At 67.9% G+C, this 218276-nt stretch carries 239 protein-coding genes, 3 tRNA genes and 1 pseudogene (2 of these 243 cut by a window edge); 153 read left to right on the forward strand and 90 right to left on the reverse strand.

Annotated elements, in window-relative coordinates; translation table 11 throughout:
* Both accB and aroQ read right to left on the reverse strand, forming a co-directional pair.
* Window positions 1-320, reverse strand: the 5' portion of a protein-coding gene (gene accB, locus Q333_RS0107490; RefSeq protein ID WP_029416132.1) for an acetyl-CoA carboxylase biotin carboxyl carrier protein. 193 nt of this gene lie to the left of the window's left edge; 320 of the gene's 513 nt are visible here — the first part of the coding sequence; it begins with the start codon at window positions 318-320; its stop codon lies beyond the left edge, outside the window.
* A 26-nt stretch (window positions 321-346) separates the two neighbouring features.
* Complete coding sequence (aroQ, locus tag Q333_RS0107495; protein ID WP_029416133.1) at window positions 347-808, reverse strand: type II 3-dehydroquinate dehydratase; 462 nt, start codon at window positions 806-808, stop codon at window positions 347-349.
* A 107-nt stretch (window positions 809-915) separates the two neighbouring features.
* Between aroQ and thiS the strand changes: the two genes are divergently transcribed.
* From thiS to Q333_RS0107510, 3 genes are read left to right on the forward strand one after another with little or no spacing between them, the layout of a single operon-like run.
* Window positions 916-1113, forward strand: a complete 198-nt coding sequence (thiS, locus tag Q333_RS0107500) for a sulfur carrier protein ThiS (RefSeq protein WP_029416134.1) — start codon at window positions 916-918, stop codon at window positions 1111-1113.
* Window positions 1114-1154: 41 nt separating this feature from the next.
* Entirely contained in the window at window positions 1155-1961 is an 807-nt protein-coding gene (locus tag Q333_RS0107505) for a thiazole synthase (protein ID WP_029416135.1), read from the forward strand.
* A gap of 59 nt (window positions 1962-2020) precedes the next feature.
* Entirely contained in the window at window positions 2021-3724 is a 1704-nt protein-coding gene (locus Q333_RS0107510; RefSeq protein WP_029416136.1) for a tetratricopeptide repeat protein, read from the forward strand.
* A gap of 21 nt (window positions 3725-3745) precedes the next feature.
* On the opposite strand, the gene Q333_RS0107515 is transcribed toward Q333_RS0107510, so the two are convergent.
* From Q333_RS0107515 to Q333_RS0107525, 3 genes are all read right to left on the reverse strand, one after another.
* Window positions 3746-3943: a hypothetical protein gene (locus Q333_RS0107515; protein WP_029416137.1), complete on the reverse strand. Its 198-nt coding sequence runs from the start codon at window positions 3941-3943 to the stop codon at window positions 3746-3748.
* Window positions 3944-4078: 135 nt separating this feature from the next.
* Window positions 4079-4717 (reverse strand): uracil-DNA glycosylase, encoded by a 639-nt coding sequence (locus tag Q333_RS0107520; protein ID WP_029416138.1) that lies wholly within the window; start codon window positions 4715-4717, stop codon window positions 4079-4081.
* Window positions 4714-5256 carry a LabA-like NYN domain-containing protein gene (locus Q333_RS0107525; RefSeq protein ID WP_029416139.1) on the reverse strand — a complete coding sequence of 181 codons (543 nt, stop codon included), beginning with the start codon at window positions 5254-5256 and terminating at the stop codon, window positions 4714-4716. Before Q333_RS0107525 ends, Q333_RS0107520 begins: the two co-directional genes overlap by 4 nt.
* On the opposite strand from Q333_RS0107525, the gene folK reads away from it, so the two are divergent.
* From folK to Q333_RS0107565, 7 genes are all read left to right on the forward strand, one after another.
* The gene (gene folK, locus Q333_RS0107530; RefSeq protein ID WP_029416140.1) at window positions 5255-5815 is read left to right on the forward strand and encodes a 2-amino-4-hydroxy-6-hydroxymethyldihydropteridine diphosphokinase; all 561 of its coding nucleotides are present in this window, start codon (window positions 5255-5257) and stop codon (window positions 5813-5815) included. The genes Q333_RS0107525 and folK overlap by 2 nt on opposite strands.
* Window positions 5816-6285: 470 nt before the next feature.
* Window positions 6286-6645 (forward strand): DNA-directed RNA polymerase subunit omega, encoded by a 360-nt coding sequence (gene rpoZ, locus Q333_RS0107535; protein ID WP_029416541.1) that lies wholly within the window; start codon window positions 6286-6288, stop codon window positions 6643-6645.
* 113 nt (window positions 6646-6758) lie between these two features.
* On the forward strand, window positions 6759-8936 hold the full coding sequence (locus Q333_RS0107540) for a RelA/SpoT family protein (RefSeq protein WP_281173713.1): 2178 nt from the start codon (window positions 6759-6761) through the stop codon (window positions 8934-8936).
* Window positions 8937-9140: 204 nt separating this feature from the next.
* The gene (locus tag Q333_RS0107550; protein ID WP_051651190.1) at window positions 9141-10073 is read left to right on the forward strand and encodes a hypothetical protein; all 933 of its coding nucleotides are present in this window, start codon (window positions 9141-9143) and stop codon (window positions 10071-10073) included.
* A gap of 964 nt (window positions 10074-11037) precedes the next feature.
* Window positions 11038-11484 carry a hypothetical protein gene (locus tag Q333_RS16935; RefSeq protein ID WP_051651191.1) on the forward strand — a complete coding sequence of 149 codons (447 nt, stop codon included), beginning with the start codon at window positions 11038-11040 and terminating at the stop codon, window positions 11482-11484.
* A gap of 97 nt (window positions 11485-11581) precedes the next feature.
* Window positions 11582-12223 (forward strand): ATP-dependent Clp protease proteolytic subunit, encoded by a 642-nt coding sequence (locus Q333_RS0107560; protein ID WP_029416144.1) that lies wholly within the window; start codon window positions 11582-11584, stop codon window positions 12221-12223.
* Window positions 12224-12236: 13 nt separating this feature from the next.
* On the forward strand, window positions 12237-12560 hold the full coding sequence (locus tag Q333_RS0107565; RefSeq protein WP_029416145.1) for a hypothetical protein: 324 nt from the start codon (window positions 12237-12239) through the stop codon (window positions 12558-12560).
* Between the two features lie 6 nt (window positions 12561-12566).
* Here the strand turns inward: Q333_RS0107565 and Q333_RS0107570 are convergent, their stop codons facing one another.
* A complete protein-coding gene (locus Q333_RS0107570; RefSeq protein ID WP_029416146.1) occupies window positions 12567-13214 on the reverse strand; it encodes an HAD-IB family hydrolase in 648 nt (215 codons plus the stop codon).
* Window positions 13215-13413: 199 nt separating this feature from the next.
* Between Q333_RS0107570 and clpX the strand changes: the two genes are divergently transcribed.
* The 5 genes from clpX (at window position 13414) to msrB (ending at window position 17630) form a co-directional block, all read left to right on the forward strand.
* The gene (gene clpX / locus Q333_RS0107575; RefSeq protein ID WP_029416147.1) at window positions 13414-14679 is read left to right on the forward strand and encodes an ATP-dependent Clp protease ATP-binding subunit ClpX; all 1266 of its coding nucleotides are present in this window, start codon (window positions 13414-13416) and stop codon (window positions 14677-14679) included.
* 263 nt (window positions 14680-14942) lie between these two features.
* A complete protein-coding gene (gene rplM, locus Q333_RS0107580) occupies window positions 14943-15416 on the forward strand; it encodes a 50S ribosomal protein L13 (RefSeq protein WP_157072416.1) in 474 nt (157 codons plus the stop codon).
* Window positions 15417-15419: 3 nt separating this feature from the next.
* Window positions 15420-15914 carry a 30S ribosomal protein S9 gene (gene rpsI, locus Q333_RS0107585; RefSeq protein ID WP_051651192.1) on the forward strand — a complete coding sequence of 165 codons (495 nt, stop codon included), beginning with the start codon at window positions 15420-15422 and terminating at the stop codon, window positions 15912-15914.
* Window positions 15915-16152: 238 nt separating this feature from the next.
* On the forward strand, window positions 16153-17082 hold the full coding sequence (gene argC / locus Q333_RS0107590) for an N-acetyl-gamma-glutamyl-phosphate reductase (protein WP_029416150.1): 930 nt from the start codon (window positions 16153-16155) through the stop codon (window positions 17080-17082).
* A gap of 41 nt (window positions 17083-17123) precedes the next feature.
* Window positions 17124-17630 carry a peptide-methionine (R)-S-oxide reductase MsrB gene (gene msrB / locus Q333_RS0107595; RefSeq protein WP_029416151.1) on the forward strand — a complete coding sequence of 169 codons (507 nt, stop codon included), beginning with the start codon at window positions 17124-17126 and terminating at the stop codon, window positions 17628-17630.
* On the opposite strand, the gene Q333_RS0107600 is transcribed toward msrB, so the two are convergent.
* Complete coding sequence (locus tag Q333_RS0107600) at window positions 17627-18013, reverse strand: hypothetical protein (protein WP_029416152.1); 387 nt, start codon at window positions 18011-18013, stop codon at window positions 17627-17629. The genes msrB and Q333_RS0107600 overlap by 4 nt on opposite strands.
* Window positions 18010-20046, reverse strand: a complete 2037-nt coding sequence (phaC, locus tag Q333_RS0107605; RefSeq protein WP_029416153.1) for a class I poly(R)-hydroxyalkanoic acid synthase — start codon at window positions 20044-20046, stop codon at window positions 18010-18012. Before phaC ends, Q333_RS0107600 begins: the two co-directional genes overlap by 4 nt.
* A gap of 85 nt (window positions 20047-20131) precedes the next feature.
* Here phaC and Q333_RS0107610 point away from each other — a divergent pair, with 85 nt between their 5' ends.
* The 8 genes from Q333_RS0107610 (at window position 20132) to Q333_RS0107645 (ending at window position 27620) form a co-directional block, all read left to right on the forward strand.
* Entirely contained in the window at window positions 20132-20593 is a 462-nt protein-coding gene (locus Q333_RS0107610; protein WP_029416154.1) for a hypothetical protein, read from the forward strand.
* A 60-nt stretch (window positions 20594-20653) separates the two neighbouring features.
* Window positions 20654-21610: a class II fructose-bisphosphatase gene (gene glpX, locus Q333_RS0107615; protein WP_029416155.1), complete on the forward strand. Its 957-nt coding sequence runs from the start codon at window positions 20654-20656 to the stop codon at window positions 21608-21610.
* Window positions 21610-23424: a single-stranded-DNA-specific exonuclease RecJ gene (gene recJ, locus Q333_RS0107620; protein ID WP_029416156.1), complete on the forward strand. Its 1815-nt coding sequence runs from the start codon at window positions 21610-21612 to the stop codon at window positions 23422-23424. The genes glpX and recJ overlap by 1 nt, the downstream gene beginning before the upstream one ends.
* A gap of 60 nt (window positions 23425-23484) precedes the next feature.
* Window positions 23485-23559: transfer RNA gene (locus tag Q333_RS0107625), tRNA-Glu, on the forward strand.
* Window positions 23560-23682: 123 nt separating this feature from the next.
* Window positions 23683-25272, forward strand: coding sequence for a histidine kinase famiy protein (locus Q333_RS0107630; RefSeq protein ID WP_029416157.1), 1590 nt, complete (start codon window positions 23683-23685; stop codon window positions 25270-25272).
* Between the two features lie 71 nt (window positions 25273-25343).
* A complete protein-coding gene (locus Q333_RS0107635) occupies window positions 25344-25925 on the forward strand; it encodes a cold-shock protein (RefSeq protein WP_029416158.1) in 582 nt (193 codons plus the stop codon).
* Window positions 25926-25948: 23 nt separating this feature from the next.
* Window positions 25949-26419, forward strand: coding sequence for a DUF192 domain-containing protein (locus Q333_RS0107640; protein ID WP_029416159.1), 471 nt, complete (start codon window positions 25949-25951; stop codon window positions 26417-26419).
* A 205-nt stretch (window positions 26420-26624) separates the two neighbouring features.
* Entirely contained in the window at window positions 26625-27620 is a 996-nt protein-coding gene (locus tag Q333_RS0107645) for a TerC family protein (protein WP_035293993.1), read from the forward strand.
* 19 nt (window positions 27621-27639) lie between these two features.
* On the opposite strand, the gene Q333_RS0107650 is transcribed toward Q333_RS0107645, so the two are convergent.
* Entirely contained in the window at window positions 27640-28452 is an 813-nt protein-coding gene (locus tag Q333_RS0107650) for a transporter (protein WP_029416161.1), read from the reverse strand.
* 71 nt (window positions 28453-28523) lie between these two features.
* Entirely contained in the window at window positions 28524-29174 is a 651-nt protein-coding gene (locus Q333_RS0107655; RefSeq protein ID WP_029416162.1) for an alpha/beta hydrolase, read from the reverse strand.
* Between the two features lie 160 nt (window positions 29175-29334).
* Here Q333_RS0107655 and Q333_RS0107660 point away from each other — a divergent pair, with 160 nt between their 5' ends.
* The 12 genes from Q333_RS0107660 to Q333_RS0107715 all read left to right on the forward strand — a co-directional run bounded on the left by Q333_RS0107660 (window position 29335) and on the right by Q333_RS0107715 (window position 39068).
* On the forward strand, window positions 29335-29817 hold the full coding sequence (locus Q333_RS0107660; protein WP_029416163.1) for an Rrf2 family transcriptional regulator: 483 nt from the start codon (window positions 29335-29337) through the stop codon (window positions 29815-29817).
* Window positions 29814-30953, forward strand: coding sequence for a cysteine desulfurase family protein (locus Q333_RS0107665; protein WP_029416164.1), 1140 nt, complete (start codon window positions 29814-29816; stop codon window positions 30951-30953). The genes Q333_RS0107660 and Q333_RS0107665 overlap by 4 nt, the downstream gene beginning before the upstream one ends.
* A gap of 3 nt (window positions 30954-30956) precedes the next feature.
* Window positions 30957-32423: a Fe-S cluster assembly protein SufB gene (gene sufB, locus Q333_RS0107670; RefSeq protein WP_029416165.1), complete on the forward strand. Its 1467-nt coding sequence runs from the start codon at window positions 30957-30959 to the stop codon at window positions 32421-32423.
* 12 nt (window positions 32424-32435) lie between these two features.
* Window positions 32436-33185 carry a Fe-S cluster assembly ATPase SufC gene (gene sufC, locus Q333_RS0107675; RefSeq protein WP_029416166.1) on the forward strand — a complete coding sequence of 250 codons (750 nt, stop codon included), beginning with the start codon at window positions 32436-32438 and terminating at the stop codon, window positions 33183-33185.
* Window positions 33182-34198 carry a Fe-S cluster assembly protein SufD gene (sufD, locus tag Q333_RS0107680; RefSeq protein ID WP_029416167.1) on the forward strand — a complete coding sequence of 339 codons (1017 nt, stop codon included), beginning with the start codon at window positions 33182-33184 and terminating at the stop codon, window positions 34196-34198. Before sufC ends, sufD begins: the two co-directional genes overlap by 4 nt.
* The gene (locus Q333_RS0107685; protein ID WP_029416168.1) at window positions 34177-35415 is read left to right on the forward strand and encodes an aminotransferase class V-fold PLP-dependent enzyme; all 1239 of its coding nucleotides are present in this window, start codon (window positions 34177-34179) and stop codon (window positions 35413-35415) included. Before sufD ends, Q333_RS0107685 begins: the two co-directional genes overlap by 22 nt.
* A gap of 5 nt (window positions 35416-35420) precedes the next feature.
* Window positions 35421-35807, forward strand: a complete 387-nt coding sequence (locus Q333_RS0107690) for an SUF system Fe-S cluster assembly protein (protein WP_035294063.1) — start codon at window positions 35421-35423, stop codon at window positions 35805-35807.
* Window positions 35807-36205: a HesB/IscA family protein gene (locus Q333_RS0107695; protein WP_029416170.1), complete on the forward strand. Its 399-nt coding sequence runs from the start codon at window positions 35807-35809 to the stop codon at window positions 36203-36205. Before Q333_RS0107690 ends, Q333_RS0107695 begins: the two co-directional genes overlap by 1 nt.
* A 1-nt stretch (window position 36206) precedes the next feature.
* Window positions 36207-37205: a methionine ABC transporter ATP-binding protein gene (locus tag Q333_RS0107700; protein ID WP_029416171.1), complete on the forward strand. Its 999-nt coding sequence runs from the start codon at window positions 36207-36209 to the stop codon at window positions 37203-37205.
* 62 nt (window positions 37206-37267) lie between these two features.
* Window positions 37268-37867, forward strand: a complete 600-nt coding sequence (locus Q333_RS0107705) for a methionine ABC transporter permease (protein ID WP_245591522.1) — start codon at window positions 37268-37270, stop codon at window positions 37865-37867.
* Between the two features lie 26 nt (window positions 37868-37893).
* Window positions 37894-38697, forward strand: a complete 804-nt coding sequence (locus Q333_RS0107710) for a MetQ/NlpA family ABC transporter substrate-binding protein (protein ID WP_029416173.1) — start codon at window positions 37894-37896, stop codon at window positions 38695-38697.
* 2 nt (window positions 38698-38699) lie between these two features.
* Entirely contained in the window at window positions 38700-39068 is a 369-nt protein-coding gene (locus Q333_RS0107715) for a TfoX/Sxy family protein (protein ID WP_029416174.1), read from the forward strand.
* On the opposite strand, the gene Q333_RS0107720 is transcribed toward Q333_RS0107715, so the two are convergent.
* The 3 genes from Q333_RS0107720 to Q333_RS0107730 all read right to left on the reverse strand — a co-directional run bounded on the left by Q333_RS0107720 (window position 39058) and on the right by Q333_RS0107730 (window position 42546).
* The gene (locus Q333_RS0107720) at window positions 39058-39846 is read right to left on the reverse strand and encodes a lysophospholipid acyltransferase family protein (protein ID WP_029416175.1); all 789 of its coding nucleotides are present in this window, start codon (window positions 39844-39846) and stop codon (window positions 39058-39060) included. The genes Q333_RS0107715 and Q333_RS0107720 overlap by 11 nt on opposite strands.
* A gap of 34 nt (window positions 39847-39880) precedes the next feature.
* A complete protein-coding gene (locus tag Q333_RS0107725) occupies window positions 39881-40936 on the reverse strand; it encodes a GGDEF domain-containing protein (protein WP_029416176.1) in 1056 nt (351 codons plus the stop codon).
* 113 nt (window positions 40937-41049) lie between these two features.
* Window positions 41050-42546 (reverse strand): DEAD/DEAH box helicase, encoded by a 1497-nt coding sequence (locus Q333_RS0107730; RefSeq protein ID WP_029416177.1) that lies wholly within the window; start codon window positions 42544-42546, stop codon window positions 41050-41052.
* A 262-nt stretch (window positions 42547-42808) separates the two neighbouring features.
* Between Q333_RS0107730 and Q333_RS0107735 the strand changes: the two genes are divergently transcribed.
* Window positions 42809-43183: a hypothetical protein gene (locus Q333_RS0107735; protein WP_245591509.1), complete on the forward strand. Its 375-nt coding sequence runs from the start codon at window positions 42809-42811 to the stop codon at window positions 43181-43183.
* Between the two features lie 7 nt (window positions 43184-43190).
* Here the strand turns inward: Q333_RS0107735 and parE are convergent, their stop codons facing one another.
* From parE to Q333_RS0107755, 4 genes are all read right to left on the reverse strand, one after another.
* Complete coding sequence (gene parE / locus Q333_RS0107740; RefSeq protein WP_029416179.1) at window positions 43191-45260, reverse strand: DNA topoisomerase IV subunit B; 2070 nt, start codon at window positions 45258-45260, stop codon at window positions 43191-43193.
* Complete coding sequence (locus Q333_RS0107745; protein WP_029416180.1) at window positions 45226-46560, reverse strand: O-antigen ligase family protein; 1335 nt, start codon at window positions 46558-46560, stop codon at window positions 45226-45228. Before Q333_RS0107745 ends, parE begins: the two co-directional genes overlap by 35 nt.
* Before the next feature lie 51 nt (window positions 46561-46611).
* Entirely contained in the window at window positions 46612-47220 is a 609-nt protein-coding gene (locus Q333_RS0107750) for a hypothetical protein (protein ID WP_029416181.1), read from the reverse strand.
* A gap of 102 nt (window positions 47221-47322) precedes the next feature.
* A complete protein-coding gene (locus Q333_RS0107755; RefSeq protein ID WP_051651193.1) occupies window positions 47323-49644 on the reverse strand; it encodes an ATP-dependent helicase in 2322 nt (773 codons plus the stop codon).
* Window positions 49645-49805: 161 nt separating this feature from the next.
* Here Q333_RS0107755 and Q333_RS0107760 point away from each other — a divergent pair, with 161 nt between their 5' ends.
* Together Q333_RS0107760 and Q333_RS16415 are read left to right on the forward strand one after the other, a co-directional pair.
* A complete protein-coding gene (locus tag Q333_RS0107760) occupies window positions 49806-49997 on the forward strand; it encodes a hypothetical protein (RefSeq protein ID WP_029416183.1) in 192 nt (63 codons plus the stop codon).
* A 3-nt stretch (window positions 49998-50000) separates the two neighbouring features.
* Window positions 50001-50312, forward strand: coding sequence for a hypothetical protein (locus Q333_RS16415; RefSeq protein ID WP_035293996.1), 312 nt, complete (start codon window positions 50001-50003; stop codon window positions 50310-50312).
* Window positions 50313-50385: 73 nt separating this feature from the next.
* Here the strand turns inward: Q333_RS16415 and Q333_RS0107770 are convergent, their stop codons facing one another.
* Window positions 50386-51051, reverse strand: coding sequence for a DUF1013 domain-containing protein (locus tag Q333_RS0107770; RefSeq protein WP_029416184.1), 666 nt, complete (start codon window positions 51049-51051; stop codon window positions 50386-50388).
* Window positions 51052-51194: 143 nt separating this feature from the next.
* On the opposite strand from Q333_RS0107770, the gene Q333_RS0107775 reads away from it, so the two are divergent.
* From Q333_RS0107775 to Q333_RS16945, 3 genes are all read left to right on the forward strand, one after another.
* On the forward strand, window positions 51195-51824 hold the full coding sequence (locus Q333_RS0107775) for a beta/gamma crystallin-related protein (RefSeq protein ID WP_051651194.1): 630 nt from the start codon (window positions 51195-51197) through the stop codon (window positions 51822-51824).
* Window positions 51825-51904: 80 nt separating this feature from the next.
* The gene (locus Q333_RS16940) at window positions 51905-52585 is read left to right on the forward strand and encodes a hypothetical protein (RefSeq protein ID WP_157072399.1); all 681 of its coding nucleotides are present in this window, start codon (window positions 51905-51907) and stop codon (window positions 52583-52585) included.
* A gap of 125 nt (window positions 52586-52710) precedes the next feature.
* Window positions 52711-53361, forward strand: a complete 651-nt coding sequence (locus Q333_RS16945) for a beta/gamma crystallin-related protein (RefSeq protein ID WP_051651196.1) — start codon at window positions 52711-52713, stop codon at window positions 53359-53361.
* A gap of 3 nt (window positions 53362-53364) precedes the next feature.
* On the opposite strand, the gene Q333_RS0107790 is transcribed toward Q333_RS16945, so the two are convergent.
* Window positions 53365-54336: an NAD(P)H-quinone oxidoreductase gene (locus tag Q333_RS0107790; RefSeq protein WP_029416188.1), complete on the reverse strand. Its 972-nt coding sequence runs from the start codon at window positions 54334-54336 to the stop codon at window positions 53365-53367.
* A gap of 80 nt (window positions 54337-54416) precedes the next feature.
* Between Q333_RS0107790 and Q333_RS0107795 the strand changes: the two genes are divergently transcribed.
* Window positions 54417-54623, forward strand: a complete 207-nt coding sequence (locus tag Q333_RS0107795; RefSeq protein ID WP_029416189.1) for a DUF1192 family protein — start codon at window positions 54417-54419, stop codon at window positions 54621-54623.
* 115 nt (window positions 54624-54738) lie between these two features.
* Window positions 54739-55248, forward strand: a complete 510-nt coding sequence (gene rcdA, locus Q333_RS0107800) for a protease adaptor protein RcdA (protein ID WP_029416190.1) — start codon at window positions 54739-54741, stop codon at window positions 55246-55248.
* 3 nt (window positions 55249-55251) lie between these two features.
* Here the strand turns inward: rcdA and Q333_RS0107805 are convergent, their stop codons facing one another.
* Complete coding sequence (locus Q333_RS0107805) at window positions 55252-56820, reverse strand: L,D-transpeptidase family protein (RefSeq protein WP_029416191.1); 1569 nt, start codon at window positions 56818-56820, stop codon at window positions 55252-55254.
* 152 nt (window positions 56821-56972) lie between these two features.
* Window positions 56973-57197, reverse strand: a complete 225-nt coding sequence (gene rpmE, locus Q333_RS0107810) for a 50S ribosomal protein L31 (RefSeq protein ID WP_029416192.1) — start codon at window positions 57195-57197, stop codon at window positions 56973-56975.
* Window positions 57198-57333: 136 nt separating this feature from the next.
* On the opposite strand from rpmE, the gene Q333_RS0107815 reads away from it, so the two are divergent.
* Window positions 57334-59184, forward strand: a complete 1851-nt coding sequence (locus Q333_RS0107815; RefSeq protein WP_029416193.1) for an ABC transporter transmembrane domain-containing protein — start codon at window positions 57334-57336, stop codon at window positions 59182-59184.
* A 143-nt stretch (window positions 59185-59327) separates the two neighbouring features.
* On the opposite strand, the pseudogene Q333_RS16425 reads toward Q333_RS0107815, so the two are convergent.
* The 6 genes and pseudogenes from Q333_RS16425 to Q333_RS0107845 all read right to left on the reverse strand — a co-directional run bounded on the left by Q333_RS16425 (window position 59328) and on the right by Q333_RS0107845 (window position 63331).
* Window positions 59328-60360, reverse strand: a pseudogene (locus Q333_RS16425) (glycerophosphodiester phosphodiesterase).
* A 49-nt stretch (window positions 60361-60409) separates the two neighbouring features.
* Window positions 60410-61216 (reverse strand): inositol monophosphatase family protein, encoded by an 807-nt coding sequence (locus Q333_RS0107825; protein ID WP_029416194.1) that lies wholly within the window; start codon window positions 61214-61216, stop codon window positions 60410-60412.
* Between the two features lie 92 nt (window positions 61217-61308).
* Window positions 61309-61878 (reverse strand): elongation factor P, encoded by a 570-nt coding sequence (efp, locus tag Q333_RS0107830; RefSeq protein WP_029416195.1) that lies wholly within the window; start codon window positions 61876-61878, stop codon window positions 61309-61311.
* A gap of 105 nt (window positions 61879-61983) precedes the next feature.
* Window positions 61984-62541, reverse strand: coding sequence for a tryptophan-rich sensory protein (locus Q333_RS0107835; protein ID WP_029416196.1), 558 nt, complete (start codon window positions 62539-62541; stop codon window positions 61984-61986).
* 53 nt (window positions 62542-62594) lie between these two features.
* Window positions 62595-62837, reverse strand: coding sequence for a helix-turn-helix domain-containing protein (locus tag Q333_RS0107840; RefSeq protein WP_029416197.1), 243 nt, complete (start codon window positions 62835-62837; stop codon window positions 62595-62597).
* Window positions 62837-63331, reverse strand: coding sequence for a DUF2975 domain-containing protein (locus tag Q333_RS0107845; RefSeq protein WP_029416198.1), 495 nt, complete (start codon window positions 63329-63331; stop codon window positions 62837-62839). Before Q333_RS0107845 ends, Q333_RS0107840 begins: the two co-directional genes overlap by 1 nt.
* Before the next feature lie 87 nt (window positions 63332-63418).
* Between Q333_RS0107845 and Q333_RS0107850 the strand changes: the two genes are divergently transcribed.
* Together Q333_RS0107850 and Q333_RS0107855 are read left to right on the forward strand one after the other, a co-directional pair.
* The gene (locus Q333_RS0107850) at window positions 63419-64354 is read left to right on the forward strand and encodes an ABC transporter ATP-binding protein (protein ID WP_029416199.1); all 936 of its coding nucleotides are present in this window, start codon (window positions 63419-63421) and stop codon (window positions 64352-64354) included.
* Entirely contained in the window at window positions 64354-65076 is a 723-nt protein-coding gene (locus Q333_RS0107855; RefSeq protein ID WP_029416200.1) for an ABC transporter permease, read from the forward strand. The genes Q333_RS0107850 and Q333_RS0107855 overlap by 1 nt, the downstream gene beginning before the upstream one ends.
* A 2-nt stretch (window positions 65077-65078) precedes the next feature.
* On the opposite strand, the gene bfr is transcribed toward Q333_RS0107855, so the two are convergent.
* Window positions 65079-65579 carry a bacterioferritin gene (gene bfr, locus Q333_RS0107860; protein ID WP_029416201.1) on the reverse strand — a complete coding sequence of 167 codons (501 nt, stop codon included), beginning with the start codon at window positions 65577-65579 and terminating at the stop codon, window positions 65079-65081.
* Window positions 65580-65712: 133 nt separating this feature from the next.
* Window positions 65713-65898 (reverse strand): (2Fe-2S)-binding protein, encoded by a 186-nt coding sequence (locus tag Q333_RS0107865; protein ID WP_029416202.1) that lies wholly within the window; start codon window positions 65896-65898, stop codon window positions 65713-65715.
* 116 nt (window positions 65899-66014) lie between these two features.
* Here Q333_RS0107865 and thiE point away from each other — a divergent pair, with 116 nt between their 5' ends.
* The 4 genes from thiE (at window position 66015) to cydB (ending at window position 71021) form a co-directional block, all read left to right on the forward strand.
* On the forward strand, window positions 66015-66653 hold the full coding sequence (gene thiE / locus Q333_RS0107870) for a thiamine phosphate synthase (RefSeq protein ID WP_029416203.1): 639 nt from the start codon (window positions 66015-66017) through the stop codon (window positions 66651-66653).
* A gap of 68 nt (window positions 66654-66721) precedes the next feature.
* The gene (locus tag Q333_RS0107875) at window positions 66722-68407 is read left to right on the forward strand and encodes a sensor histidine kinase (RefSeq protein WP_029416204.1); all 1686 of its coding nucleotides are present in this window, start codon (window positions 66722-66724) and stop codon (window positions 68405-68407) included.
* Between the two features lie 116 nt (window positions 68408-68523).
* Entirely contained in the window at window positions 68524-69987 is a 1464-nt protein-coding gene (locus Q333_RS0107880; RefSeq protein ID WP_029416205.1) for a cytochrome ubiquinol oxidase subunit I, read from the forward strand.
* Entirely contained in the window at window positions 69984-71021 is a 1038-nt protein-coding gene (cydB, locus tag Q333_RS0107885; RefSeq protein WP_029416206.1) for a cytochrome d ubiquinol oxidase subunit II, read from the forward strand. The genes Q333_RS0107880 and cydB overlap by 4 nt, the downstream gene beginning before the upstream one ends.
* 210 nt (window positions 71022-71231) lie before the next feature.
* On the opposite strand, the gene Q333_RS0107890 is transcribed toward cydB, so the two are convergent.
* Entirely contained in the window at window positions 71232-71747 is a 516-nt protein-coding gene (locus tag Q333_RS0107890) for a hypothetical protein (RefSeq protein ID WP_211249700.1), read from the reverse strand.
* Window positions 71748-71772: 25 nt separating this feature from the next.
* Here Q333_RS0107890 and Q333_RS0107895 point away from each other — a divergent pair, with 25 nt between their 5' ends.
* The gene (locus Q333_RS0107895; RefSeq protein WP_029416208.1) at window positions 71773-72132 is read left to right on the forward strand and encodes a hypothetical protein; all 360 of its coding nucleotides are present in this window, start codon (window positions 71773-71775) and stop codon (window positions 72130-72132) included.
* On the opposite strand, the gene Q333_RS0107900 is transcribed toward Q333_RS0107895, so the two are convergent.
* The 3 genes from Q333_RS0107900 to Q333_RS0107915 form a co-directional block, all read right to left on the reverse strand.
* Window positions 72129-72533 (reverse strand): YkgJ family cysteine cluster protein, encoded by a 405-nt coding sequence (locus Q333_RS0107900; protein ID WP_029416209.1) that lies wholly within the window; start codon window positions 72531-72533, stop codon window positions 72129-72131. The genes Q333_RS0107895 and Q333_RS0107900 overlap by 4 nt on opposite strands.
* Before the next feature lie 166 nt (window positions 72534-72699).
* Window positions 72700-73674: an alpha/beta hydrolase gene (locus Q333_RS0107910; RefSeq protein ID WP_029416210.1), complete on the reverse strand. Its 975-nt coding sequence runs from the start codon at window positions 73672-73674 to the stop codon at window positions 72700-72702.
* Window positions 73671-74852 (reverse strand): thiolase family protein, encoded by a 1182-nt coding sequence (locus Q333_RS0107915; RefSeq protein ID WP_029416211.1) that lies wholly within the window; start codon window positions 74850-74852, stop codon window positions 73671-73673. Before Q333_RS0107915 ends, Q333_RS0107910 begins: the two co-directional genes overlap by 4 nt.
* 179 nt (window positions 74853-75031) lie before the next feature.
* Between Q333_RS0107915 and Q333_RS0107920 the strand changes: the two genes are divergently transcribed.
* Window positions 75032-75508: an SH3 domain-containing protein gene (locus Q333_RS0107920; RefSeq protein ID WP_029416212.1), complete on the forward strand. Its 477-nt coding sequence runs from the start codon at window positions 75032-75034 to the stop codon at window positions 75506-75508.
* Window positions 75509-75591: 83 nt separating this feature from the next.
* On the opposite strand, the gene Q333_RS0107925 is transcribed toward Q333_RS0107920, so the two are convergent.
* The 9 genes from Q333_RS0107925 to Q333_RS0107970 form a co-directional block, all read right to left on the reverse strand.
* Window positions 75592-76227 (reverse strand): S24 family peptidase, encoded by a 636-nt coding sequence (locus Q333_RS0107925; protein WP_029416213.1) that lies wholly within the window; start codon window positions 76225-76227, stop codon window positions 75592-75594.
* A gap of 233 nt (window positions 76228-76460) precedes the next feature.
* On the reverse strand, window positions 76461-77075 hold the full coding sequence (locus Q333_RS0107930) for a hypothetical protein (RefSeq protein WP_157072401.1): 615 nt from the start codon (window positions 77073-77075) through the stop codon (window positions 76461-76463).
* A 211-nt stretch (window positions 77076-77286) separates the two neighbouring features.
* Window positions 77287-77604, reverse strand: coding sequence for a hypothetical protein (locus Q333_RS0107940; RefSeq protein ID WP_029416215.1), 318 nt, complete (start codon window positions 77602-77604; stop codon window positions 77287-77289).
* Between the two features lie 246 nt (window positions 77605-77850).
* Entirely contained in the window at window positions 77851-78810 is a 960-nt protein-coding gene (locus Q333_RS0107945) for an IS1595 family transposase (RefSeq protein ID WP_029416216.1), read from the reverse strand.
* 57 nt (window positions 78811-78867) lie between these two features.
* Window positions 78868-79299, reverse strand: coding sequence for a hypothetical protein (locus Q333_RS0107950; protein WP_029416217.1), 432 nt, complete (start codon window positions 79297-79299; stop codon window positions 78868-78870).
* 89 nt (window positions 79300-79388) lie between these two features.
* Entirely contained in the window at window positions 79389-79745 is a 357-nt protein-coding gene (locus Q333_RS0107955; protein ID WP_029416218.1) for a hypothetical protein, read from the reverse strand.
* 49 nt (window positions 79746-79794) lie between these two features.
* Window positions 79795-80166: a hypothetical protein gene (locus Q333_RS16950; protein ID WP_051651197.1), complete on the reverse strand. Its 372-nt coding sequence runs from the start codon at window positions 80164-80166 to the stop codon at window positions 79795-79797.
* A 66-nt stretch (window positions 80167-80232) separates the two neighbouring features.
* Entirely contained in the window at window positions 80233-80625 is a 393-nt protein-coding gene (locus tag Q333_RS0107965) for a PaaI family thioesterase (RefSeq protein ID WP_029416220.1), read from the reverse strand.
* On the reverse strand, window positions 80622-81092 hold the full coding sequence (locus Q333_RS0107970) for a PaaI family thioesterase (protein ID WP_029416221.1): 471 nt from the start codon (window positions 81090-81092) through the stop codon (window positions 80622-80624). Before Q333_RS0107970 ends, Q333_RS0107965 begins: the two co-directional genes overlap by 4 nt.
* 59 nt (window positions 81093-81151) lie before the next feature.
* On the opposite strand from Q333_RS0107970, the gene Q333_RS0107975 reads away from it, so the two are divergent.
* A complete protein-coding gene (locus Q333_RS0107975; RefSeq protein ID WP_029416222.1) occupies window positions 81152-82177 on the forward strand; it encodes a ligase-associated DNA damage response exonuclease in 1026 nt (341 codons plus the stop codon).
* 3 nt (window positions 82178-82180) lie between these two features.
* Here the strand turns inward: Q333_RS0107975 and Q333_RS0107980 are convergent, their stop codons facing one another.
* The 3 genes from Q333_RS0107980 to Q333_RS0107990 are packed head-to-tail and all read right to left on the reverse strand — an operon-like array spanning window position 82181 to window position 86234.
* Window positions 82181-82732: a chlorite dismutase family protein gene (locus Q333_RS0107980; RefSeq protein ID WP_029416223.1), complete on the reverse strand. Its 552-nt coding sequence runs from the start codon at window positions 82730-82732 to the stop codon at window positions 82181-82183.
* Between the two features lie 50 nt (window positions 82733-82782).
* Window positions 82783-84309 (reverse strand): anthranilate synthase component I, encoded by a 1527-nt coding sequence (trpE, locus tag Q333_RS0107985; protein ID WP_029416224.1) that lies wholly within the window; start codon window positions 84307-84309, stop codon window positions 82783-82785.
* Complete coding sequence (locus Q333_RS0107990; RefSeq protein ID WP_029416225.1) at window positions 84306-86234, reverse strand: peptidylprolyl isomerase; 1929 nt, start codon at window positions 86232-86234, stop codon at window positions 84306-84308. Before Q333_RS0107990 ends, trpE begins: the two co-directional genes overlap by 4 nt.
* A 129-nt stretch (window positions 86235-86363) precedes the next feature.
* Between Q333_RS0107990 and tpiA the strand changes: the two genes are divergently transcribed.
* From tpiA to Q333_RS0108005, 3 genes are all read left to right on the forward strand, one after another.
* Window positions 86364-87107 (forward strand): triose-phosphate isomerase, encoded by a 744-nt coding sequence (gene tpiA, locus Q333_RS0107995; RefSeq protein ID WP_029416226.1) that lies wholly within the window; start codon window positions 86364-86366, stop codon window positions 87105-87107.
* Between the two features lie 80 nt (window positions 87108-87187).
* On the forward strand, window positions 87188-87613 hold the full coding sequence (gene secG, locus Q333_RS0108000) for a preprotein translocase subunit SecG (protein ID WP_035294004.1): 426 nt from the start codon (window positions 87188-87190) through the stop codon (window positions 87611-87613).
* Window positions 87614-87759: 146 nt separating this feature from the next.
* Window positions 87760-89409 carry a CTP synthase gene (locus Q333_RS0108005; protein ID WP_029416228.1) on the forward strand — a complete coding sequence of 550 codons (1650 nt, stop codon included), beginning with the start codon at window positions 87760-87762 and terminating at the stop codon, window positions 89407-89409.
* Here Q333_RS0108005 and Q333_RS16435 read toward each other — a convergent pair.
* Window positions 89406-89663: a hypothetical protein gene (locus Q333_RS16435; protein WP_035294006.1), complete on the reverse strand. Its 258-nt coding sequence runs from the start codon at window positions 89661-89663 to the stop codon at window positions 89406-89408. The two genes, Q333_RS0108005 and Q333_RS16435, sit on opposite strands and share 4 nt — an antisense overlap.
* A 111-nt stretch (window positions 89664-89774) precedes the next feature.
* On the opposite strand from Q333_RS16435, the gene Q333_RS0108015 reads away from it, so the two are divergent.
* Window positions 89775-90278 (forward strand): flavin reductase family protein, encoded by a 504-nt coding sequence (locus Q333_RS0108015; RefSeq protein ID WP_029416229.1) that lies wholly within the window; start codon window positions 89775-89777, stop codon window positions 90276-90278.
* Window positions 90279-90282: 4 nt separating this feature from the next.
* Complete coding sequence (locus tag Q333_RS0108020) at window positions 90283-91140, forward strand: NAD(P)-dependent oxidoreductase (protein ID WP_029416230.1); 858 nt, start codon at window positions 90283-90285, stop codon at window positions 91138-91140.
* Window positions 91141-91153: 13 nt separating this feature from the next.
* Here the strand turns inward: Q333_RS0108020 and Q333_RS0108025 are convergent, their stop codons facing one another.
* Entirely contained in the window at window positions 91154-94339 is a 3186-nt protein-coding gene (locus tag Q333_RS0108025) for an autotransporter outer membrane beta-barrel domain-containing protein (RefSeq protein ID WP_029416231.1), read from the reverse strand.
* Window positions 94340-94538: 199 nt separating this feature from the next.
* On the opposite strand from Q333_RS0108025, the gene Q333_RS0108030 reads away from it, so the two are divergent.
* The 3 genes from Q333_RS0108030 (at window position 94539) to Q333_RS0108040 (ending at window position 96987) form a co-directional block, all read left to right on the forward strand.
* Complete coding sequence (locus tag Q333_RS0108030; RefSeq protein WP_029416232.1) at window positions 94539-95435, forward strand: SPFH domain-containing protein; 897 nt, start codon at window positions 94539-94541, stop codon at window positions 95433-95435.
* 3 nt (window positions 95436-95438) lie between these two features.
* Complete coding sequence (locus tag Q333_RS16440) at window positions 95439-95624, forward strand: hypothetical protein (protein WP_035294008.1); 186 nt, start codon at window positions 95439-95441, stop codon at window positions 95622-95624.
* A 112-nt stretch (window positions 95625-95736) separates the two neighbouring features.
* Window positions 95737-96987 carry a glycosyltransferase gene (locus Q333_RS0108040; protein ID WP_029416233.1) on the forward strand — a complete coding sequence of 417 codons (1251 nt, stop codon included), beginning with the start codon at window positions 95737-95739 and terminating at the stop codon, window positions 96985-96987.
* On the opposite strand, the gene Q333_RS0108045 is transcribed toward Q333_RS0108040, so the two are convergent.
* The 3 genes from Q333_RS0108045 to Q333_RS0108055 all read right to left on the reverse strand — a co-directional run bounded on the left by Q333_RS0108045 (window position 96935) and on the right by Q333_RS0108055 (window position 100053).
* Window positions 96935-98110: a Coenzyme F420 hydrogenase/dehydrogenase, beta subunit C-terminal domain gene (locus Q333_RS0108045; protein ID WP_245591510.1), complete on the reverse strand. Its 1176-nt coding sequence runs from the start codon at window positions 98108-98110 to the stop codon at window positions 96935-96937. The genes Q333_RS0108040 and Q333_RS0108045 overlap by 53 nt on opposite strands.
* Window positions 98111-98303: 193 nt before the next feature.
* Window positions 98304-98380: transfer RNA gene (locus Q333_RS0108050), tRNA-Asp, on the reverse strand.
* A 92-nt stretch (window positions 98381-98472) separates the two neighbouring features.
* Window positions 98473-100053: an AbgT family transporter gene (locus tag Q333_RS0108055; RefSeq protein ID WP_051651198.1), complete on the reverse strand. Its 1581-nt coding sequence runs from the start codon at window positions 100051-100053 to the stop codon at window positions 98473-98475.
* A gap of 198 nt (window positions 100054-100251) precedes the next feature.
* Here Q333_RS0108055 and Q333_RS0108060 point away from each other — a divergent pair, with 198 nt between their 5' ends.
* From Q333_RS0108060 to Q333_RS16445, 27 genes are all read left to right on the forward strand, one after another.
* On the forward strand, window positions 100252-100629 hold the full coding sequence (locus Q333_RS0108060; RefSeq protein ID WP_029416236.1) for an NADH-quinone oxidoreductase subunit A: 378 nt from the start codon (window positions 100252-100254) through the stop codon (window positions 100627-100629).
* Window positions 100599-101216, forward strand: coding sequence for a NuoB/complex I 20 kDa subunit family protein (locus tag Q333_RS0108065; protein WP_162175582.1), 618 nt, complete (start codon window positions 100599-100601; stop codon window positions 101214-101216). Before Q333_RS0108060 ends, Q333_RS0108065 begins: the two co-directional genes overlap by 31 nt.
* Window positions 101213-101866 carry an NADH-quinone oxidoreductase subunit C gene (locus Q333_RS0108070; protein WP_029416238.1) on the forward strand — a complete coding sequence of 218 codons (654 nt, stop codon included), beginning with the start codon at window positions 101213-101215 and terminating at the stop codon, window positions 101864-101866. The genes Q333_RS0108065 and Q333_RS0108070 overlap by 4 nt, the downstream gene beginning before the upstream one ends.
* A gap of 98 nt (window positions 101867-101964) precedes the next feature.
* Window positions 101965-103143: an NADH-quinone oxidoreductase subunit D gene (locus Q333_RS0108075; RefSeq protein ID WP_157072417.1), complete on the forward strand. Its 1179-nt coding sequence runs from the start codon at window positions 101965-101967 to the stop codon at window positions 103141-103143.
* Window positions 103140-103484, forward strand: coding sequence for a hypothetical protein (locus Q333_RS0108080; RefSeq protein ID WP_029416240.1), 345 nt, complete (start codon window positions 103140-103142; stop codon window positions 103482-103484). Before Q333_RS0108075 ends, Q333_RS0108080 begins: the two co-directional genes overlap by 4 nt.
* A complete protein-coding gene (nuoE, locus tag Q333_RS0108085) occupies window positions 103481-104143 on the forward strand; it encodes an NADH-quinone oxidoreductase subunit NuoE (protein ID WP_029416241.1) in 663 nt (220 codons plus the stop codon). The genes Q333_RS0108080 and nuoE overlap by 4 nt, the downstream gene beginning before the upstream one ends.
* A complete protein-coding gene (locus Q333_RS0108090) occupies window positions 104140-104418 on the forward strand; it encodes a hypothetical protein (protein ID WP_029416242.1) in 279 nt (92 codons plus the stop codon). Before nuoE ends, Q333_RS0108090 begins: the two co-directional genes overlap by 4 nt.
* On the forward strand, window positions 104415-104639 hold the full coding sequence (locus Q333_RS0108095; RefSeq protein WP_029416243.1) for a hypothetical protein: 225 nt from the start codon (window positions 104415-104417) through the stop codon (window positions 104637-104639). Before Q333_RS0108090 ends, Q333_RS0108095 begins: the two co-directional genes overlap by 4 nt.
* A gap of 360 nt (window positions 104640-104999) precedes the next feature.
* Complete coding sequence (gene nuoF, locus Q333_RS0108100) at window positions 105000-106313, forward strand: NADH-quinone oxidoreductase subunit NuoF (RefSeq protein WP_029416244.1); 1314 nt, start codon at window positions 105000-105002, stop codon at window positions 106311-106313.
* Window positions 106314-106316: 3 nt separating this feature from the next.
* The gene (locus Q333_RS0108105; protein WP_029416245.1) at window positions 106317-106682 is read left to right on the forward strand and encodes a hypothetical protein; all 366 of its coding nucleotides are present in this window, start codon (window positions 106317-106319) and stop codon (window positions 106680-106682) included.
* Between the two features lie 103 nt (window positions 106683-106785).
* The gene (locus Q333_RS0108110) at window positions 106786-107172 is read left to right on the forward strand and encodes a hypothetical protein (protein ID WP_029416246.1); all 387 of its coding nucleotides are present in this window, start codon (window positions 106786-106788) and stop codon (window positions 107170-107172) included.
* Window positions 107172-109217, forward strand: a complete 2046-nt coding sequence (nuoG, locus tag Q333_RS0108115; protein ID WP_029416247.1) for an NADH-quinone oxidoreductase subunit NuoG — start codon at window positions 107172-107174, stop codon at window positions 109215-109217. The genes Q333_RS0108110 and nuoG overlap by 1 nt, the downstream gene beginning before the upstream one ends.
* Before the next feature lie 4 nt (window positions 109218-109221).
* Window positions 109222-110289: an NADH-quinone oxidoreductase subunit NuoH gene (nuoH, locus tag Q333_RS0108120; protein WP_029416248.1), complete on the forward strand. Its 1068-nt coding sequence runs from the start codon at window positions 109222-109224 to the stop codon at window positions 110287-110289.
* Window positions 110290-110297: 8 nt separating this feature from the next.
* Window positions 110298-110507: a hypothetical protein gene (locus tag Q333_RS0108125; RefSeq protein WP_029416249.1), complete on the forward strand. Its 210-nt coding sequence runs from the start codon at window positions 110298-110300 to the stop codon at window positions 110505-110507.
* The gene (gene nuoI, locus Q333_RS0108130) at window positions 110504-110995 is read left to right on the forward strand and encodes an NADH-quinone oxidoreductase subunit NuoI (RefSeq protein WP_029416250.1); all 492 of its coding nucleotides are present in this window, start codon (window positions 110504-110506) and stop codon (window positions 110993-110995) included. Before Q333_RS0108125 ends, nuoI begins: the two co-directional genes overlap by 4 nt.
* A gap of 116 nt (window positions 110996-111111) precedes the next feature.
* Window positions 111112-111738, forward strand: coding sequence for an NADH-quinone oxidoreductase subunit J (locus Q333_RS0108135; RefSeq protein ID WP_029416251.1), 627 nt, complete (start codon window positions 111112-111114; stop codon window positions 111736-111738).
* Window positions 111738-112046, forward strand: a complete 309-nt coding sequence (nuoK, locus tag Q333_RS0108140; protein ID WP_029416252.1) for an NADH-quinone oxidoreductase subunit NuoK — start codon at window positions 111738-111740, stop codon at window positions 112044-112046. Before Q333_RS0108135 ends, nuoK begins: the two co-directional genes overlap by 1 nt.
* A 2-nt stretch (window positions 112047-112048) precedes the next feature.
* Entirely contained in the window at window positions 112049-114139 is a 2091-nt protein-coding gene (gene nuoL / locus Q333_RS0108145) for an NADH-quinone oxidoreductase subunit L (RefSeq protein WP_029416253.1), read from the forward strand.
* Between the two features lie 3 nt (window positions 114140-114142).
* Window positions 114143-115627, forward strand: a complete 1485-nt coding sequence (locus Q333_RS0108150) for an NADH-quinone oxidoreductase subunit M (protein ID WP_029416254.1) — start codon at window positions 114143-114145, stop codon at window positions 115625-115627.
* A gap of 7 nt (window positions 115628-115634) precedes the next feature.
* Entirely contained in the window at window positions 115635-117083 is a 1449-nt protein-coding gene (nuoN, locus tag Q333_RS0108155; protein WP_029416255.1) for an NADH-quinone oxidoreductase subunit NuoN, read from the forward strand.
* A 4-nt stretch (window positions 117084-117087) separates the two neighbouring features.
* Window positions 117088-117834, forward strand: a complete 747-nt coding sequence (locus Q333_RS0108160; protein WP_029416256.1) for a biotin--[acetyl-CoA-carboxylase] ligase — start codon at window positions 117088-117090, stop codon at window positions 117832-117834.
* The gene (locus Q333_RS0108165; RefSeq protein ID WP_035294011.1) at window positions 117831-118613 is read left to right on the forward strand and encodes a type III pantothenate kinase; all 783 of its coding nucleotides are present in this window, start codon (window positions 117831-117833) and stop codon (window positions 118611-118613) included. The genes Q333_RS0108160 and Q333_RS0108165 overlap by 4 nt, the downstream gene beginning before the upstream one ends.
* Window positions 118610-120286, forward strand: a complete 1677-nt coding sequence (locus Q333_RS0108170; protein WP_029416258.1) for a ribonuclease J — start codon at window positions 118610-118612, stop codon at window positions 120284-120286. Before Q333_RS0108165 ends, Q333_RS0108170 begins: the two co-directional genes overlap by 4 nt.
* A 1-nt stretch (window position 120287) precedes the next feature.
* On the forward strand, window positions 120288-121244 hold the full coding sequence (locus Q333_RS0108175; protein ID WP_029416259.1) for a hypothetical protein: 957 nt from the start codon (window positions 120288-120290) through the stop codon (window positions 121242-121244).
* A gap of 8 nt (window positions 121245-121252) precedes the next feature.
* Window positions 121253-121675 (forward strand): methylmalonyl-CoA epimerase, encoded by a 423-nt coding sequence (gene mce, locus Q333_RS0108180; protein WP_029416260.1) that lies wholly within the window; start codon window positions 121253-121255, stop codon window positions 121673-121675.
* A gap of 1 nt (window position 121676) precedes the next feature.
* Window positions 121677-121940 (forward strand): DUF1467 family protein, encoded by a 264-nt coding sequence (locus tag Q333_RS0108185; protein ID WP_029416261.1) that lies wholly within the window; start codon window positions 121677-121679, stop codon window positions 121938-121940.
* Between the two features lie 82 nt (window positions 121941-122022).
* Window positions 122023-122454 carry a hypothetical protein gene (locus Q333_RS16445; protein ID WP_035294013.1) on the forward strand — a complete coding sequence of 144 codons (432 nt, stop codon included), beginning with the start codon at window positions 122023-122025 and terminating at the stop codon, window positions 122452-122454.
* Between the two features lie 6 nt (window positions 122455-122460).
* On the opposite strand, the gene Q333_RS0108200 is transcribed toward Q333_RS16445, so the two are convergent.
* A complete protein-coding gene (locus Q333_RS0108200) occupies window positions 122461-122979 on the reverse strand; it encodes a DUF2306 domain-containing protein (RefSeq protein WP_029416263.1) in 519 nt (172 codons plus the stop codon).
* Between the two features lie 16 nt (window positions 122980-122995).
* A complete protein-coding gene (locus Q333_RS0108205) occupies window positions 122996-123418 on the reverse strand; it encodes a DUF2141 domain-containing protein (protein WP_029416264.1) in 423 nt (140 codons plus the stop codon).
* A 129-nt stretch (window positions 123419-123547) separates the two neighbouring features.
* On the opposite strand from Q333_RS0108205, the gene proS reads away from it, so the two are divergent.
* The 11 genes from proS to Q333_RS0108260 all read left to right on the forward strand — a co-directional run bounded on the left by proS (window position 123548) and on the right by Q333_RS0108260 (window position 133086).
* On the forward strand, window positions 123548-124861 hold the full coding sequence (gene proS, locus Q333_RS0108210) for a proline--tRNA ligase (protein ID WP_029416265.1): 1314 nt from the start codon (window positions 123548-123550) through the stop codon (window positions 124859-124861).
* Complete coding sequence (locus Q333_RS0108215; RefSeq protein ID WP_029416266.1) at window positions 124858-126159, forward strand: lipoprotein-releasing ABC transporter permease subunit; 1302 nt, start codon at window positions 124858-124860, stop codon at window positions 126157-126159. The genes proS and Q333_RS0108215 overlap by 4 nt, the downstream gene beginning before the upstream one ends.
* Window positions 126152-126853 (forward strand): ABC transporter ATP-binding protein, encoded by a 702-nt coding sequence (locus Q333_RS0108220; protein ID WP_029416267.1) that lies wholly within the window; start codon window positions 126152-126154, stop codon window positions 126851-126853. Before Q333_RS0108215 ends, Q333_RS0108220 begins: the two co-directional genes overlap by 8 nt.
* An 18-nt stretch (window positions 126854-126871) precedes the next feature.
* Window positions 126872-127162 (forward strand): hypothetical protein, encoded by a 291-nt coding sequence (locus tag Q333_RS0108225; RefSeq protein ID WP_029416268.1) that lies wholly within the window; start codon window positions 126872-126874, stop codon window positions 127160-127162.
* A 39-nt stretch (window positions 127163-127201) separates the two neighbouring features.
* Window positions 127202-127786, forward strand: coding sequence for an orotate phosphoribosyltransferase (gene pyrE / locus Q333_RS0108230; RefSeq protein WP_029416269.1), 585 nt, complete (start codon window positions 127202-127204; stop codon window positions 127784-127786).
* Window positions 127783-128553: a pyridoxine 5'-phosphate synthase gene (locus Q333_RS0108235; protein ID WP_029416270.1), complete on the forward strand. Its 771-nt coding sequence runs from the start codon at window positions 127783-127785 to the stop codon at window positions 128551-128553. Before pyrE ends, Q333_RS0108235 begins: the two co-directional genes overlap by 4 nt.
* Window positions 128550-128951 (forward strand): holo-ACP synthase, encoded by a 402-nt coding sequence (gene acpS, locus Q333_RS0108240; RefSeq protein ID WP_029416271.1) that lies wholly within the window; start codon window positions 128550-128552, stop codon window positions 128949-128951. Before Q333_RS0108235 ends, acpS begins: the two co-directional genes overlap by 4 nt.
* Window positions 128952-129403: 452 nt before the next feature.
* On the forward strand, window positions 129404-130192 hold the full coding sequence (gene lepB, locus Q333_RS0108245) for a signal peptidase I (protein WP_035294076.1): 789 nt from the start codon (window positions 129404-129406) through the stop codon (window positions 130190-130192).
* Entirely contained in the window at window positions 130192-130905 is a 714-nt protein-coding gene (rnc, locus tag Q333_RS0108250) for a ribonuclease III (protein WP_029416273.1), read from the forward strand. Before lepB ends, rnc begins: the two co-directional genes overlap by 1 nt.
* On the forward strand, window positions 130902-131849 hold the full coding sequence (gene era / locus Q333_RS0108255) for a GTPase Era (RefSeq protein ID WP_029416274.1): 948 nt from the start codon (window positions 130902-130904) through the stop codon (window positions 131847-131849). The genes rnc and era overlap by 4 nt, the downstream gene beginning before the upstream one ends.
* Window position 131850: 1 nt before the next feature.
* Window positions 131851-133086, forward strand: coding sequence for a serine hydrolase domain-containing protein (locus tag Q333_RS0108260; RefSeq protein WP_029416275.1), 1236 nt, complete (start codon window positions 131851-131853; stop codon window positions 133084-133086).
* Here Q333_RS0108260 and Q333_RS0108265 read toward each other — a convergent pair.
* The 7 genes from Q333_RS0108265 to Q333_RS0108295 are packed head-to-tail and all read right to left on the reverse strand — an operon-like array spanning window position 133083 to window position 136563.
* Entirely contained in the window at window positions 133083-133742 is a 660-nt protein-coding gene (locus Q333_RS0108265; RefSeq protein WP_029416276.1) for a dihydrofolate reductase family protein, read from the reverse strand. The two genes, Q333_RS0108260 and Q333_RS0108265, sit on opposite strands and share 4 nt — an antisense overlap.
* Window positions 133743-133794: 52 nt before the next feature.
* Window positions 133795-134148: a DUF1801 domain-containing protein gene (locus Q333_RS16450; RefSeq protein WP_211249701.1), complete on the reverse strand. Its 354-nt coding sequence runs from the start codon at window positions 134146-134148 to the stop codon at window positions 133795-133797.
* On the reverse strand, window positions 134145-134786 hold the full coding sequence (locus tag Q333_RS0108275; RefSeq protein ID WP_029416277.1) for a glutathione S-transferase family protein: 642 nt from the start codon (window positions 134784-134786) through the stop codon (window positions 134145-134147). The genes Q333_RS16450 and Q333_RS0108275 overlap by 4 nt, the downstream gene beginning before the upstream one ends.
* The gene (locus Q333_RS0108280; protein ID WP_029416278.1) at window positions 134783-135223 is read right to left on the reverse strand and encodes a VOC family protein; all 441 of its coding nucleotides are present in this window, start codon (window positions 135221-135223) and stop codon (window positions 134783-134785) included. The genes Q333_RS0108275 and Q333_RS0108280 overlap by 4 nt, the downstream gene beginning before the upstream one ends.
* Before the next feature lie 24 nt (window positions 135224-135247).
* Entirely contained in the window at window positions 135248-135736 is a 489-nt protein-coding gene (locus tag Q333_RS0108285; RefSeq protein ID WP_051651199.1) for an SRPBCC family protein, read from the reverse strand.
* 1 nt (window position 135737) lies between these two features.
* Window positions 135738-136232: an SRPBCC family protein gene (locus tag Q333_RS0108290; protein ID WP_051651200.1), complete on the reverse strand. Its 495-nt coding sequence runs from the start codon at window positions 136230-136232 to the stop codon at window positions 135738-135740.
* Entirely contained in the window at window positions 136216-136563 is a 348-nt protein-coding gene (locus Q333_RS0108295; RefSeq protein ID WP_029416281.1) for an ArsR/SmtB family transcription factor, read from the reverse strand. The genes Q333_RS0108290 and Q333_RS0108295 overlap by 17 nt, the downstream gene beginning before the upstream one ends.
* A gap of 132 nt (window positions 136564-136695) precedes the next feature.
* On the opposite strand from Q333_RS0108295, the gene Q333_RS0108300 reads away from it, so the two are divergent.
* From Q333_RS0108300 to parC, 6 genes are all read left to right on the forward strand, one after another.
* Entirely contained in the window at window positions 136696-137307 is a 612-nt protein-coding gene (locus Q333_RS0108300) for a flavodoxin family protein (protein ID WP_029416282.1), read from the forward strand.
* Between the two features lie 33 nt (window positions 137308-137340).
* Window positions 137341-137790: a nuclear transport factor 2 family protein gene (locus Q333_RS0108305; protein WP_029416283.1), complete on the forward strand. Its 450-nt coding sequence runs from the start codon at window positions 137341-137343 to the stop codon at window positions 137788-137790.
* Window positions 137790-138521 carry a DNA repair protein RecO gene (recO, locus tag Q333_RS0108310; protein ID WP_029416284.1) on the forward strand — a complete coding sequence of 244 codons (732 nt, stop codon included), beginning with the start codon at window positions 137790-137792 and terminating at the stop codon, window positions 138519-138521. Before Q333_RS0108305 ends, recO begins: the two co-directional genes overlap by 1 nt.
* A gap of 76 nt (window positions 138522-138597) precedes the next feature.
* Window positions 138598-140160, forward strand: a complete 1563-nt coding sequence (locus Q333_RS0108315) for an ATP-binding protein (RefSeq protein WP_245591511.1) — start codon at window positions 138598-138600, stop codon at window positions 140158-140160.
* Window positions 140161-140201: 41 nt separating this feature from the next.
* Window positions 140202-140768: a hypothetical protein gene (locus tag Q333_RS0108320; protein WP_029416286.1), complete on the forward strand. Its 567-nt coding sequence runs from the start codon at window positions 140202-140204 to the stop codon at window positions 140766-140768.
* Between the two features lie 61 nt (window positions 140769-140829).
* Window positions 140830-143034 (forward strand): DNA topoisomerase IV subunit A, encoded by a 2205-nt coding sequence (parC, locus tag Q333_RS0108325; protein ID WP_029416287.1) that lies wholly within the window; start codon window positions 140830-140832, stop codon window positions 143032-143034.
* Window positions 143035-143113: 79 nt separating this feature from the next.
* Here the strand turns inward: parC and rpsU are convergent, their stop codons facing one another.
* Entirely contained in the window at window positions 143114-143353 is a 240-nt protein-coding gene (rpsU, locus tag Q333_RS0108330; protein ID WP_157072420.1) for a 30S ribosomal protein S21, read from the reverse strand.
* A gap of 200 nt (window positions 143354-143553) precedes the next feature.
* Between rpsU and Q333_RS0108335 the strand changes: the two genes are divergently transcribed.
* Together Q333_RS0108335 and Q333_RS16455 are read left to right on the forward strand one after the other, a co-directional pair.
* A complete protein-coding gene (locus Q333_RS0108335; protein WP_029416289.1) occupies window positions 143554-144213 on the forward strand; it encodes a COQ9 family protein in 660 nt (219 codons plus the stop codon).
* A 4-nt stretch (window positions 144214-144217) separates the two neighbouring features.
* A complete protein-coding gene (locus Q333_RS16455) occupies window positions 144218-144823 on the forward strand; it encodes an SOS response-associated peptidase family protein (RefSeq protein ID WP_051651201.1) in 606 nt (201 codons plus the stop codon).
* Here the strand turns inward: Q333_RS16455 and Q333_RS0108345 are convergent.
* Together Q333_RS0108345 and purE are read right to left on the reverse strand one after the other, a co-directional pair.
* A complete protein-coding gene (locus tag Q333_RS0108345) occupies window positions 144810-145895 on the reverse strand; it encodes a 5-(carboxyamino)imidazole ribonucleotide synthase (protein WP_029416291.1) in 1086 nt (361 codons plus the stop codon). The two genes, Q333_RS16455 and Q333_RS0108345, sit on opposite strands and share 14 nt — an antisense overlap.
* Entirely contained in the window at window positions 145896-146387 is a 492-nt protein-coding gene (purE, locus tag Q333_RS0108350) for a 5-(carboxyamino)imidazole ribonucleotide mutase (protein ID WP_029416292.1), read from the reverse strand. It lies immediately after the preceding gene.
* 119 nt (window positions 146388-146506) lie between these two features.
* Here purE and Q333_RS0108355 point away from each other — a divergent pair, with 119 nt between their 5' ends.
* Window positions 146507-147082 carry a GGDEF domain-containing protein gene (locus Q333_RS0108355; RefSeq protein ID WP_029416293.1) on the forward strand — a complete coding sequence of 192 codons (576 nt, stop codon included), beginning with the start codon at window positions 146507-146509 and terminating at the stop codon, window positions 147080-147082.
* Here the strand turns inward: Q333_RS0108355 and Q333_RS0108360 are convergent.
* Window positions 147079-148302: an SAM-dependent methyltransferase gene (locus tag Q333_RS0108360; RefSeq protein WP_029416294.1), complete on the reverse strand. Its 1224-nt coding sequence runs from the start codon at window positions 148300-148302 to the stop codon at window positions 147079-147081. The two genes, Q333_RS0108355 and Q333_RS0108360, sit on opposite strands and share 4 nt — an antisense overlap.
* A 32-nt stretch (window positions 148303-148334) precedes the next feature.
* Entirely contained in the window at window positions 148335-149798 is a 1464-nt protein-coding gene (locus Q333_RS0108365) for a cryptochrome/photolyase family protein (RefSeq protein WP_029416295.1), read from the reverse strand.
* A gap of 103 nt (window positions 149799-149901) precedes the next feature.
* On the opposite strand from Q333_RS0108365, the gene kdsA reads away from it, so the two are divergent.
* The 4 genes from kdsA (at window position 149902) to Q333_RS0108385 (ending at window position 154543) form a co-directional block, all read left to right on the forward strand.
* On the forward strand, window positions 149902-150783 hold the full coding sequence (gene kdsA / locus Q333_RS0108370; RefSeq protein WP_029416296.1) for a 3-deoxy-8-phosphooctulonate synthase: 882 nt from the start codon (window positions 149902-149904) through the stop codon (window positions 150781-150783).
* A 193-nt stretch (window positions 150784-150976) separates the two neighbouring features.
* The gene (gene rfaE2 / locus Q333_RS0108375; RefSeq protein WP_029416297.1) at window positions 150977-152434 is read left to right on the forward strand and encodes a D-glycero-beta-D-manno-heptose 1-phosphate adenylyltransferase; all 1458 of its coding nucleotides are present in this window, start codon (window positions 150977-150979) and stop codon (window positions 152432-152434) included.
* Window positions 152431-153429 carry an ADP-glyceromanno-heptose 6-epimerase gene (gene rfaD / locus Q333_RS0108380; protein ID WP_029416298.1) on the forward strand — a complete coding sequence of 333 codons (999 nt, stop codon included), beginning with the start codon at window positions 152431-152433 and terminating at the stop codon, window positions 153427-153429. Before rfaE2 ends, rfaD begins: the two co-directional genes overlap by 4 nt.
* Window positions 153430-153439: 10 nt before the next feature.
* Window positions 153440-154543 (forward strand): DUF3089 domain-containing protein, encoded by a 1104-nt coding sequence (locus tag Q333_RS0108385; RefSeq protein ID WP_029416299.1) that lies wholly within the window; start codon window positions 153440-153442, stop codon window positions 154541-154543.
* Here Q333_RS0108385 and recG read toward each other — a convergent pair.
* Window positions 154540-156630 (reverse strand): ATP-dependent DNA helicase RecG, encoded by a 2091-nt coding sequence (gene recG / locus Q333_RS0108390; RefSeq protein ID WP_029416300.1) that lies wholly within the window; start codon window positions 156628-156630, stop codon window positions 154540-154542. The genes Q333_RS0108385 and recG overlap by 4 nt on opposite strands.
* 98 nt (window positions 156631-156728) lie before the next feature.
* Between recG and Q333_RS0108395 the strand changes: the two genes are divergently transcribed.
* Complete coding sequence (locus Q333_RS0108395; RefSeq protein ID WP_029416301.1) at window positions 156729-157052, forward strand: FAD assembly factor SdhE; 324 nt, start codon at window positions 156729-156731, stop codon at window positions 157050-157052.
* On the forward strand, window positions 157052-160504 hold the full coding sequence (gene mfd, locus Q333_RS0108400) for a transcription-repair coupling factor (protein ID WP_029416302.1): 3453 nt from the start codon (window positions 157052-157054) through the stop codon (window positions 160502-160504). Before Q333_RS0108395 ends, mfd begins: the two co-directional genes overlap by 1 nt.
* On the opposite strand, the gene Q333_RS0108405 is transcribed toward mfd, so the two are convergent.
* The gene (locus tag Q333_RS0108405; protein WP_157072422.1) at window positions 160501-161811 is read right to left on the reverse strand and encodes a diguanylate cyclase domain-containing protein; all 1311 of its coding nucleotides are present in this window, start codon (window positions 161809-161811) and stop codon (window positions 160501-160503) included. The two genes, mfd and Q333_RS0108405, sit on opposite strands and share 4 nt — an antisense overlap.
* Before the next feature lie 192 nt (window positions 161812-162003).
* Here Q333_RS0108405 and Q333_RS0108410 point away from each other — a divergent pair, with 192 nt between their 5' ends.
* Window positions 162004-162936: a YihY/virulence factor BrkB family protein gene (locus Q333_RS0108410; RefSeq protein WP_029416304.1), complete on the forward strand. Its 933-nt coding sequence runs from the start codon at window positions 162004-162006 to the stop codon at window positions 162934-162936.
* Here Q333_RS0108410 and Q333_RS0108415 read toward each other — a convergent pair.
* A complete protein-coding gene (locus tag Q333_RS0108415; RefSeq protein ID WP_029416305.1) occupies window positions 162902-163144 on the reverse strand; it encodes a sulfurtransferase TusA family protein in 243 nt (80 codons plus the stop codon). The two genes, Q333_RS0108410 and Q333_RS0108415, sit on opposite strands and share 35 nt — an antisense overlap.
* A complete protein-coding gene (locus Q333_RS0108420) occupies window positions 163141-163635 on the reverse strand; it encodes a CinA family protein (protein WP_029416306.1) in 495 nt (164 codons plus the stop codon). The genes Q333_RS0108415 and Q333_RS0108420 overlap by 4 nt, the downstream gene beginning before the upstream one ends.
* Before the next feature lie 83 nt (window positions 163636-163718).
* Between Q333_RS0108420 and Q333_RS0108425 the strand changes: the two genes are divergently transcribed.
* Entirely contained in the window at window positions 163719-166013 is a 2295-nt protein-coding gene (locus tag Q333_RS0108425; protein ID WP_029416307.1) for a fused MFS/spermidine synthase, read from the forward strand.
* Between the two features lie 3 nt (window positions 166014-166016).
* On the opposite strand, the gene Q333_RS0108430 is transcribed toward Q333_RS0108425, so the two are convergent.
* Window positions 166017-167150, reverse strand: a complete 1134-nt coding sequence (locus Q333_RS0108430) for a bifunctional 2-C-methyl-D-erythritol 4-phosphate cytidylyltransferase/2-C-methyl-D-erythritol 2,4-cyclodiphosphate synthase (RefSeq protein ID WP_029416308.1) — start codon at window positions 167148-167150, stop codon at window positions 166017-166019.
* A 66-nt stretch (window positions 167151-167216) separates the two neighbouring features.
* Here Q333_RS0108430 and dusB point away from each other — a divergent pair, with 66 nt between their 5' ends.
* The 8 genes from dusB to Q333_RS0108470 all read left to right on the forward strand — a co-directional run bounded on the left by dusB (window position 167217) and on the right by Q333_RS0108470 (window position 176618).
* On the forward strand, window positions 167217-168278 hold the full coding sequence (gene dusB / locus Q333_RS0108435; protein WP_029416309.1) for a tRNA dihydrouridine synthase DusB: 1062 nt from the start codon (window positions 167217-167219) through the stop codon (window positions 168276-168278).
* Window positions 168278-170527 carry a sensor histidine kinase NtrY-like gene (locus tag Q333_RS0108440; RefSeq protein WP_029416310.1) on the forward strand — a complete coding sequence of 750 codons (2250 nt, stop codon included), beginning with the start codon at window positions 168278-168280 and terminating at the stop codon, window positions 170525-170527. The genes dusB and Q333_RS0108440 overlap by 1 nt, the downstream gene beginning before the upstream one ends.
* 9 nt (window positions 170528-170536) lie before the next feature.
* Window positions 170537-171943 (forward strand): nitrogen assimilation response regulator NtrX, encoded by a 1407-nt coding sequence (gene ntrX, locus Q333_RS0108445; RefSeq protein WP_029416311.1) that lies wholly within the window; start codon window positions 170537-170539, stop codon window positions 171941-171943.
* Entirely contained in the window at window positions 171943-172806 is an 864-nt protein-coding gene (locus Q333_RS0108450; RefSeq protein WP_029416312.1) for a D-amino-acid transaminase, read from the forward strand. The genes ntrX and Q333_RS0108450 overlap by 1 nt, the downstream gene beginning before the upstream one ends.
* Window positions 172807-173201: 395 nt before the next feature.
* Complete coding sequence (gene hfq / locus Q333_RS0108455) at window positions 173202-173447, forward strand: RNA chaperone Hfq (protein WP_029416313.1); 246 nt, start codon at window positions 173202-173204, stop codon at window positions 173445-173447.
* Window positions 173448-173496: 49 nt separating this feature from the next.
* Window positions 173497-174789, forward strand: coding sequence for a GTPase HflX (gene hflX / locus Q333_RS0108460; protein WP_029416314.1), 1293 nt, complete (start codon window positions 173497-173499; stop codon window positions 174787-174789).
* Window positions 174790-174934: 145 nt separating this feature from the next.
* Complete coding sequence (locus tag Q333_RS17600) at window positions 174935-175918, forward strand: hypothetical protein (protein ID WP_157072404.1); 984 nt, start codon at window positions 174935-174937, stop codon at window positions 175916-175918.
* A gap of 139 nt (window positions 175919-176057) precedes the next feature.
* On the forward strand, window positions 176058-176618 hold the full coding sequence (locus Q333_RS0108470) for a hypothetical protein (RefSeq protein WP_029416316.1): 561 nt from the start codon (window positions 176058-176060) through the stop codon (window positions 176616-176618).
* On the opposite strand, the gene mazG is transcribed toward Q333_RS0108470, so the two are convergent.
* Both mazG and Q333_RS0108480 read right to left on the reverse strand, forming a co-directional pair.
* Window positions 176615-177400: a nucleoside triphosphate pyrophosphohydrolase gene (gene mazG, locus Q333_RS0108475; RefSeq protein WP_029416317.1), complete on the reverse strand. Its 786-nt coding sequence runs from the start codon at window positions 177398-177400 to the stop codon at window positions 176615-176617. The two genes, Q333_RS0108470 and mazG, sit on opposite strands and share 4 nt — an antisense overlap.
* Window positions 177397-178755, reverse strand: a complete 1359-nt coding sequence (locus tag Q333_RS0108480; RefSeq protein ID WP_029416318.1) for an MFS transporter — start codon at window positions 178753-178755, stop codon at window positions 177397-177399. Before Q333_RS0108480 ends, mazG begins: the two co-directional genes overlap by 4 nt.
* Window positions 178756-178788: 33 nt before the next feature.
* On the opposite strand from Q333_RS0108480, the gene Q333_RS0108485 reads away from it, so the two are divergent.
* From Q333_RS0108485 to ygiD, 4 genes are all read left to right on the forward strand, one after another.
* Entirely contained in the window at window positions 178789-179730 is a 942-nt protein-coding gene (locus tag Q333_RS0108485) for a M15 family metallopeptidase (RefSeq protein ID WP_245591512.1), read from the forward strand.
* Window positions 179727-180191, forward strand: coding sequence for a hypothetical protein (locus tag Q333_RS0108490; protein WP_035294019.1), 465 nt, complete (start codon window positions 179727-179729; stop codon window positions 180189-180191). Before Q333_RS0108485 ends, Q333_RS0108490 begins: the two co-directional genes overlap by 4 nt.
* A gap of 77 nt (window positions 180192-180268) precedes the next feature.
* Window positions 180269-180871: an NAD(P)H:quinone oxidoreductase gene (gene wrbA / locus Q333_RS0108495; RefSeq protein ID WP_029416321.1), complete on the forward strand. Its 603-nt coding sequence runs from the start codon at window positions 180269-180271 to the stop codon at window positions 180869-180871.
* A 5-nt stretch (window positions 180872-180876) separates the two neighbouring features.
* Entirely contained in the window at window positions 180877-181632 is a 756-nt protein-coding gene (gene ygiD / locus Q333_RS0108500; protein ID WP_029416322.1) for a 4,5-DOPA-extradiol-dioxygenase, read from the forward strand.
* 4 nt (window positions 181633-181636) lie between these two features.
* Here ygiD and Q333_RS0108505 read toward each other — a convergent pair whose 3' ends face one another.
* Together Q333_RS0108505 and Q333_RS0108510 are read right to left on the reverse strand one after the other, a co-directional pair.
* Window positions 181637-182032: a DoxX family protein gene (locus Q333_RS0108505; protein WP_029416323.1), complete on the reverse strand. Its 396-nt coding sequence runs from the start codon at window positions 182030-182032 to the stop codon at window positions 181637-181639.
* Between the two features lie 75 nt (window positions 182033-182107).
* Window positions 182108-183664 carry an AMP-binding protein gene (locus Q333_RS0108510; protein ID WP_051651203.1) on the reverse strand — a complete coding sequence of 519 codons (1557 nt, stop codon included), beginning with the start codon at window positions 183662-183664 and terminating at the stop codon, window positions 182108-182110.
* 153 nt (window positions 183665-183817) lie between these two features.
* Here Q333_RS0108510 and Q333_RS17605 point away from each other — a divergent pair, with 153 nt between their 5' ends.
* The 6 genes from Q333_RS17605 (at window position 183818) to Q333_RS0108540 (ending at window position 188247) form a co-directional block, all read left to right on the forward strand.
* A complete protein-coding gene (locus tag Q333_RS17605) occupies window positions 183818-184171 on the forward strand; it encodes a hypothetical protein (protein WP_157072405.1) in 354 nt (117 codons plus the stop codon).
* 170 nt (window positions 184172-184341) lie between these two features.
* The gene (gene lipA / locus Q333_RS0108515; protein ID WP_029416325.1) at window positions 184342-185304 is read left to right on the forward strand and encodes a lipoyl synthase; all 963 of its coding nucleotides are present in this window, start codon (window positions 184342-184344) and stop codon (window positions 185302-185304) included.
* Between the two features lie 331 nt (window positions 185305-185635).
* Window positions 185636-186091: a type II toxin-antitoxin system RatA family toxin gene (locus tag Q333_RS0108525; RefSeq protein WP_029416327.1), complete on the forward strand. Its 456-nt coding sequence runs from the start codon at window positions 185636-185638 to the stop codon at window positions 186089-186091.
* Window positions 186088-187200, forward strand: coding sequence for an NAD(P)/FAD-dependent oxidoreductase (locus Q333_RS0108530; RefSeq protein WP_029416328.1), 1113 nt, complete (start codon window positions 186088-186090; stop codon window positions 187198-187200). The genes Q333_RS0108525 and Q333_RS0108530 overlap by 4 nt, the downstream gene beginning before the upstream one ends.
* Complete coding sequence (locus Q333_RS0108535; protein ID WP_029416329.1) at window positions 187193-187723, forward strand: GNAT family N-acetyltransferase; 531 nt, start codon at window positions 187193-187195, stop codon at window positions 187721-187723. Before Q333_RS0108530 ends, Q333_RS0108535 begins: the two co-directional genes overlap by 8 nt.
* Window positions 187720-188247 carry a GNAT family N-acetyltransferase gene (locus Q333_RS0108540; RefSeq protein WP_029416330.1) on the forward strand — a complete coding sequence of 176 codons (528 nt, stop codon included), beginning with the start codon at window positions 187720-187722 and terminating at the stop codon, window positions 188245-188247. Before Q333_RS0108535 ends, Q333_RS0108540 begins: the two co-directional genes overlap by 4 nt.
* On the opposite strand, the gene Q333_RS0108545 is transcribed toward Q333_RS0108540, so the two are convergent.
* The 3 genes from Q333_RS0108545 to Q333_RS0108555 form a co-directional block, all read right to left on the reverse strand.
* Complete coding sequence (locus Q333_RS0108545) at window positions 188231-188959, reverse strand: cytochrome c biogenesis CcdA family protein (protein WP_029416331.1); 729 nt, start codon at window positions 188957-188959, stop codon at window positions 188231-188233. The genes Q333_RS0108540 and Q333_RS0108545 overlap by 17 nt on opposite strands.
* 6 nt (window positions 188960-188965) lie before the next feature.
* Window positions 188966-189358 (reverse strand): thioredoxin family protein, encoded by a 393-nt coding sequence (locus tag Q333_RS0108550; protein WP_029416332.1) that lies wholly within the window; start codon window positions 189356-189358, stop codon window positions 188966-188968.
* A 72-nt stretch (window positions 189359-189430) separates the two neighbouring features.
* Window positions 189431-189769: a hypothetical protein gene (locus tag Q333_RS0108555; RefSeq protein WP_029416333.1), complete on the reverse strand. Its 339-nt coding sequence runs from the start codon at window positions 189767-189769 to the stop codon at window positions 189431-189433.
* Window positions 189770-189938: 169 nt separating this feature from the next.
* Between Q333_RS0108555 and rpmF the strand changes: the two genes are divergently transcribed.
* The 11 genes from rpmF (at window position 189939) to lpdA (ending at window position 199752) form a co-directional block, all read left to right on the forward strand.
* On the forward strand, window positions 189939-190121 hold the full coding sequence (gene rpmF, locus Q333_RS0108560) for a 50S ribosomal protein L32 (RefSeq protein ID WP_029416334.1): 183 nt from the start codon (window positions 189939-189941) through the stop codon (window positions 190119-190121).
* A 99-nt stretch (window positions 190122-190220) separates the two neighbouring features.
* The gene (locus Q333_RS0108565) at window positions 190221-190838 is read left to right on the forward strand and encodes a hypothetical protein (RefSeq protein WP_029416335.1); all 618 of its coding nucleotides are present in this window, start codon (window positions 190221-190223) and stop codon (window positions 190836-190838) included.
* A gap of 81 nt (window positions 190839-190919) precedes the next feature.
* Window positions 190920-192197: a phosphopyruvate hydratase gene (eno, locus tag Q333_RS0108570; protein ID WP_029416336.1), complete on the forward strand. Its 1278-nt coding sequence runs from the start codon at window positions 190920-190922 to the stop codon at window positions 192195-192197.
* A 78-nt stretch (window positions 192198-192275) separates the two neighbouring features.
* Window positions 192276-192605: an FtsB family cell division protein gene (locus tag Q333_RS0108575; RefSeq protein WP_029416337.1), complete on the forward strand. Its 330-nt coding sequence runs from the start codon at window positions 192276-192278 to the stop codon at window positions 192603-192605.
* A gap of 124 nt (window positions 192606-192729) precedes the next feature.
* Window positions 192730-193764: a pyruvate dehydrogenase (acetyl-transferring) E1 component subunit alpha gene (gene pdhA / locus Q333_RS0108580; RefSeq protein ID WP_029416338.1), complete on the forward strand. Its 1035-nt coding sequence runs from the start codon at window positions 192730-192732 to the stop codon at window positions 193762-193764.
* Entirely contained in the window at window positions 193761-195155 is a 1395-nt protein-coding gene (locus Q333_RS0108585) for a pyruvate dehydrogenase complex E1 component subunit beta (protein WP_029416339.1), read from the forward strand. Before pdhA ends, Q333_RS0108585 begins: the two co-directional genes overlap by 4 nt.
* Complete coding sequence (locus tag Q333_RS0108590; RefSeq protein ID WP_029416340.1) at window positions 195152-195466, forward strand: DUF5076 domain-containing protein; 315 nt, start codon at window positions 195152-195154, stop codon at window positions 195464-195466. The genes Q333_RS0108585 and Q333_RS0108590 overlap by 4 nt, the downstream gene beginning before the upstream one ends.
* Window positions 195463-196773: a pyruvate dehydrogenase complex dihydrolipoamide acetyltransferase gene (locus Q333_RS0108595; RefSeq protein WP_029416341.1), complete on the forward strand. Its 1311-nt coding sequence runs from the start codon at window positions 195463-195465 to the stop codon at window positions 196771-196773. The genes Q333_RS0108590 and Q333_RS0108595 overlap by 4 nt, the downstream gene beginning before the upstream one ends.
* A 4-nt stretch (window positions 196774-196777) precedes the next feature.
* On the forward strand, window positions 196778-197257 hold the full coding sequence (locus Q333_RS0108600) for a glutathione peroxidase (protein ID WP_029416342.1): 480 nt from the start codon (window positions 196778-196780) through the stop codon (window positions 197255-197257).
* Between the two features lie 30 nt (window positions 197258-197287).
* Complete coding sequence (locus Q333_RS0108605; protein WP_084175860.1) at window positions 197288-198247, forward strand: DUF3667 domain-containing protein; 960 nt, start codon at window positions 197288-197290, stop codon at window positions 198245-198247.
* Between the two features lie 98 nt (window positions 198248-198345).
* The gene (lpdA, locus tag Q333_RS0108610; protein WP_029416344.1) at window positions 198346-199752 is read left to right on the forward strand and encodes a dihydrolipoyl dehydrogenase; all 1407 of its coding nucleotides are present in this window, start codon (window positions 198346-198348) and stop codon (window positions 199750-199752) included.
* 6 nt (window positions 199753-199758) lie between these two features.
* Here lpdA and Q333_RS0108615 read toward each other — a convergent pair whose 3' ends face one another.
* The 7 genes from Q333_RS0108615 to Q333_RS0108645 are packed head-to-tail and all read right to left on the reverse strand — an operon-like array spanning window position 199759 to window position 204385.
* Complete coding sequence (locus Q333_RS0108615; RefSeq protein WP_029416345.1) at window positions 199759-199941, reverse strand: DUF3606 domain-containing protein; 183 nt, start codon at window positions 199939-199941, stop codon at window positions 199759-199761.
* Window positions 199942-200000: 59 nt separating this feature from the next.
* On the reverse strand, window positions 200001-200429 hold the full coding sequence (locus Q333_RS0108620) for a GNAT family N-acetyltransferase (protein ID WP_029416346.1): 429 nt from the start codon (window positions 200427-200429) through the stop codon (window positions 200001-200003).
* Complete coding sequence (locus Q333_RS0108625; RefSeq protein WP_029416347.1) at window positions 200426-201238, reverse strand: MBL fold metallo-hydrolase; 813 nt, start codon at window positions 201236-201238, stop codon at window positions 200426-200428. Before Q333_RS0108625 ends, Q333_RS0108620 begins: the two co-directional genes overlap by 4 nt.
* Window positions 201235-202023 carry a TatD family hydrolase gene (locus Q333_RS0108630; RefSeq protein ID WP_029416348.1) on the reverse strand — a complete coding sequence of 263 codons (789 nt, stop codon included), beginning with the start codon at window positions 202021-202023 and terminating at the stop codon, window positions 201235-201237. Before Q333_RS0108630 ends, Q333_RS0108625 begins: the two co-directional genes overlap by 4 nt.
* On the reverse strand, window positions 202023-203000 hold the full coding sequence (locus tag Q333_RS0108635) for a DNA polymerase III subunit delta' (RefSeq protein WP_029416349.1): 978 nt from the start codon (window positions 202998-203000) through the stop codon (window positions 202023-202025). Before Q333_RS0108635 ends, Q333_RS0108630 begins: the two co-directional genes overlap by 1 nt.
* Complete coding sequence (gene tmk, locus Q333_RS0108640; RefSeq protein ID WP_029416350.1) at window positions 202997-203620, reverse strand: dTMP kinase; 624 nt, start codon at window positions 203618-203620, stop codon at window positions 202997-202999. Before tmk ends, Q333_RS0108635 begins: the two co-directional genes overlap by 4 nt.
* A 60-nt stretch (window positions 203621-203680) precedes the next feature.
* Window positions 203681-204385: a septal ring lytic transglycosylase RlpA family protein gene (locus Q333_RS0108645; protein WP_342667384.1), complete on the reverse strand. Its 705-nt coding sequence runs from the start codon at window positions 204383-204385 to the stop codon at window positions 203681-203683.
* A gap of 183 nt (window positions 204386-204568) precedes the next feature.
* On the opposite strand from Q333_RS0108645, the gene Q333_RS0108650 reads away from it, so the two are divergent.
* A tRNA-Ser gene (locus Q333_RS0108650) sits at window positions 204569-204658 on the forward strand.
* Between the two features lie 65 nt (window positions 204659-204723).
* On the opposite strand, the gene Q333_RS0108655 is transcribed toward Q333_RS0108650, so the two are convergent.
* From Q333_RS0108655 to Q333_RS0108680, 6 genes are read right to left on the reverse strand one after another with little or no spacing between them, the layout of a single operon-like run.
* Window positions 204724-205665, reverse strand: coding sequence for a Gfo/Idh/MocA family oxidoreductase (locus Q333_RS0108655; protein WP_029416352.1), 942 nt, complete (start codon window positions 205663-205665; stop codon window positions 204724-204726).
* Window positions 205662-206540, reverse strand: a complete 879-nt coding sequence (locus Q333_RS0108660; RefSeq protein WP_029416353.1) for a class III extradiol dioxygenase subunit beta — start codon at window positions 206538-206540, stop codon at window positions 205662-205664. Before Q333_RS0108660 ends, Q333_RS0108655 begins: the two co-directional genes overlap by 4 nt.
* Entirely contained in the window at window positions 206540-206950 is a 411-nt protein-coding gene (gene ligA, locus Q333_RS0108665; protein ID WP_029416354.1) for a protocatechuate 4,5-dioxygenase subunit alpha, read from the reverse strand. Before ligA ends, Q333_RS0108660 begins: the two co-directional genes overlap by 1 nt.
* The gene (locus tag Q333_RS0108670) at window positions 206947-207972 is read right to left on the reverse strand and encodes an amidohydrolase family protein (RefSeq protein WP_029416355.1); all 1026 of its coding nucleotides are present in this window, start codon (window positions 207970-207972) and stop codon (window positions 206947-206949) included. Before Q333_RS0108670 ends, ligA begins: the two co-directional genes overlap by 4 nt.
* Entirely contained in the window at window positions 207969-208847 is an 879-nt protein-coding gene (locus Q333_RS0108675; protein ID WP_029416356.1) for an NAD(P)-dependent oxidoreductase, read from the reverse strand. The genes Q333_RS0108670 and Q333_RS0108675 overlap by 4 nt, the downstream gene beginning before the upstream one ends.
* A gap of 55 nt (window positions 208848-208902) precedes the next feature.
* On the reverse strand, window positions 208903-210108 hold the full coding sequence (locus Q333_RS0108680) for a LysR family transcriptional regulator (protein WP_029416357.1): 1206 nt from the start codon (window positions 210106-210108) through the stop codon (window positions 208903-208905).
* Between the two features lie 93 nt (window positions 210109-210201).
* Here Q333_RS0108680 and Q333_RS0108685 point away from each other — a divergent pair, with 93 nt between their 5' ends.
* The 7 genes from Q333_RS0108685 to Q333_RS0108715 all read left to right on the forward strand — a co-directional run bounded on the left by Q333_RS0108685 (window position 210202) and on the right by Q333_RS0108715 (window position 217818).
* Entirely contained in the window at window positions 210202-210876 is a 675-nt protein-coding gene (locus Q333_RS0108685) for a 4-carboxy-4-hydroxy-2-oxoadipate aldolase/oxaloacetate decarboxylase (RefSeq protein WP_029416358.1), read from the forward strand.
* Window positions 210869-211924, forward strand: a complete 1056-nt coding sequence (locus Q333_RS0108690; protein ID WP_029416359.1) for a 4-oxalomesaconate tautomerase — start codon at window positions 210869-210871, stop codon at window positions 211922-211924. Before Q333_RS0108685 ends, Q333_RS0108690 begins: the two co-directional genes overlap by 8 nt.
* The gene (locus Q333_RS0108695) at window positions 211921-212808 is read left to right on the forward strand and encodes an amidohydrolase family protein (protein ID WP_029416360.1); all 888 of its coding nucleotides are present in this window, start codon (window positions 211921-211923) and stop codon (window positions 212806-212808) included. The genes Q333_RS0108690 and Q333_RS0108695 overlap by 4 nt, the downstream gene beginning before the upstream one ends.
* Complete coding sequence (locus Q333_RS0108700) at window positions 212799-213932, forward strand: cobalamin-independent methionine synthase II family protein (protein ID WP_211249703.1); 1134 nt, start codon at window positions 212799-212801, stop codon at window positions 213930-213932. The genes Q333_RS0108695 and Q333_RS0108700 overlap by 10 nt, the downstream gene beginning before the upstream one ends.
* A 165-nt stretch (window positions 213933-214097) precedes the next feature.
* Window positions 214098-216521, forward strand: a complete 2424-nt coding sequence (locus Q333_RS0108705; protein WP_029416362.1) for a TonB-dependent receptor — start codon at window positions 214098-214100, stop codon at window positions 216519-216521.
* Between the two features lie 54 nt (window positions 216522-216575).
* A complete protein-coding gene (locus Q333_RS0108710) occupies window positions 216576-216980 on the forward strand; it encodes a nuclear transport factor 2 family protein (protein ID WP_029416363.1) in 405 nt (134 codons plus the stop codon).
* Window positions 216981-217041: 61 nt separating this feature from the next.
* Entirely contained in the window at window positions 217042-217818 is a 777-nt protein-coding gene (locus tag Q333_RS0108715) for an IclR family transcriptional regulator (RefSeq protein ID WP_029416364.1), read from the forward strand.
* Window positions 217819-217836: 18 nt separating this feature from the next.
* Here the strand turns inward: Q333_RS0108715 and desA are convergent, their stop codons facing one another.
* Window positions 217837-218276, reverse strand: the final stretch of a protein-coding gene (gene desA / locus Q333_RS0108720) for a syringate O-demethylase (RefSeq protein ID WP_029416365.1). It continues 958 nt past the right edge of the window; 440 of the gene's 1398 nt are visible here — the last part of the coding sequence; the start codon falls outside the window, past its right edge — the gene reads right to left on this strand; it ends in the stop codon at window positions 217837-217839.

Raw genomic sequence — 218276 nt, forward strand, 5'->3', positions numbered from 1 at the left:
TGGAGGTAGACGGTGCCGACCATGGGCGACTTCACCTCTTCGCCGGCATTGGCGACGATGGTCGCCGGGTCCGACGGCATGGCGGCCGGAGCAGCGGCGGGAGCGGCGGGCGGCGCAGACGCAGCATGGGCGGCGGGCGCGGCCGCATAGTGCATGATCGGGGCGGCGGTGATTTCGCGCGCGACGCGGATGCGCAGTTCGCCCCGCTCGACCTCGATCTCGGTCAGGGAGGTGTCGTTCAGGATGTCAGCCAACTGGCGCACCAGGGCCGCGTCGATGACCTCGGACGGTTCGTTGTCGAGCTTCTTGTCGGTCGCCATGGAGAGCGTCGCCTTGTGATCGGGGTTCAACGAGAGGGCTGGGACGCGCGTTCCCGCGCCAGCCGGAGGGCGGCCTTGACCGCCAGTTCATAGGATTGGGCGCCGAAGCCGGCGATGACGCCGGTCGCCGCGAGCGAAACATAGCTGTGCCGCCGGAATTCCTCGCGCGCGGCCGGGTTGGACAGGTGGCACTCGACCACCGGAATGGTCAGGGCCTTCAGCGCGTCCAGCAGGGCGATGGAGGTGTGGCCATAGCCCGCCGGGTTGATGACCAGGGCCGAGGCTTCGGTGCGGGCCTCCTGCACCCAGTCGATCAGCTCGCCCTCGCGATTCGACTGGCGGAAAACGACGGTCGCGCCATCGGCCGCCCGCTCGCAGAGCGCCTGCACGTCGGCCAGGGTCTCGCGCCCATAGATGTGCGGCTCGCGCACCCCCAGGAGGTTGAGGTTGGGCCCGTTCAGGACGTAGAGGACGGGGGTTTCGGGCATTCGCTCCGGACGGGCGGTTGGCGCGGTGAAGCGGCGCCTTTTAGCGGAACCGGGCGCGGCGTCAAAGCGGACGCATCCCCGGCGTGAAGAAAGATTGACGTAGCGGCATGCGTATCCAGGTCAACGGTGAGGATCGGCAGGTCACGGCGACCACGGTTCAGGGACTGGTTGAGGAACTGGGCTTCGACATCCGCAAGGTCGCAGTGGAGCGCAATCTGGCGATCGTGCCGAAGTCCCTGCATGCCGAGACGACGCTGGCGGAAGGTGACCGGATCGAGCTGGTCCAGTTCGTCGGCGGGGGCTGATCGGGTTTCATCGCCCGCACCGAGAGCCTAGATAGCTTCGCATGAACGCGCCCTTCGCTCCGCCCGCCATGACCGCCACTGCCGACACATGGACCGTCGCCGGGCGGACCTTCTCGTCCCGCCTGATCGTGGGGACAGGGAAGTACAAGGACTATGCCCAGAACGCGGCAGCCGCCGAGGCGGCAGGGGCGGAGATCGTCACGGTAGCCGTGCGGCGCGTGAACCTGACGGACCCGAACCAGCCCATGTTGGTGGACTATGTGAAGCCGGATCGCTTCACCTTCCTGCCCAATACGGCCGGGTGCTTCACCGGCGAGGACGCGGTGCGGACGCTTCGGCTGGCGCGCGAGGCCGGGGGGTGGGATCTGGTCAAGCTGGAGGTGCTGTCGAATACGGCGCACCTGTATCCCGACATGATCGAAACGCTGAGGGCGCTGGATCTGCTGATCAGGGACGGCTTCCAAGTCATGGTCTACTGCACCGACGACGTCGTCATGTGCCGCAGGCTGGAAGAGGCGGGGGCGGCGGCGATCATGCCGGCGGCGGCGCCGATCGGGTCAGGGCTTGGGCTGCAGAACCGGGTCAACATCCGGCTGATCGTCGAGCAGGCGACGGTTCCGGTGCTGGTCGACGCGGGCGTGGGCACGCCGTCGGACGCGACGCTGGCGATGGAGCTGGGCTGCGACGCCGTGCTGATGAACACCGCCATCGCGGAGGCCAAGGACCCGATCCTGATGGCCTCGGCCATGAAGCACGCGGTGATCGCGGGACGCGAGGGCTATCTGGCCGGGCGCATGGCGAAGCGGATGTACGCCGATCCGTCGTCGCCGCTGGCGGGCCTGATCTGAGGCGTCGCTTGGCGAACTCCGCCGTTTGCCGCAGGGTGGCGACGGGTGGGAGACGAGACATGCGATCCAGGTTCCTGGCGTTCACGGCGGCCCTGTGTCTGGCCGCTCCGGCGGCGGTGGCGGATGCCACCCAGGCTGCGGCCGATGCGGCGGCCAGCGCCGGCCTGATCCAGAACCCGCGCGGGTGCGGGACGGTGGGGTCGGTGCTGGATGCGGCCGATCCGGTGAACATGGTCATGGTCGACGGGTTCGGTGTAGCCAGTTTCGCCGTCGACACCGCCAACCCCGAGGCCCAGGCGTGGTTCGATCACGGCGTTCGCCTGCGTTGGGCATTCGAGCACAAGGAATCGGTTCGGGCGTTCCGCAAGGCCCGGGCGCTGGATCCCGAATGCGGCATGTGCGCTTGGGGCGAGGCCTGGGCGCTGGGGCCGAACCTGAACGGCGGCGGGACGGACGACGAATCGATGCGCGAGGGACGCCGGCTGGCCCAGATGGCGCGGCGCACGGCCCGCGACGCGACGCCGGTCCAGCGCCAGATGATCGACGCCATGATCCAGCGATACTCGGGCTTCAAGTCCAGCCGCGCCGTGCGTTTCGCTCGCGCAATGGACCGCATCGCCCGAGCCAACCCGGACAAGCCTCTGATCACGGCGGTCACCGCCGACGCCTGGATGCTGAAGGCCGAGGACTGGTGGGACGACGAGGGCCGGGCGCTGGATCCCGGCATCACCCGCGCGATGGAGATCCTGGAGGCTTCGCTGGAGAAGGCCCCGAACGATCCGGGGACCATCCACCTCTATATCCACCTGACCGAATGGTCGGACGATCCGCACAAGGCCATTCCGTATGGCGAGCGGCTGGCGATGCTGGCTCCATCCGCCAGCCATCTGGTGCACATGCCGTCGCACACCTTCTTTCGCGTGGGGCGGTATCGGGACGCGATGATGTCGAACGTCAACGCCGTCGCGCTGGACCAGCGGTACAATGAGCTGGCGGCGCCGCCCGGCGGCATTCCGGGCATGCCGCTGCATTCGCACAACATCCACTTCGGCATGGGTGGGGCTCTGATGGCGGGTGGAGGGGACGAGGGCCTGCTGCTGGCCCGGCGGTTCCTGACGACCTATGCCGACATTCCGGCCGCCAACGCCTGGCGGCAGATGCAGGCGCACAACGCCTATGCGATCTTCGGCCGCTTCGGATCGGCGGAAGAGGTCGCCGCCTTGCCGGAACCGCCGGAGGACCGGCCGCTGCTGCGGGCCAGCTGGCGCTATGCCCGGGGCGAGGCGGCGGCGAGGGCCGGCGACGCGCGAGCCGTCAGGGCTGAGGCCGAGGCCATCCGCGCCATCCGGGACACGGCGACGTTCGACGCTGCACGGGGGCGGGACATCAAGGACTTCGTCGAGGTGTTCCAGCGCGTGCTGGAAGGCCGTGCCGCGATGGTCGAGGGCAATCCGGCGGCGGCCGTGGTCGCCTATGGCCGGGCGGCCGAGATCCAGGGTTCGGGCGAGGAGGGCGGCGATCCGCCGGTGATCTGGTATCCGACGCGGCGCAGCCTGGCCGCCGCGATGCTGGCCAACGGTGACGCGGCCGGGGCGAAGGCCAAGATCGAGGAGCTGCTGACCGACTGGCCGAGCGATCCCTACAGCCTGTGGGTGCTGGCCGAGGCGGAGGCGGCGCTGGGGAACGCCGAGGCGGCCGAGGCGGCGCGCGTCCGGAGCCGGGTGGAGTGGGTCGGGGGCGCGATGACGCTGTCGGCGGCCTGAGCCGTTTCGTCGCGCCGGACGCTAGAGCCGGGCGAGCGGTTGGGCGTCGATGACGTTGGGCAGGCTGGGGGCCGCGCCGGTCGCGCCGTAGAGGCCTAGTGACGGTCGGAACAGGCCTTCCAGCGCCATGATGCCGAGCGTCAGGACGCCCGCGGCGAGCAGCACAAGCAGAGCGACGCGGCGCTCGTGCGCGGAAAAGAGATTGGGATTCTTACGCATGGCAGCCCCTCCCGGCTGAACCCATCAAACGCAAGCGTGGCGGGGACGTTCCGCTTGGGTTCCCTTAGCACGAACGGGGTGTGATTCGTGTGTCCGGCGAACAACAGTCGCGTGACGGGCGGGGTTAGCGCGCGTTCACCGTGTGCCGGCGATCAGGGCTCTCGCGCGCTGGAAGATCGCCTCGAACATCGCGGGCGTCAGGCGGCCGGTGTTCGTGTTCAGCCGGGAGCAGTGGTAGCTGTTGAGCAGGACGTAGGGACCGACCGGGGCCTCCACGCCGTGGCCGGCGGGGGCGGCGGAAGCCGGCAGGCCGAGCGCCTTCAGCACGTTCTTTCGCGAGATGTCGCCGAGGGTGACGATGACTTTCAGGCGGGGCAGGGCTGCCAGCCGGTCGATCAGGAAGGGCCGGCAGGTGGCTTCCTCGATCGGCAGGGGCTTGTTGAGCGGCGGGGCGCAGCGGACGGCGTTGGTGATCATGCAGTCGATCAACGTCAGGCCGTCGTCGGGGCGGGCTTCGTAGCGGCCGGTGGCGAAGCCGGTCTTGAGCAGGGTCTCGTAGAGGATTACGCCCGCGCCGTCGCCGGTGAAGGGACGACCCGTGCGGTTGGCCCCGGTGCGGCCGGGCGCGAGGCCGACGACAAGCACGCGGGCTTCGGGATCGCCGAAGGAGGGGGCGGGACCGTTCCACCACTCGGGATGCTGGGCCGCGTTCTCGGCGCGGTAGGCGACGAGGCGAGGGCAGAGCGGGCAGTCGCGGGGCGGTTCGGGGGTCACGCGCGCTCTCCGCGCGGGCGACCGTAGTCCATGAGCAGGTCGGCCAGCTCCACGAAGGCGTCGGCCTGGCGGCGCAGCTCGTCTGCGATCTGGGGCGGCTGGGATTTCATGGTTGAGACGACGGTGACGCGCACACCCTTGGCCTGGACCGCCTGGACCACCCGGCGGAAGTCGCCGTCGCCGGAGAACAGGATGGCGTGGTCGATGCGGGGCGCGAGCTCCAGCATGTCGACCGCGATCTCGATGTCCATATTGCCCTTCATCCGGCTGTGGCCCTGGGCGTCGGTGAAGCGCTTGACCGGCTTGGTCACGACCGAGAAGCCGTTGTAGCCCAGCCAGTCGACCAGGGGCCGGACGGCGGAGAACTCTTCGCCCTCGATCACCGCCGTGTAATAATGGGCGCGAACCAGGACGGCCTTCTCCCGGAACCCCTCGAGCATCCGCTTGAAGTCGAGGTCGGCGTTCAGGGCCTTGGTCGCCGAATGAAGATTGGCCCCGTCGATGAACAGGGCGAGGCGATCGGTCGGGTAAAGCGTCATGAGTATTCCGTCGGCTGAAATGGGCGCCCCGGTCTCCGTCGAAATGGACGAGGACCTCGATCTGGACGCCGCCGTCTTCGTCGCGCTGGGCTGCAATGACAAGGGGGTGTGGGCCGACTGCGTCGAGGCGCTGGAGGCGGGGCTGGCGCGGTTCCGGGCGGAAGGCGTCGACGTGACGGCCCGGTCGTCGTGGTGGCGGTCGAAGGCCTGGCCCGATCCGAACGATCCGCCGTTCCTGAACGGGGTGGCGCGGGTGCGGACGGCGCTGGACGCGCACGGGCTGATGGCGGCGCTGGGGCGGATCGAGGAGGCGATGGGGCGCCGGCGGGGACCGAGGAACGCGCCGCGGACGCTGGATCTGGATCTGATCGCCTATGGGCGGGCGACGGGAGACTGCGAGGGGCTGATCCTGCCGCACCCCCGGGCGGCGGAGCGGTTGTTTGTCATGGGGCCGTTGGCGGAGATCGCGCCGGGATGGCTGCATCCGGTGCTCGGCGAGACCGCGGAGGCGCTGGTTAGAAGGTGTTCGGTTGGTCTAGATGCTAGGGCTTCCGCATAGTGCTGCGGCTCGGGACAGCTTCGCATGCAGTTTCTCAGTCTGGTTTTTCTTGTTGGCGCGCTTGGCCAAGCCTCTTCCGGAGAGGCGACCCGGCCAATCATGCGTTGGGCTGAGCTTCCTCAAATCGATGCCCATTTCCAGATCCGACGTCTTGCTCCGCATACAAGCGTCCAGATTCGCTTGCAGTGCGAAGTCTTGCCGGACGGGCGGCTTGCAAGCTGCCAGGTAACTGAGGCTGACGAACACCCGTTGGCGGAAGAAATCGGGCGAGCGGCCGTCAGAGCGGGCGAGAGGGGGCGCTTGACTGTCGATGCCGGTGGCGTCTTCCAACCTACCGTCAGGTTCACGCTCACAGCCCGTCGCTTGGACTAGCCCGCCCCAAAACCGCCCATTCGCCGCGCCACAGTGGCGTTGCACAAACGCCTCCCTATCTGTATGCAGCGCGGTTCTCCCCGCCTCGAAGGACTCCCATGGCTCGCGTCACCGTCGAAGACTGCATCGAGAAGGTCCCGAACCGGTTCGGCCTGGTTCTGCTGGCCGGCAACCGCGCCCGCGCCATCGCCAACGGCGCTGTGCTGACGCTCGATCGCGACAACGACAAGAACCCCGTCGTGGCTCTGCGCGAGATCGCCGAAGAGACGATCAAGCCGGACGACCTGACCGAAACGGTCGTGGTGGCCCTGCAGCGCGTCGACGAGCGCACGGAAGCCGAAGACGAAGCCGAGATCGTGGGTCTGCTGGCCGAGCCCCAGCATATGAACATGGCCGAGGCCGAGCTGATCCGCGCGCTGCAGAGCGACCGCGACGGCGGACAGGAGGAGCGGTACTGACGGCAGAACCCGCCAACGGTATCACCATCCTCCCGGCGCGGGCCGGAAAGTCCCCGCCGCAAACGACCATTGCCAACGACATCGCGCCGACCGCGCCCGCGCCCTCCACGCCGGTGTCCGAGAAACGCGCCCCGGTCCTGCGCCAGTTCGAGCTGATCGAGGCGGTCAAGGCCTATGACCCCACCGCCGACGAGGCCCTGCTCAACCGGGCCTATGTCTATGCGATGAAGATGCATGGCTCGCAGCTGCGGGCCTCTGGCGATCCCTATTTCGCCCATCCGATCCAGGTCGCGGGCATCCTGACCGACTATCGGCTGGACACCGCCACCATCGTCACCGCCCTGCTGCACGACGTGGTCGAGGACACTTCGGCCACCCGCGACGACATCGCCCGCATGTTCGGGGAAGAGGTCGCCGTCCTGGTGGAGGGGGTGACCAAGCTGAGCCGGCTGGAGCTCCAGGCCGAGCACACGCGCCAGGCCGAGAACCTGAGAAAGTTCATCCTGGCCATCAGCCGGGACGTGCGGGTCCTGCTGGTCAAGCTGGCCGACCGGCTGCACAACATGCGCACGCTGCAGTACGTCAAGCCGGAGAAGCGCGAGCGCATCAGTCGAGAGACGCTGGAGGTTTATGCGCCGCTGGGCCGCTCCATCGGCATTCACAGGATCGCGTCGGAGCTGGAGGAGCTGGCCTTCGAGCATCTGAACCCCACGGCGCGCACCGCGATCGAGCGGCGGCTGGAGGCGCTCAAGCTCGAACACGGCAAGGCGACCGACAAGGTGGCCGCCGAGATCCAGCAGGTCCTGTCGGAAGCCGGCATCCGGGCCCGCGTCTATGGCCGGCAGAAGACGCCCTATTCGATCTGGAGGAAGCTGCAGCGCAAGTCGGTGGGGTTCTCGTCCCTGTCAGACATCTATGGATTCCGCGTGCTACTGGAGGCCGAGGACGACTGCTATCGCGCCTTGGGGGTTATCCACCGCGCCTGGCCGATGGTGCCCGAGCGGTTCAAGGACTTCATCTCCACGCCCAAGTCCAACAACTACCGCAGTCTGCATACGACGGTGGTGGGGCCGGGCGGCCTGCGCATCGAGATGCAGATCCGCACCGAGGCCATGGACCGGGTCGCCGAGGACGGGGTGGCGGCGCACTGGGCCTACAAGAACAAGTCGTACGGCTTCGATCAGGAGGCGATGGAGCGGGAAGGGGGCCGCGATCCCCTGCAGAACCTGCGTCACCTGGTGCAGGTCATCGAGCACGGCGAGGGTGGCGAGGACTGGGTCGAGCACGCCAAGCTCGAGATGTATCTGGACCAGGTCTTCGTCTTCACGCCCAAGGGGGCGCTGATCACCCTGCCGCAGGGGGGGATGCCGCTGGACTTCGCCTATGCCGTCCACACCGAGGTCGGCGATACGGCCGTGGGCGTGAAGATCAACGGCGAGCTGAAGCCGATGCGCACGCGGCTGCAGAACGGCGACGTCGTCGAGATCATCCGCGGCAAGAAGCGCGAGGCGCCGGCGGACTGGCGTTCGCTGACGGTGACGGGCCGGGCGCGCTCGGCGATCCGGCGTCACATCCGCCATGTGGAGAGGGACGAGTTCCTGAAGCTGGGGCGCACCACGCTGGAGGCGACCCTGACGCGGGCGGGTAAGGCCCTGTCGGACGTGACGCTGAAGCCCGCGCTGGAGACCCTGGCCCTGGGTTCGGAGGACGACCTGTTCGACGCCATCGGGCGGGGGCGCCTGCCAGTCAACAAGGTGGCCGAGACCCTGTTCCCGGCGCTGAAAGGCACACTGGTCAGTGGGGATGAGCGCAAGAAGATCGCCGACGACAAGGCCCGGCTGTTCGTGCGGGGCGGGGGGCTGACGCCGGGCGTCTCGATCCACTTCGGCGAGTGCTGCACCCCGGTGCCGGGCGATCGCATCGTCGGCATCCTGGAGCCCGAGAAGGGGCTGACGGTGCACGTCATCGACTGTCAGCGCCTGGCCGACTTCGCCGACGACGACAGCGTCTGGAACGACCTGCAATGGACGCCGGAGGCGGAGAAGGGGAGCGTCGGCATGGCCCGGTTCCGCGCCACCATCAAGAACGCGCCGGGCGTTCTGGGTCAGGTCGCCACGGTGATCGGCGAGGCTGGCGGCAACATCCTGAACCTGAAGATGGCCCACCGGCAGCAGGACTTCTTCGACGTCGACCTGGACGTGGAGGTGTCGGACGCCAAGCACGCGACGACGATCATGGCGGCGCTGCGGGCCAATCCCAGCGTGGATACGGTGGAGCGGTCGCGGGGGTAATTCTGTTGGGTTTCCACGACGGGACTGTTGACGAGAACAAATCCGCAACATAGAACATTCCCGGAACACGAAATCTGGGGATGAGGCGATGTCGAGGGTGGTTCGAGAGACGCTGTCGCTGGCGTCGTGCGGCGGCTTCGTCTGGATGGTATGGACGATCGCTCTGCTGGCGCGATGAGGCGCTGATTCAGGCGGGAGGCGGCAATGTCGGGTGTGGTGACGGCCCTGGCTCTGGCTCTGATGCAGGCGGCCGGGCCGGCCCAGGCGCAGGACGTCGGGGCGCAGGAACCCGTCGCGCAGCTGCCGGAAGTGGTGGTAGAGGGGCGGTCTGTGGAAGAGCAGGCGGACGTCTTCATCGATGAGGTCGCCGCGCCGCCCCGGGGGGCGACGGTGGCGAGGTGGAACGAGCGGGTCTGCGTCGGCGCGGTCGGGCTGCCCGAGACCACCGCCCGCTACCTGATCGACCGCGTTTCGGCCGTGGCCATGTCTGTGGAGCTGGAGCCCGGGGAGCCGGGCTGCGACCCGACGGTGATCATCGTCGCCACCCTGGACGGCGGGGCCGTGGCTCAGGGGCTGGTGGAACGGCGACGCAATGTCCTGGCCCCGGGCAATGCGATCCAGTCCCGGAGCCGGCGTGAGCTCGCCGAGTTCGCCACCGTGGATCGCCCTGTCCGGTGGTGGCACATCAGCACGGCGGTCGATCCAGATTCCGGTCGCAGCGTCGTGAGACGGCCTGCGGACGACACGACCAATGCATCGATCGAGCAGCTGATCCAGAGCGCCATCCGGGGCTCGAACTCACTGATCACCGCCAGCACCCGCCAGCATCTGCGTCGCGCGGTCATCATCATCGACTTCGACGAGATCGGCGACGACATCGACTTCGACCAGCTCGCCGACTACGTCGCCTTCGTGGCCCTGGCGCAGGTGGACCCGGAGGCGGACACTTCGGGCTTCTCCACCATCCTCAACCTGTTCGACGACCCGACGACGCCAGGCCTGACGGCATGGGACAGCGCCTACTTGTGGGGCCTCTACAACTCCGACGACACAGCGCGCGGCAATTCCGGCCGAGAAGCCGCGTTGCGCCGCGAGATGCTGCGCGCCCGGGAACGGACGGCCGAGCCGCCGGAGTGATGGCGGGCATGACGGATCGGTGACAACCCAAGGTCACACCGTCGTGATTGGCGAAGCTTGCGCAAGCGTAGCACCATCCCGCCTGAGGCATCCCGCCTGAGGCATCCCGCCTGAGGCATCCCGCCTGAGGCATCCCGCCTGAGGCATCCCGCCTGAGGCCGCAACCTGCCTCAAGGAAGGGAATGGACCATGCTCAAGAAATTCCTTCTCGGCTTCGCCATTGCAGGCGGGCTAATCGTCTCGGCACCGACGGCGTCGGCGGAACCTGATCCGCGGTGCCTGGCACACTATGGTTGTTTCTGGAATGGCGAAGAATGGGTGTGCAGTACGCCAGATATCTATCTGCTCTGCGATCTAGGCTAACGCATGCATCGACGGGTGGCATCCAAAGATGCCACCCAATGCTCATTCAGAGGATTGGTTATTGGTCAGATTGCTAGCTAACTCATTCTGTTTAGTCGGGCTCGCGGTGCTCCTCTCAAGCTCATATACTGTGCCAGCTTACGGAGCCGTGATCACAAGATCGGCAGGATCAACCCAAGACCTGGCGCAGCAGTTGCCCGATGTCGTCGTAGAAGGAATCCAGATTGAAGAGCGAGCTGGAGCGTTCATAAGTCAGATTGCTGCCCCATCGAGAGGGGAGTCTCTGGCTCGCTGGCGAGATTCAATCTGTGTTGGGACCGCTGGGTTTGACGAAGCGGGTGCAACATTCGTCGGCGAGCGCGTGGCTTCTATTGCTTCGGAGATAGGGTTGCAGTCTGAAGGAGAAGGATGCAGCGCCGACATCCTAGTTCTCGCGACGAGCGACGGGACGCGTACGGCTCAAGCAACAGTGGACCTGGAGAGAACCCGTTTTCTTCCAGGTGGCTCGGGCTACTCCCGCACACGGCGAGAGTTTCGACAGTTCATCGAAACGGACCGGGCGGTCCGTTGGTGGCACACGACCCTTCCCATAGACAACCGCATGGACCGCCGCGTTCGTCGCTTGCCGACGGACAACGCCTATGATGACTCGCTGGAAGCCATCAACCGCCTCGATAACGTCCCCCAGACCACCGTCCCCGCCACCCTGATTGCAGCCACCACTCGCCAGGACATGTGGGCCGCGACCATCATCGTCGACTTCACGCGCGTGGGCGAGGTCAATTACGACCAACTCGCCGACTACATCGCCTTCGTCGCTCTGGCCCAGGTCGATCCGGAGGCCGACACGTCCGGCTTTCCGACGGTGCTGAACGTGTTCGACGATCCGGCGTCGGCGCCCGGCCTGACCGACTGGGACCGCGCCTATCTGCGCGGACTTTATGAGTCCGATGAACGAACGGCGGGCGCCATTGGCCGCGAGGCCGAAATCCGCCGCGAGATGCTGCGCGCCCGCGCGGACGGTCAGGCCGAACCTCCCGTCGACTGACCGCCCGGCCTTGCGCCGGTCCGTCCCGGACGCGATATCAGGGGGTGAACGGACGCGGCCACGACGAGTCGCGCCGAACGGCATTCAGCGAGACCCTATGCGCGATCCCCTCGACCTCATCTCGAACAATCTCGTCCCCATGGTGGTGGAGCAGTCCAGCCGGGGGGAGCGGGCCTTCGATATCTTCTCGCGGCTGCTGCGTGAGCGGATCATCTTCCTGACCGGCCCGTTCGAGGACGGCATGGCCAGCCTGATCTGCGCCCAGCTGCTGTTCCTGGAATCGGAGAACCCCAAGAAGGAAATCTCCATGTACATCAACAGCCCCGGCGGCCAGGTGTCGTCGGCGCTCGCGATCTACGACACCATGCAGTACATCAAGTCGCCGGTCTCGACGGTCGTGATGGGCATGGCGGCCTCGGCCGGCTCCCTGATCCTGACGGCGGGCGAGGCGGGCCAGCGCATCGCACTTCCGAACGCGCGGGTGATGGTGCACCAGCCGTCCGGCGGCTTCCGCGGCCAGGCCTCGGACATCGAGCGCCACGCCGAGGACATCCGCTATACCAAGCGCCGCCTGAACGAGATCTACGTCAAGCACACCGGCCGGACCTATGAAGAGGTCGAATCCACCCTGGACCGCGACCACTTCATGAGCGCGGAAGAGGCCAAGGCCTGGGGCATCGTCGACCACGTCTACGACCGCCGCGAGCAGGCCGACGAAGACGGCGTGAAGACGGTCTGAGCCCGACCCGGCGGTGGCGCAGTCCACGCGAGATCAGTCCGGAACCCTCGAGGTCGGGGGCGAGACCTATGTGTGGGAATTGCGCCGCCAGCCCCGGCCGGTCGCCGGCGGCGGCTGGGAGGGCGTGGCCGTCAGCCTGCGTCACCAGCACTTCAAGCGCGAGGCCATCGTGCAGTTCCCGCCCCCGCTGCGTCCCAACGGGCGGCCGGACGTGGAGAAGCAGAAGGTCGACCTGGACGTGGTCCGCAATGCGGTGACGGCCGCCATCGAAGCGGGCTGGGACCCCGCCTCGCGCGGCAAGGCCGTGGTCTTCGACGTCGACGCCGAGGGGCGCTGATCCGGGCTAAGGGCGGCCCTTGAAGACGCGAAACCCCGCGTGATCAGCGATCTGCAGCATCTCAGTGTCGCCGGAGGTGTCGCCGTATGCCGCCGCCAGCCTCAGGTCAGCGCCATAGGCCGCGTAGAGGCGCCGAACCTTCTCTCCGCCCCGACAGTTGGGGCTCTCGAAGTGGCCGGTGAGTCGATCCTCGGCGTCGAACGTCAGTTCAGTCCCCAACAACCCGGCGGCGCCCAGTCTGCGCGCGAACGGCGCGACCGTCAGGGCGGGAGAGGCGGTCACGATCACCCGATGCGCGCCCTTTGCGCCCCAGTCCGCCCAGGTCTCCAGCGCATCCGGCCGCATCAATTTGCGCCACGCTCGGGCGGCATAGGCCTCGGCGTCGGCCTCCAGTTCGGCGCGGCTGACCCCTTGCAGGAACTCCTTAACCGCGGCCGCCTTGATCGCCCCACGGTCGCGGTCCTTGGCGTAGGCCGCTGTCGCGGGCGCCAGGCGCACGAGGCCGAGCGCCCAGCGCCTGCGCCCGGCCCGCTTCCTCAAGAATGTGGTGAAGCTGTCGCGGACCGTCAGGGTGCCGTCGAAATCGAAGGCGACCACGGGCTGACCCGGAGCGGGGGGCTGGCGAAAGCCGCCTGCGGCGCCCATCTCGCTCATGCGCCGCGATCTCCGCCCAGTCCGCCCAAGGTCGCCGCCGATCCATCCCCGACCAGACCCGACGCTGTCCCCAATACGGGGTTGTGGCGGCGCTCCGGATGGGGGATTGTCATTTTTTGAATATCTTCGCGTCCATAGTGGTGGAATCAACGCGAAGGAAGCGCGTTCCCTCCCCGGAACGTGAGAGTGAGAAGGGTCCATGACCAAAGCCGCTGGCACTGACGCCAAGTCAACGCTCTACTGCAGCTTCTGCGGAAAGAGCCAGCACGAGGTGCGCAAGCTCATTGCCGGTCCGACCGTGTTCATCTGCGATGAATGCGTCGAACTGTGCATGGATATCATCCGTGAAGAGCACAAGATCGGCTTCGTCAAGTCCAAGGACGGCGTCCCGACGCCCAAGGAAATCCGCGAGGTCCTGGACGACTACGTCATCGGCCAGGCGCACGCCAAGAAGGTGCTCTCAGTCGCGGTGCACAACCACTACAAGCGCCTGAACCACGCGACGAAGAACAACGACGTCGAGCTGGCCAAGTCCAACATCATGCTGATCGGGCCGACCGGCTCGGGCAAGACGCTGCTGGCCCAGACGCTGGCGCGGATCATCGACGTGCCCTTCACCATGGCTGACGCCACGACGCTGACCGAAGCGGGCTATGTCGGCGAGGACGTCGAGAACATCATCCTGAAGCTGCTCCAGGCGTCCGACTACAACGTCGAGCGGGCCCAGCGCGGCATCGTCTACATCGACGAGATCGACAAGATCAGCCGCAAGTCCGACAACCCGTCGATCACCCGCGACGTCTCGGGCGAGGGCGTGCAGCAGGCCCTGCTGAAGATCATGGAAGGCACCGTCGCCTCGGTGCCGCCGCAGGGTGGTCGCAAGCACCCGCAGCAGGAGTTCCTGCAGGTCGACACCGCCAATATCCTGTTCATCGTCGGCGGCGCCTTCGCCGGGCTGGAAAAGGTGATCTCGGCGCGCGGGCAGGGGGCCTCGATTGGCTTTGGAGCCAAGGTCAAGGAAGTCGACGAGCGCCGCACCGGCGACATCCTGAAGGGCGTCGAGCCCGACGACCTGATGCGCTTTGGCCTGATCCCCGAGTTCATCGGCCGCCTGCCGGTTCTGGCGACGCTGGAGGACCTGGACGAGACCGCCCTCGTCAAGATCCTGACCGAGCCCAAGAACGCCCTGATCAAGCAGTACAAGCGCCTGTTCGAGATGGAGAACGTCGGCCTGACCTTCACCGACGACGCCCTGTCGGCGGTGGCCAAGAAGGCGATCACGCGCAAGACCGGCGCGCGTGGCCTGCGCTCCATCCTGGAGGGCATTCTGCTCGAGACCATGTTCGAGCTGCCGACCTTCGACGGCGTCGAGGAAGTGGTCGTCAACGCCGAGGTGATTGAGGGCAAGGCCCAGCCCCTGCTGATCTACGCCGAAAAGAAGAAGGCCGCCGACGGCGCGGCCTGAGGCACGCTGCAACGCATGGACGAAGGCCTCCGGAGCGATCCGGGGGCCTTTTTCGTCTGCAGAGGGGCTGGAACGCGGGCCCAGTGATGCGGTATTTTGATACCGTAATGAGGAAAGTGTTTTGAATCAATTGATTACGCTATTTCTGCCGGAGAAGGCTGCATTGACGTGGCGTGCATCGCCCTCTAAGAGCGCGCCTTCGCTCGTTCCGGCCCGCCGGGGCGATCCCGTTTTCGTCTTCGTCCCAGGACACCTCAACCATGCTGAAGAGCACCACGGCTTCGCTGAAGCCGGCCGAGGTCGAGAAGAAGTGGATCCACATCGACGCCGAAGGCGCGGTGGTGGGCCGTCTCGCGACTTTCATCGCCATGCGCCTGCGCGGCAAGCACCTGCCGACCTACACCCCCCACGTGGATAGCGGCGACTATGTCGTCGTGACCAACGTCGACAAGGTTGTGTTCACCGGCAAGAAGAACACCGACAAGGTCTACTACCGCCACACCGGCCACCCGGGCGGCGTCAAGGAAACGACCCCGGCCAAGGTGCTGGGCGGCCGCTTCCCCGAGCGCGTGCTGGAAAAGGCCGTCGAGCGCATGCTGCCCAAGGAAAGCCCGCTGGCCCGCAAGCAGATGACGCACCTGCGCCTGTTCGCCGGACCGTCGCACAGCCACGAAGCCCAGCAGCCCGAGACGATCGACTTCGCCGGTCGCTCCAAGAAGAACACCCGGAGCCTGTAAGCCATGACCGACGTCACGCAAGAAACGGCCACCGGCTTCGACGCCCTGAAGGGCCTGGGCACCGCCGGTGCCGCTGAATCCGCTCCTGAATACGTCCAGAAGCTGGACGCCCAGGGCCGCGCCTATTCGACCGGCAAGCGCAAGAACGCCATCGCCCGCGTCTGGGTGAAGCCGGGCACCGGCAAGATCACCGTCAACGGCAAGGAGCTGAACGCCTATTTCGCGCGTCCGGTGCTGCAGATGATGGTGGCCCAGCCGCTGGAAGTCACCGACCGCACGACCCAGTTCGACGTGGTCTGCACGGTTGAGGGCTCGGGCCTCTCGGGCCAGGCCGGCGCCATCCGTCACGGCCTGTCGCACGCCCTGACACACTACGAGCCGGGCCTGCGTCCGGTGCTGAAGCCGCACGGCTTCCTGACCCGCGACGCCCGCGTGGTCGAGCGCAAGAAGTACGGCCGCGCCAAGGCCCGCCGCAGCTTCCAGTTCTCGAAGCGCTAAGTCGCGAACCCGCGACGGGGATTACAAGGGCGCTTCGGGGAGACCCGGAGCGCCCTTTTCTTTCTCCCTCTCCCAGCGGGAGAGGGCTTGAGCTTCCAAGAGCGAAGCGAAAGGGTGAGGGGTTAGGGTGCGAACCGGTGAGGGCAGAACCCCTCACCCTTTTGCACGAAGTCCGATCGCCCGTTGGGCTCTCGGGCGCTCAAGCCCTCTCCCTCAGGGAGAGGGATCGGAGTTTGGAATGGCGACAGTCTTCATCGACGGCGAGGCCGGGACCACGGGATTGGAGATCCGCGAGCGGCTGGAGCGGCGCGCCGATCTGGAACTGATCCTGCTGGGCGAGCGGCGGCGTGATCCCAAGGCGCGGGCCGAGGCGCTGAATGCGGCGGATGCCGTGATCCTGTGCCTGCCCGACGATGCGGCCAAGGAAGCCGTGGCCATGATCGAGAACCCGGACGTGCGGGTCATCGACGCCTCGACGGCCTATCGCACGGCGACCGGCTGGACCTATGGCTTTGCCGAGATGGACGCGGTCCAGCGGGGCGAGATCATCGGCTCGCACCGGGTCTCGAACCCCGGCTGCTATCCGACCGGCTTCATCGGCCTGATGCGACCATTGGTGAAGGCGGGGCTGGTGCCGGTGGACTGGCCGGTCACCGTCAACGCCGTCAGCGGCTATTCCGGCGGCGGCAAGGCGATGATCGCCGAGTTCGAAACTGGCGGCGCGCCGTCCTATCGCGCCTATGGGCTGACGCTGAAGCACAAGCATGTGCCGGAGATGACCAAGCACAGCGGCCTGCATGTGCCCGTGCTGTTTTCGCCGGCGGTGGCGGCCTACCGGCAGGGGATGCTGGTCGAGGTGCCGCTGCATCTGGCGGCCCTGCCCGAGACGCCGTCGATCGACCGGCTGCACGGCTGCCTGGTCGAGGCCTACGATGGCTGCCGCTTCGTCGAGGTGGCGGGACTGGACGAGACCGAGGCGATGACGGGTCTGGACCCCGAGGGGCTGAACGGCACCAACCGGATGCGGCTGCATGTGTTCGGCGACCGGGGCGGATCTCAGGCGCGGCTGGTCGCGCTGCTGGACAATCTCGGCAAGGGGGCGTCGGGGGCCGCGGTGCAGAATATGAACCTGATGCTAGGTCTGGACGAGGCGACCGGGCTGATCTGACGCCTTGAAACCTGGGCAGCGATGCCGACGTAGTTGGGGCCATGACCCAGCCCCTGAAATTCTCCCGCCGTGCCGTCCTGCTGTGCGGATCGGCCGCCGCGCTCGCGGCCTGCTCCTCGCCGGGTGAGGCGGATGCCTCGACGGCGCAGTACGCCAACTCGCCTTTCCGTCGCATCACCGACGCCCAGTGGCGCGAGCGCCTGCCTGGGCTGAGCTATCAGGTGCTGCGCCACGAGGCGACGGAGCGGCCCTATACCAGTCCGCTGAACGACGAGCGGCGGCGCGGGACCTATGTCTGTCGGGGGTGCGAGCTGCCGCTGTTTCGGTCGGAGACGAAGTTCGACTCAGGCACCGGTTGGCCGAGCTTCCATGACGTCATCGACGGGGCGATCGGGACCAAGACCGACTTCGCCATCGGCATTCCGCGCACGGAGTATCACTGCGCCCGCTGCCTGGGGCACCACGGGCATGTATTCAACGACGGGCCGCGGCCGACGGGGCTGCGCTACTGCAACAACGGCGTGTCCCTGATTTTCCGGCCTGCTTAGGTCCCGGCGCGCGGGGCCTTCATGGCCGAGCGGACGGTGTAGCCAAACAGCACCGAGGCGATGACGACCAGCAAGCCGTAGTCCCAGCCCCGGAAGAAGAAGGGGATGACTGCCAGCACCGTCACCACGCCAGGGAAGATGGCCGCCCAGATAGCGGAAGTGGGGGCCCGCATGTCGATCATGGGCGGGCGGTCGGGGTCCATCCGCATCAGCTTCGACAGAGGCCGGTGCAGAACCACGAACATCGCCGTGTAGAGCCCCGCCAGGAAGGGGTAGCGCCACAGGGGAGCAGGCTCGCCGTAGACGGCGGCGGTCAGCGTCAGAAGCAGCAGCGGCAGGCCGGTGGCGACGGCGAGGAGGAGGTTCGGCTCGATACGGCTCAAGACTTCACTTTCACATAGGACCCCGGCGCGGGCTCTAGCGGCGAAAGCGGGCCTTTGTGGGGATCGCGGGCTGCGACCCATTCGCCCGAGCGGGCGTGGAGCCACTCGGCCCAGTGCGGCCACCAGCTGCCGGGGTGTTCCTGGGCCTCCGCCTGCCATTCGGCGAGGGTCGCCGGCAGCTTCGGATTGACCCAGTGCTGGTACTTCTTGGCCGAGGGCGGATTGACCACGCCCGCGATGTGGCCCGAGCCCGCGAGCGTCAGCGTGACGTCGGCGTTCCGGAACGCCTTGGCCGAGCGATAGACGGAGTTCATCGGGGCGATGTGGTCTTCCCGGCTGGCCTGGAAATAGAGGGGGATGGTGACCTTCGACAAGTCGACGCGCTCGCCGCCGATCTCGAACTCGCCCTTGGTCAGCTTGTTGGCCCCGTACATGCTGCGCAGGTAGTTCATGTGCAGCGCCTTGGGCATGCGGGTCTGGTCGGCGTTCCAGAACAGCAGGTCGAAGGCGGCGGGCTCCTTGCCCATCAGGTAGTTGGAGACGAAGAACGACCAGATCAGGTCGTTGGCGCGCAGGGCGTTGAAGGTGTCGGCCATGGCGGCGCCGGGCAGGACGCCGCCGGCCATGTCCATCTGCTTCTCGATCTCGCCCAGCCAGTGCTCGTCGGTGAAGAGCAGCAGGTCGCCGGCCTCCTCGAAGTCGTGCTGGGCGGCGAAGAAGGTGGTGGCGTTGACTCTGCTGTCGCCACGGGCCGCCATGTGTGCGAGCGCGGCCCCCATCAGTGTGCCGCCGATGCAGTAGCCGACGGTGTTCAGCCGGTCCTGACCGGTCTGCTCCATCGCCTTTTGCGTAGCGCGGTAGATGCCCTTCTCCAGGTAGTCGTCGAAGTCGTAGGCCGCCATCGAGGCGTCCGGATTGACCCAGGAGCAGACGAAAACGGTGAAGCCCTGGCTCGAAAGCCAGCGGATCATGGAGTTCTCGGGCTGGAGGTCCAGGATGTAGAACTTGTTGATCCAGGGCGGGAAGATCAGCAGCGGGATGGCGCGCTGCTTCTCCGTGGCAGCGTCGAACTGGATCAGCTCGAACAGCTCGTCGCGCCAGACGACCTGGCCGGGGGCCGTGGCGACGTTCTCGCCGACGACGAAGCGGCCGTAGTCGGCCTGGCTGATCTTGAGCTTGCCCATGCCGCGTTCGAGGTCGACGGCGAAGTTCTGCATACCCTTGACGAGGGACTCGCCGTTGGTCTCGGCCATGGCCTTCAGCGCGGCGGGGTTGGAGGCCAGGAAGTTCGACGGCGAGAAGGCGTCGGTCAGGAGCTTGGTGAAGAACTCTGCGCGACGCTTGGTGCGGGGGTCGACGTCCTCGACGGAGGACACCAGGCCGTTCATCCAGTCGGCGGTGACCAGATAGGACTGGCGCATGACGTCGAACATGGGGTTCTCGCCCCAGGCGGGGTCCTTGAAACGCTTGTCCTTGGACGGCTGGGGCGGTTCCTCGCCGGAGACGCGGCGGGCGGTCGTGGCCCACAGGTCCATGTAGCGGTTGAACAGGTCGGCCTGGGCGGCGAACAGCTTGTCGGGGCGGGCGGCCAGGCTGGTCATGACGGAGTTCATCGCCGGGCCGACGTTGAAGGGATCGGGCGACAGGGCAGCCGGGCGATCTGCGTTAGCCAGCGCGGCCTCGGCGATGGCGGCCTGGGCGGTCATGGCGGCTTTCGCCAGGTTGACCGAGAGGGTCTCGATCATCTGGCGCTGCTCCTCGCCCGGAAAGGCGAAAGGGTTGGCGGACGCCGGTTCGGGCTGGGCTTCGGCCTGGGGGCCAGGAACGGGGTCAGGGGATGCAGTCTCAGTCTTGGCAGCTTCGGGAGCGACCGGCTGCGGCGCCGCGATCAGCGGCTCGGCAGCGGATTCGGCGGTCAGCGCGGCCTTCTTCGCGCGCGGGGCACGCGGCTTGGCTGAGGTGGTGCGGCCGGGCTTGCGCGGCTGAGAGGCCACGGCCAGGGGTTTGGGCGGGGTCTTGGGGGCCTTGGCCATGAAATCTCCGGGCGCTTCCTGCGGGGCGTCGGACGCATCGTTCGCCCTTTTGCCTGTCACGATCATGGCCTAAGACCGGCGCGAGATGAACGCGCAACGAGCGAAATTCCTGATCGGGCTGGCGCTGGTCGGCGGGGCGGCCTCGGGCTGCGCCGGGGCCTTCGAGGCGGAGACCGACGTGGGTTCGCCGATCGTCCCGCAAATTCAGGCGCTGGTTAACGCCAATCGCGAGTATCCGCGCTGGGCGGATTTCCCGAGGGCGGCCATGGACTCGCCCGGCGCGGTCGAGGTTGCGGCGCGCGTCCAGGGTCTGACCGGCGCGGGATCCTCGCTGCAGGCCGAGGCCGAGCGGATTGAATGGACTCTGGGCGATCCGGCGACTCTGGCCAGCGAGATCGGCGCACGGGTCGATTTGCAGCAGATATCGCCGGTGACCGCCGAAACTCAGGCCGAGGTCGAGGCTTTCGCCGAGCAGGTCCGTCGCCGTGCCGAGGCCCCGCCACCCATAGATCGGACGCCCGCCCCTTCTAGCAGCGGCCCGCGCTGACCCATACCCTATCGCCCGGTCGACAGAATCCGGGGATCATCCGCCCTCAGGAGCAAGCCCATGGCCGACACGGCCCCCTTCGCCTCGACGCTGGCTGCCGACGCAGCCATGGTCACCGAACTGGCCGCCATCGCCAGCTGGGCCCAGATCGGGCGCGGCGACGAGAAGCACGCCGACCAGCTGGCCGTCGACGCCATGCGTAACGCGCTGAACAGTCTGGATATCGACGGCAAGATCGTGATCGGCGAGGGCGAGCGCGACGAGGCGCCCATGCTCTACATCGGCGAGAAGGTCGGCACCGGCAAAGGCCCGGCCATCGACATCGCGCTGGATCCGCTTGAAGGCACGACGCTGACGGCCAAGGCCATGGCCAATGCGCTCACGGTGCTGGCCATGTCCGCGGGAGGCGGACTGCTGCACGCGCCCGACACCTACATGGACAAGATCGCCATCGGCCCGGGCTATGCTCCCGGCACGGTCGATCTGGACATGAGCCCGCAGGAGAATGTGCGCTCGCTCGCGGCGGCCAAGGGCGTGAAGCCGGAAGACATCACCGTCTGCTGCATGGACCGGCCTCGGCATGAGGCCCTGATCGCGGCGCTGCGCGAGGTGGGCGCGCGGGTGATGCTGATCACCGACGGAGACGTAGCGGGCGTGATCCACACGGCGGAGCCGGAGACGGGCATCGACCTGTATCTGGGCTCAGGCGGGGCGCCGGAGGGCGTGCTGGCGGCTTCGGCGCTGAAGTGCGTCGGCGGGCATTTCCAGGGCCGGCTGCTGTTCCGCAATGACGATGAGCGGGCGCGGGCCCAGCGCACCGGCGTGACCGATTTCGATCGAAAGTACGACCTTCACGACCTGGTGTCCAAGGACGCCGTCTTCGCCGCGACCGGCGTGACCAAGGGGGCGATGCTGGACGGTGTGGTGATGCGCAATGGCTTCGTCACGACGCACACCCTGGTGATGGACTCCTCGACGAGGACGGTGCGGCGCATCCGGACTACGCGACCGGTCTGATGGCGGATGGCGCGGCGACAGGTTTGACGCCTGGCTATCTCGACGTCGCGCGTTCGCTGTCTGGCCGGGCCTGGAGACAGAGACCGGCCGAGACCGCCACGATCCGCGCCCATATGCAGGCGCTAGGACTGTCTGAACCGTTGGCGCGGGCGCTGGCCGCGCGAGGCGTCCCGGCGGAGGAGGGGGCGGACTTCCTGTCGCCCACCCTCAAGCGCCTGTTTCCCGATCCCTCGTCCTTCATGGACATGGACAAGGCGGCGGAAGCCATCGTCTCGGCGGTGCAGGCGGGCGAGCGGGTGCATGTCTTCGCCGACTACGACGTTGACGGGGCCTCCAGCGCGGCGCTGCTGGTGCGCTGGTTCCGGGCGATGGGCACCGAGCTGCCGATCTATGTGCCCGACCGCCTGACCGAGGGCTACGGGCCGAGCCCGGCGGCCTTCGACCGGCTGAAGGCGCTGGGCGCGGATTTGGTCGTCACCGTGGACTGCGGGGCGGCGGCCAACGAAGCCATCGCCCATGCCTGCGCCATCGGGCTGAAGGTCGTGGTGATTGACCATCACATGATGCGCGAGGAGCCGCCGCAGTGTCTGGCGGTCGTCAATCCGAACCGGCCGGGCTGCGGCTCGGGGCAGGGGAACCTGGCGGCGGCGGGGGTGGTGTTCGTGCTGCTGGCGGCGCTGAACCGCGAAGCGCGGCGGCGGGCCGTGTTCGAGGGTCGGGCTGAGCCGGAGATCCGGCAATGGCTCGATCTGGCGGCGCTGGGGGCCATTTGCGATGTGACGCGGCTGTCGGGTTTCAACCGGGCGCTGGCGGGGCTGGGGCTCGGCGTCATGTCCGGCTGGAGCAATCCGGGTCTGAAGGCCCTGCTGGCCGTGGCCGGCAGCGAGCCGGGCCCGGCCAAGGTCAACCACGCGGGCTTCATTCTGGGGCCGCGCATCAACGCGGGCGGACGGATCGGCCGAGCGGACCTGGGGACGCGGCTGCTGTCGACCGACGATCCGGAGGAGGCGCGGGCTCTGGCCGAGGAGCTGGATGCGCTGAACGTGGCGCGGCGCGAGGTCGAGCGCGAGGTGACGGAGACCGCCGTGCGCCGCGTCGAGGCGGCGGGGCATCACGCGGATGGTTCGGCTGTCGTCGTGGTGGCGGGCGAGGACTGGCATCCGGGCGTGGTCGGCATTGTGGCCGGGCGGCTGAGGGAGCGGTGGAGGAAGCCCGTCATCGTCATCGGCGTGGATGCGGCGGCAGGCGTCGGCAAGGGTTCCGGGCGGTCGCAGCCGGGCATGAACTTGGGCCGGGCGGTGCAGGCGGCGTGGAACGCGGGCCTGCTGCTGGCGGGGGGCGGGCATGCCATGGCGGCGGGCCTGACGGTGAGGCCGGACGGGATCGACGCCTTGCGGGACTACCTCAACGCAGCGCTGGCCGGTGAGCAGGTCGAGGCGGAGGCGCAGGACTGGGTTGAGGTCGACGCCCTGATCGATCCCTCGGCGGCGACGCGGGTCCTGTTCGAGGATTTCGAGCGGCTTGCGCCCTTCGGGCCAGGGAATCCGGAGCCTCTGTTCGCACTCGGCGGCGTGCAAGCCCGCGAGCCGGTGCAGATGAACGGCGGACATGTGCGCTGCCGGCTGGTCGGGGCTGACGGCGCCTCGGTCCGGGCCATCGCCTGGCGTTGCGCGGACCTGCCGCTGGGCCGGGCCTTGCTGGCCGGGCAGGGCGGCCTGAGCGTAGTCGGGCGGCTGAAGGCGGACGACTGGAACGGGCGGCGCGGGGTCCAGTTCGAGATCGAGGACGCCGCCGACCCGCGCATGTCCATTTAGCGACAGCGGGTGCTTGCGCCCCTCGGAATCGCCCGCTATATCGCCGGCTCCCCGCGCAGCGGTCCCTTCGTCTATCGGTTAGGACGTCAGGTTTTCAACCTGAAAAGAGGGGTTCGATTCCCCTAGGGACTGCCACGCGGGGCCTCCCCTAAATCCTTGTGTACGCTGGCGACTTTTGCGTCGTGAGCCAAAACGGCCTAGCTGCGTTTCGTAGTGAAGGGGTCGTTACCGCAGGCCTCGTATCGAGGAGCCTGCCGCTTGACGTCCGACACGCCTGAAGTCCCGCCCGCGCGTAGCGTGGTCCCGACCGTAACGCACGAGGGGTTCGCCGGAACAGACGACATCTTCTTCGCCGCTGTCGAGATGACGCGGATGCCGATGATCGTCACCGATCCCAACCAGCCCGACAATCCGATCGTCTTCGCCAACAACGCCTTCGTCGACCTGACGGGCTATGCGGTCGAGGAACTGGTGGGTCGCAACTGTCGCTTTCTTCAGGGCGCCGGCAGCGATCCGGAGACCGTCAGCGTAGTGCGCCAGGCGATCGCAGCCCGGACGGACGTTTCCGTCGAGATCCTGAACTATCGCAAGGACGGGTCTGCGTTCTGGAACGCCCTGTTCATCAGTCCAGTGTTCGGACCCGACAACAAGCTGTTGTATTTCTTCGCCTCGCAGCTGGACGTATCGCGCCGGCGCGACGCCGAGGACGCGCTGCGTCAGGCGCAGAAGATGGAGGCGGTGGGCCAGCTGACCGGGGGCATCGCGCACGACTTCAACAATCTGCTGACCGTCATCATGGGCAACGTCGAATCCGCCATCGAGCGGATCGACGACGAGGCGGTGAAGCGTCGGCTGGAGCGGGCCATGGAAGGCGCCAAGCGGGCCGAGACCCTGACCGGGCAGCTGCTGGCATTCGCCCGCAAGCAGCGGCTGGACGGGCGACCGACCAATTTGAACCTGCTGGTGGAGGGTTTGCGTGACATGGTCGGGCGCACCCTGGGCAGCCAGATCACCATCCGCCCTCGGCTGGAACCGAACCTGAGGCTGGCCCAGGTGGATACCGTTCAGGCCGAGGTCGCCCTGCTGAACGTCCTGGTCAACGCGCGCGACGCCATGCCGGAAGGCGGCGAGGTCGGGATCAGCACCCAGACGGTCACGGTGGTGGAGCGTGGGGATCTGGGGGACGCCGAGCCGGGCGACTACGTCGTGGTCTCGGTCCGGGACATGGGAATGGGCATGCCGGCCAATGTGCTGGCGCGGGTCACCGAACCCTTCTTCACCACCAAGGATGTTGGCAAGGGCACGGGCATGGGCCTGGCCATGGTCTACGGCTTCATGCGCCAGAGCCGGGGCCATCTTGTGATCGAGTCCGAAGTCGGGGAGGGCACCACGGTCAAGTTGATCTTCCCCGCGATCAGCGGCGAGGCCAGCGAAGCCTTGCACCGCCCCTTGCGCGATGTTCAGGGCGGCTCGGAGACGATCCTGATGGTCGAGGACAATCCCGAGGTCATGGAGATGGGGCGCGGCATCCTGGAGGACCTCGGCTACAGCTTGCTGACCGCGACGACGGGAGGGCAGGCGCTGGAGGTGCTGGAAACGGCGCCCCACGTGGACCTGCTGTTCACAGACATCGTCATGCCCGGCGGGATGAACGGCGTGACCCTGGCCAACCAGGTGCGCCGGCTGAGGCCCCGGATCCAGGTGTTGCTGACCACCGGATGGGCGGACCGGGCGTTGGATCATGAGGATGATCGCAGCGGTTTCGAATTGATCGGCAAGCCATACCGCAGAGGCGACCTGGCGCGGAAGGTGCGGACCCTGCTGGACGGCCCCACCGGGGTAAGCTGAGCCGTTTCTGAAACAGACGTTTTTCGCTTTTCACGGGTTCACAGAACCGTGTTAAACATGAACCGTCCGCAATGCTCGCGGGCGGGGGGCTGAACGTGTCGGAATACGAGGGGCTGGATGCGCCGGACACCGTCCGGATCGTCGGGCGGGTAAAGTGGTTTGATCCGGGCAAGGGGTACGGCTTCATCGTTCCCGATGATCCGGACCAGACGGACCACAAGGACGTCTTGTTGCACATCTCAAGCCTGCGGGACGGGGGCTGGGAACAGGCGGGCGAGGGAGCCCAGATCGCGTGCGCCTGTGCCCGGCGGCCCAAGGGCTGGCAGGTGACGCAGGTCCATGACCTTGGAGAGCCCGAACCAGACACCGTCGCACCGCGCCGAGGCTATGAAGCCCTGAAGTCGGATCGCCGCAGCCTGTCGGCGACCCCGGAAGCGTCGGGCGATCTGGAGACGGCCACCGTCAAGTGGTTCAACCGCACCAAAGGCTACGGATTCGTGGTGCGTTCGGCCGATCCGGGCGATATCTTCGTGCACATCGAGACGCTGCGGCGCTGTGGCCTGGACGATCTGGTTCCGGGCGAGACGGTGTCGGTGCGGTTCGCCAGCGGGCCCAAGGGCCTGGTGGTGGCGGAAATCAGACCGGGCGGCTGAGACGTCGCCCCGAAAGGGTGACGATGATTTCAAAGCGGAATCTACTGGCAGCGGCGCTGGCGCTGGCCGTCGCCGCCTGCGCCCAGAGCAGCGGCCCCGTCGATGCGGCAGGCAATCCGCTGGAGCCCCTGACCATCGTCACGGCGTCCGGTGAGCACGAGTTCCTCGTTGAGATCGCCGACGACGACGCCGAGCGCGAGCGCGGGCTGATGTTCCGTCCGCCTCTGGAAGACGACCGGGGCATGCTGTTCCAGTTTCCGGATGTCGCCGAGCGCGGCTTCTGGATGAAGGACACGCCCAGTTCGCTGGATATCCTCTATGTCGCGCCGGACGGCCGGATCATTTCCATCGCCCGGCACACGACGCCCTATTCCCAGACGATCATCCCTTCGAACGGTGGCGCCAACGGTGTGCTGGAGCTTCGCGCCGGGCGATCCGAAGAGATTGGTGCGCAGCCGGGCGATCGGGTGCGCCATCCCTTTTTCGGCCAGTAGCTGCGACACTCTGTCCCGGAGCCGCCGGGCGGCTTGATCACAGACCGACGGTCGCCTAGCTGGACCTCCAGCGGACCGGGCCCCTCTGACGTCTGATGGCAGACGTGATGTCGGACCGCATCGAGCGAGCTCGGTGCGCGACGACCCTTCCCGGTCGATCCCCAAATGCGTGCGCCGTGGTCGCTCCCTAACGAAGGGGAGTCCTATGGACCTGATGACATTCTTCCTGGCCGACTGGCTGGGCAAGCCGGCCTGGATGTGGCTGGCTTTCATGGGCGTGGTCGTGGCGCTGCTGGTGCTGGACCTGGGCGTACTGCACAGGGACCAACATGAGATCGGCGTGCGCGAGAGCCTGCTGCTGTCCAGCATGTACATCGCCATCGCCCTGATCTTCGGCGGCTGGGTGTGGTGGGAGCTGGGCAGCCAGTCCGGCATAGAATACCTGACCGGCTTCGCGATCGAGAAGTCGCTGGCGATGGACAACGTCTTCGTGATCGCCATGATCTTCGGCTACTTCGCCATTCCGCGCGCGCTCCAGCACCGGGTGCTGTTCTGGGGCATCCTGGGCGTGATCGTGCTGAGGGCCCTGATGATCGGGGCGGGCGCGGCGCTGGTCAGTCAGTACGGCTGGGTGCTGTATATCTTTGCGGCCTTCCTGATCTTCACCGGGATCAAGATGTTCTTCGCCGGCGACGGCCACGCCGACGTGGGGGCCAATCCTCTGGTGAAGTGGATGCGCGGGCACCTGCGCATCACCGACCAGCTGCATGGCCAGAAGTTCTTCGTGAAGGAGCCCCATCCCAAGACCGGCAGAATGGTGCTGTGGGCCACGCCGATGTTCCTGGCGCTGGTGATGATCGAGATCGCGGACGTGATCTTCGCGGTGGACTCCGTGCCGGCGATCTTCGCCATCACGACCGATCCCTTCATCGTCTACACCTCGAACATCTTCGCCATCCTGGGCCTGCGGGCGCTCTATTTCGCCCTGGCCGCCATCATCCATCGCTTCGCCTATCTGAAGCAGGCTCTGGCGGTGCTGCTGGTGTTCATCGGCGGCAAGATCTTCGTCGCCGACCTGATGGGCTGGGAGAAGTTCCCCGCCGAGTGGTCGCTGGCGATCACCGCCCTGATCCTGACTGGCGGCGTGGTGTACTCGCTGTGGAAGACCAAGGGGCAGCGGCCGGCCGAGGCGGCGCACTAAGTCCGGAGGGGCCTGGCCGTCAGAAGCGGCGCGCCAGGCCCACGCCGAACTCGACATCGGGGCTGTCGTCGTTCAGGCCGAAGTTCAGCCCGAAATCCAGTTGGGCGTCCGGTAGGGACGGGGGGCTCCAGACGGCGATCAGGTCGAAGGTGGACTGGGTCGTGGAGCCGAGCGGGTCGTCGTCGTGGCTGATCCACACTTCGGCCCCCAGCGTCCAGTCGCCGAAGCCCCGGTCTGTCCCGATCACGAGGCTGTAGGCAGCATGAGAGCCTTCGCCGTCGGCGTCGCGGATGGCTTCGATGAAGGGAGAAACACCCAGGCTCCATTCCGAGCCCGTATCGAACGCCAGCGGCAGGGCGATGCCGCCTTCAATGCCGCTGGCGCGCACCTCATCCCCACCCGTCGGGACGGTGCCGAACACGGTCAGAGCCAGGCCGAAGGGTTCGCCATCCGGATTGATCAGGCTGTGGCGCATGGCGAGGAAAAGGTCGCTGACGCCCTCTGCGGTCTCGGTCAGACCGGTGGCGCGGTCCGTCGCCTCCTCACGCGTCGCGATCGACACACCTGCTTGCACTTCTGTGCGCGGGCCCACGCCGTAGCGGACGATGACGGAGCCGGCTGACCAGCCCTCGATCCGGGTCGTGTCGTCCTCCTGCTCGAAGCCATCGAACAGGCCGACCTCGATCTGCACCACACCCGAGTCGATGACGCAGGTTGAATCGCCCTTGCCGGGTCGATCCGGGCAGAAGGGTCGCAGTTCGCTATCCTGGGCGAAGGCGACGCCACCGACGGATGCGGTGAGCAGGCCGAGCGTTCCGACAAGAAGCCGCATTGAAACTCCCCCCAAGGTCCTTCGGCTGGTCTACGCTGACCGGCCTCGTCAGGATACGCCCCGCATCGACCTCAGGCGGGCTCGGCCTCGAGGCGCTTGTCCAGATAGGCCCCGACGCGGGTCTCGACCGCCGAGAGGTGGTCCTGCCAGAAGTGGCTGGCGCCCTCTTCCAGCTCATAGTCGATGACGATGCCCTTTTGGGTGCGCAGCTTGTTGACCACGCGCTCGACCTCGATCGGCGGGACGATGGTGTCGGCCGTGCCGTGCAGGAACAGGCCCGACGCCGGGCAGGGGGCCAGGAAGCTGAAGTCGTACATGTTCGACGGCGGCGACACCGAGATGAAGCCGTCTGTCTCGGGCCGGCGCATCAACAGCTGCATGCCGATGTAGGCCCCGAACTGGTAGCCGGCGACCCAGGTCTGGGTGGCGGCGGGGTTGTTGGACTGAAGCCAGTCGAGCGCGGTGGCGGCGTCCGCCAGCTCGCCGATGCCGCTATCGAACTCGCCCTGGGATTTGCCGACGCCGCGGCTGTTGTAGCGCAGGGTGGCGAAGCCGCGCTTGACGAACAGCTGGTACAGGGTGACCGCGACGGGATTGTTCATGTGCCCGCCCGCCTTGGGGTGGGGGTGCAGGATCAGGGCGATCGGGGCGTTCGGGCGCTTGCCCGGAGAATAGCGACCTTCGATGCGGCCGGAGGCGCCGGGCAGGATGACTTCAGGCATAGGGGCTCTGGAATCCGTTCAACTGTCGTTTCGCGGCCGCGCAATACTTGACCGCCACAGTCGGACTTTCTAAGTCCGATGGGGCGCGCAGGCCGCCTCGAGAAGCGGCGGGTCATAGCACAGGACCCCGAAAAGGCGCGCGATTTTTGCGAAGGCGACGATGCGACTGTCGACCAAGGGACGATACGCCGTCATGGCGATGGCCGACCTGGCCCGGCACGGCCGCGCCGAGGGCGGAAAGGCGAGGGCGGTCTCGCTCGCCGAGATCGCCACGCGGCAAGAGATTTCATTGAGTTATCTGGAACAGCTGTTCGCTCGCCTGAGGAAAAGCGGGCTGGTCCAGAGCGTTCGCGGGCCCGGCGGCGGCTATCGTCTGGCCAAGACGGCGGGCGAGACGGTGGTGTCAGAGATCGTGCTGGCGGTGGATGAGCCGATCCGGGCGACGCGCTGCGCGGCCCATTCCTCGCCCCGCGGCTGCATGATGGCCGGCGAACGGTGCATCACCCATAACCTTTGGGAAGACCTGGGCGACGAGATTCATCGCTACCTATCCAGCGTGTCGCTGGAGGATGTGATCCTGAACCGGACGCGGCGCGCGCCGGTGGCGGGCGAAGCCCAGACCGCAGTCGGGGTGGCGGCATGAGCCCCGTCTATCTGGATTATAACGCGTCGGCCCTGGTGCGGCCCGAGGTGCAGGCGGCGATGGCCGAGGCCCTGGCCGACAATGGCAATCCGTCCGCGGTGCACGCGGCCGGGCGGCGCGCGCGGGCGCGCGTCGAGACGGCGCGGGCCAAGGTGGCCGAGATGGTCGGGGCGGATGCGCAGTCCGTGGTCTTCTCCTCCGGGGGAACGGAGTCCAACGCCCAGGCCATCGCCAGCGCGATCGCGGCCGGATGCGAGAGGCTGATCGTCTGCGCGTCGGAACACCCCTGCGTCGCCGAGGCGGCGATGGCGTCGGGCAAGCCGGTCAAGGTGCTGCCGGTCGATGGGCGGGGCGTGGTCGATCTGGGCAAGCTGTCAGAGCTGCTGCGCGCGCCCGGCACGGCGGTGGTGGCGATCCACCATGCGAACAACGAGAGCGGCGTGATCCAGCCGATCCGCGAGGCCGCCACCCTGGTGCGCGAGGCGGGTGGCTGGCTGCACGTCGACGCCATCCAGTCGGCGGGCAAGATTCCCGTGTCGATGGCGGCGCTGAAGGCGAATACCCTGACGCTGTCGGCGCACAAGCTGGGCGGACCGCAGGGCGTGGGCGCGCTGGTTCTGGGCGAAGGCCGGTCGGCGGTGCAGATCGTTCGCGGCGCCGGGCAGGAGCGGGGCCTGAGGGCCGGGACCGAGAACGTGCCGGGCATCCACGGCTTCGGCGTCGCGGCCGACTGCGCGGTGCGCGACCTGCCGACGGCCGAGGCGCACGCCGCCTGGCGCGACGCGGCAGAGGCTGCGGTCGAGGCGGCCGGTGCCGTCATCATCGGCAAGGGCGCGCCGCGTCTGCCCAACACCCTGTTCCTGTCGGTGGCGGACTGGGAGAGCCCGCAGGCCCTGATCGTGCTGGATCTGGAAGGCGTCATGGTCTCGGCCGGCAGCGCCTGCTCGTCGGGCAAGACCAAGCCAAGCCGGACCATCGTGGCCATGGGGCGCATGGACCTGGCGACCGGGGGTGTCCGGGTCTCGGGCGGCTGGGGCACGACGAAAGACGATTGGTCGCGCTTCTCCGAAGCTTGGGCGCGCGCATATGGGAGACTGCGCGAGCGTCAGTCGGCCCGCATGAAGGAAACCGCCTAAGTCATGGCTGCTGTTCAGGAAACCATCGACGCCGTCGCCGCGCTGGAGAAGTACGAGCACGGCTTCACCTCGGACATCGAGACCGAATATGCCCCGCGCGGGCTGAACGCCGACATCGTCCGCTTCATCTCCGAGAAGAAGGGTGAGCCGGAGTGGATGCTGGAGTGGCGCCTCGCCGCCTATGAGCGCTGGCTGGCGATGGAGGAGCCGACCTGGGCCTCGGTCAAATACGAGCCGGTCGATTATCAGTCGCTGTTCTACTACGCCGCGCCCAAGAAGAAGGATGGGCCGAAGTCTCTGGACGAGGTCGATCCGGAAATCCTGGAGATCTACAAGAAGCTGGGCATCCCGCTGAAGGAGCAGGAGGTGCTGGCGGGCGTGGAGGGTGCGGCGCGCTATGCCGTCGACGCCGTGTTCGACTCGGTCAGCGTGGTCACAACCTTCAAGGCCGAGCTGGCCAAGGTCGGCGTGATTTTCATGCCGATTTCCGAGGCCTTGCGGGAATATCCTGACCTGGTGCGGCAGTATCTGGGATCGGTGGTGCCGGTCTCGGACAACTATTTCGCGGCGCTGAACAGCGCGGTCTTTTCGGACGGTTCGTTCGTCTACATCCCGCCGGGCGTGAAGTGCCCGATGGAGCTGTCGACCTATTTCCGCATCAATGCGAGCCAGACGGGCCAGTTCGAGCGGACCCTGATCATCGCCGACAAGGGCAGCTACGTCTCCTATCTGGAAGGCTGCACGGCGCCGATGCGGGACGAGAACCAGCTGCACGCTGCCGTGGTCGAACTGGTCGCCCTGGACGACGCTGAGATCAAATATTCGACGGTTCAGAACTGGTACCCCGGCGACGCCGAGGGCAAGGGCGGCATCTACAACTTCGTCACCAAGCGCGCCGACTGCCGGGGCGATCGGTCGAAGGTTTCGTGGACCCAGGTGGAGACCGGGTCGGCGGTGACGTGGAAATATCCGTCCTGCATCCTGAAGGGCGAGGAGAGCTCGGGCGAGTTCTATTCTATCGCCATCACCAACGGACATCAGCAGGCCGACACCGGCACCAAGATGATCCACCTGGGCAAGAACTCGAAGAGCCGGATCATCGCCAAGGCGGTGTCGGCGGGCAAGTCTGATTCGACCTATCGCGGCCTGGTTTCGGTGCACCCGAAGGCGACGGGTGTTCGCAACTTCACCCAGTGCGACAGCCTGCTGATCGGCGGCGACTGCGGGTCGCACACCGTGCCCTACATCGAGGCCCGCAACGGCTCCGCCCAGCTGGAGCACGAGGCGACGACGACGCGCCTGTCCGACGACCAGCTGTTCTATGCGCAGCAGCGCGGCCTGTCGCAGGAGGAGGCGGTGGCTCTTCTGGTCAACGGCTTCGTCCGCGACGTGATGCAGAAACTGCCGATGGAATTCGCCGTCGAGGCGCAGAAGCTGGTGGCGATCAGCCTTGAAGGCTCGGTCGGATAACAAGAAGAAACAATGCTCAAGATCAACAACCTCCACGTCTCCGTCGGTGACAAGCCGATCCTCAAGGGGCTGACGCTCGACGTTCCGGCGGGCGAGGTGCACGCCATCATGGGGCCGAACGGGGCGGGCAAGTCGACGCTGGGCTATGCCCTGTCGGGGCGGCCTGGCTATGAGGCGACCGAGGGTGCGGTGGACTGGCGGGGCGAGAGCCTGCTGGACCTGGAGCCTGCCGAGCGGGCGGCCAAGGGCGTGTTCCTGTCGTTCCAGTATCCGATCGAGATCCCCGGCGTCCCGGCCCTGACCTTCGTGCGCACGGCGCTGAACGCGCAGAAGCGGGCGCGGGGCGAGGAGGAGGTGTCGGCGCCGGCGTTTCTGAAACAGGTCAAGGCGGCGTCGGCGGCGTTGAAGATGGACTTCGACATGCTGAAGAGGCCGCTGAACGTCGGCTTCTCCGGCGGCGAGAAGAAGCGGATGGAGATCCTGCAGATGGCCCTGCTGGAGCCCAGCTTGCTCATCCTCGACGAGACCGATTCCGGCCTCGACATCGACGCCCTGCGGATCGTGTCGGAGGGGGTGAATGCGCTGCGGTCGCCGGATCGGGCGATGCTGGTGATCACCCACTATCAGCGACTGCTGGACTACATCAAACCCGACCGGGTGCATGTGCTGGCGGCCGGGCGGATCGTGGCGTCCGGTGGGCCGGAGCTGGCGCATCAGCTGGAGGCGGAAGGGTACGACAAATACCTGCCGCAGGCGGCGTGAGCACGGCCGTCGACCTGCGCGACCCCTCGACCTTCCCGTCGCGGCGGGTCGAGGCTTGGAAATACACCGACCTGGCCCGCGTGTTGCGCGAGACGCCGCCGCCGTCGCCGACGGTCGAGACCGCGCCGGGCGGGCCGTTTGCGGCGCTGGGCGGAGAGGAGATCGCCTTCGCCAACGGCCGGGCGGTCGGAGCCGATGCTTTCGTCGCCTCGGGCGAACAGACGCTGCGGCTACGGTTCGTGTCGGATGCCACGGGAACGGGGCACAGCGCCTCAGTCCGGATTGCGGTCAAGCCGGGCGCGAAACTGACGCTGCTGGAAAGCCATGAAGGTGCTGGCGCAGGATATGTCGCCAGCTATCGCATCGATCTCGACATCCCGGCCGGGGCAGAGGTCACCCGGGTCGTCCTGATCGACGAGCCGGCGGATGCCATTTCGGTGTCCGTGGCGCATGTGAAGACGGTGCCGGGCGCGGTCTATCGCCAAACAACGATCACGAGCGGCGCGAGGCTGCAGCGGCAGGAGACCCATCTGGCTCACGGCGGCGAAGGCACCGAAGTCACGCTGGACGGCCTGTATGCCTTGTCCGGCGAGCGTCACACGGATCTGACGAGCGTGGTTCGCCACGGCGGCCTGAACGGCGTCACCTCACAGCTGACCAAGGGCGTGGTGCGCGACACGGCGCGCGGCGTGTTCCAGGGCAAGATCGTGGTCGAGCGCGGGGCCGACGGCACCGATGCGCGGATGGGCCACCACGCGCTCATTCTCGGCGAGCGGGCCGAGGTGGATGCCAAGCCGGAGCTGGAGATCTATGCCGACGACGTTCAGTGCGCGCACGGCAACACGGTCGGCAATCTGGACGAAAGCGCCCTGTTCTACATGCAGCAGCGTGGCATCCCGGCGGACGAGGCGCGGGCGCTGCTGACGCAGGCCTTCCTGATCGAGGTCGTCGACCGTATCGCGCATGACGGCGAGAGAGAGGTGGTGAGGGAATGGCTGACGGCGCGCCTGTAACCCGCTTCGATCCCTATGCCGCCCGGGCGCAGTTTCCGATCCTGTCGCGGACGGTGAACGGCAAGCCGCTGGTCTATCTGGACTCGGCCGCCTCGGCGCAGAAGCCGCGAGCGGTGATCGACGCCCTGACGGCGGCGATGGAGGGCAGTTACGCCAACGTCCATCGCGGCCTGCACACCCTGGCCAATGAGACGACCGAGGCGTTCGAGCAGGCGCGCGAGACCGTCGCGCGGTTCCTGAACGCCGAGAGCCCCGACCAGATCGTCTGGACCAAGGGCGGGACCGAGGCCTTCAACCTGGTCGCGGCGGGTCTGAGCCAGAGCCTGAAGCCGGGCGACGAGATCATCACCACCCAGATGGAGCACCACGCCAACATCGTGCCGTGGGCCATGCTGAGGGACCGGTTCGGCGTCGTGCTGAAGTGGGCCCCGGTGTTGGACGATGGGGCGCTCGACATGGCGGCGCTGGCCGATCTGATCGGGCCGAAAACCAGGCTGGTCGCCGTGACCCAGATGTCGAATGTGCTGGGCACGGTGAACGATGTGAAGGCGGTCGCCGATCTGGCCCATGCGGCGGGCGCTCTGGTGCTGGTCGACGGGTGCCAGGGGGCGGTGCATTGCGCACCCGATGTCCAGGCGCTGAACTGCGACTTCTACGTCTTCACCGGCCACAAGCTGTATGGCCCGACCGGCATCGGCGGGATGTATGGCAAGCGCGCCGCGCTGGAGGCCCTGCCGCCGTATCAGGGCGGCGGCGAGATGATCGCGACGGTCACGCAGGACGCCGTGACCTATGCCGACATTCCGCACCGGTTTGAGGCGGGGACGCCGCCGATCCTGGAGGCGATCGGCCTGGGGGCCGCGCTGGAATGGTTCATGAGTTTCGATCGCCAGGCGATCGCGGCCCACGAGATGGCGGTCTATGACCACGCTGTGGCGCGACTGTCGGGCCTTAACTGGCTGCGGATCGTTGGTACGGCACCGGGCAAGGGGGCGATCCTGACCTTCACGGTCGAGGGAGCCCATGCCCATGACGTGGCCCAGGTCATGGACCGTTACGGTGTGGCGGTGAGGGCCGGACTGCACTGCGCCGAGCCTCTGTCGCGCCGTTTCGGACTGACTTCGAGCGCGCGGGCCAGCTTCGCCCTATATAACACAGTGGAAGATGCGGACGCCTTTGCGGACGCCCTCATCAAGGCCCGGGAATTCTTCGTGTGAGCGACGTGGACGAAACGATCACCAAGAGCGAGACCTTCGCCGAGACCTGGGCGGAGCCGCAGAAGGCCGCGCTGGATCAGGCCGAGATCGACCGGCTGACCGACGACCTGATCGCGGCGCTGAAGACGGTCTACGATCCGGAGATCCCGGTCGACGTCTATGAGCTGGGTCTGATCTACAAGGTCGATCTGTCCGACGACCGCGACGTGCTTATCGACATGACCCTGACGGCCCCGGGTTGCCCGGTGGCGGGCGAGATGCCCGGCTGGATCGAGGACGCGGTCAAGAAGGTCGAGGGCGTGCGCTCGGCCCGGGCCAATCTGGTGTTCGAGCCGCCGTGGGATCCGTCGAAGATGAGCGACGAGGCGAAGCTCGCCTTGAACATGTTCTGATGACCGATCTCCAGACAGCATCCCGGCCCCGACGCCCGCGCCCCAAGGTCGTCACCCTGAGCGAGGCCGCCGCCGCGCGCGTGCGCGAGATCATGGAGACGGCGGACAAGCCCTATGTCGCCCTGCGCGTCGGGGTGAAGAATGGCGGCTGCGCGGGCCAGGAGTACACTTTCGCCTATGCCGAGACGATCGAGCCGATGGACGAAGTGGTCGAGGACCAGGGCGTGACCATCCTGATCGAGCCCAAGGCCATCCTGTTCCTGATCGGGTCGGAGATCGACTTCGAGACGACGAAGCTGGCGTCCAAGTTCGTGTTCCGCAATCCGAACCAGACGGACGCGTGTGGCTGCGGCGAGAGCGTGACGATCATCCCCGCGGCGGCGCTGGACGCCGACTGACATGATCCGGCTGGAAGGGGTGACCAAGCGCTATCGCAGCGCGGCGGGAGAGCGCGTGGCGCTGGACGCCGTCGACCTGACGGTCGGGCAGGGGCAGGTATTCGGCGTGGTCGGGCGGTCGGGCGCAGGCAAGTCGACGCTGATCCGGACGATCAACCGGCTGGAGACGCCGAACGCGGGCCGCGTGTTCGTGGGCGATCAGGAGATCACGGCGCTGAAGCCCGCCGAACTGCGCGCCGCGCGGCGGCGGATCGGCATGATCTTCCAGCACTTCAACCTTCTGAACGCCAAGACGATCGAAGAAAACGTCGCCTTTCCGCTGCGGCTGGAGGGCCGGCCGGACGCCGAGGTCCGGGCGCGGACGGCTGAGTTGCTGGCCCGGCTGGGGCTGGCGGAACACGCGAAGAAGCACCCGGCCCAGCTGTCGGGCGGGCAGAAGCAGAGGGTGGGCATCGCCCGCGCGCTGGCCTGCGGTCCCGAGGTCCTGTTGTGCGACGAGGCGACCAGCGCGCTCGATCCCGAGACCACGGATGAAATCCTGAGCCTGCTGGACGAGCTGAACCGCGAGCTCGGCCTCACCATCGTGCTGATCACCCACCAGATGGAGGTGGTGCGCCGCGTCTGCGACCGGGTGGCGGTGCTGAAGGACGGGCGGGTGGTGGAGGAGGGGGCGACGGCGGACGTCTTCCTGCACCCGAAATCGCCGGTGACGAAAGCCATGCTGGCGGAAGGCGAGGGGGGCGAGACATTCGATGCCTCCCTGGCTCCGGCCGGCGGACGGCTGGCGCGGCTGACATTCCGGGGTCCGGCGACCTACGAGCCCGAGCTGAGCCGCGTCGCGCGGTCGGTGGGTGTCGACTATTCCATCCTGTCGGGTCGCATCAGCCGCATCCGGGGCGAACCCTATGGCCAGATGGTGGTGGCCTTCACCGGCGGCGACGCCGAGGCCGCCGTGGCGCGGCTGTCGGAGCGCGGCGTGGTGGTGGAGGCGGTGTCGTGACCGAGTTCTTTGCCAACGTGGACTGGCCCGAGATCGTGCGCGCGACGCGCGACACCCTGCTGATGCTCGGCGGGTCGATGGCCCTGACCGTGCTGTTCGGCATTCCGCTGGGGGTGCTGCTGTATCTGTCGGGCAAGGGGCGGCTGGCGGCCAATCCGGTGCTGAACGGGCTGCTGTCGCTGATCGTCAACATCCTGAGGTCGGTGCCCTTCATCATCCTGCTGATCGTCATGCTGCCGGTGACGGTGATCCTGGTCGGCACTTCGCTGGGCGTCGCCGGGGCCATTCCGCCGCTGGTGGTGGGGGCCGCGCCCTTCTACGCCCGCCTGGTCGAGACGGCGTTGCGCGAGGTCGACAAGGGCGTGGTTGAGGCGACCCAGGCAATGGGCGGCTCGACCTTCCAGATCGTGACCCGCGCCCTGTTGCCCGAGGCCATGCCCGGGATCATCGCGGGCGCAACGGTCACGGCGATCGCTCTGGTCAGCTACACCGCCATGGCGGGTGTGGTCGGAGCGGGCGGTTTGGGCGACCTGGCCGTGCGTTTCGGCTATCAGCGGTTCCAGACCGACGTCATGGTCGTGACCGTCGTTTTGCTCTTGGTGCTCGTACAAATTCTGCAGATGTTCGGTGACGCCTTGGTCGCCCGCGTTTCCCACCGCTGATTTCCTCCGACGAAAGGCATCTCCCCATGCTTCGCCGCTCGCTTCTGATCGCCGCCGCTACTTTGGCGCTCGCCGCCTGCGGCCAGGGGGCCGACAAGGCCGACGATGGCACCGGGCCGCTGGTGGTGGGCGCGACCGCGGTGCCGCACGCCGAGATCCTCGAGTTCCTGGCACCGTCGCTGGCCGAGGCCGGGACGCCGATCGAGGTGCGGGTGTTCAACGACTACGTCCAGCCCAACACACAGCTGGTCGAGGGCGGACTGGACGCCAACTACTTTCAGACCAAGCCCTATCTGGACGAGTTCAACGCCGCGCGCGGCGCGACCCTGGTCACCGTCGCCGGCATCCATGTGGAGCCGCTGGGAGCCTATTCGCGGCGGTTCCAGACGCTGGCGGCCCTGCCGGACGGGGCCGATGTCGCCATCCCCAACGATGCGTCCTCGGTCGGGCGGTCGCTGATCCTGCTGCAGACAGCCGGGCTGATCCGCCTGGCCGACCCGACCAACCCGTCCCAGAGTCTGCGCGACATCACCGAGAACCCCAAGAATCTGCGCTTCCGCGAGCTGGAATCCGCGACCTTGCCGCGTGTGCTGGATCAGGTCGACATGGCGGTGATCAACACCAACTACGCCTTGGACGCGGGCCTGAACCCGCGCGAGGACGCCCTGACGATCGAGGGCGGCGACAGCCCCTACGTCAACTATCTGGTCACGCGTGCAGAGGACCAGAACGACCCGCGCGTCCAGGCCCTGGCCACTGCGCTGCGCAGTCAGGCGGTCAAGGACTTCATCGCCGAAAAGTACGACGGCGCGGTCATCCCGGCGGCCTGACGGTGGCCTACGATCCAGGCTTCGGCGAGTGGGTGCGCGAGCATTTCGCCGCCTTGGAGCCGCTTGAGATCAAGCGGATGTTCGGCGGGGCGGCGGTCTATTCCCAGGGCTTGATCTTCGCCCTGCTGGACGACGGCGTCGTCTGGCTGAAGGCCGACGAGGTCAATCAGCCGTTGCTGGAACAGGCGGGCGCCCGGCAGTTCACCTTTGCGGGAAAAGATGGGGAGCCGATGGCGATGGCCTACTGGTCTCTGCCGGAAAGCGCCCTGGACGATGCTGACGAAGCCGTCGATTGGGCTCGGCGGTCCATCGACGTCGCCCTCAGGAAGGCTGCGGCGAAGAAACCTCGGAAGGCCAAGCTCAAGCCATAGCGGCTTCGCGCTTCGCCGCCTTGGCCGCCTCGTCAGGCGCCAGCACCCGGACGTTCGGCGTGACAGGGCCGCCCCGCGCCTCGGCGATCAGCTCGGCGGTCTTGCCCTCCACGACCTCTTCCAGTCGCGCCAGGAACTCGTCCTTGCCGAGACCGGTTGGGATGGGGTCGAGAAACTCCAGCGTCGCCGTTCCGGGGTGCTTGCGGTACTCCTCCTGCGGCCAGAACAGGCCGAGGTTGGTGGCGAGCGGCACGACCGGCATGTCGAAGTCCCGGTACATGTGCCAGACGCCGGAGCGGTAGCGGAACTTCTCCCCGACCTTGGCGAGGTTGCCCTCGGGATAGATCAGGATGCGGCGGCCCTCGCGATGCGCCGTCGCGCCACTCTGCTTGAGCGAGTCCCGGGCTTCGCGGCCGCCGCAGTTGTTGACGACGATGGCCCCGAGTTTCCTCAGGACCGTGCCCAGCAGGGGGAACTTTTCCAGATGATCGCCGGTGACGAAGGCCAGATCGTCGAACTGGTCGTAGGTGGCGAAGCCGTCGCCCCAGCTCTGGTGCTTCGACGCGATGATGAAGGCGCCGGTGGGCACCCGCTCCTTGCCGCGCACCTTGATGCGGATGCCCGCCAGGATGCGCATGGCCTGGACCATACGGCGTACATAGGCGCGGATGACGGCGGCGGTCGCGTCGCGGCCGGGGATCAGGGCGGCGAAGGCGGCGGTCAGGCCATAGCCGATGGACAGGGCCCAGTAGGCGACGGCGAAGGCGAAACTGCGCATTGGACCAGACTAACAAACGGGAAGCGGGCGAAACCTAGGCGGCTTCCTGATACCGTTCGCCATTCGTCACTTGGTTACGTCCGTTGCGCTTGGAAGCGTAAAGGGCGGCGTCGGCGCGGTCCAGAAGCTCGGAGCCGGTTTCGCCTGTCCGGCGCTGCGCAAGGCCCGCCGAAATGGTGACGGCGCCCAGTTCGTCGTTGGTCGAGCGACGGCGAAGAGCGCGCGCGCCGATCTCCGTGCGGATGGCGTTCAGGGCGGCCTCGACCACCGAGGCGCTCTCGCCTGGGAAGATCACGGCGAACTCTTCTCCGCCGAAGCGGGCGGCGATACGCGGGGACTTGGAGGCCCGACCGATCACGCTGGCGACATAGCGCAGGACCTGGTCGCCGGTCTGGTGGCCCCAGGTGTCGTTGAACCGCTTGAAGTGGTCGATGTCGAGAACGGCCAGGGTCAGGGGCTGGCGCTTCTTGTCGGCCTCGTCGCAGGCGCGCAGCAGCTCTTCGTCGAAGGCCTTGCGGTTGGCGAGGTTGGTGAGCGCATCGGTCATGGCGTCGCGCCGGACCTGCTCAAGATGCTCGCGAAGACGCGCGACCTCCTTCGTCGACGTCTCCAGCCGCTTCTCCAGGGTGGCGTTCTCGGCCTGGACCTTGGTCGTCGCCTTGGTCAGCTTGGACACCACGCCGAGCAGGGCGGTCGGCTCCGAGGTCGCTTCAAGCTGGGTCGAGGCGCCGGCGAGGGTCTCGCCATAGGCGGTTTGAGACTGCTGGGCGCGGGCGATGACTTCGGAGACGGTCGAGAGTTCGCGGTTCAACACGGCTCCGGCGTCCCGGATTTCTTCCGACAGTCGGCCGCGCGGCAGATACTCGGCCGCCAGCATTTCGGACGTGCCTTCGGTGAAGGCGGTGCCGTCGGCCAGCAGCCGTTGCATCTCCTTGCCCAGCGGACCGTCCGGCTCGCCGAGGTAGTGCAGCCAGAGTTCGAAGTTGAGCGGGGTGGGCCAGACGCCGGCCGCTTCCATCTCCGCGACCGCGCGTTTGGCCAAGGCGAAGGCCTCGGGCGTGCGAAGCGTGGTCTGGACCTGGGCTGTCATTCTGCTCCCCCGGCGCCGGCCGACATATCGCCGCCGCTGTCGGAGAACAGCTCTAGTCGAGGTTCCGTAACACCGGGTTAAAGGCGCGCGCGAGTACAACCTATGGTGGTGTTCTAGACCTTCAGCGCCACCGAGCGGCGAAGGAAGGCGGGCACGTCCGCACCGAAGCCGAGTCCCTCGCGCGCCGGGGGGGCGTCGCGGTCGGTTCGTCCGCCGGCACGGCGGTCCGCCTGGCGCAAACGCGGCTCGTTGGCGGGGCGGGGCTCGGCAAGGACGGCAGCCGGGATTGCGACAACGGCCTGTTCAGCCGGAGCCGTAGCGGCGGTCACGGCTTCGGCGCGGCCCGGGCGACGGCTGCGCGAGCGACGCGGGGCAGCCTCCATCTGGGCGGTCGGATCGCCTTGCACGGCCGTCAGGGCCTTTTCGGCGGCCGGCTTGGCCGCCGGACCGCCGCGGCGGGCCCCGCCGAGGTCAGACCAGTCGATGTCGAGCGTCAGTTCCTGAGGCTCCATCTTGATGAGCTTCATGACCTTATCCAGCGACTTGTCGTCGGCGGGGGTGACGATCATGAAGGCTTGGCCCAGCTTGCCGGCTCGGCCCGTGCGGCCGATCCTGTGGACATAGTCGTCGGCGTGATGCGACACGTCGTAGTTGAAGACGTGGCTGACGTCGGGAATGTCCAGTCCGCGCGCGGCGACGTCGGACGCCACCAGCAGCTTGAGCTCGCCCGAGCGGAAGGCGGCCAGCGTCTTCATCCGCAGGGACTGGTCCAGGTCGCCGTGGATCGGCGCGGCGTCGAAGCCGTGGGTCTTCAGCGACTTCGCGACGACGTCCACTTCGGACTTGCGGTTGCAGAAGACGATGCCGTTCTTGACGTCCTCGCGGCCGACGAGGGCCCGCAGCGCCGCGCGCTTGGCCTTGGGGTCCGACGAAGGGATGCGGACCAGATACTGGGTGATGGTCTCGGCCGTCATGGCCGGGCGCGAGGCCTCGATCCGGGTCGGATCCTTGAGGAACTGGGTCGTCAGCCGGGTGATCTCCGGCGGCATGGTGGCCGAGAAGAACAGGGTCTGGCGCTTGGGCGGCGTCAGTTTGAAGATGCGCTCGATATCGGGGATGAAGCCCATGTCCAGCATGCGGTCGGCCTCGTCGACGACCATCATTTCCACGCCGGTCAGCAACATCTTGCCACGCTCGAACAGGTCCAGAAGACGGCCCGGCGTGGCGATGAGAACGTCGACACCTTTGTTCAGCGCCGCGACCTGGTCGCCCATGGAGACGCCGCCGATCAGCAGGACCCAGCTGAGCTTGGTGCCCTTCGCATACTTCTTGAACTGCTCGGCGACCTGATCGGCGAGCTCGCGGGTCGGGGCCAGAACCAGCGCGCGCGGCATGCGGGCGCGGGCGCGTCCGGTCGACAGGCGCTCGATCAGCGGCAGGGTGAAGGCGGCCGTCTTGCCGGTGCCGGTCTGGGCGATGCCCAGCACGTCGCGGCCGGCGAGCGCGACCGGAATGGCCTGGGCCTGGATCGGGGTGGCGGTGGTGTAGCCCGTGTCGATCACGGCCTGCAGGGTGGTGGGCGACAGGCCCAGCTGGGAAAATTCGGTCATGCGTCCTTGCGACGAAAGCCGAGGGCGCGATTAGCGCCTCGGCGGGAGAGGAAAGCCGACCCTCGATGATCGGCGGGGATATGCGCGGAACCGCCCGTGCCGCTGGGCGTGCGGGCGGCGCGAATCGCCAGTCCTGCTCCGTACAAGACCGCTATATGGAAATCCCCACACCAGAGTCAAGTATTCTCGCCGGGCTGCCGACTTGCATCGGAGTTACCAATCGTTAAGGAATAACGCCGGGAGAGGCTGCAAGGGTGGGGGCATGAAGGGCTCGCGTCGTTCGTTCGCGCTGATCGTCGCCATGGCGATCTCTGTCGGAACCGTACCGCAGGCGGCGAGAGCCGACATCGAGCAGGCCTTCGGCAATACGCTCGTATCTCACTATCCCGACGGGGGCTGGGTCCGGCACTGGTTCAATCCGGATGGCAGCTATTCCGCGCGGTTCTCGAGCGGGCGCACGATCACCGGTCGCTGGCGCATCGAGGGCGACCGGGTCTGCCTGAACAACATCACCCCCTCGATCATGATGATCTCGCGCTTCTGCTCGCCGATGATCTCCGCGAGCGTCGGAGAGCGGTGGGAATCGCGCGATCCCCTGGGTCGGCGCGTGACGAACGTGCTTCAACGAGGGCGCTAGCGCCGGCTCAAACGTCCAGGTCCGCCACCGCGAACCGGGCGTTGTCCTGGATGAAGCGGAAGCGGGCGTCGGCTTTCTTGCCCATCAGGCGTTCGACCAGGTCCTCGATGTCCTCCTCGGAGGAGGGCAGGGTGACCTTGGCCAGGGTGCGCTTCTTCGGGTCCATGGTGGTCTCCTTGAGCTGGGAGGCCATCATCTCGCCGAGACCCTTGAACCTGCCGACCTCGACCTTCTTGCCCTTGAACACCGTGGCCATCAGCTCCTCGCGGTGGGCCTCGTCTCGGGCGTATTCGCTGAGCGGCCCGGCCTGGAGCCGATAGAGCGGCGGCAGCGCCATGAACAGCCGGCCCTGGCGTATCACCTCCGGCATGGAGCGATAGAAGAAGGTGATCAGCAGCGCCGCGATATGGGCCCCGTCCACGTCGGCGTCGGTCATGATGACGATCCGCTCATAGCGCAGCGCGTCGATGTCGAAGCGCGGGCCTGGCGTGATGCCCAGCGCTAAGGTCAGGTCGTTGAGCTCGATGTTCTGGCGCAGCTTGTCAGCGGTGGCCGAGGCGACGTTCAGGATCTTGCCGCGCAGGGGCAGGATGGCCTGGGTCGCGCGGTCGCGGGCCTGCTTGGCCGAGCCGCCGGCCGAGTCGCCTTCGACGATGAACAGCTCGGTGCCCTCTGCGGACTGGCGCGTGCAGTCCGCCAGCTTGCCGGGCAGGCGCAGCTTCTTGGTCGCGGCGGCGCGCTGGACCTCCTTGTCCTTGCGGCGACGCAGCCGGTCCTCGGCGCGTTCGATGATGAAGCCGAGCAGGACATTGGCCTGTTTCGGGTTCTCGGTCAGCCAGTGATCGAGCGGGTCGCGGATCAGGGTCTCGACGATCTTCTGGCCGTCGGGCGAGGACAGGCGGTCCTTGGTCTGGCCCTGGAACTCGGGATTGCGGATGAAGACGCTGATCAGGGCGCCGGCGTTGGCGATGACGTCCTCGGCCGTGATCTGGGCGGCGCGTTTCTCGTTGGTCAGCTCGCCATAGGCTTTGAGCCCCTTGACCAGGGCTGCCCGGAAGCCGGCCTCGTGGGTGCCGCCGTCCGGCGTGGAAACGGTGTTGCAGTAGGACTGGACGAAGCTGTCGGCGTCGCCAAAGCCGATGGGCGACCAGGTCACGGCCCATTCAACGGCCCCGGCCTCGCCCTTGCGCTCCACGCGGCCGGAGAAGGTCGGGGTGACGGTCTCCATCTCGCCGATGCGTTCGGCCAGGGCGTCGGCCAGGCCGTTGGGGAAATGGAAGGTCGCCTCGGTCGGGGTGTGGTCGGTGATGCGCTCGGCCGAGCAGGTCCAGCGGATTTCGACGCCCCGGAAAAGATAGGCCTTGGACCGGGCCATGCGGAACAGGCGGGCGGGCTTGAAGGCCGCGCCGACGCCGAAGATCTCGGCGTCCGGGTGGAAGCGGATCAGGGTGCCGCGCTTCTTCGACGGGCCGACCTGCTGGATGGGCCCCAAAGGATGTCCCCGGCTGAAGGACTGCTTCCACTCGAACCCGTCGCGCCAGACGGTGACGTCCAGCTCGTCCGACAGGGCGTTGACGACCGAGACGCCCACGCCGTGCAGGCCGCCGGAGGTCTCATAGGCCTTGCCCGAGAACTTGCCGCCCGAGTGCAGCACGGTCATCACCACCTCGAGCGCCGACTTGCCGGGATGTTTGGGGTGGGGGTCGACGGGAATGCCCCGCCCGTCGTCGCGGACGGACAGCACGCCGTCGGCGTCGAGGTCGACGGTGATCAGCTTGGCGTGCTTGGCCACCGCCTCGTCCATGGCGTTGTCCAGGACTTCGGCGAACAGGTGATGCAGAGCCCGCTCGTCGGTGCCGCCGATGTACATGCCGGGCCGCTTGCGGACGGGCTCCAGCCCTTCCAGCACCTCGATGGAGGAGGCGGAGTAGCCGCCGGCGGGCGTGGCCGCGGCGTGAGCCGGGGCGGGGGCCGTCGCCTGGGGCTTCAGGGCCGGTTCGGGCGCAGGGGCGGGGGCCGCAGACTTGTGCGGCTCGGGCATGTCATCGAACAGGGACGGGGCGGAGGCGGAGGGCATAGCCTGAGTGTGCGGCGATTCGGGGAGCCGTCTGGTAGGCCCCTGACACCCGCCGGGCAAGGGGCGCGCGCACCGGCTCGGGCTCGGCGGCAAGGGCGCGGGCGAGGATGGCCAGCAGCAGGGTCCAGGGCAGGTTGGCGTGGCTGAGCAGCACGCTCTCGGACAGGCTGAGCAGCAGGAAGACGGCGAGGTAGCCGACGCCCCAGTAGCCTTCGCGCGCGCCCGCGCCGGGGATGCGGACGAGGGTGGCGAGGAATGCCAGCAGGACCACGCCGCCGGTCAGCACGGCGCCCGGCCAGCCCAACTGGATCAGCAGGTCGATCCAGCCGTTGTGCGCGGACGGTACGGGCCACTGGGTCTCCAGCCGGATGAACTCGGCGGGCACGGAATCGATGCCCCAGTAGGCGGAGTAGCCAAACCCAGTCCACGGCCGCTCGGCCACATCGCGCATGAGGGCGGCCCAGATGTCGGTCCGGCCGGTCAGCGACGGGTCCTTGCCCAGCGCGACCAGAACCGTCTCCGGGTCGGTGATGAAGACGTAGCCTCCGACCGCACTCAACACGACGCCGAACCACAGGGCCACAATGGAGAAGGCCGCGCCGCCCCTCCGCATGGCCCACAGCCCGCCGATGGCTCCGGTCCCCAGGATCAGGCAGAGCAGGGAGGTCTTGGACTGGGTCGCCAGGGTCAGCAGGGTCGCCACGACCAGGGTGATGGCGGGCAGCAGGCGGCGCGGATCGCCGGACGCCAGGCAGGCGGCGGCGGCCACCGCTCCGGCGGACATGACGAGGCCCATCTGGTTCTTCTCGTACCAGAGACCGCGCCACAGTCCGGCGTTCTCGGCCTGGTGGATGCCGATGGTCGGATTGACCGCGATCATCACCAGACTGCCCAGCCCCATGCCGAGCACGCACAGCATCAATAGACGTGGCAGATGCGGCCCCCGGAAGACGATGCCCAGGTAGATGGCGAAGGCCGATGAGATGGCCATGGCGACGACCCGCCTCTGGGTCACCTCCGGATCGATCGACCACCATTTGGAGGCGAAGGCGTGCAGCACCAGAACGCCGAGCATGATCCACACCGGCCAGGCCCGGATCAGGGCGGGCAGTCGATAGAGGATCAGTCCGGCGATGACGGCATAGACCGGAAGCCACACCAACCGCAGGATCGGCGTCTCCTCCTGCGTTGGCGCGAACAACGGCCCGATCAGCGCCTGGGTCAGCATGAAGACAACGAACCCCGCCAGCACCTGCTCCCAGGTGGGAGGTCCGGAATCGACGACCGAAGAGGCGGGCATGGCGGGGCGCACGTCCCACCATGCCTGCCAAATCCTTAACGAACGGCGACCCTAGTAACCGAGCGCCGCGACGGACTCGTTGACGCGAGCGAGGACCGCGTCGTTACCGGCGTAGGCTTGCCGGGTCGCGTTGGTTTCAGCCTGGAGGTACTGACAGCCCGCCTCACTCCAAAGGCCCTCAAGCCGAGTGTTTTGCTCCGCGTCGTCGCCCGCTTCGCCAGCAAAGCCCGCGCACTGCTCGGCCTTGGAGATGAAACGCGCAAGGCCCTCTTCTCCCATCTCCGGGGTAGCGGCTGCCGGAGGCGAGTTGGGGACAGCAGCGCCTTCGACGGGTGTCATCGCCCCGTCAATCGCCGCGATAGCCGCGCTGTCGTCGGCATGGGTCTGGCGCAGGGTCCCGGCGTCCGCCCCGAGGGTTTCACATGCATTCTCGGTCCACGCGGCCATGACCTCTTCGCGCGTGGCGTCCGCGTGCGGGCCACTGGCGCGAGCCTCGTCGGACCAGGACCGACATTCTCCGGCCCGCGCCACGAAGGCGGTGACATCGTCCGGTAGAGCGGCGTCGCCCTCGGCGTTGGAAGGCTCCGTGGAGCCGCCGCAAGCGGCGAGCGATCCGGCCATCAGGCCGACCGCGAGAATACGATACAGGTGACGTGACATGTTGCCTCCCCGGCGATCCGCTGCCCCCTGCAACGGATGGAACCCTAAGCTAGGCCATAAAGCCGAGGCGGCTCCAGTCGGAAATCGACGGTTTTCGGAAGCTCAGACGCGTTCGACGAAGGTATCGATCACCCGCTTCTCGCCCGCCTTCTCGAACTCGACCGTAAGCTTGTTGCCCTCGACCACGCGCACCGCGCCGTAGCCGAACTTCTGGTGAAACACCCGGTCGCCCTTGGACCAGCCGCTGCCTGCGCTCGGGTCGGCGGTGGCGATCAGGCGGCCGTCGCCTTCGATCAGGGTCTGGCGGGCGGGGCGGGCAGCGGGGGCTTTCGACGCCACGAACGACTGGGCGCGCTGCCAGCCGGGCGAAGTGTAGCCCGCGCCGAAGGACGGGGCCTCGTCCCAGCGGGACTTGGCCTCCTTCATGCCGGCGGAGGCCCCGTAGTAGCCGGTGTCTGACTCCGCCTCGACGTGGTCGATGGGCAGTTCGTCGACGAAGCGGCTGGGCAGCTGGCTGGTCCAGCGACCGTAGACGAGGCGGTTGGCGGCAAACGAGATGCGCGCGTCCTGTTTCGCCCGCGTGACGCCGACGTAGGCGAGGCGGCGTTCCTCCTCCAGGCCCTTTTCGCCCTTCTCGTCGATGCTGCGCTGGGACGGGAAGACGCCTTCCTCCCAGCCCGGCAGGAAGACGAGCGGGAACTCCAGCCCCTTGGCGCCGTGCAGCGTCATGATCTGAACGGCGTCGGAAGACGGCCCGCGATCCAGGTCCATGACGAGCGAGACATGCTCCAGATAGGCCCCCAGCGTCTCGAAGGACTGCATGGCCTGGGTCAGTTCCTTCAGGTTGTCGAGCCGCGCCGGGCCGGTCGCGCGGTCGGCCTTCTGCATGTCGACGTAGCCGCTCTCCTCCAGCACCGTCTCGGTCAGGAGCCAGTGGCGCGTGTCGGACGCCAGGGCGCGCCAGCGGTCGAGATCACGCACAAAGGTGGACAGCGACGTGCGGGTGCGGGCCTGAAGCTCGTCCGATGTGATCAGATCGCGCACGGCCGCCATGGCGGAGACTCCGCGATGCCTGGCGATCTGCAGAATCTTCTGCACCGAGGTGTCGCCGATCCCGCGCTTGGGCACGTTGACGATGCGCTCGAAGGCCAGATCGTCGTCCTCGGACTGGATCAGGCGCAGATAGGCGTGGGCGTCGCGGATCTCGGCGCGTTCGAAGAAGCGCGGCCCGCCGATGACGACATAGGGGATGGCGAGCAGCACGAACCGCTCTTCGAAGGCCCGCATCTGAAACGAGGCGCGGACCAGGACGGCCATGTCCTTGTAGGCCATGCCGGCGCGGCGCGCGGTCTCGATCTCGTCGGCGATCAGGCGGCTTTCGGCCTCGCCGTCCCAGACGCCGCGCACGCGGACCTTGTCGCCGGTCTGATCCTCGGTCCACAGCGTCTTGCCGAGCCGGTCGCGGTTGGCGGCGATCAAGCCGGAAGCCGCGCCCAGGATATGCCGTGTCGAGCGATAGTTGCGCTCCAGCCGGATGACTTTCGCGCCCGGAAAGTCGCGCTCGAACCGCAGGATGTTGTCCACCTCGGCGCCCCGCCAGCCATAGATCGACTGATCGTCGTCGCCGACGCAGCAGACGTTGCCGGTCGAGGAGGTCAGCAGCCTCAGCCACAGATACTGGGCGACGTTGGTGTCTTGATACTCGTCGACGAGGATGTAGCGGAACCTCCGACGATATTCCTCCGCCAGATCGGCGTGTTGCGACAGGATCGTCAGGTTGTGCAGCAAGAGATCGCCGAAGTCGCAGGCGTTCAGGGTGACCAGCCGCGCCTGGTAGGCGGCATATAGGCTCTGGCCCTTGCCGTTGGCGAAGTCCTCGCCGGGTGGGAGCTTCTCGGGCGTCCAGCCGCGGTTCTTCCAGTGGTCGATCAGCCCGGCCAGAGAGCGCGGCGTCCAGCGCTTGGTGTCGATGTTGGCGGCTTCCAGCAGCTGCTTCAGCAGCCGCTCCTGGTCGTCGGTGTCCAGGATGGTGAAGCTGGATTTCAGCCCGACCAGCTCGGCGTGGCGACGCAGAATCTGGGCGGCGACGGAGTGGAAGGTGCCGAGCCAGCGCAGGCCCTCGGCCGAGGGGCCGATCAGGTGGGTGATCCGCTCGCGCATCTCGCGCGCGGCCTTGTTGGTGAAGGTGACCACCAGCAGCTCCCACGGACGCGCCCGGCCGGTCGCCAGGATGTGCGCCAGCCGTGTGGTCAGGACGCGGGTCTTGCCGGTACCCGCGCCGGCCAGGACCAGAACCGGCCCCTCGGTCGCTTCCACGGCCGCGCGCTGCTCCGGATTGAGACCCGCCAGATAGTCCGGCGTCTCATGCGCCACGCCGCCGGGACCGCGCGAACGGGCCAGGTCGGAGATGCGCGGGGCGGGCATTGGGACGTCGGTCAAGCGGGCGGACTCTCGGGCGGCGGAATCGAGAACATAAGGGGCACGGCGACCAAAGTCAGGCGCCGAACAGCGACGCCTGTCGGAACCGCGAAGCGTGACCGGTGTTCTTGCCGCACAGGGAGCAATCCTGAGAGGGAGATACAGACATGGCCGAGAACACCAACTCCGGCGGCGGGAACACGGGCCTGGCCTTCATCGTCGGCGGCGTGGTCGTCGTGCTGGCGATCATCGCCTACTTCGTCTTCGCGCGCGGCGGCATGACGCCCGAGACCAAGGAGGTCAACGTCGACGTCGACCTGCCCGAAGTGGCGGCTCCGGCCGTATCGGGCGGGAACTGATCCATGACCGATCCGAACCTGCCCCCGACCGAGCGCGTGGTCGTCGAGCCGCGCCACACCACCGTCAACGTCCAGCCTGAGCGCCGTAGTGGCGGCGGAGGCGTGGTGGCCTTCCTGGTGATCGGCCTGCTGGTCGTCGTGGCGATCATCGCCTTCGCCCTGCTGAACGGGAACCAAAATCCGATCGAGAAGGCGGCGGACACCAACGTCGCCGTCGACGTCGAGCTTCCGGACGTGAACCTGCCCGAGCCGAAGATGCCGGAGCTTCCTCAGGTGGAGCCGCCCAGCGTGCCGGGACCCGCCCCGGCGGAATGATCCGACCGACCTGAATGACAAAGCCCGCCCGGCGCGAACCGGGCGGGCTTTTTCTTGGCCGTTGGCGAAGGCCTTAGCTCCGGTCGCCGAAGACGGACGCGGCCGTCGGCTCTGCGGTGCGGCGCTCGCGCTCCTCCGGCACGAATTCGGGCTCGGCGGGCTCTTCGACGATGGCTTCCAGGGCCGGGCCGCCCTTCTTGGCGTCGTCGCGGTTCTTCTTCTCGGCGGCCTTGGAGACCAGATCGTCCAGCGCCAGCTGGCCGACGAGGCCCAGCGTCACCGGATCGACCGGCTTGATGTTGGCGCTGTTCCAGTGGGTGCGGTTGCGCACGCTCTCGATCGTGGCCTTGGTGGTGCCCAGGAGCTTGGCGATCTGGGCGTCGGTGACCTCGGGGTGGTTCTTGACGAACCACATGATGGCGTCCGGGCGGTCCTGGCGGCGCGAGACCGGCGTGTACTTCGGCGCGGGCTTGGACGACTTCAACAGCTCGGCGTGACGGCTGACGATCGCCTTCATGCGGTAGTTCTCGTCGGCCTGAGCCTTGTCCAGTTCCTCGCGGGCCAGTTGGCCTCCGGTGATGGGATCGACGCCGCGGATGTCGCGCGCCACGTCGCCATCGGCGATGCCGCGCACCTCCAGCGGGTGCAGGCCGCAGAAGTCGGCGATCTGCTCGAACGTCAGAGAGGTGTTGTCCACCAGCCAGACGGCGGTCGCCTTGGGCATCAGGATGTCGGTCATGGGCTTGGGTCCCGGATGAGAGGCCCGGTCGAGCCCGGGCGCTGGATACGACGGCGCCCGACCTTTCGGCCGGGCGCTGATGATCCGGATATAGGCCCATTCGCCTGAAAAGAAAACTTCGTCGTTACCGGCGATACACAACCTTGGCGGCGGAACGGAAGCTGGGCATCATGGTGGCGGGCAGTTTCTCGAAGGGGTGGGTCATGCGTTGGGGTCTGGCGGACGTCGCGGCGGCTGTTCTGGTCGGAACCGCTGGCATGGGGGGACAGGCGGCGGCCCAGTCCGGATTTTCAAGCCCGTTCGACACGCCTCCGGGCAGCTGGAGCCGGTCGTGCATGGGCGGCATGGTCATGAGCGGCGAGCTGATCGCCAACTGCCAGGACAGCCGGGGCTTCTATCGGCAGGCCCGGATCAACGTGGCGTCATGCCGGGGCGCCGAGATCATCAATGATAACGGCAATCTGGTCTGCTACCCGCGCGAGGAGCGCAGGGGCGGCTGGGGGCGGCCGGGCTGGGGGGGCGGGCGTCATCGCATCACCGTCTACGAGCACACCAACTACCAAGGCATCGCGCGAACCTTCGAACAGGCGGTCCCGAACCTTGTTCCCCTGCGCTTCAACGACGTCATCAGCTCGATGCAGATGACCGGGGCTTGGGAGTTCTGCACCGACGTCGATTTTCGGGGTCGTTGCGAGATCTTTGACCGCGACGTGTCCAGCGTGGTTCCGCTGGGTCTGAATGACCTGATCTCCTCGTTCCGGCCGGTCCGATGAGCGCGGACAGGGGATCGCCTACAGGGTCGGTTCGCTTCGGGGGAGCGGGGCGCGTCTGGCGGGCTCTGGCCGCACTTGTGGTGACAGCCTGCGCAACCGGCCTCTTGTGGACGCAAGCGCGTGCTCAGGTCACCGATACGCCCGCCGGCACCTACGCCCAGACCTGTTCCTCGGCGTCGGTTCGCGAGGGGCGGCTTTACGCGACCTGCCGCACGATGAGCGGCCAGAGGCGCTTCACGTCTATTGAACTGGCTCCGTGCGTCGGAAGCGACATCGGCAATGACGATGGCTTGCTGGTCTGCCACGGGCTGCGAGGTCGGATCGAGCAGCCACCGCCGTATGTGCCCCCGCCGGTGCTCGACACAGAGGGCCGGGCGATCTTTGGGAACTACACCCTCCGTTCGCCGATCTATCCCGACCCCTACAGAATCCAAGTCTATCCGGGCGGCTATGTCGCCGCGTCGGATCAGGCGGAGGGGTGTGTCGGATACATGAACCGGGAGCCGGACGTCGAGGTCACCTACACCGCCGGACGTGCGCCCCTGATCTTCAGCGTGGCGAGCGACGACGATACAACCCTCGTCATCAACGGACCTGATGGGCGTTGGTACTGCGACGACGACGGTGGCCAGTACGGGTTGAACCCGTCATTGCGCTTCGTGCGACCCCAGTCGGGTGTCTATGATGTCTGGGTGGGAACCTACGAACAGGGGCGGCGTCCCACGGCCACGCTTCACGTCAGCGAGACGGGCTCGCAGTAGGCCGATGGTTTGGGAACCTGCGCGTGCAAAAACCTGCTGCGCCCATACAGCTCCGGTTCATGTGAGCCGGTGAACATTGTCATCCAGGCTGCGTTTGGCAGTTCAGAGCGTTCAGGAGGAATACTATGAAGACTTTGGCATTCATCGCCGCCAGCGCGACCCTGGCTGTTATCGGCGCGGCATCGGTGCCGCAATCGGCGGAGGCCCAGTCGCGGGGCGCGCCGCGCGGCAGCTATGCCCAGACCTGCAACGGTGCCTATGTGAACCAGGGTCGGCTCTATGCCGACTGTCGGGACACGCGCGGCAACTACCGGTCCAGTTCTATCGATCTGAACGCCTGTTCGTCGAGCGACATTGGCAACGATAACGGCCTGCTGGTCTGCCACAACGTGCGCGGCAGCTGGGAGAACAACGGCGGCGGCAACGGCGGCGGCTGGAACGGCGGAAACAACGGTGGCGGCTGGGGTGGCGGCAACAATGGTGGCGGCTGGGGCGGTGGAAACGGTGGCGGCCGCAACTCCATCACCGTCTACCAAGATGCCAATTTCCGCGGCTACTCCGAGACATTCCGCGGCGAGATCTACGACCTTGGCCGCTCGGGCTTCAACGACCGCATCAGCTCCATGCAGATGAACGGCAGCTGGGAAGCCTGCACTGATGCCAACTTCCGGGGTCAGTGCCAGGTGTTCTCCGGCAGCGTCCGCAATCTGGACAACTGGGCGATGAACGACCGCATCTCGTCGCTGCGCCCCGCGCGTGGCGGCGGTCGCTGGTAGGTTTCAGACCGTCAGAACGATCTTGCCGACGTGCTCGCCCGCTTCCAGCCGGAGGTGGGCGAGGGCGGCCTGATCCAGCGGGAAGGTCGCGTTGATTGGCGGGCGGACCGGTCCTGACGCCACCCACGGCCAAACGGTGCGCTCGACGGCTTCGGCCAGGCGCGCCTTTTCATCCGCCGACCGGCGTCTCAGGGTCGATCCGGTCAGCACGGCCTGCTTCATCATCAGCTTCAACAGATCGACCTCGGCAAGCGGTCCCGTCTGCGCACCAATGACGACCCAGCGTCCGCCGGGCTTCAGCGCGGCCTGATTGATCCCGGAATAGGCCGCGCCAACCATATCCAGAATGACGTCGGCACCGCCCGCCTGAGCAATCGCGCTCGACAGGTCGGTCGCCGAGGCGTCGAGGCTGATATCCGCGCCAATGGACAGGGCTGACTGGGCCTTGGCAGCGGACCGGGACGTGGCAATCACCCTGGCGCCGTGAGCCTTTGCCATCTGTATGGCGGTCACGCCGATGCCGGAGGTCGCGCCGTGGATGAGCAGTGTTTCGCCGGGGACGAGCCGACCGGCCTCGAACACATTGGCGAACACGGTGAAGACCGCTTCCGGCAGGGCGGCCGCGCCCACAAAGTCCATCGCCTCCGGGATCGGTAGCGCATGTCGAGCGTCAACGACGGCCAGTTCCGCATAGCCGCCGCCACCCAGGAGTGCGCAGACTCGGTCGCCGACGCGCCAGCGAACGACGCCTTCGCCGATCTGATTCACTTCTCCGGCCACTTCCAGGCCAAGGATGTCAGAGGCGCCCGGCGGGGGTGGATAGAGCCCCTGCCGTTGCAGCAGGTCCGGGCGGTTGACGCCGGCGGCGCGGACGCGGATGCGGATTTCTCCCGGACCGGCGATGGGATCGGGACGCGCGCCCATTCTGAGCGACTCGGCCGGACCCCGGCCGCCATCGATTTCGATTACGCGCATGGGTCACTCCAAAGTCTTGCAATCGTCCGTGTCCGGGCGCGTAACTAGGCCAGCGAAGGTTCCGGGCCAAGGAGGCGAGGATGACGTTCGAGGATCTGGAGCCCCGTCCGCAGCGGGGCGCGAACCTGAAGGCCCTCGCGCGCGAGGACCTGGAGCTCTACGCAGCAGAGGAACTGAACGAGCGGATCGACGCGCTCCAGGCCGAGATCGAACGGTCGAAATCCGCCATCGCCGCTAAGGCCGCCAAGAAGTCCGCTGCTGACGCTCTGTTTAACTTCAGGCGGTGACGGTTTCGCGTGTTCCGATTCCGTGGCATGGCCGTTGCAGGCGGTCGGGGCGCGGCGCCAATCCGGCCCGATCAGGCAGCGGGTCTTCCGTGTCGACATGTTGCGGTTTGAGTTGATGGCGAGCGACGACCTCGAAGCCCCCAAAGGGCCCCGCCCGGGCGAAATCCTGGACTTCGCGCGCTCCGAGCTGTTCGACCGAACCTTCCAGGAGGGCATGGAGCTGGTCGAGGAGACCGCCGCCTATCTGGACGGCGATGGACGGCGCGAATCCAAACTGTTGTCGCGTTCGGCGGCGCTCGCCTATGCAGGCGAGAGCATGAAGCTGACCACTCGGCTGATGCAGGTGGCCTCCTGGCTGCTGGTCCAGAGGGCGGTGCGCGAAGGCGACATGGCCCCCGAGGTTGCGGCCGACTCGCGCTACCGTCTGGCCGAGCGCAAAACGGCGTCGGAACCCTCGCACGCTGAGATTCCGATCGCCCTGGTCGAGTATCTGGTCCGGGCCGAGAAGCTGTACGACCGCGTGCTCTACCTGGACCGGCGCATGTATCTGGACGCCTCGGCCGAGGCCGAGGTCAATCCGGTCTTGAGCCAGATGGGTCTGCTGGAAGCCGCCTTCCGGGCTTGAACCCTACGGCCCGACGTCGTTGGCGTCTACGCGGCCGTCGGCAACGACTTCGGGAAGAGTCACGGCGATGCCCAGAGCCTCGGCAAGCGCCCGGTCCCGACGATAGACGTCTTCGCGGAAAGCCACGCGGCCCTGGCCGTCGACGAAGGCCGTCCAGTAGAGCAGGCGCACGCTGATCTCACGACCTGTCTGGATCCGCGTGGTCCGACGTGAGGCTTGGGCGGCGTCGAATTGGTCGAGAAGGGCCGGGTCAGGGGACAACAAGAGCCGCGCGAACTCGACCGCGTTCTGCACCCGGACGCAGCCGTGCGAGCGCTGACGCACCGACAGGTTGAAAGCGGCCTTGGACGGGGTGTCGTGCAGGAAGATGGCGTAGCTGTCGCGAAGCTCGAACTTCACATAGCCGAGAGCGGCATTCGGACCCGCGCGCTGGATCACCGTACCGTTCGAAATGTACATGTTCTGGCTGGCCAGATAGGCGGGGCCGCGCGGGAGAATCTCGCGGCGTGCGATGCCCGCCGGCACGTACCACGGTGGATTGGCCACCACCGAGGCGAATGGCTTCTCCAGACTGGGCGTCTGGGTCGCCGGCGCGCCGACGACGACCCGGTTGGAGTGAACCGGGCGGCCATCCTTCCAGTAGACCATGATGGCAGCGGCAGTGTTGACCTCGATCCGCTCGGGATTGAGGTCGCGCTTCAGCCAGCGCCGTCTTTCCAGATTGAGCGCGATCTGCCGGGCGCGGTCTTCGGCCGAGGCCCCCAGCGAAGCCTGGGTCGAGGGACCGATGCGGCCGTCGGCGGCAAGGCCGTGGCGGGCCTGGAAGCCCTGCACCGCCTGCTGCAACTCGGGGCTGTAAACGAGCCCTTCCGCCGTCAACCGGGACCCTGCCTCGGCCGTCAGGTCCCCCTCAGCCACAAGGCGGGCGATCAGAGCGGGAATGCGATTGTCGCTCGAGCCGGGCTCCAGCGTCCCGGCGCGGACGGGGAAGGCTGGCCAGCCCCCTTGGTTGATCATCCGCCGGTAGCGAACATAGCCCGCCGACAGATTGTTGTAGCCGATGTCGGTCGGGGCCAAACCTTCGAACCACTCCACCAGGCGGCCCTGGACCAGGGCGTCGTTGAGGCCGAGCGGAACGTCGACGACGTTCTTCTGCATTTCCCAAAGCTCTTCGACCGTCTCGGGCCGGACGGCACCGAAGGCGAGAACGCGGGCATACCTTAGGGCGGCGGCGGTGGTGCGCAGGTCGGCGCTGTCCGGGTCGGCGGCCAGCCCCACGAAGTCGAAGTAGTCGGCCTTCGACAGACCATGGCGTTCAGCCCGGTTTGCAGCCTCGTTCAGGCGGCGCACGCGGTCGGCATTCCAGACGGGTCGCCAGTTGTTCAGTTCGTAGAAGGCCCGCACGTCGGCCTGTTCGGTCGCGGGTAGCCGGGCGATCTGAGCGTCGAAAGCCGCGTAGTACGGGCTATCGCTGATCGTCGGAGGCGGGGCGAGAGGGGCGGCGTTCTGCGCCATCGCGGGCGCGGCCATGGCCGCCGCCGCGGCGCCGAAGGTCAATTCACGTCTGTTCATTCTCGCATCGCCTTGGCTCAACGCCTCGTGGAACCCGACGTCCACGCCCCGGGGGTCGAACGCAGCCATGTTATCCACGTTCAGGGCAAACAAAAAGCGCCGGTCACGCGACCGGCGCCTTTCGTGATGTCGCGGCTACAGTGGCCGTGCGGTCACTTCTTGATGAAGCCGCCGAACTTGTTGTTGAAGCGCGACACGCGGCCGCCGCGGTCCATCAGCTGCTGGTTGCCGCCGGTCCAGGCCGGGTGGGTCGAGGGATCAATGTCCAGGTTCAGCACATCGCCTTCCTTGCCGTAGGTCGAGCGGGTCTTGTAGCTCGAGCCGTCGGTCAGGGTGACGGTGATGAAGTGGTAGTCCGGGTGGGTGTCGGGCTTCATGATGGTGGCGTCCGGTCTCTGCGCGATGACGATGCCGACCGTCTGTGCGCGAAATTGAGAAATCCCGCCGGAAAGCCCGACGGGAGCGAGCGCGGCGTTTACACCGGGGCTCCATCCGGGGCAAGAGGCGCTGCCTATGACCAACGCTGCCGCGCCGATCCCTGTTTCCGCCTCCGCGCCTGGGCGGCCCGGCGCGGGCGCGGTGCTGGCCGATCAGATCGGCGAGGCCGGCGAGCGACGCGGACGCAGTCGAGACGTCCGGCCTCTGCTCAGGCTCTGGCCGTTCTTGGTCCGGCATCGGCTGGACGCCTTCATCGCCCTGTTCTGGCTGCTGGCGTCCACGGCGGCGTCGCTGGGCCTCACCGCGACCGCCCGGGGGGCGATCGACCACGGCTTCGAGAACGGCGGCCGCGACATCGATCGCTGGTTCCTGTTCCTCGGGGCCAACGCCGTAGTGCTGGGGATCGCCACGGCGGTCCGCTACTTCTACGTCACCAAGACCGGGGAGCGGGTGATCGCCGACCTGCGAAAGGCGCTGTTCGAGCGGGTCCTGACCCTGGATCCTGCATTCTTCGCGAGGATGCGCACCGGCGAGGTGCTGAGCCGCCTGACCACCGATATCGCCCTGGTCGAGACGCTGCTGACGACCTCCGTCTCCTTCGCACTCCGCAACCTACTGACGCTGATCGGCGGGATCGTGCTGCTCTTCATCGTCAGCCCGAAACTGACCGGGCTGGTCCTCCTGACAGCGCCGTTGTTGCTGGGTCCGGTGTTCATCTTCGGGCGACAGGTCCGCAAGCTGACCGTCAAGTCCCAGGACCGCTTCGCCAATGCCGTCGGTTTCGCGGGCGAGAGCGTGGACGCCATCGAGACCGTCCAGGCCTTTGGCCGGGTCACCAGCGCTGCGGGCCGCTTCGGCGCCGTGGTGGAGGAGGCGTTCGGCGTCTCCTTGACCCGCATCCGGGCGCGGGCCTGGATGACGGCGCTGGTGATCGTGGTGATCTTCGGCGGCATCACCTTCGTGCTGTGGCTTGGCGCCCAGGACGTGGCGGCGGGGACGATGACGCCCGGCGCCCTTTTGCAGTTCGTGCTGCTGTCGGTTTTCACCGCGGGGGCTGTAGGCGCGCTCGGCGAGAGCTGGGGCGACGTGCAGAAGGCCTCGGGAGCGATGGAACGCATCGACGAGCTGATGCGCGCGGTCCCGGAGATCGCCGCGCCGGAACGCCCACTGCCGCTGCCGTCGCCGCCCGAGGGTCGGGTCGCGATGGCGGGCGTGCGGTTCGCCTATCCGGGGCGGCCGGATCTGCCGGCGCTGAAGGGTTTCGATCTCACGGTGCGGCCCGGCGAGACCGTGGCTCTGGTCGGGCCATCGGGGGCGGGCAAGTCGACCGTTTTCCGTCTGCTGCTCCGTTTCTACGATCCCCAGGCGGGGTCGGTCAGCGTGGATGGCGTCGATGTGAAGGCCGCTGATCCGGCCGAGGTCCGCGCCCGCTTTGCCTGGGTCTCGCAGGAAGCGCCGCTGTTCTCGGGCTCGGCGCTGGAAAACATCCGGTTTGGCCGCGAGGCCGCCAGCGAAGATGAGGTGCGCCAGGCAGCGGAAGAGGCGCAGGCCTTGGGCTTCGTCGAAGCTCTGCCCGAAGGGTTCGCCACCCCGCTCGGCGAGCGCGGCAAGAGCCTGTCGGGCGGCCAGCGCCAGAGGCTGGCCATCGCTCGCGCCCTTGTCCGCGACGCGCCGATCCTGCTGCTGGACGAGGCCACGAGCGCGCTCGACGCCGAGAACGAGGCCCTGGTGCAGGCGGCGCTGGATCAGGCGATGGAGACCCGCACCACCTTGGTCATCGCCCACCGCCTGGCGACCGTGCTCCGCGCCGACCGCATCGTCGTGATGGAGGATGGCGTCGCGGTGGAGGAGGGCACCCACCACGAACTAGTGGCCAAGGGCGGGCTCTATTCTCGCCTGGCGGAGCTTCAGTTCCGGGAAGGATAGAGGCTCCCTCTTGTCCACCCTCAGGGTGAAGAGCAGGAAACGTCCACTGTATCAAACGGATACAGGTTGTACCTTCCCTCTCGTATCCGCAGTTCGACTCTTTGCACTCGGCACCCTTCGAGTCCAACACGGCTGCCGACGCTCTACTCCCGCAACCCGACCGCCACGCCCGGATGATCGGTGAAAACGCCGTCGACACCTAGCCCATAGAACCGATGAAGCCAGCCACTGAGGTCGCCGGCCCCGTGGTCCTCGCCGCGCCGGTGTTCGACCGGGAGGAAGACGTCCTCGGCCCGGAAGGTCCAGACCACGACCTTGAGCCCAGCGGCGTGGGCGGCGGTCACCAGCGAGGTCGCTGCGTGGGCGGCTCCTGTGGCGTCGCGCGGAAAGATTAGTCCAGTCTCGACTCCGATGGCGTCGGCATAGGTCGCGATCTGGGCCAGGCCCTCGGGCCGGGCCATCTCGGCGTAGGTCGTGCCGGGCCGGTCGAACGGGCCGCCCAGCGGCGACATCAACTGGAGCAAGGGCGCGTCCGTCGCCTGATCCAGCGAGCGCAGAACATCGATCTCGAACGACTGGATCAGCACGGGGCTGTCGGCGGCCATAAGCCCGTTGTCGGCCAGCGCGGCGATCAGCGGCGGCTCCATCGGTAGGCCGATCGATAGGAAATAGGTCGGGTGCTTAAGTTCCGGAGCGACGCCGATAGTCCGGCCGGTGCGCGACGAACCCGTGCGGGCGATATCAATGACCTGTTGAAAGGTCAGGATCAGCTCCTGTCCATCGAAGGCGGCGCTGGCGGGCCGGAGCGCGGGCAGGCGTTCGCGGGCGCGCAGGGTGCGCAGTTCGGCCAGGGTGAAGTCCTCGGTGAACCAGCCGGTGACGGGACGGCTCGATGGTCTTTGTCGTGCGGCGCTCGGCGAACTCGGGGCGCGCGGCGACGTCGGTGGTCTCGGAGATCTCGTTCTCGTGGCGAACGACCAGGTGGCCGTCTCTGGACATGACGAGGTCGGGCTCGATGAAATCCGCGCCCTGATCGATGGCGAGCTCATAGGCGGCGCGGGTGTGCTCGGGTCGCTCGCCCGACGCGCCGCGATGGGCGATCACGAGCGGATGCGGAGGCGTCTGGGCCACGACAGGACCGGCGAGCAGCATGGCGGCGAGGATGAACCGGATCATGCCGCGAGGGTAGGGCGGGCCTGCGACGGACAGATGAAGCGATGCGGCCTCAGGCGGCCTGCAAAACCTTGCGCAGCGCCGGGTGGACTTCTGCGTTGGCGGCGCAGATGGTCGCGCCGCTCTTCGGATCGCCGTGGTCCTCGATGGAGGTGACGATGCCGCCCGCCTCGGTGACGAACAGAGTGCCTGCCGCCACGTCCCAGGGCTTCAGGTTGCGCTCGAAATAGGCGTCGTAGCGACCGCAGGCGACCCAGGCGAAATCCAGCGCCGCCGAGCCCAACCTACGGATGCCCGCGACGCGCTGGCCGACCGCGTGGATGTCCTTGATGGCCTGGGCGTGGCCGGTCTTGCCGATGAACGGCAGGCCGGTGGCGATCAGGCTGTCGGCCAGGTCACGGCGGCCCGAGACGCGGATGCGCTGGTCGTTCAGGTAGCAGCCCTTGCCTTTCTCGGCCCAGAACAGCTCGTTCAGGATGGGGTTGTAGGTCACGCCCGCCACGATCTCGGACGAACCGTCCGGCGCGCGGCGCTCCAGCCCCACTGTGATGGCGAAGTGGGGCATGGCGTGCATGAAGTTGGTCGTGCCGTCGATCGGATCGACGATCCAGGTGTGGGACTTGTCGGTGCCCTCGATCAGGCCGCGCTCCTCGCCGAGGAAACCGTAGCCGGGGCGCGCCTTGGTCAGCAGCTCGAACAGCGTCTGCTCGGCCTTGAGGTCCGCGGCGGTGACGAAGTCGCCGGGTCCCTTGCGCGACACCTGCAGGTTCGAGACCTCGCCGAAGTCGCGCACCATGGGACGGGCGGTCTTCCTGACTGCGTCGGTCATGACCTGAAGCAGGGCGGAGGCGAGGGCCATTCGGGAATCTCCTGGTCCAGCGGTCCTGAAAAGGCGGGCGGCCCGGACCGGTGGAGAAGTTCAGTGCTCGCCCCGAAGGGCCGTTCGGCAGATCAGTCGGCGCGGCGGACGTACTCGCCCGTGGCTGTATCGACCACGATGCGCTCGCCCGCCGACATATAGGGCGGGATCATAATGCGCACGCCGTTGTCGGCGATGGCGGGCTTGTAGGACGACGAAGCAGTCTGGCCCTTCACGGTCGGCTCGGTCTCGACGACCGTCAGGGTGACCTGCTCGGGCAGGCTGAGGCCGATGGGGCGTTCCTCGTGCATCTCGATGACGACCTTCATCCCATCCTGGAGGTAGGGGATGGAGTCTTCGCCGACCCAGTCCTTCTGCAGTTCGATCTGCTCGTAGGTGGCGTCGTCCATGAACACGAGGGCGTCGCCCTGCTCGTACAGGAAGGAGAAGTCCTTCTGCTCCAGCGTGACGCGCTCGACCTTGTCCTCCGAGCGGAAGCGCTCGTTCAGCTTGTTGCCGGTCTCCAGGTTCTTGGCCTCGACGTTGGCGAAGGCCCCGCCCTTGCCGGGCTTCACGTGGCTGGCCTTGGTGACGACCCACAGGCCGCCGTTGTGCTGGAGCACCATGCCGGGCTTGATGGTGTTGCCGTTGATTTTCGCCATAAGGGGATCGCTGAAGCTGGGGCGCGGCCACGACGGCCGGCGCGAATTCGGGCGCGATCCCTAGAGGAAGCCGGACAGCAGGGCAAGGCGGGCCGGGCGGCGGCCCTAGTGGACGGTATGAGCCGCCTGCTCGGCCTTACGGTCGACGATGTTGGCAATGCGAACGCCGGCGCCGGTCGGCGAGGCCAGCTTGCCCGCCTTGGGATCGAGCTTGCGCGCCTCATGGGCGAAAGCGGCGGCGAGACCGGCCGAGGTCATGGCGGCGGCGATCTGCATGCCCCGGCTGGCGGGACGCAAGGCGATCCAGACGGCGTTGATCGCCTGGGCGCCCGCCCAGAGGATCATGGCCGAGGTGCGCTCGGGCCGAGCAGGGGCGTTCCAGACGCGCACGGCCGAAAGCGTGGTCGCCGAGAAAACCGCCGGCAGCACGAGGCTGAAGGCCCCGCGCGGACGCTCCGTCACCGGACCCGCCCCTTCGCGCCGCTGGGAGACGGTGCGATGACGAGGACCGATCGTCCCGCTCGCAAGCGCCGTGGCGAGCAGGGCGAAGCCTACCGTGACGGCGACCCCCAGGGCGACATGTCCGATGTCGCGCTCGTCTGCGTTCAGGAAGTCGGACGCGGCCTCCCGGATGTCGTCGAGACGGTCGTCGATGTCGCTCATTCGCCTGCTCCAGTGCTGGGAAGCGAAATGAGCGGCATGCTGAGCGGTTCCGGTCAGAGGCTATCGTCCCCAGGCAGCGTCAGGTCGGCCGGGTCATAGCCATAGTCCAGCAGGTCGCCCGGTCGACACCCCAGGGCGGCGCAAAGCCGAGCCAGGGTGGAAAACCGGATGCCCTTTACCTTGCCCGAACGGAACAGCGAAAGCTGCGTCTCGCTCAGGCCCACCTCGGCAGCCAGGTCGCGGGCCTTGATGCCTCTCGCGACGATCAGCGCGTCCAGCGTCACACGGACGGGCATCAGATCATCTCGTCCAGTTCGGCCTGCAAGCGGCCCGCATGATCGACCACCCGGCCCAGCAGAAACAGCGCACCGCCGATCATACCCAGCGTCATGCCCGCGACGTCGAAATACAGATAGCCCCCCTGCGCCTGGCCGATCATCCGCAGGATGTTGGTCACGCCGAAGACGCTCAGGAGGCCGCCGATGCCGAGCGCGAGACCCACCCTGTGGAGGGCGCCGGCGAGGGCGGGTTGGATCAGTCGTCCTCTAGCGACCTCGCCCAGCCCGTGGCCGATCGCCCAGACGCCATAGAGATAGCAGACAGTCGGCAGGGCGAAGACCGCCGCGCCGATCGCTCCGTCCCGAACCTGGCCGTCCCTGATCCACAGTGCGAGCGGGAAGGCGATGTGCATGAGGGCGAGAAGTGCGCCCACGCTGACGACCATGAAGATCGCCAGCCACCGGTACTGGGCGCAGAGGCGGCGGAAGGCGGCGGCTTCAGGCACTTGCATGAGGGGCTCCTTCTGACTTTTCTTTAATCTTGACTTAAAGAACGTCGCTGCGCAACTTTATCTCCGACTTAAAGATCGGGCCTACGAATGCATGCCATCGAAACCAGGGATTTGACCCGCCGCTTCGGTAGCCGCGTGGCCGTGGACACGGTGTCGATGACGGTCCCGCAAGGCGCGGTCTACGGGTTTCTCGGCCGCAATGGAGCCGGCAAGACGACGACGCTGAAGATGTTGCTGGGCTTGCTGAAGCCCACGGCAGGCGTCGCCTGTGTCGCGGGCGTGGATGTCGCCCGCGCCCGCCTTGCTGCGGCTCGGCAGACCGGCGCTCTGCTGGAGGCGCACGGGCTCTACGCCAACCTGACGGGCCGCGAGAATCTCGACCTGACCCGCTCGCTTCTCGGCTTGCCGCGCGCCGAGGTCGACCGCGTGCTGGAGGTCGTCGAGATGACCGCCGATGCGGCACGGCGGGTGGGCGGATACTCGCTGGGCATGCGCCAGCGGCTGGGGCTGGCCCGGGCCATGCTGGGCGCGCCGCCCGTGCTGATCCTCGACGAGCCGACCAACGGCCTCGATCCCGACGGCATCGCCGACATGCGACGGTTTCTGAAGACCCTGACGGAGCGGACGGGGGCGACGGTTCTGCTGTCCAGCCACCTGCTGGGCGAGATCGAGCAGACGGCGACCCACGTGGGGATTTTGAGTGAGGGACGGCTGGTGCTTGAAGGCGAGCTGTCGCGCCTGAAGGCCGATCTGGCCCCGGAGATCGGCCTGCGGATCGACGACGCCGGCCGGGCCCGCGCCGTTCTGGAGACCCACGACCTGACCTTCGCGGATCAGTCGGACGGCCTGACGCTGCGTCTTCGGCCGGGACAGGATCACGAGGCCGTCACGGCCCGCATCAATCGCGACCTGGTCCTGGCCGGTGTCGCGGTCTTCGCGCTCGCGCCGCGCGCCCGCTCGCTGGAGGGCATCTACCGCGCCGTCACCGCCGCACCCCAGGCCGAGTCCCAGGGGACCTCCTGATGCTGTCCGTCCTCTTCGTGGAAATCCGCAAGCTCAATCGCTCGCTGGCCTTGCTGCTGGCGCTCGCCGCGCCGTGCCTGATCGGCATCTTCGCCTTCTTCAACGTCGGTCGCTTCGACGAGGCTGGCCCCTGGGACCGTTGGCTGACGACGTCCGTGGGGCTCTGGGCCTTCTTCATGCTGCCAATGAGCGTGACGGCTCTGACGGCCCTCGTCGCGCAGATGGAGCATGCGCCGCGATCCTGGGATCATCTGCGCAGCCTTCCGGTGCCGCGCTGGCGCGTCTATGCGGCCAAGCTGGCCGGCGTGCTGGGTCTCGTGGTGCTCATGAGCGTGCTGAATCTCGCCGTGACCTATGCGGCCGTGGAACTCGCGGCCACGCTCAAGCCGGCGATCCGTCCCACGGGCCAGCCCGACGTCGCCGCGACGAGCCTGCTTCTCGCCAAGGTGCTGATCGCCGCCATGCTGATGATCGCAATTCAGTTCTGGGCGGCGATGCGGTTCGCCAGCTTCGTGCCCGCGCTCGCGCTCGGCATCGGCGGCACCTTCTTCGCGGTCGCGGCCACCAGCGCCAAGCAAGGGGTGTTCTTCCCCTGGCAGATGGCGGTCAATGTGATGGGCGAGGGGTGGCGACACGACACGGCCCTGGCGCTCGGCGGCGGTCTGGGCACGCTGGCCCTGATCGCCGCCGTCATCCACCTCAGCCGACGCGAGGTGCTCTGACCTCAGCCGCCGGTGGCGCTTTTGTCCGGCGAAATCTCGGTCATGGCGGACTGCAGGTAGTTTTGCTCGCCCAACTGTTCGATCAGCTTGAACTGGGCCTCAAGGAAGTCGATGTGCTCCTCGGTGTCCGACAGGATCTCCATTAGGATCTGACGGCTGACGAAGTCAGAGGCGGCTTCCGCCTGGGCGATGCCGGCCAGCAGGGTGTCACGGCCGCCCAGCTCCAGCGCCAGGTCCGCGCCCAGGCACTCGACCGCGCTCTCGCCGATCTTGAGCTTGTGCAGGTCCTGCATGTTGGGCAGGCCGTCGAGGAACAGCACGCGTTTGATCAGCTTGTCGGCGTGCCGCATCTCGCCGATCGATTCCTCGTAGATGATCTCGCCGAGGTGCTTCAGGCCCCAGCTCTCGAACATGCGGGCGTGCAGGAAATACTGGTTGACCGCCGTCAGCTCGTTGGTCAGCACCGCGTTGAGGGTGCGGATGATCGCGGGATCGCCCTTCATGGCTGTCGGCTCCTGAGTGAATCGGTAGGGGCGAGGATCGCCCGTGGACGCCTCATAACACAGGCGAAAGTGGTCGTGGGCTGTTGCGAGCCCTTATCACCACATTGATATTGCGAATGATTTTTGTCGCCAACTACTCGGCGGCGAGGGCGAAGGCCTGGCGGCTGTCGTCGATCATCTGGCGCATCTCGCAGACGCACTTGGCGCACTGAGCGGCGCAGCCGTTGCGGTCGAACACCTCACGGGGTCGACGGGCTCCCGCCTCGATGGCGAGGGCGACATCCCGTTGGCGAAGGCCGTTGCAGTTGCAGACGTACACGCGGTGTCTCGGACAACTAAGTTGCGACTGGTTCTCCATAGCATGACGGCGAGGGATTGCAACGCATTCTCATTCGCCAGGTTGACGGGAGGGCTGCGGCGTCGCACGAGCCGCCGATGCGCGCTTCAGAATGCCAGCTCTACCTCATCACGCCGCCTTCGATTGCCGATCTGGAGAGGTTCGCTTTCGCGCTGGAACAGGCGCTGGACGCCGGACCGGTCGCTGCGCTGCAGATCCGGCTGAAGCCGGCTGAGGACGCGTCAGTTACATCCGCCGTGCGGCGGCTCGCTCCGATCGCCCAGTCGCGGGGTGTTGCTGTGATCCTCAACGACCGGCCCGATCTGGCGGCGGCGCTGGGCTGCGACGGGGTTCATGTCGGACAGTCGGACGCCTCGGTCGCCTCGGCCCGCAGGATCATGGGCAAGAGCGCCATGATCGGCGCGACGTGCCACGACAGCCGCCACTTGGCCATGGAAGCGGCCGAGGCTGGTGCCGACTACGTCGCCTTCGGTGCCTTCTTCCCGACCTCGACGAAGGAGACGGTCCATCGGCCCGATCCGGAGATCCTGACTATCTGGCAGGAGGTGATGGAGGTTCCCTGCGTGGCCATCGGCGGGATCACGATCGAAAACGCCGCTGCGCTAGTCGAGGCAGGGGCTGACTTCTTGGCGGTCAGTCAGGGCGTCTGGGGCCATCCGATCGGCCCGGCCGCCGCGGTCGGACAGTTCACCAAGATCCTCACGCCGAGTCCGTAGCTTCAGAGGATGTTAGGAAGCGCGTGCTTAATCACGACTGTCGCGCTTCTGCCCCGAGTGTCCCCCGGATGCCCTACAGCCGTGTCCTGACCGCAGCGGACCTCGACCCCGTCGTCGGGGCCAATGACACGCGAGCGCAGAGGGTCACCACGGCGGCGACGCTATTCAGCGACCCGCTCGCGCCCATCGCAACCGTCGCGGGCGTCATGCTGCTGACTGTTTTGGCGATCTCGACCGCGCGGACGGCCGGCCTCGTGGCCGCTCTCTGGGCGGCGAATGCGCTTGCGGTGGCCGTCTGGCTTCGCAGTGGGCGCGGCTGGAGCTACGACCTGTCCTTCGGAGGGTTGATCGCCGTGGGCGTGCTGTCCGGCCAGTTCCTGGCGGGCAACCGACCCGAGCTGGCCGCCATGTTCACCGCCGCGAACATGCTCGAGATCGTCGCCGGCGTGCTTCTGGCCCGTCGGTTCGCCCCGACCCTGAACCTCGCCAGCGTCGAGGGGGCCTGCCGCTTCATCCTGGCCGTCGCCTTCGTCGCCCCGATCGGCGGCGGCCTGTTCGCCGCGACGGGGCTGACCCTGATCAACGGGGCTGATTTTCTGACCTCCTTCCAGACCTGGTGGTTCGGCCATGCGCTCGGCCTGGCCGTGGTGGCGCCTTTCGTGCTCGCTCTAGAGAAGCAGCCGCTGCGGGTTCTCTTGTCGCCGTGGCGGATCGCCGAGACTGTCCTCCTGTTCGGACTGCTGTTGGCGGTGTGCGTCGCGGTCTATTTCGTTCTGACGCGGCCGCTCGGCTTCGCCATGATCCCGGTCCTGATTCTGATCGCCGCGCGGCTGCGCGTGATCGGGGTGACGGCGGGGCTGGTCGTGATGTCGATCTGCGCCATCGCCGCCCTGATGACCGGAGCCGGCCCCTGGCGCTGGGTCGAGGGTGATCTGGCCGAGCGCGCCATGCTGATGCAGCTGACGCTCCTGTTCGGCTATGTGCCGATCGTCCTCGTGGCCTCGCTTCTGGAAGAGCGCGACCGTCTCTCGGAACGCGCCAAGGCCGGGCAGTTGCGGGCCGAACGGGCGTCGGCGGCCAAGTCGCGGCTGCTGGCCAATGTCGCCCACGAGATCAAGAGCCCGATCGGTGGCGTCATCGGCATCGGCGATCTGTGGTCTTCGGGCCAGCTGGGTCCTGTCACCGAGACCCAGAAGGAAATGGCGCAGATGCTGGTCAAGACTGCGCGGCAGGTTGAGGCCTTGTCGCACGACTTGCTGGACGTCGCCCGCGCCGAGTCCGGCGCCGTCAAGGTGGAGCTGCGTCCGACCGATGTGCCGGGGCTGCTGGACGACGTCTGCCGGGCGACCGCGCTGCGCCCCGAGGCGGCGCGGTTGAAGATGACGGTGGTGGCGGACGGCGACGGACTGGTTGCCCTGGCGGATTCGCAACGCCTGGCCCAGGTGATCGACAACTTGGCGACCAATGCGGTGAAGTACGCCGCCGCCGGTGGAACCCTGACCTTCCGCGCCAGCCGCATCTACGACGGCGTGCGTATCGAGGTCATCGACCAAGGCCCGGGTCTCTCGCCCGAGAAGCAGGCGCAACTGTTCGAACCCTTCAACCGCCTCGGCCTCGAGCGGACGGCGGTTGAAGGTCACGGCATCGGCCTGGCTTTGGCCAAGCGGCTGGTCGAACTGCAAGGCGGGACGATCGGCGTCCAGTCCGAGCTCGGAGCCGGATCGACCTTCTGGATCGAGCTCCCGGCGGCCTGAAAATCATTCTGCGGTGAATTCCTGCGACCCGACGCCGCGCGGCGGCGTTGGTCATGGACGCGGACGGTCCGGAGGCTCAGACCTCTGCGCGTCCAAGGCCCTTCGGGAACGCCCACGTGGATTTCGACGCCCTCCTGCTGTCGCGGATGCAGTTCGCCTTCACCGTGGCGTTCCACATCCTGTTTCCGGCCTTCACCATCGGGCTGGCGTCCTATCTCGCCGTGCTCGAGGGCCTGTGGCTCTGGACCAAGCGGGAGGCGTTCAAGACCCTCTATCTGTTCTGGGTGAAGATCTTCGCGCTCAGCTTCGGCATGGGCGTCGTGTCCGGCGTGGTGCTCAGCTACCAGTTCGGCACCAACTGGTCGGAGTTCATCCGGCTGACCGGCGGGGTGATCGGCCCACTGATGGCGTATGAGGTCCTGACGGCCTTCTTCCTGGAGGCGTCATTCTTGGGCGTCATGTTGTTCGGCTGGAAGAAGGTCGGACCCAAGCTGCACTTCCTGTCGACCTGTCTGGTGGCGGTCGGGACGATGATCTCGGCCTTCTGGATCCTGTCGGCCAACAGCTGGATGCAGACGCCGCAGGGGCATCAGGTGCTGGCCGATGGGACCTTCGTCGCCGTCGACTGGGTGAAGGTGATCTTCAATCCCAGCTTCCCGTCGCGGCTGACCCACATGCTGGTCGCCGCCTTCCTCACGACCGGGCTTGTCGTCGGAGCCGTATCGGCCTTTCACGTTCTGAAGGACCGGGCAAAGGGCGAGAACCCTGTTGGGTGGACCGAGAGCCGGATTTCCCTGGTCATGGCCATCGGCCTGATCGTCGTGCTAGCCCCGCTGCAGCTCGTGGTGGGCCACTGGTCGGGCGAGGTGACGCACAAGTATCAGCCGTCCAAGACCGCCGCGCTGGAAGGCTATTGGGAAAGCCGTGCCGATCAGCCGTTGCATCTGTTCGGCATTCCGGACCGCGAGGCCCAGAAGAACCATTTCCAAGTATCGATCCCCGGCCTCGGAAACGTCATCCAGAACGTGCCGCGTGACGAGGTCATTCAGGGCCTGGACGCCTGGCCCAAGGAAGATCAGCCGCCGCCGTTCATTCCCTTCTTCGGCTTCAGGATCATGGTGGGGCTCGGTCTGTTGATGATTGGGCTCGGCGCCTGGGGCGGCTGGCTGCTCTGGCGGCGCAGAGTGTTCGACAGTCCGTGGTTCCTGCGCTTCTGCGTCGTCATGGGCCCGTCGGGCTTCATCGCGGTGCTGGCAGGCTGGATGGTAACCGAGGTCGGGCGCCAGCCCTGGGTGGTCTATGGCGTGCTGAAGACCCGCGAGGCCGTCTCGCCGGTGATCGCCAGCCAAGTGGCGACGTCTCTGCTGGCCTATGTGACCGTCTATGCGATCGTCTTCACCGCCGGAGCGATCTTTATCTTAAGGTTGATGCGCGAGGGACCGATCGCCGCCCACGTCGAGCCTGCGCCCCGCCAGCAGCGCCCGCCCGGCACCCCGCTGGCCAAGGCGCCGGAGGACACGACGCCCGGGGACGACGATCCGCCCGACGGTCCGGACGGCCTGAGAGGACGCACGTCATGAGCCTGGATCTTCCGCTCCTCTGGGCCGGGCTGATCGCTCTGGCGGTGCTGCTCTATGTGCTGCTGGACGGGTTCGATCTCGGCATCGGCATCCTGTTTCCGTTCGCGCGCTCCAAGGAGGAGCGGGATGTGATGATGAACACGGTCGCCCCTGTCTGGGACGGCAACGAGACGTGGCTGGTGCTGGGGGGAGGGGGGCTGCTGGCGGCGTTTCCCCTGGCCTATTCGGTGGTGATGCCCGCCTTCTATCTGCCGATCCTGCTGATGCTGGCCGGGCTGATCCTGAGGGGCGTGGCGTTCGAGTTTCGGTTTCGGGCGAACGATCGCGGCCGACGTTTCTGGACTCAGATGTTCTCCGGCGGCTCGATTCTGACGACGGTGGCGCAGGGCTTCGTGCTCGGCGGCTTCATCCAGGGGGTGACCGTGCGGAACGATCGCTTCGCCGGAGGCCAGTTCGACTGGCTGACGCCCTATACGCTGCTGGTCTCGGCGGGGCTGCTCGCGGGCTATGCCCTGCTGGGCGGGGCTTGGCTCATGATGAAAACCAAGGACAATCTGCACGGCGACGCCAAGCGGTGGACCGGCTGGAGCGCGCTGGCTACCGCCGTGCTGCTGGCGGCCGTCAGCGTGGCGACGCTGCTGGTGCATCCGCGCGTGGCGGCCCGTTGGGGCTTCGATCTGGGCGACGGCTTCGGGCTGGATCTGGCGACGCTTCTGCCCTTGATACCCATTCCGCTGCTGGGGCTCGCCGGGCTCGCGCTGGTGGGCGTGATGTCGCGGAAGGGGTCGCACCGTTGGCCGTTCGTCGGGGCGGTGCTGGTCTTCCTGTCCGGCTATCTGGGGCTGGCGGTCGGGTTCGCGCCCTACATCGTGCCCTATGCGCTGGACTTCCGTCAGGCGGCCGCGCCGGACAATGCGCTGAGCCTCATGCTGGTCGGGACCTCGGTCATTTTGCCGATGATCCTGGCCTACACGGCCTGGGTCTACTGGGTGTTCCGGGGCAAGATCGACGAGGAGGCCGGCTATCATCATTAGACCCGTTCCCCCGCCGGAGCCGGGCGAGGAGACCGGTCCGCTCTGGAAGAAGCTGCTGTGGTTCGTCGGCCTCTGCGTAGCCGGGATCATCGTCGTCGCGGCGGTCGCCTATACGCTGCGGAGCTTGCCGTTCATGGGCTGAGGCGCGATGGTCGCGGACATGTCCAGCGTCCTGATCCTCTCCGCCCTCGCCGCGCTTCAGACGGCGTCTCAGCCGCAGCAAAGCACCGCGAGCGACCTGACCCGGATGCTGAACGGCGCTCCGCCTGCCGCCAGCCGTCCGGGCACCACGACCTCGCTCGCGCCCGTCACAGCTCCCCGACCGTCGCCCCCGTCCTCCGTACCCTCAACAGCGCCGATGACGCCGAGCGCCGCCGGTCCCGGCTCGACGAACCCCGCGTCGGTCGCACGGCCCTCGGCGACCCTCACACCGCCTGCGGGTGGGGCGCGGCCCGCCGCACCCCCAACGAGCAGCGCGACCCCTCTGTTGTCTGTCGTCCCCACGCTCACGCCGCCGCCCACGCCCTCGACACCGATCCGTCCCGCGGGTGCTGGGACCACCTCGACGGCCCCCGTCACAGCACCAATGGGGACGACCACGATCCCTCCCGCGACCGCCGCCCCCACGGCCGCGCCCTCGCCCACGGGCATGACCGGGCCTGCCCCAGTCACCCCCACGGCCTCAGGCGAAGCGACACCCGCGCCCGCCCCCGCGACAGAGTCCACTGAGCCGCCGCCGCCGCCGGTCACCGTGCTGACGCCTGCCGCCGTCGCCGCCCTGCCGTTCGTGCTCGATCTGCCGAGCGGCGTCACCGTGACCACGGGGCGGCCGGGCCCGAACTTCACCATCTGGACCGTGCGCCGGGGCGAGCAATCGCTGGTGATGATCTACGCCGGGCCGGCGTCGCAATTCCCGATCTACTCCGGCGAGATGGTCGAGGCGGGTGGGCGGACCTCGATCGTGGCGAACGAGGAGGGGCGGCGCGTCGCGCTGGAGCACCTGTTCACTCGCACCGGCGCGCCGCACGAAATCCACGCCTGGATCACGAGCGTCGAGGGCGCTGAACGCCTCCTCGCCGAGCGGATCGCCCAGAGCATTGACCCGCGTTAGGCGCGCCGCACGGGCGTATCGGTCGCGCCTAGCCGCAGGCCCCGCTTGCCGGCGAAGACCAGGACTTCCTGGCCGCCTGCGGCGGCCCAGCGGCGGAGCTGGGCCTCATAGGGCTCGCGGCGCCAGTCGTGGGGGCGGGCGGCGTCGCATTCGACGATCAGGCGGCGGCCGTTATGCTCAGTGTGCAGCACGAAGCCGGAGGTGGTCGGCTTCCAGGCGTCGTCCAGTGCCTCGGTGAGAAGCCAGAGACAGTTGAAGACGCGGCAATCGTCCGGCCGCTCAGAATAGATGGCGCAGCCCGTCGTCTTGCCGAAGTGCCGGCACCAGCGGCCGGCAGGCTTGTCCAGCGCCGTGACGCCCATGAGCTTGCAGCACAGGCCGCAGTCTCCGCAGGACTTCATGCGATTGTGATCCCGGCAGCGGTTGCGCCTTGAACCGCGCCAATCTGACAATGCGAGCGAGTCGCAAAACGGAGCGCCGCCGTGATCGTGCTAACCCTGGGAGCCGCAACGCTGGCGCGGCTGTTGTCTCGGCAAGACGAGCCGATCGACGAGGACGACACGCCGGTCACGCGCTGATCCAGCCGTTGCGGCGGCCGAAGGCCAGGACGAGCTCGGGCCAGACGGCGGCGGGCCTTCCCGCGATCAGGCGGATGCCGAAGCCGTGGCCGCCTTCCTGAAACAGATGCGCTTCCGTGGTGACGGCGGCGGCTCGAAGGCCGTTCAGCAGCATCAGGCTGTTTTCCGGCGGGACGCTGGCGTCATCCATCGCGTGGATCAGGACCACAGGCGCGACGCCCGACCAGTCCATTCGCTCCAAGGACCAGCGCGCGATCGTCTCAGGCGACGGGGAGGGACCCAGCAGATGGTCGCGCGATCCGGCGTGGGCGTGCGGGTCCGCCATTGTCACGACAGGGTAGAGCAGGATGTTGAGATCGGGTCGAAACGATACCGCGTCGGCGTCGTCCACCGTGGTATAGGTCGCGTCTGGTCGAGCGGCGAGAAGGCCCGCGAGGTGCCCGCCCGCCGACGCGCCGAGGCTGGCGATGCGCGCCGGGTCGATGCTGAAATCAGGAGCGCGATAGCGGATCAGGCGAAGCGCCCGCTGGGCGTCTTGGAGCGGCGCGTCCGGCCCGGCCACCCAGCCGTCGGCGGGCAGGCGATAGCGGAGGACGAAACAGGTGACGCCCGCGGCGGCGAAGACGCGCGCGACGTCTAGGCCCTCCTTGTCCACCACGGCCCAGCGATAGCCGCCGCCGGGGATCAGCAACAGGGCCGCGCCATTCGGGCGCACTGGCCGGACGACGGACAGGATCGGGTCGGTCGTGTACTGGGCGTAGCGGTCATGAAACGACGGATCGGTCGAGCGTTCAGGCACGACCGGCGTGACCGTCACACCTTCACCGCCGGGCGCGCCGCCGGGCCACAGCCGGAAGGTCTCGGTCGGATCGGGCGGGGCGAGGGGCGAGGATTGGCGCGCGAGGGCGGGCGAGGCGGCGGCGAGCGCCCCGATCCCGATCAGGCTGCGCCGGTCCAGCGTCACGCCATCTCGACCGCGAGCGCCACGGCCTCTCCGCCGCCGATGCACAGGGACGCCACGCCCTTCTTGCCGCCGCGCGCCTGAAGCGCGGCCAGCAGCGTCGTCAGGACGCGAGCGCCGGATGCGCCGATGGGGTGGCCCAGAGCCGTCGCGCCGCCGTTCACGTTCAGCTTCGCATGGTCGATGCCGAGCTCCTGCATGGCGATCATGGCGACGACGGCGAAGGCCTCGTTGACCTCCCACAGGTCGACGTCCTCGACCGACCACCCGGCCTTCTTCAGCGCCTTCTGCATCGCCGGGACCGGCGCGGTGGTGAACAGGCCGGGCTCATGGGCGTGGGCGGCGTGGGAGACGACGCGCGCGACGATGGGCAGGTTGAGCGCCTTGGCCACGCTCTCACGCGTCATCACCAGGGCGGCGGCGCCGTCCGAGATCGAGCTGGCGTTGGCGGCGGTGATGGTCCCGTCCTTCGCGAAGGCGGGCTTCAGGGTGGGGATCTTGTCGGGGTTGGCCTTGGCCGGTTGCTCGTCCTCGCTGACCACGACCGTGCCCTTGCGGTCGGTGACCTCGACTGGGACGATCTCGGCCTTGAAGGCGCCGGATGCGATGGCGTTCCTCGCGCGGGTCAGGCTCTCGATGGCGTAGGCGTCCTGGGCCTCGCGCGTGAACTGATACTGGCCCGCCGCGTCCTCGGCGAAGGCCCCCATCAGCTTGCCGGGAGTGTAGGCGTCCTCCAGCCCGTCCAGATACATGCTGTCGACGATGACGTCGTGACCGATGCGGGCGCCGCCGCGGTGCTTGGTCATCAGGTAGGGGGCACCGGTCATCGACTCCATGCCGCCCGCGACGATGATGTCGGCCGAGCCGGCGGCGAGACTGTCCGAGGCCATCATGACGGCCTGCAGGCCCGAGCCGCACATCTTGTTGACCGTGGTTGCTTCGACGTGCTGGCCGAGACCCGCGCCGATGGCGGCCTGACGCGCCGGGGCCTGGCCAAGCCCGGCGGGCAGGACGCAGCCCATGACGATCTGCTCGACCTTGTCGGCGGGCACGCCCGCCCGCTCGACCGCCGCCTTGACCGCCGTCGCGCCGAGCTCGGTCGCCTTGACGCCGGACAGGGCCCCCTGGAATCCGCCCATGGGCGTGCGGGCGAAGGAGACGATGACGACAGGATCGGACATGGCTGGGCTCTCGCTGATGCGCTGGTGCCGGATTTAGCGATCCTCGTCCCGGAATGCGAGCGAGGGTCCCTGTCGCGGGTCATGAAGATGAACCGAAAACAACGAGCCGTTCAGCGGAGCCGTAAGCGGAGCAGCGCATTAATCGCTGCATCGACGAACCTCGATGACAGGAGAGAGACATGTCGAAGATCGTGAACACCTCGCTGGCCACGGCCGCCGCTCTGGCCGCCCTGGTCACCGCTGTTCCGACGGCCTCCATGGCCCAGGCGAACGGAATCACCAACTGTGACGCTCCGGGTGGCCGTCAGGCCGTCGGCGCGGCAATCGGCGCTGTGCTGGGTGGTGTCGTTGGCTCCAACCTGGCCCGGAACGAGCGCACGGCCGGCACCATCGTCGGCGCCGGCGCCGGCGCGGCCGCTGGATCCTACATCGGCTGCAACCAGCAGCGCGCCCGGGCCAACGCCCAGGTGAACAGCTCTGGCGCACAGTACCGGGCCTCGTCGAACCTGCGCATCCGCTCGGGTCCGGGCACCAACTATCGCCAGGCGGGCAGCCTGCGCGCGGGCCAGCCCTTCACGGCCATCGGCTCGCAGGGTGAATGGGTGCAGATCGCCGGTGGCGGTTGGGTGAATGCCCATTACGTCCAGCCCTATTGAACCTGGGTTTCAACCGGGGTCGCGCGGCCTCTCAAGGCCAGTCAGGAAGGCCGTCTCGAAAGAGGCGGCCTTTCGGCATTGCGCTATTGGCTGACCCAGAGAATGCGCGCCATCCAGGCGATGTTGGAGCGCGGCAGCTCGCGCGGCGGATAGGCGGGATTGATCGAGACGAGGGTTGCCTGGCGCGGGGTGAGCGTTCCGAGCTCCTTGGCCAGAGTCTCTCCCGTTAAGGTGCGGACCACAATCCTGTCCCCCCGCCGGACATCGGTGCGGCTCCTATCAACCAGAACGCGATCGCCCTCGCGATACAGCGGCGCCATGGAATCCCCTGCGATGCGCAGGCTGAACAGGCTGTCCGTCGGGGCGGGGAGATCGGTCTGATCCCAGCCCTCGCCCATCGGCAATCCCGCATCGTCGAAGAAACCGTCGTGGCCGGCTTGGGCCATGCCGATCAGGGGCGCTGTGGCGACCCGCGGGGCGGCGTCATCCGCGAGCGCCGCGAACTCGGCTAGAGTTGTGTCGGTGACCTCAAGAATGCGGTTCAGGCTCTCGGTGGAAGGCCAACGGGGCCGGGGCGGTCGGCCGCACCCGAAGCGCTTGGAGGGGTTGAAAGCGGTCGGGTCAAGCCCGGCCTTTCGCGCCAGGCCCGACGGAGACAAGCCTTCGCGGCGCGCGAGGCCGTCCAATGCGGACCAAAGACGGTGATGAGAGAGGGGCATGATGAGCCGAATCATCGGCGTTCGATCGCCGCTCCATCTCATTACCCAGGAATGAAATCCTAATTATGCACTTTGCATACCAAGGAAAGAATCCTATGTTCCCCGAGCGTGACAGGCCGGAAATCGAAATCACTGAGGAGATGATCGAAGCGGGTGAAGCGGCGCTTTCCGCTTACGAGGGCGTTATGCCCTACGCTGCTTCGTTCGGTCGCCAGATCGTGGTTTCGATCCTCTCAGCCTCCCTCGCTGGCCAAGTGCGTTCCAATGCGACCGCAGAGGTCGATTAATCTCCAGAGATAGTTGTTGAAGTGGCTGGCGTAGGCGTCGATCTGCGCCCCTGTGTAGGCATAGCCAGTCATGGCCCAAGCCGGATCCTCAAAGCGGTAGGATTTGGGGATCTGGTTTTTCCGGGTCGCATACATCGCTGGAATGAGGAAGTAGCCCTGGTGCTGGGTCTCGCCGCCATCGGTCCTTGAAAAGCCGGTAACCACTCCGTGAGCGATCTCGTTGCGGCGGCCGACCATCTTGCCGATTTCATCAAGGGTCTTTTCGACCTCCGCATAGAGCGGCCCGCCAGTTTCACCGCGCAAAACCACAAGCGCGGCGGCCTTGACCATCTCGAGGCGCGCGCTGTTCGCTACGACGGTGCCGAAAGCCATAAATCCAGCCCGCTTTCGGGATGCGATTAGAGCCTCGAACAGCGTAGCGACCTGATCGTCCATCACCTCCCATCTGGACAGGGCTTGCCCTACGGCGTGGTAGATGATGCTAGGGCTTTCGTCCCCTTGCTCCAGAAAGGGCGCGACCGCCCATGCAGGCGGTTCCTGGGGCGGGTTCTTCGTCTTCAAGGGGTTCCTCATGTCATCAGGCGACAAGGACACGGCAGAGCGCCGTGATGAAGTTGTGAAGCGGATGCTGGCGACGCCGCCCGCCCCGCGTGTGTCGAAGAAGGGGCGCGAGCCGAAGCCCGCGCCGGAGGTGAAGGAATGAGGCTTATTCGATCAAGGCTCGCACTCTGGTTCGCCTACCGAGTGTGCCGCGTTCCGGTCGATTTGCGGGCTAGCTGGTTCGCAAAGCCATAAGCGTCACGAAATCCCTGTCTTGCAGCTTGCCCTTTGTCGCGTGACCTCTGGTCGTCGAGATGTTGATAACCACGAGCATATCTTCGTCGTCGTCGAAGGATGGCGCGGCGGCCCAAATTGATGTCGCAAGATCGGCGGATGACTTGCTTGACTGGATTAGAAACATCGAGGTCGGCTCAGCCCAGTGCTTAGGGCCGCCTTCTGCCCGGATGGCATCGGTGAGTTCGTTGTAGCAGCGGCTATACCGTTCCTCGGTGTTATAGTGGATGCGGTAGGCAACGATGAAAAGCGCCATTGACGGCTCCTGTGAAGCCGTGGCGCTTGACCCATAGACCCGACTCTCTGATGGTCGGGCGTGAACCACGGGCTGCCGCGCACACGGCAGTTGGTGAAAGCGGGTGAAGGCGGTTGCAGCCGTCTTCCCCGCACAACCCCGCGCACGATTCCGCGACCCACAAAAGAGCGCGAACCGCGTTCGTCCACAGTTTCACTTCACGATTTGTTCTTCCGTCTCCATCGAGCGAGACGGAGCGCCTGAAACCTAAACGTAGGCTTCGTCAGTCCGCCGATAGGTCAGCCGCTTCCCGACCGTCCCGATGATCGCCAGATCGGTGCGCATCGTGTCGGTGATCCCGAGCTTGGCGCGGGTGTTGTGGCGGAAGCCGAACTCGGTGACGTAGCGGTTCAGGTGCTTCTCTGAGCAGTGCTGATAGACGCCCTTCATGCCCTTCTTGAAGACGCCGAAGAAGCCTTCCGCGCTGTTCGTGTTGACGTCGCCACGGGCGTATTCGCCAGCGGAATGCTTCACCGTCTCATGGGAGACGAACAGGGCGTCAGCGCCTTTGTAAAGGCGGCTTTCGTCGGTGTGCAGACGCGAGGCGGGATGCACGTTCTCGGCCACGATCTTCTGGACGGCTTCCTTGTCCGCGACGGCAACGTGAAAGACCTTGGCCTTGCCGCCGCGCTCCACCAGGGCGACGACGGGGCGGCTGTTGCGGCGCTTGGTCTTTTTGAAGTCTGAACCGTCGGTGCGCTTCATGGGCGAGACGGCGGGCTTGCCGTAGTAGGTTTCGTCGGCCTCAACGATCTTGCCCTCGCCGCCTAGCGGTTCGGTCGTGGTATCGATCATCGCCTCGCGGATGCGGTGCGCCATAAACCAAGCCGTGCGGTAGGAGCCGAGGGCAAGTTCACGCTGGAGCTGGAGGGCGCTGATACCCTTCTTGCTGGCGCACATCAGGTGCGTGGCGAGAAGCCACTGATGCAGGGGAACCTTGGAGTCCTCATAGACCGTGCCGATGGTGGCGGTGAACGGCTTGCCGCAGGGCTTGCACTTGTAGAGGCCGGGGCGGTGCGACTTGCCTTGAAGCAGGGTCGATTGATCGTCACCGACCACGCCGCAATGCGGGCAGACGCGGCCATCGGGCCAACGCAGCTTCTCGAAGTGAGCGCGGGCGGCGTCCTCGTCGTGGTAGATCAGGTCTGAAATCGTTGCCTTTGCCATGTCCGAACCCTAGAGAATCGGGGCCGGTATGTAAAGTGCATAATTAGGAATGAAATCCTACTCCAGACCCGCAGCGCGTCGGTCCTGCCAAGCCCAGAACGTACCGACCCCGATGGCGATGAGGATGCCGTACCCGGCAAGGTTTAGGACGGTGTAAAAGGCTTCCATCGATGCAGCCTTCGCCAGAGGAAAGGCGACGTGCGCCGTGAGGACGACAAGTTGGCAAGCCGCTGCCCACACGGGCCAAGACCGGCGATAGCGCCAGGCCAGCCCGACGAAGACCGCGAGCATCGCCAGGTCGAGCAGGAATAATGGCCACTGAAAGCCCACATAGAGATGGCCATCCGGCTGCAGCAGCATGGCCGCCATCCAACCCAGCACCCAGGCACCCATGGCGAAGCGCTCTGGCTCGCCGCCTTTCCAGAAGGCGAACACGCCGATGAGCACCGCCGGGAGGAGGCCGAGTTGCGAGTAGAGGGTGTCCAGCATGCAAAAGCCCCCGCGCCGGATCGGCGCGGGGGCATGATGCTTCAAGTCTTCCTTACGGACTACTGAAGTCTGTTTACGTTACCGCGAATTCAGGCTGCGCGCCGATCGGCAATGTTCGACACGCCTTCAGGCGGACGGCCAGCATCCCAGTCGCCCGTCTTGTCGAGGATGCCCACAGCGTAGGCACCGAGGCCAAGGCGGCGGTGATCCTTGGCAAGTTCATGGTGGCAAGCCACCAGAGCGGCTCGGGCTTCCGAGAGAGCGGCGATGGCTGTCATGGCTTTGGCCTGAGAGTCCGCGGCCACGGTTGGCGACAGTTTCAAAATTGTGCGCGCGCCAATCATCGACTGAATGAGGGTCGTGGCCTGAGTGATCGCGGCGTCTACCGCCGCTTCAGTAGCATGCAGCTCGTCTGCCACACCGTTCACGACTTCCTTGCGATCCATGGTACTCCCCTTTCGCACCGAAATGGTGGTGAAGAGAACGTTAACACGTCTAGAGCGAACCAGCTAGGACTTTGTTAACTTCTGGCGGGGCGAAGGCCTTCACACCACCGCCATGCGGGGGCTCGTCCTCCGGCTTGTCGAGGATCCCAACCGCGGCAGTATCCAAGCCCATTTTGCGAGCCAGTGCTGCCAGAGTGTTGTGGGTGTCGACCATACGTGATCGGGCCTCGGTGAGAGCAGCAATGGACGCCGCGGCACCGTCAAAGGCCTTCTGACCCGTGACCGCCGACAAATAGGCTTCAGCCCGTGCGCTGGGGAGCAGGGCTGCGAGCTGTGCCGCTTCCGCAAGGGCGGCATCAATGGCCGCTTCTGCCGAATGAAGGCGCGCAGCGACAGACTCGCTGATTGAGTTCCTGGTCATGGCTTTCTCTCCGTGGTCAAAATCGATCGGATGAAAACAACCATAACGAGTGTTTGAGCGCAACGTCTAGCTGCAATCCAGCGAAAAATGTGCCGTCACGCTGGCGATGGGCTGGGCCGGGTCGTCCTGCCATGCCTCGGCGAGGACGTGGGCGACGCGGCGGCCGGCGCGCGAGATGCGGGCGCGGGCGTGCACGTCCTGCGGGCGGCCGGACCTGAGGTAGGCGGTCGTGACGGTGATGGGGCGCGGTAGGCGCAGGCGCGGCCAGATCAGCGCCACCTGGGCGATGGCGGTCAGTTCCAGCATGGCCGCCGTCGAACCGCCGTGCAGGGCGGGCAGCAGGGGATTGCCGATCAGATGGTCGGCGAAGGGCATGGTGACGGTGAGGACGTCGCCGTCGCGCGCCGTCTTCAGGCCCAGGAAGCGGGCGTAGGGCAGGGTGTCGAGAAGGTCGCTCACGCCGCGCGCTCCGATTTCAGGTTGGCGCCGATGCCGCGCCCTCCGTCGGAATTGATGACGTACGTCGACTGGGCGGCGGCGACCGGGTCCTTCGGATCGTCCTCGAAGGCCCAGGCGCGGACGAAGCCGATGGTGCGCGTCAGGCGATAGCAGCGGGCCTCCGCCAGCAGGTCCACGCACGGCCGGGCGGCGCGCATATAGTCGACGCGCAGATCCAGCGTGGCGATGGGACGAAAGCCGCCAAGCGCGACCCAGACGGCCAGGCCGCCGACGTGATCCAGCATGGCGGTGACGAGGCCGCCGGCGAAGACCTCGGTCTCTGGATCGCCGACGAGATCGGGCCGCCAAGGGGTCCGCAGACGGACGCGGTCGCCCTCTACGCCCTCGTACTTGAAGCCCAAGGCATGAGTGTGGGCGGCGCCCGACGCCAGCTGCGGCAGGATCTCGGTCAGGAACGGATCGCTCATGAGACCGTCCTTATCGGGCGCGATTGGCGGCGCAAGCGGCAAGGCCCATATCGGAAGCGATGATCAAGCCGGAAGACCTGCTCAGGCCCACGCCGGCCGGGCTGTATTGCCCGCCGGGGGATTTCTACGTCGATCCCGTGAGACCTGTTCCGAGGGCCGTGGTGACGCACGGGCACTCGGATCACGCGCGGTCGGGGCACGGGGCGGTGCTGGCGACCCCCCAGACCCTGGCCATCATGGCGGAGCGGTATGGTGAGGATTTCACCCGGCTGCGCCAGCCGGTGGAGTACGGCGAGACGGCCTCGCACGACGGCGTGGACATCCGGCTGGTTCCTGCGGGGCATGTGCTGGGCTCGGCGCAGGCCGTGATTACCTGGCGGGGCCTGACCATGGTGGTGTCGGGCGACTACAAGCGCCGACGCGATCCGACCTGCGCGCCGTTCGAGCCCGTGCCGTGCCACGTGTTCATTTCGGAGGCGACCTTCGGCCTTCCGGTGTTCACCCATCCGCCGGACGGCGAGGAGATCGGTCGGGTCATCCAGTCGCTGAGGCAATTCCCGGAACGGGCGCACCTGATCGGGGCCTATGCGCTGGGCAAGGCGCAGAGGGTGATCCGGCTGCTGCGAGAAGCGGGATGGGAGCGACCGATCTATGTCCACGGCGCGCTGGAGCGGCTGAACCGGCTTTATGAGCGCGAGGGCGTCGAACTCGGGCCGATCCTGCCGGCGACGGGGCTGAAGAAGGACGCCTTGGGCGGAGAGGTGGCGATCGCGCCGCCGTCGGCCATTCAGGATCGCTGGGCGCGGCGGTTCGCCGATCCGGTGCCGGCGTTCGCCAGCGGCTGGATGCTGGTCAAGGCCCGGGCGCGGCAGCGGGGGGTGGAGCTGCCGCTCGTGATTTCCGACCACGCGGATTGGCCGGAACTGACGGCGACCTTCCTGGAGCTGAAGCCTGAGGAGGTGTGGATCACCCACGGACGCGAGGAAGGGCTGCTGCGCTGGCTGGAGCTGAACGGCATGAAGGGTCGGGCGCTGCGTCTTGTCGGCTACGACGAAGAGGACGACGCGGAGGCCGAGGCGGCCTGACTGTCAGGCGACCCGGGTCAGGCGGATGTCCACCTCCCGCTCGACATAGGTCCATTCCGGCGTGGCGTGCAGCCGCACGAGTAGGGCGTCGAAGGCGGCCTCGTGCTCGGGCGCGAACTCAAACCAGGTCAGGAAGTCGAAAGGCTCGCCGAGGTCCCGCGAGTGGTGCAGCCGTCGGGCGATCTGGGGCAGGTAGTCCATGCCGATGGCGGTGTGACGCGACTGTTCCTCGAGGATGTCGCGGCGCTCGTCCTGGGCCAGGGCCCACCAGGCGTCGGCCTTGCGGACGGGGATCAGGGCGGCCCGGGTGGCCTCGGGTCGATCGAGCCCCGCCTGGCGGGCGCGCAGGGCCGTCAGTTCGGCCCGGTTGGCGTAGCGCACGTTGCTGGTCGTGCCTGACAGGCTCCAGACGCATGCCGTCGCTGCCTCCGGCTCTTCGGCGACGGCCAGGCGGGCGGCCGGGGCCAATGTGTCGCCGATCACCGACTGAACGGTCGTGATTCGCCAACGCCCCTCGTTGCCTGCGGTGAAGCGGACGGTGACGGACGAGCTCATGCAGGGGTCTCCGAATGCGCTCGACCTACGTCGGACAAGGCTCCGAAGTTTCAGTCCGGATCGTTCAGCGGGGCGCCCAGTTCGAAGCGCCAGGCGTCGGAGGCGGCGCGCATGGGGGCGCGGGCCTTGGCCTCGGTCTCGGCGTATTCGGCGGCCGGGTCCGAGTCGGCGACGACGCCGGCGCCGGCCTGGACGAAGACCTTGCCGCCCGCGAACAGGGCGGTCCTGAGCACGATGCAGATATCGGCCTCGCCGCCCGCCGAGATGTAGCCGACGCCGCCGCCGTAGCCGACGCCGCGCTTTTCGGCCTCCAGCTCGTCGATGATCTCCATGGCCCGGACCTTCGGCGCGCCGGACAGGGTGCCGGCGGGAAGGGCGGCCAGCAGGGCGTCGACGGCGTCGAGGTCGGCGCGGGCCCGGCCCTCGACGTTGGAGACGATGTGCATGACCTGGCTGTAGCGTTCGACGACGAAGCTCTCGGTCACGCGGACGCTGCCCGGCGCGGCGACGCGGCCGACGTCGTTGCGGCCGAGGTCCAGCAGCATCAGGTGCTCGGCGCGTTCCTTGGGATCGGCCAGGAGTTCGGTCTCCAGCGCCTTGTCCGCTTCGGGGCTGGCGCCGCGCGGGCGGGTGCCGGCGAGCGGCCGGATGGTGACGCCGCCGTCCTTGAGCCGCACCAGGATCTCGGGGCTGGAGCCCGCCAGCTGGAATTCGCCGAAGTTCAGGAAATAGAGGTAGGGCGAGGGGTTCTGGCGGCGCAGCGAGCGGTAGAAGGCGAAGGGGTCGCCCGCGTAGGGCGCGCTGAAACGGTGGCTGAGCACCACCTGGAAGATATCGCCGGCGGCGATGTAGTCCTTGGCCCGGGCCACCATCTCGCCATAGCCCGCGCCGTCGACCGGCGAACGGAAGGCGGGGGCCTCGGCGGGCGGAGCGGGCGCGCGGTTCAGGAGCGGGCGGCGGAGGGCGGCCTCGAAGGCGTCCAGCCTCGCTTCGGCGGCGGCGAGGTCGTGGACGAGGTCGCCGCCCGGCCAGACCGGGGCCATGACGACGATCTCGTGCAGCACGGAATCGAAGACGGCGATGACCGAGGGGCGGGTCAGGACCGAATCGGGCAGGCCGACGGGGTCGGGGTTCGGCGCGCCGAGCGGCTCCAGCAGGCGAACCATGTCGTAGCCGAACACGCCGAACAGGCCGGCGGCCATGGGCGGCAGGCCGACGGGGATGTCGAAACGGGTCTCGGCGATCAGGGCGCGCAAGCTGTCCAGCGCTCCGCCGGGCTGCGCCGTGAATCGACCCGCCGCGATATCGGGGCCGCGCGCGATCTCGGCGGCGTCGCCGTGGCAACGCCAGACCACGTCGGGATCGAGCGTGATGATGGAGTAGCGGCCGTTCAGGGCGCCGCCTTCCACGGATTCGAGCAGGAAGGCGTGCGGGCGACCCCAGCCGACCTTCAGATAGGCCGAGACCGGGGTCTCCAGATCGTCGACGATCCGCCGGTGGACCAGCACCGGACGGCCCGCGTTCAGAGCGGCGAGATGGACCTCGCGGTCCGGGTCGGCGCCGTCGGCTGGGCTCATTGGGCCGGGGCGGCGGGCGTGGCGGCGCCCTCTTCAGCCGGGGCGTCGACGCCCAGCGCCTGAAGCGCCAGGGCCGGGTCATTCTCGGCCTTGGACCTGGTCGCGGCGGCGTTGACCAGGAGCTCGCCGATGCCGGCGACGAACTCATCGGCGATGCGCGGGCGGATCTGGTCGGCGAAGGGGGCGCTGGCCGTGGCGTTGGCGGCGCGAATGGCGTCCACGCGGCCCACGACGAAGCTGGTCTCGGACGCCGGGCCGGTGAAGATCTGGTTGCGGCCCTGGCCGAACAGGCCGCGCAGGACGCCTTCGCCGAGATCGCTCTGGGCTTCTGCGTTCTGCTGGACGTTGGTGCGGGTGTTCAACGTGGCGCCGGCCGAGGCAGCCACGGCGCCGATGTCTTCGCCACCTCGCACGCGGGCGGCGAGGCGATCGGCCAGCGCCGACAGGCGGCGGGCGTTCTCGCGCTGGGTCCAGCGTTCGGCCAGCGGCGCGCGCACGTCGGCCAGCGCGGGCAGGGCGGCGGGCGTGATCTCGTCCAGGCGGACGACGAAATACTGGCCTTCGCCGGCGTCCACGACCTCGCTCTCGGCCCCTTCGGCCAGTTCGTAGGCGTTCTGAAGGATCTGCGGCGGGGCGTTCAGCGGCTGGCCGTCGGGCAGGCGGCCGTCCTGGGTGAAGGGCGGCAGCTGGACGACGCGGGCGCCGACCTCGGCGATGGCCTGCTGCAGCGTCTTGCCCTCGCCGCGCGCCTTCTCATAGGCCTCGACGCGCTCGAACACGCGGGCGCGGGCATCCTCCAGCTGGAGCTCCTGCACCACGGCGTCGCGGACGCTGTCCAGCGTGGCTTCCTGGCCCGGGGTGACGCCGGTCAGCTTGGCGACGGTGAAGCCGACGCGGGCCTGGATGGGGGCGGAGACCGCGTCAGGCTGCAGGCCGAAGACGGCGGTGGCGACGGCCGGGTCGGTCACGGCGCTGCGCGGCTGGTCGGCGTAGGGCACGGCCTGGATGTTGTTGGCTTCGGCGACGGCCTGGGGCGACTGCCCGGCGCGGAGCGCGGCGGCGATGCGGTCGGCGGCGGCGCGGTCGGCGACCGTCAGGGTCACGAAGCTGCGGCGCTCGGGCGTCGACAGGGCCTCGCGGCGGAAGTTGAAGCGTTCGACGATCCGCTCCTCGGACACGGCCGGGCGCGGGGCGTTGGGCGCGTCGGAGAAGACGATGACCGAGGCGATGCGGAACTCCGGCCGGCGCAGCTGGGCGGCGTTCTCGCTCAGGAAGGCCTGGAGCTGGGCGTCGGTGGGCGGCGGGGACGTGCCGGCCATGGCTTGCGTGACCGTGAACCAGCGGCCGTCGCGGGTCTCGAAGGCGCGGGCGGCGACCAGGGCGCCGTAGACGCGCGGCGCGCGCAGGCCGGCGGCGACGGCGGCGGCGAAATGCTCGCTGACGGCGGTGTCGCGGAACTCGTCCTCCAGCTGGACCGGGGTGATGTTCTGCTCGGACAGCATGCGCTGGTAGGTGGCTTCGTCGAATCGGCCGGTGATCTGGTCGAAGAATGCGGGGATCTCGCGGATGCGATCCAGGACGAGCGATTCGTCGACCCGGATGCCGACCTGATGCGCCCAATTCAGGAAGCCGAGGCGGCGCGTCTGGCTCTCCAGGTACTGGACGTGGGCGCCCTCGTTGACGAGGTCCTCAAGGGTGACGGGGCGGCCCTGCTCCTGCTGGATGTTGCCGCGGATGCGGTCGAAGTCGGCGCGGAACTGGGCGGGCGTCAGCGAGCGGTCGCCGGCGTCGATGACGTTCCTGGGGCCGAGGTTACCGAAGATGTCGGTCTGGGTTCCGCCGACGATGGCGAAGCTGAGGATCAGCAGCGCGAACAGGGCGATCGCCCACGGAGACTTGGCGAAGTCGCGGAAGCCGGAAATCATCGAAGGAAGGCCCGAGAGACGAACGGCGAGGAGCGCCACCCGCGCCTATAGGGGAGGGGACGGCGGGGCCGCAAGCGCCGAGCGGGCGGCGGGCTTGGCAGGGCGGGCCGCGCTGCCTAGGAAGGCCGCATGAAACAATCCGTGAAGATGATCGTCGGCAACTGGAAGATGAACGGTCTGGCGGCCGATCTGGCCCAGGCGGAAGCCGTGAAGACGGCGCTGGCCGAGGCGCCGACCGCGAACCGGGTGGGGCTGTGCTTTCCGGCGACGCTGATCGCTCAGGCGGCGTGGCGGCTGAAGGGCGGGGCGGTCGAGGTCGGGGGGCAGGACTGCCATGCGGCGGCCTCGGGCGCGTTCACGGGCTCGGTGTCGGCGAAGATGCTGAAGGACGCGGGGGCGTCTCTGGTGATCGTGGGCCATTCGGAGCGGCGGGCGGGCTTCGGCGAGACCGACGCGGACGTGGCGGCCAAGGTCGAGGCGGCGCTCCGGGCCGGACTGGAGCCGATCGTCTGCGTGGGCGAGACGCTGGAGGAGCGCGACGCCGGGCGGGCGGTCGAGGTGGTCACGGGGCAGGTGGCGGGTTCGCTGCCGGAGGCCCTGCGGGGCCAGGCCTTCGCCGTGGCCTATGAGCCGGTCTGGGCGATTGGCACGGGACGGACGCCGACGGTCCATCAGGTTGCGGAGATGCACGCGGCGATTCGGAGGGCGCTGGTCGACAGGCTGGGAGCCGCGACGACGCCGATCCTCTACGGCGGCTCGGTCAATCCGAAGAACGCGGCGGAGCTTCTGGCGGTGGACGAGGTCGGCGGGGCGTTGGTGGGGGGCGCGTCTCTGAAGGCGGACGACTTCCTGGCGATCGTGCGGGCTGCCTGAGCCGCGTTGCTCCGCCCCCGCAACGGTGATAGACGCCGCCGCTTGATCGGCGGGGGCCTCCGCCACACATAAGCGTCGCCATGCTCCAGACCATTCTCCTCGTCGTCATGATCCTGATCTCGATCGCCTTGATCGCGGTCGTGCTGCTGCAGCGGTCCGAAGGCGGGGCGCTGGGCATGGGCGGCGGGCCGTCGGGCTTCATGACCGCGCGCGGGGCCGGCAATCTGCTGACCGTGACGACGTGGTGGCTCGGCGGGGCGTTCGGCGCCTGCGCCATCGCCCTGACCATCGTCGGCAACATCGAGCGGTCGAACCAGTCCGTCGTGGACTCCGATGCGCTCGGCTCCATCGCCGTGGGCTCCGCCGCTCCGACCGAGACCGCTCCGGCCCAGACGGCGCCCGCGCCTACCGCTCCGGCCCAGCCGGCGGCTCCGTCGCTCGACGATCTGGAAGCCAGCCTGCCGACGGTCGGACAGGCGCCGGCCCAGCCGGCGCCGGCGCAATAGGTGACGGCGGGGCTCGCTCCCGCCGCCTCTCCCGCCCTCAGTGCCTCCGCCGCCCGGCCGTCGGGCGGGGCGGAAACATGTTTTCAACAGACGAAACGCCGAACGCCCGCCGGGGCGCGACCGAATCGGCGGTAAGGTGATCCCCCGTGGCTAGATATGTGTTCATCACGGGCGGGGTGGTCTCCTCCCTGGGCAAGGGGCTGGCGTCAGCGGCCCTGGGGGCCCTGTTGCAGGCGCGCGGATACAAGGTCCGCCTGAGGAAGCTCGACCCCTATCTGAACGTCGATCCGGGGACGATGAGCCCCTATCAGCACGGCGAGGTCTTCGTGACCGACGACGGGGCCGAGACGGACCTCGACCTCGGCCACTATGAGCGGTTCACCGGCGTTTCGGCAGCGAAGTCGGACAACATCACGACCGGCCGCATCTATTCGACCATCCTGGAGAAGGAGCGGCGCGGGGACTACCTCGGCGCGACCGTGCAGGTCATTCCGCACGTCACCGACCAGATCAAATCCTTCTGCCTGACGCCCGCCCTGACCGACGACGGCGAGGATGTGGACTTCGTACTGGTCGAGATCGGCGGCACGGTCGGCGACATCGAGGGCCTGCCCTTCTTCGAGGCGATCCGCCAGCTGGGTCAGGACCTGCCGCGGGGCCAGAGCTGCTTCGTCCATCTGACGCTCTTGCCCTTCATCAAGACCGCCGGGGAGATGAAGACCAAGCCGACGCAGCACTCGGTCAAGGAACTGCGCTCGATCGGCATCCAGCCCGACATCCTGCTGTGCCGCTGCGAGCAGCCCATCCCCGAGGACGAGAAGCGCAAGATCGGCCTGTTCTGCAACGTCCGTCCGTCGGGCGTCATCCAGGCGATGGACTCCGCCGACATCTATGCGGTGCCGCTGGACTATCACCGCGAGGGTCTGGACCGCGAGGTGCTGGCCCATTTCGGCATGACCGATGCGCCCGAGCCGGACCTGTCCGGCTGGGAAGAGATCGTCGATCGCCGCCTGCGCCCGGACGGCGAGGTCACCGTGGCCGTGGTCGGCAAGTACACGGTGCTGAAGGACGCCTACAAATCCCTGATCGAGGCCCTGCACCACGGGGGCGTAGCGAACCGGGTGAAGGTGAACATCGACTGGGTCGAGGCCGAGACCTTCGAGGGCGACCACGAGGCCTGCAGCGCGCGTCTGCAGGGGGCGCACGCCATTCTGGTGCCCGGCGGCTTCGGCGAGCGCGGGGCCGAGGGCAAGATCGAGGCGGCCCGCTTCGCCCGGGAGCACAACATCCCCTATTTCGGCATCTGCTTCGGCATGCAGATGGCGGTGATCGAGGCGGCGCGGAACCAGGCAGGGTTTCCCAAGGCGTCATCCACCGAGTTCGGCCCGACATCGGAGCCGGTCGTGGGCCTCATGACCGAATGGACGCAGGGCAACCAGCGGGTGCTGCGCCAGCAGGGCGGGGACCTGGGCGGCACCATGCGGCTGGGGGCCTATGACTCGACCCTCGCGCCGGGGTCGAAGATCGCGGAGATCTATGGCTCCAACGCCATCAGCGAGCGGCATCGCCACCGCTATGAGGTCAATATCAACTACCGCGAGGCCATCGAGGCGCAGGGTCTGGTGTTCGCGGGCCTGTCGCCGGACGGCGTGCTGCCCGAGACGGTCGAGCGGACCGACCACCCCTGGTTCATCGGGGTGCAGTATCACCCGGAGCTGAAGAGCCGGCCGTTCAAGCCCCATCCGCTGTTCGCCAGCTTCATCGGCGCGGCCGTGGTGCAGAGCCGGCTGGTCTAGGGGTTCGGCGTCTCGCGCGGCAGGACCGGGTCGGCGACCGTGCCGTCCGGATTGGCCTGATCGTTCGTCTCGTTGGACGAGCCGGGGACGCCGCCGCCGGGCTCAGGCGGGGAGCCGACGCCGGGCTCGATGGGCGGCGCGCCTTCCGGGGCCGTCGCGGCGGTGTCCGGCGCGGTCTCGGCTTCCTCGGATGGGGAGCAGGCGGCGAGCGCCAGGACGGCGGCGGGCAGGGCGAGCAGGGCGAGGCGGCGCATGGGGTCTCTCCGGTTCGCAGACGACAATCCCGATAGCGCCGTTCGGGTTCCGGCGGCCGCTGCGGCGCGATGGCCGTTGCCACTAGGCGGTCGGTCGCCTAGGTGCGGCCCATGAGCCTCGAACCCGTTCCCGACACCGCCGCCCGCCCGGACGAGGCGCGCGCCTATCGCGATGCGCTGGGGGCGTTCGCGACCGGCGTCTGCGTGGTCACTGCCGACGGGCCGGACGGACCGGTCGGGATCACGATTAACTCCTTCACCTCGGTGTCGCTGTCGCCGCGTCTGGTGCTGTGGTGCCTGGATGAGCGGTCGGAGCGCCATCCCGCCTTCGCCGGGGCCGACCGGTTTGCCATCCATGTGCTGGGAGCCGAGGGGGAGGGGGTCGCGCGGCGCTTCGCCAAGGGTAACGGGCGGATGGCCGACGACGAGTTCACCCGCGTGGCTGGGCAGGCCCCCGTCCTTTCGGGCGCGTCGGCGCGGTTTGAGTGCCAAACGCATGACCGGGTCCGGATGGGCGACCACCTGATCCTGGTCGGCGAGGTCGAGGCCTATGAGGTCTCGGGCGGCGAGACCCTGACCTATCACCGGGGCCGCTATGGCCGGGCGGGAGCGTGACGGCATGAGGATCGGGTACGCGGGTCTGGGCGTCATGGGCGGGCCGATGGCCCGGCATCTGATCACGGCCGGACATGATGTGGCGGGCTACAATCGCTCTCCGGCCAAGGCGCAGGCGTGGGCCGAGGCCCACGGCGGGCGCTTCGCCGGGACGGCGGCGGAGGCTGCGTCGGGGGCGGAGCTGTTCGTCCTGTGCGTCGGCAACGACGATGATGTACGGCAGGTTGTGAGCGAGGCTCTGGCGGTGCTGGAGCCCGGCGCGGTCATCGTCGATCACACCACGACCTCGGCCAGGGTCGCGCGGGAGATGGCCCAGGCTTCGCAGGCGCAGGCCGTCTCCTTCATCGACGCGCCCGTCTCCGGCGGTCAGGCCGGCGCGGAGAACGGCCAGCTCAGCGTCATGGCGGGCGGCGACGCCGAGGCCCTGGATCGCGCGCGGCCGGTGCTCATGGCCTACTCCAAGGCGATCCAGCACATGGGGCCGCCGGGCGCGGGTCAGCTGACCAAGATGGTCAACCAGATCGCCATCGCGGGCGTGGTTCAGGGGCTGGCCGAGGCGGTGCATTTCGCGCAGGCCGCCGGGCTGGACACCGACCGGGTCTATGAGGCGATCTCCAAGGGCGCGGCCCAGTCCTGGCAGATGGACAACCGCTGGAAGACGGCGGCGAAGGGCGAGTTCGATTTCGGCTTCGCGGTCGACTGGATGAGGAAGGACCTCGGTCTGGTGCTGGACGAGGCGCAGGCGAATGGCGCGCGACTGGCTCTGACGGAGCTCGTGGACGGCTACTACGCCGAAGTTCAAGCGATGGGCGGTGGCCGTTGGGACACTTCCAGCCTCAAGGCGCGATTGCCCGCGCCCTGAGGCCCCGGGGGCGTCAGAACCGGAAGCTGGCCCGCAGCAGCAGGACGTAGCGGACGTAGTCCTCGATCATTTCGGCGTCGGCCGTGACCGACAGGCGACCCAGATCGTTGCCGACCGACAGGCTGAAGCCCGCGATCGGTCCGCCGCCCTCGATGGAGTCCGGCGACAGGGTGAAGGACGAGCCCCCCGAGGCGAAGCGCGCGATGGTCTCGCCCGGATCGACCGAGAAGTTCTGACGCCAACCGACCCGCACCTCAGGCCGGATCCAGCCGTTTTCGCCGAAGCCGTAGCCGATGTTGACCGCCGCGACGCCAGTGAACAGGTGGCCGTCGCGGTCTTCGATCTCGAGGTTGAAGCCGTCGTTCAGGCCTTCCTCGACGTGGCCATCCTCGCTCAGCGAGAAATACTCGACATAGGCCTCGGGCCGGATGTTGATGCGACCAAAGTTGCGCTCGTAGGAGGCCCCGCCGGCCAGGGCCAGGGTGAAGCCGTTCCAGCTGGACTGGTTGATGAGGTTGATGTCGGGGGTCACAAGCTGGCGGGTCGAATCGAAGGTGGCGTAGCCCCCCGCCGCGCGCGCCCAGGTCGACCAGGCCTGGCCCTGGGCCCGCCATGACAGACCCAGCTCGATCAGGCTCGCGGACAGGAGTTCCTGGGCCTCGGCCTCTGGATCCTCGATGTCCGAGGAGGTGAAAGCCACCGTGACACCGAACGCGCCCACGGACGAGCCACGCTCGATGCCGCCTGCGACGCCGAAGCCCTCGGAGCGGAAGCCGTAGCTGTCGGTCTTGTCCTTGTCGGCGTAGAAGTTGATCTCCTGCAGCCAGGCGCTGGTCTGGCCGGGCTCGACCGTGGCGTTGCGGCCCGACAGGGCTCGCGTGACGGCATCGACGCCGGAGGCCAGCGAAAGCAGTGGCCCACCTGAGTGATCCGGCAGGATCTGCTCGTACAGATCGATGAAGCCCTCACGCGTCGTCTGGGCGATGAACAGGTCGCGCAGCTGGCTGTCGCCGGACAGGGCGCCGTAGAACGCGTCGAAGGCCTGGGATTCGACCGAAATCAGACTGGCCTCGGCGGCGGTCCTGCGACGGGCATCGACGAAGATATCTCCCGCCGCCGCATTCGTGCCTGCCGAGACGACGAAGAGATAGGGCGAGTTGGCCTGCACGGCCGACTGGTCGAGGGTTCCGGCGTTCAACACATCGGCGTCGATGATGGTGAACCGCTGAGGATTGTTGATCAGGGAGTTGAAGCGCACGCCCAGACCCGCTCCGCTCGCGAGGGTGGCCGTGCCATTGACGCGGAAGCCTGCGTTGGTGCCGGTCGCCGGGTCCAATGTCACAATCAGATCGCCGTTCGCGCCGATGTTCAGACTGGTCGCCTGGGTCACGCCGGTCTGGCGTGCGTCGAGCACGCCATTGGAAACATCCACCGACAGGAGACCGTCGGTATCGGTGATCGCGCCGCGCAACAGGCCGCCGCCCGTGATCGTCAAACGGTCGGCCCCGGCGCCGAACGCCACGGCGCCGCGCACCTCGCCATTCTCCACGGCCATGACGTCCGCGCCCGAACCGAAGCGGATGTCTCCGACGATGATGGGCTCGTTGGCGTCGGTGACGCCGTCGCCGTCGGTGTCGGGATCCGTCGTGGTCGGCGTGCTCGTTACACCGAACTGACGGAAGTTCACCCCTGTCGTATTGGCGCTGAGGTCGATGGCCGTCGCCGTGCCGGTGATGGGATCGCCATCCTCGGCCACAACCGTCGTGACGATCGTTCCTGCGTTGGAGAAGGTCGTGACCGTGCCCGAGCTGTCGCGGACGCCGACGGCGTTCGCCAGCCCGCCGCCGCTGGTCGCCAGGATGTCGCCGGTGTTGCTGAACGTGGGCACGTTGGCGCCCGCCGCGATCAGCACCCCGTTGGCGCTGACCCCGCCGCCGACCGTGGAGGACACGCCGGCGGTGATTCCACTTGTGTTGTCGAACCGGGGTGTCGAAACGCCCGAGCCGATCACGACGCCGCTCGCCGAGGCGTCGCGTCCGACCGCCACGATAGCTCCGGAGTTGCGCACACCGCCGTCGATGCGGAGAGTCTGACCGCCCGCCACGCCGAGCTGGACCGCTGTCGCCGCTATGCCGTCATAGACCCCGTCGCCGGTGATGGTGCCCCTGTTGACCAGCCCATAGGCCAGGTCGCCAGTTCCGGCGACACCGAGCGTCACCGACCGCGTCGCCGAGCCGACCGCAAGCGCCGGCGCGCCGCCGTAGCTGGTCACGGCGGAGTTGCCTTCGAGCGCGTCCTGGATCCCGTCGTTGTCTTCGTCGGTCGAGGTAGTGGAGTTGTCCGCCGGGCGCGTGTCCAGCACGACGCCTCCGGCCACGTTGCCGGCGATGCGAACCGCCGACCCGCCTTGCAACAGGTCGTCAGCCTCCAGGCGCGCAATAGCAGCGTCGCTCGGCCGGCTTACGTAACGGTAGCCGGTCGCGTTCAGGTCGCCCTGGAGCGTCAGTCGGCCGCCGACGTCGCCTTCCACGTTCACAGCCGTTGCGCCTCCGCCAAGCGCGGAGACCGCGCCGTTTAGGCTGACCGCGCCGGACACCGCTCCGGTCTGGTTATAGGCGATAGCGTTGGTCCCGACCGTCCGGATCGTCCCATTGGTTGTTACCCCGCCGGTGATTGCCCGCTCGATCGAGACGCCTCGCGAGTCATTGCCCTCTACCAGGACGGTCGAGCCTGACTCCAAAAGGATATTGCCTGTAAGAGGCGTGCCCGCCGCGGCGACGCGCAGGCCGAAGCGGTTTGCGCCGTTGGCAAAGGGGCCATCCAGGTCGCCGTCGTTGTCGCTGTCAGGATAGGAATCGATGTTGTCGGTGACCGTTACGGACCCGCCGATGATGACGTTCGCCGTCGTAGCTGCCGGGCCGACGAGGATCGCCGTAGCGCCATCGGCGCTGTTCGCCAAGGTGATGTTCGATCCGGAGTCGGTATCGAGGGAATGGTTGCTGTCGACCGTGATGGCCACGCCCGAATTCACCAGCACCGCGCCGCCCGAGGCAATGCGGATGCTGTCGGCCCCGCTACCTGTCGCGTTGGACGTCTGGATCGGCGTGTTGCGCGTGTTCGAGATCACGAACTCGGCCTGGGCCCCGGAAGCCGCCATCAGAGGGGCAAGCGCCACCGCGGTCGCAAGCAGTCTACGCATTCGAGAAATCACCCCAGATGGATACGCGCAGGCGGGCGCCGGCGCCTTCTAACAGGGGCTGCGCGGCCTGTCCCAAGTTTCGCGAATTTGAGGCGAATGCAAGGCCGAAAGCGTGGCTTAGAGCCAACGCTGTTCGCTGCCGTATTGCCAAGGTCGAGATCAAAGTGATATCACTTTCATATTGATTGGGAGGCTGACGATGAACGACCTTAGAACCGTATCCACCGAGCGCCCGGCCTCGACGGCCAACGGTATACTGATGCTGCTGGTGGGGCTGGCGCTGACCATCCTTGGCCCGGTCTGGATCGTTCAGAATCCGGACTCGGTGCTGAACATAATCGGCGGCGTCACGACCATCACGGTCGGTCTGTTCCTGATGTGCGGCCTTTACTCGCTCCAGCCCAACGAGGGCGCCGCCATCCTGCTGTTTGGCGATTACCGCGGCACGGACCGGGCGACCGGCCTGCGCTGGGTGCTGCCCTGGTATACGCGGAAGAAGATTTCTCTGCGGGCCCGCAACGTCACCTCGGATACCCTGAAGGTGAACGACCGGCGCGGCAGCCCCGTCGAGATCGCCGCCAACGTCGTCTGGCGGGTCGAAGATTCGGCCCAGGCCCTGTTCGATGTCGACGACTATCAGGCCTTCGTGAACATCCAGATCGAGACGGGTCTGCGCGACATCGCCTCCCATTACGCCTATGACCACGGCGAGCAGGAGGAGGGGGCCGAGACCGAGCTGACGCTGCGCGCCGACGCCGAGGAAGTGGCCGAGAAGCTGCAGATCGAACTGGCGAACCGGGTCCGGGTGGCGGGCGTGGCGATCGACGAGGCGCGGCTGGCGCACCTGGCTTATGCGCCCGAGATCGCGGGAGCCATGCTGCGGCGTCAGCAGGCCGAGGCCATCCTGGCGGCGCGCCGCCTGATCGTGCGCGGCGCGGTCAGCATGGTGGAGAGCGCGCTCAGCGACCTGTCGGACCGCAAGGTCGTGGAGCTGGACGAGGAGCGGAAGGCCTCGATGGTCTCCAATCTGCTGGTGGTGCTGTGCGCCGATCGGGAGGCCCAGCCGGTCGTGAACACCGGCACTTTGTACGGGTGATCCGTGGCGGGACGGGCGACCAAACCCTTCCTGATGCGGGCCTCGCCCGGCGTGATGGCGGCCGTCGAACGTCTGGCGGCCGCCGAACTGCGCTCCGTCAACGCCCAGCTCGAGGTGCTGGTCCGCGAGGCTTTGGCTCGTCGTGGCGTGGCGATCGGGGGCAAGGACGACGACCACGATACCGCTTGAGCTTGGCGGTTGGCGGGCGTAGGGGCGCGACATGGTCCGACGCACATCGTCCGCACGCATCCAAAAACGACAGACGCGCGTTTCGCGCCGGTCGCTGAAGGATTACGACCCCATGACCATGGCCGATCTTGACGTCCAGGAAGGCGAGCTGCGGCTCATCCCCGGCTGGGACGAGGAGGTCGCCGACACGCTCCGGGCGCTGAAGGCTTCGACCGCTGACCCGCGTCCCCGGATGGTCGACACGACGATGCTGTATGCGCCGCGCTCCGGCGGGGTGAAGCGGTATCTTCTGTCCAAGAAGGCCTGGCTGGAAGCGAACCGGCCGGGCGTAGCCCACTCCCTGATCGTGCCGGGCGCGCATCACGAAGCGGGCGCGGACGGCATCATCAAGCTGCACGCGACCAAGCTGCCGTTCGGCGACGGCTATCGCTGGCCGACGTCGGTCAGGCGTTGGGGGGCGTGGGTCGCGTCCATGAAGCCCAGCCTGATCGAGGCGGGCGACCCCTATACGCCGGGGCAGGGGGCGCTGGAGGCCGGGCAGCGGGCGGGGTGCCCCGTCGTCGGCTTCTGTCACTCCGATCCGGCGGGTCTGGCAGCCTTGCACTTCGGCGAATGGGCTAAGAAACCGGTCGAGAAGCGCTGGGCCAAGCTGTTCGGACAGTTCGACCGGGTCGTGTCGCCGAGCCGCTTCATCGCGCGACGGCTGGAAGAAGCGGGCATCCAGGACATCGTCATCCGGCCGCTGGGCGTCGAGATCGACACCTTCCGGCCCGATCGCGGCGACCGGAACTGGTTGCTGAAGAAGCTGGGGCTGCCGGCGTCCGCGCGGCTGCTGTGCTTCGCCGGGCGGCCGGCGCGCGAGAAGAACATCGACACCCTGATCGAGGCCGTCCAGAAGCTGGGCGAGCCCTATCATCTGGTGCTGGTCGGGGCAGGCGCGGGTCTGCCCTATGAAGAGCGGGTGATCGCCTTGCCGTACGAGCGCGATCCGAAGCAGGTGGCGCGGATCATCGCGTCCTGCGACGCCTTCGTGCACGCCAACGACAAGGAGCCGTTCGGCCTGATCGTGCTGGAGGCCATGGCCTGCGGGCGGCCGGTGGTGGGGGTGAACGCGGGCGGCGTGGCCGAGACGGTCAACGAAAGCGTCGGACAGTTGGCCCGGAGCGCGGATCCGGACGACTACGCCCAGGCCATCGAGGCGCTGTTCGCGCGGGACATCGAGGCGCTGGGCGCGGCGGCCCGGGTGCACACCGTCGAGCGGTTCTCCTGGAACCGGGTCTTCGAAGACCTGTGCATGACCTATGGCGAGGTCAGCGGTCAGGCGGCGTTCGTTCAGCCGGTCGAGCAGGCGACGGCGCACTGAGTTCGTCCTCCACCGGCGTGAGGCCGTAGGGCGCGACCAGCGTCCAGACATGATTCGGTATCATGGACTTCATCCGGCGCGGCTCCTCGCGGCGCAGGTGGATGACGGTCTCGGCGGCCTTCATCTCCAGACGGGTGCGGGCGAACTCCAGACCGCGCGGGCCGGTGCGGGGCTGGAGCCAGCTGACGATGGGGCGGACCCAGTCGGGCATGCGCCGCAGCGGAAGGCCGCCGGCGGCGCGCTCGACGTTGGCGATGAAGCCCTGGACCGCCGCGCGGCGCTTGCCGAGGCTGCGGGGCTCCGACAGGCGGACCTCGTCGCCGAGCAAGTCCAGAAGGGCCTGTCCGCGTTCGTTCCTGACGATCAGCCACTGTTCCCCCACGCCGCCCATGTAGCCGACGGTGATGTCCGACAGGGCGTTGGTGTAGTCGACGCAGGTGCGGCAGGTGAGGGGGAAGAAGTCCGGAGCGAGTTGGGAGATCGGCAGGCTGAGGAAGGGGATTTCCCGCCTGCGGCCGTCGGCGAAGCGGAGCTCGACGTGATAGTCGGCGCGGAACTCCAGATAAGTGATGCTGTCTGGGTCGCCGGCCAGCAGGGCGAGGAAATGGTGAAAGTTCTCGGTCGTGGTGTTGTCCGAGCAGGGCGTGCCGATGACCGTGATGGATTCGAAGCCGAGCTCCGCTTCCAGGGCACGAAGGGCATAGACCTGACACGGGATGCTGATGACGGCGAGGCGGCGGTGGCCGGCGTCCCGGGCAGTCTCCAGCAGAGCCAGCAGAGGCGCATAGCCCATGCGCATGCCGCGAGCCTTTGCCATGTCTGAGGCGTCGGTGATCAGGACCGGGACGGGCCGCCAGCGATCGTCCGGATCGGCGGTCATGGTCAGGACGGCGTCGACGGCGTTCGTTTCCAGCAGACGCTCGCCGATGCGGGTCGTGATTCCCGTCCATTGGGCACCCTCGGCGGGCGGCGTCAGGGACGCGCGGACCATCCGTCGGAAGGGGCCGAAGAAGACTTCGTCGCCTGCCTCGGCGCGAGGGCGGCCGTGGATGCGGGTTTCGAGGCCCGGATAGTCCGGCTTGATGAACTGGCAGGCCCGACCGCAGAGGCTGGGATCTTCCATGCGCGACACGCCGCAGTCGGTGCAGAGATTGCGAGGAACGGGCGGGCGCATACGGCAAGGCTGCTCACGCGCCGGGCGCTTCGTCCAGCCCCATGCGCGCCAAACGCGCTCAAGCAGCGAGCAACCGCGTTGCGAGCGTTAGCGCACTGAGGAGAGGAGGGGGCGGCGCGCCACTTTCCGGTTCGATGGAAAGTGGCGCGAGTGACGGGGCTCGAACCCGCGACCTCCGGCGTGACAGGCCGGCACTCTAACCAACTGAGCTACACCCGCGTTTCCCGCTGCGACGGTGTCCGGCGCGGCGAGGGGCGTCGTTTAGGCGGGGGCGCCCGACAGTGTCAAGCGCCCCGGCTGTGGATATTTCCCTAGCGGGCGGCGACGGCCTCGGCGATCGTCGGCGAGGCGGTCGAAGCGGTCGGCGGCGGCGGCTCGTAGTGAACGCCGACGCCCGGTCCGAGCGGCAGATCCAGCGCCACCCACATGCCGACCATGGCCAGGCCCGCGATCAGGAAGACGCCCGCGTAGGGGAGCATGGTCGACATCAGCGAGCCCAGGCCGAACTTCGGGTCCCAGCGCTGGGCGAAGGTCAGGATCAGCGGGAAGTAGCTCATCAGGGGCGTGGCGATGTTTGTGACGGAATCGCCCATGCGATAGGCGGCGGTCGTCATCTCCGGGCTGATGCCCAGGAGCATGAACATCGGCACGACGATGGGCGCGAGCGCCGACCATTTTGCCGAGGCCGAGCCGATGAACAGGTCGAAGAAGCACGACACCAGCACGACCGCGACCAGCAGCATGGGGGCGGGCAGGGCGAGGGTCTTCAGATACTCGGCGCCGCTGACGGCGAGGATGGGACCCAGGCCCGACCAGTTGAACATGGCCACGAAGTGGGCGGCGAAGAAGGCGAGCACGACGTAGGGTGCCATCTGAGCGATGCCGTCGCGCATCATGACCACGAGGTCGCGGTGGCTCTTCACCGTGCCCGCGCCCACGCCATAGGCCGCGCCCGCCAGGAAGAAGAGAACCGCGAAGAAGGCGACCAGAGACTGGTAGAGCGGGTTCAGCCGGGTGTTGGGCTCCGCCTCCGGGTCGATGAAGGGCGTGCCGGGCATGAGGAAGATGGCGGTCCAGAGGGCGATCATGCCGAGCAGCGTCAGGCCCGCGAAGGCCAGGCCGCGCTTCTCCTCGCGCGTCAGGGGCGTCTTCTCGTCGGCCTTGGGGCCCTCGACCTCGAGCGGCGCGCGCTTCTTCAGCCGGGGCTCGATGACGACGTCGGTCAGGAACCAGATGATCGGGGTGAAGACCACCACCATGCCGATGGAGAAGAACCAGTTGCCGGCGATGGTCACGGTATAGTTCGGGTCAATCAGCTGGGCGGCCGGTTCGGTGATGCCCAGGATCAGGGCGTCGGATGCGCCGGGAAACAGATTGCCCGCGAACCCGCCCGACACGGCCGCGAAGCCCGCGGCCAGTCCGGCGAGCGGATGACGGCCTGCGGCGGCGAAGATCACCGCGGCCAATGGGATCACGACAACATAGGAGGCATCGGACGCATGATGGGAGACCATGCCGGTGACGGCGACCACGGGCGTCAGGATGAACCGAGGCGCGTTCAGCAGCATGCCCCGGAAGGCCGTGGTGAACAGGCCCGCGCGCTCAGCCACCGCGGCACCGTAGACGACGGTCAGTACGATCCCCAGCGGAGGAAAGTTCGCGAGCGTCTTGGGCATCTCGATGATCAGCTTCTCGAGGTTCGCCGGCGCCAGCAGGCTCTTGGCCTCGAGGACGTCGCCGGTGACCGGGTTCACGCTTTCCCACCCCAGGCCCGCGCCCACCATGCTGAGTACAATCAGGGCGAGGATGAACCAGAGGAACAGGAAGACCGGATCGGGCAGCTTGTTGCCGATCCGCTCGACCGCGTTGAGGATGCCGAAACCGGAGGCCATGAGGGGTCCATGCGTCGTTGAAGCGGAGCTGAACCGCTAACCTGTGACAGCCAAGATGAACAGGCGACAACAGGGGTATTTTTGCGAGCCGTTCTCAATGCGTTTCCAGCCTCCGCATGGGTTTGAACCGGCGAAAGGTTGGGTCTAGAAGACGCCGAATCCGCCGCCCCCTCCCAGTCGCGGCGTGGACCAGGACGCATGAACGACTTCCTTTTGCAGTACCTGCCGATCGTGATCTTCATCGGGATCGCGACGGTGCTCGGCCTCGGCTTTATGATCGCGGCCTGGGTGCTGGCCCCGTCGAACCCGGACAGCGAGAAGCTGTCGGCCTATGAGTGCGGTTTCAACGCCTTCGACGACGCGCGGATGAAGTTCGACGTGCGGTTCTACCTGGTGTCGATCTTGTTCATCATCTTCGACCTGGAAGTGGCCTTCCTGTTCCCGTGGGCGGTGTCGATGTTCGACCTGGCGCGGCCCGACATGATCTTTGCCTTCTGGTCGATGATGGTCTTCCTGGGCGTGCTGACCGTTGGCTTCATCTATGAATGGAAGAAGGGCGCGCTGGAATGGCAGTGATCTCTCCGCCGCTGTCCGGCCCGTCGTCGCCGCTGCCGACCGCCTATGGCCAGGGCGCGCGTTCGACCGTCGAGGGCTATGACCCCAAGCTGCATGACAAGTTCTTCGAGGCCGTCAACACCGAGGTCGCCGAGCACGGCTTCCTGACGGCGTCGCTGGACGACGTCATCAACTGGGCCCGCACCGGCTCGCTGATGTGGATGACGTTCGGCCTGGCCTGCTGCGCCGTGGAGATGATCCAGGCGTCGATGCCGCGCTATGACCTGGAGCGGTTCGGCATGGCCCCGCGCGCCAGCCCGCGTCAGTCCGACCTGATGATCGTGGCCGGCACCCTGACCAACAAGATGGCTCCGGCGCTGCGCAAGGTCTACGACCAGATGCCGGACCCGCGTTACGTCCTGTCGATGGGCAGCTGCGCCAACGGCGGCGGGTACTACCACTACAGCTACAGCGTGGTTCGCGGCTGCGACCGGATCGTGCCGGTTGACGCCTATGTGCCCGGCTGCCCGCCGACGGCGGAGGCGTTGGTCTATGGGCTGCTGCAGCTGCAGAAGAAGATCCGTCGCACCGGGACGATCGAGCGATGAGCGGCCTAGCTGTGCTTGAGGCCCAGGCGGCGGCGCTGACGCCGCTGGGTCAGGAGATGGTGGCCGAGCTGCAGGTCGACGCGGCCGTGGCCTATGGCGAGCTGACGCTGACGTGTCATCGCGACCGGATCGTCGAGGTGCTGACCGATCTGCGCGACCGTTTCGGGTTCCAGCAGCTCCTGGACGTCTGCGGCGCGGACTATCCTGATCGGGCCGAGCGGTTCGACGTCGTCTACCATCTGCTCAGCCTGACCCGGAACCTGCGGGTGCGGGTCAAGGTGACGACGGACGAGGTCGCGCCGGTGCCGAGCGTGATCTCGGTCTATCCGTCGGCCGGCTGGTTCGAGCGCGAGGCGTTCGACATGTACGGCATCCTATTCTCGGACCATCCGGACCTGCGTCGCCTGCTGACGGACTACGGCTTTTCCGGGCACCCGCTGCGGAAGGACTTCCCGATGACGGGCTATGTCGAGGTCCGTTACGACGAGGAGCAGAAGCGGGTGGTCTATGAGCCCGTCAAGCTGACGCAGGAGTTCCGCCAGTTCGACTTCCTGTCGCCGTGGGAAGGGGCGGAGTATCCGACCCCGCCGCTGCCGGGCGACGAGAAGGCGATCGGTTCGGCGGGTACGCCTTCGGGAGGGAAAGCCTGATGGCCGACGGAAACCCGCTGAAGACCGCCGACGCCGTGGACGACCTGGGCCGGATCGCCTTCGACGCGCCGGACAACCGGACCGCTCACGCCCGCGAGATGGACGAGCGCAAGTTCACCATCAACTTCGGCCCCCAGCACCCGGCCGCGCATGGCGTGCTGCGCCTGGTGCTGGAGCTGGACGGGGAGGTGGTCGAGCGCGTCGATCCGCATATCGGCCTGCTGCACCGCGGCACCGAGAAGCTGATGGAGGCGCGCACCTACCTCCAGAACGTGCCCTATCTGGACCGGCTGGACTACGTCTCGCCGATGAACCAGGAGCATGCCTTCTGCCTGGCCATCGAGCGGCTGCTGGGCATCGAGGTGCCGTACCGCGCCCAGCTGATCCGCGTGCTGTACTGCGAGATCGGCCGCATCCTGTCGCACATGCTGAACGTCACGACCCAGGCGCTGGACGTCGGGGCGCTGACGCCGCCGCTGTGGGGCTTCGAGGAACGCGAAAAGCTCATGGTCTTCTATGAGCGGGCGTGCGGGGCGCGGCTGCACTCCAACTACTTCCGGCCGGGTGGCGTGCATCAGGACTTGCCGAGCGACCTGATCGACGACATCGGCCGTTGGTGCGCCGAGTTCCCGCGCGCGCTCAAGGACATCGAGTCCCTCGTCACCGAGAACCGCATCTTCAAGCAGCGCAACGTCGACATCGGCGTAGTGTCGAAGGAAGAGGCCCTGGCCTGGGGCTTCTCGGGCGTCATGCTGCGCGGCTCCGACATCGCCTGGGATCTGCGGAAGTCACAGCCCTATGAGTGCTATGCCGAGCTCGATTTCGACGTCGTCGTCGGCAAGAACGGCGACTGCTGGGACCGCTATCTCGTCCGCGTCGAGGAGATGAAGCAGTCCGTCCGCATCATGGAGCAGTGCATCCACAAGCTGCGGAACTGCCCCGGCGAACCGGTCATGGTCGAGGACAACAAGATCGTCCCGCCGCGCCGGGGCGAGATGAAGCGGTCGATGGAAGCCCTGATCCATCACTTCAAGCTCTATACCGAAGGCTTCAAGACCCCTCCGGGCGAGGTCTATGCGGCGGTCGAGGCGCCCAAGGGCGAGTTCGGCGTCTATCTGGTCAGTGACGGCACCAACAAGCCGTATCGGGTCAAGATCTCGGCCCCCGGCTTCCGTCACCTGCAGGCCATGGACTGGATGAACCGGGGCCACATGCTGGCCGACGTCTCGGCCATCCTGGGGTCGCTCGACATTGTGTTCGGGGAGGTGGACCGGTGACGGCTCTGCTGGCCGACGTTTTGTTCTGGGCAGTCGTGGTCATCGTCGTGGCCGCGTTCGTCGGATTTCTTATGCTCGCGGCGATCACGGGTCCAAAGGCTCGGCGCCACCCCGAGGGTTGGAGAGGTGCTGTCCGGGACGATCTGATCGTCCTCGGCCCTGTCGCGCCGTTCCTGATCGCCGTCGCGGCCGGCGCCTTCGAGCCGCTTCTGAGAGATCAGGCGTGGTGGACGCCGACTCTGTTCGCCATCGCCGGCGCTGGGCTGCTGGCCCAATGGCTGCCGGTCGTCCGTCGCGCCCGCGCACGGACCGCCGCCCTCCAGAGGTACCCGTCGCAATGAGCGTCCGTCGTCTCGCCAAGGTCCAACCGGCCAGCTTCGCCTTCTCGAAAGAGACTAGGGCCAAGGCCGACTGGTGGATCGCCAAGTATCCCGCCGGCCGCCAGCAGTCGGCGGTGATCCCGATCCTGTGGCTGGTGCAGAAGCAGGAGGGCTGGGTCTCCGAGCCCGCCATCCGCGCGATCGCCGACCTGCTGGACATGCCCTACATCCGGGTGCTGGAGGTCGCGACCTTCTACACCATGTTCATGCTGGAGCCGGTCGGCTCGGCCGCCCTTATCCAGGTGTGCGGCACCACGCCCTGCATGCTGCGCGGCGCTGGCGATCTCATGAAGGTCTGCAAGGACCGGATCGGGCCCAAGCAGACCCTGTCGCCCGACGGCAAGTTCTACTGGGAAGAGGTCGAGTGCCTAGGCGCCTGCGTGAACGCGCCGATGGCCATGATCAACGACTACTATTTCGAGGACCTGACGGCCTCGGACATGAACCAGATCATCGACGACTTCGCCGCCGGCAAGACGCCAGAGCGCGGACCGCGCGTGGACCGGATCAACTCGGCGCCCGAGGGCGGGCCGCTGACCCTGACCGATCCGAAGCTTTATGACGGCTCGGCCGCCAAGCCGATCAAGAAGCTGCCGAACACGGAGCCCGTGACGGCGTGACCGTTCCTGACCCCCAAGCCGACGACAAGGTCGCCGCCTATCGCGCGGAGATCCGCGCCGTGGGCCGCACCCAGCGGCTGGCGGGGTTCGGGCTCGTGCTGCTGGGCGCCGTGCTGGTGTGGGCGGCGACGCGCGCCGGCGGTCTGGCCGAGGTCGTGCAGATGGCGGGCTATGCGTCGCTGGCGGCCGGATGGGCCCTGATGCTGACGGCCATCTTCCTGCGCACGCGGTATCACCGCCGCCGCATGGCCGAGCTGGACGGAGGCGCGCGATGAGCCGCCACGGCCAGAAGCCGCCCACGATGGATCCCAAGCTGTTCGTCCAATTGGGCATCGGCGACATCGTGCTGGGTCTCGGCCTGGCCGCCGCTGCGCTGCTCGGACTGCTGGGCGATGTGGACCGCACGCTGGTGGCCGGCATCGGTGGCGTGATCGCCGTCATCGGCGTGGGCATCGTGATCTGGGCGCGGTCCAGGATGGACGGAGGCGCGCGATGAGAGCGTCGCAGCCCTGTCAGGTCCGTGGCGCACAGTCGCTGATCTCAAGACGTTCGGGGGACCGTCGTGACATCGTCAAAGCCCGGTCGCGGCAAGTCCGCCGGCCTGTTCCTGGCCAATCTGATGGGGGCGGGGGCCCTGCCGCTCGGCGGCGCGGTTGCGCCGCAACCTCAGCCTCCGACACCCGCGCCCACAGCGCCGTCTTCTCCGTCCGGTACCCCGAATGCGCCTGAGCCTCCGTCATCCCAATCCCAGCGCCCGCCGCCGCGCGAGGAGCGCGAAACCGGCGATCGTCGCAGCGAGCTGTCGCGCCCGCGCGGCCGGGGCGTCGGCGGCGGCGGCCGGGGAGGGAGCCCGCTGATGGCCGGTCTGCTCGCCGACAAGGATCGCATCTTCACCAACCTGTATGGCCTGCACGACTGGGGCCTGGAGGGCGCCAAGTCGCGCGGGTGCTGGAACGCGACCAAGGACATGCTGGACATGGGCCGCGACTGGCTCATCACCAACGTGAAGAATTCCGGCCTGCGCGGACGCGGCGGGGCGGGTTTCTCCACGGGTCTGAAGTGGTCCTTCATGCCCAAGGAGGTGAAGGACCGGCCGCATTATCTGGTCGTCAACGCCGACGAGTCCGAGCCCGGCACCTGCAAGGACCGGGAGATCATGCGCCATGATCCCCACCTGCTGATCGAAGGCTGCCTGATCGCCAGCTTCGCCATGCAGGCCCATGCCTGCTACATCTATCTGCGCGGCGAATATGTGCTGGAACGCGAGCGCATGGAGGCGGCGGTCAAGCAGGCCTATGAGGCCAGGCTGATCGGCAAGAACAACGTCCATGGCTGGGACTTCGACGTCTACATCCACCACGGCGCGGGGGCCTACATCTGCGGCGAAGAGACGGCGCTGCTGGAAAGCCTGGAGGGCAAGAAGGGCCAGCCTCGCCTGAAGCCGCCGTTCCCGGCGGGCGCGGGCCTGTATGGGTGCCCGACCACGGTGAACAACGTCGAGTCGATCGCGGTGGTGGGCACCATCCTGCGGCGCGGGGCGGACTGGTTCGCGGGCTTCGGCCGGCCGAACAACACCGGCACCAAGCTGATGAGCATCAGCGGCCATGTGAACCGGCCGTGCAATGTCGAAGAGGCCATGTCGATCCCGCTGCGCCAGCTGCTGGAAGAGCATTGCGGCGGGGTTCGCGGCGGCTGGGGCAATCTGAAGGCCGTGATCCCGGGCGGGGTGTCGGTGCCGCTGATCACGCGGGAGATGTCCGAGGTCGCCCTGATGGACTTCGACAGTCTGCGCGAGATGAAGTCGGGCCTCGGCACGGCGGCGGTCATCGTCATGGACAACGACACCGACCTGGTGAAGGCGATCGCCAGGATCAGCTATTTCTACAAGCACGAGAGCTGCGGCCAGTGCACCCCGTGCCGCGAGGGCACCGGCTGGATGTGGCGCGTGCTGGAGCGGATGGCCGTGGGCGAGGCCGATCCGTCGGAGATCGACCTGCTGCTGGACGTCGCGGGCCAGGTCGAGGGCCACACCATCTGCGCGCTCGGCGACGCGGCCGCCTGGCCGGTCCAGGGTCTGATCCGGCATTTCCGCCACGAGATCGAGGACCGCATCTCCGACTACCGCAGCCGCCGCGCGAACTTCGCCGGCCACGCGATCGCGGCGGAGTAGGGGATGGTCGAGGAACCCATCCTGAACCGCATTGCCTTCGGCGTGGGCATGGGGGCGGTGATCTTTTGGCCAGCCTGGCTGATGTCTGCCGTGACAGGGGCATTATGCCTCGTTCGCAGGGAGCCTCGTGTCGCCAGTTTGTTGCTCGGTCTGGCGGCAACGCCACTCGCCGTGCTGGGCCTGTTCACTGTCCTCATCAACCGAGGCGCTGAGATCGAAACCGCAGGGAGCATTCAGGCGATCGGCCTTGACGGTGCGGCGTGGGTGTTCTTGATCAGCAGTGTCCTTTGCATTGCGGTCTCGGCTGGCGTCTGGGTCCGATGGACGCTCCACCGGCTCGGCCGAAGGGAGCCCGCGCTCCGTGCTTAAGCGAGTATCAGCAACTATTGCCCTCGTTGGCCTTGCAGCTTGCGGCCAGGCAGGTGACACCGTTGAGCCGACGCCGGTCGAGCAGGCGGCGGCGCAAGCGCCCGTGTCCGACGCCGTGGCGGAGACGCCGGCCGTGTTGACCGCTGTCGATTTGCGCCGCGTGTGCCGCGCGGGGCTGGCGGCGATCCACGGCCAGACGCTGGACGCCATGCAGATCACGGGCGCGGAGGGCGAGGTGCTGAATGCCCAGTGGCGCGCGCCCGTCGATGGCGGCTGGATGAAGGCCCAATGCCGCGCCGGAGGCGGTCTGGTGGTGTGGAAACCGCTGGAGTTGCCCGACCCGACGCAGGTCCGCTGGATGAACGAGGCGGGCGATCCGGTCGTGCGCTATGCCATCCGGGGCGAAGAGATCGAGATCGTCCAGGCCCTGCCGGACGGCACGACGCAGCAGGCGATGATGGCCGTGCGTCCTGAGGAAGAGGTAAGCTGATGCCCGTCGCCAAGGTCAACGGCGTCGAAGTCGAGTTCGAGCCCGGCATGACCGTGCTGCAGGTCGCCGAGCGCGCCGGGCACGAGATTCCGCGCTTCTGCTATCACGAGCGGCTGTCGATCGCCGGCAACTGCCGCATGTGCCTGGTCGAGGTGAAGCCCGGACCGCCCAAGCCGCAGGCGTCGTGCGCCCTGCCGGCCGCCGAGAACCAGGAGATCTTCACCGACACGCCGATGGTCAAGAAGGCCCGGGAAGGGGTGATGGAGTTCCTGCTCATCAACCATCCGCTGGACTGCCCCATCTGCGACCAGGGCGGCGAATGCGACCTGCAGGACCAGGCCATGGGCTATGGCCGCGACGGCTCGCGCTATGCCGAGAACAAGCGGGCGGTCGAAGAAAAGAACATGGGCCCGACCATTAAGACCTTCATGACGCGCTGCATCCAGTGCACGCGCTGCGTGAGGTTCATCACGGAAGTGGCTGGTGTTCCTGACATCGGCATGATTTCGCGCGGCGAGGACGCCGAGATCACGACCTATCTGGAGAAGTCGGTCGACAGCGAGCTGTCGGGCAACGTCAACGACCTGTGCCCCGTCGGCGCCCTGACCCACCGGCCCTGGTCGTTCCAGTACCGGCCGTGGGAGCTGAAACGGACCGAGAGCATCGACGTCATGGACGCGCTGGGGTCCAACATCTCGATCCAGTCGCGCGGGCCGGAGGTCATCCGCATCCTGCCGCGCGTGCACGAGGGCATCAACGAGGAGTGGCTGGCCGACCGCAGCCGCTATGTGACCGACGGCCTGCAGGCGCGTCGCCTGGACCGGCCCTATGTGCGCGAGGACGGCAAGCTGCGCCCCGCCTCGTGGGACGAGGCGCTGAACGCGGTGGCCGCGAAGCTGAAGGCCGCCAAGCCCGAGAAGATCGGCGTCATCGCCGGCGACCTGCAGGACGCGGAGTCGATGAAGGCGGCGCTGGACCTGTTCCGCGCGCTGGGGTCGGCCAACACGGATTGCCGTCAGGACGGCTCGGCCGCTGGCGTCGGCGCGCGCGAGGGCTGGCTGTTCAACAGCGGGCTGCAAGGCATCGAGCAGGCGGACTCCATCCTGCTGGTCGGGACCAATCCGCGCGCCGAGGCGCCGCTGCTGAACGCACGCATCAGGAAGGCCTGGCTGGCGGGCAAGACCCGCGTCGGCCTGATCGGCGAGCAGCTGGACCTGACCTACGACTATGACCTGATCGGTCGCGGCACGAAGACCCTGGCCAAGCTGCCCAAGGCGGCCGTGGACGCCCTGTCGAACGCCGAGCGGCCCGCCATCGTGGTCGGGGCAGGGGCCCTGACCGGCCCGAACGGGGCCGCCGTGCTGAACGCGCTCGGCAAGCTCGCGGCGAAAGTGGGCGTCGTAAGAGACGGCTGGAACGGCTTCAATGTCCTGCATTCGGCGGCCTCGCGGGTCGGCGGTCTGGACATGGGCTTCGTTCCCGCCGCCGGCGGCCTGTCGGCGCACGAGATGGTGCAGAAGGGCGCGCTGGACGTGCTGTTCCTGCTGGGCGCCGACGAGATCGAGACCGGCGCGAGCAAGGCCTTCAAGGTCTATCTGGGCAGCCATGGCGACCGGGGCGCGCACGGCGCCGACGTCATCCTGCCGGGCGCGGCCTGGACGGAGAAGCCGGGTCTCTATGTCAACACCGAGGGTCGGGTGCAGATGGCCGAACGGGCCGTCTTCCCCAAGGGCGAGGCCAAGGAAGACTGGGCCATCCTGCGCGCCCTGTCCGAGCGTGTTGGGGCGACCCTGCCGTACGACACTCTGGACCAGCTGCGGGCCCGGCTGATGGCCGATCACCCGACGTTTGGCCGCATCGACTACCTGGCCCCGGCGGGGTCGTTCGACGTCGCGAGCCTGGGCGCCAAGGGCGAGCTGGGCGACACGGCGCTGCGCTCGTCTGTGGTCGACCCCTATCTGATGAACCCGATCGCGCGGGCCAGCGCGACCATGGCCGAGCTGAGCGAGCAACGCGTCGCTCCGGCCCTGATGGCGGCGGAGTAGGCCGATGCAGGAGATGTGGAGCACCCCGGGCGGCTGGGCCCTGCTGACGACGCTGGGCATCCTGATCGTGACGGTCGGGATCCTGCTGTCGCTGGCCTTCCTGCTGCTGCTGGACCGAAAGATCTGGGCGGGCGTGCAGATGCGAAAGGGCCCCAACGTCGTGGGCCCGTTCGGCCTGCTTCAGTCCTTCGCCGACTTCTTCAAGTTCGTTCTCAAGGAGATCGTCGTTCCGGCCGGGGCCGACAAGACGGTCTTCATCCTGGCCCCCCTGATCACCTTCGTCCTGGCCTTCATCGCCTGGGCCGCGATCCCGTTCGCGCCGGGTTGGGTCATCTCCGACCTGAACGTCGGCATCCTCTACATCTTCGCGATCAGTTCGCTGGGCGTGTATGGCATCATCATGGGCGGATGGGCTTCGAACTCGAAGTATCCGTTCCTGGGCTCGCTGCGGTCGGCGGCGCAGATGGTGTCCTATGAGGTCTCCATCGGCCTGATCATCATCAATGTCATCCTGCTGGCCGGGACCATGAACCTGACGTCGATCGTGACGGCGCAGGAGGGCTGGTTCTGGAACTGGTTCGGCTTCGGCGGCGGGCTGGACAGCTGGCCGCTGGTGGCGGTGATGTTTCCAATGGCGATCATGTTCTTCGTCTCGGCCCTGGCCGAAACCAACCGCCCGCCGTTCGACCTGCCCGAGGCCGAGTCCGAGCTCGTGGCCGGGTATCAGGTGGAGTATTCCTCGACCCCGTACCTGCTGTTCATGATCGGCGAGTACGCCAACATCGTCTTTATGTGCGCCATGATCAGCCTGCTGTTCTTCGGCGGCTGGAACCCGGGTTTTCCCATCGACTTCGCCGCCGAGTGGCCGCCGTTCCTGGTGAACCTGCTGCTGTTCCTCGTGTTCGCGGCCAAGATCGTCTTCTGGTTCTTCATGATCTCAATCGTGAAGGCCTTCGTGCCCCGTTATCGTTACGACCAGCTGATGCGGCTGGGCTGGAAGATCTTCCTGCCGACGTCGCTGGTGGCCGTGGTCATCGTGGCGGCTTGGCGCGTCTTCGTGGTGGGCGGATGATGCGGGCCGTGATCCTGAGCCTCACGGCGCTGGCGACCGCCGCCTGCACCTTTCCCGCGCCCTACGAGCCGGATCCCACTTCGGTCTATCAGTGGGAGCGGCGTCAGGAGGAGATCACGCGCCGCGAGGCCGAGCGCCGCCGCCTGTGCGCCATTCGTAACGAGGACAGCGAGGGCTACGACCGCGACTGCCGCCGTTCGGGAGACCCCCAGTCATGATCACGCGCATCGTCCAGGCCGCGAAGGGGGCCATGCTGATCGATCTGATCGGCGCGGTCGGCCTGTCGCTGAAGTACATGGCGCGGCCCAAGGCCACCGTGAACTATCCGTTCGAGCGCAACCCGAAGTCGCCACGCTTCCGGGGCGAGCATGCGCTGCGCCGCTATCCGAACGGCGAGGAACGCTGCATCGCCTGCAAGCTGTGCGAGGCCATCTGCCCGGCGCAGGCCATCACGATCGAATCCGAGCCCCGCGCCGACGGCAGCCGCCGGACGACCCGCTACGACATCGACATGGTCAAGTGCATCTACTGCGGCCTGTGCCAGGAGGCCTGCCCGGTTGACGCCATCGTCGAGGGTCCGAACATGGATTTCACCGTCGAGACCCGCGAGGAGCTGCTCTACGACAAGCAGCGACTGCTGGATAACGGCGACCGCTGGGAGCGGGTCATCGCCAGGAACCTGGAGCTCGACGCGCCCTATCGGTGACGTCGGCTTCGACTCGTCTTTCGACGGGTGATTTGGCCGCTTCCGTTGGGGGCAGTCGCTGTCTAAGAGGTGCGGCGTTTTCGCCGCGCTGAATCGGAAAGGGGCACGCGCCTCCCATGCTGCAAGGCATAGCCTTCTATGTGATGTCGGCGGTCGCCGTGGTCGCCGGCCTGCTGGTCGTGACGGCGCGGAACCCCGTGCACTCCGTCCTGTGGCTGATCCTGGCCTTCTTTTCCTCGGCCGGGCTGTTCGTGCTGCTGGGCGCCGAGTTCCTGGCGATGCTGCTGGTGGTCGTCTACGTCGGCGCGGTCGCGGTGCTGTTCCTGTTCGTCGTCATGATGCTGGACGTGGACTTCGTGCGCCTGAGGGAAGGCTTCGCCTCCTACCTGCCGCTGGCGGCCATCGTGGCGGGCATCCTGCTGGCCGAGATGGTGATGATCTCGATCCTGGTGGCCCAGGGCGGGGCGGCGGCCGATGCGGCCGCGCCGGTCGTCTATGGCGCCGACCGAACCAACGTCGAGGCGATCGGGCGGGTGCTCTACACGGAGTACGTCTACCTGTTCCAGGCGGCCGGCATCGTGCTGCTGATCGCCATGATCGGGGCCATCGTCCTGACGCTGCGCAAGAAGCCGTCGGTCCGCCGTCAGGACCCGGGCGCCCAGACCAACCGCGACCGCCGCACCTCGGTCGAGATCAAGGGCGTGACGACCGGCGTGGGCGTCACCTCAGAGGAGCTGCGCTGATGGAGGTCACGCTCCAGCACTATCTGGCGGTCGCCGCCATGCTGTTCACCATCGGGGTGTTCGGCATCTTCGTGAACCGCAAGAACGTCATCATCATCCTGATGTCGGTCGAGCTGATCCTGCTCGCGGTGAACATCAACTTCGTCGCCTTCTCGGCCTATCTGAACGACGTCCATGGGCAGATCATGGCCATGTTCGTCCTGACGGTGGCGGCCGCCGAGGCGGCGGTGGGCCTGGCCATCCTGGTGACCTTCTTCCGCAACCGCGGCGACATCGCGGTTGATGACGCCAGCGTGATGAAGGGCTGATCGTGTCTCTCGAACTGCTCGTTACCCTCGGCGTCTTCGCCCCTCTGCTCGGCGCGGCCGTGGCCGGGTTCTTCGGCCGCCGCATCGGCGACATCCCCTCTCAGGCGGTCACGACCGGCCTGCTGTTCTTCTCCTGCGCCGTGGCCTGGACGGTCTTCAGCCAGTGGACCTGGGGCCATCTGGAGCCGTTCACGGTCCAGGTCGCGCCCTTCATCAATGTCGGCGATTTCCAGTCGAACTGGGCGATCCGCATCGATGCGCTGAGCGCGGTGATGCTGGTGGTGGTCACGACCGTGTCGTCGCTGGTTCACCTGTATTCCTGGGGCTACATGGCCGAGGACGACAGCCGTCCGCGGTTCTTCGCCTATCTGTCGCTGTTCACCTTCGCCATGCTGGCGCTGGTGACGGCCGCCGACTTCATGCAGCTGTTCTTTGGCTGGGAAGGGGTGGGTCTGGCGTCCTATCTGCTGATCGGTTTCTGGTTCAAGAAGCCCACGGCCAGCGCCGCCGCCATCAAGGCCTTCGTGGTCAACCGTGTCGGCGACTTCGGCTTCGCTCTGGGCATCATCACCGTCTTCTGGATGTTCGGCACGATCCAGTTCGCCGAGCTGTTCCCGATGATCGCGGAGCGGGCGGGCACCGGTTGGTCGTTCCTGGGCTATGAGTGGTCGGCACTCGATCTGGCCGGCGTGCTGCTGTTCATCGGCGCCATGGGCAAGTCGGCCCAGTTCTTCCTGCACACCTGGCTGCCCGACGCAATGGAGGGCCCGACGCCGGTCTCGGCCCTGATCCACGCCGCCACCATGGTGACGGCGGGCGTCTACATGGTCTGCCTGCTCAGCCCGATCTACGAATATGCGCCGACGGCGGCCATGCTGATCGCCATCACCGGCGGGATCACGGCCCTGTTCGCCGCGACGGTCGGCCTGGCCCAGAACGACATCAAGCGGGTCATCGCCTATTCGACCTGTTCGCAGCTGGGCTACATGTTCTTCGCGGCGGGCGTCGGGGCCTATCAGGCCGCCATGTTCCACCTGTTCACCCACGCCTTCTTCAAGGCCCTGCTGTTCCTGGGCGCCGGCTCGGTGATCCACGGCATGCACCACGAGCAGGACATGCGGAAGATGGGCGGGCTGTGGAAGCTGCTGCCCGTCACCTATGCGGTGATGATGATCGGCACGATCGCCATCACCGGTATCGGCATCCCCGGCCACGAGTTCAAGTTCGGCTTCGCGGGCTTCTATTCCAAGGACTCCATCCTGGAGAGCGCCTTCGCCGCCGCCGACTACAGCCCCGTCGGCCTGTTCGTTTTCTTCATCGGCCTCTTCGCCGCAGGCCTGACGGCCTACTATTCGTGGCGGCTGGTGTTCATGACCTTCCACAACAAGCCGGCGTGGAAGGAGGAGCATGCGCACGACCACGCCCATGACGACCATGCGCAGCCGCACGCGCAGATCGAGACCCATTCGGAGCCGCTGCACGATGACGGCCACGGTCACGACGATCACGGCCACCATGGCCCGCTGAAGCCGCACGAGAGCCCGTGGGTGATGCTGGTGCCGCTGCTGCTGCTGTCGGTCGGGGCGATCGCCTCGGGCTTCGCCTTCTACGAGTTCTTCGTCGGCCACCACGAGCACGAGTTCTGGCGCGGGGCGATCTTCACAGGCCCTGAGAACCACGTCATCCACGACAGCCACGAGGTCCCGACCTGGGTGCTGTGGGCGCCGCTGGTCGTGTCGTCGATCGGCACCTTCGCCGCCGTCTACTTCTATGTCCTGCGAGAGGGCCTGGCCCGGCGCATGGCCGAGCGGGGCGGGCCGCTGAACAGCTTCCTGTCCAACAAGTGGTACTTCGACGAGATCTACGACTTCCTGTTCGTGAAGGGGGCCAAGGCGCTCGGCGACCTGTTCTGGAAGGTCGGGGACGTGCGGATCATCGACGGCCTGGGGCCGAACGGCGCCGCCTGGGCCTCGCTGAAGTCCGCCGCGCGGCTGGCCAAGATCCAGTCCGGCTATGTCTATCACTATGCGTTCGTGATGCTGCTCGGCGTGGCCGGCCTGCTCGCCTTCGCCATCTACGCCTGGGGTGCCTGAGTTATGGGTGCGATCCCCAATATCCTGAGCGTCGTCACCTTCCTGCCTCTGGTGGGCGCGCTGCTGATCCTGATCGGTCGGCTGACGACCAAGAACGCCGACGGCCTGGCCCGCTGGGTCGCGCTGGGCACGACGCTGGTCACGCTGGCAGTGTCCTGCGTGCTGGTGGCGCAGTTCGATCCGTCAAGCGCCGCCTATCAGTTCGTGGAACGCTACGCCTGGTTCGCCGGGGCCGAATACCACCTGGGCGTGGACGGGGTGTCGATCCTGTTCGTGCTGCTGACCGCCTTCCTGCTGCCGATCTGCATCGCGGCCAGCTGGACCACCATCAAGGACCGCGTCGTCGACTACATGATCGCGTTTCTGGTGCTGGAGACGCTGGTGATCGGCGTCTTCACAGCGCTGGACCTCTTCCTGTTCTACATCTTCTTCGAGGGCACCCTCGTTCCGATGTTCATCATCATCGGGGTGTGGGGTGGCGCGAACCGCATCTACGCGGCCTACAAATTCTTCCTCTACACCCTGCTGGGCTCGGTCCTGATGCTGCTGGCCATGCTTTGGATGGCCAATGAGGCGGGCACGACCAGCATTCCGGAACTGAAAGACTACGTCTTCGGCGGCTGGGCCCAGTCGATCCTGTGGCTCGCCTTCTTCGCGTCGTTCGCGGTGAAGATGCCGATGTGGCCGGTGCACACCTGGCTGCCGGACGCCCACGTGCAGGCCCCGACAGCGGGGTCCGTCATCCTGGCCGGCATCTTGCTGAAGCTCGGCGGTTACGGCTTCATCCTGTTCAATGTGCCGATGTTCCCGGATGCGTCCGTGCTGTACCGGCCCCTGGTCTTCACCCTGTCGGTGATCGCCATCGCCTACACCTCGCTGGTCGCCTTCCGTCAGACCGACATCAAGAAGCTGATCGCCTACTCGTCGGTCGCGCACATGGGCTTCGTGACCATGGGCATCTTTGCCGGCAACGAACAGGGAATGCAGGGCGCCATCTTCCAGATGCTGAGCCACGGCCTGATCTCGGGCGCGCTCTTCCTGTGCGTCGGCGTGGTCTATGATCGGATGCACACCCGCGAGATCGCCTTCTACGGCGGGCTGACCAGCCGGATGCCGTGGTACGCGGCCATCTTCCTGATGTTCACCATGGCCAACGTCGGCCTGCCGGGCACCAGTGGCTTCATCGGCGAGATCCTGACCATGACGGGGGTCTATGAGGCCTCGACCTGGGCGGCGTTCGTGGCGGCGACGGGCGTGATCCTGTCGGCGGTCTATGCCCTGACGCTGTATCGCAACGTCATGTTCGGCGAGATCACCAATCCGGCGCTGGCGACCATCAAGGACATCGACCTGCGCGAGCTGGCGATCTTCGTTCCGCTTATCATCGGCACCATCTGGCTAGGCGTGCAGCCTGGCCTGGTGCTGGACTACACCGCCGCCTCCGTCGACGCCGTCGTCGGCGGCTGGCGCCTCGCGACCGGCGGGTGAGAGACGAATGACCCCTGACCTGCTCAAGGACCTGAACATCGCGGCCTCGGAGGGCGTGCTGGCGCTCGGCGGCCTCGTGCTGCTCATGGTCGGTGCCTTCGTCGGCGAGAAGTCCGCACGACTGGTGTCGGTCCTGTCCGTGGCCCTTTTGGTCGCCGCCTCGGCCGTCGCGGCCACCGGCCCGCTGGGCGTCGCCTTCAACGGCGCCTACGTCGCCGATCCCCTGGCCATCTACGGCAAGGTTGCAATCTACATCGCCTCGGCCGTGGCCGTGGTGCTGGGCGGCGGATGGATGCAGCGCGAGCGGATCGCGCGGTTCGAATACCCGGTCCTGATCGTGCTGGCCGCCGTCGGCATGGGCATGATGGTGTCGTCGGGCGACCTGATCTCGCTCTACGTCGGCGTCGAGCTGCACTCGCTGGCGCTGTATGTGCTGGCCGCCTATCACCGCGACGACCTGAAGGCGTCGGAGGCCGGGCTCAAGTATTTCGTGCTGGGGGCGCTGTCGTCGGGCCTGCTGCTGTATGGGGCCAGCCTGATCTACGGCTTCACCGGCTCGATGCGGTTCGACGAGATCGCGGCCTATGCCACGGCCAACCCGGGCGTGGGCCTTGTGTTCGGCCTGGTGTTCCTGATCTGCGGCCTGGCGTTCAAGGTCTCGGCCGCGCCGTTCCACATGTGGACGCCGGACGTCTACGAAGGCGCGCCGACGCCGGTCGTGGCCTTCTTCACCACCGCGCCCAAGCTTGCAGCGATGATTTTGTTCGCCCGGGCCCTGTCGGAAGGGTTCATGGAGGCGCATGCCCAGTGGGCGCAGGTGCTGATCCTGATCTCGCTGGCCAGCTTCGTCGTCGGGGCCTGGGGCGGTCTGGCGCAGAAGGACATCCAGCGTCTGCTGGCCTATTCGTCGATCGCCAACATCGGCTACGCCATCCTCGGCATCGCGGCGGGCACCGAGGCCGGGCTGCAGGCCATGATCGTCTTCATGACGCTGTACATGATCGACACCATGGGCTTCTTCGCCATCCTGCTGTCGCTGAGCCGGAACGGGCGTCCGATCCGGACCATCGCCGATCTGGCGGGGCTGAAGAACGACCGGCCGGTGACGGCCATCGCCATCACCGTGCTGTCGCTGTCGGTCTTGGGCATGCCGCCGCTGTCGGGCTTCTGGGGCAAGTACTACGTCTTCGGTGCCGCGGCCTCGGCCGGCTACTGGATGGTGGCGGCGGCGGGTCTGGTGGCCTCGGTCGTGGCGGCCTTCTACTATCTGCGGATCATCAAGCTGATGTGGTTCGACGCGGCGCCAGACGGCGTGGCCAGGACCGACAAGGCCCCGGTCGAGAGCCAGTGGATCGGCTGGGCCTGCGCCGCCTTCGCCTTCCCGCTGGTCATCGTCGGCCTGACCTGGCTGGAGCCCGCGACCCGGATCGCCGCCTCGGGTTTCGGGGCGGGGTAGGGCGGTGATCCCGCCCGTCCAGGTTTTCGACGAACTCGATTCCACCAACGCCGAGGCGCGCCGCAGGGCCGAGGCCGGAGAGGTCGCCTCCGCCTGGATCGTCGCGCGTCGTCAGACGGCTGGTCGCGGACGGCGAGGGCGAAGCTGGGAGAGCGAAACGGGAAATCTGTTCGCTACGCTGGCTCACATCACCCACAAATCACCCGCCGAGGCGGCGCAGGTGACGTTCGTGGCGGCGCTGGCGGTCGCCGAGCTGCTGGAGGCCTTCGCCGCGCCGGGCACGGTCAGCATCAAATGGCCCAACGACGTCCTGCTGGCGGGCGAGAAGGCGGCGGGCATCCTGGTCGAGTCCGGCGCCCATCCGGCGGGCGGCCTTTGGCTGGCAGTCGGGATGGGGGTCAACCTGGCCCATGCGCCGGAAGGGACCGAGCGACCGGCGAGCAGTCTGGTGCACCACCTGAGGAGCGATGTCGCCTATCCGCCGAGCGTCGAGGCGGCGGCCGGCGTGCTGGCGGAAGCCTTTGAGGCTTGGCGGGGGCGGTGGGAGACGCTGGGCTTCCAGCCGGTGCTCGACGCCTGGACGGCGCGGACCAAAGGGCTGGACGGTCCGTGTGTGGCGCGGCTGGGCCATGAAACGGTCAGCGGCGTGGCCGAGGGCGTCGCGCCGGATGGGTCGCTGCGGCTAAGGACGGCCGACGGCTCGTTGCGGCTGATCTCGGCGGGCGATGTCTTCTTTGGAGAGGCGGCCTGATGCTGCTGGCGATCGAACAGGGCAACACCAACACGCTGTTTGCGGTCCATGACGGCCAGAGCTGGATCGCCCAGTGGCGCACGGCGACCGAGGCCAGCCGAACGGCCGACGAATATGCGGTCTGGCTGACGCAGCTGCTGGCCATGCGGTCGATTGCGCTGACCAGCCTGACGGGCTGCATCATCTCCAGCGTGGTTCCGCAGTCGATCTTCAACCTGCGGAACCTGGCGCGGCGCTATCTGTCGGTCGAGCCGCTGGTGATCGGGGACAATGTCGAGCTCGGTATTCCCGTCCGCATCGCCAAGCCGAGCGAGGCGGGCGCGGACCGGCTGGTCAACGCCATCGGGGCGCATCTGGCCTATCCGGGGGACCTGATCGTGATCGACAGCGGCACCGCGACGACGTTTGACATCGTGGCGGCGGACGGGGCGTTCGAGGGCGGGGCGATCGCGCCCGGCATCAACCTCAGCCTCCAGGCCCTGCATGAGGCGGCGGCCATGCTGCCCCGCATCGCCATCCAGCGGCCCGAGCGCGTGATCGGCAAGGACACCGTGTCCAACATGCAGTCCGGCGTGTTCTGGGGCTACATCGGTCTGATCGAGGGCATGGTCGAGCGCATCAAGGCCGAGTGGGGACGACCGATGACGGTCGTGGGCACCGGCGGCGTGGCCAGCCTGTTCGAGGGGGCCACTGACAGCATCGACCGGTTCGATCCGGACCTGACCATCCGCGGCCTGCTCGAAATCTGGCGGCGGAACACCCATCTCAAGGACGCATGACAAAGACAAAAGCGAACGACGAACTCGTCTTCCTGCCGCTGGGCGGCTCGGGCGAGGTCGGGATGAACCTGAACTGCTACGGCTATGGTCCCGAGAGCGACCGGCAGTGGATGCTGGTCGACGTCGGCGTGACGTTCGGCGATTCCACCACGCCCGGCGTGGACATCATCGTCCCGGACCCCAGCTTCCTGGCCGGGGAGACGATCAAGGGCATCGTCTTGACCCACGCGCACGAGGACCACATCGGGGCCCTGCCGTGGCTGTGGGACCGGCTGAAGGCGCCGATGTACGCCACGCCGTTCACCGCCTTCCTGATTCGCGAGAAGCTGCGCGATCGCGGCCTGCAGGACGTGAAGATCCACGAGGTGCCGATGGGCGGCCACGTTGATCTGGGGCCGTTCTCGGTCGACTTCATCACCATGACCCATTCGATCGCCGAGCCAAACGGGCTGAAGATCACGACGCCGCTGGGCACAGTCTTCCACACCGGCGACTGGAAGCTGGATCCCAACCCCGTCATCGGCAAGCCGACCGACATCGCCGCCATCCAGAAGATGGGCGACGAGGGCCTTCTGGCCATGGTGTGCGACTCGACCAACGTCTTCGTCGAGGGCGAGGCCGGGTCGGAGACGGAGGCCCAGGCGGGCCTGATCGAACTGATCGGCAGCCTCAAGACCGGGCGGATCGCGGTCGGCTGCTTCGCATCCAACGTGGCCCGCATGGTCAGCGTGATGAAGGCTGCGGAGAAGGCCGGGCGGCGCGTGGCGCTGGCGGGTCGCTCGATGCACCGGATCACGGCGGCGGCCAAGCACGTCGGCCTGTTCAACGAATCGAAGGCGATCCTGTCGGAGGATGAGGCACGGCACTGGCCCGCCGACGAGATCCTGTATCTGTGCACCGGCAGCCAAGGCGAAGACCGGGCGGCCCTGTCGCGGATCGCCAATGGGACGCACCCCTTCATCAAGCTGGGGCTGGGCGACCACTGCATCTTCTCGTCGCGGGTCATTCCCGGCAATGAGCTGGCCATCGCCGACCTCCAGGATCGGCTCGCCGACCGGGGCGTGCGGCTCTACACCGAGAAGGATCACCCGGGCATCCACGTCTCGGGTCACCCGTGCCGGGACGAGATGCGCCAGATGTACGCCTGGGCCCGGCCGCGCATCTCGGTGCCGACCCACGGCATGCGCCGCCATTTGATGGAACACGCCGCTCTGGCCCGCGAACTGGGCACGCCGGAGACGGTGACGCCCCGGAACGGCGATCTGGTGCGTCTGGCCCCCGGACCCGCCGCCATCATCGACGAGGTGCCGAGCGGGCGTCTGTACGTCGACGGCGGCATGGTCGTGACCGAGGCCGGCGAGGCCCTGCGCGAACGTCGGCACGCCTCGACGAACGGGGTGCTGGTCGTCAGCTTCGCCATGGACAAGCGTGGCAAGATCGTCTCGGACATCGACGTGCGCGGCATCGGCCTGCCGGGCGACGAGGTTACGCCGCTGGGCGAGGCCCTGGACGAACTGGCCGAACGCGCCGAGCAGGCGGTGCTGGCGCTGAAGGGCGAGGCGCTGGAGGACGAGGCGGTCATCGAACAGGCCGTGGCCCGCGCCCTGAAGAAGACCAGCCAGCGCATCTGGGACCGCCGACCCATCGTCGAGACGGTGATCCTGAGGCTGTGAGGTGACGCCGGACTGGGCGCGTTCGGTTCCGGATAGGCTCCGCGCGCGGACGGGGCGGGTGCTGGAGCGCATCCGGCATGCGCGGCATCCGTGGACCGGCTGGCGCAAGTGGGCGGTCATCGTTGGCGAGGGGACGGTTGGCTTCGTCCTGCTATTCGCCCTGGCCAATCTGACGCTCAGCCTGTCGACCTTTCGGGGCGAGGACCCGCTGAGGCGCACGGCGCATGAGCTGGGCGTGTTGTGGTACTCGACGCCCGACGGCCAGCCGACGTCGGAGGAAGCCTTCGACGCCATCCACGGCCGCGACCTGGGCGACGATCCGAGCGCGGCCGAGATCAAGGCGCATTTCCTGGCGGCGGCGCGGGGCGGAACCTTTCTGCTCGACCAGATCATGGTCGATCGCATGGAGGCGGTGAACGGGCGGGTCGATGCCGCCGTCCTGCCCGCCGGAGTCTATGTCGGGGCCCATGCCCTGGGGCCGGACAAGCCGCCGCTGGTCTGGGTGACCAAGTGGCTGGCGCACTACGTCCTGTTCCCGCGCCACGCCTACATCCTGGTGGTGCCCGAAACCGGCCCGGCCTGGGCCTTTTCCGCCAGTCAGGAGGGCAAGTTTCCGGGTGACACCGACAGCCCCAACCGCCTGTCGGCGCGGGTCACGCCCTACAATGATGCCGCCTACGATTTCCCGAGCTCGGGCGAGGCGTTGCACGAGATGACCATCGTCAGCGACGATCCGGCGGTCGTTGCCGGGGCGCTGTCGCGGCTGACTGAAGCGCGGGATCGGCTGGAGGCGCTGGACCAGCCCTATGGCCTGCTGGCCCCTAACTCCAATACCGTCGTCGGTTGCATCCTGGAGGAGGCGGGGCTGATCAGCCGGGAGACGCGACGATCCGCCCTGCTGGCGCTGAGGGCTCCGGGGATGGGCGCGGCTTGCCCCGGCGCGGACGAGACGCCATAGCCTCCCGCATGATCGGTCGCTTGAACCACGTCGGCGTCGCCACGCCCTCCATCGCTGACAGCGTACGGCTGTACGCCGAGCTGCTGGGCGCGACCGCGGCGCATGAGCCGTTCGATCTGCCGGCGCAGGGCGTGCGGGTCTGCTTCATCGACCTGCCCAACAGCCAGATCGAGCTGATCGAGCCGCTGGGCGAGGACAGCCCCATCCGCGGCTTTCTGGCCAACAACCCCAAGGGCGGCCAGCATCACGTCTGCTTCGAGGTCGAGGACATCCTCGCCGCGCGCGATGCCCTGCGCGCCAATGGTGCCACGATCCTGGGGACGGGCGAGCCTCGCATAGGGGCGCACGGGACGCCCATCCTGTTCCTGCATCCGAAGGACATGGGCGGGGTGCTGATCGAGCTGATGGAAGCCCCGCAGGAGGCGCACTGACATGCCCATCGGTCCCGTGACCATGCTGGCGATCTACATCGTCGTCTGGTGGGTGGTGCTGTTCGCCGTCCTGCCGCTCGGCACATCGTCCGAAACTCACGAACCGCCGACCGACGGCCGCCAGTGGGGCGCGCCCGAGACTCCGAACCTGAAGAAGAAGTTCATCACCACGACGTGGGTAGCCCTGATCGTGTGGGCGTTCGTGATGTTTCTGGTCTTCATTGGCTGGATGCCCCTGCCGGACCTCGCCCCGCCAGTTCCGTAGCCCAGATTGCTCCTGCGCGGTTGTTTCGCATACCGTCACTACGGGAAGGTGCGATGTTTTGCACCGAGAGGGAGCGGTCGAGATGAAACTTGGTGCGCGGAACGTGGGGTGCGCCCTGGCGCTGCTGATAGCGGCCTGCAATTCGGCTTCGGACGAGGCCGATCCAACGGTGAAGGCCGAGAACGCCCCGGCCACCGCCCCCGCCGTCGCCGAGGTGCCTGCGGCCTTCGTCGGGACCTGGACCAGCGACGGCTGCAACGAACCGTCAGTCCGGATCGGCGTCAGGGATATCCGGCACTTCTATGCGGAGGTCGCTGCGCCCCTGACGGCGGTGACGGTCTCCGACGACGGTCGACTTGTCGTCACGTTCAGTGATGAGGGCGCTACGGTGACCGATACCTTCCAGTTGACCAACGGCCAGTTGGATCAGATCAGCAGCGTGTCGGCCGACAGCAATGATCAGTTCGAGACTGAACCCATGACTAAGTGTTCCGGCCCCTCGCCGCTGGACTGATCGACTTCAGGCCGGAGTCAGTAGGCGCCTGCGACGCGACAGCGTCCGTGCAATCTCGACCGCGTTCCAAGCCAAGAGCAGGATCAGGAACACCAGCATGACCGCGCCGTGGGCCTGGCCTAGCAGCTGCGGACCCTGTTCGTTCAGGATGTCGCGCATGGCGTGGATGCGCAGGAAGACCTCGTTCACCCCGCCGCCGATCAGCAGATAGTAGCTGGTGATCATGGCCGAGAGGTGGATGTGCTTCCACAAGGGGCGGGGCCAGTGGGTGCGCGCCGTCGCCCAGCCGATGGCGATGACGATGAGCGTCACGATCGCCAGGAGATGCGGAAAGAAGAACACGCCCAGTCTGTAGACGCCAAGCGCCGACAGGTTCAGGGCGATCATGGACACCATGTAGACGCGGCCGGTCGGGATGTGGCGCGCCGAGCCCTTGCTCGTGGTGAAGCCATAGGCGCCGGCGGCGAGCGCGATCAGGCAGGCGACGCTGTGAAACCAGCCCAGCGGGACGAGATCGAGGTTCATGATCGGAGGCTCCGTCTCAGCGGCCGAGGGTGACGCGGATGACGCCGCCGCTCGCGCCGACGCGCATCACCGCGTCCTCAAAGCGAGGCGGGCCCATGACGCCGCGCGCACCCCGGCTGTAGCCCCAGGGCTCGACGGGGGCGCCCATCATGCCGCCGAAGGTCAGGCGTCCGTCGCGGTTGACGTCCTGATAGGCCGAGACGGCGTAGCGGCCCGGCGGAACGCCTGTGAAGCGCGCCACCGCTGTGCCGTCCGCGTTCGGCGTGATGCTGGCCTGGAAGCGGGAGGCGCGCATGAACTCGCCTTCGGTGCTGAGCTGGACCAGCACAGGTCCGCCGGGTCGGGCTCCGGTGAACCGCACCTCGACCGCGCCGGACTGGGCCGAGGCGGTGGGGGGAACAATGATGGTGGCGGCGAGGGCAAGAAGGACGAGGCGCATGGATCGTCTCCGAGAAAGCACTTTACCAAACAAAGCACACTGTCGATTGCTGGTCAATCGCGTCGCCTTCGCGTTGCCAAGGTTGAAGGCCACGGGCTAGACGGAAGGCCCCCGAACAAGGACCGACCGATGCGCCTGTCGCGCTACTTCCTGCCGACCCTGAAAGAGGCGCCGTCCGACGCCCAGATCGTGTCTCATCAGCTGATGCTCCGCGCCGGACTGATCCGGCAGGAGGCGGCCGGGATCTACGCCTGGCTGCCGCTGGGTCTGCGGGTGCTGAAGCGGATCGAGCAGATCGTGCGCGAGGAGCAGGAGCGGGCGGGGGCGGTCGAGCTGCTGATGCCGACGCTGCAGCTGGCCGACCTGTGGCGGGAATCGGGACGCTACGACGCCTATGGGCCGGAGATGCTGCGCATCACCGACCGGCACGAGCGTGAGCTGCTGTATGGCCCCACCAACGAGGAGATGATCACCGACATCTTCCGGGCCTATGTGAAGAGCTACAAGGCGCTGCCGCTGAACCTCTTCCACATCCAGTGGAAGTTTCGCGACGAGCGCCGGCCGCGCTTCGGCGTCATGCGCGGGCGCGAGTTCCTGATGAAGGACGCCTATTCCTTCGATCTGGATGAGGCGTCGGCGCGGCGCGCCTATAACCGCATGTTCGTGGCCTATCTGAACACCTTCGCCCGCATGGGGCTGAAGGCCGTGCCGATGCGGGCCGACACCGGACCGATCGGTGGCGACCTGAGCCATGAGTTCATCGTCCTGGCCGACACCGGCGAGAGCCAGGTGTTCTGCGATCGCAAGCTTGTCGAGATGCCGGCGCCGGGCGGCGACGTGGACTGGAACGATCTGCAGCCGATCGTCGATGGTCGGACATCGCTGTATGCCGCGACCGAGGAGATGCACGATGCCGCCGCCTTCGAAGCGCAGACGGCGGAAGCTGACCGCCTGACCGCGCGGGGCATCGAGGTGGGGCACATCTTCTATTTCGGGACCAAGTACTCGGCCCCGATGAAGGCGCGCGTGGCCGGGCCGGACGGGCAGGACACCGACGTCCACATGGGCAGCTATGGCGTCGGCGTGTCGCGGTTGCTGGGGGCCATCATCGAGGCCAGCCATGACGAGGCGGGCATCATCTGGCCTGACGCGGTCGCCCCTTTCGACGTCGTCGTCATCAACCTGCGCGCCAACGACCCCGACGTCTGCCAGGCCTGCGAGGCGGCGGTCGAGGCCCTGGAGACGACCGGCAAGATGGTCCTCTACGATGACGCCGATGAGCGACCGGGCGGCAAGTTCGCCACCGCCGATCTGATCGGCGTGCCGTGGCAGCTGACGATCGGGCCCAAGGGTGTGGCCGAGGGCGTGGTCGAGCTTAAGCGCCGGGCAACTGGCGAGAAGATCACCCTGCCGCTCGATCAGGCGATGGAGCGCATCGGTTGACCGCGACCCCCGTCGGCGCGCCGGTGAAGCCCGCCGGTCCGTTCTCCGCCTGGGAGATCGGGCTGGCGCTCCGCTACCTGCGCGCCAAGCGAAAGGAAGGCGGGGTGGCGACCATCGCCATCATCAGCTTCGTCGGCATCATGCTGGCGGTCGCGGTGCTGATCAGCGTCATGAGCATCATGGCCGGTTTCCGCTCCGAACTGTTGGGCCGGATGCTGAGCTTCAACGGCCATATGTACGTCCAGGGGCAGGTGCTGCAGGCGCCGGATCGCGACGCGGTGCTGGAGCGGATCGCGGCGGTGCCGGGCGTCGAGAGCGTCAGCCCGCTGACCGAGAACCAGGCGCTGGTGCGGGCGGCGGGGCAGACGACCGGAGCCTTCGTGCGGGGCCTGCGTCCGCAGGATCTGGACTCGATGCAGTATGTCTCGTCCAGTCTGTCGGATCAGGCGCGCGCCAGCTTCGGCCGGGGCGCCTATGGCGGCGAGAACGTGCTGATCGGCCAGGCTCTGGCCGATGCGCTGGGTGTGCGGGTCGGTGATCCGATCACCCTGTATTCGCCGACCGGGGCGGACAGCGCCTTCGGCAACCTCGGCGGGCTGGAAAAGACCTATGTCATCGGCGGGACCTATTCGTCGGGCACGGCGGACTACGACCGGGCCTTCATCTTCATGCCGCTGGAGCAGGCCCAGCTGTTCTTCGGCAAGGAGGGCGTCTGGGACGTCATCGAGCTGAAGGTCGCCGATCCGGATCGGGTGGCCGACTATCTGGAGCCCGTGTCGACCGCCGCCGGGCCGGGGGCCTTCGTGCAGGACTGGCGCGATCGCCTCGCCGCCTTCTGGGGCGCGCTGAAGGTCGAGCGGGTGGCCATGTCGATCATCCTGGGCCTGGTCGTCGCCATCGCGGCGATGAACATCATCTCCGGCATCGTCATGCTGGTGAAGAACAAGGGCCGCGACATCGCCATCCTGCGCACCATCGGGGCTAGCCCGTCGTCGATCCTGCGGGTCTTCTTCATGGCCGGGGCGACGATCGGGGTCGCCGGAACGCTGGCGGGCCTGACGCTCGGCCTGCTGTTCTGCCTGAACATCGGCCCGATCCAGCATTTCCTGGAGGCGATCACGGGCGTTCAGCTGTTCAACGCCGACGTCTACATGCTCGACGCGATCCCGGCCCTGGTCGATCCGGTCGATGTGTTCTGGGTGGCGGTGTGGTCGCTCTTGATGAGCTGCGTGGCCAGCCTGCCGCCCTCGTGGAACGCGAGCCGCATCGATCCGGTGGAGGCCCTGCGCTTTGAGTGATCCGGTTCTTTCTCTGCGGGGCGTGACCCGCACCTATCAGACGGCCCAAGGGGGGCTGACGGTGCTGAAGGGCGTCGATCTGGACATCTTTCCGGGGGAGCTGGTCGGGCTGATCGGGCCGTCGGGCTCGGGCAAGTCGTCGCTGCTGCATGCAGCCGGTCTGCTCGAGCGGCCGACGTCGGGCGAGGTTCGCATCGACGGCGAGGACGTGGGCGCGCTGGACGAGCGGGCCCGCACCCGCATCCGGCTGAGCCGCGTGGGATTCGTCTACCAGTTCCACCACCTGCTGCCGGAGTTCGACGCGCGCGATAACGTCGCCCTGCCGATGCGCATCGCGGGCTGGCCGCTCGATCAGGCCCAGGCGCGGGCGGAGGCGGCGCTGGCTTCGCTGGGTCTGGCCGAACGCACACGCCACCAGCCAGCGCAGATGTCCGGCGGGGAACAGCAACGCGTCGCCCTGGCGCGCTCCCTGGCCAATGGCCCGCGCCTGCTGCTGGCCGACGAACCGACCGGCAACCTCGATCCCGCCACCAGCCAGTCGGTGTTCGAGACCCTGCAGACCCTGGTCAAGGAGACCGGCGTCGCCGCCCTGATCGCCACCCACAACATGGAGCTGGCCGGTCACATGGACCGCGTCTTCGCCCTGAAGGACGGCCATCTGGAAGAGCGGCAGGCAGAAAGTCGCGAATACTGACCGAGCGAAGGACACGGCATGGACGACCTGCAACGTGCCTATGACCTGCGCCACGCCTCGGACCGCGCCCGCCTGGAGGGGCGCACCGTCCAGGCGCTGGCCGACGCGACCGAGGCTGTCGCGATCTATGCGAACCTGCCGGATCGCGGCCTCGACCTCGCCAATGCCTTGAGGCTCAAGGCTCTGGCGCTGGACGACCTCGAGCGTTCGGGGGAGGCGGTGCTGGACTGGACGGAGGCGCGGCGGCTCTATGCCGATCTCGGGATCGCCGAGGGTGTGACGGAATGCGACGGTCGCCTGTCACGCTGACGCTTCACCCGTCGACCGGTTGGTCCTAAGACCACGCTCATGACCTCCGACGATGTGCTCGACGAATTCCGCTCCGCCGGGGCCCTCCGCGAGGGGCATTTCGTGCTGTCCTCGGGCCTGCACAGCCCGGTCTTCCTGCAGAAGAACCTGGTCTTCATGGACGCGGCCCGCTGCGAGCGGCTGTGCAAGGCGCTGGCGGAGAAGATCACGGCCGCGGTCGGGTCGGTGGATGTGGCCATTTCCCCCGCCGTGGGCGGCATCATCCCCGGCTACGAGACCGCCCGGCATCTGGGCGTGCCGTCCATGTACGTCGAGCGCGAGGGCGGGGCCTTCAAGCTGCGCCGCGGCTTCCATGTCGAGCCCGGACAGCGGGTCGTCATGGTCGAGGACATCGTAACGACGGGTCTGTCCAGCCGCGAGTGCATCGCGGCGATCCAGGCGGCGGGCGGCGAGGTCGTCGCGGCGGCGTGCATCGTCGATCGCTCGGGCGGCCGGGCCGACGTGGGCGTGCCGTTGGTGGCGCTGGCGACGCTGGACGTGCCGGCTTATCCGGCCGACGCCCTGCCGCCGGAACTGGCGGCCCTGCCGGTCGAGGATCCGGGCAGCCGGAGGCTGGCGAAGTGACCCCGACCCGCGTCCGCCTGGGAGTCAATATCGACCATGTCGCCACGGTGCGGAACGCGCGAGGCGGGGCGGCCCCGGACCCCGTCCGGGCCGCGCGCGAGGCCCTGGCCGCACGGGCCGACGGCATCACGGCGCACCTGCGCGAGGATCGTCGGCACATCTCGGACGCCGACATCGACCACCTGTCGGCCGTGCTGCGCGAGCAGGCGCGACCGCTGAACCTGGAGATGGCCGTGACGCATGAGATGTTGGCCATCGCCCTGCACTACCGGCCCCACGCCGTCTGCCTGGTGCCCGAGAAGCGCGAGGAGCGGACGACCGAGGGCGGGCTGGACGTGGTCGGGGGGCACAACTGGATCACCCCCTTCGTCGGCAAGCTGAACGAGGCGGGCGCGCGGGTGTCGCTCTTCATCGGGGCCGATCCGGCCCAGATCGAGGCGGCGCACCGGACCGGCGCGGCGGTCGTCGAACTGCACACCGGGGCCTACTGCGACGCCGTCCGCGAGGGGCGTGACGACGATGCCGCCACCGAACTGGCCGCCCTGTCCGCCGGGGCGGCCCATGCCCACGCCCTTGGTCTGGAAGTCCACGCGGGGCACGGCATCGACTACGACACCGTCGCCGCCGTCGCTGCGATCCCCCAGATCATGGAGCTGAACATCGGCCATTTCCTAATCGGGGAGGCCATCTTCGTGGGACTGGGTCCGGCGATCGGGCGGATGCGCGAGCTGATGGACGAGGCGCGCGGGCTGGAGACCGCCGCGTGATCATCGGCGTCGGCGCCGATCTGACGGACATCCGGCGCATCCAGGCGTCGCTCGATCGGTTCGGCGACCGCTTCAAGCGCCGTTGCTTCACCGAGCTGGAACAGCGTCGGTCCGACCGCAAGCCTGACGCCGCTTGGAGCTACGCCAAGCGATTCGCGGCCAAGGAGGCCTGCGCCAAGGCGCTGGGCACCGGCATGCGGCGCGATGTCTACTGGAAGGACATGGGTGTGGTGAACCTGCCTAGCGGGCAGCCGACGCTGGCTTTGACCGGCCCGGCGGTGGCGCATCTGGCCCGGCTGACGCCTCCGGGGCATGAGGCGCGCATTCACCTGACGCTGTCGGACGAGCACCCCTACGCACTCGCCTTCGTGGTGATCGAAGCCTTGCCGATGGCGTAATCGCGCTATACCCGTGCCGACGACGATCAGACCGCGTTCGGCGGGCGGGGACAGGCGATTTCATGGACGAAGAGCACAAGCGCGACGTGACGGACGGCTCCGAGCCGACGCCGGTCGAGACCTCGGACGCGCCCGCCGCCGCCGAACCGGCGGTCGACACCGGCGCGGGTGAAGTCGACGCCGCCGAAGCGGCCTTCGCCGCCTCCGAGAGCGGCCTGCCCGTACAGCCGGAAGCGCCCGCTGAGCCTGCCACCGCCGAAGTCGAGCCCGCCGCTGTCGTGACCGAACCTGAGCCGGTCGCCACCGTGTCCGAGCCTGATCCCGTTCAGCCTGCCGCGCCAGAGCCGGTGCTGGCTGCCGCTGCCGCCGGGACCGTTGCTGCCGCGGCCTCGCGCCCGATCTGGAGCGATCAGGGCGATGCGCCGTTCGACGACGGCGGCAAGACGGAGAAGGTGCCGCCCGCCGCCCGCGTGAAGGACGATGAGGACGACGGCGGCCGCTCCGCCGGCTCCGAGACGCTGGAGATTGTCAAGACGATCGTGGTGGCGCTGGCCATCGCCTTCGTGCTGCGGGTGCTGCTGTTCCAGCCCTTCACCATTCCGTCGGCCTCGATGGAGCCGAACCTCTATGAGGGCGACTACATCGTCGTGTCCAAGTGGACCTATGGCTATTCGAAGTATTCCTCGGGCCTGCCGATCAACCTGCCGCTGGGCGAGGGTCGGGTGTTCGGCCGAGCGCCGGAGCGGGGCGACATCGTCGTGTTCAAGCTGCCGCGCGACGACCGCACGGACTACATCAAGCGCGTCATCGGCCTGCCGGGCGACCGCATCCAGATGATCGGCAATGTGCTGCACATCAACGGCCAGCCGGTGAACGACGTGGTCGTCAGCCGCGGCGAGGTCGAGGACGTCTTCGGCCCCCGCTCGATGATCCAGGCGCGCGAGACCCTGCCGAACGGCCGCTCCTTCCTGATCCAGGACTTCGGGCCCGGCGGCGATCTGGACGACACCCCGGTCTATGAGGTGCCGGCCGGCCACTACTTCATGATGGGCGACAACCGCGACAACTCCATCGACAGCCGCGTGCAGGAGAGCGCCGGCGTGGGTCTGGTCCCGGAGGAGAACCTGGTCGGCAAGGCCGAGATCATCGCCTTCTCGTGGTCGCCGGGGGCGTCGCTGTTCAACCCGGTCAGCTGGTTCGCCAACGTCCGGCCCAGCCGCTTCTTCCGCGTTCTGGACTGATGGTAAATGCCCGCGCCGAGGCGGTGGCCGCTCTGGTCGACCGGCTCGGCCACCGGTTTGCCGATCCCGCCCTGCTGGAGCGGGCCCTGACCCATTCCAGCGTGGGGGAGGGGGCCGACAAGGCCGCCGGCAAGCCCGCGCGCCACAACGAGCGGCTGGAGTTCCTGGGAGACCGGGTGCTGGGTCTGTTGGTCGCGGACCGGCTTCATTCGGAGTTTCCCGAGGCCGACGAGGGCGAGCTGTCGTCGCGGCTGCATGCGCTGGTCGACAAGCACGCCTGCGGGCGGGTCGGGGCACGACTGGGCGTCGGGCCTGCCATGCGCCTGTCGCCCGGCGAGACCAAGACCGGCGGCCGTCGCAAGGAGGGCGTCGTCGCCGACGCGGTCGAGGCGATCCTGGCGGCCGTCTGGCTGGACGGCGGCATCGACGCCGCGCGGCGGGTGTTCGAACGCGCCTGGGCCGAGGAACTGGCCGCGCCCGCGCCGCGCGCGCTGAACAATCCCAAGTCGGCGCTGCAGGAGTGGTCGCAAGGGGCGGGGCGTCCGCTGCCGGCCTACCGCGTGGTGGGTCAGACCGGCTCGGATCATGCGCCGACCTTCACCGTCGAGGTATCGATCCCGGGCGTGGAGCCCTTGACCGCGCAGGGACGTTCGCGTCAGGACGCGGAGAAAGCGGCGGCGACCGCCCTGCTGAAACGTGAAGGCGTGATTTGACCGAGACCCAACAGACCCGCGCGGGCTTCGCCGCCATCATCGGCGCGCCGAACGCGGGCAAGTCCACGCTCGTCAACCGCCTGACCGGATCCAAGGTGTCGATTGTCACCCAGAAGGTACAGACGACGCGCTTCCCCGTGCGGGGCATCGCCATGCACGGAACCGCCCAGATCGTGCTGGTCGACACGCCCGGAGTCTTCACCCCGCGCCGTCGGCTGGATCGGGCCATGGTGGCTTCGGCCTGGGCGGGCGCGCAGGACGCCGACGCTGTGGTGCATCTGGTCGACGCGGCGTCGCACATCGCGTCGGACGGCAAGGAGGGCTCGGCGGCGGACCGCAAATCGGCCGAGGACACCGAGACCATCATCGCCAACTTGAGAGCGACCGACACCAAGGTCATCCTGGCGCTCAACAAAATCGACGGCATGCGCAGGGACACCCTGCTGGCGCTGTCGCAGGCGCTGTTCGACACGGGCGTCTATTCCGAGGTCTTCATGATCTCGGCCCTGTCCGGCGATGGCGTGGATGACCTGAAGACGCGGCTGGCGCTGGCGATGCCGGAAGGGCCGTGGCTGTATCCAGAGGACCAGTCGGCGGACGTGCCGCTGCGGGTGCTGGCGGCCGAGATCACGCGCGAGAAGGTCTATCTGCGCGTCCATGAGGAGCTGCCCTATTCGGCGGCGGTGGAGACCACGGCCTTCGACGAGAAGGCCGACGGATCGGCCCGGATCGAGCAGACCATCTACGTCGAGCGCGAAAGCCAGCGGCCCATCGTCCTGGGCAAGGGCGGCCAGACGCTGAAATGGATCGGCCAGAAGTCGCGCGAGGAGCTGACCGAGCTGCTGGACCGGCCGGTGCACCTGTTCCTGACCGTCAAGGTCGATCCGAAATGGCAGGACAGCCGGGCGCTCTATGCGCAGTTCGGGCTGGAGTTCGACGTCTAGGGTGTTCCAGGTTCCGCGTAACGCCGGGAACCACCCCCGGCTCTTCCTCGCCCTCGTCGCCCTGATCGGGCTGCTGCTGGTCGGCGCCGTCGCGGCGATCGCGGTGACCGTCAGCGCGCCCGAACGGCTGGCCGAAAGCGTCGCGCCCGCGCCGCCGCCGCGTCCGCCGGTCGTGGTCGTCGAGGCCCTGCCGCAGCTGTCGGCCCGTCTGCGCCGCGAGGCGGACGCGGGCCGCTTCATGGGCGGATTGCTGGTGGCGCGCGGCGACGAGGTGGTGTTCCGTCAGGTCTACGGCGTCGTCGACGCGGACACCGGCCAGCCGCTGACCCTGTCGTCGAAGTTCCGATTGGCCAGCATTTCCAAGCAGTTCACGGCCGTTGCGATCCTGAAGCTGCAGGACGACGGCCAGCTGTCCGTGGACGATCCGGTGTGCCGCTGGATCCAGCCCTGTCCGGTGGCGTGGGTGCCGCTGCGGATCCATCACCTGATCTCGCACACCTCGGGCATCCCCGACCTGATGCAGCGTCCGGGCTGGGGCGTGCGCCGGACGACGCCCGCGACCATGGCCGAACTGACGGCGGACTCGGCGACCTATCGCCTGTCCTTCGTTCCGGGCGAGGAGCTTCGCTACAACAACGCGGGGTTCAATCTGGCGGCTGATATCGTCGAGCGTGCTTCAGGCCAGGCGTTCGGCGACTACCTCCAGACGACCTTCTTCGAGCCGCTGGGCATGGTCGACACCGGTCTCGGCGACGCGCCCGATCTCGTCGCGGGCCACGCCAACTTCCCCGAGGGCCTGACCCCGCAGCGCCAGCCGAACGTCTCCATCATCCCCGGCGCCGGCGCGCTCTACTCGACGCTGGACGACATGCTGGTCTGGAGCCGGGCGCTGCACGGCGGGCGGCTTCTGTCGGCCGAGAGCTACGCCGCCATGGTCGCGGACCATGCGCCGGCCGATCAGGGGCCGGAGCGGGGACGGGTGCGGCGCATCTGGGGCTATGGCGTCATGGCCAACCGGCTCGGACGACGGGTCAGCCCCGGCTTCGACGACATCCAGGTCTACCACACCGGCAGCTGGTCAGGGTTCCGCAACCTGATGAGCTGGCAGCCGGGCGGCCAGGTGACGGTCGTGGTGCTAACCAACAACTACCACCAGCAGGAGCAGGTGTTCCTGACCACCCAGCAGGCCATGGCCGAGGCGCTGGGGCGGGCGTTCCCGACCGCCATGGTCCGCTAGCCCTCGCGGCGCATCCGCTCCTGCCGCGCCGCCTCGCGGTCGTTCTGCACCTGCGGAGCGATGGCGGCGGTCTCGACAGAACCGGCACGACTATAGCGGCTGCAGATCACGCCCGAGGGAGAGGGGCGCGTCTCCGTCATCCGCCAGGCGGTGGCGGCGATCCCGTCGCGGAACAGCCGCTTCCCCTGACCGAGCAGGATCGGAAAGACCATCAGGGTGATCTCGTCGATCACGTCGGCCGCCAGCAGCGCCTGCACCAGCTGGCCGCTGCCCTGGATCAACAGGTCGCGGTCGCCGGAGCTCTTCAGCCGCCGCACCGCCTCGCCGGGCTCGTCGTCCAGCCGGTGGCTGTTGACCCAGGTCAGGGGCGTGTCCGGACCCGCGACGACGAACTTGTCGATGGCGTTGAAGGTGCGGCCGATCTCGTCGTCCTGCTCGGGCCAGTGGGCGGCGAAGATTTCATAGGTCTTGCGGCCGAGCAGCAGGTCGTAGTCGCGGCCGATCCAGCTCTCCATCATCTCGCCGACCGTCTCGTCGAAATGCGGGGCCAGCCAGCCGCCGTAGGGGAAGCCGCCGGTCCAGTCCTCGGTCGGACCGCCGGGGGCCTGCATGACCCCGTCCATCGTCAGGAAGGTCGACAGTCGAACCTTGCGCATGGGGCGTCTCCTCAGGCCTTGGCGGCCTTGGTCGGGTCGCCGAGTTCGGCGTTCAGGGCGACGCCGGCGCGACCAGGGCGGTCGCCACGGCGGGGTCCAGGGTCTCGGCTTCGGCCAGGCTGATGGAGGCCATCTCATACTGGCCGCCGGGCTTGAGGCGCGGCTCCGTCTCCCGCAGCCTCTGGCCGCGCCACAGGCCGAACAACACCCGCTTGCCCTCGGCGCGGATCAGGGCGACCGGCCCGTTCGACAGATAGACGAGGTGGCCCCACTTGATGACCTCGTCCACGCCCTCCACCGCCAAGGCGGCCGCGCGCAGGCGGCGGAGTTCCTCGCCGCGCCAGTCGTCGAACGAGGCCGCGTAGACGTCGGGCGTGAGGCCGGGCTTCACCTTTTTCCATTTCATTGCTCCGCCCGTTGGGCATCGGCGTGCGCGAAGAAGGCGAGTTGGTCGGCGTGCGCCTTCTGGAAAGCAGGCCGAGCCGTGATCCGCGCGACATAGGCTTCCGTCGCCGGTCGATCGCCAAAGCCTCGCACGGCCGGAATACGCAGCACATCGGCCGTCAGCAGATCGGCCACGGTGAACCGATCCGCCGCCAGCCACTCGCGCTCGCCGAAGACGCGCTCCATGTGGTCGAGGCGGCCCTTCAGCCAACCGGTCAAGCCGTTGTCGGTCGCGCCCGACAGGCCGAGGAACCACCAGGGCACGGTGACCATCTCCAGCGAGTTGAGGGCGGCGATCACCCATTGAAGGGTCGAGGCCTCTCCTGCGGGGTCGCGCGGCATCAGAGCCTCGCTTCTGCGGGCCAGATGAAGCAGGCCGGCCCCGCTTTCGAACAACTCCACACCCTCGTCCTCAAGGAAAGGAATCTGACCGAACGGCTGGTGCGCAAGGTGCTCCGGGCCTCGGTCAGCGAAGGGTACGGTGCGGATCTGATAGGCCAACCCGGCTTCCTCGCACGCCCAACGGAGGCGCATGTCTCGGACGAACCCGCGCGGCGGCTCTGGCACCCAGTCGTAGGTCCAGATCGTCGGCGTGCTCATTGACCCGGCGTCCAGCCTTCGGCCGGGATGGTGTTGACCATCCAGGGGATGCCGAACTTATCGGTCAAGCTGCCGTAGCCCGGCGACCAGAAGGTTTCGCCGAACGCCATGCCGACCTTGCCGCCCTCGGCCAGGGCGTCGAACACGCGACGGTTCCGGTCGATGTCGTCGGAATGGAAGGTCACATCGAAGCCGTTCTTGGGCTTGTCGATGTTGGGCGCGAACTCGGGCGGCAGATCCGCGCCCATGATCGCCTGGTCTCCCACGTCGAGCCAGCAATGCATCAGCCAGTCCTTGTATTGCGGCGGGATCGGCATGTCGGGCGGACCGTCGCCGAACGGCATGGCTGCGGTCACCTTGCCGCCCAGCACCTGGGCGTAGAACTCGAACGGTTCTCGGCAATTTCCCTGAAAGCTCAGGCTCGTCACGATCTTCATGGTCGTCTCTCCCTTGTGTTGTCTTCAGTCGGGGTTGGCCACCAGCCAGGCCTCGAGCCGGTCCAGCGTGGAGTTCCAGCCGTATTCGTGGCCGGTCAGGCTGCGTTCGGACTTCAGGCCCTCGTGGGTGAAGTCCATGCGGGTGCGGCCGTCGTCGGTCTCGTGCAGCAGAACGGTGACCAGGGTGTCGGCCGGCGGGCCGTCCTCGTGGCTCTCGTCCCAGCGGAAGGTGAAGACGAGGCGCTCAGGCTCCACGATCTCGCGGTAGTGGCCGCCCTGCCAGAGGTCTTCGCCCGTCTCGACCGAGCGCAGGCAGGCTCGCCACTGCCCGCCGACGCGAAGGTCGTTGAAGCCCTCGACCATCGGCCATTCGATCGGGCCCAGCCAGTTCACCCGCATCTCCGGTCGCGTCCAGGCCATCCAGACCAAGGCGCGCGGCGCATCGAACGTTCGCGTCAGGTCCAGCCGATGCGGCAGGAGGGTCGGCAGTTCAGGCAGGGCGACGGCGCTCATATCACAGGCTCGGCAGGAGGTCGTTCAGCTGATCGGCGACCGTGCCCCAGCCCTCGTGGAAGCCCATGGCCTCGTGCTGCTTCATCGTTTCCTCCGACCAGTGCCGGGCGGTGGCGACGTAGCGGGTCTTGCCGTCGGGCAGGGGGGTCAACTCGATCTCGGCGGCCATGAAGGGCATGCCGGCGGGACGCCAGCCCTTCACGAAGGCGTCGGTCGTGATCCAGCGACGGTGCGGCTCGACCAGAAGGAAGACGCCGTCATTGGGCATCACCTCGCCGTCCGGCCCATGCATGGTGAAGGCGAAGCGGCCGCCGACCTCGGGTTCGATCACCGCGTCGGAGATGCTCCAGGGCTTGGGGCAGAACCACTGCGCCAATATCTCCGGCGTCATGAACGCCTTCCAGATCTTCTCAGGCGTGCCGTTCAGGACGCGGTCCAGCACCAGGGCGTGTTCGTGCGCGCCGGTGGCGACGCAGGGATCAATTTCTTGGGCCACGGGGGTCTCCCTTTTGGATTTTGTTGAGGTAGGCGTCTAGGCGGTCGAAGCTGGAGTCCCAGTATCGCCGATAGTGTTCCAGCCACTCGGCCATGCCCTTCAGGCCCATCGGCTCCAGCCGGGCGGGGCGCCACTGGGCTTCCTTGCCGCGCGTGATCAAGCCGGCGTTCTCGAGCACTTTCAGATGCTTGGAGACAGCGGCCAAACTCATGTCGAAAGGCTGGGCCAGATCGTTGACGCTGGCCTCGCCCTCGGTCAGCCGCGCTAGGATGGCCCGACGGGTCGGGTCGGCCAGGGCGGCGAACTTGGCGGAGAGGTCGTCGGTCAGCATGGCAGGGCTTCGTGTTGAACTGAGTGGTTGAATGACCTCCGCGCCGGTCGCTGTCAACCGGTTGGTTGAATAAAGTCGTCGGAACGTCGGCTCTCCAACGCCGTTCGGGCAGGACCCCATTCGGAGACCCCCATGCGCGCCGTCGTCCTCAACTGCACCTTGAAGCCCTCGCCCGAGACCTCGAGCACAGAGGCGCTGGCGCGCGTCGTCATCGCCGAACTGGAGAAGGGCGGGGCGACCGTCGACCTGGTCCGCCTGGTCGATCTGAACATCAAGCCGGGCGTCGAGAGCGACATGGGCGAGGGCGACGACTGGCCGGGCGTGCGCGAGAAAATCCTGGCCGCGAACATCCTGATCGTCGCCACGCCGACCTGGCTGGGCCAGCAGTCCAGCGTGTGCATGCGGGCGCTGGAGCGGATGGACGCCCTGATCGGCGAGACCGACGACAGCGGGCGTCCGGTGGCCTTCGGCAAGGTCGCGGGCGTGGTGATCACCGGCAACGAGGACGGCGCCCACCACATCGTCGGCACGGTCAGCCAGGCTTTGATCGACATCGGCTTCACCGTGCCGGGCCACAGCTGGACCTACTGGCACCTGGGGCCGGGCGTCGGGCCCGACTACGTCGAGACGGACAAGGGTCACGACTATTCCGACCGGGTGGGGCGGAACGCGGCGCGCAACCTGCTGGCGGTGGCGCGTGTGCTGACGCCCGAGACCTTCCCGGTTCCCGAAAGCGGCGACTAGGCGTAAGCCGGACCTCCAGCCACGGAGCGTCCCATGTTTGCCGCCCTCGCCGCCGCCCTCGCGATCCAGTCCTCGCCGGAAGCCGACGTCGCCGCCGTCCTGGATCGTCTGAACGCCGCGTCCACCGCCGCCGACGGCGAGGCCTACTTCGCCCTGTTCATGCCCGACGCCCGCTTCATCGGAACCGACGCGACGGAGCACTGGACCCTGTCGGAGTTTCGCGCCTACGCGGCCCCGGTGTTCGCTCGCGGCCGGGGGTGGTCCTATCCGGCGACCGAGCGGACGATCACCATCGCCCCGATCGACTGCCGCTGCATCGCCTGGTTCGAGGAGAAGCTGATCAACGACAGCTATGGCGTGACCCGCGGCTCGGGCGTGCTGCGCCTGACCGACGACGGCTGGAAGATCGAGCAGTACGTCCTGTCGTTCGCCGTGCCGAACGATCGCGCCGACGCCGTCGTCGAGGCCATCAAGGGCGAGTGATGGAGTTCCACGAAGAGGCCTTCGTCCTCTCCGCGCGCGGCCATGGCGACACGGGCGCCGTCGTTGACCTGCTGACGGAAACGCACGGGCGGCACGCGGCCTATGTCGCGGGCGGGGCGTCGCGCAAGATGAAGCCGCACCTCCAGGCCGGGGCGCGCGTCATCGTAGACTACCGCGCCCGAACCTCGGATCATCTGGGTTCGGCGCGGCTGGAGCCGGTGGGAGAGGGGCCGAGCGCCTTGTTCGACGACTCCCTCGCCCTGACGGGCCTTTCCGCCGCCGCGGCCGTCGCGCAAGGCGCGCTTCCTGAGCGGGAGGCGCATCCGGGCGCATTCCTGGCCTTCGAGGCTTTGATGGGCGCTTTCGCGATCCCGGAGGTCTGGCCTGCCATCTTCGTGCGCTTCGAGCTCGGCTTGCTGGAAGACCTCGGGTTCGGGCTGGATCTGTCGTCGTGCGCGGTCACCGGAACGGCGGACGATCTCGTATGGGTCAGCCCCCGTACGGGTCGTGCGGTGAGTTCAGACGCCGGACGACCCTATGCCGACAAGCTGCTCAGATTGCCCCCCTTTCTTCTCGGGGCTCAGGCCGGTCTGCGTGACGGCGACGTTCGCGCGGGGCTCGACCTGACCGGCCACTTCCTGGAGCAGTTCGTCTTCCATCCGCACAACCGGCCCCTTCCGCCGGCGCGGGTCTGGATGATGGACAAGCTGGCCGAAGTCGGGCGTCTCTGACCGCTAGGATATCCTTCATCGAATTTCGTTAGTGAGAGGCTGTCAGGTTGGTGTTGGATCGATGAGTTGTGAGGCGGTGACGGAGCGGGGTGCGTGGACGGCGCTCACGGCCGGATCGGCGGACGAGGTCGCCGACCTGAACACCTTCTTCGATGTGTCGCTCGACCTGCTGATCATCCGTGATCTGGACGGCCGGGTGGTCAAGGCCAGCCGGTCCTGGCTGACTACCCTCGGTCACGATCCACAAGACATGCAGGGCAAGCCGCTGCTGCGACTGGTGCACCCGGACGATATGCCTGCCACACTGAACAGCGTCGTCGAGGTCGAGGGGCGCCGGCCCGGCGATCCGATCCTCGGGTTTCGCAACCGCTACCGGCACCGCGACGGCGACTACCGTATCTTGGAGTGGCGGGCGCAGCGGCATCAGGATCGCATCTACGCCGTCGCCCGGGACGTCACCGAACAGGTCGCGGCCGAGAAGGCCCTCGTCGAGGCCAAGGCCGCGGCCGAGGCGGCCAGTCAGGCCAAGTCGGACTTCCTGGCCAACATGAGCCATGAGATCCGGACACCGCTGAACGGCGTGATTGGCATCGTCGACGCCCTGTCGAGGACCCCGCTCAGCCCCGAGCAGGCAGAGATGGTCGGGCTGATCCGCGAGTCCGGCGTGACGCTGGAGCGACTGGTGTCCGACGTGCTGGACGTTTCCAAGATCGAGGCGGGCCAGATGACCCTCGAAGAGCGGCCCTTCGAGCTGGACGAGGCCTTCGCTTCTGCCGCCGAGGTGGCGCGGCAGCGGTGCTGGGACAAGGGGCTGCTGTTTCGCCTGCGGCGCGCGCCGGAGGCGACCGGAACCTTCGTTGGAGACAGCACGCGCGTCCGGCAAGTGGTGTCGAACCTGCTGTCGAACGCGGTCAAGTTCACTGCGGATGGGTCGATCACCCTGTCAGTTGGGCTGGAGCCGGACGGCCCCGACGAGGCGCGGCTCTCTCTCGTGGTCGAAGACACCGGCGTTGGGTTCAGCTCCGAGCACGCGACCCGGCTCTTCGAGCGCTTCAGCCAGGCGGACACCAGCATCACGCGGCGCTTCGGCGGCACGGGGCTGGGCCTGTCGATCTGTCAGTCCCTGGTCGAGATGATGGGCGGGGATATCTCCGCGCTTTCGACGCCGGGGCGGGGAAGCCGGTTCGAGGTCGTCATCCCCCTTCGCCGCGCCGACGCCGTTGTCGATACGGCGGCTCCGATAACCGAAGCGCCGGCGACCGTCCGCGAACGGCCGATGCGCATCCTGCTGGCCGAGGACCACCCGACCAACCGGCGTGTCGTGCAGCTGATCCTGCAGCCGCATGACGTCGAACTGGTGATGGTCGAGGACGGAGCCCAGGCGGTCGCTGCCTTTGCCGAGGACCGCTTCGACCTGGTGCTGATGGACATGCAGATGCCGGTTATGGACGGGCTGTCGGCGACCGAAGCCATCCGGGCGCTGGAGACCACGAGCCGCACGCCGATCATCATGCTCAGCGCCAACGCCATGGCCGAGCATCGCGATCAGGCTCGGGCCGCCGGAGCGGACCTGCACGTGCCCAAGCCCATCACGGCCGAAAGCCTGCTGGCCGGAATCGAGACTGCGCTCGCGGGCTGACAAGGGCCGAAGCGCGGCCTAGCTTGGTGCGGGAGGACGCGATGAGCGACGAAGAACCATCGCCAGGGCAGACCCTGCGCACCGCGATCCTGGACCGTGCGCGCCTGGAGTACTGGGCGTTGGTGTCGCAACTGGTCAGCGCGGTGGCGGTTGTGATCTCCCTCATTTTCGTCGGCATTCAGCTGGGCGACGCCAATCAGGTGGCGGCACGCGACGAGGCCAACGCCACCCAGACCCAATGGGGCGCCTTCAACGCCTCGATCTATGGCGATGCAGAGACCGCCGCGATCGTTCAGGCGGCCCTGTCGGGCGACAGGCCACTCGATCCTGTCGAACAGGTCCGTCTCGCCTTCCTTCTGCGGGAGCAGAGCTGGCTAACCTATCAAGGATGGGAGCGGGTGCGTGCCGGGCTCAGGCCGCGCGAGAGCTTCTACCAAGGTGCCGGCGTCGATCTGGTCGTGGTCCTGTGCTCGCCGGGCGGTCGGCTGGTCTGGCCTGGCATCCGGCGCGAGTTCCCGCCGAACTATGTCGCTGATCTGGACATTCTTGCCGCCGAATATGCGCGAGCCAGCGGTGCCGCCTGTCCGTCCACAGCGCCTGCCTCCTGACCGTCGACCCCGGCCGCGCAGCCTCTAGACTTCCGGGCCAAACCGGACGATTCGCAGGCGCATGACCATCCACACACCGCCGCCGGAAGGCGGTCGCATCGTCGAGGAGCCGATGGGCGAGGCGCTGTCGCGCCGCTATCTCGCCTATGCGCTGTCGACCATCACCAACCGGGCCCTGCCGGATGTGCGCGACGGCTTCAAGCCGGTGCACCGGCGCATCTTGTATGCCATGCACCAGATGCGGCTGAATCCGCAGGCGGCGGCGCGGAAGTGCGCCAAGGTCGTGGGCGAGGTCATGGGTGGCTATCACCCGCACGGCGACGCCTCGATCTACGATGCGCTCGTTCGCCTCGCCCAAGACTTCGCCCAGCGCTATCCACTGGTCGACGGCCAGGGCAACTTCGGCAACATCGACGGCGATAACCCCGCCGCCATGCGCTACACCGAGTGCAAGCTGACGCCTGCGGCCATGCTGATGATGGACGGAATCGATCAGGATTCCGTGGACTTTCGCCCAACCTATGACGACCAGGATGAAGAGCCGGTCGTCCTGCCCGCCGGCTTCCCCAACCTGCTCGCCAACGGCTCCTCCGGCATTGCCGTGGGCATGGCGACGTCCATTCCGCCCCATAACGTCGGAGAGCTCATCGACGCCTGTCTGTTGCTGCTGGAGCGGCCGGACGCGACGACGGCGGAGCTGGCCGAGATCGTGCCGGGTCCCGACTTCCCGACCGGCGGCGTCGCGGTCGAGGGCCATGCCTCGATCCTGGAGGCCTATGAGACCGGCCGGGGTGGCATCCGCCTGCGTGCCCGCTGGGAGAAAGAGCCGCTGGAGCGCGGTGGCTGGCAGGTGGTCGTCACCGAAATCCCCTATCAGGTCGGCAAGACCAAGCTGATCGAGGCGATGGCTGAACTGCTGGAGCAGAAGAAGCTGCCGCTGGTCGACACCTTCGACGACCAGTCCGCCGAGGACATCCGCCTGGTCATCGAGCCCAAGAGCAGGAACGTCGATCCCGACGCCATGATGGAGAGCCTGTTCCGGCTTTCCGACCTCGAGGTCCGCTTCCCGGTCAATATGAATGTGCTCGACGCCACGGGCACGCCGGGCGTGATGGGGCTGAAGGGATGTCTTCAGGCCTTCCTCGATCACCGGCGCGAGGTGCTGAACCGCCGCTCCCAGTGGCGAATCGAGAAGGTCGAGAAGCGGCTGCACCTGCTGGAAGGCCTGCGGATCGTCTTCCTGAACCTGGACGAGGTCATCCGCATCGTGCGCGAGGAGGAGCAGCCCAAGGCCGTCCTGATCGCCCGCTTCGGCCTGTCGGAGACCCAGGCCGACTTCATCCTCGACACCCGTCTGCGCCAGCTGGCGCGGATCGAGGAAATGACGATCGAGAATGAGTTCAAGGCCTTGTCCGAAGAACTGGCGGCCCTGCGTGCGCTGTCGGCGTCGCCGGCCAAGCAGTGGAAGGCAATTGGCAAGGAACTGGAGGCGACGCGCAAGGCGCTCGTCTCGCCGCGGCGAACGACCATCGCGGAAGCCGTGGACACATCGGCCTTGGTCGCGCCGGAGGCCTTCATCCCCCGCGAGGCGATCACCGTCATCCTGTCCGAGCGCGGCTGGATTCGGGCGGTGAAGGGCAAGGTCGATGATCCGTCGGAGCTGAAGTTCAAGGAGGGCGACGGCCTAGGCTTCCTCGTTCCGGCTTTCACCACCGACAAGATCCTGGTCGCGGCGACGGATGGTCGGGTGTTCACGGTCGGAGCCGACAAGCTGGCGTCTGGACGCGGGCACGGCGAGCCGCTGCGTCTGATGATCGAGCTGGAGGACTCCGCCGGCATCGTCGGCATGTTCGCCCATCAGTCGGGCGCGAAGATGCTTATGGCGTCGAAGGCGGGTTACGGGTTCGTCGCGCCGGAGGACGAACTGCTGGCCACCAAGCGCGGCGGCAAGCAGGTGCTGAACGGCGACCTCCTGGCGGCGCTGCGACTCGGTCCAGCGGACCACGTCGTGACTATCGGGGAGAACCTGAAGACCCTGATCTTCCGCGTGGATGAGCTGCCAGAGATGCCGCGCGGCAAGGGGGTGAAGCTGCAGTCCTTCAAGCAGGGCGGCCTGTCCGACATCGCGGTCTTCGCCGCCGAGGCCGGGCCGGAGTGGGTCGATGGCGGCGGACGTCGTCGCAACTGGCCGGACTGGAAGGACTGGCTCGGCAAACGCGCCGGGGCAGGGCGCATGGGGCCGCGCGGGCTGCGCAAGTTCCGGTAGACCCAGGCCGACGCGCCATCCGACCACGAAAAAGGCCGCCCCGAGGGGCGGCCTTTGATCTTTCGATCTGATCCGACGATCAGGCGCGGGGCGCGCGGGGCTTGGGAGCCGGCAGCAGGCCTTCGCGCTGGGCGCGCTTGCGGGCCAGCTTGCGGGCGCGACGGACGGCCTCGGCCTTCTGACGGGCGCGCTTCTCCGAGGGCTTCTCGTAGTGCACGTGGCGCTTCATCTCGCGGAAGCTGCCTTCGCGCTGCATCTTCTTCTTCAGGGCCTTGAGCGCCTGATCGACATTGTTGTCGCGAACGAAAATCTGAACCAGGTTCAACTCTCCTTTGGCTGCCCGCCGCGTCCTGTGAGAGGCGGGCAGACAAATAAAATCCGATCCCGCGGGCGACAGCCCGGCGAGCGAAGCCGGGTCGATACACCAAGCCCCCCGGAGTGTCCAGCCGATCCGCCGCCATTCGTCGCGGTCTGCATCCCCGTCTCGCGCGTTCAGTCGGGCGACGCTAAGGATAGCCCATGACCGACGTCCCACCCCTGTCGAACGCCGAGCCGGACTGGGCCGACAACAAGGAACAGGCGGTGCTGGACGCCGCCATCCGTTTGGCCCCGACGCTGGGCTGGAACGCGCGGATGGTGCGCGAGGCCTGCGCCGCCGAGGGTCTGTCGGCGGGTGATCAGGAGCTGCTGCTTCCGAATGGCGCGCGCGACCTCGCCGCCCTGCTGTCGCGGCGGCATGATTCGCGGGCGCTGGAGGCGCTCGGGTCCGCCGAGGGGCTGAAGATCCGCGAGCGCATCGCCCAGGCGGTGTCTGCGCGGATGGAAGCGGGGGCCGATGATCTGGAGGCCACCCGCAAGTGCTCGGGCTTTCTGGCGCTCCCGACCAACGCCGATCTCGGTCTGTCGCTCGCCTGGGAGACGGCCGATCATCTTTGGCGCTGGGCCGGAGACACGGCGACCGACTGGAACCACTATTCCAAGCGCACGATCCTTTCCGGCATCCTCATCCCTGCGCTGACGATGCGCTGGTTCGAGGGCCGAGACGCGGCCGAGGCCTTCGTCGCGCGCCGGATCGACAACGTCATGGCCTTCGAGAAATGGAAGGCGGGCAAGGATTTCGACGCTCCGGTGCGCAAGGCGACGGAGTTTTTGACCCGGCTCCGCTACGGCGCGACCTGATCCGGTGTGCGCCTCCTATCAGGCCAAGCTGAACGTCACCCAGCTGGTGGACTGGTTCGCGCGCGCCAGAGCGCCGCTCGACCTGCCCGGCGGACTGCCCAATCTGGAGCCGCAGGACGAGGTGCGGCCGACCGACAGCGCGCCGGTCGTGCTGGGGACCGGCGGCGTGGCAAGTCTGGCGACGCAGCGGTTCGGCTTTCCGCCGCCCAAGCCCAAGGCCGGGCCGATCATCAACATGAGGGCCGAGGGCCGGACCTTCCTGAACCGCGAGCGGACCGGCCGCTGCCTCGTGCCGGTCAGCGGCTTCTATGAGTTCACAGGATCATCCTATCCCAAGACGCGCTGGATGTTCCGCGATGCGGAGGCGCCGTTTCTGGCGCTGGCGGCCGTCTGGCGGGCGGGGGAGGGCGACGCCTTCTCGCTGCTGACCACTGAGCCCGGTCTGGACGTCGCGCCCTATCACACGCGCGGCGTGATCCCGGTGCCGGTGGAGCGCTGGGCCGACTGGCTGTTCGCGGAAGAGTTTCCCACGGACGTCATCGCGCCGCCGCCCGCAGGGCGTCTGCTGGTCCAGGCGGCGCCGAGGCCGGCGAAGCCTACAGCGGCCTGACCTTGTTCACATGCGCCATCTTGCGGCCGGGGCGGGCTTCCGCCTTGCCGTAGAGGTGCAGCCGGGCGTCGGCCTTGCCGGCCAGCTTCTTCCACTGCTCGACCTCCTTGCCCAGCAGGTTGTGCATCTCGACGCGAGCGTGGGGCGCGGTCGGGCCGAGCGGCCAGCCGGCGACGGCGCGGATGTGCTGTTCGAACTGGTCGCAGACACAGCCGTCCTGGGTCCAGTGTCCGGTGTTGTGAACGCGCGGCGCGATCTCATTGACCAGCAGCTTGCCGCCGCCCAGGTCGAACAGCTCGATGCCGATCACCCCGACGTAGTCGAGCCCGTCCAGCACGGCCCGAGCGATGGCGCGGGCGCGGCGCTCGGTCTTCGCGTCGACCTCGGCCGGGGCGAGGGTGGTGCGCAGCACGCCGCCCGCATGGGTGTTCTCGCCCAGCGGATAGACCGCCGTCGCTCCGTCGCGGCCGCGCGCGGCGATGATCGACAGTTCGCGCGTGAAGTCGGCGCGGGCCTCCAGGATCGCGGGGCGGCCGCCGATGGCCTCGAACGACTTGGCTGCGTCCTTGGGCGACTTGATCCAGACCTGGCCCTTGCCGTCATAGCCTTCGCGGCGGGTCTTGAGCAGGGCGGGGCAGCCCAGCCGCTCGATCGCGGCCGTCAGGTCCTCCAGCGTCGCCACCGGAACGAAATCGACGGTCGTCGCGCCCACGCCGTTCAGGAAGGTCTTCTCGTCGACCCGATCCTGGGCGACGGCCAAGGCCACCGGACCCGGCGCGACGCGAGCGCCCGCCTCGGCCAGCCGTTCCATCGAACTGGCGGGCACGTTCTCGAATTCGAAGGTGACCACGTCGCAGACGCGGCCGAAGACGTTCAGGGCCACAGGGTCGTCATAGGCGGCGACGATCTGGCCGCGCGACACACGCCCCGCCGGGCTGTTGTCCTCGGGGTCCAGGATCACGACGTCGAAACCCAGCCGCGAGGCGGCCTGCGACAGCATGCGACCCAGCTGGCCGCCGCCCAGGATGCCGATGGTCGAGCCCGGCGCGAGAGGCGCGTCGCTTCCGCTCACTCAGTCCTCGACCGTCTCGTGGACCGCTTCCGTCTGGGCCTCGCGGAAGGCGTTCAGCCGTCCGGCCAGCACGGGATCGCCCAGCGCCAGGATCTGGGCCGCCAGGATGCCGGCGTTCTTGGCCCCCGCCTCGCCGATGGCCAGGGTCGCCACCGGCACGCCGCCGGGCATCTGGACGATGGACAGCAGGGAATCGAGGCCCTTCAGCGCCTTTGTCTGCACCGGCACGCCGAGCACGGGCAGGGACGTCATCGAGGCCGCCATGCCCGGCAGGTGGGCCGCGCCCCCGGCGCCCGCGATGATGACCTTGAAGCCCGCGTCCCGCGCGCCTGAAGCGAAGTCCCACAGGCGCTTTGGCGTGCGATGCGCCGACACGACCTTCGCTTCCCAGGCCACGCCCAGCCGGTCCAGCGTCTCGGCGGCGTGCTTCATCGTCGGCCAGTCGGATCGACTGCCCATGATGATCGCGACGGGCGGGGTCTCGGTCGCCATGCGGTCGAGCTTCCTTCCTGGCGGGAAAGCGGCCGGTTACAGCACGCGCGTTGCGCCCGCAACCGAGGGCGTTAGCCTGTAGTCGCGCGGCCGTCGTTGAGTCGCCCCGGAGCCCGACCGTGACCGACGCGGCCGACATCGACGCCCTCGCCGATCCGCACGCCGAGATCGCCCGCCTGCGCGCCGAGGTCGACGCCCTGCGCGCCCGCGCCGAGGCGGCGGAGGCCGCGGCGGAACACGACGTCCTGACGCCGGTGCTGAACCGCCGCGGCTTCGTCGCCGCCATGACGCGGACGATGGCCTATTGTACCCGATACGGCGTCCCGGCGGCGCTGCTGTATCTCGACCTCGACGGCTTCAAGGGCGTCAACGACAGCCTTGGCCACGCCGCGGGGGATGCGGCCCTGGTCCGCGTGGCGGAGATCCTGCTGGAGAACGTGCGCGCCACCGACGCCGTCGGCCGCCTAGGGGGCGACGAGTTCGCCGTCGTGCTGCTGAACGCCGGGCTGGAGGAGGGGCGAGAGAAGGCCGCCGCGCTGAGGGCTGCGCTGGAATCGGCCGAGTTCACTTGGGAGGGCCGGTCGGCGCGCCTGGACGGCTCCTTCGGCGTGCGTGCCTTCGCCGGCCACACCGACGTCGAGGCCTGGCTGGCCGAGGCCGACGCCGCCATGTGGGTCAGGAAGCGCGGCCGCTAGGCGCGGGTCAGGGCCAGCTGGATCACGTCCGTCCGCCGCGAGCGGAACCCCGCCTCGCAATAGGCCAGGTAGAATCGCCACAGCCGCCGGAACCGCTCGTCGAAGCCGCCCATCTTGCGGATGTCGGCCCAGGCCGCCTGGAACCTCTGGTCCCAGCGCGACAGGGTGTCGGCGTAATCGACGCCGAATCGCTCGACGGCGTCCCAGCTCAGCCCCGCCGCCTCGACCACGGGCTGGAGCCGCGCCTCGGACGGCAACATGCCGCCGGGGAAGATGTATTTCTGGATGAAGTCGACGCGGGCGTTGTACTCGTCGAACAGCGCGTCCTGGATCGTGATGATCTGCAGGCCCGCCCGGCCGCCGGGGACCAGAACCTGCCGGACCTTGTCGAAATAGGCTCCCCAGTATTCCTTGCCGACGGCCTCGAACATCTCGATCGAGGCGACGCGGTCGAAGGTCCCCTCGACGTCGCGATAGTCGATCAGGCGGATGTCGGTCCGCTCCGACAGGCCGGCGTTGAACAGCCTCCGCCGGGCGAAGTCGTGCTGCTCGCGGCTGATGGTGACGCCGGTCACATGGGCGCCGACCTCTCTGGCCGCATACTCCGCGAAGCCGCCCCAGCCGCAGCCGATCTCCAGCACCCGCATGCCGGGCTTCAGGTCCATGGCGCGCGCCAGCTCGGCGTATTTCCGGGTCTGGGCGGTCTCCAGAGGCTCTGACGGGCTGTCGAACCGGGCCGAGGAATAGGTCATCGTCCGGTCCAGCCACGCCTCGTAGAAGGCGTTGCCGAGGTCGTAGTGGGCGTGGATGTTCTTCTTCGACCCGGTCCGACTGTTGCGGTTCAGCCGGTGCGAGATCCAGTTCGCCGCCAGCATAATGGCGTTGCCGTCGAACAGGCGGCGGATGTGGTCGTAGTTCGACGCCAGAACCTCCAGCAGCACGGCCAGATGCGGGCTGTCCCACTCGCCGGCGACATAGCCCTCGGCATAGCCGATGTCGCCGTTGGCCAGGACGCGGCGGGCGAAGCGGTAGTCGATGACCTGCATGACGGCGGCGGGGCCGGGCGTGGCGCCCTCCAGCCGATGCACCTCGCCGTTCGGCAGGGTCAGGGTCAGCGTCCCGTAGGTCCAGTTGGCCGACAGCAGACGCAGCAGCAGCGCGAAGACGCGCGGCGTCTTCTTGACGGAGGGCAGGGCGTGATCGGCGGTGGATGCGGTCATGACGGCCAAGCTGGGTTTGGCAGCAGCTACGGTCAATCCTCCGGAAAGGCTTCACCCCCGCCGGTCACGACCTTCAGGGCCGCGAGCGCCCGTGCGCGCGCCTCCGCATGGTCCACGAGGGGATTTGGATAGGTGCGACCCAGCGTCACGTCCGCCGCGCGCAGGATCTCCGGCGGCGCGGTCCATGGCGAATGGACGAAGGCGGGCGACAACCGTTTCAGCTCCGGGACCCAGCGTTTCACATAGGCCCCGTCCGGATCGAACTTCTGGCCCTGGGTCACCGGATTGAAGATGCGGAAATAGGGCGAAGCGTCGGCCCCCGACCCCGCGACCCACTGCCAGTTCTGGCTGTTCTGGGCCAGGTCGGCGTCCATCAGACAGTCCCAGAACCAGGCCTCGCCCTTTCGCCAGTCGATCAGCAGATGCTTGATCAGGAAGGAGGCCACGATCATCCGCACCCGATTGTGCATGAAGCCCGTGGTCCAGAGTTCGCGCATGGCCGCATCGACGATGGGGTAGCCGGTCCGACCCTTGGTCCAGGCCTCGAACTGGACCGCGTCGTTGATCCACGGCATCCGGTCGTACTCCGGCCGGAAGGCGTCGGTCGGCAGGGTCGGGAAGTGGTGCAGCAGATGGGCCGAGAAGTCTCGCCAGATCAGTTCATTGGTGAACTTGTCCGCCTGACCCTCTGAAACGCCATTGGAACCGGCCGCGTCGTAGGCGGCCGTCCAGGCGCGCCACGGGCTGATCTCGCCGAAGTGCAGATGCGGCGACAGGCGGCTGGTGCCCGGTCGATCCGGCCGGTCTCGGTCGTCGGCGTATGTCTTGAGGCCGGTCTTCAGGAAGTCCGACAGTGCCTTCGTCGCACCGGCCTGGCCCGGCTCGCCGAGGAAGCCGGTGGACCAGTCCGGTCGGGTCGGATGCAGGCCCCAGGCGTTGATATCTTCGCTCTCGACCTCGGGCGCGCCGGACAGGTCGCGCGGCCCGGGCGTGTGGGCCGGCGCCGTCGCCTGGGCCCGCAGCGCCTTCATGAAGGGGGTGTAGACCTTGTACGGGCCGCCCGCGCCGTTCAGCACCGTGCCGGGCGGGGTCAGCAGGGTCCCGTTGAACCCCTTCACCTCGATCCCGTCGCCCTTCAGCGCATGTGCGATATCCTTGTCGCGTGCCCAGCCGTCCGGCTCGAACAGCCGGTTCAGCATCACGCAGGTCGCCCCGCTCTGGTCGATCAGGCGGCGCAACTCAGCCTCCGATTCGCCCCTCCGCAGCACCAGTCGCCCGCCGCGCTCGGCGATGGAGGCCGACAGCGCCCGCAAGGACTTGTCCAGCCACCAGCGGCTGGCCCCGCCGATCGGCCGCACGGCCGGACCGTCGTCGAGGATGTAGACCGGCAGGATCGGCCGCGCCGTGGCCTGCGCCGCCTGCAGCGCCGGATTGTCCGCCAGCCTCAGATCGCGCCGGAACCACAGGATGACGGGCGGCTCGCGGTCTGTGGTCACGCCTTCCGGCTCCGTGCTAGGTTGAACGGGACGGCGGTCGGGGCCACCTGACCGCCCCATAGGCTGGGCCATACGAACGCGCCAGCCGCCAAACCGTCGCTACTTGGAAAGCCCGCTCGTGACCGCTCCCAACTCCGTCATCACCCTGTCCGGCAACGGCATCACCACGCCCGTCGTCATCGGCGGCGGCGCCCGCATCGCCTTCATCGCCGGCCCCTGCCAGCTCGAAAGCCGACAGCACGCCTTGGAAATGGCCCATGCGCTGAAGGAGATCGGCCAGCGGCTGAACGTCGGCATCATCTACAAGACCAGCTTCGACAAGGCGAACCGGACCTCGGCCACGGCCGCGCGGGGCATCGGCCTTGAAGGCGCCCTGCCCATCTTCGCCGAGATCCGCGAGGTCACCGGCCTGCCGGTCCTGACCGACGTCCACAACGAGGAGCAGTGCGGCATCGCGGCCCAGGCCGTAGATGTGCTCCAGATCCCGGCCTTCCTCAGCCGCCAGACCGACCTGCTGCTGGCCGCCGCCGCGACGGGCAAGGCCATCAACATCAAGAAGGGCCAGTTCCTGGCCCCCTGGGACATGAAGAACGTCATCGCCAAGGTCGTCGGCGCGGGCAATCCGAACGTCATGGCCTGCGAGCGGGGCGCTAGCTTCGGCTACAATACGCTCGTCAGCGATATGCGGGCCCTGCCGGTGCTGCGCGACATCGGCTGCCCAGTGGTGTTCGACGCGACCCACAGCGTCCAGCAGCCGGGCGGGCAGGGGACCTCATCCGGCGGCCAGCGCGAGTTCGTGCCGGTGCTGGCCCGCGCCGCCGTGGCCGTCGGCGTCGATGCGGTCTTCATGGAGACCCACCAGGACCCCGACCACGCCCCGTCCGACGGCCCCAACATGGTGCCCCTGTCGGAGTTCGAGGCTCTGGCCGCCGACCTGATCGCCTATGACGACCTGTCCAAGGCCCGGATGGCGAAGGCGGCCTGATCTCTGAAAATCGCCGTGCGTCCGAAAATGGCGTAGCGGCGCTGTATCTTCGCGATGGGCCCAAGCTTCGGTTTGTCGAAACGGACTTCTTGGACTCCCTGCACTCCTTGGACTCCCTGGACTCCTTGGACTCGCTTTTTTCAGGCAGCCTGTGCGGTTGTCTCGACGCTCCACGCACTTTAGCTGAGGGTTCATGACGGATGCGAACCTCGACCTCGGCGGATTGCAGGCGCTGCTGGACAAGGCGCGCAGTCTGGCGATCGCTTGCGTCGGCGACCTCATGCTGGACCGCTATGTTTACGGCGAGGTCAGCCGGATTTCGCCGGAGGCACCCATTCCCGTCCTGCGCGCCCGCCGCATGGTCGCCATGCCCGGCGGCGTCGGCAATGTGGCGCGCAACGTCGCGGCGCTCGGCGCCACCGCTCGACTTGGCGGGGTTGCGGGTGACGATGCGCCCGGCGCCGAGCTGGCCTCGCTGGTCTCCGCCGAGGCGCGGATCGAGGATTTCATTGCCCGAACGGCGGCGGGCGGCACCATCGTCAAGACGCGCTATGTCTCCGGCGGCCAGCAGCTGATGCGCCTCGACGAAGAGGAGCCGGTTGTCGGCGCCTTCGAACGCGACGACGTGTTTTCAAACGCTTCGGCCATTCTCCTGTCAGACTACGCCAAGGGCGTCGTCACCGAGCGCCTGATCCGCTCGGCCCTGTGGCAAGCCCAGAACGCGGGCGTCCCCGTCATCGTCGACCCCAAGGGCCGCGATTTCGCCCGCTACGGCGCCGTCGACGTCATCAAGCCCAACGCGTCGGAGCTGGCCGGCGCCACCGGCCTGCCGGTCGAGACCGACGCCGAGGTCGAGGCGGCGCTGTCCGCCCTGCTGGAGACCACCACGGCCAAGGCAATTGTCGTCACCCGGGCGGGCAAGGGCATGAGCCTGATGCGGCGCGGCGGCGCCGTCCGCCACTTCCCCGGACGGGCGCGCGAGGTGTTCGACGTCTCCGGCGCCGGCGACACCGGGCTCGCGGCGCTGGGTCTCGCGCTGGGGGCCGGGGCCTCGCTGGAGCAGGCGGTGCAGCTGGCGATCCTCGCGTCCGGCGTCGTCGTGGGTAAGAGCGGCACGGCCGTGGTCACCCCCGCCGAACTGGTCAAGGCCGAGGTCAGCCAGCACGCGGGAGCTGCGATGGCCAAGGTCACCGGCCTCGACGATCTCGCCGCCGAGGTCGAGGCCTGGCGGGCCCAGGGCCTGAAGATCGGCTTCACCAACGGCTGCTTCGACATCCTGCACCGCGGCCACGTCGCCTATCTGGCCCAGGCGCGCAGTTGGTGCGACCGTCTGGTGGTCGCCTTGAACACCGACGCGTCGGTCCGCGCGCTGAAGGGCGAGGGGCGGCCGGTCAATGACCTCGACAGCCGCGCCGTCGTCATCGGCGGCCTGGCCAGCGTGGACCGCGTGACGTCCTTCGACGATCCGACGCCCATCCGACTGATCGAACGGCTGCGGCCCGACGTCCTGATCAAGGGCGCGGACTACACCCGCGAGGGCGTCGTGGGCCGCGACCTGGTCGAGAGCTGGGGCGGAGAGGTGCGGCTGGCCGCCTTCACCGACGGATTCTCGACGACCAAGACCATCGAGACGATGAAGGGATCGGCATGAGGCGGGCGGTCGTGGTCACGGGTGGGGCCGGCTTCATCGGCTCCAACATCGTCTCGCGCCTGTGCGCCGACGATCGCTGGGACGTCATCGTCTGCGACCGGCTGGAGAGCGCCGAGCTGGGCAAGTGGCGCAACATCGCCAAGTCCCCCATCGCCGACTTCTGGCAGCCGGAAGAACTGTTCCAGCAGCTGGACCGCCACGTCGATCGGGTGACCGCCATCGTCCACATGGGGGCCATTTCCTCGACGACCGAGCAGGACGCGGACCTGATCCTGCGCACCAACTTCAGCCTGTCGCGCGATCTGTGGGACTGGTGCGCGCTGAACGACACGCGGTTCATCTACGCCTCGTCCGCCGCCACCTACGGCGACGGTTCGGCGGGGTTCGAGGACGCCGACGATCTTGCGTCCATCTCTCGGCTTCAGCCGCTAAACGCTTATGGATACTCAAAGAAGCTGTTCGACCAATACGCGGTGCGGGAGGCTTCCCGCGACCATGCGCCCAAGCAGTGGGCGGGGCTGAAGTTCTTCAACGTCTACGGCCCCAACGAAGGGCACAAGGGAGGGATGAAGTCCGTCATCGCCCAGATCTGGCCCAGGGTCGCGGCGGGAGAGACCGTCAGCCTGTTCCGCTCGCATCACCCGGACTACGCCGACGGTGGCCAGCTCCGCGACTTCGTCTTCGTCGACGACGTTGTGGCCATCGTCGACTGGCTGCTGTGCGAGGATCACCTGAGCGGGATCTTCAACGCCGGTTCGGGTCAGGCCCGATCCTTCCTCGACCTCGCGAACGCCACCTTCGCCGCCGCCGGCAAGGAGCCCCGCGTCGCCTACATCGACATGCCCGAGGCCATCCGCGACCGGTACCAGTACTTCACCCGGGCCCCGATGGACCGGGTGCGCTCCCTCGGCTTCTCTGGCCAGTCGACGCCGCTGGAAGAGGGTGTGCGTCGCTACGTGCAGACGTATCTGAGCCAAGCGGACCCCTATCGGTGAGGGCCTGGTGATCCTGCCCCGGCTGACGCTACGCCAGTGGATCGGCTGGACCGGGTTCGCCCTGGTCTTCCTGCTGACGGCGGCCGTGGCGGTGTGGCGGGGCGACATCCTCCGGGCCGGGCTGGACCCGCAGATCCCGTTCCAGACCTATGACCCTCCGCCCGCGCCGGACTACGCGGACGCGACCGCCTGGGCCCTCCGCGATGTGCGTACGCCAGGCGCGGGGCCAGCGGCCGTCTTCTTCCTGCACTCCACCACCTATGACGGCGGCAAGGAATGGAACGGTCTGATCGGCGACCCCGACGCGGACGCCTATCTCCAGCGCGTCGTTCTTCCGAACTACGCGGGCCCCTTCGCGCGGACCGGCTCCGTCAGCGCTCCGCGCTATCGTCAGGCCTCGCTCTACACGCGGCTGACGCTGCGGGACGACGCGCGCGACGCTCGGGCCTTCGCCTATGGCGACGTGTTGACCGCTTTTGACACCTGGCTGGCGGCGCATCCGACGGGACCGCTGGTGCTGGCAGGTGTTGAGCAGGGCGGGGAGCTGATCGACCGTCTGGTGCGCGAGCGGATCGCGCCCGATCCGGCGCTGAGCGAACGGGTCGCCGCCGTCTATCTGATGGACGTCATCGTGGCGCGCGATCCCCTGTCGCCGTCACTGCCCGCCTGCGCCACCGCCACCAGCATCGGCTGCGTCGTCGCCTGGTCTGGCGTGGACGAGAAGAACGACGGTGCCGCCCAGCGCCGCCTGCGTCGGGCCCTGATCTGGAACGGCAACGGCCGTCTGGTGGACCTCGCGGGGCGTCCGGCGCTTTGCGTCAACCCGGTCAGCGGGGCCGCCGACGGATCCGCCGTGCCCGCGCGTCGCCACCACGGCGCCGCCAACGCCACGGGGCTGGAGTGGGGCGTGCGGCCCGCCTTCATCGACCGGGCGGTGGCGACCCAATGCCGAGACGGCATCCTGCGCCACACCGAGCTGACGACCGAATCTTTCCGCGAGGTCGGCGACTGGGCGGATCGGAGGAAAGCGCGCCAATACAATCTGTTCTATGCCGATATTGAGTCTGACGTTGAGCGACGCCTGAACGTCTGGATGGCCTCCAACGCGGGCTAGTCCAGCGCCGCTCGTTCGGTCTTCCAGTCGAACAGCGCCTCCAGCACCTGGATCGCCTTGCCGCGCTCCGACAGCAGATCGGGGTCGCGGCCAAGCACCAAGCGCGCGTCGTCCGCGGCAGCCAGAAGCAGGGCCCGGTGTCGGATCGGATCGGCGAAGCGATAGGCCGGGAATCCGCTCTGCCTCAGACCCAAGGGATCGCCGCCGCCCCGCAGCCGGAAATCCTCCTCGGCGATCTCGAAGCCGTCCTCGGTGCGGCGCAGCGTCTCCAGCCTCTGGCGCGCCGTCTCGCCCAAGCCGCCATCCTCGCCGCCGTAGAGCAGGATGCAGGCGCTGGCCTTGGCCCCCCGGCCGACCCGGCCGCGCAGCTGGTGCAGCTGGGCCAGGCCGAAGCGGTCGGCGTGCTCGATGACCATGATGGAGGCGTTGGGCACGTCTACTCCGACCTCGACCACGGTCGTGGCGACCAGCACCGGCAGGCGGCCGTCTGCGAAGTCGGCCATCACGGCTTCCCGCTCCGCTCCCGGCATCTGGCCATGCGCGAGACCGACCTCGGCGCCCAGAAGGCGGCGCAGATCGACGGCGCGCGCCGCCGCAGCCGCCAGATCGACGGCTTCGGATTCGGCCACCAGCGGACAGATCCAGTAGGCCTGCGCCCCGCTCTCGACCGCCGCCTTCAGCCGCTTGGCCACCTCGCCGATGCGGGCCAGCGGCAGGACGGCGGTGGCCACGGGCGTGCGGCCGGGCGGCTTCTCCGTCAGGCGACTGACGTCCAGCTCGCCGTACTGGGTCAGCTCCAGGGTGCGCGGGATCGGCGTGGCCGACATGGTCAGCAGATGGACGCCGCCGGTCCGCGGATCGCCCTTGGCCTGGAGCCGGGCCCGCTCGTTGACACCGAACCGGTGCTGCTCGTCGATGACCGCCAGCCCCAGCCGGTCGAACCGCACCGCGTCCTGGAACAGGGCGTGGGTGCCGATCGCCACCCGCGCCTCGCCGGACGCCAGGGCCGCCAGTTTCTCGCGTCGCTCCGCCGGGGTGTCGCGTCCGGTCAGCAGGATCGCGGGCGCTCCGGCCGCTTCCAGCATCGGGCCGAGCCGCTGATGGTGCTGACGCGCGAGGATCTCGGTCGGGGCCATCAGGGCGGACTGGAAGCCGCTGGAGGCCGCGTCGGCCATGGCCAGCGCCGCCACGGCGGTCTTGCCCGAGCCCACGTCGCCCTGCAGCAGCCGCCCCATCTGCTCGCCCGACGCCAGGTCGCGACGGACTTCGCCCACCGCCTGATCCTGCGCCCCGGTCAGGCGGAAGGGCAGGGCGGACAGCAGCGCCTCCGACACCACGCCCGGCCGGATCACGGGAGCCGGCGTGATCTGTCGCGCCCGTCGACGTCGCGCCAAAGCCAGTTGGTGCGCCAGGAGCTCGTCATAGGCCAGCCTCTGCCGGACCGGCGCATCGGCTTCCAGATCGAGCTCGATCGACGGCGCATGCAGGGCCTCAATCGCCGCCCGCCAGCCGAGCCACCGTTGTTTCGCCAGCCATGCGGCGTCCTGCCACTCCGGGAACTCGGGCGCGGCGGCCAACGCCGACAGGGCGATCTTGCGCACCTGCCGCGAGGTGATCCCCTGCGTCGCCGGATAGACAGGCTCGACCGCCGGAATCTCCTCGCCCTTGTCCAGCGGGACGATCCAGTCGGGGTGAACGATCTGGACCTCGTTGTTGTAGCGCTCGACCTTGCCCGACACGAGGCGGCGCTCGCCGCGCGGCAGTTGGCGCTCGATGTGCTGGGGGCTGCCGCCGAACCAGATCAGGTGGACGAAGCCGGTGTCGTCGCTGGCTCGCACCTTCAGCGGCGCGCCCGGCCGGTTTGGGGCGACCATGCGATCGACGACGATGTCGAACACGCCGACCTGGCCTTCCACCGCATCAATCGCCGTGGTGCGACGGCGCGTGATCACCCCCGTCGGCGCCAGGAACAGCACGTCGCGCACCAGCGGCCCGGCCAGCTTCTGCACCAGCGGCAGGGTGCGCGGACCGACGCCCTTCAGCGAGCCGACCTCCGCGAACAGGGGAAACAGAATCTCCGGGCGCATCGCCTGCGACCATAGCGGTCGCGGCGACGCTGGCGAAACGGGCAGGGGAACGCTATCTGCCACGGCTTGTTGGAATGATGGACCGGGCAAGGATTCTTGTGGCCGAACACGACGCGCGCGCCGAAACACCCTCTGATCCTCGCCGCGAGCGGCTGGGGCGGCTGACCTTCCGCGCCTGGCGTCGGGGCTTCCGCGAGGCCGATCTGGTGCTCGGGCCCTTCATGGAGGCCGAGGGCGCGGCTCTGTCGGACGCCGAACTCGACGCCTTCGAGGCTCTGCTGGCCGAGGACGACCACGACCTCTACGCCTGGATCATCGAGACCAGGCCCACGCCCCCGCCGCACGAGACCCCGCTGATAACCCGCCTGCGCGCCTTCATGCGCACCCATGTCTCAGCCGCGGTCGCCGAGGGAGCGGGCTGATGGACGGGACCCAGATCGAACGTCGCACGGACCAGACCCTGGGCGGGGCGCCCGAGGGCATGGATGCCTTGGTCATCGCCGAGCGGCTGAAGGCGTCCAGCGGCGTCGCCGTGTTCGTGGCGCGGGACGCCACGCGCGCCACGGCCTTCAAGCAGGCGTTCGGCTTCTTCGCCAAGGACGTTCAGGTTCTTGAGTTTCCGGCCTGGGACTGCCTGCCGTATGACCGGCTCAGCCCGACATCCGGCGTCTCCGCCGAACGCATGGCGGCGCTGACGACGCTGGCCCGGCGCGAGGCCGATGCGCGCGAGCCCCTGCTGGTCGTCACCACGGTCGCCGCCGCCATGCAGCGCACGCCGCCGCGCGAGATCACCTGCGCCGCTGGCTTCGAGGCCGTGGTCGGGCTCGATCTCGACCTCCAGGCGCTGGAGACCTACTTCGCCATCAACGGCTATGTCCGCGCCTCGACCGTCAGCGACCGTGGCGAGTTCGCCGTGCGTGGCGGGGTGGTCGACGTCTTCCCGCCCGGTTTCCCCGAGCCCGTGCGACTGGACATGTTCGGCTCCGAGCTGGAATCGATCCGCACCTTCGATCCGGAGACCCAGCGCTCGACCGGCCAGCTGCGCGAGGTCTCGCTGTCGCCGGTGTCCGAGGCCCTGCTGGACGCCGACAGCATCAGCCGCTTCCGCAGCAGCTATCTCAACCTGTTCGGGGCGCCCGGCGAGGACCCGATGTACGCCTCGGTCAGCGAAGGCAGCCGCCGTCAGGGGTTCGAGCACTGGCTGCCCCTTCTCTACGACCGGCTGGAGACCCTGTTCGACTATCTGCCAGATCGGGCTTCGATCTTCGTCGATCATCAAGCCGACGCCGCCCGCGCCGACCGTTGGAACCTGACCAAGGACGCCTACGAAGCCCGTCAGGAGGCGTCGAAAGCCAAGGGCGGAGGGGCCAATCGTGCCCTGCCGCCGGAGCGTCTGTATCTGCCCGAGGAGGAATGGAACGGCGCGCTCGCCGGTCGGTCCGTCCGGCGCTTCAGCCCGTTCGACGGCGGAGCCGAGGACGCGGGCGGTCGGCTGGGTCGCACCTTCGCCGCCGAACGCGCCCAGGACAGCGTCAACCTGTTCGAGGCCGTCGCCGCCCATGCCGGCAAGCTCAAGGCCGAGGGCAAGAAGGTCCTGTTCGCCAGCTGGACGGAGGGTTCGTCGGACCGTCTCGGCGTCATGCTGTCCGACCACGGTCTGGAGCCAGTCGTCGCCGTCCGCGACTGGGCCGATGTGCAGGCGGCGTCCAGGGACCTGTTCCTGCGCGCCGTCCTGTCGGTGGAGCACGGCTTCGTCACCGACGACGTCGCCGTCATCTCCGAAACCGACATCCTCGGCGACCGCCTCGCGCGGCCCAAGCGCAAGCGCAGGGCGTCGAATTTCCTGGCGGAGGCCTCGGCGCTCACGACCGGCGACCTCGTCGTCCACCTCGACCACGGCATCGGCCGCTATGAGGGGCTGAAGACCCTGGAGATCCAGGAGGCGCCGCACGACTGCCTCGAGCTTCTCTACGCGGGTGACAGCAAGCTCTATCTGCCCGTTGAAAACATTGACCTCCTGACCCGATACGGCGCGGAATCCGACGACGTCCAGCTGGATCGTCTGGGCGGGGCCGGCTGGCAGGCGAGGAAGGCCAAGGCCAAGCAGCGGCTGCGCGACATGGCCGAGGGCCTGATCGCTCTGGCCGCCAAACGCGCGCTCAAGACCGGCGACGCGATCACTCCGCCGCAGGGCCTGTTCGACGAGTTCTGCGCCCGTTTCCCCTACGAGGAGACCGACGACCAGCTGAACGCCATCGGCGACGTGCTGGAGGACCTGGGCAAGGGGTCGCCGATGGATCGCCTGATCTGCGGCGATGTCGGCTTCGGCAAGACCGAGGTGGCCATTCGAGCGGCCTTCGTGGTGGCCATGAGCGGGCAACAGGTGGCCATCGTCTGTCCGACGACGCTCCTCGCGCGTCAGCACTTCAAGACGTTCAGCGAACGGTTCGCCGGCTGGCCGATCAAGGTGCGGCACCTGTCGCGGATGGTCACGGCCAAGGAGGCGGCCGAGACGCGTGCGGGCCTGAAGGACGGTAGCTTCGAGATCGTCGTCGGCACCCATGCGGTGCTGTCCGATCAGGTCGGCTTCAAGGACCTGGGCCTCGTCATCGTCGACGAGGAGCAGCACTTCGGCGTCAAGCACAAGGAGAAGCTCAAGAGCCTCCGCGCCAACGTCCACCTGCTGACGCTGACCGCCACGCCCATTCCGCGCACCCTGCAGATGGCGCTGTCGGGCATCCGCGAGATGTCGATCATCGCCACGCCGCCGGTCGATCGTCTGGCGGTCCGCACCTATGTCGCGCCGTGGGATCCGGTGATGGTGCGCGAGGCCCTGCTGCGCGAGAAGTATCGCGGCGGCCAGGCCTTCTACGTCTGTCCGCGCCTGTCGGACCTGCCCGACATCGAAGCGTTCCTCCGCGTCCAGGTGCCCGAGATCAAGTTCGTCGTCGGCCACGGCCAGATGAGCCCGACCCAGCTCGAAGACGTGATGAGCGCATTCTACGACGGCAGCTACGACGTGCTGGTCTCGACCACCATCGTCGAAAGCGGCATCGACATTCCGACCGCCAACACCTTGATCGTGCACAGGGCCGACATGTTCGGCCTAGCCCAGCTGCACCAGATCCGGGGGCGCATCGGGCGGTCCAAGGCCCGCGCCTTCGCCTATCTGACGACCGATCCGAACAAGCCCATGACCCTGTCGGCCGAGCGGAGACTGCAGGTGCTCCAGTCGCTCGACAACCTCGGCGCCGGCTTCCAGCTGGCCAGCCACGATCTGGATCAGCGCGGCGGCGGCAATCTGCTGGGCGACGAACAGTCGGGCCACATCCGCGAGGTCGGCGTCGAGCTCTATCAGCAAATGCTGGAGGACGCCGTCGCCGAACTGCGCGCCAACGGCGAGGCGGGCAGCGTCGACCGGGGCTGGTCGCCCGCCATCAACGTCGGCGCGGCCGTCCTGATTCCAGAGGATTACGTCCCGGACCTGAACGTCCGCCTCAGCCTCTACCGCCGCCTGTCCGACGCCGAGAACACCGAGAGCCGCGAGGCCCTCGCCGCGGAACTGATCGACCGCTTCGGGCCTCTTCCGGACGAGGCCAGGCAGCTGCTGCGCATCGTCGGCATCAAGGCCAACTGCAAGACGGCCTCCGTCGAGCGCATCGACATCGGGCCGAAGGGCGCGGTCCTGACGCTGCGCGACAACCGCTTCCCCAATCCCGCGGGCCTCGTCGGCCTCATCCAGAAGAACCACGCCAGCTGGAAGATCCGGCCGGATCAGAAGATCGTGGTCAAGGGCGACTGGCCGACGCCGGAGGACCGTCTGAAGGTCGCCGAGCGCATCACGACCGACCTGGCGCGGGTGGCGGGGGCCTAGGCCGCCCGCACGGCGTGCAGGTCGGCCGAGGCGCGTTCCAAAACGGCCGCCGCGCTTTCGCCCGGCATCAGCTCGGCCACCCCGACGCGGAACTCGACCACGAACGGCGAGCGGTCCGGACCGGCGTCGAAGGCCGTGCAGCCGATCACCGCCGCGATCCGCTCGGCCGCCAGCCGCGCGGCGGCGCCCGGCGTGGCAGGTAGGGCCAGGGCGAAGACTTCCGGCGCCAGGCGAGCCGCCGTGTCCTCGACCCGCACCAGTCGCGACACCATCGCCCCGATCTGCGGCATGGCGCGATCCAGCCAGCCGCCGCGCCGGGCATGGCCCAGCGTTTCGGTTTCCGACACCTTCAGCACGCAGATCGACAGCGGTCGCCGCCGCGCCGTCGCGGCCTCGGCCACCCGGCCGAGATGGCTGGCGAACAGGGTCGGAGTGAACAGGCCCGTTGTCGGGTCCATGACGCCGGACCCTCGCGCGCCTTCCAGGGCCTTGCGGATCGCCAAATGGCGGCGGTGGGTGTGGGCCAGCGCGAGCACGCGGGCGGCGATGTCCGGTTCCGGCGTCGAGGCGGCGGCGACTTCCGAGAAGCCGCGATTGTAGAGCTCGCCCAGATTGATCTCGCCTTCGGAGCGCAGATAGAGGGCCAGCGGGATGTGATAGAGCCGCGTGTTCCGCTTCATGCCGGAGGCGATGCTCAGCGCCGGCGCATGGTCGGGCGCACCCCACAGCACCGCCGCGTCGAACGGGCTTTCGTGCAGATAGTCGAAAGCGGTGTAGGGCGTGGGCGCCGCCACGATCTCGGCCCCGGCCTGGGTCAGGGTGTTGGACAGGCCGATGAAGCGGTGATCGGGCGCTCCAGCGATCAGGATGCGTACCGGGCTTTCGTCCGGATCGCCCGCGTCCAGCGAGGCCCCGTGCAGCGCCAATGTCTGGCGACGCAGGCGGAACTCTTCCTCGGTGATGGCCGCGCGGACCAGCTGCTCGAGCCGCAACCCGAGCTGCGTCGGATGCGGCGCGTCGGCCATCGCCAGGTCGATGCCGTCGTCGGCCACGGCTGAACCGATTGACACGACCGGCAGACGCCGCGCGCCGGCGGCCAGCCGCAGGGCATCGGGCAGGGCGGCGACTTCCGGATGGTCGGCGTCGATGATGGCCGCTTCCAGCTTGAAGTCGCCCAGCGCCGCCACGGCCGCGCCGCCGGTTCGCGCCGTCATGGTGCGCCAGCCGAGCCCGTCGAGGCCCCGGCACAGGGCCCCGATCCTGTCGTCGGTCTGCGCGACGACCAGAACACGTGGATCAGAAAGCAAGTCGGCCATCCCCCAATGGCCCCCCAGCCGGGGCCGCGTCCGCGACGCGCCTGGAGCATACCGATCCGGCGCCACCGGGCGCAATGCGCAATACCCCCTACAGGCGAAGACCCTCTCGGTAATGTGAGGCTTCCATGACAGACGATATGCGCTAGGGTGCCGCCGCGCAGGGGGGCTGTGGCGGGAACCGGTTTGAGCGGACAACGGACGGACATCGCTACCCCCGGCTACTGGATGCGCCTGTCAGGCCGGGCTTTCGCGCGCAGCTGGGGCCGCGACGTCATGCTCTACACGGGCGGCGTCTCCTTTTTCGCCCTGCTGGCTGTGTTTCCGGCGATCGCCATTCTGATCGGCTTCTACAAGGCCGTGCTCTCGATCGGTCAGGTCAGCGAGCAGGCTGCGGCGCTCGCAGACGTCATGCCCTATGCCGCCAGAGCCATTTTCCAGGCCGAGGTGGAACGGCTGACCAACGCGTCGGCACGCACCGTTTCCTTCCAGAGCGCCTTCGCCCTCGTCGTCGGCGCCTATGCCGCGCACCGGGGGTTCAAGGCCCTGCTGGCCGGCTTGAACCTGATCCACGACGAGACCGAGCCGCACGGCTTCCTCAAGTTCAACCTGCTGGCCTTCTTTGTCGCCCTGTTCGCCTTTGCCCTGTTCACGGTGATCTCGGGCGCGGTCGTGACCGGGCGGCTGCTTCAGCATACGGCGGGTGAGACTGCGGGCGGTGGGCTCTCGCTGGGCGGTCTGGTTCCGGCGCTTGGACTCGGCATGGGGCTGACCATGCTCTACCGGTATGCCATGTCGCATCGGACGCCAGTGGCCTGGGTTCCGGCGCTGGCGGGCGGGTCGGTGGCGACCATCCTTTCAATGATCTCGTCTTGGCTCTGCGCAATCTATGTCGAGCAGATCGCCCCGCTGGGTGCCACCTACGGCTCGGTCGGCGCGGTCGTGGTGCTGCTGATCTGGCTGTCGTGGAACGTCAACGCCATCTTCTACGGCGGGGCCTTCGCCACCGAGATGGAGATCGCCAAGCGCGCGCGCGGTGCCCCTGATTTCGACGACGAAGGAACGGAAACAACCGCCGCAATCGTCAACCTGTCGGAGCGGCGGGCCTCTCGACGGTGATGGTCAGGACGCCGTCGGCCTCGACGATGTCGACCACGTACCCGCCCAGTTCCCGCATCAGATAGGGCGCGTCGATCCGCGCCATCGGATCGGTCGCCAGCAGCACGGCGCGCCCGGCCGCTGGGGCTTCCGCCAGCGCCTTCCGCAGCCTCAGCGTCGGCACCGGACAGCGATGGCCGCGCGCGTCGATGGTCAGAAGTGCGCTCATCCGGCCTCGCAGGCGGCGAGCAACAGACCTAGCGCTACTCGGGTAGAAGCCAGCCGAACGCCTTCCCGATTCAAACCGTCAAAGACCCGACGTTCGTGCACGATGCCCGACGCCGAGGCGCAACCGAAATGGACGAGACCCACAGGCTTTTCGGTCGAACCTCCGCCGGGGCCGGCGATGCCGGTGATCGAGACCGCCAAGTCAACCCCGGCCGCCTCCCGCGCGCCCTTGGACATCGCACGAGCGACGGGCTCCGACACCGCCCCATTCGCTTGCAGCATCTCTTTGGCTACCCCCAGCAGGTCGGTCTTGGCGGCGTTGGAATAGGTGACAAAGCCTCGATCCACCACGGCCGACGATCCCGCCACTGCCGTCAGGGCGCCCGTCACCAGCCCGCCGGTGCAGCTTTCGGCGGTCGCGATCGTCCAGCCTCGCGCCATTGCAGCGGCAATGACGGCGGCGGCCAGGTCGGCGATGTCGTCGGGGAACATGGGGCTTTCCGAAGCGGCCGGGAATGGCGATACATGGGCCGGGCGCTCGGGTCTGTCGACCGGTCGGCGCGACCGGAGCAGGCATGAGTGACGTAAGCGTGGGTGCGGACGACGTTCGTCAGCTTTACAGCGGCGGCGCGGACCGTTTGACGCCGGGCCTGTTCGCCCTGGCCATATTCACCTCCGCAGCCCTGGTCTTCACCGTCCAGCCGATGGCGACCAAGCTGGTCCTGCCGGTGCTCGGCGGTTCGCCGTCGGTGTGGAACACGGCGATGGTCTTCTTCCAGGCCGCGCTGCTCGCGGGCTACGCCTACGCCCACGGGCTCCAGCGCATCAGTTCGATGAAGGTCCAGATGGCGGTGCATCTAGCGCTCCTTCTGCTGGCAGCCCTGTTTCTGCCCCTACGGATCAGCGGCCTGCTGGGCGATCCCGACCCCTCCGCGCCGATCGCGTGGCTGCTGACGACGCTGGCCATCTCAATTGGCGCACCCTTTGCTGTGCTGTCGGCGACCGCACCCCTGCTTCAAGCCTGGTACGCCCGCGTCCGCTCCGGTCATGCCGACGGACAGAACCCATACGTGCTCTACGCCGCCTCCAACCTCGGCAGCTTCCTCGCCTTAGTCGCCTATCCGGCCCTGATCGAGCCGCTGATGACCCTGTCGGGCCAGCGGGCGACCTGGAGCGGAGGCTACGCGGTATTTGTGCTGATGGTTGTCGCGCTCGCCGCCGTCGCCTGGCGCAAGGGGCAGGGGACCATCGACGCCGCGCCGCTCGAACGAACGGCACCGATCCAGTGGAAGGAAAAGTTCGCCTGGGTGCTGCTCGCCGCCGCGCCCGCCAGCTTGATGCTGGGCGTGACCACGCACCTGTCGACCGACGTGGCCTCAGCCCCCTTCCTCTGGGTCGCCCCGCTCGGGCTTTACCTCCTGACCTTCGTCATCGCCTTCCAGAACAAGCCTCTGATCCCGCTGCCGATCACCCTGGTCATCTCGGCTGCGCTTGGCCTGACCTGCCTCGTCTTCACCGCCTTCCGCACCGGCGACTGGCTGATGCTGTTCGGTCTGCACCTGACGACCTTCTTCTTCCTGGCCCTCATGTGCCACCAGCGCCTGGCCGAGCGTCGCCCCCGGCCGGATCGTCTGACCGAGTTCTATCTCCTGCTGTCGGTCGGCGGTGTCGTGGGCGGGGCGTTCACGGCCCTGCTCGCGCCCGTGATCTTCGACGGCGTCTGGGAATACCCGCTGATGCTGGTTCTGGTCGGGCTGGCCCGTCCGCTGAGCCGCGCGCCGATCCGCAACACCGAGGTCTATCTGTTCGTGCTGGCGGCCGTCGTCTGCATCGCGCCGCCCGTGCTTTCGGCCATGTTCCGCGTCGACTGGGACTTCGCCTGGTGGTTCAGCAACACCATCACCAGCGACATGCCGCGGCTAACGCAGATGGTGCTGACCGTCGCCCTGATCGCGGGTCTGTTGCTGCGCGACCGTACCCCGGCTTACGTCGCCATCGCCGCCATGATCGCACTGTCAACCGCCTATATCGCCCGCGGCTACGAGGCCAAGGTTCAGGACCGCAGCTTCTTTGGCGTGATGCGCATCGGCACGACCCAGGACCCGCGTCTGGGCGGCGAGGTTCACGTCCTGATGCACGGGACCACGCTGCATGGTGCACAACCGCGCAATCCCGACTTCGCTTGCATGCCCAGCCTCTACTATTCGCCCTACACCCCGATCGGTCAGGTGACGCAGGCCGTGCAGCAGCGCGCGCCTGGGATCAACATGGGCGTCGTCGGCCTGGGGACCGGCGCCATGGCAGGCTACAAGCGGCCAGAGGATCGCCTGACCTTCTTCGAGATCGATCCCTTGGTCGATCGACTGGCGCGCGACCCGGACAACTTTACCTTCATTTCCAACTGTGCGGCCGGACCGGTTCGTACGGTTCTCGGTGACGCGCGACTGACGCTTGGCCACGAGGCAGCGGGTTCATACGACCTATTGCTGATCGACGCCTTTTCATCGGACGCCGTGCCGACCCACCTGCTGACGGTCGAGGCCATCCAAGGCTATCTGAACCTGCTGAAGCCCGACGGCGTGGTGATCCTGCACCTGTCGAACCGCAACCTCGACATCACCCTGCCAACGGCAGCGGCGGCGCAGCGTCTTCGCGTTCCGAACCTGCACCAGATCTATCAGGAGAGCGACGCCAGCCCGGATATGGCCGACGCCTCGACCGAAGCCCTGATCCTGTCGCCCACCGAGGAAGGCCTGACCGAGTTCCGCCAGACCGGCCGCTGGCAGGTCATCGCTGACACCGAAGTCCAGCCCTGGACCGACGACTACGTCAACCTTGTCGGCGCCCTCTGGCGGCACGCGCGGCGGTAGGGCTCACGCGGGCAGTTCGATCGTCGCCACGGCCTGGGCCGCCAGACCCTCGCCCCGGCCGGTGAACCCCAGCATCTCGGTCGTCGTCGCCTTCACGCTGACGGCGTCCAGATGCAATGCCAGGATTGCCGCCAGTCGCTCGCGCATGGCCAGACGATGCGGCTTCACCTTGGGGCGCTCGCAGATCAGGGTGACGTCGACGTTCACAAGCCGCCCGCCGCGCGCCTGAAGCCGCTCTACGGCATGGATCAGGAACTGGTCCGAGGCCGCGCCCTTCCACTTCGGGTCCGTTGGCGGGAAATGGTCGCCGATGTCGCCGTCGCCCATGGCTCCCAGAAGCGCATCGGTCAGGGCGTGCAGCCCGGCATCCGCGTCTGAATGGCCGATCAGGGTCTGGTCGTGCGGGATTTCCACGCCGCACAGCCACACCGCCTCGCCCGGCCCCCAGCGATGGACGTCGAAGCCGGTGCCGACGCGGATCTGACGGGGCAGCAGGGCCTCGGCCATGGCGAAATCCTCGGGGTAGGTGAGCTTCATCAGGCGCGGATCGCCCTCGACCAGTCGCACGACGCCGCCGTCGCGCTCGACGACCGCAGCCTCGTCGGTCGGCGTCTTGCCCGCGGGCCAGGCCGCGTAGGCGGCGCGAAGCCGCCCCAGCGGAAACGCCTGCGGCGTCTGGGCGCGCCACAGTCCGGCACGGTCAACAGTCGTCTCGATCCGCTCGCCGCCGCGCTTGAGCGTATCGGAAACGGGCAGGGCGGCGATGGCTCCGTCCGCGCCCGGCAGCGCCTCCAGCAGGCGACAGATCACCGCCTCGCCCAGCAGGGGGCGCGCCGCGTCATGCACCAGAACCGGCGTGGTCTCGGCTGCGTCCACCGCCGCAAGGCCGGCTCGCACAGAATCCGCCCGCTCGGCCCCGCCGGCGACGGCGATCCAGCCGCTCAACCCCGCCAGCGCCTCTGCGGCGCGTCCCAGGCTGTCGCGAGCGACCACCACGACGACCGGCGCGGCCCCGGCGTTCAGCAGCGCCTCCACCGACCAGCGCACCACGGGCTTGCCGCCCAGCGGCCGCCACTGCTTGTCGCCCCCGGCGCGCGAGCCCGAGCCCGCCGCCACCACCACGCCCGCGAATATCATGCGCCGCCTTCTAGGGGCCATCTTGCCGGTTGACGAGAGGCGAGGCTTGGCGACACGACGGCGGCGATGACGCACACCCTTCAGATCGGAGACGTGACCATCCCTGGCCGGGTGTTGATGGCGCCCATGACCGGCGTCACAGACCTGCCGTTTCGGCGGCTCGCCAGCCGTCTGGGCGCGGCCTATGTGGCGACGGAGATGGTGGCTTCGGCCGAGTTCGCGCGCGGGCGTCCCGATGTCGTGCGCCGGGCCGCTGTGGGCGAAGGCCTGCCCCTGACCGTCATCCAGCTGGTCGGCCGTGACCCCGCCGTGATGGCAGAAGGGGCTCGCATGGCCGAGGCGGCCGGCGCCGATATCATCGACCTCAACTTCGGTTGCCCCGCCAAGGAAGTCACCGGCGCCGCCTCCGGCTCGGCTCTGATGCGTACGCCCGATCTCGCCGGCCGCATCATGGATGCCGTGGTTCAGGGCACGTCCCGCCCAGTCACCGTCAAGATGCGTCTCGGCTGGGACGACGCCAGCAAGAACGCCGCCGAGGTCGCCGCGAACGCCGAGGCCCTCGGCGTCAAGGCCGTCACCGTCCACGGCCGCACGCGCCAGCAGTTCTACACGGGCCGCGCCGACTGGGACGCCGTCGGGGACGTCAAGACGGCCGTCTCCATCCCCGTGATCGTCAACGGCGACATTGTCACGGCCGAGGAGGCGAGGGAGGCCCTCGACCGCTCCGGCGCCGACGCCCTGATGCTGGGACGCGGCGTCTATGGCCGTCCCTGGCTGGCCGCCCATCTGGAGCGGGCGCTCCGCGACGGGACCCGGCTTCAAGAGCCTGATCGCGAGGAACGCTGCTCCATCGTGATCGAGCACATGCAGGCCTCGCTCGACTTCTACGGACCCGGTCTGGGCCTGAAGATGTTCCGCAAGCACCTTGGCTGGTACGTCGAGCAGGCCCCCTGGCCCGCCGATCCGCTGGACCGCCGCGCGGCCAAATCCCGCCTGTGCCGCCTGGACCATCCGGGCCAGGTCGCCGATGAACTGGCTGCGCTTTGGGATGTGTCCCCGGTGTCACTGACGCTTCCCGGCAACTCCGCTGTTGAAAAAACACCACAGGTCGCCGAAGCTGTGGAGTGATGTCGGACACAGCGACCGCTGCTGAGGCCACAGAGGCCCGACCCACCTTGTGGGATCGGCTTGCCGCGGGTCGCGCCCGTGCCGCCTTCGTCGCGGCCTATGTCATCGCCGTCCTGATCACCGCCGCCGCCATCTGGATCGTCGCCGTCGCGCCCGAGGCCGGGGGCGGCGACGCCCAGGCCGCCGCAAGCCGGGCCGTGCTGGCGATCCTGTCAGCCAACCTCGTCCTGATCGCCGGCCTGGCGACCGTGGTCGGCCTCCAGGTCATGCAGCTGTCCCGCCGACGGCGCGAGGATCCGGGCGCCCGTCTGCACCTCCGCTTCGTGACCATCTTTTCTCTGGTCGCCCTGGTCCCGGCCGTGGCGATCGCCCTGGTGTTCGGCGTCCTGGTCAACCGCGGCGTCGACCGCTGGTTCAGCGACAACGTCAGCTCCGCCGTCGAGAACGGGGCCCGGATCGGCGAGGCCTATGTTGCGGACGTGGGCGACGGCCTGAATGCCGACCTCGAGACCATGTCGATCGAGCTCGGCGGCATCCGCGACGCCTTCGACAATCGCATCCAGTTCTCTCAGGCCCTGAGCCAGATCGCGGGCTACTTCGGCTATCCGGCCGTCTACATCCTGAACGGCGACGGCGAGGTGCTGGCCCAGGGCGTCATGGAGGGCGCGCCCGCCTATGTCGCCCCGCCGCGCGAGGCGCTCGAAACCGCCGCCGAGGGCGAGGAAGCGCCCGTTGCCGTAACCGAACGCCCAGACACGGTCCGCGCCCTCTATCCCCTGCCAGAATACGGTGACGCCTACCTCTACGTCGTCCGCCCGCTCGCGCCCGGCATCATCGCCCGCATGCGCAACGGCGTGGAGTCGATACAGGCCTATCAGCTGGCCGAGGAAAGCCGCGCCCGCATCCAGGCCGCCTTCGCGCTAAGCTATCTGGAAACCGCGTTGCTGGTGCTCGTCGGCGCCGTATGGCTGGGCATGTCGGCGGCCAGCGCCATCTCGGCCCCCATCGGCCGTCTGGTGAAGGCGGCGGATCAGGTGGCCGGCGGCGACCTGTCGGCCCGTGTCGATCCGGAGGGCGCGCCCGGCGAGATCAAGACCCTGTCCGACGCCTTCAACCGCATGACCGGCGACCTCGAAACCCAACAGGCCGCACTGAAGACCGCCAGCGAGGAGGCGCAGGACCGCAGCCGCTTCATCGAGACCGTACTGTCCGGCGTCAGCGCCGGCGTGATCGGTCTGGACAAGCGCGGCCGCATCTCCGCCATCAACGACAGCGCGCTGCAGCTCCTGTCGATCTCCGAGCTAGACGTGCATGGTAAGTCGCTGGCCGCCATCGCGCCGGAACTCAGCGAACTCGTCGGCCGGGTCGAGGCTCACATCGAGGAAGACATCGACGTCGCTCGCGAAGGGGAGACCCGGCGTCTGCGCGTCCGCATAGAGGGCGGCGTTGGCGGCGAAATGGTCCTGACCTTCGACGACATCACCCGCCTAGTCACGGCCCAGAGGAACGCCGCCTGGCGCGACGTCGCCCGCCGCATCGCCCACGAGATCAAGAACCCCCTGACGCCCATCCAGCTCTCGGCCGAGCGTCTGCGCCGCAAGTACCGGACCAAGGTCGACGACGTGGAGGTCTTCGACCGCTGCACAGAGACCATCATCCGCCAGGTCGGCGACATCGGCCGCATGGTCGACGAGTTCTCCTCCTTCGCCCGCATGCCCGCGCCTCGGTTCACGAACGAGAACCCCGCCGAACTGCTGCGTGAGGCTGTCTTCGCCCAGCGTGTCGCGGCCCCGAACTTGCCAGTGGAACTGGTCGAACCGCTTCCCAAAGCCAAAATGAGATGCGACGGACGCATGGTCGGCCAGGCCCTGACCAACATCCTGAAAAACGCGGGCGAAGCCGTCGCGGCGCGACGCTTGGCCGATCCCGACGACGCCTCGACTGCCATCCTCGCCCGGCTGGAGGTCGATGACGCGACCGCCACCTTCATCATCGAGGACGACGGCAAGGGCCTGCCGGTGCGGGATCGCGATCGCCTGACCGAGCCCTATGTCACCACGCGCGAGAAGGGCACGGGCCTTGGCCTGGCCATCGTCAAGCGCATTTGCGAGGACCACGGGGGCGAGTTGAAACTCGCAGACGCCGAGACTCTCAACGGCGCCCGCGTGTGCCTGATCTTCCCCCTTTCACCCCCTGTCCGAACCAGTCAGGCCGAGCCCAAGGGCAGCGGTCTGGCGGCCGCTGAATAGAGAGGCGACATGCGTTCCAACGGTGCCGACATCCTGGTCGTCGACGACGAGGCCGACATCCGCGATCTGGTCTCCGGCCTGCTCGAGGACGAGGGCCACTCCGTCCGCGTCGCCTCCAGCTCCGAGGAGGCGCTCGCCGCCATCCGCGCGAGGAAGCCCAGCCTGCTGGTGCTCGATATCTGGATGCAGGGCGGCGGTATGGACGGGCTGGAGCTGCTCGACGTGGTCAAGACGCTCGACGCCGACCTGCCGGTTGTCATGATCTCGGGCCACGGCAACATCGAGACGGCCGTGAGCGCGCTCAAGCGCGGGGCCTACGATTTCATCGAAAAGCCCTTCAAGTCCGATCGGCTGGTGGTCGTCATCGAGCGCGCCCTGGAGGCCGCTTCGCTGAAGCGCGAGAACCGCCGCCTGCGCGCTCAGGCCATGACGCCGACCGGCCTGATTGGTCGCTCGGCCGCCGCCCAGGCGCTGCGCTCGACCATTTCCAAGGTCGCGCCCGCGAACAGCCGCGTCCTCATCTCGGGCCCTCCAGGCTGCGGCAAGGAGCTGGTGGCCCGCCAGATCCACGAGGCCAGCCCCCGGGCGCGGGCCGAGTTCGTCGCCATCTCCGCCGCCGGCATGACGCCCGAGCGTCTGGATCTGGAACTGTTCGGTGAGGAGGGCCACGACGGCCGGCCTCGCAAGATCGGCGTCTTCGAACGCGCCCACGGCGGCACCCTCTATCTCGACGACGTGGGCGACATGCCCCGCGAGAGCCAGAGCCGCATCCTGCGCGTCCTGGTCGAACAGCGCTTCCGCCGCGTGGGCGGCGAGCAGGACGTCCAGGTCGACGTCCGCGTCGTCACCTCGACGTCCCGTGACCTCAAAACCGAGATCGCCGAGGGCCGCTTCCGCGAGGACCTGTTCCACCGCCTGAACGTCGTCCCCATCCGCGTGCCGCCCCTGTCGGAACGGCGCGAGGACATCGCCGAACTGGTCGACTATTTCATCGAGACGCTCAGCGCGTCCCAAGGCCTGCCCAAACGCCGCCTGGGCGAGGACGCCATCGCCGTGCTCCAGGTCCATCCCTGGCCCGGCAATGTGCGCCAGCTCAGGAACAACGTCGAACGCCTGCTGATCCTCGCAACCGGCGACCTCGACCAGCCGATCTCCGCCGATATGCTGCCTCAGGAGGTCGCGGCGACAGGCGGCGCGTCCATGGGTACCGAACGCACCATCGCGCTCCCGCTCCGCGAAGCCCGCGAGGTGTTCGAGCGCGAGTATCTGGCCGCCCAGATCATGCGGTTCGGCGGAAACATCTCGCGCACGGCGGCCTTCATCGGCATGGAGCGGTCGGCGCTGCACAGGAAGCTGAAGTCGCTGGGCGTCTCGCCCGCGCGCGGCGGCGACGACGAGGACGGGAGCATCGACTGATGTCGCGCGTGGCCTATGTGAACGGCGTCTACCGTCCTCACCGCGAGGCGACGGTGCATGTCGAGGATCGCGGCTTCCAGTTCGCCGACGGAGTCTATGAGGTCTGGTCGGTGTTCGACGGCAGGATGGCCGATTTCGACGGCCACATGACGCGGCTTCACCGCAGCCTGAACGAGCTGCGCATCGACATTCCCATGACCCGCGACGCCCTGACCCGGGTGCTGAAGGAGACGATCCGGCGGAACCGCGTCCGCAACGGCATTGTCTATCTCCAGGTCACGCGCGGCACGGCGCGCCGCGACCATCCGTTTCCCGCGCCGGGCACGCCACCGAGCGTCGTGGTCACCTCCAAGTCCATCCCGTTTAATCGCTCCCAGGCCCAGGCCGCCAAGGGCGTGGCGGTCGTCACCCATCCCGACATCCGCTGGGGCCGTTGCGACATCAAGACGGTCGGCCTGCTCCCCAATGTGCTGGCCAAGCAGGCCGCCCGCGACAAGGGCGCCTATGAGGCCTGGATGGTCGACGAGATGGGCCTGGTCACCGAGGGCTCCTCGACCAACGCCTGGATCGTGGACAAGGACGGCAAGCTCCGCACGCGGGATACGCAGGCCAACATCCTGCGCGGCATCACCCGCGCGGCCATCATGGACCTTGTCCGGACCGAGGGGATCGAGCTGGACGAACGACCCTTCAGCGTCGATGAGGCCAAACAGGCGAAGGAAGCCTTTTTCACCGCCGCCGGCGCCTTCGTCATGCCGGCCATCTCTATCGACGGGGTCAAGATCGGCGACGGCAAACCCGGCCCCATCGCGACCAAGCTGCGTGAACGCTACCTTGAAGCCGCGCGGCGAGACGCGGTGTAGGCTCGCTCGAGGCGGGCCGATCAGGTTTCATCACAGCGAGCACGGCGTTTGCACGGCGAACACGACGAGACCGAACGGTGGCCGAGAGCGCCGAATGCCGAACTCCGGCAGAGGTGGGGAATGAAGGGCGGCTTCGCCGTCAGTCCTTAATAGGGCGCGATCACGACCGACCGGATCGATGACGGAGACCTCAACTCGGTCCTGCCGTGTCCTCCGTGAATTCGCTGTGCTCGCCGTGATGAACCTCCGCTCGTTCCATGCCCAATGGCTGCCATCAAGCTCATACCCGGTTGCCGCCCCCGCGTTCCCTCGTCTACGCTAGACCCGTCGGCCCGACCGACCTCGCGCGCCTCCCCGCCCGCGACGAACCAAGAAGAACAGGGAACCAACCCGCCATGTCGCAAGACAAGCGTCAGAACCTTCAGGACACCTTCCTCAACTCGGTCCGCAAGACCAAGACGCCGCTGACCATCTTCCTGGTCAACGGGGTCAAGCTGCAGGGCATCGTGACCTGGTTCGACAACTTCTGCGTGCTGCTCCGTCGCGACGGTCAGGCCCAGCTGGTCTACAAGCACGCCATCTCCACCATCATGCCCTCGGCCCCCGTCCAGCTGTACGAGCCCGAGAGCGACGAAGATTGAGGCTGAGCGCCGCGTCCGGGGGGACGTTCGCTCCGGCCGGAAGGACCCCTTGAGCAAACTCATCGACCACGCCGTCCCCCTCATCCGGGCGGTCGTCATCCATCCCGATTTCGGCGAGCGGTCCTCCCGCTCGGCCGCCGACCGTCTGGAGGAGGCCGCTGGCCTCGCCCGCGCGCTGGACCTCGACGTCCGCGCCGAGGAGGTCGTGCGTCTTCGCAAGACCACCCCCGCCACCCTGTTCGGCTCGGGCAAGGTCGAGGAGCTCGCCGCCCTCATCCGCGCCGCCGAGGCCGAGGCCGCCGTCATCGACGACCAGCTGACGCCGGTCCAGCAGCGCAATCTGGAAAAGGCCTGGGACTGCAAGGTCATCGACCGCACCGGCCTGATCCTGGAGATCTTCGGCCGCCGCGCCCGCACCAAGGAGGGCCGCCTTCAGGTCGAGCTGGCCCGCCTCGACTACGAACGCTCGCGCTTGGTCCGCACCTGGACCCACCTGGAGCGCCAGCGCGGCGGCACCGGCTCCACTGGCGGCCCCGGCGAGACCCAGATCGAGCTCGACCGCCGCCTGATCGCCGACCGCATCGTCAAGCTGAAGTCCGAGCTGGAGGAGGTCCGCCGCACGCGCGGCCTGCACCGCAAGCAACGCCAGAAGGCCCCGTTCCCGACCGTCGCCCTGGTCGGCTACACCAACGCCGGCAAGTCGACCCTGTTCAACCGGCTGACGGGGTCCGAGGTCATGGCCAGGGACCTGCTGTTCGCCACGCTGGACACCACTCAGCGCACGATCCGCCTGCCGGCTGGCCGCCCCGCCATCATCGCCGACACCGTGGGCTTCATCTCCGACCTGCCGCACGAACTGGTCGAGAGCTTCCGCGCCACGTTGGAGGAGGTGGGCGAGGCCGACCTGATCCTGCACGTCCGCGACATCGCCTCGCCCGACACTGTCGCCCAGTCCCAGGACGTCGAGGCGGTGCTGAAGCAGATCGAACAGCCCGAAGGCAAGGACCGCCGCATCCTGGAGGTCTGGAACAAGATCGACCTGCTGGACCCCGAGGCCCGCGAGGCCATCGAAGGCCAGGCCGCCCGCGCCAACACCGACGCGGTCGCCGTCTCCGCCTGGACCGGCGACGGCATCGAGCCCCTGCGCCACGCCATCGCCGCCCGCATCGACGACGACCCCGAAACCGAGGTCACGCTCGACCCCTCACAGGGCGAAGCCCTCGCCTGGCTCTACGAACACGGCCGCGTCATCGGCCGCGACACGGACGGGGAGGGGCGGATGCGGTTGACGGTGCGGCTGGATCCGCAGGCGATGGGGCGGTTCGAGCAGAGGTTTGGGTAGAAGTCCTCGTTGCCGTATGCCTCGCCGAGGGGTGCCTTGGGCGCTGGTTGATGGTGGCTGACCGCGACCTCAGGAGGCTCATCAAGTCAAGCTTGGGTCGGTAGAAGCGGTGCCGCAGGCTGGCTCGCTTCGACGCGGAGGATGGATGGTTTCGACGGTTGTGGTGATAGGAGCTGGTGCCAGCAAAGAGTTTGGCAGAGACATGCCAACGGGTGCCGAACTTGCGACCAGCATTCAAGATTTGCTGGATCGAGAGCTAAGGAGAGGGTCGTCGGCAACACCTATACGTGAGGCTCTTGCTCGCGATGGCGGACTGCGCGACGAGCACCTAGCTGCTATGCGCCGAATTCGCGACGGGCTTGGTGGAAAGGACTCCATCGACGATTTCATAGCCGAATGGCAGCATCTTCCTACTTTGTCCGAAGTAGCGAAGTTATGCATCTCCCATTGTATACTGCAATCTGAAAGCGGAACGGAACTGATCGGCGAAGAGCAAGGGGGCCGCCTGACCGGGATGGCCAATGTTAGGGGGACTTGGCTCGGTCAGATCGCTCGTTATGCTAATCCAAGTGTCGCAAGACGCGATGTTTCCGGAAGCCTGAGCAACGTAGGCTTTGTCACCTTCAACTACGACCGTTGCATCGAGCGGTTTCTGACTGGCTGGTTTCAGATGCAAGGGCTAGAGGAGTCAGACCTCGTCAACCTACGCCGCCAAGTGCCCGTCTATCACATCTATGGCTCATTGGGCCATACTTCTGAGTGGGGTGGAACCGTAGCTTTTGGAGCCTCAGACGTCTGGTCAACACTACGTGCGGCTAAGAATATCAAGACCTATACCGAAGCGTTGACGCCGACCGAGAGGAAACAGATATACGAAATGGTCTCCGGCGCTGAGAACGTGCTTCTTTTGGGAGTGGGCTATCATCCGCAGAACTTGGCTGTCCTTTTCGGGAACAGCGGGTTCAACGGATTGCAAAAAGTATGGGCGACGACCCTGAACCTCCGTCGCCGTCAACTAGAGCGCGCGCAAGGCTACTTCGGTGCTGCGCCTGCTGAGAACGTTCGATTCTTGAGCAGCACCGCTTCCGATCTCCTGAATGAGTATCGCGACGACATCTTTGATCCCTAGTAGCTGACCGGTCAGAACAGCTAGAGATGCTAAAACCAGGCGGACCCGACCGCACGACAGGCTGAAGAAAGAATGCCGAGTAAGACGCTCTGAGGCCCTGCGTCCGATTCTGACGCACCGCCGTGCCACACTGCCCGCCATGACCCACACCCCCCACGTCACGGGCAGCACCCAGCTGAACCCCTTTGAACTCGACGGTCTCGGCGGCACCTACTGGGACCATGCGCGGCGGGAGTATCTCGCCGGCGTCAAGGCGACGACGATCTGCCAGAAGTACGGCATGTCGCTCAGCTCATTCCGGATGCACGCCCGCGCCGGAGGCTGGCGGCGCATCGACCAGCGCGCCTGCGAGGTGCCGCCGGAGTTCGGCGAATACCATCCCGACGACGAGGTCAGCTTCGCCGATCTGGCCGACCAGGCCTTCCTCAACATCCGCCGCGCGCTCGGCTCGGGCCGCGCGGCCGAGGCCTCGACCTGGATGCGCGTCTACGACCGTCTCGCCGACCGCGCCCGCTCCGAGGTCATGGCCGAACTGCCCGACATCAAGCCGCCCCTGCTGGAGGACAAACGCGAGCCGCTGAGGTTGGGCCCAGTGGATGATTCTGACATGAGCAAAATCAATATTCTGTCGCCGTTAGCGGTGTCAGAAACTCAGACTTTGGACTCGTTGGACTCGGTGTCCCCAGAGTCCAATCCTTAACGCCGCTCCGCCGCCTTCGCCGCGTCCCACAGGGCGTCCATCTCGGCCAGGTCGCTCTGGTCAGGCGTTCGCCCGTCCTTCGCCAGCTCCGCTTCGATAAAGCCGAAGCGCCGCACGAACTTGGCGTTGGCCCCCCTCAGCGCGTCCTCCGGCTCCACGCCCAGCTTCCTCGCCAGGTTGGCCATGACGAACAGCAGGTCGCCCATCTCCTCGCGGGCCTTGTCCAGGTCGCCCGCCGCGATCTCGGCCCTCAGCTCGGCGACCTCCTCGTCCAGCTTGTCGAAGACCTCGTCGGTCGAGGGCCAGTCGAAGCCGACCCGCGCCGCCCGCTTGGTCAGCTTGGCCGCCCGGTGCAGCGCCGGCAGGCCCACGGGCACGTCGTCCAGCACACCCGTCTGCGCCTTGGCCGCCCGCTCCGCCGCCTTGATGTCCTCCCAGCGCAGCTTCTGGGCGGGCCCGCTGATCTGCGCGTCCTCCTCGCCGAAGACGTGCGGGTGGCGTCGGATCAGCTTGTCCGACATGGCCTCGGCTACGTCGTCGAAGGCGAACAGGCCCTGTTCCTCGGCCATGCGGGCGTGGAAGATCACCTGGAACAGCAGGTCGCCCAGCTCGGCCTTCAGCTCGGCCATGTCGCCCCGCTCGATGGCGTCGGCGACCTCATAGGCCTCCTCGATGGTGTAGGGGGCGATGGTGGCGAAGGTCTGCTCCACGTCCCACGGACAGCCGCCGTTCGGATCGCGCAGCCGGACCATGATGTCCTTCAGCCGGTCGACGGGGGTCATGCCGAAGCTCCGTCCCGCGCGGAGAGCCTCGCCCGCACCTCGGCATGGGCGGCGGGCGTGAGCGGATAGAGCCTCAGCACCACCGCCGAGATCAGCAGCAGCCCCACCGGCGCGGCGATGAACAGCCACTGCAGCCCCAGGATCACGCCGGGATCATTGACCGCCCCCGGCTCCGGATCGAAGCCGATCCACTCCAGTACGGCGAAGGCGCCGACCGAGAAGGCATACCCCAGCTTGGACGTGGCGTTCAGGATCGAGAACAACAGCCCCGTCCGGTCGGCCTCGGCCTCCAGCCGGATCACGTCGGACGCATCCGCCATCATGGCTCGCAGCAGCAGGTCCGCCGCTCCGAACGCCAGCCCCGTGGCGAAGATGGCCGCCAGCGCCGCTGGGAAGTTGCCCGCCGGAACCAGCAGCGTCGCGGCGCCGAAACTGACCGCGAAGTAGACGGATGCGACCGCCAGCGCCTGGTGCTTGCCCATTTGCGTCGCCAGCCAGGCCCAGACCGGCGCCCCCACCAGTCCGGCCACGAAATAGACCAGCAGCAGGATCGACGTCTGGTCCCTCTCGAACCCGCGCGCCTGCTCGAAGAAGTAGAAGAACAGCACCCCGATCAGCCCCCGCGCCGCGCCGAGCAGCAGGTCCGACAGCAGCAGCCTGCGCAGCACCGGCTTGGCGATCAAGGCCAGCGTCGCGCCCAACCCCCCGTGCGCCGGCGGCGTCACGTTCCGGGGCTCGGGCGTGAACAGGAAGGTGATCAGGAGCGCGATCGGCAGCAGGCCGACGATGAAGCCGCCCTGCATCCGCACGGCCTCGACGTAGGAATACCCCATCGCCTGCGCGCCGACCGGGATCAGCAGCACGGCCAGTACGCCCAGGATGTTCGCCACCTGCCAGAAACCGTAGATGCGCGACCGCTGGTCGTAGTCGGACGACAGCACCGCCGCCCAGCTCATCTGACTCAGCAGGCTGATGGAATAGCCGAGGTACATGACCACCAGCCACACCGCGAGGTGCGTCGCCCCAGCCCCCTGACCCACGAAGAACAGCATGGCCACCGACCCCATCAGGATCGGCGCGCCGATGGCCATCCACACCCGATACCGGCCCCACTTGGTCGAGGTCCGGTCGATGATCACGCCCAGCACGGGATCGACCACGATGTCGGCCAGCCGCACGATCAGGAAGATCAGGCTGACCGCCGACAGGCTGACGCCCACGTGGCTGGCGTAGAACTCGGGCAGGGTCACATAGACCGGCAGGCCCAGCGCCGCGTAGGGCAGGCAGCTAGCTGCGAAGGCCATCAGCGTGGCGTTGGAGCGCCGGGCAGGCGCGGGCGGGGCGGCGTCGGTCATGCGGGGTCCGCGAGTCGGGGCAGGGACCTCACCATGCCAGACTTGCCGGGCGCGCGAGAGGCCTTGATCGCGCCACGCGGCTGGGGCTTCCTGACGCCCATGCGGTTGGGGATGCTCGCGATCATCGTGGCGACGGTTCTGGTCTGGCTCACGCCGGGCCGCGCCGACGCGCAAGGGGCTTGGACGCCCCAGTGCGATGTGCATGAGCAGGCTTTCGCCGGGGCGGGCCTGGCCAACGCCGTCTCGGTCTACACGATGGAGTGGGCCCCATTCGGTCCTGCGGAGTGGGGGTGGGTCACATATGTGCCCTTGCTCCAGAAGGAGCTGGGCACCGACTGCCAGGCCGGGTCGCCGGACTTCGCCGAGGCCCTGTCGCGGTTTCAGGCGCGCTACGGCCTGACCGCGACCGGCGTGTTCGACGCCGCCACCTTCGAAGTGCTTAAGGGAGTTCTCCAGGAACGCCGCCCCTTCATCCAGGCCCGCCTGCGCGACGAATGCCCCAATCCTCCGCCGATCCGGATGCTCGGCTATCTCGTCGAGTCCGAAGAACACGCCGACCGCCTGACCCGTCTTCTGCGCCGCGACGTGCTGGACGCATACCGACGTATGGTCGCCGCCGCGCGCGCCGAGGTGCCCGAGATCGACGCGAACCGGGAGCTGCTGCAGATCTTCTCGGGTTTTCGCGACCCTGAGGCCGACGCCGCCCGCTGCGCCGCCCAGGGCAACTGCGACGGTCTGCGCCGCGCCGTCTGCTCGGCCCATCGTACGGGCACGGCGGTCGACCTCTACGTCGGCCAGCTGTTCGACTTCGGCGTCGACAACACCTCGGTCGCGAGCCGCCAGCATATGAGCCAGGGCGCGACCTATCGCTGGCTGGTGAAGAACGCCGGCCGCTTCGGTTTCGTGCCCTACCTCTACGAGCCCTGGCATTGGGAGTGGGTCGACCCGAACGGCCAGACCCTGATCTCGGAGTGATCCGCTCGCTCACCGACGGCGAGCGCCGCCTGATCCGAGGCGAGTTCAGCGACGCCGTCCGCCTGGACGAGGTCCGCCTCGCCCCCATGCCCTGGCCGCTGGTACGCGCCTTCGTGCCCGGGCGCGCCTTCGGTCGCAGCTGGATCTGCTGGCCGGGCAGGGGCCTGCCCGACGACTTCGCCGCCGCGCCCCTGTCGCTTCAGGCCGTGCTGATCCACGAGATGGTCCACGTCTGGCAGGCCCAGAGCGGCGTCAACCTCCTGACCGGTAAGCTCCGCGCCGGGGACGGGCCGCGGGCCTATCGCTATCCCGACGCGCCCTGCGGCTGGGAGGCGCTGAACATCGAGCAGCAGGCCATGACGGTCGAGCACCGCTTTCGCGCCGGGCGAGGGCAGGGGGTGCCCGGCGCGCACGGCCATTTCGCCTCGGTCTGCCCGATTGGCGCCTCGAAAGCGGCCTGACGCCCTTGCATCGCGCGAGGCGTTCGCTACATCTGCTACCGCAGTCGTTGCAGAACGAAAAATCTCAGGAGCGATCCATGACCAAGGTGCTGGTTCTCTATCATTCGACCTACGGCCACATCGAGCAGATGGCCTATGCCGTCGCCGAGGGCGCGCGCGCGGTCGAGGGCGTCGAGGTCGACGTCAAGCGCGTGGTCGAGACCGTGCCGGAAGAGCTGGCGAAGCAGTCGCACTACAAGCTGGACCAAGCGGCCCCGATCGCCGACGTCAACGAACTCGCCAACTACGACGCCATCATCGTCGGCGCCGGCACCCGCTTCGGCACGGCCGCAGCCCAGATGCGCAACTTCTGGGACCAGACCGGCGGCGTCTGGTTCCAGGGCAAGCTGGTCGGCAAGGTCGGCGCGGCCTTCACCTCCTCCGCCACCCAGCACGGCGGCAATGAGACGACCCTGATCGGCCTGATCCAGACCCTGCTGCACCACGGCATGGTGGTCGCGGGGCTCCCCTACGCCTTCCAGGGCCAGATGACGCTGGAGGAAATCTCGGGCGGCTCGCCGTATGGCGCCACGACCATCACCGGCGGCGACGGCTCGCGCCAGCCCAGCGCCAATGAACTGGCCGGCGCCCGTCACCAGGGCGAATACGTGGCCCAGCTGGCGAAGAAGCTGAAGGCCTGATGGCCATGCGCGAGCCGGCGGTCTTCTTCGGTCACGGCTCGCCCATGAACGCGCTCGGCGGCCCTCATGCCGAGGGCTGGCGGCGGGTGGGCGAGGACCTGGGCAAGCCCGCCGGCGTGGTCATGGTCTCCGCCCACTGGGAGACGCAGGGGCTCGGCGTCACCGCTCAGGAGCGGCCGCCGACCATCCACGATTTCGGGAACTTCGGGCCGGAGCTGCACGCCATGCAGTATCCGGCGCCGGGGTCTCCTGGACTCGCGCGGCGCGTGGCCGAGCTGACCGGGGCGGTGCAGACGGACGGCTGGGGCCTGGATCACGGGACCTGGTCGGTTCTGGCCCATGTCTGGCCCGAGGCGGACGTGCCCATTGTGCAGCTGTCGCTGGACCGGCGGCTGGACGCGCGCGGCCATTTCGAGCTGGCGAGGCGGCTCAAGCCCCTGCGCGACGAGGGCGTGGTCATCGCCGGCAGCGGCGATTTCGTCCACAATCTGCGAACCTGGAAGCGCGACGGCGGCGAGGCCTATGACTGGGCCGTCGCCTTCAACGACGCGGTCAAGGCGGCGCTGACGCGCGGCGACCACGACGCCTTGATCGACTGGGTCGGTCTGGCCGAGGACGCCCAGCTGAGCGTGCCCACCGACGAACACTTCCTACCGTTGCTGTACGTCGCCGCCCAGGCCGAACCGGGCGACGACGTGAGCTTCTTCAACGACGTCATCGAGGGCGGCTCGATCTCGATGACGGGCGTGCGGATCGGCTGAGCGCCTACTTCTTCTTCAGCAGCGCATCGACCGCGACCGACCCGGGACCGGCGAAGAAGATGTAGAGGAAGACCCAGCAGTACAGCGCCGCCAGCTCGCCCTGGTTGACCAGCGGGAAGAAGCCGCCCGACGCCGCATGAAACTGGAAGTAGGCCACGGCCATCATGCCGGACATCAGGAAGGCGACCGGCCGGGTGAACAGGCCGATCACCAGAAGCGCCCCGCCGACCAGCTCCAGCACTCCGCCGATGCCGATCTGGCTGGCGATGTCGAAGGGCCCCATGGCCGGGGCGGGGAAGCCGAAGATCTTCTGGGTGCCGTGCTGCATGAACATCAGACCGGCGATGATGCGCAGACCTGACAGGGCCAGCGGGCGATGACGCTCGAACGCTTCAAACATGGCAGCCTCCTTGTGAAGGGTTAACCGTGCAACAGCGACGGTTTCAGATCAAGCGGCCACGCCTGAACCGCTCGATCAGGCCGCCTTGTCCATCTCGACCAGGGTCTGGATCGCGACGTAGTCGGTCTTGCCGGTGCCCAGCACAGGCAGCTCGCCGACCCGCACGATCTTCTTCGGGATCGCCAGCTCCGGGGCCCCGTGCTCGCGCGCCCATTCCGCCAGGCGGGTCACATCCGCGTCGCCCCGGTCGGTGACCAGAACCAGCTTCTCGCCCTTCTTGGAATCCGCCACGGCGACGACCGCATGGCGCGCCTCGGGATAGACCGCGGCCACCAGCCCTTCGACGGCCGACAGCGACACCATCTCCCCGCCGATCTTGGCGAAGCGCTTCACCCGGCCGAGAATGGCGATGTAGCCCTCCTCGTCGATGTCGACGATGTCGCCGGTGTCGTGCCAGCCGTCGGGCAGGGGCTCGACCCGGTCCGGATCGTCCGGCGACATGTATCCGGCCATGACGTTGGGCCCGCGCAGATACAGCCGCCCGCCGTCGGTGATGCCCTCCACCGGCTCGAGGCGCGCCTCCATGCCGGGCAGCAGCTGGCCGACGGTGCCGGGGCGGTTGCGGTCGGGGTGGTTCACCGCCACGACCGGCGCGGCCTCGGTCGCCCCATAGCCCTCCAGCAGCTTCACCCCGCCGAACTTGGTGTTGAACAGGTGGTGGGTCTCGTCGCGCACCTTCTCGGCGCCGCCGACGACGAACTGCAGGGTGCGGAAATCGTCGGGAGAGGCCACCCGCGCCCACTGGTTCAGGAAGGTGTCGGTAGCGAACAGGATCGAGGCCTTCACGTCCGCCAGCAGCGACACGATCTGCTTGGCGTGCAGTGGCGAAGGATACTGGAACGCCTTCAGTCCGTTCAGCAGCGGCAGCACAACCCCGCCCGTCAGGCCGAAGCAATGGAAGGTCGGCAGGGGATTGAACATCACCCAGTTCGGATCGAGCGGAATATGCGTCGCCACCTGACGCGCGTTGGCCACCAGATTCTTCTGCGTCAGCACCACCCCCTTGGGCGCGCCGAAGCTGCCGGAGGTGAACAGGATGACGCCCGGATCGCTCGGCAGGGTCTTCGTCCGGAACTGGCCCGGCATCAGCCCGGCCATCAGGCCAAACAGCTTGTCGGGCAGGCCGATGGAGGCCCGCACATCGTCCAGCCAGACGATCTCGGCCTCCTTAGACAGCACCTCGATCAGGTCGTCGATCTTGGCCTGTTCGACGAAGCGCTTGGCCGACAGGATGCGCTTGACCCCTGCAGCCTTGATCGCCGCCTTCAGGTTCAGCTCGCCGGCGGTGAAGTTCAGCATCACCGGCACGCGGCCGAAGGCGTGCAGGCCGAAGAAGGTGACCACCACCCCCATCGAAGACGGCAACAGGATCGCCACCCGCTCCTTGGGCTCGGTCATGGCCGCGATCTTTCGCCCCAGAACGAAGGCCGCCCGGATCAGGCCGGTGTAGGTCAGGGGCTTGCGGTCCTGATCCTCGACGATCTCCTTGTCGCCGTACCTGGCGCGCGCGGCCACCAGGGCGTCGAACAGGGATTCTTCACCCGCAGAGGGGTCAAGGCCGGGGCGGAACAATAGGCGTCTCCTCCGGGGGACTTGGATGCGCCCCCTCGCTGTCAGGGCGCGCAACCTAGTTAAGCGGCGCGGCGCTGAAAAGATGCGTTACGCAGGGTGAGGTCGGGGTGCGGCGTAGCCAATGGGTAGTCTGGCGACGTCTCGCCTCGATCCTTGGCGGACATCGACGGTTCCCACCTCTATATGATGTGGGCGGTAAGGCTTGGAGCAGATGAATTGTTCGGAAACCAGATTAGCTCGGCGGTAACCGCCTATGTCGGCTTTGGCCGCGCAGCGTGGCCGCAGTCTGATTTGGCGACGCTTGAGCGCCGCTTCGGACCGGCGAAGGCTCAGAAGTTGGTTTCAGAGATAGAGGGCCTGCTTGCAGAAGCGGCATCACTACAGCCAAGGCTCGACCTCGCGTCTTCAACCCGGTGGGTCCAAGCCGAAATGAGGCGTCGGCACCCCAAGCTCAGCCGCAAGGCTGCCGACGCGATCGCGTGGAGCTGGTCTTACGACAACAAGTGATGTCACAGCTGGCTCTAACGTCTGCACTCTAGCTAAAACAAACGTCCGACTTGTCCGCTTCTGCAATAGCCTGCGTCCATCCTCCGCCCCGACACAGCACGTGACTTGCCATCGTCGCCCCGAACGACGACATACCGCGTTCACGCCCGACTGGAGCCCGGCCCGCCTCGATGGTCACCGTCATCGACACCCTGACGCGAACGCCGTCCGAACTGCGTCACCCGGAAAAGGCCAACCGGCCCGAGACGGCGGTGCTGCGCAAGCCCGACTGGCTGAGGGTCAAGGCCCCCGGCTCGGGCCAGTACAATGCGACCAAGGCCATCGTGAAGGACAAGGGCCTTCACACCGTCTGCGAAGAGGCCGCCTGCCCCAACATCGGCGAGTGCTGGAGCCAGAAGCACGCCACCCTGATGATCATGGGCGACACCTGCACGCGGGCCTGCGCCTTCTGCAACGTCAAGACGGGCCTGCCCCAGCCGCTGGATCCTGAAGAGCCCGCCAAGGTCGGTCTGGCCGTGGCGCAGCTGGGTCTGAACCACGTCGTCATAACCTCGGTCGACCGCGACGACGTCCATGACGGCGGCGCCGCCCACTTCGCCGAGGTGGTGCGCGAGACCCGCCGCCAGGCCCCGTCCACGACCATAGAGATCCTGACGCCCGACTTCCTGCGCAAGGACGGTGCCGCCGAGGTGATGATCGACGCCCGCCCCGACGTCTTCAATCACAACCTGGAGACCGTGCCGCGGCTGTATCTGAAGATCCGCCCCGGCGCCCGCTACTTCCACTCCCTGCGGCTGCTGCAGATGGTCAAGGAGCGCGACCCGAACCAGTTCACCAAGTCCGGCATCATGGTCGGCCTGGGCGAAACCAAGGAGGAGGTCATGCAGGTCATGGACGACATGCGCTCGGCCGGCGTCGACTTCATCACCATCGGCCAGTACCTGCAGCCCACCCGCAAGCACGCCGCCATCGAACGCTTCGTCACGCCCGAGGAGTTCAAGGCCTATGAGGCCATCGCCCGCGCCAAGGGCTTCCTGATGGTGTCGTCCTCGCCGCTGACTCGGTCGTCGCACCACGCCGGCGACGACTTCGCCCGGCTCAAGGCGGCGAGGTTGGCCGCGAGCCGTCTGTAATGCCGCACTCAGGGCGACGAATCCTGACAGCGATGGCTGTGGCGTTCTCTGGCCTCGTCTTGGTGTTTTCGTGCTTCGGGTTGAATGCTCTCTACTTTGCGGCAAGCCACAATACCGGCTTTGGCATTAGGAGTTTCGATGGCACCAGTGACAACTTTGGTCGGTGGGATGCTGTGACGAACTATCTGCCTCTCGGAATCACTGCCTCGATAGCGCTTGGTGTCGGAGTCGCCTTGGTCGCGCGGAAGTATCTTTTGGGAAGCGTCCTTTCGCTGGCTCAGATCATTTGGCTTTTGGAGTTTGCTCCGGGCGCATGGGTTAGCTGATCGTCTTGGCCGTCCACCGCGTCACCCGCATCCTGCCCTATGCGCCGCACCAGCTCGCCGAGCTGGTCGCGGACGTCGACGCCTATCCCCGCTTCGTGAAGTGGGTGACCGCCATGCGCGTCTGGAACCGGCGCGAGGAAGCGCCGGGCATCCGCGTGTTCGACGCCGAGGCCGCCGTCGGCTTCTCCTTCCTGAAGGAGCGGTTCGCCACATGGGTGCGGCATGACACCGGCGCCCCCTCGGTCGAGGTCGGCCTGCTGCGCGGGCCGTTTCGCCATCTGAAGAACCGCTGGGACTTCCACGCCGTGCCCGAAGGGACCCGTCTGGAGTTCGTCATCGACTTCGCTTTCCGCTCGCCCCTGCTGAACGCCGCGCTCCAGGCCAATTTCGACCGCGCGGTCGGGGCCCTGATCGCCAGCTTCGAGGCCGAGGCGAAGCGGCGCTACGGATCGCCGGGATGAGCTTCGACTTCGACGCGACGGTCGTGGGGGCGGGGGCCGTCGGTCTCGCCTGCGGTCGCGCGCTGGCGAAGCGGGGTCTCACCGTCCTGGTGCTGGAGAAGGAGGGCCACATCGGCCAGGGCGTCTCCAGCCGTAACTCCGAGGTCATCCACGGCGGCCTCTACTATCCGACCGGATCGCTGAAGGCCCGGTTCTGCGTCCAGGGGCGCCGGGCGCTGTACGCCTTCCTCGACAGCCACAAGATCGACTACCGCCGCTGCGGCAAGCTGGTGGTCGCGACCGAGGCGGCCGAGGTCGAGCGCATCGAGGCCATCTTCCGCCAGGCCACCGACAACGAGGTCGAGGGGCTGGAACACCTGACCGGCGCCCAGGCCCGCGCACTGGAGCCGGGCCTGAACGCCTACGCCGCCATCCTGTCGCCCGAGAGCGGTGTCTTCGCCAGCCACGACTACATGCTGGCGCTCCAGGGCGAGATCGAGGACGCCGGCGGCTCAATCGTCATCGCCACGCCGTTCGAGCGCGCCGAGCCCCTGCCGGACGGCGGCTTTCGCATCACCGCGGGCGGGGAGGCGGGCGCGACCCTGACCACGCGCCTTCTGGTCACGGCGCCGGGTCTGGAGGCGCAGGACGGCGCCGCCCGCATCGAGGGTTTCCCCGCCAACCGCATCCCCGCGCGCCATCTGGGCAAGGGCGTCTACTTCCGCCTGACGGGCAAGGCGCCGTTCGAGCGGCTCATCTATCCGCCGCCGATCCCCGGCGCGCTCGGCACCCACTATCGCAAGGACCTCGGCGGCCAGGCCGTGTTCGGCCCCGACCTGACCTATGTCGAGACCGAGGACTACACCGTCGACCCGGCCAAGGCCGACGACTTCGCCCGCTACATCCGCCGTTTCTGGCCCGGCCTGCCGGACGGCGCCCTGACCCCTGACTACGCCGGCATCCGACCCAAGCTGCATGGACCCGGCCAGCCACAACCCGACTTCCAGATGGACGGTCCGGAGGTCCATGGCCTCGCTGGCCTCGTTGCCCTGTTCGGCATCGAGAGCCCCGGCCTGACCAGCTCCCTTGCGATCGGCGAGGCGGTCGCCGACAAGCTTGGCCATGACTGACCTCGACATCCGCGACGCCGTCCCCGCCGACATCCTCGCGCTGCACGCCCTGATCGAGAGCGCCTATCGCGGCGAGGCCTCCCGCGCCGGCTGGACCACCGAGGCCGATCTGCTGGACGGCCAGCGCACCGACCCCGAAGAACTCGCCGACATCATCGCCGCCGAGGATCAGGGCCTGCTGGTCGGCTGGCGCGGCGGGGCGGCGATCGCCTGCGTCAAGTATCAACGGTTGACGGAAGGCGTGGGCTACTTCGGCATGTTGTCCGTCGGCCCGGCCTTGCAATCGGCGGGCATCGGCCGGCGGATGGTCGAGGCGGCCGAGGAGCGTTTGGCGGCCCGGCATGGCGCAAACCGCATCCGGATCCATGTCTTTCCCCAGCGCGACAGCCTGATCGCCTGGTATCAGAGGCTCGGCTACGCCCTAACCGGCGAGACCGCGCCGTTCCCCTATGGCGACGAACGGTTCGGCCTGCCCCGGCGCGACGACCTTCACTTCGTTATCCTCGAGAAGCCGCTGGGGTGACCCAGATCCGCACCGAGCGCCTGCTGCTTCGCCACGCGCGCCCTGAAGACGCCGAACCGCTCCACGCCATCTTCTCCGATCCGGTGGCCATGCGCTGGTGGTCGTCCTTGCCGCACGAGAGGCTCAACCAGACCCGCGCCTGGGTCGAGGGCATGATCGCGGGCAACGTCGCCGGGGCCCCCGACTTCGTCATCGAGTGGAACGGCCGGGTGATCGGCAAGGCCGGCTTCTGGAAGCTGCCCGACGTCGGCTACATCCTGCACCCCGACGCCTGGGGGCGGGGACTGGCGGCGGAGGCCGTCGGCGCGGCCATCGACCACGTCTTCGCCGAACGTCTGACCGACATCGTCACCGCCGACGTCGATCCTGAGAACACGGCTTCCATCCGCCTGCTGGAACGCCTCGGCTTCGTCCGCACAGGCTTCGCCGAGCGCACCTGGAACATCGGCGGCGAGTGGAAGGACAGCCTCTACTACGCGCTGGACCGCGTCGCCTGGGCCAGCCGGCTCAGTAGCGGGTCGTGAGTTCCGTCAGCCAGGCGGGCGATGACTGAACCAGGGCGGTCTCGATCGACTTGTCCAGCCCGATCAGGATCATCACCCCGATCAGCACCATCAGGCCGCCGAGAACGTATTTCCCCGCCGACCCCGCCGCTAGCATGCGGCCCCGCAGCTGGGCGATGGCCTGACGCGACATCAGGCCGATCAGCACCAATGGCGTGGCCGCGCCGATGCCGAAGATCAGCATGGTCAGGCTGACCCGCCCCAGATCCTCGCCCTGCGCCGCCAAAAGCGAGGCAGCCCCCAACGTCGGACCTACGCAGGGCGCCCAGACCAACCCCATCAGAGCCCCTAGGCCGAGCTGGCCCCAGGGGCCGCGCCCATCGAGCTTTCTCATGCCGCTGTCGGCCCAGGTGGCCAGGGGCCCGCCCGCCGCCGCCAACCGCACCTGCGCCGCCGGGACCAGCAGGATCACGCCGATCCCCACCAGCAGCGCCCCGCCGATCCGACGGAACAGGTCGCCGTCCAGACCGATCGAGAAGCCGATCGTGGCAACGAACAAGCCGACGATGGTGAAGCTGGTCGCCAGGCCCAGCCCCAGGGCCACCGGCCCCCAGCGCCCTTCGGACTGGGCACCGCCCAGCACAATGGGCACCAGCGGCAGGACGCAGGGGCTAAGGATGGTCAGGACCCCCGCCACGAAGGCGATGGCAAGGGCGCCGAGGCTTGCGATCATCGGACCTTACCGGGTCGAGGCGACCAGACGGGCGATGCTGGCGGCGTTGGTGTCGCCGACGGAGCGACCGGTTTCGGTCGTGCCGTTGTAGGCGATCAGGGTGCTCTGACGCTGGGCGTGGAAGCTGCGGACCACGTCGCGCTGACTGTCGAAATCCACGCGGAACACGATCAACTCGGCGTTGGCGGGCTGGGCTTGCAGAGTCTCTAGGATCGGCTCCTGAGCGCGGCAGACCGGGCACCACGGGGCGTAGATGTCGACGAGGATCGGCTTGCCGGCCGCTTGCGCCGACTCGAAGGCTGCACGGGTGAAGGACACGTGCTGGGCCATCGCAGCGCTCGCAGAGGCGATCATTGTCCCCGCCGCGACGGCGAGGGCGAGGAGTGTGCGACGAAGCATGGAAACCATCCGGGCGAAGTTGAGAACGCCCCAAGGTTCGACGGCCGGGCTCGTTTCGTTACTCTCGCTGAATTACCCGGATCCACCCGGAGCGACGGCCAACAGCGCGAACATGCAAGCGGCCCAGGTCGCCGGCAACAGCAACAGGACCCATGCCGTACGCTCTCGGCGCAGAGCGTAAGCGATCCAGGCTCCGACAGGTCCGAGCACGACCACCACCGGCAGGCCCCAGGCAAATATCAGGAAGTTGAAGATCAACGGGTCGGAGCCTGAAGCCGCCACCATCACCGACATCGTGGCCATCACGAAGGCCGGCAGGATCGCCAGGAACGCCACGATCGTTCCGACGATCAAGCCGATTAGCAGCAGGCGACTGCGGGGCGGCTTCTCTGTTGGATCGGCGCGGTTCATCTGATGATCAGACACCGCTGTTCGGCCAACGGCAACCAATATCGGACAGGCCTTGAAATCACCGGGACGATCCGGCATAAGCCCGCGCTCGCTGGCGGCTCATCCCTTGGGCCGCCGCTTTTCGTTTTTCGCGCTGTCCGCAGCGCCGCACACTGAGATCGAGACGGACATGGCCGTTCCCAAGCGCAAAGTATCGCCCTCGCGTCGCAACATGCGCCGCGCCCACGACGCCCTGGGGACCAACCCCTACACCGAGGACAAGGACACGGGCGAGCTGCGCCGCTCGCACCACATCGACCTCAAGACCGGCACCTATCGTGGTCGCCAGGTCCTGACGCCGAAGGAAGACTAGGTCCTTCCACGACATTGCGATGAAGATTGCGGCGCGCGGGTTTTCCCGCGCGCCGTTTTCGTGTCTGCATGCGCCTCCTCGTTGAATTGGAGTTCTCGCATGATCCGCCTTGCCACAACCGTCGCCGTCGCGTCCCTGATGACGCTCGCCGCCTGCAACGCCCCCGAATCGGCCGAGACGTCCGCCGCCGAAACCCCGGCCGCCGAGGCGCCCGCCGCACCGGTCGATCCCAACGCCCTGACCGCCGAGGGCTTTGGCCCCCTGCGCATCGGCATGACGACTGCCGAGGTCGAGGCCGCTCTGGGCGGCGATAGCGATCCCAACGCGATCGGCGGCCCCGAGCCCGAGAGCTGCGACCAGTGGCGTCCGGCCCGCGCACCCGAAGGTCTGCTGGTCATGATTCAGGACGGCGTCCTGACGCGCATCTCGGTCTCCTCGCCTGCCGCGCTCAAGACGGATCACGGCTTCGGCGTCGGCGACCAGGCCGCCTCCATCAAGACCGCCTATGGCGACCAGATCATCGCCCAGCCGCACAAGTATTCCCCGGCCCCGGCCGAGGACCTCTTCGTCTGGACCGTCGGCCGCCCGGCGGACGCCAACGCCTATGTCCAGGACGCCGCCGCGCGCGGTATCCGCTACGAGATCGGCAATGACGGCGCGGTCCAGATCGTCCACGTCGGCGGCCCAGCGATCCAGCTGGTCGAAGGCTGCGCCTGAGGGTCCGAGGGCCATGGTTGGCGTTTGGCGGGCGGCGGGCTAAACCCCGCCCGCCATCCTCCTCCATCCGCGAAGGCTCTCATGACCGACATCGCCGACATCGTCGCCCGCCAGATCCTGGACAGCCGGGGCAATCCCACGGTCGAGGTCGATGTCGTGCTCGACGACGGTTCCTTCGGTCGCGCCGCCGTGCCGTCGGGCGCCTCCACCGGCGCGCACGAGGCGGTCGAGCTGCGCGACGCCGATCCGGTCATGTGGGGCGGCAAGGGGGTCCAGAACGCGGTCGACGCCGTCAACGGCGAGATCTTCGACGCCTTGTCCGGCATGGACGCCGAGGACCAGCGCCGCATCGACGAGGCCCTGATCACGCTGGACGGCACCGAGAACAAGGGCCGCCTGGGCGCCAACGCCATCCTGGGCGTGTCACTCGCCGTGGCCAAGGCCAGCGCCATTTCGGCCGGCCTGCCGCTCTATCGCTACGTGGGCGGCGTCTCGGCCCGCGTCCTGCCGACCCCGATGATGAACATCATCAACGGCGGGGCGCACGCCGACAATCCGATTGACATCCAGGAGTTCATGATCCTGCCGACCGGCGCGGAAACCTTCGCCGAGGGCCTGCGCATGGGCGCCGAGATCTTCCACGCCCTGAAGAAGCAGCTGAAGGACGCCGGCCACAACACCAACGTCGGCGACGAGGGCGGCTTCGCCCCCAACCTCGCCTCGGCCGAGGAAGCGCTCAGCTTCATCACCCGCGCGGGCCAGGCCGCCGGCTATCTGGCGGGCGAGGATTTCCACCTGGCGCTCGACGTCGCGGCCACCGAGTTTTTCAAGGACGGCGCCTACAACATGACGGGCGAGGGCAAGATCTTCGGCGCCGACGGCATGGTCGCCTATCTGGCCGACCTGTGCGAACGCTTCCCCATCGTCTCCATCGAGGACGGCTGCTCGGAGGACGACTTCGAGGGCTGGAAGCATTTGACCGAGGTTCTGGGCGACCGGGTCCAGATCGTCGGCGACGACCTGTTCGTCACCAATCCCGCGCGTCTGGCCGCCGGCATCGGCGAAGGCCTGGCCAACTCCATCCTGGTCAAGGTCAACCAGATCGGCACCCTGTCCGAGACCTTGGACGCCGTCGATATGGCCCACCGCGCCGGCTACACCGCCGTCATGAGCCACCGCTCCGGCGAGACGGAGGATTCAACCATCGCCGACCTGGCCGTCGCGACCAACTGCGGTCAGATCAAGACGGGATCGCTCGCCCGCTCGGACCGCACCGCCAAGTACAACCAGCTGCTCCGCATCGAGGAAATGCTGGGCGACCAGGCCAGCTACTACGGCGACGGCATGCTGCTGAAGTAGGCGGCCCAGCTACCATTCCTTAGGCATTTCCGGTCACGGATGATCAACCGTGTCCCGCGCTCAGAAGGAGCGTTGCAAATGCCCGAACGGATGAAACCGTACGCCCTGTCCGCCTTCCTGATTTTGCTGGTCGTCTACCTCGGCGTTCAGGCCTTGACCGGCGAGCGCGGCCTGCTGTCCGGCTCGACCCGCGACGCCCGGCTCGCCGCCAGCGAGGCCCAGTTGACGTCGCTGCGGGAGCAGCGCGCCGATCTCGAGGTCCGCGTCCGCTACCTGAAGGCCGACAGCCTCTCGCGCGATCTGCTGGAGGAACGGGCTCGCGTCGTACTCGGCTTCTCCGACCCGCGCGACTACGTCATCCAGGTCTCCGTGCCGCCCGCGCCGCCGCCCGCCGCCGCGCGCTCCTGAACTCTTGTTACAGGCCGGACCGCGTGCTTTGCCTTTCGGGAACGAAGGCTGCTACAGCCCCATTCCGTAACGACAAGAAGCCCTGACGGCGCGTTTCGCCAGGGGCTCAGCCCGGAGACGCCGGATGGCGAGAGCCGCCCAGAAGACCTCGGATTCCAAGGCTTCGGCCAAGATTCCCAACGCGCCGACCGCGACCAAGGAAGAATTGCTCGCCTACTACCGCGAGATGGTCCTGATCCGCCGCTTCGAGGAGCGCGCCGGACAGCTCTACGGCATGGGTCTGATCGGCGGCTTCTGCCACCTCTACATCGGCCAGGAGGCCGTGGCCGTGGGCGTCCAGGCCAGCGTCAAGCAGGGCCACGACAAGATCATCACCGGCTACCGCGATCACGGCCACATGCTGGCCGCCGGCATGGACCCGAAAGAGGTCATGGCCGAACTCACCGGCCGGATCGGCGGTTCGTCCAAGGGCAAGGGCGGATCGATGCACATGTTCGATGTCCCGACCGGCTTCTACGGCGGCCACGGCATCGTCGGCGCCCAGGTGGCGCTCGGCACGGGCCTGGCCTTCGCCGGCAAGTATCGTGGCGATGACTCGGTCGCCTTCGTCTATTTCGGCGACGGCGCGGCCAACCAGGGGCAGGTGTACGAGAGCTTCAACATGGCCCAGCTGTGGAAGCTGCCGGCCATCTACATCATCGAGAACAACCAATACGCCATGGGCACGAGCATCGAACGCTCGTCCTCGACGACCGAGCTCTATATGCGCGGCTCAAGCTTCGGTATCCCCGGCGAACAGGTCGACGGCATGGACGTGCTGGCGGTCAAGGACGCAGTGGAGCGGGCGGTCAAGCGCGCGCGGGCGGGCGAGGGGCCCTTTATCCTCGAAGTGAAGACCTACCGCTACCGCGGCCACTCCATGTCCGACCCGGCCAAATACCGCACCAAGGAAGAGGTCGATGAGGTCAAGAAGACCCGCGACCCCATCGAGCACGTGAAGATGCTGCTCGACCAGGCCAAGGCCTCGGCGGACGAGATCAAGGCCATCGACGACGAGATCAAATCGATCGTCGCCGAGGCGGTCCAGTTCGCCCAGGAGAGCCCGGAGCCGGATCCGTCCGAGCTCTATACCGACGTCTATGTGGAGGCAGCCCAGTGACCGACATTCTCATGCCGGCGCTGTCGCCCACCATGGAAGAGGGGACCCTCACCAAGTGGCACGTGAAGGCGGGCGACGTGGTCAAGGCAGGCGACGTCATCGCCGAGATCGAGACCGACAAGGCGACCATGGAGGTCGAGGCCGTCGATGAGGGCGAGATCGCCGAAATCCTCGTCGCCGAGGGCTCCGAGAACGTGAAGGTCAACGCCGTCATCGCGCGTCTGGCCGGCGAAGACGGCGGCGCGGCCAAGGCCTCGTCACCCGCGCCTGAGCCCAAGGCCGCGGAAACCAGCGTCACCCAGGACGGCGGCGCGGCCGCGTCCGGTTCCGGCGATCCGGAAAAGAAGGACGTCACCGCTGCGGCCCCCGCACCGAAGACGGAGCTCAAGGACCCCGAGATCCCCGCCGACGCCAAGCTCGTGAAGACAACCATCCGCGACGCTCTCCGCGACGCCATGGCCGAGGAGATGCGCCGCGACGAGGCCGTCTTCCTGATGGGCGAGGAAGTCGCCCAGTATCAGGGCGCCTACAAGGTCAGCCGCGAGCTGCTGCAGGAGTTCGGCGACCGCCGCGTGATCGACACCCCGATCACCGAATACGGGTTCGCGGGCGTCGGCGTGGGCGCGGCCATGAGCGGGCTCAAGCCCATCGTGGAATTCATGACCTTCAACTTCGCCATGCAGGCGATCGACCACATCATCAACTCCGCCGCCAAGACGCTCTACATGTCCGGCGGCCAGATCCGCGCGCCGATCGTCTTCCGCGGCCCTAACGGCGCCGCCAGCCGCGTCGCCGCTCAGCACAGCCAGGACTATTCCAGCTGGTACGCCAATGTGCCCGGCCTGAAGGTCATCACGCCCTATGACGCCGCCGACGCCAAGGGCCTGCTGAAGGCCGCGATCCGCGATCCCAACCCCGTCGTCTTCCTCGAGCATGAGATGATGTACGGGCTGGAGTTCGATGTTCCGGAAGGGGATTACGTCCTGCCGATCGGCAAGGCCAAGGTCCGGCGCGAGGGAATCGACGTCACCGTCACGGCCCACAGCCGCATGGTCGGCTTCGCCCTTCAGGCGGCCGAACAGCTGGCCGGAGAGGGGATTTCGGTCGAGGTCGTCGATCTGCGCACCCTGCGTCCACTGGACCACGAGACCATCGTCAAAAGCGTCAAGAAGACCAACCGTCTGGTGTCGGCCGAAGAGGGCTGGGGCCCCATGGGCGTCGGCGCCGAGGTCGTGGCCCGCGTCATCGAACACGCTTTCGACTATCTCGACGCGCCGCCGTTGCGCGTGCATCAGGAAGACGTGCCGCTGCCCTATGCAGCGAACCTGGAGGCGCTGTCGCTTCCCGGAACCGACAAGATCATCAAGGCTGTGAGGGCTGTACTGGCATGACCGACGCGACCAACCGCACCGAAATCCAGGTCCCGGAGAGCGTGAAGGCCGATTCCCAGGCCATCGAGCTGTTCCGCTTCTGGTGGTCGAACAACGAGCCGGTGATGGCGATCAAGCCCGCCTTCGACGATCCAAAGGCCTATGGCCACATGCTGGCGATCGCCGCGCGCAACATCGCCCACGTCTATCATCAGGGCAAAGGCCGCGATGAGGCCGAGACCTACAAGCTGGTCATGGCCGGCCTGAACGAGGCGCTCAAGGGTCCGGGCTTCGAAACCATCACTGAAGGTAAGGCCCCGAGCGCCCAATGACCGACATCCTGATGCCCGCCCTGTCGCCCACGATGGAGGAGGGCGTCCTCGCCAAATGGCACGTCAAGGTCGGCGACACGGTCAAGGCCGGCGACGTCATCGCCGAGATCGAGACCGACAAGGCGACCATGGAGGTCGAAGCCGTCGACGAGGGCGAAATCACGGAAATCCTCGTCGCCGAGGGCTCCGAGAACGTGAAGGTCAACGCGCCGATCGCACGGCTGGCCGGAGACGACGCCGCGCCCGCCCCCAAGGCGGCTTCGAAGGCCGAAGGGCCCAAGCCGGCCCCGGCCGGTCACGAGAGCGGAGACAGCGTCGCCACGCCCCAGGGCGTCAAGTCGGCCGCCGAGGTCCTGGCCCCGGCCGCGTCTTCCAACGCCGGCGCATCCTCCGGTGACCGAATCTTCGCTTCGCCCCTGGCCCGCCGTCTGGCCAGGGAAGCGGGCCTGGACCTGAAGTCGCTCAAGGGCACCGGCCCGCGCGGCCGCATCGTCAAGGCCGACGTCGAAGCCGCCGGCAAGGGCGGGGCCACGCCCGCTCCGACGGCTCAGGCCACAGCCTCCCCGACCGCCGAGCCGCGCAAGGTCCAGTCCCTGGCCCAGATGGGCATCCCCGACGGCAGCTACGACCTCGTCCCGCTGGACGGGATGCGCAAGGCCATCGCGCGTCGGATGACCGACAGCTTCCGCGACGTCCCTCACTTCCCCCTGACCATCGACTGCGAGATCGATGGCCTCATGTCGGTGCGGGCCAAGGTCAACGCCATGCTGGAGCCGCAGGGCATCAAGGTCTCGGTCAACGACTTCGTCATCAAGGCCGCCGCGCTCGCTCTGAAGGCCGTGCCGGAGGCCAACGCCAGCTACAGCCCCGAGGGCCTGGTGATGCACCACCACGCCGACATCGCCATGGCGGTGGCCATCGAGGGCGGCCTGATCACCCCGATCATCCGCAAGGCCGAGACCAAGTCCCTGTCGCAGATCGCGACCGAGGCCAAGGACCTGGCCAAGCGCGCCCGCGACCGCAAGCTGAAGCCCGAGGAGTTCCAGGGCGGCACCTTCAGCGTCTCGAACCTCGGCATGTTCGGGATCAAGGCCTTCGCCTCGATCATCAACGAGCCCCAGGGCGCGATCATGAGCGTCGGCGCGGGCGAACAGCGACCTGTCGTGAAGAACGGCCAGTTGGCCGTTGCCACCGTGATGACCGTCACCCTGACCTGCGATCACCGCGTGGTCGACGGCGCGACGGGCGCGAAGTTTCTGCAGGCCTTCAAACCCCTGATCGAAGATCCCGTCACGATGCTGGCGTAAGGTCATGACCTCGGTCTTCGACTTCACCGCGGCGGGCATCGACGGGACCGAGGTTCCGCTGGAGCAGTTTCGCGGTCAGGCGCTGTTGATCGTCAACACAGCCTCTCGCTGCGGCCACACCGGCCAGTACGCCGGGCTTGAGGCGCTGCATGAGAAGTATGCGGACAAGCCGTTCCAGGTGCTAGGCTTTCCCTGCAACCAGTTTGGCGCGCAGGAGCCGGGGAGGGCGGCGGAGATCGCCGCCTTCTGCTCTTCGACCTATGGGGTGAAGTTCCCGCTGTTCGACAAGATCGAGGTCAACGGCCCCGGCCGCCATCCGCTCTACGCCTGGCTGACCGAGCAGAAGAAGGGCTTCCTGGGCAGCCGCGATATCAAATGGAACTTCACCAAGTTCCTGACGGACCGCGAGGGCCGGGTGGTCGCCCGCTACGCCCCGCAGGTCGAGCCCGCCGCGCTTGAGCCGGACATCGAACGCCTTCTATAACAACGACCTGACTGTTCGCAGGGAGGGTGGATGAGCAGACCCGCCGAGCCCATCCCGGCCTGCGCTGCGTGTGGCGAGGAACTTCTCGGCCGTTTCTGTCACGCCTGCGGCCAGGACACGCGCATCCGGTCGAGGCCTCTGCGGGCCTTGCTGAGCGAAGCCTTCTCGGAATTTAGCTTGGTCGACGGCAAGCTCGCCCGCACCATCTCCGTCCTTGCCGTGCGTCCCGGGCACCTGTTGCAGGCCTATCGGGACGGCGCGAGCTCTCTCTATGTCACGCCTCTCAAACTGTTCGTGGCGTCCACGGCGCTGTTTCTGTCGGTGATGAACTTCAGCTCCACCACCCTCTACCAGTACACTTGGAAGGTGGATGAGCCCGGCCAACCGCTGACCGTCCTCTACGATCCCGACGACTATGACGTTCGCATCGACGGGGCGACCGAACAGGACCGCTGGCTGCAACCCCATGTCGAGCCTTCCATAGACCCCCAGGTCGCTGCGGCGCTGGAGGCGGCAGCGGCGGCGACCACAGATCCCCTCGAGCGCGAAGCCATCCGTTACGAGATCGTGGCGAACGCCGAGGAGGCGCGGATGACCGACCGGCTGTCGGCCTGGCTGCCCAACGTCCTGTGGCTGCTGCTGCCGCTCTACGCGCTCGGACTCGTGCCGCTGTTCGGGCGGTCGGGACTGCTTCTGGATCACATCGTCTTCGCCATGTGGGCACACGCCGTGGCCTTCCTGATGGCGATGGGCATGGCGGCTCTGAATGGCCGGGGGGCCAATCTGAACGGGGCGCTTTTGACCGTTCCCTATCTCGGCTACTTCACGATCGCGGCGGCCCACTACTACGCCATGCCGCTCTGGCAGGCCTTCTGGCGCGGGCTCGTCCATCTGGCCTGCTATGTCGGCCTGATCCTCATCCCGACGGCCTTCATCATCTACATGACCGTCATGGACTGGAACGCGTTCTGGACCTGGATGATGGCCTGAACGCCCGGTCACGGCTGGTTACCGGAAGCCGACGCGGCCTATGCGGCCGGGGAGGGGACCGCTAGAAGCCGCCAAAGACCTGAAGCATCGGAGACCCTATGGCCGACTCCTTCGACCTTATCGTGATTGGCTCGGGCCCCGGGGGCTATGTCGCCGCCATCCGCGCCAGCCAGCTGGGCCAGAAGGTCGCCATCGTCGAACGGGAGCTGCTGGGCGGCATCTGCCTGAACTGGGGCTGCATCCCCACCAAGGCGCTTTTGAAGTCTGGCGAGAAGTACGAGAGCCTGAGCCACCTCAAGGACTACGGCCTGTCGGCGGAGAAGGTCGGCTTCGATTTCGACGCCATCATCGCCCGCTCGCGAGGCGTGGCCAAACAGCTGAACTCCGGCGTCGGCTTCCTGATGAAGAAGCACAAGATCGAGGTCATCGAGGGCAGGGCGAAGCTGGAAAAGGGGCAGGGGGCTCCGAAGGTGGTCGTGGCCCTGAAGGCCGGCGGCTCGCGCACGGTGGAGGCCAAGGCTGTCATGCTGGCGGTCGGTGCCCGCGCCCGGGCGCTGCCGCAGATCGGGCTTGAGGCGGACAGCGACCGCATCTGGGCTTACCGCGAGGCCATGACGCCCAAGTTCCTGCCTAAATCGATCGTCGTCATCGGCTCGGGGGCCATCGGTATCGAGTTCGGGAGCTTCTATCGCGCGCTCGGCGTCGAGGTGACGGTCGTCGAGGCCCTGCCGCGCATTCTTCCCGTCGAGGATGAGGAAGTCTCCGCCGCCGCGCGGAAGTCCTTCGAAAAGCGCGGCATGAAGTTCCGCGTCGGGGCCAAGGTCACCAAGGTCGCCAAGAGCGCCAGCGGCGTCCAGGTCGCCATCGAGGCCGACGGCGAGGCCGAGACGCTGGCGGCCGACGTCTGTATCTCGGCCGTCGGCATCACCGCAAACACCGACGGCATCGGCCTGGAGGCGCTGGGCGTCGAGATGGACCGCGGCCACATCAAGATCGACGGCCACTGCCAGACCAATGTGAAGGGCCTCTACGCCATCGGCGACTGCGCCGGCGCGCCGTGGCTGGCGCACAAGGCGTCGCACGAAGGCATCCACGCTGCCGAACACATCGCTGGCTTCAAGACGCCGCACTTGAACAGCCCGATCGCCGGCTGCACCTATTCCCAGCCCCAGATCGCCTCTGTCGGGGTGACCGAGCAGGGGGCCAAGGAGGCGGGGATTGCGGTCAAGGTCGGCCGTTTCCCGTTCCGTGTGAACGGCAAGGCCATCGCGTCCGGCGACACCGACGGCTTCGTCAAGACGATCTTCGACGCCAAGACCGGCGCCCTGATCGGCGCCCACATGATCGGCGCCGAGGTCACCGAGATGGTCCAGGGCTACGTCACCGCCATCACGCTCGAGGCGACGGAGGAGGAGATGCACGGCATCGTCTATCCGCACCCGACCATGTCCGAGGCTATGCACGAGGCCTCGCTCGACGCCTGGCAGCGCGTGCTGCACATCTGAGGCACGTCAGCGCTTCTTGCCGAGCTCGGCCGCGATGTCCTTGGTCATGCGGCCGACCTTGCGGTGGGCGGCCATGATCTGGTCTCGTGTCACTCCCCAGCGCTTCATCCAGTACTCGACGGCCTGTCGCTCGGAGAGGTCGAGACGATCCTTGTCGATGAAGCCGCGCTTGTCCTTCAGGCCGGCCATGAGGGCGTCTCCGTTTATCGCCTAAGATATATTATGAGAAATAGACGACATGGGTCGGCTCATGTCCTGATACGGAAATGGTAGCCAAGCCGCTCGAATCCTTCGCGATCGTAGAAGCGATGGGCGTCAGTGCGCGCGAGCCCCGAGTCCAGATGCACCTCGCTTCGTCCCTCGGTCCTGGCGACCGCCTTCACAAGATCCACCAGCGCCTTGCCGACGCCCGTCGATCGCTCGGCGTCGCTGACGACCAGATCGTCGATCTGCAGGATCCGACCGCAGTACAGCAGCTCCATCGGCCGCACGCCCGCGACCCCGACCACGGCGCCGTCACGCATGGCCGCGAAAACTCTGAAGCCATCGGCGATGCGCATTCGCCGGACCATGGCGAGATAATCGGCCTCCCTCAGATGGGGCCTCAACTGCGCCATCACCGGCCAGGTCTGCGCCAGGCCGTCGTCGTCGATCTCTTCGATTTCCAAGGCGCTCATCCTGGCTCCAGAGCCAGCGTCGCCGACCAACCGTCATAAGCGACCTCGACTCCGGCCGGCGTCACGGCCGCCAGCGCGTTGTAGTCCAGATCGATGTGCAGATTGGTCAGCACGGCGCGTTCCACATCGGCCGCCGCGATCCAGGCCAGCGCCTGATCGACGTGGGCGTGGGTCGGATGCCGGGTCCAGCGCAAGGCGTCGATGATCCAGAGGGCCGAGCCCCGCACGGCCTCGATCGCCGTGTCATCCAGATCGGAGATGTCGCTGGAATAGCTCACTGGCCCCAGGCGATAGCCGACCGACCGGATCGGCCCGTGCGCCTGATCGAAGGTCACGACCGGGATGGCCCCGCCCGGACCTTCTACCGCCCACGCCACGCCATGTGGCGGCAGATCATGCGCCTCGACGATGGCCGGATAGCCTTCCTTGGACTCGAAGATGTAGTCGAAGCGCGTTGTAAGCGCTGACTTTGTCGCCTGGTCCATCCAGGCCGGGACGCGCTTTCGCCGACGCAAGGCGAACACCCGCAGATCGTCGATCCCGTGCGTCTGGTCGGCGTGATCGTGGGTATAGAGCACCGCGTCCACCCGGCTCGCCCCGGCCGCCAGCATCTGCTCGCGCAGGTCCGGCGAGGTGTCGATCAGGACCGCCGTCTCGCCGTCTGGGCCGCGCCGCCGGGCCAGCATGGAACAGCGGGTCCGCCGGTTCCTGGGCTCGGCCGGGTCGCAGACCCCCCAGTCGCCATCGCCGCGCGGCACCCCGCCCGACGAGCCGCAACCCAGGACAGTGACATCCAGCGCGTCGCTCACACGCCCTCCGGCCTCGGAATGCGATCGAACAGGGCGAAAAAGGCGTCTGTGGTCCGCGCCTCCGCCTCCTCGCGGCTCCAGCCCCGGATATCGGCCAGCGCCTGCAGCACATGGCCGATGTAGGCGGGCTCGTTTCGCCGACCCCGATGCGGCACGGGCGCCAGGTAGGGACAGTCCGTCTCGACGATGATCCGCTCGGCCGGCATGGCGCGGATGACGGCCCTCACATCCTCGGCCGCCTTGAAGGTGGCGATGCCTGAGACCGAGAACCACGCGCCCATTTCTCTTGCCTGTTCGGCCAGTTCCGCCCCGCTGGTGTAGCAGTGCATGAGGAACCGGAAGGGTCCGTCCGCCGCCTCCTCCCTCAGGATCGCTCCCATCCGGTCGTCGGCTTGGCGCGTATGGACCACTAGCGGCAGCCCCGTCCGGCGCGCGGCGGCGATGTGCGTGCGGAACACCGCCTCCTGCTGGTCGCGGGGGCTGAGGTCGTAGTGGAAATCGAGCCCGCACTCCCCGATGCCGACCACGCGTGGCCGCTCCGCCAGGTCGATCAGGACCTCAGGCGTCACATGAAGATGGTCCTTGGCCTCATGCGGATGGACCCCGACGGTGCACCAGATGTCCGGATGCGCCATGGCCAGCGAGTGCGTGGCCTCGAACGTCGACAGCTTGTCCGAAATCTCGACCATCATGCCGACACCCGCTTCACGCGCCCGGGCGATGACGGCGTCGCGGTCCTCGTCGAACTGCGGCGCGTGCAGGTTCACATGGCTGTCGATGAGCATCAGGCGGCCCTGTCGCGCGTTCGCTTCAGGTCCGCAAGCGCGGCCGCCAGAAGGTCGGCGCGATCGAGGTTAACCGCCGCCGCCCGTTCCGGCAGGTCGGTCAGACGCCCCCACAGCTCGGACCACGCCTCCCCCCTGCCCTCGGCCGCCAGCGCCCGATCCCGCACGGCCGCGGCGAGCCGCTCCATCAGGGCCTCGAACCGCGCCTGCCCCTCCGCGCCCCGGAAGCCGTCGGCGACAGACAGCGCCTCGGCGGCGTCGATCTGGCCCTCATCCACCCATCGCCGGGCGAGCGCGTCCAGCGCCAGACTGGTGCTCGACGCCAGCGCCAGCGCCGCCCCCGGCGATCCCCGCGCCATGTCCGCGATCCGGTCGGCTTCGGCTGTGTCCAGTTCGGTCTGGCGCTCGACCAGCCGGGCGATGTCCGAGCGCTCCATCGCCGGAAAGGTCAGCCGCCGGCACCGAGACCGGATCGTTGCCAGCAATCGGCCGGGCGCATGGGTCACCAGAAACAGCACGCCACGCTCGGGCGGTTCCTCAAGAACCTTCAGCAAGGCGTTGGCGGCGTTGACGTTCAGATCGTCAGCCGCGTCGATGATGGCCACCCGATAGGGCGCCTGCGACGGGCTCTTGGCGAAGAACTCCGGCAGGTCGCGGGCCTGATCCACCGAGATCGACTTCTTGGTCTTGCCGCCCTCGACCAGCCGCTCCAGCACCAGCAGATCGGGATGAGATTGCGCGGAGATCAGCTGGCTGACCGGATCGCCCGGCGCCGCCCCGAGGGGCCCCCGTGGGGCGTCGTGCCGTGCCCCCAGTAGGGTCCGCGCCGCGCGATAGGCGAACGTCGCTTTGCCGATCCCCTCCGGCCCGCACAACAGCCAGGCATGGTGCAGCCGCCCCCGCTCGCGCGCGTCGACGAAGGCCCGCTCTGCGGCCTCCGATGGGACGAGGTCGAACCGGTCGCGCGGATGGCTCACAGCAGAGGCTCCAAAGCCGCCCACACCCGCTCGGCGACGGCGTCGGGATCACCACTGGCGTCGATCAGGCGGCAACGATCCGGGTTGGCCTCGACAACCGCGCGGAAGCCGTCCCGCAGCCGGGCGTGGAAGGTCGCGCCTTTCGATTCGAACCGCGTCTCGGCCGCGCCACGTCCCAAGGCCCGCTCCAGCCCGACCTCGAACGGCAGGTCGAACACCAGCGTCAGGTCCGGCTGACGCTCGCCGACCACCCCGCGTTCCAGCGCCGCGACGAGTTCCAGGTCCGCCCCGCCCGCCAGACCCTGATAGACCCGGCTGGAGTCGGCGAAACGATCGCAGACGACCCAACGCCCGGCCTCGAGCGCCGGAGCGATCGTCCGCTCCAGATGATCCGACCGCGCGGCGTACATGAGCAGCAGTTCCGTCCGGGCCGACCATCGCTCCGCCGTGCCCGATACGACCAGCGCCCGGATGTCCTCGGCGCCCGGCGATCCCCCCGGCTCGCGCGTCCGCAGGACGTCGAGACCACGCGCCGCCAGCCGCTCGACCAGCCGCGCCGCCTGGGTGGACTTGCCGGTCCCCTCCCCGCCTTCGAATGTGATGAACCTGCCACGAGTCACGCCGGCACAATGGCGGGGCGCGGCGACGGGGCCAAGGCCGCGCCGCCCGGAAAGTGGGGATCAGCCCGACGGAATCAGCTGAGCCGAGGAAAAGCCCCGCGCGATCGTGTCCTGCCGCACCCGCTCGGCGGCGTTGGCGTCGGGCCACGGCCCGGTGATGACGCGGAACATGGCCCCGTTGGTCGCGGCCTGAACCTGGGCGGGGCCGCCCATTCGCTCTGCCGTCGCCCGCGCTGCCTGAGCGTCGGGAAACGCCGCCACCTCGACCCAGTAGGTCTGACGCGGTTCCGACACCGGAGCGGCAGGCCCCGCCACGGGCGCAGGCGCCTCGGCGACCTGCAACCGCTGCCCGCCGCCCAGTCGCGGCGCCCGACCCAGATAGCGCACCCGGACCTCGCCGACGCCCCGCCCCAGCATGTCCAGCGCCTCGGCCGCCCCCCGCGACAGGTCGATGATCCTCCCGTCGACGAAGGGCCCCCGGTCATTGACCCGGAGCACAACGCGCCGCCCGTTGGCGAGGTTGGTCACCTCCACCAGCCCCGGCAGCGGCAACGTCTTGTGGGCCGCTGTCAGGGCGTGCATGTCGAACCGTTCGCCGGTCGCAGTGGGTCGCCCGTGGAACTGGTCGCCGTACCAGGACGCCAGCCCGGTCTCGTCGTAGCTCGGCTGCTCCTCGGGCCGATACCACCGCCCCCGGATCTGATAGGGCCGCATGGTCCCGGAGACGATCGGCGCCGGATCGGTGACTTCGGGGATCGCCGCCATGTCGACGCGGCGCGCGACGGATGGCGCCGTGGCACAAGCCGCTGCGCCCGCGACCAGGCCGGCGACTGCTGCGGCTCTGGCCGTGCGTCTGAAAAAAGTCGGCTGCAAAACCATGCCGACAGGATCGTCGCCGCGATTTCCCTTTTGGTTAACGCCGCGTCCGCTGCTATCCCGTGCTCCGCCGGACAGGTGGCCGAGTGGTTTAAGGCAGCGGTCTTGAAAACCGCCGTAGGTGGAAGCCTACCGTGGGTTCGAATCCCACCCTGTCCGCCACGCTCCCCGATTGAACGATCGCCGCGCGCCATTGGCTCTGGTGGATGTTCCGGACCGATGGATCTTCAGGTCGTCAACTGGGCTTCCAGGGCTCCAAGCACCCGATAGCAGGGCAGCACCTGTGCGACGCTCGCGCGGGGTTCGCGGCCTTCGCGGATGGCGGCCACGAACTCGCGGTCCTGAAGCTCGATGCCGTTGGACGACACCGCCACGCCCGTCAGATCGACCAGCTCCTCTCGCCCCGTGACCAGGTCGTCGTAGCGGGCGATGAAGGTGCCGTTGTCGCAGATGTAGCGGAAGAAGGTTCCCAGCGGCCCGTCGTTGTTGAAGCTGAGCGACAGGGTGCAGATCGCGTCGCTCTCGGCCTTCAGCTGGATCGACATGTCCATGCCGATGCCCAGCTCCGGATGGGTCGGGCCCTGCATGGCGTGGGCCTCCACGATCGGCCCGGCCTGCCAGGCGAACAGATCGACCGTATGCGCCGCATGGTGCCACAGCAGGTGGTCGGTCCAGCTGCGCGGCTCGCCCTTGGCGTTGATATTGGTGCGGCGGAAGAAATAGGTCTGAACATCCATCTGCTGGACCGAAAGCGCGCCGGACCGGATGCGGTTATGGATGTACTGATGGCTGGGGTTGAAGCGCCGGGTGTGGCCGACCATGGCGACCAGGCCGGTCTCGCGCTGCTTGTCGTCCACGGCCTCGGCGTCAGCCAGGCTGTCGGCGAGCGGGATCTCGACCTGCACATGCTTGCCCGCGTTCATGCACGCGATGGCCTGGGAGGCATGCAGCTGCGTCGGCGTGGCCAGGATGACGGCGTCGATCTCGGGCCGGGCCAGCGCGTCGTCCAGCTCGGTCGTGACGTGGCCGATGCCGTACTTCGCGGCGACCTTCTGGGTGGCCTCCAGCGTGCGGCCGATCAGGCTGACGACCTCGACGCCCTCGATGCGGGCCAGCGCGTCCAGATGCTTTTCGCCGAAGGCCCCGGCGCCGGCGAGGGCGATCTTCATGCGGCGGCTCCGACGTCGTTGGCGGCGCTCGCCTCGTCGACCGGACGCAGCACGATATGACCCACGGCGGTGTTGGACGCCGGGACGTGATAGTGGCGGTGCAGCTGCTCGGTCGTCTTGCCCATGGCCCCGCGCATGATGAGCCACATGACCATCTCGATGCCCTCCGAGCCCGTCTCGCGCAGATATTCGATGTGCGGGATGTGACGCAGCGCGTCGGTCGAGCCCGACAACTGGTCCAGGAAGCGGTTGTCCCACTCCTTGTTGATCAGGCCCGCGCGCGGACCTTGCAGCTGGTGGCTCATGCCGCCCGTGCCCCAGACCTGGACGTTCAGGTCCTCGGGATAGCTCTCGACGGCCCGGCGGATCGCCTCGCCCAGCGCCCAGCAGCGGTTGCCCGACGGCGGCGGATAGGTGACGACGTTCACCGCGAGAGGGATGACCTTGCATGGCCATTTGTCGACCTTGCCGAACATCATCGACAGCGGGACTGTCAGGCCGTGGTCGACCTCCATCTCATTGATGATGGTCATGTCGAACTCGTCCAGGATGCAGCTCTGGGCGATGTGCCAGGCCAGGTCCGGATGACCCTCCACGACCGGCACCTGGCGCGGGCCCCAGCCCTCGTCGGCGGGAGTGAAGCTCTCCGCGCAGCCGATGGCGAAGGTCGGGATGAACTTCATGTCGAACGCCGTCGCATGGTCGTTATAGACCAGGATGACCACGTCGGGCTCTTCGGCCTTTTCCCACTCGCGGGTCCAGTCAAAGCCGGTGAAGGCGGGCTTCCAGTAGGCTTCCTCAGTCTTTTCGAAATCGACCGCGACGCCCAGCGCCGGGATGTGGCTGCAGGCCACGCCTGCGGTGATGCGGGCCATCAATACTTCTCCTTGATCGAGCGGACGCCGACGGGCGAGCGGCCGCCGGCGATCATCATGGCGGTGTAGTCCTCGAAGCTCATGTCGGTCATGGTCGACACGGCCTGGGCGAAGCTCTTGCCGTCCGTCGAGAACAGCTTGGCCAGGAAGTAGATGTTTCCGCCCAGCTCCAGGCAGCGGTTGAAGTCGCGGTCCAGCACCGCCTGCTTCTGCTCTTCCGTCATGGGCCAGCGGTCCAGATAGGCCCGCTCGTTGGCCTTGAAGGTCTCGCGGTTCTCGGCCTTCATCAGGCTCATCGCGAACTGGTTCAGGTGATAGCCCTGACGCGCGCGGGCGGCGGTGAAGACCCGGGTGCCGGGGATGTCCTCGAACTCGGCCAGATAGGCGTGGATGTCGCGGGGCGTGGTCATAGCCCTCTCTCCTTCAGCTTGGCGTCGAGGCGGGGGAAGACGCGGCGCGCATTGCCCTCGAAGATGGCGTGGCGCTGCTCGGCCGTGATCGGAGCGGCGTCGATGTAGCGCTTGGTGTCGTCGAAGTAGTGGCCGGTCTGCGGATCGATGCCGCGCACCGCCCCGACCATCTCCGATCCGAACAGGATGTTGGGCGTCTCGATCACGGTCGTCAGCAGGTCGACGCCCGGCTGGTGGTAGACGCAGGTGTCGAAGAAGACGTTGTCCATCAGGTGCTGATCCAGCGGCGGCTGCTTCAGCATGTCGGCCAGCCCGCGATACCGCCCCCAATGATAGGGCACGGCCCCTCCCCCGTGCGGGATGATGAGGCGCAGCGTCGGGAAGTCCTTGAACAGGTCGCCCTGGATCAGCTGCATGAAGGCGATGGTGTCGGCAACGATGTAGAAGGCGCCCGTCGCATGCAGGCCCGGATTGCACGATCCCGAGACGTGGATCATGGCGGGCACGTCCAGCTCCACCATCGCCTCATAGAAGGGATACCAGAACCGGTCGGTCAGAGGCGGCGCGGTGAAGTGGCCGCCGCCGGGATCGGGGTTCAGGTTGCAGCCGATGAAGCCCAGTTCCGTCACGCAGCGGCGCAGTTCGGCGATGGAGCCCGTCAGGTCGGCCTTGGGGCTCTGGGGCAGCATGCAGACGCCGGCGAAGGTCTCGGGATACAGACCGCAGACCCGGGCGATCAGGTCGTTGGACGCCCGCGCCCAGGCGGTCGAGACCGCCTCGTCGCCGACGTGGTGGGCCATGGTCGAGGCGCGCGGGCTGAAGATCGTCATGTCCGCGCCGCGCTCCTTCAAGAGGCGCAGCTGGTTGGCCTCGATCGTCTCGCGGATCTCGTCGTCGGTGATGTGCGGATAGGGCGGCGGGGCCTCGCCCGCCTTGAAGGCGGCCTTCTGGGCGTCGCGCCAGGCGTCGTGCTGCGGCGGGGCGGTGGTGTAGTGGCCGTGGCAGTCGATGATCAGGCTCATGCGGCGACCTCCCGCTCGGGCGCATCGGCCAGCAGGGCCAGCTTGGCCTCCAGGCCGTCCGGCGAGCCGAGGCCTCGCCCGCCGATCTGGCGCTGGATGGCGATGGTGCCGCGCGTCATGCGGGGTTCGACGCCGAGCCGTTCCAGCGTGCGAGCGGATTCCTGCATTTCGGCGGCACGGCGCAGACCGTGGATCAGAATGCGGTCGAGGTTATAGTCGAACCGCCCTCGCCAGTCGGCGCCCGGCGAAGTGGCGTCCAGCGAGGCGATGACGGCATCGGTCACGCCGGCCCGATCGGCCGCGAGAATGCACTCGGCGGACAGGGCCTCGATCCCCTTGACCATCACCGAGCGGATCATCTTCACCGCCGCCGCCGCCCCGACCGGGCCGTCCAGCATCTGGATGTTGACGAAGCCGAGCGCGGTCAGAGCGTGCACCGCATCGGCCGCGTGCGGACCGGAGATCAGCAGGGGCACAGCGCGGCGCTTGGGGTGGACCGGGGCCATAACGGCGACATCGACATAGTGACCGCCCACCACCTCGACGGCCTCGGCCGCCGCGCGCTTCGTCTCGGGCGCGACGCTGTTCATGTCGCAGTAGAGCGCGCCGGGCGTGAGGACGGCGGCGGCGGCGCGGGCGGCAGGGAGCGCCTGGTCGGCCGTCACCAGCGACAGGATCAGGGGCGAGTCGGACAGTGCGTGCAGAAGCGTCGAAGCGCCGAGGACGCCGAACTGCTCATAGTCCGCCAGCTTGCCCGCACGGGTCCCGGCCGCCTCGGTCTTGTGGTCATAGGCACGGGCGGACACGCCGCTCCAGCCCTCGGCGAAGGCCGAGGCCGCTTCCCCGAAGCCGATGAAGGCGAGGCGCTGCGTCATGGGCCGGACCTATCGCGGCGAGCCCCCCGATCGGCAAATCACTATGGGTCGAGGGCTATTCATTTTCCTGAATGGAAGCACCCGCCTGTTCGAGCCGCGCGAGGAACCGGGCCTGCGTCGGCGTCGGCCGCCAGTCCGCCCGCGTGGTCAGGCCGATGGTCCGGCTGGTCTGGCTGAGCGGTGGGCCGATCGGGGTCAGAACACCCGCCTCGATCTCCAGCGCCACCTGATCGCGCGACAGCAGGGTCAGCAGGTCGCTCTGCCGCAGTATGCCCCGGATGGCTGTCACCGAGCCGCATTCCACCGGCGCGGCGGGTGTCGGACCGTCGGCGAACAAGGCCTGCCAGAGCAGACGCAACGGCGAACCCGGTCGTCCGATCACCCAGGGATAGGCCGCCAAGGCCTGCCGGCTGGGTTTCGCCACCCCCGTCAGCGGGTGGCCCTTTCGGCCCACGACCATCAGCCGGTCTTCCAGCAACGGTCGCTGGACAAGGTCGGCGGGAACCTCGTCACGCAGGGCCCCGACCATGACGTCGATGACGCCGTCGCGCAGGGGCTCGACCAGTTCGCGCCAGGCCCCGTCGACGATGTCGACCACGAAGCCCGGCTCCTCGGCCACCATCCCGGCGACCGCGCGCGGCAGAAGCACGGCGCGGGACAGGGGCATGGCACCCACCGTGATGCGATTGAGGTCGCCGCCCGCGCCAGGCCGCAGTTCGGCCAGGGCCGAGGCGATCTCGGACCGCGCCAGCCGCGCGCCCCGCGCCAGCCGCCGCCCCGCGCGGGTCAGGATGACACCGCGTCCCTGGCGCTCCACGATCGGCACGGCGCAGATCTGCTCCAGGTCACGCACCGCCGCGTGCAGGCCCGGTTGAGAGAGTCCGGTCGCCCGCGCCGCCGCCGTGAACGAACCCGCGTCCGCCAGCGCCAGAAACGATCGGAGCTGTGTCGCCGTGACCAGCCGCTCGGGTCGGGCGAAGCCGCTGCGCCCCGCCTGACGCGCGGCCTCGGCGATGTGGTGGAAGGCACGGTCCGCCCGCTCAGCCAATCCTCGCCCCGCCTGGGTTGGTCGCACACCGTCCGGCTGGCGGGTCAGCAGACGCACGTCCAGCGCCCGCTCCAGCTTGGCCAGACCCTGCGTCAAGGCCGGCTGGGACAAGCCGACCGTCTCCGCCGCCCGGCTCATGCTGCCCCGCGCGATCACCACCGACAGGGCGCGAAGGTGGCGCAGGTTCAGATCGAACGGCGACAGGTCGCTCATGACCTATCGTAAAAACTTATCGGCCCGGCGCAAATGCGAATTCCCCGTCCCCTCCCCCGTCGTCATGAGCGGATCTAGCAAAGGGAGGCATCAATGGCGGGTCGGGTTGTGACCAACGTCGCGCGCGTGGACGCCGCCGTGATCGACGGCCTCGCACGTCTCGGCGTCGCCACGGTGCACGAAGCCCAGGGCCGCATCGGCCTGCTCGCCCCCCAGCTGCGGCCGATCTATCCCGGCGCGCGGATCGCCGGATCGGCGGTGACCATCTCGGCCCCGCCCGGCGACAACTGGATGCTGCACGTCGCCATCGAGCAGCTTCACCCCGGCGACATCCTGGTGCTGGCCCCCACCTCGCCCTGTTCGGACGGGTACTTCGGCGATCTGCTGGCGACATCGGCGCAGGCGCGGGGGTGCCGGGGGCTGGTCATCGACGCGGGCGTGCGCGACGTGCGCGACCTGACCGAGATGGGCTTTCCGGTCTGGTCGAAGGCGGTATTCGCGCAAGGCACCGTCAAGGCGACGCTGGGCGACGTGAACGTGCCCATCGTATGCGCCGGGGCGGCAATCGAGGCGGGCGGCGTGATCGTGGCCGACGACGACGGAGTCTGCGTGGTGCGCCGGGCGGACGCGGCCTCGGTGCTGGAGAAGGGCCTGGCGCGGGAGGCCAACGAGGCGGCCAAGCGCGAGCGGCTGGCGGCGGGCGAGCTCGGCCTCGACATCTACGACATGCGCGGAAAGCTGGAGGCGATGGGCCTGCGCTATGAGTGAGGGCGTCCGCTGCATGTGGATGCGGGGCGGGACGTCCAAGGGCGCCTTCTTCCTGGCCGAGGACCTGCCCGCCGACACCGCCGCGCGCGACGCCTTTTTTCTGCGCGTCATGGGCTCGCCCGATCCGCGCCAGATCGACGGCATGGGCGGGGCCGACCCCCTGACGTCCAAGGTCGCGGTGGTGTCGCGTTCGACCCGCGACGGCGCGGACGTCGACTATCTGTTCCTTCAGGTCTTCGTGGATCAGGCCATCGTCACCGACGCCCAGAACTGCGGAAACATGCTGGCGGGCGTTGGGCCCTTCGCCATTGAGCGCGGCTTGGTCGCGGCGAAAGAAAGCGAGACGCCGGTCTCCATCTTCATGGTCAACACCGGCCAGACAGCGGTCGCCACCGTCGCCACGCCGGGCGGGCGGGTCACCTACGACGGTGCGGCCCGGATCGACGGCGTGCCGGGAACGGCTGCGCCTGTGCCGCTGGAGTTTCGCGACACGGCCGGTTCGTCGTGCGGCGCGCTGCTGCCAACCGGGAATGCGGTGGACGCCATCGACGGCGTAGCCTGCACCCTGATCGACAACGGCATGCCCTGCGTGGTCATGCGCGCCGACGCGGTTGGCGCCACAGGCTACGAGGATCGCGAGACGCTGGACGCCTTCGACGCCGTCAAGGCGAGCATCGAGGCCATCCGCCTGAAGGCCGGGCCGATGATGAAACTCGGCGACGTCGCCGACCTGTCCGTGCCGAAGATGATGCTCGTCGCCCCGCCCCGGAACGGTGGCGCGGTCACGGTCCGCAGCTTCATACCCAAGCGGGCGCACGCCAGCGTCGGCGTGCTCGGCGCCGTCAGCGTGGCCACCGCCTGCCTGTTGAAAGGCTCGCCGGCTGCTGAGGTGGCCGAGGTTCCCGACGGTCGCCGCAAGACCCTCTCGGTCGAGCACCCCACCGGCGAGATGACCTGCGTGCTCGAGACCGACGACGCGGGCGCGGTCGTCTCCGCGGCCCTGCTCCGCACGGCGCGCAAGCTGATGGACGGAGTGGTCTTCGGATGAGCACGGACGCCGAAGGCCGGGTTCGAAGCTGGACGCTGGAACCCTCGATCCCGAGGTTCCGCCCGCCGCCCGGGGCGGTGGACGCCCACTGCCACGTCTTCGGTCCCGCCGACCGCTTCCCGTTCAGCCTCAAGGCCAAGTATCACCCGCACGACGCCGGCCCTGACGCCCTGTTTGCGCTTCGCGATCATCTCGGTCTGAGCCGCAACGTCATCGTCCAGGCCAGCTGCCACGGCACGGACAATGCGGCGACGCTGAACGCCATCGCGGCCTCCGGTGGACTGGCCCGCGGCGTCGCCGTGGTCGATCCGGCGATCTCGGACGAAGACCTCCAGGCGCTACACGACGGCGGCATCCGGGGCGTGCGCTTCAACTTCCTGAAGCGGCTGGTGGACGACGCGCCCAAGGATCGGTTCCTGGAGGTCGCGGGCCGCCTGCCCGCAGGGTGGCACGTCGTCGTCTATTTTGAGGCCGACATCCTGCAGGAGCTTCGCCCCTTCCTCGACGCCCTGCCCGTCCCGGTCGTCATCGATCACATGGGCCGGCCCGACGTGACCCAGGGACCGGACGGCCCCGACATGTGCGCCTTCCGCGCCCTGCTCGACAGCCGGCCCGACATCCACTTCAAGGCCACCTGCCCCGACCGCCTGTCCGAGGCCCCGCCGTGGGACGACTTCGCCCGGGCCGTGCGGCCGCTGGTGGAGACCTATACCGACCGCTGCCTGTGGGGCACGGATTGGCCCCACCCGAACATGGAAAGCCGCATCCCCGACGACGGGGCCCTGGTCGACATGATCCCCCGCATCGCGCAGACGCCCGAGCTTCAGCGGAAGCTGCTGATCGACAACCCCATGCGCCTCTACTGGAGCGAGGAATGCCCGTGAGCATCGCCACCACCCACGTCGGCAGCCTGCCGCGCGGCCCCGAGCTGACGCCGCTGCTGCTGGCCCGCGACCACGGCGAGCCCTACGACGCCGAGGCTTTCGACCGCGTGGTTCAGACGGCCGTCGACGAGGCCGTGAAGAAGCAGGTCGAGGCCGGCGTCACCGTCATCAGCGACGGCGAGCTCGGGAAGGTCGGCTATTCGACCTATATCATCGAGCGCCTGTCGGGCTTCGGCGGCCACAGCCCCCGGAAGCCCGCGCTCGACCTCGCCCCCCTGCCCGAGTTCCGCGAGAAGCTGGCCGGCATCATGGGGGCCCAGGAGTTCACCCGCGCCTCCTGCATCGGCGAGGTCAAGCTGGTGAACCTGCAGCCGCTGCACGACGACACCCGGCGCTTCCGCTCGGCGCTGGACCGCCATGGCCAGGGCGTCCGCGCCTTCATGAACGCCGCCTCGCCCGGCCTGATCACGGCGTTCCAGCCGAACGCCTTCTATCCGAGCCATGAGGCCTATCTGGCCGACCTGTCGGACGCCATGCGGCCCGAGTACGAGGCCATCGTCGACGCCGGTTTCGAGCTGCAGCTCGACTGCCCCGACCTCGCGATGTCCCGCCACACCGGCTACCAGGACATGGACGAGGCGGCGTTCCTCAAGACCATCGAGGCCAACGTCGAGGCCCTGAACGCCGCGACCGCCAACATCGCGCCCGAGCGGATGCGCATGCACATCTGCTGGGGCAACTACGAAGGGCCGCACGATCACGACATCCCGCTGGAGCGGATCATGTCGATCATCCTGAAGGCCCGGCCATCGACCATCCTGTTCGAGGCGGCCAACCCGCGACACGAGCACGAGTGGATCGTCTGGCGCGACGCTGAACTGCCGGACGACAAGATCCTGGCCCCCGGCCTGATCGACACCTGTTCCAACTATCTGGAGCACCCGGAGCTGATCGCCCAGCGGATCGAGCGATTCGCCCGGATCGTGGGCGCAGAGCGCGTCCTGGCCAGCACCGATTGCGGCTTCGGCACCTTCGCCGGCTACGGCAAGATCGATCCCGCCGTGACCTGGATGAAGCTCGCCGCCCTGCGTGAAGGCGCGGATCGGGCTGCGACACGGCTGTAGCTTGCCAGCGACCACACGCTGGTATACTTCACGTTCCTGAACTTTTCACATATAAGAAAAAGACAGGCAGGCGACTGGGTCCGGACATGGAGGTCCGGCGGGTTCGAGTAGCAGCCCGGAGAGGCTGAGCCACCGTCAACGAAAAACGAACACCGGGAGGAAACCATGAAGATCGCATTCGGCGCGCTCGCCGCGCTGCTGGCCTCGACCAGCGCCTACGCCCAGACTGGCGTCCCTGCTCAGCAGCAGGAAGCCGCTACCGTCGACGACATCATCGTCACCGCATCCCGCCGCGAGCAGTCGCTGCAGGACGTGTCCATCGCCGTGACGGCGCTGGGCGAAGAGCGGCTGGAGAATGCCCAGGTCAACAATCTGGCGGACCTTCAGACCATCGTGCCGTCGGTGAACTTCGGTAACGACTTCAACCAGGCCAAGATCTTCATCCGCGGCGTCGGGGCCAACACCTCGACCACCGGTTCCTCGACCGGCGTGGCGCTGCACGTCGACGGCGCCTACGTCGCCCGCGCCGAGGCCCAGCTGACTTCCTTGTTCGACGTCGAGCGCGTCGAGGTCCTGCGCGGCCCGCAGGGCACGCTGTACGGACGCAACGCCGTCGGCGGCTCGGTCAACGTCATCACCGCCAAGCCGTCTGACGTGTTCGAAGGCTACGGCCGCCTGACCATCGGCAACTACAACGCATTGATCACCGAGGTCGCCATCGGCGGCCCGATCACCGACACCATCCAGTTCCGCATCGCCGGCAAGACCGAGGGCCGCGACGGCTTCGGCGAGAACCCCTTCACGGGCGCCGACGTCGATGACCTGAATCGCCGGATGTTCCGGGGCCAGATCAACTTCGACTTCACCCCGGACGTCAGCCTGCTGCTGTCGGGCGAGTACTTCCGCCAGGACGACAGCTCGGGCGCCATCCACTACCTGCGCGCCAGCTTCCCCGGTATCGCCCGTCTCCCGGCGTTCGGTCAGGGCGGCTACGCCACCGATCCGCGCGATCTGGCCAGCGAAATCCAGCCGGGCACGGACACCGAATCCTACGCCTTCACCTCGACGTTCCGGGCGAACGTCAACGAGAACCTGTCTTTCACCAACATCACCAACTTCCGCAGCTTCCAGACCTCGCTGTTCCAGGACCTGGACCTCTCTGCGGTGCAGAGCGCCTTCACGATCAACGGCTTCAACTCGACGGTTCAGGAGCGCCGCATCGACAGCGAGCAGTTCTCTACCGAGCTGCAGATGAACTACGACACCGACTTCGTGAACCTGGTGCTCGGCGGCTACTACTTCGAGGAGCAGCAGAACCCGATCGACAACGTCGGCTTCGGCCGCGCGACGGGCCTGCCCGGCACCCCGGCCATCCTGGCGCGCGACAACGTTCCGCTGGCCACGGCCTATGAGTTCTGCGGCTACGGCCCGGGCGGCACCACAGGCGGCTCGGCGATCCAGACGCCCAAGCGCGTCTGCGTCAGCTCGGACCTCCAGACCGAGGCGACGGCCCTGTTCGGTCAGGCGACGTTCGACCTGGGCATGCTGTCCGAGCAGCTGGCTGGCTTCAGCATCAAGATCGGCGGCCGCTACAGCCACGAGACGGTGACGACCGACAACGCGGGCTACATCATCCGCTATGCTCCGACCGCTCCGCTCCAGGCCCTGCCGACGCTCTACACGCCGCGCGGCGCGACCCTGACTGAGCGCACCTTCGAGGACTTCACTCCCGAAGTTGGCATCCAGTGGGAGGTCAATCCCGACCTGCTGCTGTACTATACCTACTCGGAAGGCTTCAAAGCGGGCTCGGGCGAGAATGCCTACGCATCACGCACCATCGTGGACCCCGAGGAAATCTCGAACCACGAGATCGGCGTGAAGGCGACACTCCTGGACAACCGCCTGACGCTGAACATGGCCGCCTATTCCTATGAACTGGACGGCCTGCAGCTGAACAAGACCATCACGGGCGGCCCGGCGGGCTTCACGACCATTTTCCAGAACGCCGCGCGCACCTCGGCCAACGGCTTCGAGGCGGACTTCTTCGCCGCCCCGACCGATACGGTCCGCCTGTCCGGCGGTCTGTCGTGGACCGATGCCTCGTTCGACGACTACATCACCGTCGATCCGCTCGATCCGCGCAACGTGGCCGGCGGCACGCCCTATAACCCCGTGACCAACCCCGACCCGACGGCCTTCGGCGCGCCGGGCGGCGGCAATCTCCAGCTGGCCGGCAACCGCGTGCGCAACACGCCGGAGTGGGCCTGGAGCCTGCACGGCGAGGTCGACCTGCCGTTCGTTATGCCGATGGACGGCCAGCTGACCCTGATGGGCGACGTTTCCTACAAGAGCCAGACCTTCTTCTCGGAGTTCGAGCGCGACATCGAGAGCTCGGAGGCCTACACCATGGTCGATGCCTCGGTGGTCTATGAGAGCGGCGACGGCTCGGTCTCGGCCCAGCTGTGGGCCAAGAATATCGGCGATGAAGATGTACGCGCCTCGACCTTCGCGGTCTCGACCGGCCGCCTGATCGGGGTGACCTACCTGCCGCCGCGGACCTACGGGTTCACGATCGGCTATCGCTTCTGATGCCCAAGGCCCGGGGTGGTTCGCCGCCCCGGGCCGCATCGCTTCGGGGGTCCCGTGACCGACGCCGAACGCTTCCAGATCGACTGGGCCTGCGCCCGACTGATCAATCTCTACGCCACGCTGAACGATCAGGCGCGCTGGGACGAGGTCGTCGATCTCTATGCGCCCGACGGCCTGATGACGCGGCCGACCGCGCCGGACCAACCCATTGTCGGCCGTGAAGCCCTGCTGGCCGCCTTCAAGGCCCGGCCGCCCCGCACGACCCAGCACGTCTGCGCCAACATCGTCGTGACGGTGGAAGGTCCCGACGCGGCCTCGGCCACCAGCGCCATGCTGCTGTTCACTGGCCCGGACGCCCCGCCTCTGGTCGGATCCTACCGCGATCGCTTCGTGCGGCTGGACGGCCGATGGCTGTTCTCGGAACGGAGGGGGGCGCTGAGCTTTCCGCCTTCGACCTGACCCATGACCGCCCCTCCCCCTTGCCAGTCCACCGCCGACGCCGCATGGGAAGCCTGACGCCATGACCGACGCCGCGCCCACATCGACCGTCAAATCCGCCATGCGGACGCTCGACATCCTCGAGCTTCTGGTCGCGCAGGCTCGGCCACTGGCGGCGCACGAGATCGCCACCGCCCTGGCGATTCCGGTCAGCAGCCTGTCCTACCTCCTGACGACCCTGGCCGAGCGCGGTTACGTGGAAAAGTTGGGCCGCCGCTACGGGCCGGGGCCGGGGCTGTCGCGGCTTCAGCCGGAGCGGGCGTCGGACGACGTCATCGCGCGCGCCGGACCGATCATCCGCTCGCTGCGCCTGCGTCTGAACGAGACCGTCGGCTTCTTCGTGCCCAAGGGGCATGAGGTCGAGGCCGCCGTCAGCGAGATCGGCACCCAGGCCCTGCGTTATTCACTGGAGGTCGGCCGGCGCGCGCCCATGCACGCATTCGCCGCCGGCAAGGCGATCCTGGCGACCTGGTCCGAAGACGAACTGGCGGAGTATCTCGCCACTTCGGAACGCGAGGCCTTCACCCGCCACACCCTGACAGCCGAGGCCGAGCTACGTCAGGAAATCGAAACCATCCGCAGGAACGGCTGGGCCCGAACGCGCGACGAACACACTCCGGGCATCCAGGGCATGGCGCGCGTCGTCATGGCGGGCGGCCGGGCGGCGGGCGCGATCAGCCTCGCCATCCCCCTGCCCCGCGTCACGCCCGCGTTCGAGGCCCAGGCGATCGAGGCGCTGAAGCACGCCGTCGACCTCTTGGAACATCCCGACGAGGCGGAGCGGAAGCCGGCGGCCTGAGCCGCCGGCCCGTCTCCATCAGGCGACCTTGCGGTTGCGCCAGCTGTCGGCGTAGGCGTCGCGCGCCACTTCCGAATAGGGCACGGGGCTGACCGTCGCGCGGATCTCGGCCTGGACGTGGCGCTCCACCGTGGGCTTCCTCGACCCGCCGTTCTCCTCGCCCCACAGCAGGGTGACCTGGGTACCCGGCTTGGCGTGCTCGGCGTCCAGCATGGCCAGGGTCAGGCCACGGCCCTCGTTGGCGCTGTAGCCGACCCAGGTCGACAGACCGACGTCCTTGCCGCCCGCGCCCAGCACCCGGTCGAACTGGTGCATGGTGTAGACCGCCGACGGGAACTCGAAGAACTTCGCGCGGTCGCCCTTCTGGAAGTAGGAGCTCATGATCCGCACCAGGTCCTCGCTGTCGAGCGCGAGGGTGACCTTCTGGCGGTGCGGCCCGGCCTGCTTCTTCTCCAGCG

It is taken from the genome of Brevundimonas bacteroides DSM 4726 (genome assembly GCF_000701445.1).
Lineage (GTDB): Bacteria > Pseudomonadota > Alphaproteobacteria > Caulobacterales > Caulobacteraceae > Brevundimonas > Brevundimonas bacteroides.

Excerpts from the sequence above, each read along its gene's own strand:
- aroQ (WP_029416133.1), bottom strand. The coding sequence starts at position 808 with ATGCCCGAAACCCCCGTCCTCTACGTCCTGAACGGGCCCAACCTCAAC.
- thiS (WP_029416134.1), top strand. The coding sequence starts at position 916 with ATGCGTATCCAGGTCAACGGTGAGGATCGGCAGGTCACGGCGACCACG.
- Q333_RS0107505 (WP_029416135.1), top strand. The coding sequence starts at position 1,155 with ATGAACGCGCCCTTCGCTCCGCCCGCCATGACCGCCACTGCCGACACA.
- Q333_RS0107510 (WP_029416136.1), top strand. The coding sequence starts at position 2,021 with ATGCGATCCAGGTTCCTGGCGTTCACGGCGGCCCTGTGTCTGGCCGCT.
- Q333_RS0107515 (WP_029416137.1), bottom strand. The coding sequence starts at position 3,943 with ATGCGTAAGAATCCCAATCTCTTTTCCGCGCACGAGCGCCGCGTCGCT.
- folK (WP_029416140.1), top strand. The coding sequence starts at position 5,255 with ATGAGTATTCCGTCGGCTGAAATGGGCGCCCCGGTCTCCGTCGAAATG.
- Q333_RS0107525 (WP_029416139.1), bottom strand. The coding sequence starts at position 5,256 with ATGACGCTTTACCCGACCGATCGCCTCGCCCTGTTCATCGACGGGGCC.
- rpoZ (WP_029416541.1), top strand. The coding sequence starts at position 6,286 with ATGGCTCGCGTCACCGTCGAAGACTGCATCGAGAAGGTCCCGAACCGG.
- Q333_RS0107550 (WP_051651190.1), top strand. The coding sequence starts at position 9,141 with ATGTCGGGTGTGGTGACGGCCCTGGCTCTGGCTCTGATGCAGGCGGCC.
- Q333_RS16935 (WP_051651191.1), top strand. The coding sequence starts at position 11,038 with ATGGACCGCCGCGTTCGTCGCTTGCCGACGGACAACGCCTATGATGAC.
- Q333_RS0107560 (WP_029416144.1), top strand. The coding sequence starts at position 11,582 with ATGCGCGATCCCCTCGACCTCATCTCGAACAATCTCGTCCCCATGGTG.
- Q333_RS0107570 (WP_029416146.1), bottom strand. The coding sequence starts at position 13,214 with ATGAGCGAGATGGGCGCCGCAGGCGGCTTTCGCCAGCCCCCCGCTCCG.
- clpX (WP_029416147.1), top strand. The coding sequence starts at position 13,414 with ATGACCAAAGCCGCTGGCACTGACGCCAAGTCAACGCTCTACTGCAGC.
- rpsI (WP_051651192.1), top strand. The coding sequence starts at position 15,420 with ATGACCGACGTCACGCAAGAAACGGCCACCGGCTTCGACGCCCTGAAG.
- argC (WP_029416150.1), top strand. The coding sequence starts at position 16,153 with ATGGCGACAGTCTTCATCGACGGCGAGGCCGGGACCACGGGATTGGAG.
- msrB (WP_029416151.1), top strand. The coding sequence starts at position 17,124 with ATGACCCAGCCCCTGAAATTCTCCCGCCGTGCCGTCCTGCTGTGCGGA.
- phaC (WP_029416153.1), bottom strand. The coding sequence starts at position 20,046 with ATGGCCAAGGCCCCCAAGACCCCGCCCAAACCCCTGGCCGTGGCCTCT.
- Q333_RS0107610 (WP_029416154.1), top strand. The coding sequence starts at position 20,132 with ATGAACGCGCAACGAGCGAAATTCCTGATCGGGCTGGCGCTGGTCGGC.
- glpX (WP_029416155.1), top strand. The coding sequence starts at position 20,654 with ATGGCCGACACGGCCCCCTTCGCCTCGACGCTGGCTGCCGACGCAGCC.
- recJ (WP_029416156.1), top strand. The coding sequence starts at position 21,610 with ATGGCGGATGGCGCGGCGACAGGTTTGACGCCTGGCTATCTCGACGTC.
- Q333_RS0107635 (WP_029416158.1), top strand. The coding sequence starts at position 25,344 with ATGCTCGCGGGCGGGGGGCTGAACGTGTCGGAATACGAGGGGCTGGAT.
- Q333_RS0107640 (WP_029416159.1), top strand. The coding sequence starts at position 25,949 with ATGATTTCAAAGCGGAATCTACTGGCAGCGGCGCTGGCGCTGGCCGTC.
- Q333_RS0107645 (WP_035293993.1), top strand. The coding sequence starts at position 26,625 with ATGGACCTGATGACATTCTTCCTGGCCGACTGGCTGGGCAAGCCGGCC.
- Q333_RS0107650 (WP_029416161.1), bottom strand. The coding sequence starts at position 28,452 with ATGCGGCTTCTTGTCGGAACGCTCGGCCTGCTCACCGCATCCGTCGGT.
- Q333_RS0107655 (WP_029416162.1), bottom strand. The coding sequence starts at position 29,174 with ATGCCTGAAGTCATCCTGCCCGGCGCCTCCGGCCGCATCGAAGGTCGC.
- Q333_RS0107660 (WP_029416163.1), top strand. The coding sequence starts at position 29,335 with ATGCGACTGTCGACCAAGGGACGATACGCCGTCATGGCGATGGCCGAC.
- Q333_RS0107665 (WP_029416164.1), top strand. The coding sequence starts at position 29,814 with ATGAGCCCCGTCTATCTGGATTATAACGCGTCGGCCCTGGTGCGGCCC.
- sufB (WP_029416165.1), top strand. The coding sequence starts at position 30,957 with ATGGCTGCTGTTCAGGAAACCATCGACGCCGTCGCCGCGCTGGAGAAG.
- sufC (WP_029416166.1), top strand. The coding sequence starts at position 32,436 with ATGCTCAAGATCAACAACCTCCACGTCTCCGTCGGTGACAAGCCGATC.
- Q333_RS0107685 (WP_029416168.1), top strand. The coding sequence starts at position 34,177 with ATGGCTGACGGCGCGCCTGTAACCCGCTTCGATCCCTATGCCGCCCGG.
- Q333_RS0107695 (WP_029416170.1), top strand. The coding sequence starts at position 35,807 with ATGACCGATCTCCAGACAGCATCCCGGCCCCGACGCCCGCGCCCCAAG.
- Q333_RS0107700 (WP_029416171.1), top strand. The coding sequence starts at position 36,207 with ATGATCCGGCTGGAAGGGGTGACCAAGCGCTATCGCAGCGCGGCGGGA.
- Q333_RS0107705 (WP_245591522.1), top strand. The coding sequence starts at position 37,268 with ATGCTCGGCGGGTCGATGGCCCTGACCGTGCTGTTCGGCATTCCGCTG.
- Q333_RS0107710 (WP_029416173.1), top strand. The coding sequence starts at position 37,894 with ATGCTTCGCCGCTCGCTTCTGATCGCCGCCGCTACTTTGGCGCTCGCC.
- Q333_RS0107720 (WP_029416175.1), bottom strand. The coding sequence starts at position 39,846 with ATGCGCAGTTTCGCCTTCGCCGTCGCCTACTGGGCCCTGTCCATCGGC.
- Q333_RS0107725 (WP_029416176.1), bottom strand. The coding sequence starts at position 40,936 with ATGACAGCCCAGGTCCAGACCACGCTTCGCACGCCCGAGGCCTTCGCC.
- Q333_RS0107730 (WP_029416177.1), bottom strand. The coding sequence starts at position 42,546 with ATGACCGAATTTTCCCAGCTGGGCCTGTCGCCCACCACCCTGCAGGCC.
- Q333_RS0107735 (WP_245591509.1), top strand. The coding sequence starts at position 42,809 with ATGAAGGGCTCGCGTCGTTCGTTCGCGCTGATCGTCGCCATGGCGATC.
- parE (WP_029416179.1), bottom strand. The coding sequence starts at position 45,260 with ATGCCCTCCGCCTCCGCCCCGTCCCTGTTCGATGACATGCCCGAGCCG.
- Q333_RS0107745 (WP_029416180.1), bottom strand. The coding sequence starts at position 46,560 with ATGCCCGCCTCTTCGGTCGTCGATTCCGGACCTCCCACCTGGGAGCAG.
- Q333_RS0107750 (WP_029416181.1), bottom strand. The coding sequence starts at position 47,220 with ATGTCACGTCACCTGTATCGTATTCTCGCGGTCGGCCTGATGGCCGGA.
- Q333_RS0107755 (WP_051651193.1), bottom strand. The coding sequence starts at position 49,644 with ATGCCCGCCCCGCGCATCTCCGACCTGGCCCGTTCGCGCGGTCCCGGC.
- Q333_RS0107760 (WP_029416183.1), top strand. The coding sequence starts at position 49,806 with ATGGCCGAGAACACCAACTCCGGCGGCGGGAACACGGGCCTGGCCTTC.
- Q333_RS16415 (WP_035293996.1), top strand. The coding sequence starts at position 50,001 with ATGACCGATCCGAACCTGCCCCCGACCGAGCGCGTGGTCGTCGAGCCG.
- Q333_RS0107770 (WP_029416184.1), bottom strand. The coding sequence starts at position 51,051 with ATGACCGACATCCTGATGCCCAAGGCGACCGCCGTCTGGCTGGTGGAC.
- Q333_RS16945 (WP_051651196.1), top strand. The coding sequence starts at position 52,711 with ATGAAGACTTTGGCATTCATCGCCGCCAGCGCGACCCTGGCTGTTATC.
- Q333_RS0107790 (WP_029416188.1), bottom strand. The coding sequence starts at position 54,336 with ATGCGCGTAATCGAAATCGATGGCGGCCGGGGTCCGGCCGAGTCGCTC.
- Q333_RS0107795 (WP_029416189.1), top strand. The coding sequence starts at position 54,417 with ATGACGTTCGAGGATCTGGAGCCCCGTCCGCAGCGGGGCGCGAACCTG.
- rcdA (WP_029416190.1), top strand. The coding sequence starts at position 54,739 with ATGGCGAGCGACGACCTCGAAGCCCCCAAAGGGCCCCGCCCGGGCGAA.
- Q333_RS0107805 (WP_029416191.1), bottom strand. The coding sequence starts at position 56,820 with ATGAACAGACGTGAATTGACCTTCGGCGCCGCGGCGGCGGCCATGGCC.
- rpmE (WP_029416192.1), bottom strand. The coding sequence starts at position 57,197 with ATGAAGCCCGACACCCACCCGGACTACCACTTCATCACCGTCACCCTG.
- Q333_RS0107815 (WP_029416193.1), top strand. The coding sequence starts at position 57,334 with ATGACCAACGCTGCCGCGCCGATCCCTGTTTCCGCCTCCGCGCCTGGG.
- Q333_RS0107825 (WP_029416194.1), bottom strand. The coding sequence starts at position 61,216 with ATGGCCCTCGCCTCCGCCCTGCTTCAGGTCATGACCGACGCAGTCAGG.
- efp (WP_029416195.1), bottom strand. The coding sequence starts at position 61,878 with ATGGCGAAAATCAACGGCAACACCATCAAGCCCGGCATGGTGCTCCAG.
- Q333_RS0107835 (WP_029416196.1), bottom strand. The coding sequence starts at position 62,541 with ATGAGCGACATCGACGACCGTCTCGACGACATCCGGGAGGCCGCGTCC.
- Q333_RS0107840 (WP_029416197.1), bottom strand. The coding sequence starts at position 62,837 with ATGCCCGTCCGTGTGACGCTGGACGCGCTGATCGTCGCGAGAGGCATC.
- Q333_RS0107845 (WP_029416198.1), bottom strand. The coding sequence starts at position 63,331 with ATGCAAGTGCCTGAAGCCGCCGCCTTCCGCCGCCTCTGCGCCCAGTAC.
- Q333_RS0107850 (WP_029416199.1), top strand. The coding sequence starts at position 63,419 with ATGCATGCCATCGAAACCAGGGATTTGACCCGCCGCTTCGGTAGCCGC.
- Q333_RS0107855 (WP_029416200.1), top strand. The coding sequence starts at position 64,354 with ATGCTGTCCGTCCTCTTCGTGGAAATCCGCAAGCTCAATCGCTCGCTG.
- bfr (WP_029416201.1), bottom strand. The coding sequence starts at position 65,579 with ATGAAGGGCGATCCCGCGATCATCCGCACCCTCAACGCGGTGCTGACC.
- thiE (WP_029416203.1), top strand. The coding sequence starts at position 66,015 with ATGCGCGCTTCAGAATGCCAGCTCTACCTCATCACGCCGCCTTCGATT.
- Q333_RS0107875 (WP_029416204.1), top strand. The coding sequence starts at position 66,722 with ATGCCCTACAGCCGTGTCCTGACCGCAGCGGACCTCGACCCCGTCGTC.
- cydB (WP_029416206.1), top strand. The coding sequence starts at position 69,984 with ATGAGCCTGGATCTTCCGCTCCTCTGGGCCGGGCTGATCGCTCTGGCG.
- Q333_RS0107900 (WP_029416209.1), bottom strand. The coding sequence starts at position 72,533 with ATGAAGTCCTGCGGAGACTGCGGCCTGTGCTGCAAGCTCATGGGCGTC.
- Q333_RS0107915 (WP_029416211.1), bottom strand. The coding sequence starts at position 74,852 with ATGTCCGATCCTGTCGTCATCGTCTCCTTCGCCCGCACGCCCATGGGC.
- Q333_RS0107920 (WP_029416212.1), top strand. The coding sequence starts at position 75,032 with ATGTCGAAGATCGTGAACACCTCGCTGGCCACGGCCGCCGCTCTGGCC.
- Q333_RS0107925 (WP_029416213.1), bottom strand. The coding sequence starts at position 76,227 with ATGCCCCTCTCTCATCACCGTCTTTGGTCCGCATTGGACGGCCTCGCG.
- Q333_RS0107940 (WP_029416215.1), bottom strand. The coding sequence starts at position 77,604 with ATGGCGCTTTTCATCGTTGCCTACCGCATCCACTATAACACCGAGGAA.
- Q333_RS0107945 (WP_029416216.1), bottom strand. The coding sequence starts at position 78,810 with ATGGCAAAGGCAACGATTTCAGACCTGATCTACCACGACGAGGACGCC.
- Q333_RS0107950 (WP_029416217.1), bottom strand. The coding sequence starts at position 79,299 with ATGCTGGACACCCTCTACTCGCAACTCGGCCTCCTCCCGGCGGTGCTC.
- Q333_RS0107955 (WP_029416218.1), bottom strand. The coding sequence starts at position 79,745 with ATGGATCGCAAGGAAGTCGTGAACGGTGTGGCAGACGAGCTGCATGCT.
- Q333_RS16950 (WP_051651197.1), bottom strand. The coding sequence starts at position 80,166 with ATGACCAGGAACTCAATCAGCGAGTCTGTCGCTGCGCGCCTTCATTCG.
- Q333_RS0107970 (WP_029416221.1), bottom strand. The coding sequence starts at position 81,092 with ATGAGCGATCCGTTCCTGACCGAGATCCTGCCGCAGCTGGCGTCGGGC.
- Q333_RS0107975 (WP_029416222.1), top strand. The coding sequence starts at position 81,152 with ATGATCAAGCCGGAAGACCTGCTCAGGCCCACGCCGGCCGGGCTGTAT.
- Q333_RS0107980 (WP_029416223.1), bottom strand. The coding sequence starts at position 82,732 with ATGAGCTCGTCCGTCACCGTCCGCTTCACCGCAGGCAACGAGGGGCGT.
- trpE (WP_029416224.1), bottom strand. The coding sequence starts at position 84,309 with ATGAGCCCAGCCGACGGCGCCGACCCGGACCGCGAGGTCCATCTCGCC.
- Q333_RS0107990 (WP_029416225.1), bottom strand. The coding sequence starts at position 86,234 with ATGATTTCCGGCTTCCGCGACTTCGCCAAGTCTCCGTGGGCGATCGCC.
- tpiA (WP_029416226.1), top strand. The coding sequence starts at position 86,364 with ATGAAACAATCCGTGAAGATGATCGTCGGCAACTGGAAGATGAACGGT.
- secG (WP_035294004.1), top strand. The coding sequence starts at position 87,188 with ATGCTCCAGACCATTCTCCTCGTCGTCATGATCCTGATCTCGATCGCC.
- Q333_RS16435 (WP_035294006.1), bottom strand. The coding sequence starts at position 89,663 with ATGCGCCGCCTCGCCCTGCTCGCCCTGCCCGCCGCCGTCCTGGCGCTC.
- Q333_RS0108015 (WP_029416229.1), top strand. The coding sequence starts at position 89,775 with ATGAGCCTCGAACCCGTTCCCGACACCGCCGCCCGCCCGGACGAGGCG.
- Q333_RS0108020 (WP_029416230.1), top strand. The coding sequence starts at position 90,283 with ATGAGGATCGGGTACGCGGGTCTGGGCGTCATGGGCGGGCCGATGGCC.
- Q333_RS0108025 (WP_029416231.1), bottom strand. The coding sequence starts at position 94,339 with ATGCGTAGACTGCTTGCGACCGCGGTGGCGCTTGCCCCTCTGATGGCG.
- Q333_RS0108030 (WP_029416232.1), top strand. The coding sequence starts at position 94,539 with ATGAACGACCTTAGAACCGTATCCACCGAGCGCCCGGCCTCGACGGCC.
- Q333_RS0108040 (WP_029416233.1), top strand. The coding sequence starts at position 95,737 with ATGACCATGGCCGATCTTGACGTCCAGGAAGGCGAGCTGCGGCTCATC.
- Q333_RS0108045 (WP_245591510.1), bottom strand. The coding sequence starts at position 98,110 with ATGGAAGATCCCAGCCTCTGCGGTCGGGCCTGCCAGTTCATCAAGCCG.
- Q333_RS0108055 (WP_051651198.1), bottom strand. The coding sequence starts at position 100,053 with ATGGCCTCCGGTTTCGGCATCCTCAACGCGGTCGAGCGGATCGGCAAC.
- Q333_RS0108060 (WP_029416236.1), top strand. The coding sequence starts at position 100,252 with ATGAACGACTTCCTTTTGCAGTACCTGCCGATCGTGATCTTCATCGGG.
- Q333_RS0108065 (WP_162175582.1), top strand. The coding sequence starts at position 100,599 with ATGGAAGAAGGGCGCGCTGGAATGGCAGTGATCTCTCCGCCGCTGTCC.
- Q333_RS0108070 (WP_029416238.1), top strand. The coding sequence starts at position 101,213 with ATGAGCGGCCTAGCTGTGCTTGAGGCCCAGGCGGCGGCGCTGACGCCG.
- Q333_RS0108075 (WP_157072417.1), top strand. The coding sequence starts at position 101,965 with ATGGACGAGCGCAAGTTCACCATCAACTTCGGCCCCCAGCACCCGGCC.
- nuoE (WP_029416241.1), top strand. The coding sequence starts at position 103,481 with ATGAGCGTCCGTCGTCTCGCCAAGGTCCAACCGGCCAGCTTCGCCTTC.
- Q333_RS0108095 (WP_029416243.1), top strand. The coding sequence starts at position 104,415 with ATGAGCCGCCACGGCCAGAAGCCGCCCACGATGGATCCCAAGCTGTTC.
- nuoF (WP_029416244.1), top strand. The coding sequence starts at position 105,000 with ATGGCCGGTCTGCTCGCCGACAAGGATCGCATCTTCACCAACCTGTAT.
- Q333_RS0108105 (WP_029416245.1), top strand. The coding sequence starts at position 106,317 with ATGGTCGAGGAACCCATCCTGAACCGCATTGCCTTCGGCGTGGGCATG.
- nuoG (WP_029416247.1), top strand. The coding sequence starts at position 107,172 with ATGCCCGTCGCCAAGGTCAACGGCGTCGAAGTCGAGTTCGAGCCCGGC.
- nuoH (WP_029416248.1), top strand. The coding sequence starts at position 109,222 with ATGCAGGAGATGTGGAGCACCCCGGGCGGCTGGGCCCTGCTGACGACG.
- nuoI (WP_029416250.1), top strand. The coding sequence starts at position 110,504 with ATGATCACGCGCATCGTCCAGGCCGCGAAGGGGGCCATGCTGATCGAT.
- Q333_RS0108135 (WP_029416251.1), top strand. The coding sequence starts at position 111,112 with ATGCTGCAAGGCATAGCCTTCTATGTGATGTCGGCGGTCGCCGTGGTC.
- nuoK (WP_029416252.1), top strand. The coding sequence starts at position 111,738 with ATGGAGGTCACGCTCCAGCACTATCTGGCGGTCGCCGCCATGCTGTTC.
- Q333_RS0108150 (WP_029416254.1), top strand. The coding sequence starts at position 114,143 with ATGGGTGCGATCCCCAATATCCTGAGCGTCGTCACCTTCCTGCCTCTG.
- nuoN (WP_029416255.1), top strand. The coding sequence starts at position 115,635 with ATGACCCCTGACCTGCTCAAGGACCTGAACATCGCGGCCTCGGAGGGC.
- Q333_RS0108170 (WP_029416258.1), top strand. The coding sequence starts at position 118,610 with ATGACAAAGACAAAAGCGAACGACGAACTCGTCTTCCTGCCGCTGGGC.
- mce (WP_029416260.1), top strand. The coding sequence starts at position 121,253 with ATGATCGGTCGCTTGAACCACGTCGGCGTCGCCACGCCCTCCATCGCT.
- Q333_RS0108185 (WP_029416261.1), top strand. The coding sequence starts at position 121,677 with ATGCCCATCGGTCCCGTGACCATGCTGGCGATCTACATCGTCGTCTGG.
- Q333_RS16445 (WP_035294013.1), top strand. The coding sequence starts at position 122,023 with ATGAAACTTGGTGCGCGGAACGTGGGGTGCGCCCTGGCGCTGCTGATA.
- Q333_RS0108200 (WP_029416263.1), bottom strand. The coding sequence starts at position 122,979 with ATGAACCTCGATCTCGTCCCGCTGGGCTGGTTTCACAGCGTCGCCTGC.
- Q333_RS0108205 (WP_029416264.1), bottom strand. The coding sequence starts at position 123,418 with ATGCGCCTCGTCCTTCTTGCCCTCGCCGCCACCATCATTGTTCCCCCC.
- proS (WP_029416265.1), top strand. The coding sequence starts at position 123,548 with ATGCGCCTGTCGCGCTACTTCCTGCCGACCCTGAAAGAGGCGCCGTCC.
- Q333_RS0108225 (WP_029416268.1), top strand. The coding sequence starts at position 126,872 with ATGGACGACCTGCAACGTGCCTATGACCTGCGCCACGCCTCGGACCGC.
- pyrE (WP_029416269.1), top strand. The coding sequence starts at position 127,202 with ATGACCTCCGACGATGTGCTCGACGAATTCCGCTCCGCCGGGGCCCTC.
- rnc (WP_029416273.1), top strand. The coding sequence starts at position 130,192 with ATGGTAAATGCCCGCGCCGAGGCGGTGGCCGCTCTGGTCGACCGGCTC.
- Q333_RS0108265 (WP_029416276.1), bottom strand. The coding sequence starts at position 133,742 with ATGCGCAAGGTTCGACTGTCGACCTTCCTGACGATGGACGGGGTCATG.
- Q333_RS16450 (WP_211249701.1), bottom strand. The coding sequence starts at position 134,148 with ATGAAATGGAAAAAGGTGAAGCCCGGCCTCACGCCCGACGTCTACGCG.
- Q333_RS0108275 (WP_029416277.1), bottom strand. The coding sequence starts at position 134,786 with ATGAGCACGCCGACGATCTGGACCTACGACTGGGTGCCAGAGCCGCCG.
- Q333_RS0108280 (WP_029416278.1), bottom strand. The coding sequence starts at position 135,223 with ATGAAGATCGTGACGAGCCTGAGCTTTCAGGGAAATTGCCGAGAACCG.
- Q333_RS0108285 (WP_051651199.1), bottom strand. The coding sequence starts at position 135,736 with ATGAGCGCCGTCGCCCTGCCTGAACTGCCGACCCTCCTGCCGCATCGG.
- Q333_RS0108295 (WP_029416281.1), bottom strand. The coding sequence starts at position 136,563 with ATGCTGACCGACGACCTCTCCGCCAAGTTCGCCGCCCTGGCCGACCCG.
- Q333_RS0108300 (WP_029416282.1), top strand. The coding sequence starts at position 136,696 with ATGCGCGCCGTCGTCCTCAACTGCACCTTGAAGCCCTCGCCCGAGACC.
- Q333_RS0108305 (WP_029416283.1), top strand. The coding sequence starts at position 137,341 with ATGTTTGCCGCCCTCGCCGCCGCCCTCGCGATCCAGTCCTCGCCGGAA.
- recO (WP_029416284.1), top strand. The coding sequence starts at position 137,790 with ATGGAGTTCCACGAAGAGGCCTTCGTCCTCTCCGCGCGCGGCCATGGC.
- Q333_RS0108320 (WP_029416286.1), top strand. The coding sequence starts at position 140,202 with ATGAGCGACGAAGAACCATCGCCAGGGCAGACCCTGCGCACCGCGATC.
- parC (WP_029416287.1), top strand. The coding sequence starts at position 140,830 with ATGACCATCCACACACCGCCGCCGGAAGGCGGTCGCATCGTCGAGGAG.
- Q333_RS0108335 (WP_029416289.1), top strand. The coding sequence starts at position 143,554 with ATGACCGACGTCCCACCCCTGTCGAACGCCGAGCCGGACTGGGCCGAC.
- purE (WP_029416292.1), bottom strand. The coding sequence starts at position 146,387 with ATGGCGACCGAGACCCCGCCCGTCGCGATCATCATGGGCAGTCGATCC.
- Q333_RS0108360 (WP_029416294.1), bottom strand. The coding sequence starts at position 148,302 with ATGACCGCATCCACCGCCGATCACGCCCTGCCCTCCGTCAAGAAGACG.
- rfaE2 (WP_029416297.1), top strand. The coding sequence starts at position 150,977 with ATGACGGATGCGAACCTCGACCTCGGCGGATTGCAGGCGCTGCTGGAC.
- rfaD (WP_029416298.1), top strand. The coding sequence starts at position 152,431 with ATGAGGCGGGCGGTCGTGGTCACGGGTGGGGCCGGCTTCATCGGCTCC.
- recG (WP_029416300.1), bottom strand. The coding sequence starts at position 156,630 with ATGCGCCCGGAGATTCTGTTTCCCCTGTTCGCGGAGGTCGGCTCGCTG.
- mfd (WP_029416302.1), top strand. The coding sequence starts at position 157,052 with ATGGACGGGACCCAGATCGAACGTCGCACGGACCAGACCCTGGGCGGG.
- Q333_RS0108415 (WP_029416305.1), bottom strand. The coding sequence starts at position 163,144 with ATGAGCGCACTTCTGACCATCGACGCGCGCGGCCATCGCTGTCCGGTG.
- Q333_RS0108420 (WP_029416306.1), bottom strand. The coding sequence starts at position 163,635 with ATGTTCCCCGACGACATCGCCGACCTGGCCGCCGCCGTCATTGCCGCT.
- Q333_RS0108425 (WP_029416307.1), top strand. The coding sequence starts at position 163,719 with ATGAGTGACGTAAGCGTGGGTGCGGACGACGTTCGTCAGCTTTACAGC.
- Q333_RS0108430 (WP_029416308.1), bottom strand. The coding sequence starts at position 167,150 with ATGATATTCGCGGGCGTGGTGGTGGCGGCGGGCTCGGGCTCGCGCGCC.
- dusB (WP_029416309.1), top strand. The coding sequence starts at position 167,217 with ATGACGCACACCCTTCAGATCGGAGACGTGACCATCCCTGGCCGGGTG.
- Q333_RS0108440 (WP_029416310.1), top strand. The coding sequence starts at position 168,278 with ATGTCGGACACAGCGACCGCTGCTGAGGCCACAGAGGCCCGACCCACC.
- ntrX (WP_029416311.1), top strand. The coding sequence starts at position 170,537 with ATGCGTTCCAACGGTGCCGACATCCTGGTCGTCGACGACGAGGCCGAC.
- Q333_RS0108450 (WP_029416312.1), top strand. The coding sequence starts at position 171,943 with ATGTCGCGCGTGGCCTATGTGAACGGCGTCTACCGTCCTCACCGCGAG.
- hfq (WP_029416313.1), top strand. The coding sequence starts at position 173,202 with ATGTCGCAAGACAAGCGTCAGAACCTTCAGGACACCTTCCTCAACTCG.
- Q333_RS17600 (WP_157072404.1), top strand. The coding sequence starts at position 174,935 with ATGGTTTCGACGGTTGTGGTGATAGGAGCTGGTGCCAGCAAAGAGTTT.
- Q333_RS0108470 (WP_029416316.1), top strand. The coding sequence starts at position 176,058 with ATGACCCACACCCCCCACGTCACGGGCAGCACCCAGCTGAACCCCTTT.
- mazG (WP_029416317.1), bottom strand. The coding sequence starts at position 177,400 with ATGACCCCCGTCGACCGGCTGAAGGACATCATGGTCCGGCTGCGCGAT.
- Q333_RS0108480 (WP_029416318.1), bottom strand. The coding sequence starts at position 178,755 with ATGACCGACGCCGCCCCGCCCGCGCCTGCCCGGCGCTCCAACGCCACG.
- Q333_RS0108485 (WP_245591512.1), top strand. The coding sequence starts at position 178,789 with ATGCCAGACTTGCCGGGCGCGCGAGAGGCCTTGATCGCGCCACGCGGC.
- wrbA (WP_029416321.1), top strand. The coding sequence starts at position 180,269 with ATGACCAAGGTGCTGGTTCTCTATCATTCGACCTACGGCCACATCGAG.
- ygiD (WP_029416322.1), top strand. The coding sequence starts at position 180,877 with ATGCGCGAGCCGGCGGTCTTCTTCGGTCACGGCTCGCCCATGAACGCG.
- Q333_RS0108505 (WP_029416323.1), bottom strand. The coding sequence starts at position 182,032 with ATGTTTGAAGCGTTCGAGCGTCATCGCCCGCTGGCCCTGTCAGGTCTG.
- lipA (WP_029416325.1), top strand. The coding sequence starts at position 184,342 with ATGGTCACCGTCATCGACACCCTGACGCGAACGCCGTCCGAACTGCGT.
- Q333_RS0108530 (WP_029416328.1), top strand. The coding sequence starts at position 186,088 with ATGAGCTTCGACTTCGACGCGACGGTCGTGGGGGCGGGGGCCGTCGGT.
- Q333_RS0108535 (WP_029416329.1), top strand. The coding sequence starts at position 187,193 with ATGACTGACCTCGACATCCGCGACGCCGTCCCCGCCGACATCCTCGCG.
- Q333_RS0108545 (WP_029416331.1), bottom strand. The coding sequence starts at position 188,959 with ATGATCGCAAGCCTCGGCGCCCTTGCCATCGCCTTCGTGGCGGGGGTC.
- Q333_RS0108550 (WP_029416332.1), bottom strand. The coding sequence starts at position 189,358 with ATGCTTCGTCGCACACTCCTCGCCCTCGCCGTCGCGGCGGGGACAATG.
- Q333_RS0108555 (WP_029416333.1), bottom strand. The coding sequence starts at position 189,769 with ATGAACCGCGCCGATCCAACAGAGAAGCCGCCCCGCAGTCGCCTGCTG.
- rpmF (WP_029416334.1), top strand. The coding sequence starts at position 189,939 with ATGGCCGTTCCCAAGCGCAAAGTATCGCCCTCGCGTCGCAACATGCGC.
- Q333_RS0108565 (WP_029416335.1), top strand. The coding sequence starts at position 190,221 with ATGATCCGCCTTGCCACAACCGTCGCCGTCGCGTCCCTGATGACGCTC.
- eno (WP_029416336.1), top strand. The coding sequence starts at position 190,920 with ATGACCGACATCGCCGACATCGTCGCCCGCCAGATCCTGGACAGCCGG.
- Q333_RS0108575 (WP_029416337.1), top strand. The coding sequence starts at position 192,276 with ATGCCCGAACGGATGAAACCGTACGCCCTGTCCGCCTTCCTGATTTTG.
- pdhA (WP_029416338.1), top strand. The coding sequence starts at position 192,730 with ATGGCGAGAGCCGCCCAGAAGACCTCGGATTCCAAGGCTTCGGCCAAG.
- Q333_RS0108590 (WP_029416340.1), top strand. The coding sequence starts at position 195,152 with ATGACCGACGCGACCAACCGCACCGAAATCCAGGTCCCGGAGAGCGTG.
- Q333_RS0108595 (WP_029416341.1), top strand. The coding sequence starts at position 195,463 with ATGACCGACATCCTGATGCCCGCCCTGTCGCCCACGATGGAGGAGGGC.
- Q333_RS0108600 (WP_029416342.1), top strand. The coding sequence starts at position 196,778 with ATGACCTCGGTCTTCGACTTCACCGCGGCGGGCATCGACGGGACCGAG.
- Q333_RS0108605 (WP_084175860.1), top strand. The coding sequence starts at position 197,288 with ATGAGCAGACCCGCCGAGCCCATCCCGGCCTGCGCTGCGTGTGGCGAG.
- lpdA (WP_029416344.1), top strand. The coding sequence starts at position 198,346 with ATGGCCGACTCCTTCGACCTTATCGTGATTGGCTCGGGCCCCGGGGGC.
- Q333_RS0108615 (WP_029416345.1), bottom strand. The coding sequence starts at position 199,941 with ATGGCCGGCCTGAAGGACAAGCGCGGCTTCATCGACAAGGATCGTCTC.
- Q333_RS0108620 (WP_029416346.1), bottom strand. The coding sequence starts at position 200,429 with ATGAGCGCCTTGGAAATCGAAGAGATCGACGACGACGGCCTGGCGCAG.
- Q333_RS0108630 (WP_029416348.1), bottom strand. The coding sequence starts at position 202,023 with ATGCTCATCGACAGCCATGTGAACCTGCACGCGCCGCAGTTCGACGAG.
- Q333_RS0108645 (WP_342667384.1), bottom strand. The coding sequence starts at position 204,385 with ATGGCGGCGATCCCCGAAGTCACCGATCCGGCGCCGATCGTCTCCGGG.
- Q333_RS0108655 (WP_029416352.1), bottom strand. The coding sequence starts at position 205,665 with ATGAAGATCGCCCTCGCCGGCGCCGGGGCCTTCGGCGAAAAGCATCTG.
- Q333_RS0108660 (WP_029416353.1), bottom strand. The coding sequence starts at position 206,540 with ATGGCCCGCATCACCGCAGGCGTGGCCTGCAGCCACATCCCGGCGCTG.
- ligA (WP_029416354.1), bottom strand. The coding sequence starts at position 206,950 with ATGACCACGCCCCGCGACATCCACGCCTATCTGGCCGAGTTCGAGGAC.
- Q333_RS0108670 (WP_029416355.1), bottom strand. The coding sequence starts at position 207,972 with ATGAGCCTGATCATCGACTGCCACGGCCACTACACCACCGCCCCGCCG.
- Q333_RS0108675 (WP_029416356.1), bottom strand. The coding sequence starts at position 208,847 with ATGACGCAGCGCCTCGCCTTCATCGGCTTCGGGGAAGCGGCCTCGGCC.
- Q333_RS0108680 (WP_029416357.1), bottom strand. The coding sequence starts at position 210,108 with ATGAGCGACCTGTCGCCGTTCGATCTGAACCTGCGCCACCTTCGCGCC.
- Q333_RS0108685 (WP_029416358.1), top strand. The coding sequence starts at position 210,202 with ATGGCGGGTCGGGTTGTGACCAACGTCGCGCGCGTGGACGCCGCCGTG.
- Q333_RS0108690 (WP_029416359.1), top strand. The coding sequence starts at position 210,869 with ATGAGTGAGGGCGTCCGCTGCATGTGGATGCGGGGCGGGACGTCCAAG.
- Q333_RS0108695 (WP_029416360.1), top strand. The coding sequence starts at position 211,921 with ATGAGCACGGACGCCGAAGGCCGGGTTCGAAGCTGGACGCTGGAACCC.
- Q333_RS0108700 (WP_211249703.1), top strand. The coding sequence starts at position 212,799 with ATGCCCGTGAGCATCGCCACCACCCACGTCGGCAGCCTGCCGCGCGGC.
- Q333_RS0108705 (WP_029416362.1), top strand. The coding sequence starts at position 214,098 with ATGAAGATCGCATTCGGCGCGCTCGCCGCGCTGCTGGCCTCGACCAGC.
- Q333_RS0108715 (WP_029416364.1), top strand. The coding sequence starts at position 217,042 with ATGACCGACGCCGCGCCCACATCGACCGTCAAATCCGCCATGCGGACG.